Source organism: Vibrio proteolyticus NBRC 13287 (assembly GCF_000467125.1).
Classification (GTDB): Bacteria; Pseudomonadota; Gammaproteobacteria; order Enterobacterales; family Vibrionaceae; genus Vibrio; species Vibrio proteolyticus.
In genome coordinates this window covers 109,788-303,684 of record NZ_BATJ01000004.1, presented here as the reverse complement: position 1 = coordinate 303,684, position 193,897 = coordinate 109,788, and the positions used below count along the sequence as shown (strand labels likewise).

179 protein-coding genes, 1 tRNA gene and 2 pseudogenes (1 of these 182 running past the window's edge) are annotated in these 193,897 nt (G+C 49.6%); 108 read left to right on the top strand and 74 right to left on the bottom strand.

Annotated elements, in window-relative coordinates:
- Positions 1-99 precede the first annotated feature (99 nt).
- Positions 100-190, top strand: a tRNA-Ser gene (locus VPR01S_RS07405).
- Between the two features lie 376 nt (positions 191-566).
- Here the strand turns inward: VPR01S_RS07405 and add are convergent.
- The 6 genes from add to glnA all read right to left on the bottom strand — a co-directional run bounded on the left by add (position 567) and on the right by glnA (position 8,938).
- Positions 567-1,571, bottom strand: coding sequence for an adenosine deaminase (gene add / locus VPR01S_RS07400; RefSeq protein WP_021704684.1), 1,005 nt, complete (start codon positions 1,569-1,571; stop codon positions 567-569).
- A gap of 97 nt (positions 1,572-1,668) precedes the next feature.
- Positions 1,669-4,209, bottom strand: a complete 2,541-nt coding sequence (gepA, locus tag VPR01S_RS07395; protein ID WP_021704683.1) for a phosphodiesterase GepA — start codon at positions 4,207-4,209, stop codon at positions 1,669-1,671.
- A gap of 98 nt (positions 4,210-4,307) precedes the next feature.
- Positions 4,308-5,711: a nitrogen regulation protein NR(I) gene (gene glnG / locus VPR01S_RS07390; protein ID WP_021704682.1), complete on the bottom strand. Its 1,404-nt coding sequence runs from the start codon at positions 5,709-5,711 to the stop codon at positions 4,308-4,310.
- A gap of 29 nt (positions 5,712-5,740) precedes the next feature.
- The gene (glnL, locus tag VPR01S_RS07385) at positions 5,741-6,787 is read right to left on the bottom strand and encodes a nitrogen regulation protein NR(II) (RefSeq protein WP_021704681.1); all 1,047 of its coding nucleotides are present in this window, start codon (positions 6,785-6,787) and stop codon (positions 5,741-5,743) included.
- 113 nt (positions 6,788-6,900) lie between these two features.
- A complete protein-coding gene (locus VPR01S_RS07380; protein ID WP_021704680.1) occupies positions 6,901-7,413 on the bottom strand; it encodes a DUF4124 domain-containing protein in 513 nt (170 codons plus the stop codon).
- Between the two features lie 115 nt (positions 7,414-7,528).
- The gene (gene glnA, locus VPR01S_RS07375) at positions 7,529-8,938 is read right to left on the bottom strand and encodes a glutamate--ammonia ligase (RefSeq protein ID WP_021704679.1); all 1,410 of its coding nucleotides are present in this window, start codon (positions 8,936-8,938) and stop codon (positions 7,529-7,531) included.
- 489 nt (positions 8,939-9,427) lie between these two features.
- Here glnA and typA point away from each other — a divergent pair, with 489 nt between their 5' ends.
- Together typA and VPR01S_RS07365 are read left to right on the top strand one after the other, a co-directional pair.
- Entirely contained in the window at positions 9,428-11,257 is a 1,830-nt protein-coding gene (gene typA, locus VPR01S_RS07370; protein ID WP_021704678.1) for a translational GTPase TypA, read from the top strand.
- Between the two features lie 83 nt (positions 11,258-11,340).
- Positions 11,341-11,889 (top strand): AAA family ATPase, encoded by a 549-nt coding sequence (locus VPR01S_RS07365; protein ID WP_040902379.1) that lies wholly within the window; start codon positions 11,341-11,343, stop codon positions 11,887-11,889.
- Between the two features lie 14 nt (positions 11,890-11,903).
- On the opposite strand, the gene VPR01S_RS07360 is transcribed toward VPR01S_RS07365, so the two are convergent.
- On the bottom strand, positions 11,904-12,545 hold the full coding sequence (locus VPR01S_RS07360; RefSeq protein ID WP_021704676.1) for a DUF2959 domain-containing protein: 642 nt from the start codon (positions 12,543-12,545) through the stop codon (positions 11,904-11,906).
- Positions 12,546-12,584: 39 nt separating this feature from the next.
- On the opposite strand from VPR01S_RS07360, the gene VPR01S_RS07355 reads away from it, so the two are divergent.
- The 3 genes from VPR01S_RS07355 to VPR01S_RS07345 all read left to right on the top strand — a co-directional run bounded on the left by VPR01S_RS07355 (position 12,585) and on the right by VPR01S_RS07345 (position 14,970).
- Positions 12,585-13,526, top strand: coding sequence for a virulence factor BrkB family protein (locus tag VPR01S_RS07355; RefSeq protein ID WP_040902349.1), 942 nt, complete (start codon positions 12,585-12,587; stop codon positions 13,524-13,526).
- The gene (gene dtd / locus VPR01S_RS07350) at positions 13,498-13,932 is read left to right on the top strand and encodes a D-aminoacyl-tRNA deacylase (protein WP_021704674.1); all 435 of its coding nucleotides are present in this window, start codon (positions 13,498-13,500) and stop codon (positions 13,930-13,932) included. The genes VPR01S_RS07355 and dtd overlap by 29 nt, the downstream gene beginning before the upstream one ends.
- 117 nt (positions 13,933-14,049) lie before the next feature.
- Positions 14,050-14,970 carry a bifunctional GNAT family N-acetyltransferase/hotdog fold thioesterase gene (locus tag VPR01S_RS07345; protein ID WP_021704673.1) on the top strand — a complete coding sequence of 307 codons (921 nt, stop codon included), beginning with the start codon at positions 14,050-14,052 and terminating at the stop codon, positions 14,968-14,970.
- Here VPR01S_RS07345 and VPR01S_RS07340 read toward each other — a convergent pair.
- The 4 genes from VPR01S_RS07340 to hslR form a co-directional block, all read right to left on the bottom strand.
- The gene (locus VPR01S_RS07340; protein ID WP_021704672.1) at positions 14,953-16,881 is read right to left on the bottom strand and encodes an AsmA family protein; all 1,929 of its coding nucleotides are present in this window, start codon (positions 16,879-16,881) and stop codon (positions 14,953-14,955) included. The two genes, VPR01S_RS07345 and VPR01S_RS07340, sit on opposite strands and share 18 nt — an antisense overlap.
- 110 nt (positions 16,882-16,991) lie before the next feature.
- Complete coding sequence (pckA, locus tag VPR01S_RS07335; RefSeq protein ID WP_021704671.1) at positions 16,992-18,620, bottom strand: phosphoenolpyruvate carboxykinase (ATP); 1,629 nt, start codon at positions 18,618-18,620, stop codon at positions 16,992-16,994.
- Positions 18,621-18,957: 337 nt separating this feature from the next.
- Positions 18,958-19,833 carry an Hsp33 family molecular chaperone HslO gene (gene hslO / locus VPR01S_RS07330; RefSeq protein WP_021704670.1) on the bottom strand — a complete coding sequence of 292 codons (876 nt, stop codon included), beginning with the start codon at positions 19,831-19,833 and terminating at the stop codon, positions 18,958-18,960.
- 32 nt (positions 19,834-19,865) lie between these two features.
- Positions 19,866-20,252 (bottom strand): ribosome-associated heat shock protein Hsp15, encoded by a 387-nt coding sequence (gene hslR / locus VPR01S_RS07325; RefSeq protein WP_021704669.1) that lies wholly within the window; start codon positions 20,250-20,252, stop codon positions 19,866-19,868.
- Positions 20,253-20,493: 241 nt separating this feature from the next.
- Between hslR and gspC the strand changes: the two genes are divergently transcribed.
- The 12 genes from gspC to VPR01S_RS07265 all read left to right on the top strand — a co-directional run bounded on the left by gspC (position 20,494) and on the right by VPR01S_RS07265 (position 31,765).
- Positions 20,494-21,381: a type II secretion system protein GspC gene (gene gspC / locus VPR01S_RS07320; RefSeq protein WP_081693130.1), complete on the top strand. Its 888-nt coding sequence runs from the start codon at positions 20,494-20,496 to the stop codon at positions 21,379-21,381.
- Between the two features lie 37 nt (positions 21,382-21,418).
- Positions 21,419-23,449 (top strand): type II secretion system secretin GspD, encoded by a 2,031-nt coding sequence (gene gspD / locus VPR01S_RS07315; RefSeq protein ID WP_021704667.1) that lies wholly within the window; start codon positions 21,419-21,421, stop codon positions 23,447-23,449.
- Positions 23,446-24,942: a type II secretion system ATPase GspE gene (gene gspE / locus VPR01S_RS07310; RefSeq protein ID WP_021704666.1), complete on the top strand. Its 1,497-nt coding sequence runs from the start codon at positions 23,446-23,448 to the stop codon at positions 24,940-24,942. The genes gspD and gspE overlap by 4 nt, the downstream gene beginning before the upstream one ends.
- A complete protein-coding gene (gene gspF, locus VPR01S_RS07305) occupies positions 24,942-26,165 on the top strand; it encodes a type II secretion system inner membrane protein GspF (protein WP_021704665.1) in 1,224 nt (407 codons plus the stop codon). Before gspE ends, gspF begins: the two co-directional genes overlap by 1 nt.
- 64 nt (positions 26,166-26,229) lie before the next feature.
- Complete coding sequence (gene gspG, locus VPR01S_RS07300; protein ID WP_040902347.1) at positions 26,230-26,673, top strand: type II secretion system major pseudopilin GspG; 444 nt, start codon at positions 26,230-26,232, stop codon at positions 26,671-26,673.
- Positions 26,674-26,712: 39 nt separating this feature from the next.
- A complete protein-coding gene (gspH, locus tag VPR01S_RS07295) occupies positions 26,713-27,294 on the top strand; it encodes a type II secretion system minor pseudopilin GspH (RefSeq protein WP_021704663.1) in 582 nt (193 codons plus the stop codon).
- Positions 27,284-27,637, top strand: a complete 354-nt coding sequence (gene gspI / locus VPR01S_RS07290; RefSeq protein WP_021704662.1) for a type II secretion system minor pseudopilin GspI — start codon at positions 27,284-27,286, stop codon at positions 27,635-27,637. The genes gspH and gspI overlap by 11 nt, the downstream gene beginning before the upstream one ends.
- Positions 27,624-28,301 (top strand): type II secretion system minor pseudopilin GspJ, encoded by a 678-nt coding sequence (gene gspJ / locus VPR01S_RS07285; protein WP_021704661.1) that lies wholly within the window; start codon positions 27,624-27,626, stop codon positions 28,299-28,301. Before gspI ends, gspJ begins: the two co-directional genes overlap by 14 nt.
- Positions 28,288-29,313 carry a type II secretion system minor pseudopilin GspK gene (gspK, locus tag VPR01S_RS07280; RefSeq protein ID WP_021704660.1) on the top strand — a complete coding sequence of 342 codons (1,026 nt, stop codon included), beginning with the start codon at positions 28,288-28,290 and terminating at the stop codon, positions 29,311-29,313. The genes gspJ and gspK overlap by 14 nt, the downstream gene beginning before the upstream one ends.
- A complete protein-coding gene (gspL, locus tag VPR01S_RS07275; protein WP_021704659.1) occupies positions 29,282-30,502 on the top strand; it encodes a type II secretion system protein GspL in 1,221 nt (406 codons plus the stop codon). Before gspK ends, gspL begins: the two co-directional genes overlap by 32 nt.
- 8 nt (positions 30,503-30,510) lie before the next feature.
- Entirely contained in the window at positions 30,511-31,002 is a 492-nt protein-coding gene (locus VPR01S_RS07270) for a type II secretion system protein M (RefSeq protein ID WP_021704658.1), read from the top strand.
- A 1-nt stretch (position 31,003) separates the two neighbouring features.
- Complete coding sequence (locus tag VPR01S_RS07265) at positions 31,004-31,765, top strand: type II secretion system protein N (RefSeq protein WP_021704657.1); 762 nt, start codon at positions 31,004-31,006, stop codon at positions 31,763-31,765.
- 61 nt (positions 31,766-31,826) lie between these two features.
- On the opposite strand, the gene cysQ is transcribed toward VPR01S_RS07265, so the two are convergent.
- From cysQ to VPR01S_RS07245, 4 genes are all read right to left on the bottom strand, one after another.
- Positions 31,827-32,654, bottom strand: a complete 828-nt coding sequence (gene cysQ / locus VPR01S_RS07260) for a 3'(2'),5'-bisphosphate nucleotidase CysQ (RefSeq protein ID WP_021704656.1) — start codon at positions 32,652-32,654, stop codon at positions 31,827-31,829.
- 25 nt (positions 32,655-32,679) lie between these two features.
- The gene (gene nudE / locus VPR01S_RS07255) at positions 32,680-33,225 is read right to left on the bottom strand and encodes an ADP compounds hydrolase NudE (RefSeq protein WP_021704655.1); all 546 of its coding nucleotides are present in this window, start codon (positions 33,223-33,225) and stop codon (positions 32,680-32,682) included.
- Positions 33,226-33,376: 151 nt separating this feature from the next.
- Positions 33,377-33,964 carry a Fe-S biogenesis protein NfuA gene (gene nfuA / locus VPR01S_RS07250; protein WP_021704654.1) on the bottom strand — a complete coding sequence of 196 codons (588 nt, stop codon included), beginning with the start codon at positions 33,962-33,964 and terminating at the stop codon, positions 33,377-33,379.
- A 98-nt stretch (positions 33,965-34,062) separates the two neighbouring features.
- Positions 34,063-34,755, bottom strand: a complete 693-nt coding sequence (locus VPR01S_RS07245; protein ID WP_021704653.1) for a phosphoribosyltransferase family protein — start codon at positions 34,753-34,755, stop codon at positions 34,063-34,065.
- Between the two features lie 87 nt (positions 34,756-34,842).
- Between VPR01S_RS07245 and bioH the strand changes: the two genes are divergently transcribed.
- Positions 34,843-35,610, top strand: a complete 768-nt coding sequence (gene bioH / locus VPR01S_RS07240; protein ID WP_021704652.1) for a pimeloyl-ACP methyl ester esterase BioH — start codon at positions 34,843-34,845, stop codon at positions 35,608-35,610.
- A gap of 98 nt (positions 35,611-35,708) precedes the next feature.
- The gene (locus tag VPR01S_RS07235) at positions 35,709-36,179 is read left to right on the top strand and encodes a hypothetical protein (protein WP_021704651.1); all 471 of its coding nucleotides are present in this window, start codon (positions 35,709-35,711) and stop codon (positions 36,177-36,179) included.
- Positions 36,180-36,251: 72 nt separating this feature from the next.
- Here VPR01S_RS07235 and VPR01S_RS07230 read toward each other — a convergent pair whose 3' ends face one another.
- Positions 36,252-38,570, bottom strand: coding sequence for a Tex family protein (locus tag VPR01S_RS07230; protein WP_021704650.1), 2,319 nt, complete (start codon positions 38,568-38,570; stop codon positions 36,252-36,254).
- Between the two features lie 248 nt (positions 38,571-38,818).
- Between VPR01S_RS07230 and VPR01S_RS07225 the strand changes: the two genes are divergently transcribed.
- Positions 38,819-40,693, top strand: a complete 1,875-nt coding sequence (locus VPR01S_RS07225; RefSeq protein WP_021704649.1) for a putative ATP-dependent zinc protease — start codon at positions 38,819-38,821, stop codon at positions 40,691-40,693.
- A gap of 27 nt (positions 40,694-40,720) precedes the next feature.
- Here VPR01S_RS07225 and VPR01S_RS07220 read toward each other — a convergent pair.
- Positions 40,721-41,056: pseudogene (locus tag VPR01S_RS07220) on the bottom strand (GreA/GreB family elongation factor); the annotation flags it as partial.
- A 145-nt stretch (positions 41,057-41,201) separates the two neighbouring features.
- Between VPR01S_RS07220 and gmtY the strand changes: the two are divergent.
- From gmtY to greB, 4 genes are read left to right on the top strand one after another with little or no spacing between them, the layout of a single operon-like run.
- Positions 41,202-42,500: a gamma-mobile-trio recombinase GmtY gene (gmtY, locus tag VPR01S_RS07215; RefSeq protein ID WP_021704647.1), complete on the top strand. Its 1,299-nt coding sequence runs from the start codon at positions 41,202-41,204 to the stop codon at positions 42,498-42,500.
- Complete coding sequence (gene gmtZ / locus VPR01S_RS07210) at positions 42,490-46,464, top strand: gamma-mobile-trio integrase GmtZ (protein WP_021704646.1); 3,975 nt, start codon at positions 42,490-42,492, stop codon at positions 46,462-46,464. The genes gmtY and gmtZ overlap by 11 nt, the downstream gene beginning before the upstream one ends.
- 1 nt (position 46,465) lies before the next feature.
- On the top strand, positions 46,466-47,089 hold the full coding sequence (gene gmtX / locus VPR01S_RS07205) for a gamma-mobile-trio protein GmtX (RefSeq protein ID WP_021704645.1): 624 nt from the start codon (positions 46,466-46,468) through the stop codon (positions 47,087-47,089).
- 18 nt (positions 47,090-47,107) lie between these two features.
- A complete protein-coding gene (greB, locus tag VPR01S_RS07200; protein WP_021704644.1) occupies positions 47,108-47,587 on the top strand; it encodes a transcription elongation factor GreB in 480 nt (159 codons plus the stop codon).
- Here greB and VPR01S_RS07195 read toward each other — a convergent pair.
- Entirely contained in the window at positions 47,584-47,898 is a 315-nt protein-coding gene (locus VPR01S_RS07195) for a helix-turn-helix domain-containing protein (protein ID WP_021704643.1), read from the bottom strand. The two genes, greB and VPR01S_RS07195, sit on opposite strands and share 4 nt — an antisense overlap.
- Positions 47,899-47,996: 98 nt before the next feature.
- On the opposite strand from VPR01S_RS07195, the gene VPR01S_RS07190 reads away from it, so the two are divergent.
- From VPR01S_RS07190 to VPR01S_RS07175, 4 genes are all read left to right on the top strand, one after another.
- Positions 47,997-48,542 carry a VspR family transcription factor gene (locus VPR01S_RS07190; protein WP_021704642.1) on the top strand — a complete coding sequence of 182 codons (546 nt, stop codon included), beginning with the start codon at positions 47,997-47,999 and terminating at the stop codon, positions 48,540-48,542.
- Positions 48,543-48,655: 113 nt separating this feature from the next.
- Entirely contained in the window at positions 48,656-49,894 is a 1,239-nt protein-coding gene (locus VPR01S_RS07185; RefSeq protein ID WP_021704641.1) for a metallophosphoesterase family protein, read from the top strand.
- Positions 49,895-49,896: 2 nt separating this feature from the next.
- Positions 49,897-51,693 carry an ORC-CDC6 family AAA ATPase gene (locus VPR01S_RS07180; protein WP_021704640.1) on the top strand — a complete coding sequence of 599 codons (1,797 nt, stop codon included), beginning with the start codon at positions 49,897-49,899 and terminating at the stop codon, positions 51,691-51,693.
- Positions 51,686-52,633 (top strand): hypothetical protein, encoded by a 948-nt coding sequence (locus VPR01S_RS07175; RefSeq protein ID WP_021704639.1) that lies wholly within the window; start codon positions 51,686-51,688, stop codon positions 52,631-52,633. The genes VPR01S_RS07180 and VPR01S_RS07175 overlap by 8 nt, the downstream gene beginning before the upstream one ends.
- 37 nt (positions 52,634-52,670) lie before the next feature.
- Here VPR01S_RS07175 and VPR01S_RS07170 read toward each other — a convergent pair whose 3' ends face one another.
- Positions 52,671-53,162: a hypothetical protein gene (locus VPR01S_RS07170; RefSeq protein WP_021704638.1), complete on the bottom strand. Its 492-nt coding sequence runs from the start codon at positions 53,160-53,162 to the stop codon at positions 52,671-52,673.
- A gap of 92 nt (positions 53,163-53,254) precedes the next feature.
- Positions 53,255-53,395, bottom strand: a pseudogene (locus VPR01S_RS22095) (transcription elongation factor GreB); the annotation flags it as partial.
- 151 nt (positions 53,396-53,546) lie between these two features.
- Between VPR01S_RS22095 and ompR the strand changes: the two are divergent.
- On the top strand, positions 53,547-54,266 hold the full coding sequence (gene ompR / locus VPR01S_RS07165; RefSeq protein ID WP_021704636.1) for an osmolarity response regulator transcription factor OmpR: 720 nt from the start codon (positions 53,547-53,549) through the stop codon (positions 54,264-54,266).
- 83 nt (positions 54,267-54,349) lie between these two features.
- Positions 54,350-55,648: a two-component system sensor histidine kinase EnvZ gene (gene envZ / locus VPR01S_RS07160; protein WP_021704635.1), complete on the top strand. Its 1,299-nt coding sequence runs from the start codon at positions 54,350-54,352 to the stop codon at positions 55,646-55,648.
- A 44-nt stretch (positions 55,649-55,692) separates the two neighbouring features.
- Here envZ and VPR01S_RS07155 read toward each other — a convergent pair whose 3' ends face one another.
- From VPR01S_RS07155 to gmk, 6 genes are all read right to left on the bottom strand, one after another.
- Positions 55,693-57,081: a uracil-xanthine permease family protein gene (locus tag VPR01S_RS07155; RefSeq protein WP_021704634.1), complete on the bottom strand. Its 1,389-nt coding sequence runs from the start codon at positions 57,079-57,081 to the stop codon at positions 55,693-55,695.
- Between the two features lie 225 nt (positions 57,082-57,306).
- A complete protein-coding gene (gene recG / locus VPR01S_RS07150) occupies positions 57,307-59,418 on the bottom strand; it encodes an ATP-dependent DNA helicase RecG (protein WP_281169125.1) in 2,112 nt (703 codons plus the stop codon).
- A gap of 65 nt (positions 59,419-59,483) precedes the next feature.
- Positions 59,484-60,170 carry a tRNA (guanosine(18)-2'-O)-methyltransferase TrmH gene (gene trmH / locus VPR01S_RS07145; protein WP_021704632.1) on the bottom strand — a complete coding sequence of 229 codons (687 nt, stop codon included), beginning with the start codon at positions 60,168-60,170 and terminating at the stop codon, positions 59,484-59,486.
- A 68-nt stretch (positions 60,171-60,238) separates the two neighbouring features.
- Positions 60,239-62,359, bottom strand: coding sequence for a bifunctional GTP diphosphokinase/guanosine-3',5'-bis pyrophosphate 3'-pyrophosphohydrolase (spoT, locus tag VPR01S_RS07140; protein WP_021704631.1), 2,121 nt, complete (start codon positions 62,357-62,359; stop codon positions 60,239-60,241).
- A gap of 51 nt (positions 62,360-62,410) precedes the next feature.
- Positions 62,411-62,683 carry a DNA-directed RNA polymerase subunit omega gene (rpoZ, locus tag VPR01S_RS07135; protein WP_021704630.1) on the bottom strand — a complete coding sequence of 91 codons (273 nt, stop codon included), beginning with the start codon at positions 62,681-62,683 and terminating at the stop codon, positions 62,411-62,413.
- Positions 62,684-62,786: 103 nt separating this feature from the next.
- A complete protein-coding gene (gene gmk, locus VPR01S_RS07130; RefSeq protein WP_021704629.1) occupies positions 62,787-63,410 on the bottom strand; it encodes a guanylate kinase in 624 nt (207 codons plus the stop codon).
- 353 nt (positions 63,411-63,763) lie between these two features.
- Here gmk and VPR01S_RS07125 point away from each other — a divergent pair, with 353 nt between their 5' ends.
- Positions 63,764-65,422 carry a BCCT family transporter gene (locus VPR01S_RS07125; RefSeq protein ID WP_021704628.1) on the top strand — a complete coding sequence of 553 codons (1,659 nt, stop codon included), beginning with the start codon at positions 63,764-63,766 and terminating at the stop codon, positions 65,420-65,422.
- A 562-nt stretch (positions 65,423-65,984) separates the two neighbouring features.
- Here the strand turns inward: VPR01S_RS07125 and VPR01S_RS07115 are convergent.
- Positions 65,985-66,629, bottom strand: coding sequence for a hypothetical protein (locus VPR01S_RS07115; RefSeq protein ID WP_425585300.1), 645 nt, complete (start codon positions 66,627-66,629; stop codon positions 65,985-65,987).
- A gap of 608 nt (positions 66,630-67,237) precedes the next feature.
- On the opposite strand from VPR01S_RS07115, the gene VPR01S_RS07110 reads away from it, so the two are divergent.
- The 9 genes from VPR01S_RS07110 to VPR01S_RS07070 all read left to right on the top strand — a co-directional run bounded on the left by VPR01S_RS07110 (position 67,238) and on the right by VPR01S_RS07070 (position 75,121).
- The gene (locus VPR01S_RS07110) at positions 67,238-67,882 is read left to right on the top strand and encodes an inovirus Gp2 family protein (protein WP_021704625.1); all 645 of its coding nucleotides are present in this window, start codon (positions 67,238-67,240) and stop codon (positions 67,880-67,882) included.
- 60 nt (positions 67,883-67,942) lie between these two features.
- Positions 67,943-68,617 carry an inovirus Gp2 family protein gene (locus VPR01S_RS07105; RefSeq protein ID WP_021704624.1) on the top strand — a complete coding sequence of 225 codons (675 nt, stop codon included), beginning with the start codon at positions 67,943-67,945 and terminating at the stop codon, positions 68,615-68,617.
- Between the two features lie 53 nt (positions 68,618-68,670).
- Positions 68,671-69,270, top strand: a complete 600-nt coding sequence (locus VPR01S_RS07100) for an inovirus Gp2 family protein (RefSeq protein ID WP_040902343.1) — start codon at positions 68,671-68,673, stop codon at positions 69,268-69,270.
- A 73-nt stretch (positions 69,271-69,343) separates the two neighbouring features.
- Positions 69,344-69,544: an AlpA family transcriptional regulator gene (locus VPR01S_RS07095; RefSeq protein ID WP_005496783.1), complete on the top strand. Its 201-nt coding sequence runs from the start codon at positions 69,344-69,346 to the stop codon at positions 69,542-69,544.
- Between the two features lie 82 nt (positions 69,545-69,626).
- Complete coding sequence (locus VPR01S_RS07090) at positions 69,627-70,064, top strand: ribonuclease HI (protein WP_021704621.1); 438 nt, start codon at positions 69,627-69,629, stop codon at positions 70,062-70,064.
- A 240-nt stretch (positions 70,065-70,304) separates the two neighbouring features.
- On the top strand, positions 70,305-70,886 hold the full coding sequence (locus tag VPR01S_RS07085; RefSeq protein ID WP_021704620.1) for a hypothetical protein: 582 nt from the start codon (positions 70,305-70,307) through the stop codon (positions 70,884-70,886).
- 22 nt (positions 70,887-70,908) lie between these two features.
- Entirely contained in the window at positions 70,909-73,737 is a 2,829-nt protein-coding gene (locus VPR01S_RS07080; RefSeq protein ID WP_021704619.1) for a DUF4150 domain-containing protein, read from the top strand.
- Positions 73,738-73,739: 2 nt separating this feature from the next.
- On the top strand, positions 73,740-74,510 hold the full coding sequence (locus VPR01S_RS21945; RefSeq protein ID WP_021704618.1) for an AHH domain-containing protein: 771 nt from the start codon (positions 73,740-73,742) through the stop codon (positions 74,508-74,510).
- On the top strand, positions 74,507-75,121 hold the full coding sequence (locus tag VPR01S_RS07070) for an imm11 family protein (RefSeq protein ID WP_021704617.1): 615 nt from the start codon (positions 74,507-74,509) through the stop codon (positions 75,119-75,121). The genes VPR01S_RS21945 and VPR01S_RS07070 overlap by 4 nt, the downstream gene beginning before the upstream one ends.
- Positions 75,122-75,244: 123 nt before the next feature.
- Here VPR01S_RS07070 and VPR01S_RS07065 read toward each other — a convergent pair whose 3' ends face one another.
- The 6 genes from VPR01S_RS07065 to radC (VPR01S_RS07035) form a co-directional block, all read right to left on the bottom strand.
- Positions 75,245-75,481: a hypothetical protein gene (locus VPR01S_RS07065; protein WP_021704616.1), complete on the bottom strand. Its 237-nt coding sequence runs from the start codon at positions 75,479-75,481 to the stop codon at positions 75,245-75,247.
- A gap of 38 nt (positions 75,482-75,519) precedes the next feature.
- Complete coding sequence (locus VPR01S_RS07060; protein ID WP_021704615.1) at positions 75,520-75,879, bottom strand: hypothetical protein; 360 nt, start codon at positions 75,877-75,879, stop codon at positions 75,520-75,522.
- A gap of 23 nt (positions 75,880-75,902) precedes the next feature.
- Positions 75,903-76,643: a WYL domain-containing protein gene (locus tag VPR01S_RS07055; RefSeq protein ID WP_021704614.1), complete on the bottom strand. Its 741-nt coding sequence runs from the start codon at positions 76,641-76,643 to the stop codon at positions 75,903-75,905.
- A 319-nt stretch (positions 76,644-76,962) separates the two neighbouring features.
- Positions 76,963-77,406, bottom strand: coding sequence for a DUF2787 domain-containing protein (locus VPR01S_RS07045; RefSeq protein WP_021704612.1), 444 nt, complete (start codon positions 77,404-77,406; stop codon positions 76,963-76,965).
- A gap of 50 nt (positions 77,407-77,456) precedes the next feature.
- A complete protein-coding gene (locus VPR01S_RS07040) occupies positions 77,457-77,894 on the bottom strand; it encodes a DUF2787 domain-containing protein (RefSeq protein ID WP_021704611.1) in 438 nt (145 codons plus the stop codon).
- On the bottom strand, positions 77,891-78,364 hold the full coding sequence (radC, locus tag VPR01S_RS07035; protein WP_002030999.1) for a RadC family protein: 474 nt from the start codon (positions 78,362-78,364) through the stop codon (positions 77,891-77,893). Before radC (VPR01S_RS07035) ends, VPR01S_RS07040 begins: the two co-directional genes overlap by 4 nt.
- A gap of 170 nt (positions 78,365-78,534) precedes the next feature.
- Here radC (VPR01S_RS07035) and VPR01S_RS07030 point away from each other — a divergent pair, with 170 nt between their 5' ends.
- Positions 78,535-79,275, top strand: a complete 741-nt coding sequence (locus tag VPR01S_RS07030) for a sce7726 family protein (RefSeq protein ID WP_021704610.1) — start codon at positions 78,535-78,537, stop codon at positions 79,273-79,275.
- 19 nt (positions 79,276-79,294) lie between these two features.
- On the opposite strand, the gene VPR01S_RS07025 is transcribed toward VPR01S_RS07030, so the two are convergent.
- From VPR01S_RS07025 to VPR01S_RS07005, 5 genes are all read right to left on the bottom strand, one after another.
- Positions 79,295-80,407: a beta family protein gene (locus tag VPR01S_RS07025; protein WP_021704609.1), complete on the bottom strand. Its 1,113-nt coding sequence runs from the start codon at positions 80,405-80,407 to the stop codon at positions 79,295-79,297.
- 11 nt (positions 80,408-80,418) lie between these two features.
- Entirely contained in the window at positions 80,419-80,919 is a 501-nt protein-coding gene (locus tag VPR01S_RS07020) for an ImmA/IrrE family metallo-endopeptidase (RefSeq protein WP_021704608.1), read from the bottom strand.
- Entirely contained in the window at positions 80,916-81,536 is a 621-nt protein-coding gene (locus VPR01S_RS07015) for a hypothetical protein (RefSeq protein ID WP_021704607.1), read from the bottom strand. Before VPR01S_RS07015 ends, VPR01S_RS07020 begins: the two co-directional genes overlap by 4 nt.
- A gap of 334 nt (positions 81,537-81,870) precedes the next feature.
- A complete protein-coding gene (locus tag VPR01S_RS07010; protein WP_021704606.1) occupies positions 81,871-83,088 on the bottom strand; it encodes a tyrosine-type recombinase/integrase in 1,218 nt (405 codons plus the stop codon).
- Between the two features lie 235 nt (positions 83,089-83,323).
- On the bottom strand, positions 83,324-84,190 hold the full coding sequence (locus VPR01S_RS07005; RefSeq protein WP_021704605.1) for a YicC/YloC family endoribonuclease: 867 nt from the start codon (positions 84,188-84,190) through the stop codon (positions 83,324-83,326).
- A gap of 165 nt (positions 84,191-84,355) precedes the next feature.
- On the opposite strand from VPR01S_RS07005, the gene rph reads away from it, so the two are divergent.
- Positions 84,356-85,072 (top strand): ribonuclease PH, encoded by a 717-nt coding sequence (gene rph / locus VPR01S_RS07000; protein WP_021704604.1) that lies wholly within the window; start codon positions 84,356-84,358, stop codon positions 85,070-85,072.
- 131 nt (positions 85,073-85,203) lie between these two features.
- Positions 85,204-85,845, top strand: a complete 642-nt coding sequence (gene pyrE, locus VPR01S_RS06995; RefSeq protein WP_021704603.1) for an orotate phosphoribosyltransferase — start codon at positions 85,204-85,206, stop codon at positions 85,843-85,845.
- 58 nt (positions 85,846-85,903) lie between these two features.
- Here the strand turns inward: pyrE and VPR01S_RS06990 are convergent, their stop codons facing one another.
- The 3 genes from VPR01S_RS06990 to coaBC all read right to left on the bottom strand — a co-directional run bounded on the left by VPR01S_RS06990 (position 85,904) and on the right by coaBC (position 88,778).
- The gene (locus VPR01S_RS06990; protein WP_021704602.1) at positions 85,904-86,854 is read right to left on the bottom strand and encodes a Kdo(2)-lipid IV(A) acyltransferase; all 951 of its coding nucleotides are present in this window, start codon (positions 86,852-86,854) and stop codon (positions 85,904-85,906) included.
- Between the two features lie 5 nt (positions 86,855-86,859).
- On the bottom strand, positions 86,860-87,450 hold the full coding sequence (gene slmA / locus VPR01S_RS06985) for a nucleoid occlusion factor SlmA (protein ID WP_021704601.1): 591 nt from the start codon (positions 87,448-87,450) through the stop codon (positions 86,860-86,862).
- Positions 87,451-87,563: 113 nt separating this feature from the next.
- Entirely contained in the window at positions 87,564-88,778 is a 1,215-nt protein-coding gene (gene coaBC / locus VPR01S_RS06980) for a bifunctional phosphopantothenoylcysteine decarboxylase/phosphopantothenate--cysteine ligase CoaBC (RefSeq protein WP_040902336.1), read from the bottom strand.
- Positions 88,779-88,999: 221 nt separating this feature from the next.
- Here coaBC and VPR01S_RS06975 point away from each other — a divergent pair, with 221 nt between their 5' ends.
- The 7 genes from VPR01S_RS06975 to VPR01S_RS06945 all read left to right on the top strand — a co-directional run bounded on the left by VPR01S_RS06975 (position 89,000) and on the right by VPR01S_RS06945 (position 94,976).
- On the top strand, positions 89,000-90,667 hold the full coding sequence (locus VPR01S_RS06975; protein ID WP_021704599.1) for a methyl-accepting chemotaxis protein: 1,668 nt from the start codon (positions 89,000-89,002) through the stop codon (positions 90,665-90,667).
- Positions 90,668-90,783: 116 nt separating this feature from the next.
- On the top strand, positions 90,784-91,458 hold the full coding sequence (gene radC / locus VPR01S_RS06970; RefSeq protein ID WP_021704598.1) for a RadC family protein: 675 nt from the start codon (positions 90,784-90,786) through the stop codon (positions 91,456-91,458).
- Between the two features lie 517 nt (positions 91,459-91,975).
- The gene (rpmB, locus tag VPR01S_RS06965; protein ID WP_021704597.1) at positions 91,976-92,212 is read left to right on the top strand and encodes a 50S ribosomal protein L28; all 237 of its coding nucleotides are present in this window, start codon (positions 91,976-91,978) and stop codon (positions 92,210-92,212) included.
- Positions 92,213-92,225: 13 nt separating this feature from the next.
- The gene (gene rpmG / locus VPR01S_RS06960) at positions 92,226-92,393 is read left to right on the top strand and encodes a 50S ribosomal protein L33 (RefSeq protein ID WP_002535344.1); all 168 of its coding nucleotides are present in this window, start codon (positions 92,226-92,228) and stop codon (positions 92,391-92,393) included.
- A 182-nt stretch (positions 92,394-92,575) separates the two neighbouring features.
- Positions 92,576-93,049: a hypothetical protein gene (locus VPR01S_RS06955; RefSeq protein WP_021704596.1), complete on the top strand. Its 474-nt coding sequence runs from the start codon at positions 92,576-92,578 to the stop codon at positions 93,047-93,049.
- 47 nt (positions 93,050-93,096) lie between these two features.
- Positions 93,097-93,933, top strand: coding sequence for a bifunctional DNA-formamidopyrimidine glycosylase/DNA-(apurinic or apyrimidinic site) lyase (gene mutM / locus VPR01S_RS06950; protein WP_021704595.1), 837 nt, complete (start codon positions 93,097-93,099; stop codon positions 93,931-93,933).
- Positions 93,934-93,968: 35 nt separating this feature from the next.
- Positions 93,969-94,976 (top strand): NAD-dependent epimerase, encoded by a 1,008-nt coding sequence (locus VPR01S_RS06945; RefSeq protein WP_021704594.1) that lies wholly within the window; start codon positions 93,969-93,971, stop codon positions 94,974-94,976.
- 19 nt (positions 94,977-94,995) lie between these two features.
- On the opposite strand, the gene coaD is transcribed toward VPR01S_RS06945, so the two are convergent.
- Genes coaD through VPR01S_RS06925 form a run of 4 tightly spaced genes read right to left on the bottom strand, consistent with a single transcriptional unit; the run spans position 94,996 to position 98,405 of the window.
- Entirely contained in the window at positions 94,996-95,487 is a 492-nt protein-coding gene (coaD, locus tag VPR01S_RS06940) for a pantetheine-phosphate adenylyltransferase (protein WP_040902335.1), read from the bottom strand.
- Positions 95,468-96,511 carry a glycosyltransferase family 4 protein gene (locus tag VPR01S_RS06935; protein ID WP_021704592.1) on the bottom strand — a complete coding sequence of 348 codons (1,044 nt, stop codon included), beginning with the start codon at positions 96,509-96,511 and terminating at the stop codon, positions 95,468-95,470. The genes coaD and VPR01S_RS06935 overlap by 20 nt, the downstream gene beginning before the upstream one ends.
- Positions 96,508-97,290 carry a glycosyltransferase family 2 protein gene (locus VPR01S_RS06930; protein ID WP_021704591.1) on the bottom strand — a complete coding sequence of 261 codons (783 nt, stop codon included), beginning with the start codon at positions 97,288-97,290 and terminating at the stop codon, positions 96,508-96,510. The genes VPR01S_RS06935 and VPR01S_RS06930 overlap by 4 nt, the downstream gene beginning before the upstream one ends.
- A complete protein-coding gene (locus VPR01S_RS06925) occupies positions 97,287-98,405 on the bottom strand; it encodes a glycosyltransferase family 9 protein (RefSeq protein ID WP_021704590.1) in 1,119 nt (372 codons plus the stop codon). The genes VPR01S_RS06930 and VPR01S_RS06925 overlap by 4 nt, the downstream gene beginning before the upstream one ends.
- A gap of 123 nt (positions 98,406-98,528) precedes the next feature.
- On the opposite strand from VPR01S_RS06925, the gene VPR01S_RS06920 reads away from it, so the two are divergent.
- The 6 genes from VPR01S_RS06920 (at position 98,529) to VPR01S_RS21940 (ending at position 104,947) form a co-directional block, all read left to right on the top strand.
- Complete coding sequence (locus VPR01S_RS06920) at positions 98,529-99,233, top strand: 3-deoxy-D-manno-octulosonic acid kinase (protein ID WP_081693127.1); 705 nt, start codon at positions 98,529-98,531, stop codon at positions 99,231-99,233.
- 187 nt (positions 99,234-99,420) lie between these two features.
- On the top strand, positions 99,421-100,527 hold the full coding sequence (locus tag VPR01S_RS06915; protein ID WP_021704588.1) for a glycosyltransferase family 4 protein: 1,107 nt from the start codon (positions 99,421-99,423) through the stop codon (positions 100,525-100,527).
- 7 nt (positions 100,528-100,534) lie between these two features.
- Positions 100,535-101,113, top strand: a complete 579-nt coding sequence (locus VPR01S_RS06910; RefSeq protein WP_021704587.1) for a YrbL family protein — start codon at positions 100,535-100,537, stop codon at positions 101,111-101,113.
- 24 nt (positions 101,114-101,137) lie between these two features.
- Positions 101,138-102,967, top strand: a complete 1,830-nt coding sequence (locus VPR01S_RS06905) for a DUF3413 domain-containing protein (RefSeq protein WP_021704586.1) — start codon at positions 101,138-101,140, stop codon at positions 102,965-102,967.
- 66 nt (positions 102,968-103,033) lie between these two features.
- Positions 103,034-103,897 carry a glycosyl transferase gene (locus tag VPR01S_RS06900; protein ID WP_156008679.1) on the top strand — a complete coding sequence of 288 codons (864 nt, stop codon included), beginning with the start codon at positions 103,034-103,036 and terminating at the stop codon, positions 103,895-103,897.
- A gap of 3 nt (positions 103,898-103,900) precedes the next feature.
- The gene (locus VPR01S_RS21940) at positions 103,901-104,947 is read left to right on the top strand and encodes a capsular polysaccharide synthesis protein (RefSeq protein WP_021704584.1); all 1,047 of its coding nucleotides are present in this window, start codon (positions 103,901-103,903) and stop codon (positions 104,945-104,947) included.
- Between the two features lie 7 nt (positions 104,948-104,954).
- Here VPR01S_RS21940 and VPR01S_RS06890 read toward each other — a convergent pair whose 3' ends face one another.
- From VPR01S_RS06890 to rfaD, 6 genes are all read right to left on the bottom strand, one after another.
- Positions 104,955-106,247 (bottom strand): O-antigen ligase family protein, encoded by a 1,293-nt coding sequence (locus VPR01S_RS06890; RefSeq protein WP_162147558.1) that lies wholly within the window; start codon positions 106,245-106,247, stop codon positions 104,955-104,957.
- Between the two features lie 5 nt (positions 106,248-106,252).
- Positions 106,253-107,527: a lipid IV(A) 3-deoxy-D-manno-octulosonic acid transferase gene (waaA, locus tag VPR01S_RS06885; RefSeq protein WP_021704582.1), complete on the bottom strand. Its 1,275-nt coding sequence runs from the start codon at positions 107,525-107,527 to the stop codon at positions 106,253-106,255.
- Positions 107,524-108,570, bottom strand: coding sequence for a lipopolysaccharide heptosyltransferase II (gene waaF / locus VPR01S_RS06880; RefSeq protein ID WP_040902332.1), 1,047 nt, complete (start codon positions 108,568-108,570; stop codon positions 107,524-107,526). The genes waaA and waaF overlap by 4 nt, the downstream gene beginning before the upstream one ends.
- Positions 108,571-108,601: 31 nt before the next feature.
- Positions 108,602-109,588 carry a lauroyl-Kdo(2)-lipid IV(A) myristoyltransferase gene (lpxM, locus tag VPR01S_RS06875; RefSeq protein WP_021704580.1) on the bottom strand — a complete coding sequence of 329 codons (987 nt, stop codon included), beginning with the start codon at positions 109,586-109,588 and terminating at the stop codon, positions 108,602-108,604.
- A gap of 151 nt (positions 109,589-109,739) precedes the next feature.
- Entirely contained in the window at positions 109,740-110,906 is a 1,167-nt protein-coding gene (locus VPR01S_RS06870) for a nucleotide sugar dehydrogenase (protein ID WP_021704579.1), read from the bottom strand.
- A gap of 73 nt (positions 110,907-110,979) precedes the next feature.
- Entirely contained in the window at positions 110,980-111,924 is a 945-nt protein-coding gene (gene rfaD / locus VPR01S_RS06865) for an ADP-glyceromanno-heptose 6-epimerase (RefSeq protein WP_021704578.1), read from the bottom strand.
- A 395-nt stretch (positions 111,925-112,319) separates the two neighbouring features.
- Here rfaD and VPR01S_RS06860 point away from each other — a divergent pair, with 395 nt between their 5' ends.
- The 15 genes from VPR01S_RS06860 to VPR01S_RS06790 all read left to right on the top strand — a co-directional run bounded on the left by VPR01S_RS06860 (position 112,320) and on the right by VPR01S_RS06790 (position 127,430).
- A complete protein-coding gene (locus VPR01S_RS06860; RefSeq protein WP_021704577.1) occupies positions 112,320-113,360 on the top strand; it encodes a Gfo/Idh/MocA family protein in 1,041 nt (346 codons plus the stop codon).
- Positions 113,361-113,376: 16 nt separating this feature from the next.
- Positions 113,377-114,651: a Vi polysaccharide biosynthesis UDP-N-acetylglucosamine C-6 dehydrogenase TviB gene (gene tviB, locus VPR01S_RS06855; protein ID WP_021704576.1), complete on the top strand. Its 1,275-nt coding sequence runs from the start codon at positions 113,377-113,379 to the stop codon at positions 114,649-114,651.
- A 79-nt stretch (positions 114,652-114,730) separates the two neighbouring features.
- Positions 114,731-115,321, top strand: coding sequence for an acyltransferase (locus VPR01S_RS06850; RefSeq protein ID WP_021704575.1), 591 nt, complete (start codon positions 114,731-114,733; stop codon positions 115,319-115,321).
- 2 nt (positions 115,322-115,323) lie between these two features.
- Positions 115,324-116,388 carry a DegT/DnrJ/EryC1/StrS family aminotransferase gene (locus VPR01S_RS06845; RefSeq protein ID WP_040902331.1) on the top strand — a complete coding sequence of 355 codons (1,065 nt, stop codon included), beginning with the start codon at positions 115,324-115,326 and terminating at the stop codon, positions 116,386-116,388.
- A 46-nt stretch (positions 116,389-116,434) separates the two neighbouring features.
- Entirely contained in the window at positions 116,435-117,433 is a 999-nt protein-coding gene (locus tag VPR01S_RS06840; protein ID WP_040902330.1) for a hypothetical protein, read from the top strand.
- Positions 117,423-118,205, top strand: a complete 783-nt coding sequence (locus tag VPR01S_RS06835; protein ID WP_021704571.1) for a hypothetical protein — start codon at positions 117,423-117,425, stop codon at positions 118,203-118,205. Before VPR01S_RS06840 ends, VPR01S_RS06835 begins: the two co-directional genes overlap by 11 nt.
- Positions 118,124-118,840 carry a glycosyltransferase gene (locus VPR01S_RS06830; RefSeq protein WP_021704570.1) on the top strand — a complete coding sequence of 239 codons (717 nt, stop codon included), beginning with the start codon at positions 118,124-118,126 and terminating at the stop codon, positions 118,838-118,840. The genes VPR01S_RS06835 and VPR01S_RS06830 overlap by 82 nt, the downstream gene beginning before the upstream one ends.
- 11 nt (positions 118,841-118,851) lie before the next feature.
- Entirely contained in the window at positions 118,852-119,937 is a 1,086-nt protein-coding gene (locus VPR01S_RS06825; RefSeq protein ID WP_081693126.1) for a glycosyltransferase family protein, read from the top strand.
- Entirely contained in the window at positions 119,924-121,006 is a 1,083-nt protein-coding gene (gene wecB, locus VPR01S_RS06820; protein ID WP_021704568.1) for a non-hydrolyzing UDP-N-acetylglucosamine 2-epimerase, read from the top strand. Before VPR01S_RS06825 ends, wecB begins: the two co-directional genes overlap by 14 nt.
- 33 nt (positions 121,007-121,039) lie before the next feature.
- The gene (locus VPR01S_RS06815) at positions 121,040-121,801 is read left to right on the top strand and encodes a hypothetical protein (RefSeq protein WP_021704567.1); all 762 of its coding nucleotides are present in this window, start codon (positions 121,040-121,042) and stop codon (positions 121,799-121,801) included.
- The gene (locus VPR01S_RS06810) at positions 121,767-123,026 is read left to right on the top strand and encodes an oligosaccharide flippase family protein (protein WP_040902324.1); all 1,260 of its coding nucleotides are present in this window, start codon (positions 121,767-121,769) and stop codon (positions 123,024-123,026) included. The genes VPR01S_RS06815 and VPR01S_RS06810 overlap by 35 nt, the downstream gene beginning before the upstream one ends.
- A gap of 146 nt (positions 123,027-123,172) precedes the next feature.
- Entirely contained in the window at positions 123,173-124,357 is a 1,185-nt protein-coding gene (locus VPR01S_RS06805; RefSeq protein WP_156008676.1) for an O-antigen polymerase, read from the top strand.
- Positions 124,329-125,177 (top strand): hypothetical protein, encoded by an 849-nt coding sequence (locus tag VPR01S_RS06800; RefSeq protein WP_021704563.1) that lies wholly within the window; start codon positions 124,329-124,331, stop codon positions 125,175-125,177. The genes VPR01S_RS06805 and VPR01S_RS06800 overlap by 29 nt, the downstream gene beginning before the upstream one ends.
- Before the next feature lie 2 nt (positions 125,178-125,179).
- Positions 125,180-126,646 (top strand): hypothetical protein, encoded by a 1,467-nt coding sequence (locus VPR01S_RS06795; protein ID WP_021704562.1) that lies wholly within the window; start codon positions 125,180-125,182, stop codon positions 126,644-126,646.
- 34 nt (positions 126,647-126,680) lie between these two features.
- Entirely contained in the window at positions 126,681-127,430 is a 750-nt protein-coding gene (locus VPR01S_RS06790) for a glycosyltransferase family 2 protein (protein ID WP_021704561.1), read from the top strand.
- 17 nt (positions 127,431-127,447) lie between these two features.
- Here the strand turns inward: VPR01S_RS06790 and VPR01S_RS06785 are convergent, their stop codons facing one another.
- Together VPR01S_RS06785 and rfbB are read right to left on the bottom strand one after the other, a co-directional pair.
- Complete coding sequence (locus VPR01S_RS06785; RefSeq protein WP_040902318.1) at positions 127,448-128,680, bottom strand: exopolysaccharide biosynthesis polyprenyl glycosylphosphotransferase; 1,233 nt, start codon at positions 128,678-128,680, stop codon at positions 127,448-127,450.
- 101 nt (positions 128,681-128,781) lie between these two features.
- Positions 128,782-129,768, bottom strand: a complete 987-nt coding sequence (gene rfbB, locus VPR01S_RS06780) for a dTDP-glucose 4,6-dehydratase (protein WP_021704559.1) — start codon at positions 129,766-129,768, stop codon at positions 128,782-128,784.
- A 165-nt stretch (positions 129,769-129,933) separates the two neighbouring features.
- Here rfbB and VPR01S_RS06775 point away from each other — a divergent pair, with 165 nt between their 5' ends.
- Positions 129,934-131,289, top strand: a complete 1,356-nt coding sequence (locus VPR01S_RS06775) for an MBL fold metallo-hydrolase RNA specificity domain-containing protein (protein ID WP_021704558.1) — start codon at positions 129,934-129,936, stop codon at positions 131,287-131,289.
- 67 nt (positions 131,290-131,356) lie between these two features.
- Here VPR01S_RS06775 and pssA read toward each other — a convergent pair whose 3' ends face one another.
- Entirely contained in the window at positions 131,357-132,697 is a 1,341-nt protein-coding gene (pssA, locus tag VPR01S_RS06770) for a CDP-diacylglycerol--serine O-phosphatidyltransferase (RefSeq protein ID WP_021704557.1), read from the bottom strand.
- Positions 132,698-132,840: 143 nt separating this feature from the next.
- Positions 132,841-133,293: a GNAT family N-acetyltransferase gene (locus VPR01S_RS06765; protein ID WP_021704556.1), complete on the bottom strand. Its 453-nt coding sequence runs from the start codon at positions 133,291-133,293 to the stop codon at positions 132,841-132,843.
- Positions 133,294-133,367: 74 nt separating this feature from the next.
- On the opposite strand from VPR01S_RS06765, the gene murB reads away from it, so the two are divergent.
- Both murB and birA read left to right on the top strand, forming a co-directional pair.
- Positions 133,368-134,411 carry a UDP-N-acetylmuramate dehydrogenase gene (gene murB / locus VPR01S_RS06760; protein WP_021704555.1) on the top strand — a complete coding sequence of 348 codons (1,044 nt, stop codon included), beginning with the start codon at positions 133,368-133,370 and terminating at the stop codon, positions 134,409-134,411.
- Positions 134,408-135,376 (top strand): bifunctional biotin--[acetyl-CoA-carboxylase] ligase/biotin operon repressor BirA, encoded by a 969-nt coding sequence (gene birA / locus VPR01S_RS06755; RefSeq protein ID WP_021704554.1) that lies wholly within the window; start codon positions 134,408-134,410, stop codon positions 135,374-135,376. The genes murB and birA overlap by 4 nt, the downstream gene beginning before the upstream one ends.
- An 18-nt stretch (positions 135,377-135,394) precedes the next feature.
- Here birA and VPR01S_RS06750 read toward each other — a convergent pair whose 3' ends face one another.
- The gene (locus tag VPR01S_RS06750; RefSeq protein WP_021704553.1) at positions 135,395-135,736 is read right to left on the bottom strand and encodes a DUF3135 domain-containing protein; all 342 of its coding nucleotides are present in this window, start codon (positions 135,734-135,736) and stop codon (positions 135,395-135,397) included.
- Between the two features lie 114 nt (positions 135,737-135,850).
- On the bottom strand, positions 135,851-136,462 hold the full coding sequence (locus VPR01S_RS06745; protein WP_021704552.1) for a helix-turn-helix transcriptional regulator: 612 nt from the start codon (positions 136,460-136,462) through the stop codon (positions 135,851-135,853).
- A gap of 280 nt (positions 136,463-136,742) precedes the next feature.
- Here VPR01S_RS06745 and VPR01S_RS06740 point away from each other — a divergent pair, with 280 nt between their 5' ends.
- From VPR01S_RS06740 to modF, 3 genes are all read left to right on the top strand, one after another.
- A complete protein-coding gene (locus tag VPR01S_RS06740; RefSeq protein WP_021704551.1) occupies positions 136,743-137,033 on the top strand; it encodes a co-chaperone GroES in 291 nt (96 codons plus the stop codon).
- A gap of 54 nt (positions 137,034-137,087) precedes the next feature.
- Positions 137,088-138,734, top strand: a complete 1,647-nt coding sequence (gene groL / locus VPR01S_RS06735) for a chaperonin GroEL (protein WP_021704550.1) — start codon at positions 137,088-137,090, stop codon at positions 138,732-138,734.
- A 128-nt stretch (positions 138,735-138,862) separates the two neighbouring features.
- Positions 138,863-140,305, top strand: a complete 1,443-nt coding sequence (gene modF, locus VPR01S_RS06730) for a molybdate ABC transporter ATP-binding protein ModF (protein WP_021704549.1) — start codon at positions 138,863-138,865, stop codon at positions 140,303-140,305.
- Between the two features lie 37 nt (positions 140,306-140,342).
- Here the strand turns inward: modF and glpX are convergent, their stop codons facing one another.
- The gene (gene glpX, locus VPR01S_RS06725; protein ID WP_021704548.1) at positions 140,343-141,350 is read right to left on the bottom strand and encodes a class II fructose-bisphosphatase; all 1,008 of its coding nucleotides are present in this window, start codon (positions 141,348-141,350) and stop codon (positions 140,343-140,345) included.
- Between the two features lie 315 nt (positions 141,351-141,665).
- On the opposite strand from glpX, the gene zapB reads away from it, so the two are divergent.
- Positions 141,666-141,908 carry a cell division protein ZapB gene (gene zapB, locus VPR01S_RS06720; protein WP_021704547.1) on the top strand — a complete coding sequence of 81 codons (243 nt, stop codon included), beginning with the start codon at positions 141,666-141,668 and terminating at the stop codon, positions 141,906-141,908.
- Positions 141,909-141,979: 71 nt separating this feature from the next.
- Here the strand turns inward: zapB and metF are convergent, their stop codons facing one another.
- The 3 genes from metF to VPR01S_RS06705 form a co-directional block, all read right to left on the bottom strand.
- Complete coding sequence (gene metF / locus VPR01S_RS06715; protein WP_021704546.1) at positions 141,980-142,867, bottom strand: methylenetetrahydrofolate reductase; 888 nt, start codon at positions 142,865-142,867, stop codon at positions 141,980-141,982.
- Positions 142,868-143,197: 330 nt separating this feature from the next.
- Positions 143,198-145,609: a bifunctional aspartate kinase/homoserine dehydrogenase II gene (locus tag VPR01S_RS06710; RefSeq protein WP_021704545.1), complete on the bottom strand. Its 2,412-nt coding sequence runs from the start codon at positions 145,607-145,609 to the stop codon at positions 143,198-143,200.
- Complete coding sequence (locus VPR01S_RS06705; RefSeq protein WP_021704544.1) at positions 145,610-146,776, bottom strand: O-succinylhomoserine (thiol)-lyase; 1,167 nt, start codon at positions 146,774-146,776, stop codon at positions 145,610-145,612.
- Between the two features lie 225 nt (positions 146,777-147,001).
- On the opposite strand from VPR01S_RS06705, the gene metJ reads away from it, so the two are divergent.
- On the top strand, positions 147,002-147,322 hold the full coding sequence (metJ, locus tag VPR01S_RS06700; protein WP_021704543.1) for a met regulon transcriptional regulator MetJ: 321 nt from the start codon (positions 147,002-147,004) through the stop codon (positions 147,320-147,322).
- 75 nt (positions 147,323-147,397) lie between these two features.
- Here metJ and VPR01S_RS06695 read toward each other — a convergent pair whose 3' ends face one another.
- Together VPR01S_RS06695 and rpmE are read right to left on the bottom strand one after the other, a co-directional pair.
- On the bottom strand, positions 147,398-148,675 hold the full coding sequence (locus VPR01S_RS06695; RefSeq protein ID WP_021704542.1) for a malic enzyme-like NAD(P)-binding protein: 1,278 nt from the start codon (positions 148,673-148,675) through the stop codon (positions 147,398-147,400).
- Positions 148,676-149,055: 380 nt separating this feature from the next.
- Positions 149,056-149,274: a 50S ribosomal protein L31 gene (gene rpmE, locus VPR01S_RS06690; RefSeq protein ID WP_021704541.1), complete on the bottom strand. Its 219-nt coding sequence runs from the start codon at positions 149,272-149,274 to the stop codon at positions 149,056-149,058.
- A 291-nt stretch (positions 149,275-149,565) separates the two neighbouring features.
- Between rpmE and priA the strand changes: the two genes are divergently transcribed.
- From priA to hslU, 5 genes are all read left to right on the top strand, one after another.
- Complete coding sequence (priA, locus tag VPR01S_RS06685) at positions 149,566-151,767, top strand: primosomal protein N' (protein WP_021704540.1); 2,202 nt, start codon at positions 149,566-149,568, stop codon at positions 151,765-151,767.
- Between the two features lie 342 nt (positions 151,768-152,109).
- Complete coding sequence (gene cytR, locus VPR01S_RS06680; protein ID WP_021704539.1) at positions 152,110-153,117, top strand: DNA-binding transcriptional regulator CytR; 1,008 nt, start codon at positions 152,110-152,112, stop codon at positions 153,115-153,117.
- 121 nt (positions 153,118-153,238) lie between these two features.
- Positions 153,239-153,799 carry an SPOR domain-containing protein gene (locus VPR01S_RS06675; RefSeq protein ID WP_021704538.1) on the top strand — a complete coding sequence of 187 codons (561 nt, stop codon included), beginning with the start codon at positions 153,239-153,241 and terminating at the stop codon, positions 153,797-153,799.
- A gap of 135 nt (positions 153,800-153,934) precedes the next feature.
- On the top strand, positions 153,935-154,480 hold the full coding sequence (gene hslV / locus VPR01S_RS06670; RefSeq protein ID WP_021704537.1) for an ATP-dependent protease subunit HslV: 546 nt from the start codon (positions 153,935-153,937) through the stop codon (positions 154,478-154,480).
- 39 nt (positions 154,481-154,519) lie between these two features.
- Positions 154,520-155,851 carry an ATP-dependent protease ATPase subunit HslU gene (hslU, locus tag VPR01S_RS06665; protein ID WP_021704536.1) on the top strand — a complete coding sequence of 444 codons (1,332 nt, stop codon included), beginning with the start codon at positions 154,520-154,522 and terminating at the stop codon, positions 155,849-155,851.
- A 61-nt stretch (positions 155,852-155,912) separates the two neighbouring features.
- Here the strand turns inward: hslU and frdD are convergent, their stop codons facing one another.
- From frdD to frdA, 4 genes are read right to left on the bottom strand one after another with little or no spacing between them, the layout of a single operon-like run.
- A complete protein-coding gene (gene frdD / locus VPR01S_RS06660; RefSeq protein WP_021704535.1) occupies positions 155,913-156,290 on the bottom strand; it encodes a fumarate reductase subunit FrdD in 378 nt (125 codons plus the stop codon).
- Between the two features lie 12 nt (positions 156,291-156,302).
- Positions 156,303-156,686 (bottom strand): fumarate reductase subunit FrdC, encoded by a 384-nt coding sequence (frdC, locus tag VPR01S_RS06655; RefSeq protein WP_021704534.1) that lies wholly within the window; start codon positions 156,684-156,686, stop codon positions 156,303-156,305.
- 2 nt (positions 156,687-156,688) lie between these two features.
- On the bottom strand, positions 156,689-157,447 hold the full coding sequence (locus tag VPR01S_RS06650; protein WP_021704533.1) for a succinate dehydrogenase/fumarate reductase iron-sulfur subunit: 759 nt from the start codon (positions 157,445-157,447) through the stop codon (positions 156,689-156,691).
- Entirely contained in the window at positions 157,447-159,267 is a 1,821-nt protein-coding gene (gene frdA, locus VPR01S_RS06645) for a fumarate reductase (quinol) flavoprotein subunit (RefSeq protein WP_021704532.1), read from the bottom strand. Before frdA ends, VPR01S_RS06650 begins: the two co-directional genes overlap by 1 nt.
- A gap of 392 nt (positions 159,268-159,659) precedes the next feature.
- Here frdA and epmA point away from each other — a divergent pair, with 392 nt between their 5' ends.
- The 5 genes from epmA to cysE all read left to right on the top strand — a co-directional run bounded on the left by epmA (position 159,660) and on the right by cysE (position 164,011).
- Entirely contained in the window at positions 159,660-160,631 is a 972-nt protein-coding gene (gene epmA, locus VPR01S_RS06640; protein WP_021704531.1) for an elongation factor P--(R)-beta-lysine ligase, read from the top strand.
- 231 nt (positions 160,632-160,862) lie between these two features.
- Positions 160,863-161,297, top strand: coding sequence for a rhodanese-like domain-containing protein (locus tag VPR01S_RS06635; RefSeq protein ID WP_021704530.1), 435 nt, complete (start codon positions 160,863-160,865; stop codon positions 161,295-161,297).
- A 179-nt stretch (positions 161,298-161,476) separates the two neighbouring features.
- On the top strand, positions 161,477-161,944 hold the full coding sequence (gene secB / locus VPR01S_RS06630) for a protein-export chaperone SecB (protein ID WP_021704529.1): 468 nt from the start codon (positions 161,477-161,479) through the stop codon (positions 161,942-161,944).
- 135 nt (positions 161,945-162,079) lie between these two features.
- Positions 162,080-163,117 carry an NAD(P)H-dependent glycerol-3-phosphate dehydrogenase gene (gene gpsA, locus VPR01S_RS06625; protein ID WP_021704528.1) on the top strand — a complete coding sequence of 346 codons (1,038 nt, stop codon included), beginning with the start codon at positions 162,080-162,082 and terminating at the stop codon, positions 163,115-163,117.
- Between the two features lie 72 nt (positions 163,118-163,189).
- Positions 163,190-164,011, top strand: coding sequence for a serine O-acetyltransferase (gene cysE, locus VPR01S_RS06620; protein WP_021704527.1), 822 nt, complete (start codon positions 163,190-163,192; stop codon positions 164,009-164,011).
- Between the two features lie 106 nt (positions 164,012-164,117).
- On the opposite strand, the gene VPR01S_RS06615 is transcribed toward cysE, so the two are convergent.
- The 3 genes from VPR01S_RS06615 to argE form a co-directional block, all read right to left on the bottom strand.
- Positions 164,118-164,657 carry a PadR family transcriptional regulator gene (locus VPR01S_RS06615; RefSeq protein ID WP_021704526.1) on the bottom strand — a complete coding sequence of 180 codons (540 nt, stop codon included), beginning with the start codon at positions 164,655-164,657 and terminating at the stop codon, positions 164,118-164,120.
- A 439-nt stretch (positions 164,658-165,096) separates the two neighbouring features.
- Positions 165,097-167,730 (bottom strand): phosphoenolpyruvate carboxylase, encoded by a 2,634-nt coding sequence (ppc, locus tag VPR01S_RS06610; protein WP_021704525.1) that lies wholly within the window; start codon positions 167,728-167,730, stop codon positions 165,097-165,099.
- A 232-nt stretch (positions 167,731-167,962) separates the two neighbouring features.
- Positions 167,963-169,099: an acetylornithine deacetylase gene (gene argE, locus VPR01S_RS06605; protein WP_021704524.1), complete on the bottom strand. Its 1,137-nt coding sequence runs from the start codon at positions 169,097-169,099 to the stop codon at positions 167,963-167,965.
- Between the two features lie 154 nt (positions 169,100-169,253).
- On the opposite strand from argE, the gene argC reads away from it, so the two are divergent.
- The 4 genes from argC to argH all read left to right on the top strand — a co-directional run bounded on the left by argC (position 169,254) and on the right by argH (position 174,529).
- Positions 169,254-170,255 carry an N-acetyl-gamma-glutamyl-phosphate reductase gene (gene argC, locus VPR01S_RS06600; protein ID WP_021704523.1) on the top strand — a complete coding sequence of 334 codons (1,002 nt, stop codon included), beginning with the start codon at positions 169,254-169,256 and terminating at the stop codon, positions 170,253-170,255.
- A 19-nt stretch (positions 170,256-170,274) separates the two neighbouring features.
- Positions 170,275-171,066: an acetylglutamate kinase gene (gene argB, locus VPR01S_RS06595; RefSeq protein ID WP_021704522.1), complete on the top strand. Its 792-nt coding sequence runs from the start codon at positions 170,275-170,277 to the stop codon at positions 171,064-171,066.
- A gap of 97 nt (positions 171,067-171,163) precedes the next feature.
- Complete coding sequence (locus tag VPR01S_RS06590; RefSeq protein ID WP_021704521.1) at positions 171,164-172,384, top strand: argininosuccinate synthase; 1,221 nt, start codon at positions 171,164-171,166, stop codon at positions 172,382-172,384.
- Between the two features lie 270 nt (positions 172,385-172,654).
- The gene (gene argH, locus VPR01S_RS06585) at positions 172,655-174,529 is read left to right on the top strand and encodes an argininosuccinate lyase (protein WP_021704520.1); all 1,875 of its coding nucleotides are present in this window, start codon (positions 172,655-172,657) and stop codon (positions 174,527-174,529) included.
- Between the two features lie 215 nt (positions 174,530-174,744).
- Here the strand turns inward: argH and VPR01S_RS06580 are convergent, their stop codons facing one another.
- Positions 174,745-174,993 carry a DUF3624 domain-containing protein gene (locus VPR01S_RS06580; RefSeq protein WP_021704519.1) on the bottom strand — a complete coding sequence of 83 codons (249 nt, stop codon included), beginning with the start codon at positions 174,991-174,993 and terminating at the stop codon, positions 174,745-174,747.
- A 171-nt stretch (positions 174,994-175,164) separates the two neighbouring features.
- Positions 175,165-175,893 carry a glutathione peroxidase gene (locus VPR01S_RS06575; protein ID WP_021704518.1) on the bottom strand — a complete coding sequence of 243 codons (729 nt, stop codon included), beginning with the start codon at positions 175,891-175,893 and terminating at the stop codon, positions 175,165-175,167.
- Between the two features lie 160 nt (positions 175,894-176,053).
- Here VPR01S_RS06575 and oxyR point away from each other — a divergent pair, with 160 nt between their 5' ends.
- Positions 176,054-176,962 (top strand): DNA-binding transcriptional regulator OxyR, encoded by a 909-nt coding sequence (gene oxyR, locus VPR01S_RS06570; RefSeq protein WP_021704517.1) that lies wholly within the window; start codon positions 176,054-176,056, stop codon positions 176,960-176,962.
- A 67-nt stretch (positions 176,963-177,029) separates the two neighbouring features.
- On the opposite strand, the gene VPR01S_RS06565 is transcribed toward oxyR, so the two are convergent.
- The gene (locus VPR01S_RS06565) at positions 177,030-179,567 is read right to left on the bottom strand and encodes a penicillin-binding protein 1A (protein WP_021704516.1); all 2,538 of its coding nucleotides are present in this window, start codon (positions 179,565-179,567) and stop codon (positions 177,030-177,032) included.
- A 142-nt stretch (positions 179,568-179,709) separates the two neighbouring features.
- On the opposite strand from VPR01S_RS06565, the gene pilM reads away from it, so the two are divergent.
- From pilM to VPR01S_RS06500, 13 genes are all read left to right on the top strand, one after another.
- Positions 179,710-180,627: a type IV pilus biogenesis protein PilM gene (pilM, locus tag VPR01S_RS06560; RefSeq protein ID WP_021704515.1), complete on the top strand. Its 918-nt coding sequence runs from the start codon at positions 179,710-179,712 to the stop codon at positions 180,625-180,627.
- Positions 180,617-181,189 (top strand): PilN domain-containing protein, encoded by a 573-nt coding sequence (locus tag VPR01S_RS06555; protein WP_021704514.1) that lies wholly within the window; start codon positions 180,617-180,619, stop codon positions 181,187-181,189. The genes pilM and VPR01S_RS06555 overlap by 11 nt, the downstream gene beginning before the upstream one ends.
- Positions 181,182-181,772, top strand: a complete 591-nt coding sequence (locus tag VPR01S_RS06550) for a type IV pilus inner membrane component PilO (RefSeq protein ID WP_040902316.1) — start codon at positions 181,182-181,184, stop codon at positions 181,770-181,772. Before VPR01S_RS06555 ends, VPR01S_RS06550 begins: the two co-directional genes overlap by 8 nt.
- Complete coding sequence (locus VPR01S_RS21935; RefSeq protein WP_021704512.1) at positions 181,765-182,274, top strand: pilus assembly protein PilP; 510 nt, start codon at positions 181,765-181,767, stop codon at positions 182,272-182,274. The genes VPR01S_RS06550 and VPR01S_RS21935 overlap by 8 nt, the downstream gene beginning before the upstream one ends.
- A gap of 106 nt (positions 182,275-182,380) precedes the next feature.
- Positions 182,381-184,018, top strand: coding sequence for a type IV pilus secretin PilQ (locus VPR01S_RS06540; RefSeq protein ID WP_245580778.1), 1,638 nt, complete (start codon positions 182,381-182,383; stop codon positions 184,016-184,018).
- Between the two features lie 141 nt (positions 184,019-184,159).
- Entirely contained in the window at positions 184,160-184,678 is a 519-nt protein-coding gene (gene aroK, locus VPR01S_RS06535) for a shikimate kinase AroK (RefSeq protein WP_021704510.1), read from the top strand.
- 30 nt (positions 184,679-184,708) lie between these two features.
- Positions 184,709-185,800, top strand: coding sequence for a 3-dehydroquinate synthase (gene aroB, locus VPR01S_RS06530; protein ID WP_021704509.1), 1,092 nt, complete (start codon positions 184,709-184,711; stop codon positions 185,798-185,800).
- Between the two features lie 64 nt (positions 185,801-185,864).
- A complete protein-coding gene (locus VPR01S_RS06525) occupies positions 185,865-187,361 on the top strand; it encodes an SPOR domain-containing protein (RefSeq protein ID WP_021704508.1) in 1,497 nt (498 codons plus the stop codon).
- A 69-nt stretch (positions 187,362-187,430) separates the two neighbouring features.
- The gene (locus VPR01S_RS06520) at positions 187,431-188,264 is read left to right on the top strand and encodes a Dam family site-specific DNA-(adenine-N6)-methyltransferase (protein ID WP_021704507.1); all 834 of its coding nucleotides are present in this window, start codon (positions 187,431-187,433) and stop codon (positions 188,262-188,264) included.
- A gap of 86 nt (positions 188,265-188,350) precedes the next feature.
- Positions 188,351-189,022, top strand: a complete 672-nt coding sequence (rpe, locus tag VPR01S_RS06515; protein WP_021704506.1) for a ribulose-phosphate 3-epimerase — start codon at positions 188,351-188,353, stop codon at positions 189,020-189,022.
- A 39-nt stretch (positions 189,023-189,061) separates the two neighbouring features.
- The gene (locus tag VPR01S_RS06510; RefSeq protein WP_021704505.1) at positions 189,062-189,766 is read left to right on the top strand and encodes a phosphoglycolate phosphatase; all 705 of its coding nucleotides are present in this window, start codon (positions 189,062-189,064) and stop codon (positions 189,764-189,766) included.
- A gap of 103 nt (positions 189,767-189,869) precedes the next feature.
- Complete coding sequence (gene trpS, locus VPR01S_RS06505; RefSeq protein WP_021704504.1) at positions 189,870-190,886, top strand: tryptophan--tRNA ligase; 1,017 nt, start codon at positions 189,870-189,872, stop codon at positions 190,884-190,886.
- Positions 190,887-191,213: 327 nt separating this feature from the next.
- A complete protein-coding gene (locus VPR01S_RS06500) occupies positions 191,214-193,817 on the top strand; it encodes an ExeM/NucH family extracellular endonuclease (RefSeq protein ID WP_021704503.1) in 2,604 nt (867 codons plus the stop codon).
- A gap of 48 nt (positions 193,818-193,865) precedes the next feature.
- Here the strand turns inward: VPR01S_RS06500 and VPR01S_RS06495 are convergent, their stop codons facing one another.
- A protein-coding gene (locus tag VPR01S_RS06495; RefSeq protein ID WP_021704502.1) for a LysR family transcriptional regulator crosses the window boundary here: on the bottom strand, positions 193,866-193,897 show its final stretch. The gene runs 859 nt beyond the window's last position; only the last 32 of its 891 coding nucleotides appear in the window; its start codon lies off the right edge, out of view — the gene reads right to left on this strand; its stop codon occupies positions 193,866-193,868.

Sequence of the window (193,897 nt, the reverse complement as noted above, 5' to 3'; positions counted from 1 at the left end):
ATCGTTTTCAGATACTCATTTTTTAGTGAATATACTCTGAAAACACAGCTAAATATCCAGCAGCATAAGTGTAAGACTCGGTGTTTAGTGACAATTTGTGGAGAGATGGCTGAGTGGTTGAAAGCACCGGTCTTGAAAACCGGCATACGTTAATAGCGTATCTAGGGTTCAAATCCCTATCTCTCCGCCACTATTGAAAAGCCTCGCTAGAAATAGCGAGGCTTTTTTCATTTCAGTTGCCTGATAGATCATCTCACGCCCTCTATTGAATACTCTCTAGGTTTGTGTGCCCGATGTGCACTTCTGCGGTTAAACGAAAACCTGCGACTACGTGTGTGATCGCCGTGAACTGCCAGCCGATAGTCGTTTGTCTGTTCAGGCTCAGAACAGGCTATGCTGGGTGAGAATTTGATTGCCAGCACCCAGCGTATCCATCCTGAGTCTCATTGCTATTCTCCAACTTACTTGTTACTTGCCTGAGCGGGGCCACAAGAAAAGGTGAGTATATTGACAGGAACAAAAAAGCCGACACACAGGTGTCGGCGCCAGAAGTTATCAATCGCTATTTATCCACGCTGAGCCGCAATCACTCGTAATGCTTGCTTTTCGTTGTCGGACAAGAAGGCGATTTCAAGACCATTGATTTGAGCCTGGCGAATCTGCTCTTGAGACAAGCCAGCTTTAGGGGCAGCCACTTCGTACTCATAAGGAAGTTCGATACCTTCCACGGCCGGGTCATCGGTATTGAGACAGGCGAGAACACCATGCTCGAGGAAGGTTTTTAACGGATGGTTGGCCAGAGATTCTACCGTACTGGTCTGGAAGTTTGATGTAAGGCATGACTCAATACCAATGCGATTTTCTGCCAGGTAGTCCATCAGTTTCGGATCGTGAACCGCTTTGACACCGTGGCCAATCCGTGTCGCCCCCAGCTCCTCAATCGCCTGCCACATACTCTCGGCCCCGGCCGCTTCCCCGGCGTGAACGGTGACGTTCAGTCCAGCATCTTTAACTTGTGTGAAGTGTTTCACAAAGCGCTCTCCCGGCTGTCCCAGCTCATCACCGGCAAGGTCGACGGCAACGATGTGGTCTTTGTGAGTCAGGATCGCATCAAGTTCTTGCTGACACGCATCGGTACCGAATGTGCGGCTCATAATACCGATAAGATTGGCCTGAATACCAAAATCACGCACACCAGCCTGCACGCCATCCACCACGGCTTCGACCACACCGGCAACGGGCAAGTTGTGTTTCATCGCCATGTAGTAGGGAGAAAAACGCAATTCAGCGTAGTCGATCTGTGCATTGAGGGCGTCTTCGACGTTTTCATACGCCACGCGTCGACAGGCATCCAAGTCCCCGAGTACGGCGACTCCCCAGTCGAGTTTGGACAAGAAGGCGACCAGAGATGGCTCGGCCTCCACAATTTGCACATGAGGGGTCAAGCTAGCCACGTCAGAAGCGGGCAGGGCAACACCGAACTTTTGTCCCAAGTCGAGAATCGTTTGGGTGCGGATGTTGCCATCCAGGTGACGGTGCAAATCCGTCAGCGGTAAATTCTTGGTTATCATGATGGGGATCCTGCTCATAGGTTTTTGCTAAGTATAAAAATCGATCGGATGGGTGTCAGTATGGAAAGTGGTGAAATGTACGGAAATGGGGTGATTATTAATGCATGTTTACTAAATCTGTTGGCCATTCATCGAATGGAACCGGCCGACTGTAGAGGTAGCCCTGCGCATGGGGGCAGTGAAGTTGCTGTAGCATTTGCGCCTGTTCCTCGGTTTCCACCCCTTCGGCAATCAGGTCGACCTGCATACTCTTGGTCATCGTAATGATGGCGGCGACAATCGAGTCGTGCAGAGTATCCGGGCGCATTTTCTCAACGAAGGCCCGGTCGATTTTCAGACAGTCGAATGGCAGCTGATGAAGGTACGCCAGTGAACTGTAACCCGTGCCAAAATCATCGATGCCGATATTAATCCCCAGTTGTTTAATGGACCGCATGTTGTCCGCGATCACTGGATCTTTATCAACAATCCGTGATTCGGTGATTTCCAGCGTTAGATTGCTGGCGTTCATGCCGGTGTTACGCAAAATCTCACTCAGACTGGTCAGCAGATTGGGCTGGGAGAGCTGATTGACGGACAAGTTTACATGCAGCTTGAAATCCGCACTCCACTTGCCTTGCTCAATGCCGAGCATGGTGTCCCGACATGCCTGATACAGGATCTGTTCGCCTATTTGACCGATCAGACCGCTGTCTTCGGCCAGCGCAATAAACTCAATCGGTGGGATCATGCCGGTAGTGGGCGACAGCCAACGCGCCAGCGCCTCGGCACCGACGATTTCACCGCTGTTCAGATCGACGATCGGCTGATAAAACGGCACGAATTCCTGCCGTTCAATGCCACTGCGGATCTTGGTCAGCATCCGGGTGCGTTTGAGTGACAAGTCGGCCATTTCCGGAGAGTAGTCGCTGATGCCACTCAATTCGCGTTTGGCGTTACTCAGGGCAATGCTGCCGTTACGCAGCCAGGTCGCCATATCCGTTTCCCGACACTCGGCCACAACCCCGACAGACACACTGACCACAATATGCTCGCCCTGCATGCGAAATGGCGCTGCGAAGCGTTGCTGGATGTGATTGGCCATATCATGGACCTGAGCTGCGGACATTGGATCTGGCAGATAAATCGCAAATTCATCGCCGCCAATGCGGGCAAGCAGGCTGTCCGGGCTGGTGAAGCTACGCAGACGTTCGGCGATGTTCAGCAGCAACTGGTCACCATGGTTGTGGCCTAAACTGTCGTTGATCTCACGGAATTTATTGACCCCAATCAGCAGTAAACTGCCGTTGAGATGGAACAGGTTGTTTCCGGTGTCGATCAGCCCCTGACGGCTGTAGAGTTTGGTCAGTGAGTCATATAACAGCTGGTAGCGCAGGGCGTCGAATGACGCTTTCAGACTATTGGTCATTTCGTTAAATGCGTTGACCAGCATGCTGGTCTCATAAATCTGTCCAGGTTTTGGCAACTGGCTGTCCCAGTCTCCCTGGGCGATCCGTCTGGCGGTATTGGCTGTCGTGGTGATGGGGGCCATGATGCGGTTAAATGCGACCAGGCCCAACAAAATACCGATCACACTGACCCCAATCCCCAGCAGCCAGCTTTTCTCCTGCTTTTGTGGCAGAGTGCCGAGCAGATCGGTTTCCGCAATGCTCACACCGATGTACCACTGCAGCCCGTGCGGGTCATGGTATGGCGTCAACAGACTGAAGTAACGGTCACCGTCCTGAGCAAACGAAAAATGCTGGGTGCTCTTGTTTTGCGTCAGTTGATGCTGGCGCGCGTATTCGGAACCGGCGGCGATCACCGGGTTTATGCTTTCAGTGGCCAGCAACCGTTCGCCTGCTTGCGTCTGTTCAGTGCCCCAGGAAACGATACTGCTTTTACTTGACGAGGCGATCAGACGTTGCTGGTTGTCGGTGAGGTAAACCAGTGCGGTGGTGTTACGGTGCAAGCGACGCAGGAAGGCGTTGAACGTATTGATTTTGACATCGGTCACCATTACCCCCAACAGCTGTGATCCGTCCATCACCGGTGCCAGCGCAGACAGGGTGACTTCCTGCTTTTCATCCACATTGGCGTAAATTGGTGACCAGGCGGGCTCAGGGTTGGCCACGATCGGTGTATACCAGGGGCGGAGTTTGGGGTTGTAATCCGCGATGGACGAGCGGACATCGTCACTGATGCGATCGCTCTGATAAATGGTCAGAACCTGCGCGGTACGGGCATCTTTGACCATCAGTGCATACTTTTGGTTTGGCTCTTTGCGGATCCCGACGTACTCGGCGCCTTCACTACCAAAACTGATCACGTCGATTTGTTGCAACGGTTGATAGATACGGGTGAAACTGCTACGCAGGTAATTCTCTACCGCCGAAAGATCGGCTGAGGGATACAGTTGGTGATAACTGATCCCATGGCTGAGGATCTGGTTGATTTGAAAAGGCGCCTCAAGAAAATTGCGCAGCTCCAGGGTCACATTGTTGGTCAGTGAGCCGAGTTGTTTGAGGCTGACGTCTTGCACCATCTCTTCATAGTTACGTTTCTGCGCGGCCACAATCACGCCAATCGTGAACAGGACGATCATCACGAACGGCACCACGACAGCGGTACGTAGGGTGATTTTACTGGCTAGACGCATAGACCACGCACTATGAAAGGCTCATAGGTAAAATACTATCTGTTTTATAAATATCGGGCGAGTATTTTCTCCCCAATAATTAACAAAATTCACCCAATTCAGTACAGCTCTTTTAACTTTCGGGTCAGAGTGTTGCGCCCCCAGCCGAGGACTTTGGCGGCATCCTGCTTATGTCCATTGGTGTGTGACAGAGCGGCTTCGAGTAAGATGCGCTCAAACTCGGGCAAAGCGTAGGCGAGAATTTCGGTTTCGCCGGCAGCCAATGCCTGTCTGGCCCAATTTTCCAGTTGCTGTTGCCAACTGCTGCCTTCACTGGGGGAATAGGCCGTTTTTTCTTCCAACAACTCACCGGGCAGGTCGCCAGGCAGGATTTCGCTGCCGCTGGCCATGACGGTCAGCCAGCGACAGATGTTTTCCAACTGACGCACGTTGCCCGGCCAGTCGAGACGATTGAGGATCTCAACCGTGGAAGCGTGCAGGGTTTTCATGTCAACGCCCAGTTCTTTGGCTGCCAGAGCCAGAAAATGTTGCGTCAGCTTCTCGATATCCTGTTTGCGCTCACGTAGCGCCGGGATCTGAATCCGGATGACATTGAGACGGTGGAACAGATCTTCACGGAAATCGCCCTGATGGACCAGTTTTTCCAGATTCTGATGAGTGGCGGCCACGATACGCACATCGACTTTGATCGGCGAGTGACCGCCGACCCGGTAAAACTGACCGTCGGCCAGCACGCGCAGTAACCGGGTTTGGATGTCAAGCGGCATATCGCCGATCTCATCGAGGAACAGCGTGCCACCATTAGCTTGCTCAAAGCGCCCCTGACGGACATTATTGGCGCCGGTAAACGCACCTTTCTCATGACCGAACAACTCAGACTCGATCAGATCTTTCGGAATCGCAGCCATGTTGAGTGCGATAAATGGTTTGCTGGCTCGCGGGCTGTGTCGGTGCAGTGCCTGGGCGACCAACTCTTTACCGGTGCCCGATTCGCCGTTGATCAGGACAGAGATGGAAGAGCGGGACAAACGCCCTATAGCGCGAAAGACTTCCTGCATGGCGGGCGCTTCACCGATGATTTCTGGCGTATTGCCCATCACATCCTCTTCGGCTGCCTGCTCGCGTTTCTGTTCCTGGCTGTGGGAGATGGCCCGCTCGACCAGCGTCAGGGTTTCATCGACGTCAAACGGCTTCGGCAGGTACTCGAACGCGCCTTTCTGATAAGCATTGACCGCTGCATCCAGATCGGAGTGCGCTGTCATGATGATGACCGGCAGGTCAGGAGAGCGGCTGTGTACCTGATTGAGCAGCTGAATGCCATCCATGCCCGGCATGCGGATATCGGACACCAGCACATCCGGCGTCTCCCTCTCCAGCGCAAGCAGAACGCTCTCGGCGTCGGAAAAGGTGTCGCATTTTATATTGGCTGAGCTGAGGGTCTTCTCCATAACCCACCGAATGGAGCTGTCATCGTCGACAACCCAGACGTATCCTTTACTCATAAATCGTTTCCTTCCAGCAACAAGTTGGCCTAAATCGGCAAATAAATCGTAAATGTGGTTTGTCCTGGCCAGCTCTCGACATCAATTTTGCCCCGGTGCTGATCGATCAGGTTCTGAGCGATGGACAAGCCCAGTCCGGTGCCGCCTTCGCGCCCGCTGACCATAGGGTAGAACAGCGTGTCCTGCAGCTCGCTCGGAATGCCTGGACCGTTATCGATCACTTCAATGCGTGCGGCCAGTTTGTAGCGCTGACCGTGGATATTGGCCTGGTGCACCGTTCTGGTGCGTAAGGTGATGGTTCCGTGCTGCTGTGCCAGCAAAATCTGGCCGGCATTACTGACGATGTTCAGCAATGCCTGCTCGATCTGGTCGGTGTCCATCAGTAAATCTGGCAGGCTGGGATCGTAGTCTCGTTCGATGACCACCTGACTGCCGACATCCAGCTCAATCAGTTGGCGGACTTTTTCCAGGATCACGTGCAGGTTTTCCGAGCGTTTCTTACCGGGCTTTTGTGGTCCGAGCAGCCGGTCAACCAGCGCCCGCAACCGGTCTGCTTGTTCGATGATGATCTGGGTGTACTCGGTCAGACTCTGATCGGGCAGCATACGCTCGAGCAACTGCGCCGCGCCACGCAGACCGCCGAGCGGGTTTTTGATTTCGTGGGCCAGACCACGCACCAGCAGTTTCGCCGCCTGTTGTTGGGCGTGTTGGTTGAGTTCCTGACTAAGACGGCGCTGCTGATCGATTTTGCGCATTTCCACCAACAGCATCAGACCTTTGTGCCAGGTCAGCGGGCTTACTGTTACTTCCAGCATCAGCGGCCGTCCGTCGACGACAAACGTCACGTCGCTGTCGGTGATACTTTGTCCGCTCTGCAATGGTTGAGACAGCAGCGCCAGGTCGAGAGAAGCGTGCTGGATCAGATGAGACAGTGGTTGGTCCAGCATGCGCTTGGCACTTTGCGAAAACAGTTGCTCGGCGGCTGGGTTGGCGTAGCGCACCACCAGTGCTTCGTCCAGCATCAGGGTGGCGGTCACCAGGTTGTTTAAAATGGTCTGGCTCAGTTCGCTGCTCACAACGTCATCCTTGTTATTGCTCCAAAATAATGCAATGCACCAAATTGGTGCGTTGTGTTTTTCAGTATGGCGCATTCATCCTGTAAGAGAAAGCGAAAAACCGGATATATCGGTTAAGAACGCGGCGATTTGACGGACGCACGATGTAAATGCACCGTTATCGATCCTGATGTTGCAATAAGCTTGCCAGACCTCTGCAGACGCACGCTCAGTTCATGTGAGCCGCGATCCATATTGTGCAGTTGCCACTCCCATCGGCGTTGAGGGGCGCCCCAGGGCTGGCCATCGACCAGGAGCTGCAGGGTTTCGTCTTCGGCCAGTGTCCGACTGACCTGGACCTGGATGCGGAGGTTGCCTGCGTTGCTGCGAATGGTGGCGTCCATGGCAGGAAAGACGATGGTGACGGTCTCCGTAATGGTAGTAGAGGCTGCGCTCGTCGGCGTGAGCGCGGCTGGTGCTGGGCGTAACGCTGTGTTGCTGGACGGGAGAGTGACCGACTGGGCTTGTGGGTGGGCCGGAACATCGCTGAAATGGATCGCACCCTCTTCGTCCTGCCAGCGATAAATGTCGCCAGCAAATAGGGAAGTGCTGAGCAGAGTGGCCAGCCCGCTGAGCCAATAATGCATTGTCGACCTGTGTGTTGCCGCGGTGAGTTTTTCAGGATACGCCAGGGTTGAGTATCGTAAATAACAAAAAGGCCCGCCTGCGAGGCGAGCCTTGATTTTATGCAACCGGACTGTCTTATACTGAGTAGTACAGTTCGAACTCAAGTGGGTGCGTGGTCATGTTTACTTTCTCAACATCCTGAGCTTTCAACGAGATGTAAGAGTCGATGAAATCGTCAGAGAACACGCCGCCGGCGGTCAGGAATTCACGGTCTGCGTCCAGCTCTTCCAGTGCGTCTTTCAGCGAGTAAGCCACGGTTGGGATTTCAGCCGCTTCTTCTGCTGGCAGATCGTACAGGTCTTTGTCCATCGCTTCGCCTGGGTGGATCTTGTTCTTAATACCGTCTAGACCTGCCATCAGCATGGCTGCAAAACACAGGTATGGGTTGGCTGCTGGGTCACCGAAACGAACCTCGATACGGCGTGCTTTCGGGCTTGGTACCACTGGGATACGGATAGACGCTGAGCGGTTACGTGCTGAGTAAGCCAGCATAACCGGCGCTTCAAAGCCAGGGACAAGACGCTTGTACGAGTTGGTGGATGGGTTCGCAAAAGCGTTGATGGCGCGAGCGTGCTTGATGATACCACCGATGTAGTACAGTGCGGTTTCAGACAGGCCGCCGTACTTATCGCCAGCAAACAGGTTAACGCCGTCTTTGGCCAGTGATTGGTGCACGTGCATACCAGAGCCATTATCGCCAACCAGAGGTTTTGGCATGAATGTGGCTGTCTTACCAAACGCGTGTGCCACGTTGTGCACAACGTATTTGTAGATTTGGATCTCATCCGCTTTCGTGGTCAGCGTGTTGAAACGGGTCGCGATTTCGTTCTGACCTGCCGTTGCCACTTCGTGGTGGTGCGCTTCAACCACCAGACCCATTTCTTCCATCACCAGACACATGGCACTACGGATATCCTGAGAAGAATCGACTGGAGCGACAGGGAAGTAACCCCCTTTCACGCCTGGGCGGTGACCTTTGTTGCCTTCTTCGTAGTCTGAACCTGTGTTCCAAGAGGCTTCGACGTCGTCGATTTTGTAGAATGAGCCTGACATGTCGGTCGAGAATTTCACGTCGTCAAACAGGAAGAATTCTGGTTCTGGGCCGATCAGCACTGTGTCTGCAATGCCGGTTGAACGCATGAAGTCTTCAGCACGTTTCGCGATCGAGCGAGGGTCACGGTCGTAACCTTGCATCGTAGCAGGTTCCAGAATGTCACAGCGGATGTTCAGTGTCGCTTCTTCAGTGAACGGGTCAAGCACTGCAGACGATGCGTCTGGCATCATCACCATGTCTGACTCGTTGATACCTTTCCAGCCAGCAACAGAAGAACCATCGAACATCTTACCTTCTTCGAAGAAGTCAGCATCGATTTGGTGCGCAGGGATAGAAATATGCTGCTCTTTACCTTTTGTATCAGTGAAGCGCAGGTCAACAAACTTAACTTCGTTTTCTTGGATCAGCGATAGAACGTTTTCTACTGACATCTTGGATAACCTCCAGTGTTATTAAAGCGGTATTTAGCTCGATTCGGATAAATCCAGCATTGATTAATGTCATTTCAATTTGATTAATCGATGCTGATTTTTCTATTGCTAAAACTATGCCAAAAAAAATATTCCATTACTTTCAGTATTTTAGTGCTTTTGTGTTTATTTTGGTGCAAACGGCTGCACCAAAATGATCGCTTGTTGCCCTGTTTTGGTGCGTTGAGCGGATGTGTGTCCGTATGTGCCCCGGTAACCGTATCATTCAGCCTCTGATCCGCACCAATGTCAATCTCGATTTACTCCGCTGGCCGTTAGGCCCGTTGACGACTAGTCTGATAAAGGGCGGAAATGCTCTGGTGAAGATCACATATTTCTAGGTTTTTCCGCAAAATCTGGTACATTATTGGCCGTTTTTTTAATCAAACCTGTATGACTTACGGCGGCTGCGTCGCAAGGTGTACTTCGACTACCGAGTGAATCTAATTCATGACTACTCCACAGATTGATAAATTAAGAAATATCGCGATCATCGCACACGTTGACCACGGTAAAACCACACTGGTTGATAAACTGCTGCAACAATCAGGCACGCTTGAGTCTCGCGGTGAAGCTGAAGAGCGAGTCATGGACTCGAACGACATCGAGAAAGAACGTGGTATCACCATCCTGGCGAAGAACACGGCCATCAACTGGAACGACTACCGTATCAACATCGTTGATACCCCGGGACACGCCGATTTCGGTGGTGAGGTAGAACGTATCATGTCGATGGTTGATTGCGTTTGTCTGATTGTTGACGCGGTTGACGGCCCGATGCCGCAAACTCGTTTCGTTACACAGAAAGCGTTCGCACATGGCCTGAAGCCTATCGTGGTTATCAACAAGATTGACCGTCCTGGCGCGCGTCCTGACTGGGTGATGGATCAGGTCTTTGACCTGTTTGACAACCTGGGTGCATCTGATGAACAACTGGACTTTAAAGTGGTTTACGCATCCGCACTCAACGGCTGGGCATCACTGGAAGAGGGTGAGACCGGCGAAAACATGGAACCGCTGTTCGAAACCATCGTTGAAGAAGTGGCGGCTCCAGAAGTCGATCTTGATGGTCCTCTGCAGATGCAAATTTCTCAGCTGGATTACAGCTCATACGTGGGTGTGATCGGTGTTGGTCGTGTGACGCGTGGTACAGTGAAGCCGAACCAGCAAGTGACAGTAGTGGGTGCTGACGGCAAAACCCGCAACGGTAAAGTTGGTACGGTTCTGGGTTATCTTGGTCTTGAGCGTCATGATGTTGAGCAAGCGACCGCGGGTGACATCATCGCCATTACCGGTTTAGGTGAGCTGAAAATTTCTGACACCATCTGTGACCAAGGCAAGGTTGAGGCGCTGCCTGCTCTGTCTGTGGATGAGCCGACCGTGACCATGACCTTCCAGGTCAACACGTCGCCATTCGCGGGTAAAGAAGGTAAGTTCGTGACCTCACGTAACATCCTTGAGCGTCTGGAAAAAGAACTGGTTCACAACGTGGCGCTGCGTGTAGAGCAGACTGACAACCCAGATCAATTTAAAGTATCAGGTCGTGGTGAGCTTCACCTGTCTATTTTGATTGAAAACATGCGTCGTGAAGGTTTTGAGCTGGCCGTATCACGTCCAGAAGTGATCATCAAAGAAGAGAACGGCCAGTTAATGGAACCGTTTGAAACGGTAACCATCGACGTGTTGGAAGAGCACCAAGGTGGCATCATGGAAAATATCGGTCTGCGTAAAGGTGAACTGACCGATATGGCACCAGACGGTAAAGGCCGTGTGCGCATGGACTTCGTTATGCCATCACGTGGTTTGATTGGTTTCCAAACAGAGTTCATGACGCTGACCTCTGGTTCTGGCTTGCTGTACCACACATTCGATCACTATGGCCCGCACAAAGGCGGGACTATCGGTCAACGTAACAATGGTGTGTTGATTTCTAACGCAACCGGTAAAGCGCTGACTTACGCCTTGTTTAACCTACAAGATCGTGGCCGCCTGTTTGCAGAGCACGCTGACGAAGTGTACGAAGGCCAGATCATCGGTATTCACAACCGCTCGAACGACCTGACAGTGAACTGTCTGAAAGGCAAACAGCTGACCAACGTTCGTGCATCGGGTACTGATGAAGCGCAAGTACTGTCTCCAGCAATCAAGTACACGCTAGAGCAGGCGCTTGAGTTTATCGATGACGATGAGCTGGTGGAAGTGACGCCAGAAAGCATTCGTATCCGTAAGAAACACCTGACGGAAAACGATCGTAAGCGCGCGGCGCGCGACGCGAAGTAATTCTGGCTCACTGAGTCCGAACGTCCAGCCCCAAGTTGTGCACCAACTTGGGGCTTTTTTATGCCATCTGAGGAGGTGACATGATGAAACCGGTGATCATTTCCGGTGGGCCGGGGGCGGGCAAAACCAGCCTGATACGCGCACTTGGTGCACGCGGCATCGCCACATTTGAAGAAGCCTCACGCAGGTTAATTGAGCAGCAGAGCGGTCTCCCCGATGGCATTTTGCCGTGGGACGATCTGCCCGGTTTTGCCCGTTTGTGCTTTGACGTGATGTGCGTCCAAAAACAGCAGGCGGCGACGTGTCCGGTGGCCCTGCTCGATCGAGGTATTCCCGATATTTGTGCCTATCTGATGGAAGCCGGGCTGGCCGTGGATCAAGCCTACCGTACAGAGTGTGAGGGGTATCATCCTCAGGTGCTGATGTGTCGTCCGGAGGCGTCGATCTATGTTCAGGATGAGGTGCGTCCGTACCCATTTGAGCAGGCGCTGGTGATTCACGAGCAATTGATCGCGACTTATCGAACTCTGGGGTTTGACGTGATCGAAGTGCCGTTTGCTTCGCTGGCGTTGCGGGCGAGGTTTGTGATTGACGTATTGGGTCTGGAGCAAGCGCAGGCCAGAGGAAACTGACCTGCTGGTGAGACTTATTTCTGGTTCAGCTGTTTGAGGAACTTGTCGGATTCAGCGATCGCCGCGTTCATCTGTTTGATGGCGAACTGGATATCCTGCTCGAGATCAGCGAATTCCCCCTGCAACGAGCCAATCGCGCTGGCGTTGAGGTTATGTTTGAGATACAGCGTGTTGTCGCGCAGCGTATTGAGTACTGGCGTCATTTTTTGCTCCGCGCGTTTCATGGCGGCAATCATGCTGTTGTATGAACTTTTGGTGTCACGCAGTTTTTGCTCGCTGGAGCGGCGCAGTTTGGCGCTGGTGTAGAGATCCAGCTCATCCTGCCATTCGTCAAACAGGGCTTGTGAGACATCTTCAATCGCGGCGATACGGTTACGTACATCCTGAGCGGCTTGTTCGCTGTCCTGATATTTATCGTTGATCTGGTTGTACACCGCTTCCAGATCTCCGCCATCGAAGTTCGTCAACGCAGACAGAGATTCCAACGCACTGCTAAACTCTTGTTGCGCTTCTTGTTGTGATGTTTTGGCGTCTTCCACCCGGTCGACCATAATGTCGCGTTTGTGATACCCGACCTGTTCCATGGCGGAATAATAAGCGGTTTGACAGCCAGTGAGTGTCACAATTGAGAGAACGATAGCGATCAAGTAACGCATGATGATTTTCTTTCCATTACAATCAGTTGGATATTAAGCATGAACCAGTTACCAGGGAGATACAAGTTGAAAGTTGAATCAGTTGTGACACAGACACTACCGTTTGCGCGCTACTTGCTGACACGGGTCGGCCATGACCGAATCAGTGTCAGCGCCGGCTATATGGCTTACATTACGCTGTTGTCACTGGTGCCGATGCTGACGGTGCTGCTGTCGGTGTTGTCATCGTTTTCGGTGTTTGCGAATGCCGGGGATGTGATTCAGGACTACGTGATCACTCACTTCGTGCCGGCGGCCGGTGATGCGGTACGTACGGCACTGAATGAGTTTGTGCAGAATACGGGTAAGATGAGTGCGGTGGGTGGTGGTTTTCTGTTTGTGGCCGCAATCATGCTGATTTCCAACATCGACAAGAGCCTAAACTACATCTGGCGGGTACGTAAAAAGCGTCGTCTGGTGTTTTCATTTTCAATGTACTGGATGGTGCTGACGCTGGGCCCGATCCTGGTTGGCGCCAGTATTGCGGCTACCTCATACGTAACGTCACTCAGACTGCTGGAGAGTGAGACCCTGAGTGGAGCCTTTAACCTGCTGTTGCGCTGGCTGCCACTAATTCTGTCGTTCTTTGCCTTTATGGGTCTGTACATGTTGGTGCCGAACAAAAAAGTGCATTTCAGTCACGGCGCGGTCGGCGCTTTGGTGGCAGCGCTGCTGTTTGAGCTGAGCAAAAAAGGGTTCGCGTTTTACATCACACAGTTCCCGTCGTATCAGTTGATCTACGGCGCCTTGGCCGCGATTCCTATCCTGTTTGTCTGGGTTTATCTGAGCTGGATGATCGTGCTACTCGGCGCGGAAGTGACCGCAGCACTGGGTGAGCGAGAGCACTGGAGCGACGACAAAGACATGGTACACTCCATCGCAGAATCGAAATTAGCGGATGAAGGATACGAGAGTGATAGCTCTGATTCAAAGAGTGAGTGAAGCTGCGGTACGTGTCGACGGTGAGGTCGTCGGTGAGATAGACAAAGGCCTGTTGGTGCTGCTTGGGGTCGAAAAAGATGACGACGAAGCCAAAGCCAAGCGGTTGGTGGAGCGCGTGACGACTTACCGGGTCTTTGAAGATTCAGAAGGGAAGATGAACCTCAACGTGCAGCAGGTCGAGGGGAAAGTGCTGGTGGTATCGCAGTTTACGTTGCCCGCTGACACCAAAAAAGGCACCCGCGCCGGTTTTTCTCGTGGCGCGCATCCGGCGGACGCCGAGCGTCTGTACGATTATTTTGCCGATCACTGTTCGCAGCAATTGCCGACGGAGCGTGGCCGTTTTGCCGCAGATATGAAAGTCTCACTGGTGAATGACGGCCCGGTCACGTTCTGGCTTCAAGTTTGACATCGCGACGTCGTCGCAGGGAAACCGTTTGTGGTGCACAGGGTCTAACCCCCACCACAGACTGCTCTAATGTGTTGGGTTCAGGGAACCGAATCACACCAACCAGGGATAACAGGTATGTTTAAACTCATCACACCCAAAACCGATAATCAGCTCAATAAGTACTATTACTTTCGCTGGCAGATGCTGCGTGAGCCGTGGCGGATGCCGATCGGGTCGGAGCGGGATGAGTATGATGCGATGAGCCATCATCGTATGATCGTAGACAGTCGCGGACGGCCAATGGCGATCGGACGCCTGTACATTACCACGGAAAACGAAGGCCAGATCCGCTATATGGCGGTGAAGAATAACCGTCGCAGCAAAGGGTTAGGTTCGCTGGTGCTGGTGGCTCTGGAGTCATTGGCGATTCAGCTCGGAGCCAAGCGTTTGGTGTGTAACGCCCGGGAAGACGCGATTCTGTTTTATCAGAAAAATGGTTTTGAAACGCGCGGAGAGCTGAGCGATCAGCTCGGCCCGGTGCGTCACCAGCAAATGGTGAAGCCGCTCGATCCGATGGCCAATGTGCTACGCAACCCGGAATGGTGCGCGGATCTGAAAAAACGCTGGGAAGAGCAGATCCCCATCAGTGACAAAATGGGCATCAAAATCAACCAGTATAATGGCTATTCGTTTGAGTGTGGCGCACAGCTCAACCCCAACCTCAATCCTCACAACACCATGTTTGCCGGTTCGGCGTTCACCCTGGCGACCCTCACGGGCTGGGGAATGACCTGGCTGTTGATGAAAGAGCGTAATCTGAGTGGCGACATTGTGCTGGCCGACAGCCGCATCCGATATCGTCACCCGGTCGAAGAATGTCCGATCGCCAGCACGTCGCTGGACGGCATCAGTGGTGATTTGGATCGTCTGGCCTCGGGCCGCAAAGCCCGCATTGTGATCAATGTAACCATCTTCAGCGGCGATATCGCGGCGGTCGAGTTTGTCGGCACCTACATGCTGATCCCCAATTATCAGCGCCTAATCGGTACCGAGTGAGGTCTCTGGCGGGGTATTGATCGCTGGCTGCATAGGTTGGCAGGGATTGCCAGCCTGATAATCGCCAGCGACGAGGTCGGCATCAAGCCGCTGACAAGGCGAATGCATGCGCAGCCACAGATGCCCCTGACTTGGATTGACCAGGTCAATCTCACCACGGATGGAACCGGTCATTTTGGGACCGCTTAGGGCTTCACTGCGCAGCGTCAGTCGGCCGCGATCGGCGCTCACGGTTAACTGTTCTAACGTAAAGTCTTGCGCATACGGAGGGCGCACCGGTTGTCCGGTCAGTGCGAGATGACCCTCGCGCACCGACGCGCTGAGCTGACCGCTGAGCGAGTGTGTCAGCAGCGCACGGCTGGCGGATAAGCCTTGAGCATCCAGATTGAACTCGCTCAACCCTGAACCTGTTAACGGCACGTCAAACCAAGGCAACCAGGAAGCCAGAGGCAGGCCATCGCCGCTGAGGGTTAGTTGCCATGGTGCGCCATCTTCGTTCAGTTGCCAGCGACCGCTGCCTTCGATGTAGCCTTGCTCTAACGGAATAAACAAGCGTTCGAGTTGCCAATCCCCCTTCTGGCTGCGGGTGTTAACGACACCTTGCGATGCAATCAACGGCCCGTAACTGAGGCTGTTAGCGCTGATCTCCAGTTCCCCGTTCCACAGTCCGGGCTGGCCGTTGCGGATCAGTTCCAGCTGTTGTCCGTCGACGTTGAGGCCGGAGAGTTGCCAGTAAGGTTTCTGATCCAGCTGAATAATCTGGCTGCGATTGATATCCAACTGCGCAATGCTGAGCTGCTGTAAAGCACGGATTTTTTCGGCCAGTGCCGCCAAGGCCGGGGTGTCTTCCAGCCACTTGATGCCACTGATCTGCAGCGATTGCAGCGTGGCGCTGTGCGGGCGTATCGTGCCGGACAATTGAACCCGGCCCTGTTTAAAATCAGCATCAAAGTCATCGACTGTGAGGCGATCGTCGTCGAAATGCAGCTTCGCTGTCGCGCTTATCAGTTGCTGACCCAGGTAGTCGATACTCTCCGCGTCAAAGGACAGGTACCCTTTGCTTTGCTGCCACCATGAACGGGTCAGATCGAGGTTCTCCAGTGAGGCATCGAGATTGTTGAACTGCGCCCCCGCCAGTGTGAAGCTGCTGCTCAGCAGGTCAAGACTGTTGATGTGGCTGATGTGCTGATGGAGCGGAGCCAGAACCGCCAGGGCATGGTCGAGCGTGTCGGCATCGTTGATATCCAGACCGGATACGGTGACATTAACCAGCGACCAGCCGTGTGAGTACTGCTCTGCCTGACCGGAAACGTTGGCGTTACGCCAGCGAAAGGATGCGCCATAGACCGTGCTGTTTTGCGCTCGGTAATCGGCGTCGATCAGCAGTTGGTTGAGGGCTTCTCCTTGGTAATACAGCTGTGCGGCGCTGAGCTGGATGTTGCCGTAGGGCAGCCAGCCAGTGTGCCACTCGGGATGCGCAATTTGTACGTCCACGTCACGGGCCGACAAGGCACCGCTGGCCAAATCCAGGTGTTGCAACGCTAACTGGCCGATGTCGAGTGTTTGCAATATCGCGGACAACGATTGTGGTTGCCGGATATTCAGACCGTCGATCAACAGCGTGTCGAGTGCCAACTTACCGGCTTTAACCAGCCGGGGACTGACACTGAAAGCCAGTTGAGGCAGATACCAGGTTTGCTCGCCCTGGCGGTAGGTGGCGTTGTTCAGCGTCAGATGCAATGGGTATTGGTATTCGACCGACTCGGCACTCAATCCGGAAAATCGGGAGTGAGCGAGGGCCTGATTGGTCAGCGGGGTAAGGTATGTGGTATGCAGCAGAGCGAAAAGCACAAGAATGACGACCAGGCCTAACCCAATCACGGCCACCAGCAGCGCGAGTACTTTTCTCATCTCATCCCACCCGTATCGATATGTCCTGTTGGCATAGATTGGCGTATATTGCCGACGGCATCAATAAAAAAAGCCCCTCAAAAGAGGGGCTTGTTACTGAGTTATCAGTTTTAGTCCAGTTGAGGACCAGCCGCCACCAGCGCTTTGCCTTCGGCGTTGTCGGTGTACTTGTCAAAGTTGTTGATAAAGCGAGAAGCCAAATCTTTTGCTTTGCTTTCCCATTGCAGTGGGTCGGTGTAGGTATCACGTGGGTCGAGGATGGCAGGATCCACGCCTGGCAGAGCCGTTGGGACTTCCAGATTGAAGATAGGAATGTGCTTGGTTTCCGCTTGTTCAATGGAGCCATCGAGGATCGCATCGATGATGCCACGGGTATCTTTAATCGAGATACGTTTGCCCGTGCCGTTCCAGCCAGTGTTAACCAGGTAAGCTTCCGCGCCCGCGGCTTCCATACGTTTCACCAGCACTTCTGCGTACTTGGTTGGGTGTAGCGTCAGGAACGCCGCACCGAAACAGGCTGAGAAGGTTGGCGTTGGCTCAGTAATGCCACGCTCAGTCCCGGCCAGTTTAGCCGTAAAGCCAGACAGGAAGTGGTACTTGGTTTGCTCCGGAGTCAGTTTAGACACCGGAGGCAACACGCCGAACGCATCCGCGGACAGGAAGATCACTTTGTTGGCGTGACCGCCTTTGGAGACCGGTTTAACGATGTTGTCGATGTGGTAAATCGGGTAAGAAACACGGGTGTTCTCGGTTTTTGAACCATCATCGAAATCGATTGAGCCATCAGCGCGGACAGTGACGTTTTCCAGCAACGCATCGCGGCGAATCGCGTTGTAGATGTCTGGTTCTGCTTCTTTCGACAGCTTGATGGTTTTCGCGTAGCAGCCACCTTCGAAGTTGAACACGCCGTCGTCGTCCCAGCCGTGCTCATCGTCGCCGATCAGCGCGCGTTTTGGATCGGTCGACAGTGTGGTTTTACCGGTACCGGACAGGCCGAAGAAGACCGCGACGTCACCCTCTTTACCCATGTTGGCACTGCAGTGCATAGACGCGATGCCCTGCAATGGCAGGAAGTAGTTCATCATCGCGAACATGCCTTTTTTCATCTCGCCGCCGTACCAGGTACCGCCGATCAGCTGCATTTTTTCGGTCAGGTTAAATACGGTGAAATTTTCCGAGTTGAGGCCCTGTTCCTGCCACTTATCGTTGGTGCATTTCGCACCGTTCATCACCACGAAGTCCGGGGTGAATGTCGCCAGCTCTTCGTCAGAAGGACGGATAAACATGTTCTTGACGAAATGAGCCTGCCAGGCCACTTCGGTGATGAAGCGGACACACAAACGGGTATCGGCATTGGCACCGCAGTAGCCATCAACCACAAACAGACGCTTACCGGACAATTGCTTGCCAACCAGTGCTTTCAGATCGTTCCACACGGCCTGATTGATCGGTTTGTTGTCGTTTTTCGCCTGTTCAGACGTCCACCACATATTTTCTTCGGTGGTGGCGTCTTTAACGATGAATTTGTCTTTTGGTGAGCGGCCAGTGAAGATGCCGGTATCAACGGCCACTGCGCCCAGTTCCGTCACCACGCCTTTCTCGTAGCCTTCCAGATCTGAGCGAGTTTCTTCTTCGAATAACAATTCGTAACTCGGGTTGCGCACCACCTCAGTTACGTCGGTTATTCCGTATTGGGTAAGATCTAATTGTGCAGCCTTAGTATGTTCCATAACGGTCATAGGTGCTCCTTGTAGGGATATTTTGTAGGGATTTTGTCAGTATTTTTTAATTTTTATCTGCTCACCATGCTAGCAACGGGTCTGGGAGAAAACAGGGAGGTAGCTCAAACATTATCCATGAATCCAATGTGGTTTTAAGTAACCCGTCACATATTGGTTCTACTATTTTATCGCGCGCGCAAAGGTTTGCGCTAGATCAAAAGGATTATTAATCCCAAAAAATTAAGTACGTCGTACTGTGATCTTAACCCATTAAAACATAAGGGTTTGATCACAAAAAAAGGCCAGCTGAACGCTGGCCTGACACGGAGTTTATGTGCTTGTTAATTCAGGCGAATTAATGCAGGGTGTTGCTGCCGCCCTGCGCCTGAGCAAACAGCTCGTCGACCTGGTCTTTGTCGAACGAATAGGTGGTGCCACAATAATCACAATGTAAGGCGATGGCGCCTTCTTCGGTGAGAATGTCATACACTTCGGCTTGATCGACCGTTATGATTGCAGCGCCGCTGCGCTCACGTGAACAGCCACAATGGAACACAACGGGCTGTGGATCGAACAGGCGTACTTTTTCCTGGTTGTAGAGGCGGTACAGCAGTTCGCTGGCTTCGAGGCTGAACAGCTCCTCGTCTTTGACGGTATCGGTCAGTTGCTCCAGATGCTCAAAATCGTCCGCAGAACCTGTACCGTCAGGCATGATTTGGATCAGCATACCGGCCGCATGGCGTTGACCGTTGTGTTCACCCGTGCGGATCCACAGGCGGGTTTTCAGCTGTTCCGAATTGGCGAAGTAACCTTCGATCACGTCGGCCAGTGTCTCGCCTTCCAGACCCACCACGCCCTGATAGCGTTCGCCTTGTTTCGGCTCGATGGTGATCACCAGGTGACCTTTGCCCATCAGATCGTGCAGGCTGGCATCATCGGCAATGTCGCCTTCCCAGCGTGCCACACCACGGATCTTCTGATTGTGATCGCCATTGATCACCGCCAGAGAGACCGGACCGTTTCCTTGCAACTGCATCGTGATAGACCCCTCGAACTTCAGTGTGGCGGTCAGCAGTGTGGTCGACACCAACAGCTCACCCAGCAGTTTTTGAAGGGCCGCCGGATACTCCTTGCTGGAAATAATGTGTTGATACGCTTCATCCAGTTGCACCAACTCGCCACGCACAGAAAGGTCTTCAAATAGGTAGCGGTTTAATACATTGTTTGCCATGTAGCTATTTCCTCGTAAGAACTGTCCAGCTCTTATTGATGTTTGAATTTAATGATGTCGCGACGCTGCTTCTTATCCGGACGTTTTTCCGGGCTGGGGTTGTGCGCATGCAGCTTGCGTCGCAGAGCGTTGTCTTCACGCTTGGCGATACTTGCGGCGGTCTCGGAGTATAAAGTTTGTGCTTCCGGAGCACCACGCCTTTGGCCGGATATTTTCTCGATCAGGATGGTTTTCTCTTCATGCCCCTGGCGCAGCGTGATTTCGGCGCCGACTTCGACCAGTTTGCTGGGTTTGCTGCGTTGTCCGTTGTAGTGCACTTTGCCGCCGTCAATCATGTTGCGTGCCAGTGAACGTGTTTTATAAAATCGGGCCGCCCACAACCATTTATCGAGCCTGATGCCCTCAGAATTGGAACTCATACAGACAAAACCTCTCTAAGCTAATCGGTACATAGTCAATTAATTTTGGTAACAATGGTGTCGACATCTAAGTTTTTCAAGTTTCCTGACTTGAAATCAGGATTATTCTTAGATTGTATTTTTAACGCTGTGTTATAGTGTTAGGTTCATATAAATGCGTAGAAACATAAAGATACGCTAAAATTATAACGTCGTTGACTCTGCGCGAGGGAGTTTGGTGAAGCAGATTGAATTGAGCAAGATGCATGTCTGGCTGCACAATATAGGGAAGAATAACAAAGAGCTTCAGCGCTATGCCAGTGCTGGTTTGGCCGTGATCATGCTGATCTGGTCGGCCTGGCTGGTGGGTAAGATCGTCTGGATGTTGCCTGCCGATTCCTCCTCTGTGGTGACCTGGAAACCATCGGCTTCCGGCAACACCCCGTCTTATTCCAAGGAACTGGATCTTTCCAATGTCCATCAAAGTCATCTGTTTGGCCAGTATCAGGCCAACACGGACACCAAACCCAAACCGGTTGTGCAGGATGCGCCGAAAACGCAGCTCAATCTGATCCTGGTCGGCGTGGTGGCCAGCAGCGAACGTAACCTCGGTCTGGCGGTGATCGCCAACCGGGGCCAGCAGGCGACGTACGGAATCAGCGAACGGATTGAAGGAACACGAGCTAAGCTGAAAGCAGTGCTTAATGATCGTGTCATTATTGATAATGCCGGCCGGGATGAAACCCTGATGCTGGAAGGGATCGATTATAAAAAGCTGGAAGTGAGTGAACCGAGACGGGCCATCGTGTCAAATGTGCAAGGCAACAACCCGGCCAGTGCCGAAGACAAAATTGAGATGATCCGCAACGAAATCACCGAGAATCCACAAAAAATATTTGATTACGTTCGCTTGTCTCAGGTGAAAAAAGACGATCAGGTGATCGGTTATCGGGTGAGCCCCGGCCAAGATCCGGAACTGTTCAATTCCGTGGGCTTGCAAAATGGTGACATTGCGATCCGGCTCAATGGTGAAGACCTGACCGATAAAGATTCAATGGGCAAAATATTTCAAAACATCTCTGAGTTGACCGAACTGAGCCTTACTGTCGAGCGCGATGGTCAACAACACGATATCTATATTGAGTTTTAATACTGATGCCGGAGTGGCGTGAGTCGAGGAGTAAAAAGTGAAGCATTGGCTGAAAAAGAGCGCATGGCTGCTGGCCGGAAGCCTGCTGGCGGCGGTGCCGCCGGCAATGGCAAATGAGTACAGTGCCAGTTTTAAAGGCACCGACGTTCAGGAGTTCATTAACATTGTCGGGCGTAACCTCAACAAAACCATCATCGTCGACCCGTCGGTGCGGGGGAAAGTGGATGTCCGCAGTTACGATACGCTCAACGAAGATCAGTATTACGCTTTCTTTCTCAACGTCCTCGAAGTGTACGGCTACGCCGTGGTTGAAATGGACAATGGCATCCTGAAAGTCATCAAATCCAAAGACGCCAAAACGTCGGCCATTCCGGTGGTCAGCAACGGCAGCGAACACGGTGATACCGTGGTGACCCGAGTGGTGGCCGTGCGTAACGTTTCCGTGCGTGAATTGTCGCCACTGCTACGTCAGCTGAACGACAATGCCGGTGCGGGTAACGTAGTGCACTACGATCCAGCCAACATCATTCTGATCACAGGTCGCGCGGCGGTGGTGAACCGTCTGGCCGAAATCATCAAGCGTGTCGACCAGGCAGGTGACAAAGACATCGAAGTGGTGGAACTGAGTAACGCGTCGGCGCCGGAAATGGTGCGAGTTGTGGAAGCTCTGAATAAAACCACTGATGCTAAGAACACTCCCGAATTTCTGCAACCTAAACTGGTGGCCGACGATCGTACCAACGCCGTGCTGATCTCCGGTGACCCGAAAGTCCGCTCACGACTGAAAAAACTGATTCGCCAGTTGGACGTCGAGATGGCAACCAAAGGCAACAACAAGGTCGTGTACCTCAAATACGCCAAAGCGGAAGAATTGGTGGATGTGCTGAAAGGGGTCTCAGACAACCTGCAGGCAGAAAAACAGGGTAACCAGAAAGCGCCAGCGGCGTCGAAAAACGACGTCATGATTGCGGCGCATCCGGGCACCAATGCGCTGGTGCTGACCGCGCCGCCGGATATCATGCAAGCGCTGCAAAATGTCATCGCTCAGCTGGATATCCGCCGAGCTCAGGTGCTGATTGAAGCGCTGATCGTTGAGATGTCGGAAGGCGACGGTGTCAATCTCGGGGTGCAATGGGGCTCACTGGAAAGTGGCGCCGCCATTCAGTATGGTAACTCGGGTGCACAGATCGGCCAGGTAATGGTGGGTCTGGAAGAAGCCAAAGACACGGTCGAGAAAAAACCGATCCGAGACAGCGACACCGGTGCCATCAAATACTATGAAGAGACCACCACCAAAGGCGACTACTCAACGCTGGCTAGTGCGCTGGCTGGGGTCAATGGGGCGGCGGTAAGCATCATGATGGGTGACTGGACGGCACTGATCACCGCAGTCTCGACCGACACCAATTCCAATATTCTCTCTTCACCAAGCATCATGGTGCAGGACAACGGTGAAGCCTCGTTCATCGTGGGTGAAGAAGTACCGGTCATTACCGGTTCCACCGCGGGGTCAAACAACGACAACCCGTTCCAGACCGTGGACCGTAAAGAAGTCGGTATCAAACTGAAAGTGGTCCCACAGATTAACGAAGGCAACTCGGTACAGCTGAACATTGAACAGGAAGTGTCTAACGTACTGGGCGCCAATGGGGCGGTCGACGTGCGATTTGCCAAACGTCAGATCAATACCTCAGTCATGGTGAACGATGGTCAGATGATCGTGCTGGGTGGCCTGATGGACGAACGTACGGTGGAGAGCGAGTCTAAAGTCCCGCTGCTGGGGGACATTCCTCTGCTGGGGTATCTGTTCAAATCAACCAGTACCGACGTACAAAAACGCAATTTGATGGTGTTTATTAAGCCGACCATCATCCGCGATGGCATGACCGCCGACGGCATCAGCCAGCGCAAATACAACTTCATTCGGGCAGAGCAATTGTATCAGTCCACCAAAGGCCTGAAACTGATGCCAGACAAGCAGATCCCGGTGATGCCGAAGTTTGGTGAAGACGCTCAGCATCCACCTGAAATTCAAGCATTCCTGGATCAGATGGAAGACGGACAATGAGTGAAGTTCTGGTCACCACGGCAGTGTATAAGCGCCTGCCGTTCAGTTTCGCCAACCGCTTCAAAATGGTGTTGGCGCAAGTGAACGAGCAAACCACGCTGTATTATGTCGCGCCGCTGTCGATGAAGGCACTGGTGGAAGTGAAACGGGTGGCGCAATGCGATTTTCAGCTTGAAGAGCTGGAGCGCGAGGCGTTTGAATCCACGTTGACTCAGGTGTATCAGCGCGATTCATCGGAAGCCCGCCAGTTGATGGAAGACATTGGTGCAGACAGTGAAGATTTCTTCTCTCTGGCTGAGGAGCTGCCACAGGACGAGGATTTGCTGGAGTCGGAAGACGATGCACCGATCATCAAGCTGATCAACGCCATGCTCGGCGAAGCGATCAAAGAGGGCGCGTCGGACATTCACATTGAAACGTTTGAGAAAAGCCTGTCGATCCGTTTCCGGGTCGATGGTGTACTGCGTGACGTGTTGGCGCCGAGCCGCAAACTGGCCCCGCTGCTGGTGTCGCGGGTGAAAGTCATGGCGAAGCTCGACATCGCCGAGAAGCGTGTCCCGCAAGATGGCCGGATTTCACTGCGTATCGGTGGCCGGGCGGTGGATGTGCGGGTGTCGACCATGCCGTCCTCGCACGGTGAGCGGGTGGTGATGCGTCTGCTGGACAAAAATGCCACGCGCCTCGATTTGCACAGTCTGGGTATGACCGCCAGTAACCACGATACCTTCCGTCATCTGATCCAGCGTCCGCACGGCATCATTCTGGTCACCGGTCCGACTGGTTCGGGTAAGTCGACCACTCTGTATGCCGGCTTGCAGGAGCTGAACAGTAACGAACGCAATATCCTCACCGTAGAAGACCCGATTGAATTTGATATTGACGGCATCGGGCAGACTCAGGTTAACCCTAAAGTCGACATGACCTTTGCCCGCGGACTGCGTGCGATTTTGCGTCAGGATCCGGATGTGGTGATGGTCGGTGAGATTCGTGACCTGGAAACGGCGCAAATTGCTGTGCAGGCGTCACTGACTGGTCACTTAGTGATGTCGACCCTGCACACCAATACTGCGATCGGTGCCATCACACGTCTGCGCGACATGGGCATTGAGCCGTTTCTGGTCTCTTCGTCGCTGCTCGGCGTACTGGCACAGCGTCTGGTGCGGACGTTATGTCCGGACTGCAAAGAGGCGTATGAAGCCGACGCCCAGACCAAAGCGCTGTTTGAACTGTCTGAGTCTCAGCCGTTGACGTTGTACAAACCGTGTGGCTGTGAAGCGTGTAACTTCAAAGGCTATCGCGGCCGGACGGGCATTCACGAGCTGTTGGTGATCAATGAGCACGTACAAGAGCTGATCCACAGCGAAGCCGGTGAGCAAACCGTCGAAAAAGCCATCCGTCAGCATACGCCAAGCATCCGCGATGACGGGCTGAGTAAAGCGCGTGCGGGCATCACCTCGGTTGAAGAAGTGATGCGGGTGACGAGGGAAGGCTGATGGCGGCGTTTGAATATAAAGCGCTGGACGCAAAAGGCAAAAGCAAGAAAGGGGTGATTGAAGGCGACAACGCTCGTCAGGTTCGTGTTCGACTGAAAGAGCAGGGGCTGATCCCGGTGGAAGTGAACGAAACGCGCAGCAAAAGCAACGCCAGCAAAGGCGGCGGAGCGATGACGTTCAAACGCGGCATCAGTACGCCGGATCTGGCGCTGATCACCCGTCAGCTTTCAACCTTGGTCCAATCCGGCATGCCGCTGGAGCAGTGCCTCAAAGCCGTCTCTGAACAGTCAGAGAAACCACGCATTCGCAACATGCTGCTGTCGGTTCGCTCTAAAGTTACGGAAGGTTACACGCTGGCGGACAGTCTGGCGGAGTACCCGCATATTTTTGACGAACTGTTCCGCTCAATGGTGGCGGCGGGTGAAAAATCCGGCCATCTGGACGCGGTCCTCGAGCGCTTGGCTGATTACGCTGAGAACCGGCAAAAAATGCGTTCTAAACTGCAGCAGGCGATGATCTACCCTGTGGTCCTGGTGGTGTTTGCCATTGGTATCGTGGCCTTCCTGCTGGCGGCCGTGGTGCCGAAAATTGTCGGCCAGTTTGTCCAGATGGGACAGGATCTGCCCAAGTCGACGCAGTTTCTGCTCGATGCCAGTGCGTTTATACAGAACTGGGGAATTGAAATCCTGGTGGCGATCATTGTTCTGACTTATCTGTGCCGTTGGCTGCTGAGTAAGCCGGATATCCGCCTCAGTTGGGACCGGAAAGTGATTCATATGCCGCTGATCGGCAAAATTGCCCGCGGGCTGAACACCTCACGTTTCGCCCGCACGCTGTCTATCTGTACCTCCAGTGCGATTCCGATCCTGGAAGGGATGCGGGTTGCGGTGGACGTCATGTCGAATCAGTATGTCAAACAACAGGTCTTGTTGGCCACCGACAATGTCCGCGAAGGGGCCAGTTTGCGCCGTGCACTGGAGCAGACCAAACTGTTCCCGCCGATGATGCTGCATATGATTGCCAGCGGTGAGCAAAGTGGTGAACTGGAAGGCATGCTGACCCGCGCGGCGGACAACCAGGATGCCAACTTTGAGTCGACGGTGAACATTGCGCTGGGTCTGTTTACTCCTGCGCTGATTGCCGCGATGGCAGGCATGGTGCTGTTTATCGTTCTGGCAACGCTGATGCCGATTCTGGAAATGAACAACCTGTTAAGTAAATAGGATGCAGCCTGGCCCGTTGATGACTTACACCGGGCCGGGGTGTCGTTTTTGTTGTGGAGTAATTATGAAAAGAAAACTGAAAAGACAGTCTGGTTTTACCCTGTTAGAAGTCATGGTTGTGGTTGTGATTTTGGGCTTGCTGGCGAGCTTTGTTGTTCCGAACTTGCTGGGCAACAAAGAGAAAGCGGATCAGCAAAAAGCGATCACCGATATCGTGGCGCTGGAAAATGCGCTGGATATGTACAAACTGGACAACAGTGTGTACCCAAGCACCGATCAGGGCCTGCAAGCATTGGTGAGCAAGCCGAGTAACCCAGAGCCGCGCAACTACCGCGATGGCGGCTACATCAAGCGTCTGCCGACCGACCCTTGGGGGAACGACTACCAGTACCTCAGCCCGGGTGAAAAAGGCACCATTGATGTGTTTACGCTGGGGGCAGATGGTCAGGAAGGCGGTGAAGGTATTAATGCCGACATCGGTAACTGGAATCTGCAGGACTATCAGTAAATAACTGAGCGGGCGGCCTGTGCCGCCCGATTGATCTCTATGTCTCGTTCACGTGGTTTTACCTTATTGGAAGTGTTGCTGGTGCTGGTGCTGATGGCCGTCAGTGCCGTGGCAGTGATCGCCACATTACCACCCAGCCGTGATGAAGCGGCCAAGGACGACGCACAGAGTCTTTTCCAGCGGGTACAGCTTCTTAATGAAGAAGCGATGCTGTCCGGAAAGGATTTTGGTCTGAGAATTGATGAAAAGCGCTCGCGCTATCAGTTAATGAGCCTCAACGACGAAGGCTGGCAAGCGCTCAAAATGGATGGCATCAAAGCCGATACCCAGCTGCCGGAAGGCGTGGCATTGCAAATGACTCTCGGCGCCGACAGCTGGCGTGATGATGACCGGTTATTCAAACCGGGATCGCTGTTCGATGAGGACATGTTTGCGGACGTCGAAGAGAAAGACAAGCCGCGTCCGCCGCAGATTTTCATTCTGTCCAGCGGAGAGCTGACGCCAGTGCGGGTCACCTTCTATCCGGGTGATCGCGACGCGGCCAGCGATGGCTGGAGTGTGGATATTCAGGAAAACGGAGAAATCCGCCTGTTGGCTCCGGGAGAGCAAGATGAGAAGTAACCGGGGCATGACTTTGCTGGAAGTGTTGGTCGCACTGGCCATTTTCGCCACCGCCGCAATAGCGGTGATTCGCGCCGTGACACAACACATCAACACCATCAGCTATCTGGAAGAAAAAACCTTCGCCGCGATGGTGGTCGACAATCAGGTGGCGCTGGTGATGCTGGATCCAAAATCGCTGCGTGAGCGCAGCGGCGAAGAAGAATTAGCTGGTCGTAAGTGGTTTTATAAGGTAGCACCGGTGAAAACCGCCGATACTTTGCTGAAAGCTTTTGATATCAGTGTGGCGACCGAAAAGCAGGGGGCGCCTTTGGTGACGGTACGCAGCTATGTCGAAAACTAATCCGTTGCGTGGCCGCCGCCAGCGCGGTTTTACTCTGATTGAAGTGCTGGTTGCGATTGCCATCTTTGCCAGCCTGAGTGTGGCGGCTTATCAGGTGGTCAGCCAGGTACAGCGCAGCAACGAGATTTCCCTGCAGCGCAGTGGCCGTCTGAGCGACATTCAGCGCGCCCTGGTGGTGATGGATGCCGATTTTCGTCAAATGGCGACCCGGTTGTTTCGCACTGACGGCAGTGAAGCGGGTGAGCGCCTGATTGACTGGCGCGATTACCTGCTGGACTCGGACAGCAAAGGGGTGATGTTTACCCGTCTGGGCTGGATTAACCCTCAGCAACAGTTTCCGCGTGGTGAGGTGACCAAAGTTGGCTACCGTATCAAAGAGCAGACGCTTGAGCGGGTGTGGTGGCGTTACCCTGATACGCCGGCCGGTCAGGAAGGACTGTCGCGCCCGATACTGACGGACGTCGAATCGTTCACCCTGAGCTTTTATGATGGCAACAAATGGGGCGAATCCTGGGAGCAGACCGATTCGCTGCCTGCCGGGATCAAAGTGGTTCTTGAGCTGAAGGATTACGGCAAAATTGAACGGGTGTACCTGATTGCGAGTGGCAAAATCCAGCGCAGTGGTGGCACTAAACCGGAAGGGGGCAGCGATGGCACGAGCTAGACCTGCTCAGCGCCAACGCGGCGTCGCTCTGATTGTGATTCTGATGCTGCTGGCGATCATGGTGTCGATCGCGGCGACGATGTCCGGACGCCTGTTTACTCAGTTTAAGCGCGCGGGCAATCAGCTGAATTATCAACAGGCTTACTGGTATGCCATCGGTGCTGAGTCGCTGGCCAAAGCGGGGATTGAACAGAGTTACCAAGACAGTGACACCATCAACCTGTCGCAGCCATGGGCACTCGAAGAGCAAACCTACCCGCTCGATTATGGCCGGCTGAAAGGACGCATCCTTGATCGGCAGGCGTGTTTTAATGTCAACGCTCTGGCATCGGTGGAGTTCAATCCAGCCGATACAGGGCGTCCGTATCTGGTGTCGGTACTGAAAAATCTGCTCACCGAACTGGAGGTGGATGACTATCAGGCGGAAGTTATGGCGGACTCGACGTGGGAGTTTGTCGATAAGAATGATGGCATCAACAGCCAAAGTGGTGTGGAAGACGCTTTCTATGAAGGACTGGCGCCGCCGTACATGGCCGCCAATACTTTACTGGCGGATGAGAGCGAATTGCGCGCCGTCAACCAGATGAGTGGCGAGGCCATGACCAAACTGGCTCCATATGTTTGTGCGTTGCCGGCCGACGACTGGCGCTTAAACATCAACACCTTAGAACCGGAACAGAGTAAGCTGTTGATGGCGATGTTCAGCCCGTATCTGAGTGATTCAGATGCGAAAGCCATTCTGGAGAGACGCCCTTACGATGGCTGGGCCAGTGTTGAGGATTTTCTCGCTGAACCCGCGATTGCATCCGTGGATGAGAATGTACGTAAGCAGGCCAGGCAGTATCTGGCGGTGGACAGTGCCTACTTTGAGCTTGACGCCGAAGTGTTGGTCGAGGAGTCCCGGGTCAGAATACGCAGCCTGCTGTATAGTGAAAACAGAGAAACTGCAACGGTAATACGCCGTCGCTTTGGAGGGATCAGTGAGCGAGTTTCTGACCGTTCGACTGAGTAGTCAAAAAGACACACCAATCCCTTGGTTGGTGTGGTCAACCAATCAAAATGAAGTCATCGCCAGCGGTGAGCTGGCCGACTGGACGCAGTTATCTGACCTGACCGGTTACGCCGCGCAGCGCACAGTGATCGTGTTGGTGTCGGCGCGCGATGTTGTGCTGACAGACGTCGAGATCCCAGCCGGTGCATCGCGCCAACTGGACACCATGCTGCCTTATTTACTCGAAGACGATCTGGCTCAGGATGCGGATGAACTGCACTTTACCCAGCTGGCCCGTCAAGGCTCACACGCGTATGTGTGTGGCCTGGATCGTAACTGGCTGCGTACCCTGCTTGATGAGCTGCGTGAGCATCAGATTGACGTGAAAAAAGTGTTGCCGGATGTGCTGGCATTGCCAGAGTACCCTGAAGGCATCAGCGCCGCGCAGCTGGGTGAGCTGTGGCTGTTACGCAAAGGCCCTTACCGCGCGTTGAGTATTGAATCCGAGTGGCTGCCTATTCTGGCCGCGTCGGAATGGGTGAGTGATGATGACGGCGAAGCGCCGTTAGCACTGCGATCCTACAGCGCGTTACCGGAGCTGAATCTGAGTGAGGGTGCGGATTGGCGTTGTGAACAGCCCGCGCTGATCATGCAACTGCTGACGGAACATGCGATCAGCAGCAAAGTGAATCTGCTCAGTGGGGAATTTAAACCCAAGTCATCACTGCTCAAACACTGGCGTCTGTGGCGTCCGGCGGCTGTCGCAGCAGGATTACTGCTGGTGACGTCGTCGGTGTACGCGGTCTTGCAGATCCAGCAGTATGAAGCGCAGGCGCAGCAGTACCGCGCTGAAAGCGAACGTATCTTCCGAGCAGCGTTACCGGGCAGGAGCAAGATTCCGACCGTGGGTTACCTCAAACGCCTGATGGAGCAAGAGGCCAACCGTTTGTCGGGCGGTAATGCAGAAGACTCGATTCTGGTGGTGATGACCAAGATGACGGACACCTTCCGCAACAGCAGTGACATGCAGTTGCAGAGCATTCGCTACGATGGCAACCGCGGCGAAGTGCGCCTGCAGGCTCAGAGCAAAGATTTCCAGAGTTTTGAAAAAGCGCGTGTCGAACTGGCCAAGCACTTCAGCGTTGAGCAGGGGCAACTGACCCGATCTGGTGAAGTGGTCAATGGCTCGTTCGTACTCAAACGTAAGTGAGGTGACAGATGAAACAATTATTGGCCACCGCACAAGCCTGGTGGCAAAGCATTACGCCGCGCGAGCAGCGTCTGGTCATGATCGGCGGAGCTTTGCTGGTGCTGGCTGTGCTGTACTGGGGGATCTTGTCGCCGTTGCATCAGCGTGCGGCGGAAGCAGAAGCCCGCATTTCGACTGAAAAACAGTTGCTGAGCTGGACTAGGGAAAAAGCCAACCAGATCACCACGCTGCGTGCTAGTGGCGGGGTTACCAGTTCCACTCAGCCGCTCAACCAGATTGTCTCTTCCACAGCCGGACGCTATAACATTGAGCTGATCCGGGTGCAGCCGCGCAGTGAGATGCTCCAGGTGTGGATTCAGCCTGTGGCGTTTGACCAGTTCCTGAACTGGGTGTCTCACCTCAAAAGCGACTTTGGGGTCGAAGTTGAGTTTCTCGATATTGAACGCGCCGACAAGGCTGGTGTGGTAGAGATTAAACGCTTGCAGTTTAAGCGAGGATAGGATGACGAAAAAAATCTGGTTACTGACCGGTGGGTTTGTTCTGGTCAGCGTGATCAGTCTTGTGGCCCATGTGCCGGCCGCATTTGTACTCAGACAAGTGACGCTGCCCGCGCCACTGCAGATCGAAGGCATATCTGGCACGGTGTGGCAGGGTAAAGCGCAGTCCGTCAGTTGGCAGCGTCAATCACTCGGTGAAGTCCGCTGGTCGCTGAGCGGCTGGAAACTGCTGATGGCTCGCTTGGAAGCGACGGTGCGTTTTGGCCGTGGCAGTGATTTGGGGATCAACGGTAAAGGCGTGCTGGGGTATGGCTTTGGTGGTGCGTACGCACGTGACCTGGTGACCTCGATGGCGGCTGAGAATGCATTGCGCTATGCACAAGTGCCGTTGCCAATTGGTGTGTCTGGTCAGCTGGTCTTGACGATTGATGACTGGCGATACCAAGCGCCGTATTGTGCCCGCGGTGAGGGTGAACTGGCCTGGGGACAGGCGGGGGCTCAGACACCGCTTGGTGATCTCGATCTGGGGCCGGTGGTGGCAACGATCCGCTGTGAAAACAGTTCGCTTAGCGTGGCCGGTCAGCAGAGCAGCGCTCAGGTCAGCAGCGAGTTTTCTGCCGAGCTGCAAGCCAATCAAAGTTACACCAGTCAGGCGTGGTTTAAACCCGGCGCAGAGTTTCCGGGTTCACTGCAAAGTCAGTTACGCAACCTGCCGAAGCCGGATGCTCAGGGACGCTATCAGTTCAGTCAGGGTGGCCGACTATAACCTGCCGAGCGAGCAGCAAAAAGACAATAAAAAAGGGCGACTCAGGTCGCCCTTTTTACGTTCAGTCTTTCACTTTGAGGATGTCATCCCACGGCAACTGCTCATCGCCCAACACAATAAAGTTGGGGTTTTCCAGTGTTTCGCGTTCGTTGTAAGACAATGGTTCGAGAACCGTGCTGAGAATGCGCCCTCCGGCTTCTTCGACGATGCACTGGGTGGCAGCGGTGTCCCATTCGCCCGTCGGGCCAAGGCGCAAATAGCAGTCCACGGCTCCTTCCGCGACCAGACACGCTTTGAGGGCAGCCGAGCCGAGCGGGACCAGATCGTAGTTCCAGCGGCTGCTCATGCGGCTGGTGATGCGATTGATGTCCTGGCGGCGGCTGATGGCAATGGCGATCGACTGGTTCAGGCTTTCGTGTTTGTGGGTCGTGATGCGCACGCTTTCGCTCATGTCCGGGATCTTCCAGGCGCCTTTGCCGTGATAGGCGTAGTACGTAACACCAGAGACCGGGCCGTACACCACACCCATCACCGGACGGTGGTTTTCGACCAGTGCAATGATGGTGGCAAAGTCGCCACTGCGGGCGATGAATTCTTGAGTGCCGTCGAGCGGGTCGACCAGCCAGTAGCGATCCCAGTCTGCCCTCTGGGCCAGACTGATGTTGGCCGCTTCTTCAGACAGCACCGGAATGTCCGGCGTCAGTTCGCTGAGACGTTCAGTGATCAGCTTATGCGCCGCAATGTCAGCACTGGTGACCGGCGTTTCATCGCTTTTGGTGTACGCTTCATACTGTTTTTTCTGATAAATATCCAAGATCAGCTGACCCGCAGAACGGGCGATTTCGATCACGCTGGGCAGCAGATGGGACAAGTCTTTCGTTATCGGCATATCGGTTCCTATAACCCTGCTGTTATTATTTTAGATGACGCAGGGCAAGTAGTAGCGCAGTGATGCTGCGTGCTTCACAAAAATCGAGGTGGGTAAGCAACTCTTCGGCCTGCGCCAGAGGCCAGCGCACAATTTCCAGCGGTTCGGGCTCGTCCCCTTCCAGACGCTCAGGATAGAGCTCGCGTGCAACAAACAGCGTCATGCGACTGGAAAAGTACGACGGCGCCAGGACCACCTCTTTGAGGGGCATCAGGCTGCGGCAACCGAATCCGATCTCCTCTTTGAGCTCACGGTCAGCCGCTTGCTGTGGGGTTTCGCCCGGATCAATCAGACCTTTGGGAAACCCCAGTTCGTACCGCTCAGTGCCGGCGGCGTATTCGCGCACCAGCAGCAAATCGCCCTGTTCGGTCAGTGGAACCATCATGACGGCATTTCGGCCGCTGGGCTTCATGCGTTCATAGGTGCGTTCCACTCCATTACTAAAGCGCAGGTCAAGGGATTCTATGGTAAATAAGCGGGACTGAGCGACGGCTTGTTTCGCCAGAATGTCCGGCGTTTTCTTTCCTGTCATTACGCTCGCTCCTTTGCAGGGAAAAGTGTTCTTAATATATGAGAAAAGCCGTGTGCTTGAAAAGAGCAGATTGTGACCAAAGACGAGTTTCTCTCAGATAAAGAAAAGGTTGGCGTATGACGGCCAACCTTTTGCTCACAATCGCGTGCGATCAGTAGTAAGAATGCTCACCGCGATCATGTTCGGTCGCATCGCGCACTGCGGTCAGTTCGCCTTCGAACTGTTGCAGCAGCTCTTTCTCGATGCCTTCTTTGAGTGTGACGTCCACCATAGAGCAGCCGTTACAACCGCCGCCGAACGAAACGATCGCGACACCGTCTTCGGTGATTTCAATCAGATTCACGTGACCGCCGTGGCTGGCCAGTTGTGGGTTCACCTGTGTCTGGATGGCGTACTCAACACGTTCTGTCAGCGGCGCGTCATCAGACACTTTACGCATCTTGGCGTTCGGCGCCTTAAGGGTCAGCTGAGAACCCATTTTGTCGGTGACAAAATCGATTTCGGCATCTTCCAGAAATGGCAGGCTGAGCTCGTCGACGTAAGCCGAGAAGCCGCTGAACGCCAGCTCTGTATCGGTCGCTTCCACCGCTTCTGGCGGGCAGTAAGACACACCACATTCTGCATTCTGAGTGCCCGGGTTGACCACAAACACGCGAATGTTAGTGCCGTCCGGTTGCTGGCTCAGCAGGTTGGCAAAATGGGACTGGGCAGATTTTGTAATAGTAATAGTATTTGACACGACGAATACCTGAGTAAATTTGTAGGCTATTTAACCACCATTCTACTCCTGTGAATTCTGAGATCTAGCCCTTTGCGCATAAATTAGCGTTGTCTGAACTAGTCACCGGGCTCAGGAGTGCGGCACAGGCAGTAAATATCAACAGTTTCTGCGCCGGCATCAAGCAGTAATTTGCACAATTGCTGCACGGTACTGCCGGTGGTTACCACATCGTCCACCAGAGCTATGTGACGTACGCTCGGCGCACGCGACAAAACAAACGCCCGGCGGAGGTTGCGGCTGCGTTCGGCTTTGCTCAGTCCCTGTTGCTGTACGGTGGCCCGACAGCGCTGAAACAGCGGCTGATAACGACTGTGTGGCCATTGCCGGATCAGTTGAACGGCGAGCAATTCACTCTGATTAAATCCGCGCCATGCGTGGCGGCGCCAGTGCAGTGGCACCGAGGTCAGGAGCGGTGCCGGGGTCTCGATCTGAGGCGTGAGCAACTGCGCCAGTGGCGGGCTTAGCCAGAACTGACGGCGGTATTTAAAGCGGTGCACGTATTCCGACAAGGGGGGCTGATAATCGCCGATGCAGTAGAGTCGGTTCCACAAAGGCGGGCTGGCAAGACACTGACCGCATTGCTCGACGGGTATCGGGGTCGGCAGGCCGCAGCGCTGGCAGCGCGGACGGGGAGCAAAATACCGCTGACAGTGACGACACCACAGCCGATTATCGGCGGACAGACGGCACAAGTCGCATTGCGCGCCGCCCAAACAGAGCATGGCGTTTTGCCACCAGTGGGATAACATAAGCGTTTGCCAGAAAGCGGTCAGTGCAGACCATGATGCACTGACCACCGAACACAATGCATGGTTTTAGTCGGAGAGGGTGCGAGCATGGCTGCAGAATTGTTTTGGCAGAGTCAGGGACAGGGCGACGATTTGGTGCTGGTGCACGGCTGGGGAATGAACGGGGCCGTGTGGCATCAGACCGTGGAGGTGCTCAGTCATCACTTTCGGGTGCATGTGGTTGATTTGCCGGGTTACGGTCACAGTGCCCATTTGCATGCGGCCACGTTAGATGAGATGACCACCTTGCTGCTTGAGCGGGCACCAGAACGCGCCATTTGGGTCGGCTGGTCGCTGGGCGGGCTGGTGGCGACGCACATGGCGCTGCATCATCCTCAGCGGGTGCGCAAGCTGGTGACGGTCGCCAGTTCGCCAAAATTTGCCGCAGAGCGACCATGGCGCGGTATTCAGCCCTCGGTACTGACTGCGTTTACCGATCAGTTGATGGAGGATTTTCAAACCACCATCGAACGTTTCATGGCGTTGCAGGCGATGGGCAGTCCGTCGGCCCGGCAGGACGTTCGCCAGTTGAAAGAGGCGGTGTTGTCCCGCCCGGCCCCGAATCCGGACTCCTTGCTGGCCGGCCTGACGATGCTGGCGGACGTCGATTTACGCCAGCATCTGCCGCACATCAGTGCCCCGATGCTGAGGTTGTATGGCCGTCTGGATGGGTTGGTCCCGGTTAAGGTCGCCAGTGATCTGGACAATCTGGTGCCCGACAGCGACTGTTTTGTCTTTACTCAGTCGTCGCATGCGCCGTTTATGACCGAACTGGACAGCTTCTGTCAGCAAATTGTCCAATTCAGTCACAAATAATTGTTAAATATTTGAGCAATCCGGCCGATACCAAGTCTAACCCGGGAGATATGCCTTAGCATGCATTTCGGGTGGGCGATACTGAGGAGGTTTCGGCTATGATCGTGTCACCGACGAACGTGAGTGTGCCACTTATCGCCCCATCGGTGAATGTCCAGACAGAGCAGGCAGCTCGTGACAATAAAGTTCGCGAACCTGTGGTGCCGACCATGGCGCCGGCGAAGTCAAATGCGGAACGTAAGATCAACGCGGACGAGAAACGTCGCAGAAGCACTTCCTGGGATCCGTCGGAGCATCCTGGCTACGAACTGGAACCGGAGCAAGAGGTGGACGCGGACGAACGTGACCCGCCGCGCAGCGCGCTAGAACGGCTGTTTAGCCTGTTGGCGCTGGAAACTTACAGTCAGTATCAGGGCAAAGGGTATGCGATGCGTTTTCGCCTGCCCAAAACCATCATCGATGCGGCGATAACCGAAGGACAGATGGCACGCAGGCGTGTGGTTATTAAATACCACTATGGCCATGCTGTGGCCCCTAACACGCCATCTGAGATTATAGCGGTGCTGTAGACATCAGTGTTTCGATGTTTATCGCGAACAAGAAAATACCCACGCATGCGTGGGTATTTTTTTCGGCCGGGATTATTTTTTCGCTTTAGCGAAAGCGGCGGCAAATGCACCGCCCATGGCGTTGTTTTGCGGCTCATCCCGGCGGCGTTGTTCGCGGTTGTTTTCCTGCCTGCGCGGGCGCGCAGCACTGGAGCGCTGATTGCGGTTATCCTGTCCTGGTTCATCACTGAGGCGCATGGACAAACCGATGCGTTTGCGCTGCACGTCCACCTCCATCACTTTGACTTTGACAATATCCCCGGCCTTGACCACGTCTCGTGGGTCGGATACGAATCGATCCGACAGCGCGGAGACGTGCACCAGTCCGTCCTGATGAACGCCAATGTCGACAAACGCGCCGAAATTGGCCACGTTGGAGACCACGCCTTCGAGAATCATGCCAGGCTCCAGATCGGCGACGGTATTGACGCCGTCGGCAAACGTTGCTGTCTTAAACTCCGGACGCGGGTCACGCCCCGGTTTGTCTAGCTCACGGATAATGTCGGTCACGGTCGGCACACCGAAGTGGTCGTCGGTGTAATCGACCGCATGCAGGCCGCGCAGGAAGTCGGAGTCGCCGATCAGGCTCTGTACCTGCTTGTGGTTTTGCTCAGCGATGGCTTTGACCACCGGGTAGGCTTCCGGGTGCACTGACGAGGCATCAAGCGGGTTCTTTCCGTCCATGATGCGCAGGAAACCGGCACACTGTTCAAACGCTTTTGGCCCCAGACGTGTAACTTTTTTCAGCGTGGTGCGGGACTCAAAGCGGCCGTTTTCGTCGCGGTAGGCAACGATGTTGTCAGCCAACGTGGTCGACAGGCCGGCGACGCGGGTCAACAGTGCCGCTGATGCCGTATTGACGTCCACTCCGACGGCGTTGACACAGTCTTCCACCACCGCATCAAGGCGCTTGGCAAGCAATGTCTGACTGACGTCGTGCTGGTACTGACCGACACCGATGGATTTCGGATCGATTTTCACCAGTTCCGCCAGGGGATCCTGCAGGCGGCGGGCGATTGACACTGCGCCCCGCAGTGACACGTCCATGGCCGGGAACTCTTTTGCCGCCAGTTCGGAGGCCGAGTACACCGATGCTCCAGCCTCACTGACCATGATTTTCTGTACTTTGAGGTTGCCACGTTGGATCACGTCAGCCACAAAGGCATCGGTTTCGCGCGACGCCGTGCCGTTGCCGATCGCAATCAGATCCACATTAAATTTGCGTACCAACTGGTCCACGACCTGCGCGGCGCGGTCGTACTGATTCTGTGGAGGATGTGGGTAAATGGTTTCGGTGGTCAGCACTTTCCCGGTGGCATCCACCACGGCGATTTTCGAGCCGGTACGCAGGCCCGGATCGAGGCCGAGCGTCGCGCGTGGACCCGCGGGTGCTGCCATCAGCAGATCTTTCAGGTTGGTGGCGAACACGTCGATGGCCTCAATTTCCGCGCGCTCTTTCATGGCGCCCATCAACTCTGTTTCCATGTGCATCGACACTTTGATGCGCCATGCCCAGCTGATGACCTGCTTACGCCATGCGTCAGCCGCCGCATTGCTCAGCGTGATGCCGTAGTGATCGGCAATCAAAGTTTCACAATAGGACTGACGCACACCTTCTTCCTGAGCCGGATCGGCATTCAGTGCCAGGGTCAGAAAGCCTTCGTTGCGGCCACGTAACATCGCCAGCGCGCGGTGAGACGGCACTTTGCTGATCGGTTCATTGTGTTCGAAATAGTCTTTGAATTTTTCGCCTTCGCGCTCTTTGCCTGCGACAACCCGGGCCACCAGTTCGGCGTGTCGGGTCAGATGGGCGCGGATCTTCTCCAACAGGTTGGCGTCTTCAGCGATGCGCTCCATGATGATCGCACGTGCACCATCCAGCGCGGCTTTGATGTCTGTGATGCCTTTGTCATCCGCCAGATACTTGGCCGCTTCACTGTCAGGGTCAGTCTGCGGTGTGTGCCACAGCGTGTCCGCCAGCGGCTCCAGGCCGGCTTCGATGGCGATTTGCCCTTTGGTACGGCGCTTCGGTTTGTACGGCAGGTACAGGTCTTCCAGTCGCGTTTTGCTGTCGGCCTGACGGATGTCTTGTTCCAGCTCCGCTGTCAGTTTTCCCTGTTCCTCAATCGATTTGAGGATGGTTTGACGACGTTCGTCCAGCTCACGCAGATAGGACAGGCGGCTGTCCAGCGTCCGCAGTTGGGTATCGTCCAGTCCGCCGGTGACTTCTTTGCGGTAGCGGGCAATAAAGGGGACGGTGTTACCGTCATCAATCAGAGTGACAGCGGCGTTGACCTGCTCAGGGCGTACATTCAGCTCCTGGGCAATCAAGTGACAGATAGCTTGGCTCATCCGTGGGTTCTCTTTTATTCGGGTGTATTGGCAGCCGATGCACGGCGTGGGTATTTCCCACATTGGGGTGCATCGGCGTTTTTCCAACGATTTTACATTTGGTCGCAGGTTTTTGCGCTTAAATTACTTATCTCAGGTGGACATTGGTTATATTTGTGTCAAAACTGTAATCAAATTCAGAACTTATCGGCTATGGGGGAACTCATAGTTACTGTGTTTCACTTATCCGACAGTCATGGATTCTCCTCATGAAGAAAGTTTCTCTAGCCCTTGCCCTGTTCAGCACCGCGTTATTCACCCCGATGTCCTGGTCTGGCGATCTGCAAGCCACCACCCGCGATCCGGTGTACAAAATCGACAACGAGTTGGTGCTGGGGCGAACTGAGAATGTCTATTATAACGACATTCCGCAACTCAAGGGCGTTCCGTTCACGGGCAAAATTGACACCGGCGCCGATACCACCTCAATGCATGCCGAGAATATTCACGTCATCAGTCAGAACCCCAAGTATCAGCATCTGAAAGACGATGCCCTGATGGAAGCTGTGGTTGAGGACATGGACAAACGTCACGGCAAGTGGGAAGACGCCATGTTCAAGCCGTACCGGGTTCAGGTCTCGTTTGAAGTACGCCATCCGTACACTGGCAAAGTCATCAAAATAACCGATGACATTGAGCGGATTGCGATGATCCGCAGCCGTACCAATGACAAACCTATCCTGCGGCCGACCATCAATCTGCCACTGACCATCGCCGGGCACACGGTTAACACTGACGTGAACCTTGCGGATCGTTCCGGTTTCTCTGCTCCGGTGTTGATCGGAAAAACCTTCCTTGAGAACAATGCCTGGGTGTTCGCCGGTTACGATTACCTGCAGGGCCTGCCACAAGCTCAGGTGATTGGCAAACACGAGACCGTTAACGTGGGCGGTTTACCGTACAAAACCAGTTTCTCATTGAAAAACAATTATTCGATTGCCAATGCCAAAGACATTCAGGTGGATAAAAAAGCCCGCCAGGTGTCGTTTACGCTGATCGGCAGCAACGGGCAGCGCAAAGCGATGACGCTGCCGCTGGTGAAAATGCTGCGTGTGAGTGGCACGGCGCGCCCGCTGGTCTACCTGCCGGTTAAGCTCAATGACACCCAAACCGAACACTGGCTGGTGTATCTGCGAGATCGCAGTCACCTCGATACCCAATTGCGTATTGGTCTGAACACCACCAGCCGATATTTTGTTATCGATTCCGGACGGGAGAATCTACTGCGTGGCGGCGAAAAGAGCTACAACAATGCGCTTAAGAGTCATCCGCTGGTGGTGTCACCTGAGGAAGAGATCGAACTGGACGGCGTGACGTTGCGCGCGGAACCGTCGTTTGCGGTCAACACTCCCTTGCTGCGGGTCAGCAGTTTTGAGCTGGTGGAAGGCAAGAAGCCGCAGGTCGAATTCTATCTGCCCGATGGCAAAGGCGGTGAGCAGAAAGTGGTGAAAGAGGTGATCAAAAACATCGTGGTGGGTGAGTCGACCCGGCCGATTGTCGAAGGTGAGTTCACGTTTGGCGGCGAGACACGCACACTGGCATTTGCCGTTGATGTCGTGGAGAAAAAGGGCCAGAAGCCGTATTTCACGTTGGGACAAAAAATGGCCAAAGGCGGAGTGCTGGTCAATACCCGCGCTGAGAACCTGCTGGATGTGCACCCGCTGTTTCGCGCCGGTCACATTGAAGTGGCGCAGGTGGAAGGGCTCAGTTTTCCAGTCAAACTGGATACCGGGGCGGACATCAGTTCAATCAACGCACAGGACATCAAGCAGTTCGACAAAGACGGTAAGAAAATGGTCACTTTCACCTACGAAAACGATCTGGGGATGAAAAAGCAGTTTACGCGCGAAGTGGTCGATGTGATGCGCATTCGTGCCCGGGACGGTGAAAAAGCCAACGTGCGCCCGGTGGTCAAGATGCGGGTCAGCCTGGGGGGAATTGAGAAAGCGATCCGGGTCAATTTGCAAGATCGCAGCCGGTTCCATTACAGCATGATTCTGGGGCGCAATTTTCTTAAGTACGGGGCGGTGGTCAGCAGCGATAAAGATTACATCGTGACGGACAAGCCCGCCTCGGAACAATAACGTCAAGCCCCGCGGTGCGGGGCTTTTTTACTCCTGATAGCGGATGCTATTGACGAACCACTCTTTCTCGCCATCCGGGGTGCGCACAGTGAATTCGTCGTCGACCGCTTTTTTGAGGATCGCCCGTGCCATCGGTGAGTCGATCGAGATGTAGCCTTTGGCGTCGCCATAGATCTCGTCTGGACCGACGATGCGAAACTGCATCCGCTCGCCAGCGTCATTCTCAATTTCGACCCAGGCGCCAAAAAACACCTGGCCTTCCTGCTGCGGAGAGTAGTCGACCACTTTGACCTGTTCGAGGCGCTTTCTCAGATAACGGACACGGCGATCAATTTCTCGCAAGCGCTTCTTGTTATACTGGTATTAGTTCTATCAGAACAAGCGTACTATTTTGATATTACTTCGCACTATTACTAAGGCGATAGCTTGCTTGAGTATCAATTTGAAAATATAGGAACCACTAACTATATACTAAGTATTACTTAGAAATCCTAAGCTGGTTGTTGCTATGAGTTATGTATTAAAACGTCGAGTTTTCTATCGGGCAAGCCCAATATCAAAGCCCATTGAGTTGAATGGTGTCTTCACTGAAAGTGGTTTGCTTATTAGCCATCTTAGATATCTTTACCAACATAGATTTAAGTCCCAGTCGTGGCACGAAAGAAGTACCTTTTCCATAAATTTATTACTCAAGTATATTGCGTGTCAGCAAACAAAATTCTCATCATCAACAGAGCTGTTAAGAGAATTTGTATCGGCTCTGCTAAATGGAACAATCGATTACGATAAAGATGACACTGGTCTATGGTGGAAACCAAGGAGGATAGAAGATACGAACGTAATACTTGGACACATTAATTCATATTGTGACTACCTAGACCAACTTAATGGAACAGAACTACCCAAAATTAACCCTATGCGATTGGCCACAAAAGCTGAAGAACGAATGCTTTGGTGCGCCTACTATCGTAGGAGTAGTAAATGCTTCTTAAATCATCTAATGAATGTGCCAATGAAAAGAGCTTTACATGTTAGAAGTATTCAAACTATGCAGCGACATGTTATATCAACGGAACCCGCACATCGTTTCCCTGAATCACAAATCAATTGTTTATTTTATCAAGGATTCAAAAATGCCGCGGGAAAACTGGACTATGGCTCAATACTTTTGACCTGGTTGATGCATTACGGGGGACTAAGACTATCGGAATGTTTTCACATCTTTATAAATGACATTTCAATTGATAAAAAAACTGGTGCTTCGATAATTTCGGTATTCCACCCTTCTGATGGGAGCTCTCCAAAGCAAGGGTTTAGAAATAGAAAAGACTATCTTCAAAGTGTCTTCCGACTCCTTCCAAGAAATGAATATTTGAGAAGCCAAAAACTACACTCTGGATGGAAAAATCCGCTGCTAACTAGCAAAAACCTTTCTTTTGACATTTTATTCTTTCCGCCATCCAAAGCTATTGAATTCACAAAGCTTTTACAAATTTATTTAGCAACACAACCTCGGGGTTTTCACCCCTTCTTATTTTCAAATACTCAAGGACTACCTGAAACAAAGAAGAACTTTATCCAGAAGTATACAAGAGCTATTTCTAGGATAGGAATGAGCGTTGGAAAATCAGAGGGAACCACACCACATGCACACAGACACGCATATGGATATAGATTAAGGGAGGCAGGGTTTGATCAACTAACTATTCAAAAAGCAATGCACCATAAGAGCCCTGAGAGTTGTCTTGTTTATATAGCCCCATCTGATAATGATGTAAGGCAATGGATGCAACAGTATGAAGACTAAGAGTAAATATCTACATTATATCGAAGCAAGTATAGCTACCCAAAAATTACAAATCACTTCATATAATGACTATCAAAAAAGGTTTCATCGGGACCCCTATTTACCACGCCATCCAGAAAGAGTTTATTCAAAAAACTGGATTGATTGGTCAGGTTTTTTAGGATTCGCCCCCAAGAGGTTCTATCGAACAATCAAAAAAGCCAAGCTCAAGGTCTTAGCTATGGGAATAAATAGTGTGCACCAGTACAGAAAAAGGTATCACGAAAGCCCTTTTTTACCTTCAAACCCCCACAAGTACTACGAGAGTGATTGGATTAGCTGGTCAGATTTTCTTGGTAAAGAAAAAAAACTTCATTACTCAACGCTACAAGAAGCAAAGAAAGCAGTTTTAAAGCTTGGTATTACTACACAAAAAGAATACCAAAAAAGGTACAAAGAAGATCCCTACCTACCCTCCTTACCAAATAACAAATATCAATCTGAGTGGATAAATTGGAATGACCTATTCTCTAAATCTAAAAAGGAATTTTACTCTTCATTGGAGGAGGCAAAAAGAGCATCATTGGCCTTAGGTATAAAGACTGCAACCCAGTACTCAGGCGCCTATAAACAAGACCCAAAACTACCATCAGTTCCAGAAATCAAGTATCAGGCGGAATGGAAAGGATGGGATGCATTTTTTGGACGAGAGCAACGTAAACTATACACAACATATAGCGAAGCGAATGAGGCAGTAAAAGCGCTTGGAATTACTACTTCAGCTGAATATAAAAAGCGTCGAAGAGAAGATCCCAAATTACCCGCCAGTCCAGATACAAAATATCAATCAGAATGGAAAGGATGGCCTGTATTTCTAAATAGGAGACTCTCTAAACCCTACCCTCTTTTGAGCCAAGCCAAAAAGGCAGCAAAGCAACTCAACATTTACTCCCAAAAGCACTACGCCAAAGTATATAAAAAAGATGCTAGGCTACCATCTAATCCTGAAAGGTTTTACTCTCTAGAGTGGATAGATTGGAAAGACTTCCTTAGTTTAGAAACTTGTTATTCAACATTTGAGGAAGCCAAAAAGCAAGCTTCTACACTAAATGCTATATCTATTAAAGATTACAAAAAGAAGTGTTGTAAGAAGCCTTTACTGCCTCAATGCCCAAATAAAGTATACTGCGACGATTGGACATCCTGGATGGACTTCTTACTCCCAAGAAAAATCACAAATCTTCAGACATTTAAGCTAAGTTGCAGCATTCTAAGAATACGCAACTCTCGAATGTATAGAAAAGCCCGAAAACGATGGGCTGTATTACCAGCGAAACCAGAACAGTTAACAGGTTGGATCAGTTGGTACGACTCTTTAGATATTCCACGACCATACGAGTATAAAGATCTCACACTTTTAACTCGTACTCACGACTGTAAAACGATGAGAGATTATCAAAAGATGCGCAGATCTCTCAAAGACCCCCGAATCCCAAGAGCTCCAGAAAAAGTTTATAAAGGCAAAGGATGGACAAACACTTTCGACTTTTTTGGATTAGATCGACCATACCAAGTTAAATATCTCAAAAAAGAATGGGAATTATGGGGAACAAAAATTCAGGAGTTCCTTAGAACCGCAAGAGGTGGAGATACCAAAGCGAAAGATCTATGTGAGTTTGTTCGCGAATACATTGAACCGAATGACTTCGAAGCATGCCCCTTAGAGTTCCTCACGCGTGGCTCGACAAACATTCAACCAATGCTCCATCTATTTGAACAAGTACCGGTGACACGTAGAAAAAAGTGGGTCTTCTCTATCAATGAATTCTTAGATTGGATTATCTCGAACTATCTGATTTTGGAAGACACCGAGACCGGAGAAGTTACTCATATTAAGGGAACCAAAAACCCTTTTAGCCACGTTAGCTTTAGTGGAGAAGTTGCACCGCAAGTCATTAATGAAACAGACAAGATGGCGCTGCCTTATCAATACGTAAAACAAGGGCGTGAGTGGATATTTCCCTCAGATTCAATAGAAAAAAAACTACGCTATCGGGACTTGACCCATTTACATCGTTTTTCATCAGATTGGGTGCAGATAAAAGACGGTTCTCTCCTAGATAAAAATGATCCTGACTGCGTATTCAAAGTTGAAAATGGAAAAACCTTTCTATGGTTTCCAACATACTGGACCTATACGTATTCATTGATGCAACTCCCCGCAAGAGGAATGCAAATCGTCTACTGTGACTCTGGAGAGGCCGACAATGAGCTTGCCGATTTTAAGAACGGTAAAGTCATTTGGAAGAAAAATAGGACTATGTTGGCAGGCTTAACCAACCAACAGGGCATGGTTAATAAGTCCGGCCAAGGAGAGTTCGGTGTCCACTACACTTCGAACAAAACCAAGTTTGATGGTTCGGGCTACACGATTCCCTTCATGCCTATAGAGTTGGCATATTGGTTGGTAAAGCTGAGAAAGTGGCAACAGAAATATAATCCACTTAAGGAACCAACGAAATGGCTTGATTGTGAGCGCACTAATCTAAACGAAGTACAGCGTAAGCACAAAGGGTCGAATTGCTTTTTATTCCGAGACTATCTAGAAAAAGAGCCAGGCACATTTGGTGGCAGACTAACGACACGGCTTGCATCTGCACTATATTTCTCTGGCAAGAATGATATTACAACGGCTACCTACCAAGGACTGAAATACAATCAATCGATCAAAGAGTTGGAAAAGAGTCAAACGATACCGCTTTCACACTTCAAATCCCCCTACACTCCGCACTCAATGCGCGTCAGTTTGATCAACGCGTACGCGTATGAATTCGGTATTCCTTTAGAAGTCATAATGAAGCTAGTTGGTCACTCAAACATCATTATGTCTATCTACTATCTCAAGAGCGATAAAACTGGTGCCAACTTACGAGAGAAAATGGAGTTGGGAGAAAAGGAAGCTTTGAGCAAAGCAACACAAACGCTCAAATCGTTTGTTGAGCAACAGAGAATCGAGGAGGTTAAATCACAGTTGGTAGGCTCATCTGTGGATCTACTAAATTCAGTAGACAATGCTCGGCCGGCTTCCAGTTATCTTTGGAAAGACTTTGGCATATGCCCTGTAGGCGGTGCTTTCTGTTCTGAAGGGGGAAGTCCAGTAGCCACAAAAGCTAATATATATCACCCAGTACCAGCAGGTTATTTGGGTGAGCAGAATTGCTTTCAGTGTCGATTCTTTATTACCGGCCCTGCTTTTATGGTTGGCCTTGCAGCCATGTTCAATGAGATAAGCCTAGCCTTAAATACTCAGTCTATACGTTACACTTCGCTTGGGCAGAAGCTGGATGATATTGCAGAAAAGATAGATATCATTGATCACCAACTTTACAAATTAAAAGTGGATAGCTCAGAGAAGTCAGCTTTGGAGTCAGATAGACGTAAGTTGGTTGGAGAGCGTATGCATTTGAACTCGGAAATTGAAACACGAGCGAAGAAGTTAGATCTATACCTATCGGATATGAACGCGATTCACCGACATATACATAATTGTCAGACTCTTATGCATAACCCTCAAGAAAACACTGAGAGTCACTATCAGCTTATTGTTCCACATGAGTTTACATTAGGTGTTGAGCTTGATGAAGTAAGCAGCTTTCATCAGCTATCAGAGGTATGTTCGAACGCTGAGCTGTACCATAGTTGTAGTGATGATTTGGCAGTTACCAGACGCTCCCAAATGATCGACAAAATGATGGTCGAAAACGGTATTCAGCCACAATTCTTCTTACTGTCAGAAGAAGAACAGCTTGCAGTCGGGAATCAGTTAACAGAGCTAATGCTGACACGGTTGAAAGGCTGGGAGAACGTTAACCGTCTTATGGATGGGAGTTTGACTTTAAAGGACTTTTCGATAGATAGCCAGTTCGATGAAAAGACGATCCGTGAACTGTTTGAGCGGTCGAAATCATTAATGAGGATCGGTTAGCATGTCAGAAATTACTCCAGAGCAAGTACTAAGTCAGCTAAAAATGAAAGCTTCATCTCGGGTACAAAAATCATTAGAGGCCGTGTTCACCATATGCAAGGAACAGCAAGAGCGTGGATTGAACGACTTCAGTTATTCAACGATAGCTCGTCTTGGAAAAGGGCGAGGTGTTCCAGCTGCACAAAGCATCCGAAACAAGACGGGTGAATCATACCGAGCCTTAATTGCTAGCTTCAACTCTGCACAAAAAGACCAACCAGGGCCGGCACGAAACACCTCAAAAGGTAAGATGCACGCTTGGATAGATGAACTAGACGATCCAGTAGTTAAGCTTCAAGCCAACATTCTCTACTCTCAGAAAAAGGAAGCGGAGCGATTACTTAATGAAGTTGTCCCTATCAATCAGGTAATTGAAGTGTTCGATAGCGTTGATGTATCTGTAGCTCCTATCAAGCTCACTGAACTAGAGCGAAGCGCATTGGAGTATCTTATTTCTAGTGAGTTTTTGCGCAGACATCAATTGGAGCTTGGAAAAAATGGCAGTATAGTCTCGAGTGATACTCAAAAGTCTTTTTTCCCTGTAGCGACTTTGGATGCAATTAAAAAGGCACTACAGAACTTATAGATAACTTGGATTGTAGAAGTGAAAACAAAGCTAATCACCAGAGAAGGTTATAACAAACTCAAAGCAGAACACGATCATTTATGGAATGAAAAGCGCCCAGAAATTACCAAAATCGTTACATGGGCAGCCAGCCTTGGCGATCGCTCGGAAAACGCTGACTACACCTTCAACAAACGCTTACTTCGTCAAATAGACCGTCGTGTTCGCTTTCTTCGTAAGTTTCTGCCTGAAGTGACCATTGTTGACTACTCTCCTCAACAAGAAGGAAAGGTTTTCTTCGGAGCTTGGGTTGAGATTGAGAATGAAGCCGGGGATGTTAAGACATTCAGAATTGTTGGCCCTGAAGAAATCTATGGAGATGCAAAAGACTACATCTCTATTGATTCACCAATGGCGAGAGCATTGTTGAAAAAGGAAGTGGATGACGAAGTAACGGTTCGTACACCGGAAGGTGACAAGGAATGGTTTATTAACTCAATTAGCTACAACAAACCCTAGTTTTCCTCATAACTACTCAACTTACGGATAAGCTCCTGCCTCTCCTCTTCACTTAGTTTAGCAATCAAACAAGCTAACTTAGCGGAGCTTTCTTCCTCACAAAAGAAATAGTTCAAAGGGACACCTAGTTCATCTGCAATGAGCTTAAGAGTTTGTACATCTGGGGTGTGCTTTCCCTTCTCATACTGGTTCATCCTAGGACTCGCTGAGCTTTCTTCCATACCGATACTCACCCCCAAGGCTTTTTGGGAGAGTTTTGCTTCTTGACGCGCTTCTTTGAGGCGCAATGGTATTGGGCTTTGGAATGACACTTACGGCTCATATCTTGATTCTCGAATTAACTAAGATTTTCTTAGTTTTACTGATTTCTGTATACTAAGCAATCCTTAGTTTTATATGTAGCATTCAAATGAAAAGTCACAAAAAAATTAACTATCTTATGTATAAACTTTTGATTCAGGAGAATCGTGATGGTTTTGAAGTACTAGAAGCCAGAGATGTATTGATGGATGCATTTGCAGTGTCAACAGATGCAAACGAGGCCCGCAAACAAATTTACCGTCAGTTGAGGTTCTTCGAAAGAAAAGGATGGCTTAAAACTAATGGTAATGGCCGAAGTAAAAAGTACTTCCAAACAAGCAAGTTCAAAGAGATGTCAGTAACCCCTAGATTAAAGGCTCCGCTGTTGTACTTAGATAATGCTCCTACTATCGAAAACAATTATTGCACACTTGAAACAGAGCTAAAGCAGAATCAAAAAGAGCTTGAAATTCTAATCGCAGAAGAAAGTGAATATCTAACGCTTCAAAGCCGTTTCCCTGAACTAAAAATTCGCTTATCAGTATTGGTTCAAGGGTCAAAGAAACGCCACGTGTCGCTTTTAGGGAGAATAAATGCTTTAAAAGGAGTCCTTGAGTCAATATCAAAAGGCTCATACGGAAAGTCCTTGAGCTAGAATTATATGAATATCATCAATAATTTCTAGTTTAAAGCACATATTTTGTTGTTTAACTACAATGATTTAAATGCGAGAATATGCTCATTGGTTAACATGAACATTAAAGTTATATGGACTCTAAAATAGCAATAATCAGTGACTTACACTGCGGTAGAGGTAGTATTGCCAAGGACTTTAGTATTGGCGAAACTGCAAATGCGGTCATTCCTGATTTTTTTGAGGATTTTGAAACTTTTGTCACTCGAGAATCAATAGGCGCAGATTATTTGCTGGTGAGTGGAGATATAACACATGAAGCTGACGAGGAGGAGTTTGAACTTGCAGAAAAAAGGATACTCGAATGTGCTAGAGTACTAGGAGTTCCTCCTGAAAAAGTTCTTGTCATTCCAGGCAATCATGATGGCAACTGGGAGCATGAAAGCAAGGCCATTCAGCAACAGCAAGACGAACTAACGACTCTCAGACGAAAATATAAGAATTTTCGTTCCCTTTCATTAAGCATCAAGCAGCAGGGCAATGCTACATTTGGAAATTTAACTGAGCCACCGTGGTTCTCGATTCACGAATTAGACCCATTTACTGTAGTCGCAATTAATTCTGCTGCACATGACTCTTCGGAATCAGACGTACATCACGGCTCTGTATGCTCCAAAACCATAGAAGCACTTGGTTCTTGGCTGGAGAGTAACAAAGACAGCCTGAAACACAAATGTATCGTATTTCTGTTACACCATCATCCAGTACAATACCCTGACTATCCATACGAAACAGCCGACTTAAGTATCCTTAACAATTCAGCACAATTGATGAACTTAGCGACAAACTACGATATAGGGTTCATAGTGCATGGTCATAAACACATCCCCCAAATAAAACTTCACATTGATGAAGTTATGCATCCTGTCAACATCATCTGTGCTGGTAGTTTCTCTTCCAGATTAGATGACCGATGGTTGCAAGGTCAGGGCAATTTTTTTCATATCATTGATGTATCTTTAGAAGATGTAAAACTTCCTAAAGGCAGGCTCATTAGTTGGGCTAGGTACGCTGGACATGGCTGGATTAACTGGCAGCAAAAAAAGCTATCTGGTGTAAATCATATAGAAAACTTCGGAAACAGCTTAGGCTTTAAAGAGCTAAAGGAAAGCCTGAGCAATATTCTAAAGAACCTCTTTTCTAGAAAAGATCATGTGAAGTGGGACGAAGTAATCCAAGTAGAGCGTAGCTTTGGGTTTTGTCATTCAAGGCTGATTGAAAAAGTGGTTCAGAGTTTAGAAAAAGAACTAGGGTTCGAAACATACCCAATTAACGATTCAACGTCGTTTGTGTTTATCAAGGTAGGAGTCTGAGCATGTCTGAAAGAAGCAGCATCTTTGAACATTCAAATGCACGATACCTGAACTCCACTCAACTAGCTGATGAATTCATTTGGACCTATTCATTTGATCGTTTGTTATCAAACAAAAATAACATCGTTCTCGGTTCCAGAGGTTCTGGTAAGACAGCTCTAGTGAAGATGTTATCTCATGAATACTTATCTAAATACAATGGTGACAAAGCCAGAGATATCATTAAAAATAACTTGTTGATAGGGACATATGTACCATTAAAAATTGAATGGGTCAAAACACTAGATAAAGACAACGATTATTTCATCTGGAGTCTAAACTTATCTTCATGCAGTAGATTAATTTCAACAATAAAGAGCCTTACAAAAGCTAATATTCCAGATGAAATTGAACGAGTGCTTTGTGAGAGAAGTCTATCAAAGAAAATATCTGAAAAGTGGTTCTCAAAGCCTTTAACTCAGCTTACACATATAGAGCAAGAACTAGAAGATATTGAGTTCAAAAAACACTTGGCAATTAATAAGTCCAAACTCGGAATTACTCTTAGCGATGAGGAGTTATCGAATGGAATTGCATTCTCACTACCTTTGTTTGAACCCTTCATTCAAGCAGTTAAGATCATAAATCGAGAATTAAGCATCTCCGATAATTCAAGTTGGGTTTTGTGTATCGATGAGGCTGAATTTTTAACTGAAGCTCAACATATTATTTTGAACTCTCAAATGCGCTCATACAAAGAGCTAGTCTTTAAGATTACAACAATGCCATATAAGCACCACTCTCTAAATACTGATAGCAGTGCTCCATTAGCTATTGGGCACGATTTTGAGTATCTGTATGTTGATAATCTTGGGCTAGAAAGCTTCTCTAGTGAACAAAAAAAACGAGAACTTTTCAGCTTCGCTGAGTCTTTGCTTCAAAGCCGACTTCGAAGCGCTGGTTACTCTAAAGAGATATCATTAAAAGATATATTTGGGGAATCCGACTTACTTGACAACCCCAAAGAAACTATTGGCTACGACAATTTCATAGCTCTTGCAAGAGAGAACTTTGATGACGTTACTAAAAAAAGATTGAACAATTATTTAGAAAAAGGAAATCGGTCTCTTTTGAACTCCTCAATAATAAATAAGACAAGCGGATTATTATTATTAAGAGAAGCACATAAAGTATTTACTGGAAATTCCTCTCCTAGAATATATTCTGGCTCATCTCTTGTAGCAAAATGCTCTGATGGAAACCCAAGAAGGCTACTGAGGCTATATAACTTTCTTTTAGCGGATAAGCTAAAGAGCAAAGCAAGCCAGGAGCAACTTAAAGTATCACCGAATGAACAAGGAAGAAGGCTTAGAGACTACTCATCAATAGAGCTCGAAAATCTAAACATAGAAAAAAATGGGACTCAAGCTTTTGATATCATAAGTTCAATAGGACGGTATATCAAAGAACAAACGCATAATCATAAAATTGCAACGGAAAATATAAGTTCAGTTACATTTGATTATATGGATGATGATGTTTGGGAGCATATAAAAAGTGCTGTTGATTTGGGACTGCTTTATCCAGATCTAACAAAACGAGAGGATGGAAATAAAATGCCTGTAAAATCTGGTGTTTTCTGCTTGGCTTTCTGCCTATCCCCTCACTTTTTCATAATGCCGAGAAAAGGAAAAACTGTTAGTTTATCTAAAATTCTCAAACAGCCAAAATACAAAGGCTTAGTTAACAAGATTGCTCATGCTAAGCAGCTCAATCAGCAAATGAGCTTATTTAGTTCTAATGGTGATGAAAATGAATAACCTCTATGTAGAAGATATTTCAAATGGCGAACTGGCAAGCACAATATATGACATTGCTTTTTTTTCTGCGGGTTATGAAGAGCGATGCTTAGAAGTACCATCAACTGTCCATAACCAACAAGCGAAGCATGTTGTAATACTCGAGTACAACGAACATAAAGAGGACAACACTAGAAAAGATGTGGATCTTTTTTACAGAACATATTGGAGAGAAGCCAAGCGAGTAGAAAAATCTCACTCTGATGCATCTGAAATCTACCACGAGATTCTTCGTGCAATAGCTATCAGACCCAAAGGTGAAGTATTCAGGGTATTAGTAGACTATACATCCATGTCAAGAGTCTGGTACTCATCGATCATTAGCATACTTTTACAGCATTTAGATATAGCTATATGTATAGATTTTACTTACACCAATGGGTACTACCAAGATGTAAACCTCAACGTTGAACTGGGAAGCCTAAAAGTAATTCCTGGATGTGAAGGGTCAGCACTAACAAAAAAAAATACAGCTGCAATTTTTATGCTAGGGTTTGATCGCAATGGTCCGCATAGGCTGTATAACATAATTAATCCAAGCAAGTCTTACGGAGTCTTAGCATCACCAGCAGCATCTCATGAATATGTGGGAAAATGTATCGACGAGAACAGGCTATTTATTGAACATCAACTAGGTGGTGAAAAGAATATACTCCACTTGCCTATCAACAGTTTATCTATCTGCTATGAGCAACTACTTCAGGTAGTGAATCCTCTATTAAATGACTACAATGTAACCATTGTACCTTTTGGTCCAAAACCACATATTTTAGCTTCAGTTCTCTGTGGAATGACCAACAGAAATGTAACATGTATGTACTCCGAATACATTCGTAGAAATACTTCAAGAGTTGAATCTCGCGGAGAAGTCACTATTTCTAGGGTACATAAACTAGCTTGAAATAAGTAACACCACATAGAGCACTGGTTCTATGTGGTTACTTTTTCACCCATTGCCAATCACCACTTTTGACTTCATTCGTTGTTTTAGAGTTTCCAATCCACTTACCTTCCATTTGTTTTCCCGATTTAACAATTAGATGAAAAGAACCTGAATATCCTAGAGAATCGTTAAGGTCATGCCACTCACCGACAAACTGGTCACGATCTAGCTTCCCAAATAACACATATGTATCATCTCCAGAGTGGAACTCACTGTAACAATAGCTCCCTAGTTGTCTCATTCTCGCCGCGCTCTGACGCGAACTATCTGTATCGAATGTTGTACTACTTTTAACGAACCAGCTTTGTTGCCATTCCCCTTTTATTTCTGGAGGATTGGAACGAAACAAAGTTCGAACTGGGAGAAAGTGCAGGAACTTAACTGCATAAATAGCCAACTTGAGGTCCAAAAGAAACTTAAGTAAGAGAGCAAATAAAAAGCCGATAGAAGTATTAAGTATCAAGTTTGGGTCGAATTGAAGGCTCATCAGTACACCAAATAGTATGTATAATTAAATTTAACCACACCATATCAGATATTTAGCCATTAATAGTATTAATTTAATTCAACTAAATACTAGTCCGCGTTCTCACTGCGGTCGCCCAGACTGGCGGCCCAGGTGACTTTTTTGGTGACTTCAGGGCGCTCTTCTCTCCATAGAAAGTCGAGCTCTTTTTTAAGGCGATCAAAGCCTTCTCGGGTAATCAGATTGGTTTTCATATTGTTGATGCTATCAGATTGCAACCTGCGGATACATTAGCTAAAAAAGACATAAACGTTAACAATTCTTTAAGCGACTTTTCGCGAACGGGTGGTACATTGCATACTGCCATCCTGTCTGGGCAATGGGTTTATTTGGTGGAGTCTTTACATGCAAGAAAACTTTAAGATCCTCGTGGTCGATGACGATGCACGTTTGCGTGCGTTGCTGGAACGTTACCTGTCGGAACAAGGTTTCCAGGTACGTAGTGTGGCAAACAGTGAGCAAATGGACCGTCTGTTGACGCGTGAAAACTTCCACCTGATGGTGCTGGATCTGATGTTGCCGGGCGAAGACGGTTTGTCGATCTGCCGCCGGCTGCGCAACGCCAACAACATGTTACCGATCCTGATGCTGACTGCCAAAGGTGATGAAATCGACCGGATTGTCGGTCTGGAAGTCGGCGCGGACGATTATCTGCCTAAGCCGTTTAACCCCCGTGAGTTGCTGGCACGGATCAAAGCGGTATTGCGTCGTCAGGTGATTGAAGCGCCGGGCGCTCCGAGTTCTGAGGAATCGGTGGTGGAATTCGGTGAGTTTCGCCTTAATCTCGGAACCCGAGAAATGTTCCGTGGTGATGAGCCTATGCCACTGACGTCTGGTGAGTTTGCGGTGCTTAAAGCCCTGGTGACCAACGCGCGTGAGCCGATGTCACGCGACAAGCTGATGAATATGGCGCGTGGACGGGAGTACTCCGCCATGGAACGCTCGATCGACGTGCAAATCTCGCGTTTGCGCCGCATGCTGGAAGTCGACCCGAGCAAACCTCGTTACATTCAGACGGTGTGGGGGCTGGGCTACGTCTTTGTCCCCGACGGTAAAGAAGCGTAAGCTTGACCTTCCGGCTCCGGTTGCCCGCGCAACCGGAGCTTTTTGTTTGTCTTCCTGCTCCAATTGGCTCTCAAGGTAATGTTATGCGTATCCGCAGCTCGTTGACTCAATCCATTTTGTTGCTGATCACTTTGCTGATCGCCAGCCAGGTCTATTCCTACTACGCGGTATTTAATTACGCACTGTTGCCGAGTTTGCAGCAATTCAACAAGATTCTCGGCCATGAAATTAACCTGATGCTGGATGATTCTGAGGAGCTCAATGCCGGGCTGGATGCGCCGCAGCGTCGCCGGGTGCTTGAGCAGTTGGGCGTGACGATACATCCGGAAGACAGTCCGATTGCCGAAGAGTACCGCCATGCGGTCAGTATTGATCTGATGAGTGAAGAGATGAGCCAGGAGCTCGGGGTTCCGACCGATGTGCGCATGATGCTCGGACAGGAAAGCTACATTCTGTGGATGAAAACCGATGCTCTGCCGGGCGCGTTAATCCGCATTCCGCTCTCGGAGTTACAGGAAGAAGACTTTGCGCCGCTGTTTCGTAACAGCCTGATCATGGCGCTGCTGATCGTCGCCGGTGGCTGGCTGTTTATCCGGTTGCAGAATCGGCCTTTGGTGGCGCTTGAGCGTGCCGCTAAGGACGTGGGCCGGGGCGAAATCCCACCACCGCTGCCAGAAAAAGGCGCCACGGAGATCCGCTCGGTCACCCGGGCGTTTAACCAGATGTCAAAAGGCATTCAGGCGCTCGAAGAAGACCGCGCGCTGCTGATGGCCGGCATCAGTCACGACTTACGCACGCCGCTGACCCGCATTCGGCTGGCGACGGAAATGATGTCGCCACAGGACAGTTATCTGGCGGAAGGCATCATCGGTGACACCGAAGAGTGCAATGAGATCATCAGTCAGTTTATGGATTACCTCAAACCAGTCAATCAGCAGAGCTTTGAAGCGGTCAGCCTCAATGATTTGGCCCGCGACGTGGCGACGTCGGAAGGGGGGTATGAAATTCAGGTTGAAACGGAGCTGAATCCGCAGATGAAAGATGCCATCGGCAGCCCCATCGCGATCAAGCGCGCGATCAGTAATCTGGTGGTGAACGCCATTCGCTATGGCAACGGTTGGGTAAAAGTCAGCACCGGCATGACGGCCGACAACAAACTGGCGTGGGTGTGTGTGGAAGATAATGGCCCGGGGATTGAAAACAGCCAGATCGGTAAGTTGTTCGAACCTTTTACCCGGGGCGACACCGCGCGGGGCAGTGAAGGGACCGGATTGGGGCTGGCAATCGTGAAGCGGATTGTCAGCCAGCATCGCGGCGCTGTGGTGGTGAATAACCGCTCACAAGGCGGACTCAAAGCTCAGATCAGCTTTCCAACCCGTTAAACTCCCTCAAGCGCGCGGCCGCGGGCCTGAGGGAGTCGGAATGGTTAGGACTCCGTTGCGCGCTCGCGCTCTGCATCGGTCAGTTTTTCCGGCAGCAGCAGATTGAGCACGATTGCGGTGATGCCACCGGCGGCGACGCCGGAGGAGAAGATGCTCTTAATGAACTCGGGCATGAACTGGAGGATTTCCGGTTTCTGCGCAATGCCCAGCCCCATAGAAAACGACAGTGCCATGATCAGAATTGCGCGGCGGTCGAGCTCCACGCGGGAGATAATGCGCACCCCGGCAGCGGCGATGGTGCCGAACATCACTATGGTTGCGCCGCCCAGCACAGGTTCCGGGATAAGCTGGACAAAGCTGGCCACGCCAGGAAACAGACCCAGCAAGACCAGCATGGCGGCGATGAAGTAGCCTACATATCGGCTGGCCACACCGGTCAGCATGATCACCCCATTGTTCTGGCTAAAAGTGGAATTCGGGAAGCTGTTTAGCAGCGCCGCCAGGGCGGAGTTTAACCCGTCAGCCAGTACGCCGCCTTTGATGCGTCGCATGTAGACCGGGCCTTTGACCGGCTCGCCAGACACTTCTGAAGTCGCGGTAATGTCACCAATCGCCTCCAGCGCCGTGATAAGGAAAATCAGTACCAGCGGAATAAACAGCGACCAGTCAAAGCTCAGTCCATACTGCATGGGAACCGGCAAGGCGATCAGCGCGGTGTCACCCAGTTGTGAGCTATCAACCATGCCCATGAAATAAGCCAGCAGGTAACCGACCAGCATGGCAATCACAATCGATGCGACCCGAATGTACGGGTTGCGGGCGCGGTTGAGCAGGACGATCAGCCCCAGTACCGTACCCGCCAGCGCCAGTTTGTCCAGGCTGCCGAACGTGCCATCACCGAGCGCCGCATATCCGCCACCCATTGAAACCAGACCGACCTGGATCAGCGTCAGGCCGATCAGGGTCACCACAATTCCAGACACCAGGGGAGTGATCACCCGGCGTGCGTAATCCAGCACGCGTGACAGCAGAATTTCAGCAAATGAGGCCACCAGAATGGTGCCGAAAATCGCCGCCATCATGGTCGACAGATCCGCGCCGCCCGCTTTCAGTGCCAGCCCGGCGCCGATGATCGGGCCGAGGAAGTTAAAGCTGGTGCCCTGAACGGACAACAGCCCGGAACCGATCGGCCCAAAGGTCCGGATCTGGATAAAAGACGACAGGCCGGACGCGAATAATGACATGCTGATGATGGTGTTGGTTTGCTCGGCCGGCACACCAAGCGACTGGCAGATGATCAGCGACGGGGTAATGATGGCGACAAACATGGCCAGCAGGTGCTGCAGGGCAGCGAAAAGGGTTTGCGGTAGCGGTGGTTTATCGTTGAGCTGATAAACCAGGTCGGTATGTCGCGAAGCGTTGTGGTTAGCCATGGAAGTTTCCTGTCAGAGCACCACTGATATTCGCTGAATGGGGACATCAGTGGGAGCCGGCACGTTATCTGTGATTGCTGTTAATCAGGGCCGGATCAGCGTGGAGCACATGCGGAGTCGGATCCGCGCGAAAAATTGGCCGGAATTATAAAAGGTTTTTTATTAAAAGCAAACGTTTGCCTTGTGAGGGGGAAAGGGGAGCTGTGGCGATATTGGTTGGAAAAATCACGCCTTGGCGTACACGTCGCGCTCACCGAGCCAGCGGTCGATAATGGCGGTGGCGTTGTCTGGATATTGCTGGTGAATGTAGCGGGCGATGCGCTGAACTTCCGGGATCAGGCGCTGATCGCGGACCAGATCGGCAATTTTGAAATCCGCCAGTCCGGTCTGTTTAGTGCCGAGCAGTTCGCCCGGTCCGCGAATTTCCAGATCGCGCTGGGCGATCACGAAACCGTCATTGCTTTCGCGCAGCACCCCCAGACGCTTTTGCGCCGTTTTGGACAGTGGCGCGTGATAGAGCAGCACACAGTGGCTCGCCACCGAGCCCCGGCCGACGCGCCCGCGTAACTGGTGCAACTGAGCCAGGCCAAGTCGCTCCGGGTTTTCAATGATCATCAGGCTGGCATTGGGTACGTCCACCCCAACTTCAATCACGGTGGTGGCGACCAGCAGGTGGAGTTGATTGTCTTTGAACGCTTGCATCACCGCTTGTTTTTCGGCCGGTTTCATTCGGCCGTGGACCAGGCCGATCTTGACGTCCGGCAGTCGGCGTTGCAGCTCTTCGGCGGTGTCAGCGGCGGCCTGCGCCTCCAGAACTTCGGACTCGTCAATCAGGGTACAGACCCAATAAGCTTGTTTGCCTTCGTCAAGACAGGCATGGCGGACACGCTCAATGATGTCGTCACGCTTGGTGGCCGGGATGGCGACCGTCTGGATCGGTGTCCGGCCCGGTGGTAATTCATCGATCACGGAGGTTTCCAGATCCGCGTAGGCGGTCATGGCGAGGGTGCGCGGGATAGGGGTTGCGGTCATGATCAACTGGTGAGGATACGCGCCTTGTCGGGCACCTTTCTCACGTAATTCCAGGCGCTGATGTACCCCGAAACGGTGTTGTTCATCAATGATCACCAGGGCCAGGTGATGGAACGCCACGTGTTCCTGAAACAGAGCATGGGTGCCGACCACCATCTGCGCTTCGCCGCTGGCAATCCGCGCCAGCTCGGCCTCTTTGGCTTTGCCTTTCAGTTTGCCCGCCAACCAGCCGACCTGAATCCCCATGCTTTCAAACCAGTTGGCGAAATTGAGTGCATGTTGCTCTGCCAGCAGTTCGGTGGGCGCCATCAGGGCGACCTGATAACCGTGCTCAATCGCCCGCACGGCCGCCAGCGCGGCCACCAGTGTTTTGCCTGAGCCAACATCGCCCTGCACCAGACGCATCATCGGGTGTGGCTGCGTGAGATCCGCTTCAATTTCTTTCACCACCCGTGACTGGGCTCCGGTCGGCGTAAAGGGCAACTGTGCCAGTAACCGCTGCTTGAGTTGTGAGGCGTCGGGCAGCGGCAATGCCGCATCACGCTGGCCTTGGCTGCGTACCGCCAGCATCGACAGATTCTGTGCCAGCAGCTCTTCCATGATCAGCCGGATTTGTGCCGGATGACGCCCCTGATCGAACTGGTCGAGATCGATGTCAGGCGGTGGCCGGTGAATGGTATGCAGAGCCTGAGCCAGCGTCAGTTGGTGGTCGTAAAGTCCGGTGGGCAGCAGTTCCTGCACCGCCGCTTTGTCCAGCAGTGCCAATGCCTGATCGGTCAGATTGCGTAAGGTGACTTGTCTCAGACCATCGGTGGTGGGGTAGACGGGTGTCAGGCTTTGCTCGACGTCCGGCTGACGTTCTGGCGCGTAAAACTTGTAGTCAGGGTGGATGATTTCCAGCCCCATATTGCCGCGTTTGATTTCACCGTATGCGTGCACCAGTTTGCCTTCGGCAAAGTTGTTTTTCATCGCGGCGGTAAAATTGAAAAAACGCAGCGTGATGGTGCCGTTGCCGTCACTGAGTTTGACCGTCAGCATCTTGCGCCGGCCAAACAGGGTATCAACCGCCATGACTTTTCCCTGCACGGCGGCCCACAAGCCCGCATGCAGCTTGGCTACCGGGTAGACACGGGTACGATCTTCGTAACGCAGCGGCAGATGAAATAACAGGTCCTGAACGGTGTTGAGCCCGACTTTCGCCAGTTTTTCAGCCACTTTGGCGCCGACCCCGGACAGGGATGTTAGCGGAATAGCGGACAGTAACTGGGACATACGGGCTCTCTCGTTTTCGCGGTCAGTGGCGATAGTTAACCATTGGGCTGTGTTTTTGTACAGGAAAATTCACCCCAGTGTAGCCTTAGAGCTGAGGGTTATTTGCGCTGCATCTCCTGCCACCACTGTGGTTCGGCCACGATCTGACCGTCATCATCCAGAGGCGGATAGGCTAAGCCTTTGCGTTTGGCGACTTTGGCCAACACCGGGTGGCCGCGTTCAAACAAGGTACGGTGAATCTCATCGGCCGGCACCTGACTGGCGTCATTGTCGTACATCCCGGCGGCACTGCGTTGTCGCTGGGCTTCATAGAGGATAACCGCACTGGCAACGGACACATTGAGGGATTGCACCATGCCGAGCATCGGAATGATGATGTCCTGATCCGCGAGACGTTTGGCGGTCTCTGAGGCCCCGGCTTTCTCACTGCCGAGTATGATGGCGGTCGGCTTGGTGTAGTCGATGTCACGAAAATCCACCGCGCTGTCGGACAAATGGGTGACCAGCACCTGCATGCCCTGACGTTTCAGCTCGCCGATGGCGCTTTCGATGTCATCGTGGGTGTCGACTTCCACCCAGTTACGCGCCCCGGCAGAGGTGTGGCTCAGCGTACGCATCTTGTCATTCGGCCAGACCGCATGAATGCGGTGCAGTCCGGTGGCGTCAGCGGTGCGGATCACCGCGGAAACGTTGTTGGGTTTGTGGACTTCTTCCAGACACAGGGTCAGATCGGTCTGGCGGGCTTTCAGCACCTGCTGAATGCGTTGGTAACGTTCAGGATTCATAATTGGAGAAGGTTGCTCGCTAGGACAATACCATGCCCCTGACGGGTCAGGGGCATGAGTAACAGCGGTTAGTGTTTGCGGCGACGAACTTTCAGCGTCTGCGGCATGGCCTTAATCTTGCGCATGATGCTCGCCAGATGGACGCGATCTTTGGTCGTCAGCGCCACCGTCACGGTGTACAGGCGACCATCGCGTTCTTCGGTCGACAGGCCATGGATGTTAGAGCCAGTCTGCGAGATGACATTGGTCAGCTCGGCCAGAGCGCCTTGACGGTTTTGCATGTCCACCAGCAGCTCAGTAATGAACTCCTGATCGTAGTCACGTGACCATTCCACCGCCATGTACTTATCCGGCTCGCGCTGGTAGCCGCGTACGTTCGGACAGGTTTCACGGTGGACCACCAGGCCTCGGCCCGGTGAGACGTGGGCGATGATGTGATCGTCCGGAATCGGATGACAACAGTTGGCGAACGTCAGCAGAATGCCTTCCGCACCGCGGATCGGCAGTTTTTTCTTCGGCTGGCCGTCTTTGCCCATCACTTCCGTCAGTTCATCGGCATTTCCCAGTAGACGACGGGCAATCACGATGCTCATCAGTTCACCCAGACCGATGGCTGCCAACAGATCGTCGGTCGAGCCAATTTTAAGGTCGGTCAGAACGTGTTGAATGTTATCGTCACTGATGTCGCTGAGCGATTTTTCGCCCAGTGCATGGTTGAGCAGGCGGCGGCCCAGGGTGATCGACTCTTCCCGGCGCATGGTCTTGAGAACCTGACGGATTTTAGTGCGGGCACGGGAAGTCACCACATAGTTGAGCCAGGCGGCGTTCGGACGAGCGCCCGGGGCGCTGATGATTTCGATTGTCTGGCCGTTTTTCAGCGCTTTGCTGAGTGGGTACGGGTTGCGATCCACACGCGCGCCAACACAGGTGTTACCGACATCGGTGTGCACCGCGTAGGCAAAATCGACCGCGGTCGCGCCGACCGGCAGTTCAACAATGCGGCCTTTAGGCGTGAAGACGTAGATTTCGTCCGGGAACAGATCCGACTTCACGTTTTCGATGAACTCAAACGAGTTACCGGCACTTTGCTGCAGTTCCAGCAGGCTCTGCATCCAGCGCTGCGCTTTGATCTGCGCCGTGGTGCCGGATTTGTCGCCTTTGTCTTTGTACGACCAGTGCGCGGCGACCCCTTTGTCCGCCATTTGATCCATGTCTTCGGTTCGGATCTGAACCTCGACCGGTACCCCGTGCGGGCCGACCATCGAGGTATGCAATGACTGATAGCCGTTGGCTTTCGGGACCGCGATGTAGTCTTTCATGCGTCCCGGACGTGGTTTGTACAGGCTGTGTACCTGACCAAGTACCCGGTAGCAGGTATCGGCATCGTCCACCACCACACGGAATGCGTAGATATCCATAATGGTGTGGAAGCGCTGCTCTTTGCTCTTCATCTTGTTGTAGATGGAGAACAGATTCTTCTCCCGGCCGAAGACCCGCGCTTTAAGGCCGACTTCCTGCAGTCGCCCTTCAATTTCAAGATGGATCCGCTGGATCATCTCTTTACGGTTCCCCCGTGCCGCTTTGACCACTTCTTTCAGAACGCGGTAGCGGTTCGGGTACAAGGCTTCAAAGCCCAGCTCTTCCAGCTCGGTTTTGATATTGTGAATACCCAAACGGTGGGCCAGAGGAGAATAGATTTCCAGGGTTTCGCGCGCGATACGGCGTTTTTTGTCCGGACGAAGAGCACCCAAGGTGCGCATATTGTGGGTCCGGTCGGCCAGCTTGATCAGAATGACGCGGATATCCTGGACCATGGCGAGCACCATCTTACGAAAGTTCTCGGCCTGGGCCTCTTTGCGATCGCGAAATTTAAGCTTATCCAGCTTAGAGACACCGTCTACCAGCTCCGCCACCGTCGCGCCGAACTGGGATTCCAGCTCTTCTTTGGTGACATCACAGTCTTCGATGACATCGTGGAGCAGTGCCGCTTGCAGCGTTTCGATGTCCAGGCGCATTTCCGCCAGGATCCGGGCTACGGCGACAGGGTGGATGATGTATGGTTCACCGCTTGAGCGGGTTTGCCCTTCATGGGCATCTCTCGCTACCACATAAGATTGACGCAGAGCCTCAATCTGAGGCTCTGTTAGGTATTCTTGGGCAACGTCTTTGAGGCTATCGAATAGATACAAATTTCAGGCCCGGAAGGTTAGGTAAATCGAAGCGCGTCTTGCGACAACCGCTTAGCGGCTGTGTGCGATGCTGCTAACCGCAGCCAGTTCAGCGGCTTCTTGTTCTTGCTGTTCCTGACGCTCACGTGCATCAAGAACATCCTTAGTGATCAGACCTTCTTCGATTTCGCGCAGAGCGATAACCGTTGGCTTATCGTTCTCTTCCGGCACTAGTGAATCTTTACCGCCAGTTTGCATTTGACGAGCGCGGCGAGCCGCAATCAGAACAAGGTCGAAACGGTTGCCAATTTTTTCAACAGCGTCTTGTACAGTTACGCGTGCCATGAGGACTCCAATAAGTTACTTAAATTTAGAATGACGAGAAATTATACAACCTAACTTGTTTATATTCTAGCAATTAGGTTGTTTGTATCGTAGGTGGCTTATGTTACTCAGCCAGTAGCGCGTCAAGCATGCCTTTATATTTAGCAGCTTGCTTGTCTTGCTTCAATCTTTCTGCACGGATGATCGCTTTGAAATCCATTAACGCACCATCAAAGTCGTCGTTAACGATCACGTAATCATACTCGTTATAATGTGAAATTTCGGACTTAGCTTCGGCCATGCGCTTGGCGATCACGGCGTCGCTGTCCTGTCCACGGGCGTTGAGGCGGCGTTCCAATTCACCGTTGGACGGTGGCAGAATGAACACACTGCGTGCCTGTGGCATTTGTTGGCGGATCTGACGCGCCCCCTGCCAGTCGATATCGAGGAACACGTCGATGCCTTTTTCCAGATTCTCTTCGATCCAGATGCGTGATGTGCCGTAGTAATTGCCGAACACTTCCGCGTATTCCAGAAACGCGTTCTGCGCAATCAGATCTTCGAAGTGCTCTTTTTGCACGAAATGGTAATGTACGCCATCTTGCTCACCTGGGCGCATACCACGGGTAGTGTGGGAAACAGATACTTTCATCGCGTATGTCGGATTGGTTTCCAGCATCGCGGAAATTAAGCTCGATTTACCAGCACCACTCGGTGCTGAAACGATATATAGAGTACCTTTGCCCATCTGTACGGTTCCACATTGGTTTGGGGTGAGGCCGATATTGTTGCATCGACACGTTAAAGATAGCACTGACCTGCATGCGTTCGCATGGCTGGTGAAATTTAGGTCAGAAAAATGGAGGCGAAGAGTAGCACGATCCTCAGGATCTTCTCAAGACCATTCCCGCGTTCGTCAGCGTGTCGCAAATTGAATAATGGCAGCAAATTCTGATTTTTCTTACCTGGTGAGGAGAATTTTATTGATTACAATGGGGCTGTTATACACTGATAAGGTTCTGTGTTTTAAATTTTTTAATCTTAGTCCCTGTCACAGAACGTAATTAATTTAGGGCTTTGACGATTTTAAGGGGAAGTAAAGTGAGTAGTGACAATGGAGGTCTGCCGCGTCCGGATGGCAAGGTAGACCCGATCGATACCGACTACACGGTCGGTCAGGATAATGTGGTGGTGAATCTCGGGCCGTTTGGTCTTGATATCCATAACCGGGTGTTTGCCATTTCAGGTTTGGCGGTGGTGTTTTTCGTCTTTGCCACGCTGATCTTTCGTGAGCAAGTTGAGCCGCTGTTTGTGCATTTGCGTGACTGGCTGACCTCGAGCATGGACTGGTTTTTCCTGTCGGCCGGTAACTTTTTTGTGGTGGTGTGTCTGGCACTGGTGATTTCGCCATTGGGCCGGGTTCGCATTGGTGGGACCGAAGCGGTGCCGGATTATTCCTATTCAGGCTGGCTGGCGATGCTGTTTGCCGCCGGGATGGGGATTGGTCTGGTGTTCTTTGGTGTGTCCGAACCGATGTCGCATTTCAGCACTGCGCTGAGCGGTCCGGTGATGGAAAACGGTGTGCGTACCGACTGGGCACCGCTCAATGGCGCGGCCGGCGATGTTGACGCAGCGCGTTCACTGGGTATGGCGGCGACCATTTATCACTGGGCACTGCACCCGTGGGCGATCTACGCTTTATTGGCGCTGGGTCTGGCGATTTTCTCATTCAACAAAGGCCTGCCGCTGACCATGCGTTCAGTCTTTTATCCGCTGTTTGGGGAACGCGTCTGGGGCTGGACTGGTCATGTGATTGACATTCTGGCGGTGGTCGCGACTGTGTTTGGTCTGGCAACGTCGCTGGGTTATGGCGCGTCTCAGGCCGCGACTGGTCTGAACTTCCTGTTTGATGTGCCGATGGGCGACACCACCCAGATCGTGTTGATTATCGTGATCACGGCGTTGGCGCTGATTTCGGTACTGGCGGGTCTGGATGGGGGTGTGAAGCGCCTGTCGGAGATCAACATGGGGCTGGCGGCGTTGCTGCTGCTGTTTATCGTGATTGCGGGGCCGACGCTGGCGATCGTAACCGGCTTCTTCGATAACATCGGTTCGTACCTGACCAATCTGCCAGCGCTGTCGATGCCGTTTGAGCGTGAAGATGCCAACTATTCTCAAGGCTGGACGGCGTTTTACTGGTCGTGGTGGATCTCCTGGTCGCCATTCGTCGGCATGTTCATCGCACGTGTTTCCCGTGGCCGCACCGTGCGCGAGTTCATCATTTGTGTTCTGCTGATCCCATCAACCGTGTGTGTGTTCTGGATGACGGCGTTCGGCGGTACGGCGATCAGTCAGTACATCAACAGCGGTTATGAAGCGGTGATGAACGCCGACCTGCCACTCAAATTGTTTGCGATGCTGGATGTGATGCCATTTGCTGAAATCACCTCTTTTGTCGGCATTGTGCTGGTAGTGGTGTTCTTTATTACCTCGTCGGACTCGGGCTCGCTGGTGATCGATACCATCGCCGCTGGCGGTAAAGTCGACGCGCCGACGCCTCAACGCGTGTTCTGGTGTACGTTTGAAGGCTTGGTAGCCATCGCTCTGATGCTGGGGGGCGGTCTAGCTGCTGCTCAGGCAATGGCGGTGACCACGGGTCTGCCGTTTACCATTGTGCTGTTGATTGCGACGGTGTCGCTGATCAAAGGTTTGATGAGCGAACCAAGGCCGAAGGCCAAACTGGCGGCAGACAACAAGTAACGCCGAGCATTAAAAAGCCCTGAACTCAGTTCAGGGCTTTTTTGGATCGGAGTGCGTGGATTACTCGATGTTCTGGATCTGTTCGTAGAGTAATAAATTTTATTATTTAAAAATCAATAGATTGGTGGATTTTTGTTGTCTTATTTAGGGTTTTACTACCCAATATACTACCCAGTTGGGTTACATCACAGCGTTTCTTACATTGACAATAGTTCTGCTATTTGTGTAATGATAACTATTATCATTATCAGTCGCGGTGTTTTTACCAACCGAAACACTAAGCTGTGAGAGGTATATGTGCATACTAAGGTAAATATAGTGTCATGTAATTCTGCCGTGAACAACTGTAGCTTTATTTTAAACGCTGCTTCATCAGGGTACTTAAGCTGTATTCGATAAACGTGAATTTTGATCACCATCCCCACTTCTTGTTTATATATCTAGTTCTAGATCTAGATCGGTACGTCATCAAGACTGTCATATCACGTGTATGGTAAATGCCTTTATACAGCTAAGCGAAGATGTTCAGCCCCATTAAAGTCGGCGTTCCTCCCGCAAATGTTTATTCCAAAACCTTAAAAATTTGCTGCAAAACGGCTGGTGGTATCGGGTCCTTGCTTTTCACGATGAAATTCTTTAGATCAAGCCGTAGATCACTCAAAATTTCCAAAAATTGAAAATAACGCTTTTCAGGGGTGTCTTGCGATTGAGGTTCAGAACTTTTTTGTTGCTTTTTCTCTGACTCTCCCACGGGCTTTTGGGGGACAAAAAATTGTGACGAAAAAGCCTCTGTTACCTGTACAAAAGTGCCAAGACTGAGATTCCCCCGTTTAGTTTCCTCTGTGTACAGCCTAACATAACCGAGTTCTTTGAGGCGTTTTAAAGTATCGGATACACGACGAACACTCATCCCTAAAATGACCGCCATCTTGGTTTTGCTTATCCCTAATCCAAGGGTATTTCGGTCAACATTCTTGGCTAAAAATGAGCAAACCAGAATCAATGCTTCCGCAGCTTCATAGCGAAGGCTTAGCTCGCTTTTCCAAAATGTGTTGATAATTTTGGTTTGATTAATCTCTCTTTCAGAATAGGTTTCTGTCGGTATATGGCTTCTTGAAATGGGAGCGTACGGTAGCAGAATAATCCATTTTTGACATGCTAGAGATGGGTGTTTCTTGAATAGATAGGTCTCACGAAATTGCCCCATGGTTTTAACTCGATGCAACTCATTATAAAAAGTGGTTCTCTTTTGGGCACCAAATGGTAGAGGCATTGCTATGAGTTTTTTCTCCTTTTCGTTGTAGAGATAGTATTTGCTTCTGGCATCGAAATCGTTAATCAAATTGATGATATTCATCTCAGCGTCAGGATTGATAGCTGGCGTTTCCAAAATGGTCGGTACTTCTGAACGATTGGCTTCGTCTTTGTCAGTTAGTGTCATTCATTTACCTTAGTTGCATGTAATAAAAACCGTAATCCGACGTTTTAAGGCTGGTGTGGGAAAGTGGCATCATCACTTTTTATGTGAGTAAACTCCAGAGAAAAAAATGCATGAACCATGATTTTTGATAAAAAATGAAGGTTATCTGGATAGATTTAGCTGATGTGAAGACTCAGTAATCATCGAAAAACAGAGGGTGAGTGAATCGAGGGGGATCGGTAATTAATAATATATACCTCTCCATCTACTCACCTAATCCCACACCTCAACCAACGACCTCATCACTCGATATCTTGGTAGGGGAACCCATCCCCTACCCGAAAAATCACGTCACTCACAGTACCTATGTCAGAAGCAAAACATAGGTCACCATCATGTCTAAAAACCTAACCATCACACACGAATCCACTTTCAACGGAAACAAGATATACATCGACAAGGAGGGGTTGGTCCTCGAATACCTAGAAGGGATAGAGTCAGTCCTTGAGAAAGCTCTAGAGCAATATGCGAGACTTTTTATCGTTCGAGTGGACCTTAACTTACCAACAGACTTTAGAGGGGATGATTCAGCAGTGATGACTCGTTTCTTCCGCTCTCTGAAATCTCAGGTAGCGGCATATCGAAAACGTAGTGCTCGGTTAAATGGCAAACCCTATCGTGAAACCACCATTCGTTATGTGTGGGCTAAAGAATGTGATACCTCATCAAGCAGCCATTACCACGTTGTGCTTATCTTTGACCGGAATATCTTTCGCTCTCTGGGGGATTTTGGAGAGTATCAGCAAAGTTTGGCTAACCGTATTCGTAATGCATGGAAGCGTTCAGTGGAAGCCTCGTACTCAGGCAAAGAGAAACCAGCTATCCATTTCTCCAAACAAGGCCAGTATCACTTGCTACGTAACTCTGAGGAGTTTGAGGAGGTGTTTCAGTCCGTCTTTTACCGACTAAGTTACCTAGCGAAGAGAAGAACCAAGCACTTTGGAAAGCGTATGAATAATTTCGGCCATAGCCATAAGTAGCTTAAAAATTACGGTAGTTACAGTTCCTGTGGGAATCACAACAAACCACAGGAACTAATCATGATTCATCAACTCAACGTAGCTCATCAAAGAGTCCACACCATAACTCATGACAGAACCTTCAATGGGAAACCACTCTACTACTTTGAGGATGGTCTCGTCCTCGAATACCTAGAGGAGATAGACCGAGTGCTGACTGAAGCACTAAACCAATACCCAAGAATCTTTGCTGTTCACATCAACCTAAACCTACCGAGTGACTTCGGTGGAGATTACCTAGCGATGTTTGCTCATTTCTTTCGTATTTTAGAATCAGAGACTAACGAGCTCTGTAAGGACAAATACACCGATAGAACTTATCGATACCAACAAACGGTCATTCGCTATATCTGGGCTAAGGAAAGTAAATCCACCAGCAAGCACCATCATCTTATCTTGCTCTTTGATAGGGATCTCTTTCAAAACTTAGGCACTGGACGAGAGGGATGGGGGCGTTTTCTTTACAAAAAAGTGAGGAAGACATGGGATAGGGTGGTTGAAGCTAGTTACAGCCAACCATGCTCAGGGTTAGCCTATTCTCCTAGTAATGAAGGTTTTGAGCTGTTCTCCGATACAGAAACGTTCCCGTTACAGTTAAATGAGTTCTTCTACCGAATCAGTCGTCTCGCGAGGCCCATTGCCAACCGGAACGATCACTTCAACAAGAGCTTTGGTTGCAGTCACGACTCACCTTAAAAAAATACAACGCGAGTAATGCCTATGTCATTCACACACAAAAGGCATTACTCATGGCGAATAGAACCTACCTCCCAAGCATTACCCTTGATAGAACTTTTGAAGATTACCCGCTGTATTACAGCGACAAGGGGTTATACGAGTCAGCACTGACCTCAATGGTCGATGTCTTTGAGCAGGCACTCAGTCAGTTTGACATCGCTCTCGCCACACGTTTGGACTTGTTTTTGCCAGAAGACCATCAAGATACCGACCTCAGTATCCTCAACGATTACTTTAATCTGCTTAAAGAAAAGCTTGATACGGATTCTCTGTTCTATGTATGGCGTAAGCGGGAAGACAAGGTGCCATCCCACAACTATCGCGTGATGCTGTTTACTGACTATAGCCAGAACTTTGGTCCCGCTATTTGTTGGGACAAGCGCAATGAATTGGTCGGGCACCTTAAAACGGCTTGGCAAGAAGCGATAGAAAAGCACTACAGCGGCGAAGCGCGTTCATTGGTGTTTCTCAATGACCGAGGCAATTATGGGGTGGGGATGCGTTGTCGTAGCAAAGACACCAACATAAAGAACACGCTCTTCCACCGCATGAGCAGTCTTGCTGAAGCGTGGGAAGAAAAGCGTTACTGCTTTGGCTCTAGCTTGGAGTAGACCGACTGCATTTCTTTACAGTGGCGGCTTATCACATGGGTATATACAAAGCAGGAGACGATTCCCAGTGAAAATGAGATTTCTACGACTAAAAGAAGTGATGTCACTAACAGGGCTAGGCCGTTCAACTATCTACAAGTTCATGGCAGATGAAACCGACTTCCCTAAGAGTGTTCCACTTGGTGGACGAGCGGTGGCTTGGGTAGAAAGCGAAATCGAGGAATGGATGGAGCAACGTCTAGCACTGCGAGATAACCAAGAATCTTTTCAGTAACACAAACATCAAATCACATCATCAACGGGGCGCTGGCTAAGCAAAGTCATACGCCCTTTTTACAATTAGAGAGAGATAAACAATGAGCTATTCAATTTACGTAGACGGCGCTGCACCAAACAACCAACACGGATGTACACGAGGTGGCATTGGGCTGGTGGTTATGGATGAAGACAATGAGATTGTTCATGAAGAGAGCTTTACTATCAATCGAAAAACTGACAATGCTGAGCTTGAGCTACTGGCCTTAATTGAAACGTTGGAATACGCAGAGGATGAGGATGTCATCTATTCGGACAGTGATTACTGCGTGAAAGGTTTCAACATCTGGATGGATGATTGGAAAGACCGAGGTTGGCGACGCACGGATAAGAAACCCGTTAAGAACCGTCAACTGTGGCAACAAGTGGATGAGTTGAGTTCTAGGAAGTATGTCGAGGTCTTTAAGGTCAAAGCACACTCTGGTATCGAAGGGAATGAGAGAGCGGATTTGTTAGCGGTTGAAGCCGCTACTGAATAGAAAGTACTGGGTAAAAAGCGGAGTGTTGTCATCAACACTCCGCGCACTCTTATTCTGTTTTTTATCGATAACATATAACTCAATATCGATGAGTTGCGACGAAAGACCGGAGAAGAGAATGAGTAGGCTTGGAGCACTGCAAATTTAATGTGAGTCTTATCACGATAGAAACACACAGTCCAAGAGAGTGGGCTGATGAAAGCACAAATGTTTAATGCGTAATAACTAAGGCTTTAGTAAATGGTTAAGCTTGTTGGTGAGTCTTTACCGTTGATTCCCCTGATCTTGCAGCAATTTAGTCAGTGGGGCGCATGCCAATGCGATGTTATATTTCCTCTCCAAATGTACTGGGAGCGCTCTATATTGAACACCTTGTCTAACTCTGCTGAACAGACTTCAAAAAAACAAGCCCGTATCGGATGGGTAAAAGAAATTCACCCTGAAAACCATCGTGTGAAAGTGGATTTTTATGGGAATGCCTACGGGCAACCCGTCTGGGCTGTTTTAGGTCGAGGTTTCACTCGTTCTGAGATTCATTTGGCCATCGACAATCAGCTTGATTGCCGCATTGAGTTCGTTGGTGAGGATTTGGATGTGCCTATTCTCACGGACATTTACCTTTCGTTAGCGGAACAACAAGAGCTCGTCATCAAAGCCAAGCGTGTGGTTCTGGAAGGCAAAGAAGAAGTCACGATTAGATCTGGCGAGGTCGCAACTAAGTTCAGTGGCAATGATGGTCGCATTACGACGAAGGCGACACACATCTCAAGTCGTGCTGAAAAAGTCCACAAAATCCAAGGTTCAAAAATCACACTGAACTGACCGAGCTTAATAAGGAGTAAATATGTCAGTCACCATCAATGCGAACGGGCTGAGCATCGTTCACAAAGGCTCTGGCGGAGAGGCCAATGCCACGTTACCTGATGTGTGTCTTACAACCGTCGGCAACGCAGTAGTCCCTATCCCTTATGGAAACAATTCCAAGTCAGCGGATTTAGTGGAAGGCACCACGACCGTCACCGCAGATGGCGGCAACAGCATTGCTTTAAAGGGTAGTAAGTTTGCCAAGAGTACTGGCGATGCGGGCGGGGACAAAAAAGGTGTGGCATCGGGCACGATTGAATCCGAAGCCGAATTCATATCAGCGTCACCGAATGTCATCATCGAAGGGAAAGGTGTGGCAAGGCTTTCTGACCAAATGACGATGAACAAGGCCAACACCATGTGCCTCGGAGGGGTTCAAAATCCAGCTGTCACGGTCAATGAAGATGAAGAAGGGACTTACACCGTCTACGTTAAGGCCAGATACCCGGATGGCGTGCTTCTCATGAATGCCGACTTTGACATTACTGATGTCTCCGGGGGCGTTCTATCCCCCGGTCATTTTGATGACTCAGGCAAAAGCAAAGTGTCAGGCCTAAAGCCCGGTCAAGTTAAAATTCTTGCCAAAGAGAGTACCGATGAATTTGTGCCTAAAGTTGTTCGAATGAAAAACCTTCATCACCTTTCCACAGTGAGCGATGAAGATTTTTTTGACCGAGCTGCGCAAGGGCAACAAACTTTTTGGCACCCGACTCGTATCGCTCCGCCCGTTGAGGGCTGGGGTTTTATGGGACCAAGCCTCACTGCTGACCGATACTTTGCCGACATCGTGAAGTTAGAAGTCAAAACCCACTTCAAAAAGCATCATCCAGAATTTCCGCTTGATGACTTTGCAGAATCAATCATTGCAGGCATAGAAAGCATGTCTGACGAGAGTATGGATAGCGTCATTTCATCTGGTTTGCCTATGGTGATTGAATCAGGCGAAATTCTTTCTGTTTTACTCAGATTGCCCAAACATGAAACCGTGGACCGTATGTTGGCTTACATGCGAGCGCGTGGTAAAGGTAACCCGCAAACCTACTTAAAACAATTCGACTGGAACAGTGCACAAAAGGCGCTTGGTAATGAACTGGAAGCGTTGCTCAAGAAAATCAAAGGTCGAGTTGAGTCGCTCAGCGCGGAGGCAAATCGACTGAATTACATCTATCTGTCTTCGGATGTGTATGACACCCACGTCAGTACCATTAACACCTATGCTAAAAAGCTCTCCGATAATCTTTCCAAGGCCTTTAACCGCTTAAAATCAAAATCTGACCGACTATTGAGTGATGTGTCGGGAGTGTCAGTAATTCAGGCACCTGACAACGTTTACTCTGCGGAAGCGGGTAACATAGAAGTAGTGATCAACGCCATCTTAAAAATCGACTTGGAAGAACAAAAATGGGTCAAAGTGCAGCTCTTTTACGATGACCCATGGCAAACCCCTTTCCTTGCCGACAATCTGTGTATCAAAACCAATTCAATCGTCCATGCCGAGGAGGTCAGCCTTAATAAGTCTGCTAATAAAAGTACAGAGTCGGAGACCGCCATTCATGCCATAGAAACCAGTGAGAAGCAGGGCGGAGTCACAGCGTTTGATGACCTGAAGTCAAATACTGACGTGGTGACTGTAGAGATGGTCGGTGAGCCCGGCATAGAACAACAGATTAAAGACTCTCAAGCGCTCATTGAGCGTCGCTTAGACAGCGTCTATGTTCAAGTCAGCAAAGCCATGCAGCCTTTTGCACTCCAGTGGCAAACGCGTGGTGTCGCCAGTTTGGCCGACGGTATTGATGATGGCATTGTCGATTGGGGTAAAGACTTCACGGATATGTTCAGCCAAGACTTCTGGAGTAGCTTTGGCAATACCGTTTGGGATGCGGGCGCGTCCGTGCTAGACACCGGCGCTGTCTACGCTTCTGAAACTATCGACAATATACAGCAATCTCTTGAAGAGCAAGTCAAAGCGGGGGCAGGATGGTACTTGTCGAATACGACGAAGCCTGTTGACGAGCTGTCATTAGGTGATGTAGCTGACTTGTTTAGCAAAGCGATTGAAGACGGCGCGGAATCACTACGAGAGATGATGTTAGACAATGGCGCTCGACTTAAAGAGAAGCTATTGGAGTTTTATGACGATGCTGAAGACGCGGTTGAACGTGCCCGACTGATTGCCAAGTATCATGAAGAGATTATTGCGCTGCCGAGATACATTGCGGAAAATGATGCCAAAGCGCTGCAAACGTTTATTGATACTGCTCTCAAAGAAATTGCCCCAGATTGGGCGAAAGAAATCAACGACACTGGTGCTTTACCTAAAGCAATGGCAGTCATGCGCGACCCGTCTTCAGCGATAACTTACAGCGCTTATGTTGTCCTCCTATTGGATGCTATCCCACCCAATTTCTATACCTACTATGGCGGTAAGTTAGGTATCTATGTCTTACTCGAAGTTATTCTGAATCTCATTTTAGGGTTCTTTACACTTGGCGCTGGTGTTGCCGTTCGCACAACGGCAACGGCCGCTAGGCTCGTAGTTAAAGGTAAGCAAGCGAAGAAGCTGGTTGGAGCTCAAAAAGCACTGGATACCTTTGGTGAGGCTTTGGATGAAATGGGTAAAATCATGGGGGACCTTGAAGGTTTAGCGGATAAATTGGCGAAACGGAAGGGAGGCAAAATTCAAGGACGCCCTAACATGACCCTATCAAAGCAAGTGGAAAGCAAAAAAAGAAAAGGGAAATGTACGGTGTGTAAAAGCAGTGAGCACCGAACACCAAAAGTTTATCGTGGTGAGCTGAAGAGGAAATAACAATGTCAGACACAATGGAATTAGAAGAGCCCATTAAAGGTAACATTACCAAAAAACCTGAGCCCGGCGCGCCTGATTACCGCAAAGCTTGGATTGCGAATGTTAATAAGTACAACGATAAAGTGAAGCCGCACCCTTTTTGTCATGGTATCCAAATGGATACACACCACCTTATATCTGAGAAAGCACTAGAAAAGTGTGATAAGGCATTGCAAGAGAGCTTGGTTGATAAAGGTTACAATATGAATAGTCTAGAGAACTTAGTTGGAATTCCTGCGACATTTAGAGGGGCTTGTCATTTAGGTACTCAAGTTCATAGGAGTGATCATAAGTTTAAGAAAAATCAATTTGATGAGATTTTGAATTATGATTACCATGAAACAATCAAGGACTTAGTTACTGAAAAAAAACAAGACATCAATGAATGTTACGGTACTACAGCTACCGAAGAGAGCGAGCGATACATTCACAAAGAAATTATGGATAAAGTTAGTCAAAAGGCTTTGAGAAGGATTAGTAGCTTTGCTCTGCCACTAACTTCTATACATACAAACTTTCAACGCCCCCAAGACCCCCAAGACCCCCAAGACCCCCAAGACCCATATATTGGGTGCGGTGAAGGTGAAAAAGTTGGTGAGGTCAAAGGTGGTAAAAATTGTTGTGCTAATAAAGGAAATCACAATGGTGAGATTGATACCAGACCAGGCAGCGATTTTACCTTAGATAGTGCTATAAACTTTCCACAAGAATGGGATTTGACGAGAAGAATATGAAAAATTACGAGCAAGAGTACTTTCTTTTAAAAAGAGTCCCTTTCCGTGAAAAATTTCTATCACTACGGGCAACGTTAGATACGGGTAGAAGGAATCACACGTACGAACGATTAGACTATGGCGATGGCCCTATTTTTTTTGAAAATGGTTACAAAGGCGAAATACCTTTTTATCTTACTAATGTTCAAATGGATAGTATATACCCGGTAGTATCGGGTGATATCGCTTCAGTAGTGAACCAATATGAAATACATGGTCTTGAGTTATTTCCAAGCGTCATTATAGGTGATGATGGAAAGTGGCATGAGGAGTTTTATTTTTTTAATTTATACGCCCCTTTAGATTGCGTGGATTTTGAAAATAGTGATGTAGATGAGTATGAGCCTAATGCCAAGTACAATGAAGTTATTACTTATAAGTTGCTTGGCGAAGTGTTGGATGACATACCAGAGGAAAACCGTCTGATTATCAAGCTTGCTCGTGTAGAAGGCGGTGCGATTATCTGCCATCAAAAAATAGTCAAGGCGTTAGCTAAGTTCGATATTGAAGCATTTCAGTTTTTCAAACTCAGTGAATATAGCCTTGGGATGGAATTTAAGAGGGCGACTTAGATGTTAGAGGGTATCTACCTAAAGTAGCTTTAGAGACTATTGGTATAATAGAGTATGGTTACTATGGATAAAAATGGGGAGCGTAACTGCTCCCCATTGTCGTTTTTGCCGTTATTATTGGTATTACTTTTTAGTGATAGCTTCACAGCCTTCAGGAACAGTGATGGTCGATGTATCTTTACCTGCTTGCTGTGCCGCTATGACCTCCATCTTGTACTGAGTGCATTTCCCAACACTGACGTTGACTGCACCTGTGTCTACAGATGGGTTACCTCCTAATGCTCCCCCTCCCTGAGCGAAAACAAAAGGCGTGATTAGGGTTGCGAGTAGAACGAGAATATTCGTTGTAGTGTGACTCATGGTGTTTCCTTGTTGGGTAAAGTTGGATTTGTCGAGAGTTAGAAGGTGTAGACAAAAGTGCCTGCACTGGAGGTGACTTCGATTTCTTTCACGCTGTCTACGGTGCAGTTGTTGCTGTATCCGGTGTAGGTTTCACCGAATTTCAATGAAACGTTTCTCGATAGTTCAGAGCTTGTACCAGCGGGTAGGCGGCAGTTGCCTCGATTGACAATGACATTGCTTATTACTGTGCTGTCAGCGATAGATTGAATATCAAAGGTCAGTGTTCCCCAATGTGGGTTGGTGGATATCGACACTTCAATATCAGCGGTGACGGTTTGCGCTTCTTCCTGTTCGCTGCAAGCGGTGACTCCGAGAATCAGCATGCTCATCATGATGGTTCGAATGAGGGTATTCATAGGTATCTCTCCGTAGTGGTGAGTTAAATTTGGGACGCACGGATTTCAGCGTGTTCACGCATGAACTGCTCTAGATTGAAATCAGCGGGATAGGTAAAAGAAAACGTCGATACACTGGCCTCATCAATCAGAGGTACGGCTAGGGTGCGTATCGTGGGTTGACCGGATAAACGAAAAAGCAGCAAGAGTGCGTCACATTGAACCGAGAGTCCCAATGGCTCGATGAGCGCTTTCTCTTGCTGCAAAACTTGACTCGATATCTTGAGCATTCGGTTGTTGAGTAATGCAGCGTGTACCGCATTCAATATTTGCCGCTGCTCATGACTCCATTCACGAATAGTGGGCAGTGCTACATGGACTTTGGCTAACCATGCTTGCTCTTTTGAATACGCCGAGCCCTTGTAGGGTAAAGGTTTGTCTCTCTCCGAGGAGCGACCTTGCCCATAATTCAGTGCATCAGGAACCAGCGGCAGTAAGTACTTATTAGTCAACTGCCAATAGAGCATCTCCTGCTTGTTGAGCTTCAGTAATTGCTCTGAGGTTTTCCGATAAACATGAGGCATGCTCATCGAATCACACTCCACGTTAAACACGTCCACAATGACTTCATCGAGGTAGCGTTTAATGCTGCGCGTGGTGCGGTGGATATCGAGTAGGGCTAACTGCTGCTGCAACTCCCTAACGGTAATCCAACGATGTTGAGGAATAAGCATCAGCGTGTGCAGCAAAGCGGATAACCCTTCAATGCTGGTTTTATTGCTCATGACTACGCTCTCAATACATCAAAGCTCCAAGACCGGAGGTGGACATTTAATGTCGGGAGAGTAGAGGTGAGTCAGACACATAATGTCCAACGGTGAAAACAGCATCAATCGGCAACACGAAAGCGTGAGCCGATTAACATTAACGAGGCTTATGCTTATCACTAAGCTCGGCAATCGCTGCCAATAATCCAATCAACAGCACTACCAGAAAGCCTAACGTCGTCAGAGTTCCGATAGCGCCAAAGAAAGGAGAGAGGGTAAACAAAGTAATAAGAGCGGTGACAAGCTTAATGGTGTTAAGGAGAAGGGAAGTCATGAGCTATTGTGGGGTGACGGTTATCTCGTTGTAGGAGTTCATATCAACATAGGCAAGAAAGTTACTCTCCCACAATCGATAGAGCTCTTTGGCATCACGGCTACCCTGCATTGGCAGCCAACCACGATAGGCCACAAAGAACTGTCCAACCCGAAAATCAAAATCCAAGTTGCGCTCTAGCTCTGGATAGTAATTCCCCATATAAGCAAAGTCGGTGATGTACTCAATGCTCCATTCTCCTGTTGAGGTTTGGCAAATCGCCATCTCAACCGGATGGAAGCCGCCTTCTTCCGCGCTGTAACTCTTATCGCGAAAGTTAAACACCAGATAGCGGCTGGTGGTCAGTGCTTCATTACTCAGCAAGTGAGCGGTGAGTTGCTCACTTAACAGCTTATGCAGTTTCTTTGATACAGGTAGTAATGATGCTGTGAAGGTTAATTTGGACATAGTGAGTCCTCCTTGTTTCAGGATTCAAATAAGAAATGAGAGATTAGGATTTAGTTGAAAGTGCCGACCATTGTCAGTTGTACGTCATCAAAGACGTTTCTGGAAAGGTGGCGAGCGAAGGCTTTCATCCAGACCGAGAGCAGCTCTTGTACCTCTGGGTGGGATAAATCAGTGCTCCCTACATCGGGTTGATAGCACCAGCGATTAGCAAGGTGAAAGTACAACTCAGGCTCAACGGTTGTGCTGTTGTCATCGGGATAAGAGAAGCTGGCAAAGAACACCACCAGCCAAGGGCTTGAGCCTGACTCGCGTTTAAGCTGTACTTCAATGGGATGCAAACCTTGTCTATGTCGGTAGTAACTCATTTGGCGGCAGTTCAACACGAGTCGTTCAGCGTTCTCTGGGAGAGTGTATCTATTCAGAAGTGCTGCCAGTGACGAATGTAAAGCATCATCAATAGAAAGCTCACCATAATGTTGCTCAATCATAACCAACCTCTTTCAGCAAATGAGGTGCAGGTATCGCCTGTCACGATATGGTCAAGAACGCGAACATCCACTAGAGCTAAAGCGTCTTTGAGTCTTTCGGTTATGCGTCTATCGGCTTGAGACGGTGTTGAGTCTCCAGATGGATGGTTATGGGCAAATATCACCGCTGCGGCATTGACTTCCAGCACCGCTTTCACCACTTCTCGCGGGTAGACGCTGGCCGCATCCACTGTGCCTTGAAACAGCTCTTTAAATTCAATTAGTCGGTTTTGGTTATCCAGCAGCAATAAGGCAAACACTTCACGCTCATAGCAGCCTAGCTTGCAGCGCACATACTCTTTGGTGGCATCTGGGTTGGTTAGGGCATCACCACGCACGTAGCGTGTTGCCAGTATCTCAGCCGCATGCTCTAGGATTTCATTTTCCTGATAGCGTTGCTGCTTTTGGTAATCGGAAGTTTTGGGATTCATTTCAGGCTCCTGTCGGAATCAATGATGGGATTTCACATTGATGACATATGCCTGAAAATTTTTGGATTTAGTTTTGGTATCAAAATCGGCTTAGAACAAGAATGAAAATACTCCTTTTATTTTGTATACTTCAACAGAGTTTTAGTGGAAGTGAAACAAGGTAGTGGGTCATGTCGGCAGTAGAGACATTCTTGGAGCCGGAAATAAAATCCAATGTTATTAATTACTTAATTGAAAACTGGAAGTTGAGCTCCCAAGATTTAATTATCAATGAATTCACTGTTGGAGACTTTTCCCGCAGAGTTGACTTGGCTGTCATCAAGTCAAGTCGTCTATTTGCATTTGAGGTCAAAAGTGATTCTGATTCATTGATTAGGCTCGAAGGTCAGGTGTCTAAATACCAAGAATATTTTGATAAGGTGATTGTTGTTACAGCTCCTCGGCATACTGTAAAAGCTTTAGAGCTCACTCCTTCTAACGTTGGAGTTTGGGAGATATCCCAAGGTGTTATTACGATTAAACGTAAAGGCCGTATTAAAGAAGTAAACTCTCGGAAAGCGTTTATCGAGATGATGACCGCTGTGGAGTTGAAAAAATTGTCTAGAAACCTTCAGATCCCTAGCCCAAATGTTAAAAGAAAAACCTTGGAAAGAGTGTTGGACAATGTTGCAGTGTCGAAGCTTCGAAACGCTGCTATAGACTTCATCAAAGGGCGCTATCAATCAAGAAATGACAGTTTTTTTGAAAATTTGGAAACCGGCATGAGCACCCCTGATGCTCTTGAGCATTTAAAATTACCGAAAAAAGATTTTACATCTACTGATATAGATAGCTTCATTTCAGCTTTAGAAGAGTTAAATCAGACCTTTGGCTCTAAGAACTGCTCAAATAAAATTGTGGCGAACGCTTAAATGGACGCCACACCTTTTTTCAATCTTCCCAATCTTCTTCGGTATCTAACTCACTTATCTCTTCAAAATAATGAATTTGCTGGTAAAGATGAAGGTTAATTCTTACCGCAGTTGCTTTTTGGGCTGAGTTAATACCGTATTTATTACCTTCGGCGGTCTTCTCAATCATTTGTTGCCCCCATGCTTTTAGGTCCTTTATCCAATAATCTGAATTTATCATTTCTTGGGCAGCTTCTTGATAGAGCTCTTCTTTTTCTTCATTTTCATCATCAAATTCTTTTCTGATGAATCTCCAGTCGTTTTTTAGTGCATAGTCAATTCTTGGAGGAGGTAAGCCACCACCCCCACCCATAGCTTCAGCACGAGCACTTGCTCTGTCTGAGTAGACTAACTTAATTCCTTCACAATCTTTAACTATCTTGTTGAAAATAAGGCGCTCAAAAATAGAAACTTCCCCTCGATAAGAACGACCAAAAGAATAAGGGAATGACGTTCCAGAAAAAGCGATTGTTGCTTTAGGAAGCATCTTATGTACGCCCTGAATGAATTGGGTGTATTTGTGGTGTTCAATTAGGTTGATTCGAGTTAGATCACCGTAATCTAGTATTAAGAACAACTGATCTAGTTTATACGAACTTAATGTTTGTATTATCTTATGGAAGTCCGGAATTGTTACAGGTTGAGTGCCTGCCATTTTTAATCTGACGACGATAGTTCTTTCTAATTCCAGTAGTCGGTCTAATTGTTTGTCTAGCTGTTCTAAGTCCTGAAGTCTAACTGTAGGGATGATATGTTCATGCTTTTTGATAAATTCTACCCAGTTCTTATAGCCATCATCCGGCTTGAGTAGTTTCTGAAATTCAAGGAAAACTTCGGCAGCCCCTTCCTCTTGCGCTCTACTCTCAAGTGAGTTGAGGAAATCATCATCAACATCAGCTATCCATGGTCTTTCCCCAAATGCTTTCTCTATGCGATCCATTGATTTGTCAAAGCTTTTACAGGTAGCCCAACGTTTTAGTGAGAAAGCAGGGAGTATCTGATTTTTTTCACAATCATATAGTTCTTCGAGAGCTGCCATTTCTGCTGGCTTGAGAGATATAAAAGGAATGTAAGAAGCTATTTTTATATTCATTGATGCCTCCCTTACTTGACGCCTAATCGATTTTTTAACGCAATTGCTGAGACTGCCATATCTTCCGCTATAGCTTCATACAACAATTCTCCCTTTTTATCTGTTGCATGAAGTTGTTTAAGTCTTAGAACATGTTCCATCGGCATAATGATGTCTGCCGCTAATCTATCTGCTTCTCTCTCTATGGCGGTAGATTGAGACGAACGATATAAAACGTCATCAGTGATGCCATCTTTCAGTAGGTGCCTATGCAAGAGGAAATGTGAAATCTCGTGAGCAAGAGTATAGCGCTGCCTTGTTTTTACATCGTGCCTATTTATTTTTATGTTAACTGTACCATCTTGTTCTTCTTTTATTTGACCTGATATGTTGGCAGTTAAAGTTGTTTTCTTTACCACTAAACCTAGATCTTTAGCTATCTGACCAAGCTTTACGGGTACTTCAGAGTGTTGTTTTTCAATAACTGATTTTTGAAACTGACTTAGCTTTGTCCATTCAGCGGATTTACTCATGCTTGTTCTTCCTCAAGGTCTAACTCAGGGTACTTACTAAAACCATTCGATCCGTTATCTTTTATTTGTCGTCTTACAATTAAGTCGACTGCACTTTCTAAGTGTTCCTTAAGTTCACCGTTATCTAGCAAAAATGCTATTTCCTTTTTTGCCACTTCGTTAATCTTTTGATTAGCTTCATTTCGGGCGACTTCTGAGGCTACAGATGTTGATAGTTCTTGTGCTGATTTAATTGCACTTTCCTTTACGTTTTTAAACCCAAAGAAAGTAACTATAGCTACGATCACACCAAACACAGTTACAATAATGGTAACACATGCCAATAACACGCTAACCCAGACAGAAAAACTCATTCTTCCTTCGGATTTCTCTATCTGCTCTTGTAATTGTTGTTGCTTTTCTTGAAGGTTAGATATAGCTGACTTTTGATTTTCGATAACCTTGAGTAAGGTTAAGTCAAGATTATCAGCTTCTATATTATTTTGAGTAGATGTTGGTAGTTGAGAAGTTTTAGTCTGTGTTTCTTGAGAAGAAGATGCATTTGTTGCAGCTACTAGGGGGGAGTAACTAAGAAAGCACAGCAGAAATGATAGTAACAAAGGCGAGACTTTTTTCATGTATGTTCTAAGAAATGAAAATGGAGCTATCAGTATGCCACCATATATCATTACTATCATTGTGACTTTTGTTACTTACTTAAAAACATTGATAAAATTCTTGTTATTCAATATCTTTGCTGACAAATGGGTCAGTAACGAGGTGCTGGATTAACATTTGGGTAAGTATTAAGGATGTAACTGTGCGCACTGGCCCAAGCAAATCAGATTGTATGGGACGCTACATCTTCATTTTTCTACAGGAACCCCCCTCCTTTATTTTCAACATTAATTTCCTACCAACGTGGCTATAGCACTTTACAATTGATCTTGTTATCGAATGTAGTTTCCAGCTTTAAATGGCAATGCTTTCTTCTACTAGCTTGGTGACTTTTTCTAGGGCTTCTTTGCGCTCTTCCAAGTAGTCATATCGATCATAGATACCTTCAACACCTTTCAGCTTGTGATTTAAACAGCGCTCTGCGATATGGCTAGGAACTTTTACCGAAGCGAGTAGGCTACGGCAGGTGCGGCGTAGATCGTGAACCGCAAAATGTTTGATATCGCCCATTTTATTTGGTGGTTGTACCTTACGACCGGGCTCTCGACCAAATAGCTTTGAAATAGCTCTGTTCAGTGTGTCTTTGCCCATGTGAGGTACTTTGCTTTCCCTTCTGTTTGGGAAGACGTACTCCGAACGACAAGCTCGCATATGCAGTTCTTTAAACCACTCTACGCACAGCTCCGGAAGCGGAATAGTGAAACCTGTCCCTGATTTGCTTCGCTCCGCTGGTAGGTGCCATAAAGCATTATCTAGATCGAACTCAGTCCACTTTGCTTCTGTTAGCTCTGATTTACGAACGCCAAGACAAAGAAGCAGAGCACAAGCTAGGTAGTTGTCTCGATTGAAGCTATAAATGTTTTGGTTGAAGACGGAAAAAACATGTTTAATCTCTTCCAGTTCTAAGACCCGATCTCGGCTCTCTTCAATGCCACCAGCATCATAGTTGGAAAATGCTAGTGCAGGGTTAGACTCAATAACACCAATCTTCATACCGTGTTTAAAAAGCTGCTTACAATACATTAGCGTGTCGTTAGCTGTGGTTGGACGGCCACTGTCAGCGACTATTTGGATGATGTTGCGGATATCTAAAGGTGTAACACGTTTCAACGTGTATTGACCAATTTGTGGAGAGATCTCTTTCTGATAGATACGCTTAGGTATATTGGGGTGCTTGAGCCTTTTGGACAAATCCTTGTACCAGTCTTCGAAGAGGTCATCGATTATTTGTATATCGGCTTGCTTACTCCGTTTTCTTTCTGCAATTGGGTTAATCCCTTCGCTGATTTGCTTTCGAAGCTCAGATGCTTTCAACCTTGCATCTGCAAGAGAAAGTTCATCGACCTTGCCAATAGTCACCTCCTTTCTTTTCTTAAAAAGGGTGTACCTTAGCATCCAGTATGGTCGACCTATTCTAGGAATCATTAGATAGAAACCATCACCATCGGCATGACGACCCGTTTTTTGATCTTTTACTATCGCCTTAACTTGGTTGACAGTGAGATTGCCCATCTCTATCTCCTTGAATTTATAGCTCTAATCGAAGTTATCATTATATCACTCTCCAGAAGTGGGGAGTATGTTGTGATATTTATACTACGATGGGGAGTAAATAGCAAAATGCTACCCACGATACTCCCCGTTTGTTCATGGCTGTTGATGAATTTTATGGATGTGTATGGATGGGGAAAATAACAAAGCCCTTATAAACAAGGGCTTTGTGGAAGTGTATGGAGTGGAGGGGAATCTATTCTATATTTTGGATCTGCTCACGCATCTGCTCGATCAGCACTTTCAGTTCTACGCCGGAGGCGGTGATGTCGGTGCTGATTGATTTCGAGGCCAGTGTGTTCGACTCGCGGTTGAATTCCTGCATCATGAAGTCGAGACGACGACCACAGGCGCCTCCTTTTTTCAAAATGTTGTTGGCTTCTTTCACGTGTGAATCGAGGCGATCCAGCTCTTCCGCTACGTCGGATTTCTGAGCCAGCAGGATCAGCTCTTGTTCGACTCGGGAGGGTTCCAGCTCGACTTTGGCTTCTTCGAATTTATTCACCAGACGCTCACGTTGCCATTCGAGAATCTCCGGCATACGTGCACGTACTTTCACCACCTCTTCACTGATGGTGCTCAGACGCTGCTCGATCAGAGCCTTCATGTTGTCGCCTTCACGGCCACGGGCTTCGATGAAATCACTCAGCGCATCGTCGAAAGCCGACAGCAGGTCTTTATTGATGGCATCCATGTCTTGCTCCGGAGTCTCCATCACACCAGGCCACTGCATGACTTGGAAGGGATTGATGCGGCTCAGCTCGCCGGTCATGTGCATCACCTGATTGGCGGCTTTGATGACCTGATTGGCCAGCGCTTCGTTGATCGACAGTTCGGCACTGGCCGCCGGATTGGCTTCAAAACGCAGACTGCACTCGACTTTACCGCGTGCCAGGCGTTTGCGGAAACGATCACGCAGCAGCGGCTCCAGACCACGGAACTGCTCAGGCAGGCGGAAGTAGGTTTCCAGATAACGTTGGTTGACGCTGCGGATTTCCCACACCGCGCTGCCCCATTCTGCCTTGACTTCTTTGCGCGCGTACGCGGTCATGCTGTAAATCATCGATTTGTCCTTCGCTTAGCAATTCGGAATATCAAACTGTCGGTATAGTAGCATAGAAATGCAGTGCGTGGATGGGGTCAAACTCACCCTAGGCACCTGGCACGGATTCCTATATAATCTTCGCCCAACCCAATTTGTCTCCCCATTAATTACAGGTAACAGCCCATGCGTCCAGACGATCGCAAGGCGGATCAAGTTCGCCCAATCAAAATTACCCGCCATTACACCGCGTATGCGGAAGGCTCTGTACTGGTCGAATTTGGCAACACCAAAGTGCTGTGTAATGCCTCAGTGGAAGAGAATGTACCGCGCTGGCTGAAAGGTCAGGGCAAAGGTTGGGTGACCGCGGAATACGGTATGCTGCCACGTGCAACTCACTCGCGTACTCGTCGCGAAGCGGCGAACGGTAAGCAAGGCGGCCGTACCATGGAAATTCAGCGTCTGATCGCCCGCAGCCTGCGTGCTGTGGTGGATCTGGAAGCGATGGGCGAAATTATGATCACGGTTGACTGTGATGTGATTCAGGCCGACGGCGGGACGCGCACGGCGTCGATCTCCGGAGCAAGTGTGGCGATGGCCGATGCGTTTCAGACACTGATCGACAGTGGCAAATTGAAAAAGAACCCGATGAAAGGTCACGTGGCGGCGGTTTCCGTCGGCATTCTGGGTGAAGACGTGCTGTGCGATCTGGAATACGTGGAAGATTCAGCGGCCGATACCGATATGAATGTGGTGATGACCGAAGAAGGCAAGATGATCGAGATCCAGGGCACCGCCGAAGGCGAACCGTTCAGCCATGAACAGTTGCTGGCGTTGCTGGAGAGTGCCAAGACCGGCATCAGCGAGATCGTCGCCGCGCAGAAGGCGGCCTTAGCCAATTAGTTTTTTAAGTAGCTCCCGAATGGGGGCTATTTTTTTGCCTTGGATCTGGTACTTATGCTGTGCCAGTCGACATCGCGAGTTTTGTTAACCCGTCCGGTCAGACACCGGACACAGGAAAATGAGAGAGTGTAATGAAAGCATATCAGCGTGAGTTTATTGAGTTTGCCTTAGAGAAAGAAGTGCTTAAGTTTGACGAGTTTACTCTGAAATCCGGTCGTAAGAGCCCTTACTTCTTTAACGCTGGTCTGTTTAACACTGGCCGCGATCTGGCGCGTCTGGGCCGTTTCTACGCGGCGGCGCTGGCCGATTCTGGTATCGCTTTTGATGTGCTGTTTGGTCCGGCGTACAAAGGGATCCCGATTGCCACGACCACGGCTGTGGCACTGGCCGATCACCATGATGTGGATACGCCCTATTGCTTTAACCGCAAAGAAGCCAAAGATCATGGTGAAGGGGGCAATCTGGTCGGCAGCGCACTGGAAGGCCGAATTATGCTGGTGGACGATGTGATCACCGCGGGCACCGCCATTCGTGAATCGATGGAAATCATTCAAGCTAACGGCGCGGATTTGGCCGGTGTTCTGGTTGCCATCGACCGTCAGGAAAAAGGCAAAGGCGAGTTGTCGGCGATTCAGGAAGTGGAGCGCGATTTTGGTTGCGCTGTGATTTCGATTGTCAGCCTGAGCGATCTGATCCGCTACCTGGAAGAGCGCGGCGACAGCGACGACCACTTGGCGGCGGTAAAAGCGTATCGCGCTGAATACGGCATTTAAGCTACGCAGTGGTCTGTGACACAAAAAAGCTGAGGTTTCTGCCTCGGCTTTTTGTTCTTTAGCGGTAACGAATGCCTTTCGGCTGGCTTTCGTCCTGCATGGTTTTGTAGCGTTTGTGCAGCCACATCCATTGTTCTGGTGCGCGTAGGATCAGGGCTTCCACGTACTTGTTCATATACGCGGCGGCGGCGACTTCATCTTTTTGTGGATAGTCTTTTTCAATTGAGGTATCGGCGTAGATCTCATAAAAACCCTGCGCGTTGCGAAAACCCGATCCGGTCACAATCGCACTTTTGCTGGTGTAGGCCAGAATACTGGTGCCGGTGGTGGTGCAAGCGTCTTGTACGGCGAAAAACGGCACAAATACCGACTTGTTGCGGCCATAATCGTGGTCTGGCAAATAGAACAGCAACTCACCCTGGCGCAACACGCGAATCATTTGTTTGACGTCTTTACGGTCAATCAGTTTGTTGCCGTTATGAGTGCGGCCCCAGTACTGGATAAAGTTGTACGCTGGGTTGTCGTGCGGACGGAATGCGCCGTAACCCGGTATGCCGAGTACACCGAAGGCCCGGGCGGTGATTTCCAGATTGAGTGCGTGCACGCAGCACAACAGCACCCCTTGGCCATTTTGCTGATGCCCGCGCAGCGCACTGGTGTCTTTGTCGATAATACGGCGTTTAAAGCGCCAGGTTGGCCAGAACCAGGTAATGCCTGTTTCGATCAGCGCCATTCCGGTGTTTTTAAAGTTCTCTTCCACCATGGCGGTAATCTCATCGGCGGGTTTATCCGGAAAAGCCAGTTCCAGATTACGGGTCGCCACATGTACCCGTTTTTTGCCATAGCGCATGCCAATAGCGCCGATTTTTCGGCCAATAAACAGCAGGATACGGTAGGGCAGCAGGTTTACGACCAGTGCCAGAAAGCCAAAACCCAGCCACACGCCCCAGTTGCGAGGGTGAAGCAAGGCGAGAGAAAACTCAGGTTTGCCGTATTTTTCTTTACTCATAGTCTCTACTGAATTTGTGCACTTAGCAGCGCCCAGTACTCTTCAAAATTCGCGGTCGGTTGATATTTGAAGTCTGAACGGACAAAACGGTTCAGACTGCCCTCGACCTGACCAAGCAACTGGGCGGCCAGAATGGATTCGTCTACCGGGAAGGATTTGCCTTCACGAAGTTTACGTTCACGCAAGATCTGACGCAGCGAGGTTTCGATGCGCTCAAACAGTTGGTTGATGCGATCGCGCAGACGCTCATTTTCAAACATTAGAGCATGCCCCGACAAAATGCGTGTCAGGCCCGGGTTACGTTCGGAAAATGCGAGGATCAACTGCAGTACCAGACGGATTCGGGTCAGGGTATCCTTTTCTTCATCCAGAATGCGGTTGATACGTGACATTAAAGACTCTTCGATGAACTCGATCAAGCCTTCAAACATGCGCGCTTTACTGGGAAAGTGACGATACAGCGCCGCTTCCGACACACCAACTTGTTTGGCCAATTTTGCCGTCGTGATGCGCGATCCGCCATCATTTGACTCCAGCATTTGCGCAAGCGCCTGGAGAATTTCTTCACGACGATTTGATTTTCTTGTGCCGGCCATGTTTTGTCCTTTATATACTACTGATAAACAACTACTAATTATTTTTATAAAGCGGTCAGCCGGGCCGGCCGCTTAACCGTTCGAAGCGTTTTTATCTGAAAACAAATCCCTGATTACGCAGGATTGCCTGTCAGTTGGTGAGCGATGCGCAGCAAAATTGCGTGGGCGAGTGCTTGCTTAGACGCCAGTGGCAGTGCTTCTGAGCCCTCTTTCCACAACATGGTGACGGCGTTGTCATTGCTGTTGAAGCCTTGCCCTTCTAACGAGACGTCATTGGCGCAAATCATATCAAGATTCTTTTTCTCTAATTTGCTACGTGCGTACTTTTCCACGTCCTGTGTTTCTGCCGCAAAACCGACGGTGAACGGGCGGAGCTCCGTCATTGCCGCCACTGACGCAACAATGTCCGGATTTTTGACCAGGGTTAGTGTCATCTGGTCGCTGTCGTCGGTCTTTTTGATTTTCTGTTCGGCAACCGTTTGTGCTCGGTAGTCTGCAACCGCTGCGCAGGCGATGAACACCTGGTGTGTCTTGGCATGTGTCATGACCGCCTGATGCATCTGCTCGGCGCTGTTGACGTCAACTCGAGTGACGCCAGCGGGCGTTGGCAGTGAGACCGGGCCACTGATAAGGGTCACTTCAGCACCCATCTGCGCGGCGGCCTGCGCCAGGGCATAGCCCATTTTGCCTGAGCTGTGATTGGTGATATAGCGAACCGGATCCAGCGCTTCACGGGTCGGGCCTGCGGTCAGCAGTACGGATTTGCCTGCCAGTGGCTTTGGACCAAAAAAGTCGTTGCAGTGTTCAACCAACTGCATTGGCTCCAGCATGCGACCCGGGCCAACATCACCACAGGCTTGTTCGCCCGCTGCCGGTCCCCAGATCAGCATTCTCCGCTCGGACAGGGTCGCGAGATTCGCCTGCGTCGCCTGATTGCGGTACATCTGTTGGTTCATCGCCGGAGAGAGCGCAATAGGGGCGTCTGTCGCTAGCACCAGCGTGGTGAGCAAATCGTTGCCCATCCCGGCGGCAATGCGGGCGATCAAATCGGCAGTGGCGGGCGCGAGCAGCACCAAATCAGCCCATTTGGCCAGTTCGATATGGCCCATCGACGCTTCAGCCGCCGGATCGAGCAAGCTGTCGGATACTGGTCGGCCGGAGACCGCTTGCATGGTCAACGGAGTAATAAATTCTTTTGCCGCTTTGGTCATTACGACCTGCACTTGTGCGCCGCGCTCTATCAGTCGTCGGGTTAACTCTGCGCACTTATACGCCGCAATACCGCCACTGATGCCAAGGAGGATTTTCTTTCCTGCGAGTGTTTGCATGTCGCCATCCATACCAATTCGTCAAAACTGGGCCAATCTTATCACAACTCTGACGGAGAGTTAGGTTTCCGCTGACACAGTTGAACTCACAGAATTGGCATCCGGTTCTCCTACGTGGTCAGTGCAACTGAAAAACTTCCGTGTGCTTCACAGACATTCCGAGTTTGCACTGCATGATAGGCGCATAACTCGCTGAAAATAATTGATAATAAGGCAAAATAATGAGAAGTCGGAATAAATTACTGTTACTGACCCTGATCCCTTTGATCGCCATTACGGCCATGGTGACCGCAGTGAATTACTGGAGCGGCATGCGTTCACTGGATGAGGAATTGAGCCGTTACCGAGCTGAGTTGCTGGAGACGCGTAAAGCGGAACTCAAGGCCTATCTGATGATGGGGGTGACGGCGATTAAACCGCTTTATGATGCCGATCAACAGGGGGAAAACCAGGCCCGCGCCAAGACCATTCTGAAAGCGATGCGTTTTGGTGACGATGGCTATTTTTTTGCTTATGACTCGCAGGGCATGAACACTTTACACGCCATTAAACCGCAACTGGAAGGCAAAAACCTGTATGGCCTGAAAGATGAAAATGGTGTGGCCGTGATTGCCGGACTGATTTCGGCGTCCAAGCAGGGCGATGGCTTCCTCAATTTCTCCTGGCACAAACCGACGATCGATGCTCAGGCTCCCAAACTCGGCTACGCCGAATACTTGCCTAAATGGGACTGGGTGCTCGGTACCGGTATTTACATCGACGACATCGATACTCAGGTGGCGGCATTTCGTCACAGTAGTTTGGCGGCATTAAAAGCACAAACGCTGTTTGCGATTGGCCTGTCGGTGGTCGGGTTGCTGCTCACCGGCGTGGTGGTCAGCTTGCTGGTGTCGCGCGGTATTCTCCCTTTGCAGCACATCGCCGCGTCACTGGAAGATGTCGCAGCGGGCGGTGGCGATCTGACTGCGCGCCTGCAGGTTGAGACTCAGGATGAGGTCGGCGATGTCGCCCGGGCGTTTAACCAGTTTATGGATAAGCTGCAACCGCTCATCGCTGATATTCGCACTTCGGCGCAAAGCGTACAAAGCGCGTCACATGATCTCGACGATCAAACCAGCTACGCCAGCCAGCAGATGCAGAATCACTGCCTGGAAACTGACAAAGTGGTCACGGCCGTCACGGAAATGAGCGCGACTGCGCGCGAAGTGGCGGGCAATACTCACGCGACCGCTCAGGCGATTGATTCTGCCAATCAGCAGATAGATGAAGCGCAACGCGAAGTCAGTGATGCGATTGAGGGCATCGGCAAGCTGGTGGATGAGGTCAACCTGACTTCGGATGCGATTCAGGATCTCAGTGCTCAAACCGCCCAGATCACTCAGGTGCTGGACGTGATTGGCGGCATTGCCGAGCAGACCAACCTGCTGGCGTTAAATGCGGCGATTGAAGCCGCGCGAGCGGGGGAGCAGGGACGAGGGTTTGCTGTCGTGGCGGATGAGGTCCGTTCACTGGCGAGTCGCACTCAGAGCAGCACCCATGAGATTGGTGACATGCTCAAACAACTGCAAAGTGGGGTGGCGCGCGCGGTGACCACCATGAATGCCAGTCAGCAACGGGGTGAGCAGACCGCTCAGGAATCGGTTCAGATCAAAGAGTCGTTGGCCGGCATTCAGCAGGCGGTACGCACCATTCATGATATGGGCATTCAGACAGCGTCGGCGGCGGAAGAGCAGAGTGTGGTGGCCGAAGACATCAACCAGAATCTGGTGGCCATTCAGCATATCGTCACCCAGTTAAGTGATAACCTGCAACGTTCAGAAGCGATCAGCGCCAGTCTCTCGGCCTCCGGACAAGAGATGGGACAACTGGTCGGGCATTTTAAACTCTGAGTGACTGCTCAGTTACACTCCCCGTCCGCCCGGCGTTGATAAACCCCAAGGGTCGCTTGCGCCCCTTGGGGTTTGCTGCTCTATATACGGGGTTATTGTGCTTGCTGAGTGAACCCATGAGCTTCAAATCCCTTCCCAATGAATCCATGCCACGTGAAAAATTGCTGCGTCGTGGCCCACAGTCACTGTCTGACGCCGAATTGTTAGCGATTTTTCTGCGGACGGGGACGCCGGGCATGAATGTGTTGGCGTTGGCCGATAAGCTGCTGCAGGATTTTGGCTCTCTGCGTCAGCTGTTCTCGGCTACTCAGAACGAATTTTGTCAGCACAAAGGACTGGGCCAGGCCAAGTATGTCCAGTTGCAGGCTGTACTGGAGATGACCCAGCGTTATCTAGCTGAAACGCTTAAGCGTGGCGGGGCGCTGAGCAGCCCGCAGCAGACCCGGATGTATCTTTCCAGTGTCTTGCGCGACCGCCAGCGTGAGGCCTTCTACGTCTTGTTTCTCGACAACCAACATCGAGTGATCAGCGACGAAGTGATGTTTGAAGGTACGTTGGATGCCGCCAGCGTTTACCCGCGCGAAGTGGTCAAGCGGGTATTGCATCATAACGCTGCTGCGCTGATTGTGGCGCACAACCATCCGTCAGGAGTGGCGGAGCCGAGTCAGGCCGACCGGCGCATTACGCAACGTTTGAGCGATGCGCTGGCTTTGGTCGATGTCAGAATTCTCGATCATTTTGTGATTGGCGATGGTGAAGTGGTGTCGTTTGCCGAGCGTGGTTGGTTGTGAAGCGGTGCGAGCCTCAGACTTGAGGGAGTTAAACCCTCAAATCGGCGCTGTTGCTGTGATATTTTCTGTGTCCGACTGGCGGACAATAGCAAAGCTGTTTTACATACAGAATCGGATTGATTTGGCTTTATAATCAGATTGATATGAGATAATGGCATGCAGTTTAGTCGCCAAAAAAGCGTCAGGTTAATCGTGGTTTTTATTCGGCTGGTGCCGAAAGCTGCCTGTGGTGTGTGGAAAGGCCGAAGTTTTTAGTTGTTCACCTGCGAGTTTCTGCTACAATCCCCCGACATTTTTTGAACTATTATCAGCTCTGCTTAAAAAAAGATCACGAAAACCCGTAAAAAGGATCTGTTCGGGTCTTGAGCAATACTAGTCAAGTTAGTATAATGCGCGACCTTTGATAGCCTTGTATGGATTTTCCATAACGGTTTTTAACCTCTAACTTCTGATTGGAAATAGAGAGGTTCGGCCACCAAGGTTGATATCGAGCTGAAACGATTTGGAGAAGACATTCATGTCCCGAGTATGCCAAGTAACTGGTAAGCGTCCAGTAACGGGTAACAACCGTTCACACGCACGAAATGCTACTAAGCGTCGTTTTCTGCCGAACCTACAAACTCATCGTTTCTGGGTAGAGAGCGAAAAACGTTTTGTTAAACTACGTCTGACTGCTAAAGGCATGCGTATCATCGACAAGAAAGGCATCGATGCTGTTCTTGCTGATATCCGTGCACGTGGCGAAAACGTTTAAGAGGAATTAGGCAATGGCTAAAGGCATTCGTGAGAAAATCCGTCTGGTATCTTCTGCAGGTACTGGTCACTTCTACACAACTGATAAGAACAAACGTAACATGCCAGGCAAATTTGAGATCAAAAAGTTTGATCCAGTAGTTCGCCAGCACGTTATGTACAAAGAAGCGAAAATCAAGTAATTGATTTCGCCTTTGTAACTTCTCTCGTAGAAGTCGCAGTTGAGAAAACCCAGCTTTCGAGCTGGGTTTTTTATTGCCTGCTATTCTGCTTCTTTGGTTCGGAGCACCACAGCGCTGCGCCTTAGCGGCGAAATCATGTATACTTTTTGAGTCTCAAACAACGATAGCGGTGTGCCTGCCTGATGAAACTGACCCGTCGCCAGTGGAACAATGTGCTGATTCTGGCCATTATTGCGTTCATTGCGGTGTTGAATGTGCCGAGCTTGATCCGTACTTATCTGCTGGACCCCCAGTTGGCCCAGCCATCGGCCGCCCCGTTCCTGCTCGACCCTAATCAGGAAGTTGTTGCTATTTATGCCACGCGCTGGTCGCTGGAGAAGAATCAGGGCCGCTGGCGGCTTGATCCGCCTGCGCAAACGGCGCCTGAAGAGTTGGGTCAGCGCTGGCTGGCGCTGCAGGGTACGATTGTGGATGAGGCAACTTATCGCTCATTGAGCGCTGGCTTAAGTTCACCGGTCAGCATCGAGGTGTGGTATCGCAATATCGAAGAGCCACAACGTATTACCTGGTATCAGACGGAGCAATTTTCTTTGTTTCAAAACTGGCAACAGCAGTGGATTGCGATTTCGGTTCAGCCAGCCTATCTGTTACCCTGATGGCGTAAACGCCGTTACCCAGTTGAATATCATAGAAAGAAGTACCCATGCCTGAATTACCAGAAGTTGAAGTCAGCCGGATGGGGATCAGCCCGCATCTTATCGGCCAGACGATCCGTTGTTTTACTTTCCGTACTCCTAAGCTGCGTTGGCCGATCCCGCACGAGCTGAAAGCGCTTGAAGGTCAGGTGGTGCGTCAGATCAGCCGCCGGGCGAAGTATCTGCTGATCGAAACGGATGCCGGTTGCGCCATTGTTCACCTTGGTATGTCCGGATCGTTGCGGGTACTGGATGGTGAGTTTGCACCGAGTAAACACGATCACGTGGATCTGACGCTGACCAATGGCAAAGTACTGCGTTACAACGATCCACGCCGTTTCGGTGCCTGGTTATACAGTGAACCGGGTACTGAGCATCCGGTACTCGGCCACATGGGGCCGGAGCCGCTTAGTGAGGTCTTTACGCCAGAGTATATGCTGGAAAAGGCCGCTAACAAAAAGGTGGCGGTGAAGCAATTCGTTATGGACAACAAAGTGGTGGTCGGCGTCGGCAACATTTACGCCAATGAGTCGTTGTTCAAGGCCGGTATTCATCCGCTGACACCAGCAGGTACACTGACGCTTTCCGACTGGCAGCGCCTGGTACCTTTGATCAGGCAGACGCTGGAGACGGCGATCACGCAGGGCGGAACTACTCTGAAAGACTTTGCTCAGGCGGATGGTAAACCGGGCTATTTTGCTCAGGAGTTGCAGGTCTACGGTAAAAAAGGACAGCCGTGCTTACGATGTACCACCCCGATTGAAGAGCTGAAAATTGGCCAGCGCAATTCGTTTTTTTGTCCCCGATGCCAGCTAAGAGCGGAAACTCCGAACAAAAAAGGTTAGTATACAAACAGTTGCCCATTAAAAGGATTTGACGGATGAAGTTTTTAGTAACAGGCGCTGCTGGATTTATCGGGTCGGCTGTGGTTGAACGTTTGTGCGCTGAAGGCCATGAAGTGATCGGGATCGATAACCTCAATGCTTACTATGATGTGCGTTTGAAAGACGCGCGTTTAGCCCGTGTGGCACACCAGCATTTCACCTTTCTGGAACTGGACGTTGCTGATCGCGAAGCCGTGGCCCGTCTGTTTGTGGACGAAAAATTTGATAAAGTGATTCATCTGGCGGCGCAAGCCGGTGTCCGTTATTCAATTGAGAACCCGATGGCTTACGCGGACAGTAATTTAGTGGGTCACCTGACCATTTTGGAAGGCTGTCGACACCATCAAATTCAGCATCTGGTGTACGCTTCCTCCAGTTCGGTATACGGTCTCAATTGTAAAACACCGTTTAATACTTCAGACAGTGTCGACCACCCCATCTCTTTGTACGCCGCCACCAAAAAGTCCAATGAGTTGATGGCGCACACCTACTCGCATCTGTATGGTATCCCGACCACAGGTCTGCGCTTTTTTACGGTCTATGGTCCCTGGGGGCGTCCGGATATGGCTCCGATCAAATTTACTCGAGCTATTCTCAGCGGTGCAGCGATCGATGTGTACAACAACGGTGATATGCTGCGTGACTTTACCTATATCGACGATATTGTGGAAGGTATCATGCGCATCAAAGATGTGGTGCCGCAGCCTGACTCTGGCTGGAGCGTCGAGACGGGGACACCAGCGACCAGTTCCGCGCCTTACCGGGTTTACAATATTGGGCACGGTAGTCCGGTCAAACTGATGGATTACATCCAGGCGTTAGAGTCTGCGCTCGGGGTGCGAGCGCAGAAAAATATGCTCCCGATGCAGCCGGGCGATGTGTACGTCACCTATGCCGACACCGAGGATTTGTTCAAGGCGACTGGTTATCGTCCCCAGGTTGGGGTAGAGCAAGGAGTAAAAGCATTTGTCGACTGGTACAAACGCTATTATTCCATCGATTAAACAATAGAGGGGAGACCCTCTATTTTTGTATCTTGGTTTTGAGGGCCTCTGCCACGGCGGCCGGAACGAATCCGGCCACTTCTCCGCCGTGAATTGCCACTTCCCGTACGATGGTGGAAGAGATAAAAGCGTATTCTTCTGCTGGGGTAAGAAAGATACTTTCCAGTCCTGGCAGCAGGCGTCGGTACATGTTGGTCAGGCCAAATTCATACTCAAAGTCGACCGTGGTTCTCAGACCGCGCACCAACAAGTTGGCTTTTTCATCACGGGCAAAATCAACCAGTAGTCCACTGAAACCTTTTGCACTGACATTGCCAAATTGCTGCGTGGCCTGTCTGGCCAGCTCAACGCGCTCTTCCAGCGTGAACATGGTGTTTTTGGATGGGCTGGCTGCCACCGCGATCACCACTTCATCAAACATGGCTGCCGCGCGTTGGATGATATCCAGATGTCCGTTGGTGAGCGGGTCAAAGGTGCCCGGGTAAATGACTTTATTGGCCATAAGATGCATCAACCTTCTGATAAATGTCCTGATACAGCAGAGCGGTGTGCTCGATGTAAAAATCTTTGAGTTTGTGTTGAGCGCCAGCGAGCAAACGCTGGCGTAGCGCTTCGTTCTGACTGAGTTGCACGATTGCCTCTGCCAGTGCTGCGGCGTCACCCGGCTCGATCAAGCGGCCCGAAACACCGTCTTCAATGATATCCGGAATGCCGCCGGCATTGGTTGCGATCACGGGCAGGCCGCTGTGCAGACCTTCGAGAATCACTGAGCCGAGGCCTTCAGTATACGAAGGGTGAACCTGCAGATCAGCCGCGCGAAACCAACTGCCCATATTGGATTGTTTGCCCACAAAGCTCAGATTACTCAGCCCGGTTGCCAGGGTTTCCAATGTGGCGCGTTCTTTGCCGTCACCCAACAGCGCGAAATGAATCTCAGGATGGCTTTGTTCCAAGCGGCGAGCTGCTTCAATCGTCACATCAAACCCTTTGTGTGTCAGCATGTTAGCTGCATGAATCACCAAGTGTTTATTTTCAAAGCGTTGACGAATACTGGCCGCCTCAGTCTCATCGACCGGATAGCTGACTGGCGAACTCGGGATCTGATAGGTGGTCAGCACGGGGTATGCTTCACTGATTCGTCGGACTATCTCACGGCTGAGACCGACCACGGCCGTGGCACGACGGTATGCCATATTCGCCAGCCACTTCTTCTTCATTTTGTTGTCGATGCGACGGGTCACGATGTAAGGGACGCCATGGAGTACATTTTGGAGCAGCGCCCAATAAATGGCTCGCCCTTCATGTACATGGATCAGGCTACAGCCGTCGGTGACGGACCTCGCGTGTGCCTGGAAATAGTTTTTGGCCAGCACCAGTTGACAGTCGAGTTGCCGAATGGCATCGGCAAACGGGCTTTTCGGATTGGCAACGACCGTCAGTTGATAACCCATCTCTATCTGTTGTTTGATCAGCTGTAGGGTTTGATTTTCGCCACCGTGGTAACCGGAGGCCAGATTCACATGGCAGATGTTCATTGCTTGTTGCCTTGTTGTTTGACGTACTCACGCAACCACAAATCGGCGTAGCGGGTAAAGGTGGTATTGGCGCTCAGTACCGCCAACAGAAAACCGTGCTTGCCATCAAGAAAACCACGTTTGATTACGTACATTTTCAGGAAGCGGAACAGTCCGTGCATCACCGCCCCCGCGAGAGAAGAACGTTTGCGACCTTCGCGTTGATCGGCCCACGCCTGCATGTATTGCTGAGTTTTGCGCGTGTATTCGTTCAAACGCTCGTAGGTAAAATGCTTGAGGCGGCCGTTAAGCGACGTCACGCTAAAACCATCAGGGATCATCACACTTTCATGCACCAGAGCATCGTTGTAGTGCGTGTCCTGAGTCCGGTACAAACGTACTACCCAGTCCGGAGACCAACCGGAATGGCGAATTTCTTTTCCAAACGCGGTGGTGAGACGGTTGATTCGATAGAGCGTATCGCCGGAGTGTTGGCTTATTGCGGTTTGAATATCCGTTTTGAGTTCGGGAGTGACGCGTTCGTCGGCGTCCAGCCACAGGATAAAATCCGATTCCACATAGGCTTGCGCGCGTTGTCGCTGAGGGCCAAACCCGGGCCAGTCTGCACTGGTGAAAAACTTATCGGTAAACTGACGCGCGATGGTTTCGGTGTTGTCGGTGCTGCCCGAATCGAGGATCACGATTTCATCGACCCATTCACAAACACTCTCCAGGCAGGCCTGAAGATGACGGGCTTCATTTTTGACGATCAACGTGACCGCTAAGGTTGGTTTACTCACTCGTGTGCCTTTTGATTGTGTTCACTGGCGCGATCCGCGCTCAGCTTGGAATGGTCGATGGTAAGTATAGAGAAATCTTGCACGGCTTTGTCCAGCATGGCGATCACTTGGTCGGACGTGATGCGCTGCATTGCGTGTTTGTCTTTGACTCGGGTACGCCAGTCCAACTCGCTGATCGGCTTGTGGTGTTCGGCTTGAATCGCTTCGTCATAGGCGGAGACAACGTATTCGCGATACTGGTATGGACAGGTACGGTCCGGATTATGATGGGCGTAAAGACCAATCACGGGTGTATTCATGGCATTGGCCATATGGGCCGGGCCGGTATCTGGGGCAATCACCAGATCCGCTCTATCCAGCAGGGCCAACATCTGCTTAATGCTACTTTGACCGACCAAGTTCGTTACGGGCTGGCTGAGTCGCCTTTCCACAGCTGTGGCCAGATCCACTTCCACCTTTGCCGGGCTGCCCGCTAAGGTGATGTGAAAGCCCAGAGTCTGGGCGTGATGGATCACATCGGCATAGCCTTCGGCTGTCCAGTTCTTATACGCTTTGCTGGCCGCCGGTACGATGACCAGATTCTTTTGGTCGGGGCTGAGTGCCTGCTGCGCCCACTGTCTGTCACTCCCCGAATAGGGGATATGCCACCTTGGAGTCATGTCTGTGACCCCCAGGTGCGTACCGAAAGCGCGTAAACCATCCAGGACATGCGGTGCCTGAGGAGAGGGCACCTTCACATTGGTAAACAGCATCTGGAAGTCCTGAGCGCGGTTGGCGTCAAAACCAAGCTTATAGCGAGCTTTAATGCCCAATGTGGCGACACTGGCGCGCAAAGCATACTGCATGTGCAGCAGTGCATCGAACTGCTGTCCTTTCAGTTGATTCCACAGATCACGGTAGGCTCGCCAGCCGCGATTTTTGTCAAACACCACCACGTCGATACCGGGCAGATCGTCAATCAACTGGGCTTCCAGTTTCCCGGTTATCCAGATAATGGCCGTGGTCGGCCAGGCGCGCTGAATCGCCTGAACGGCTGCAACGGTATTGCACACGTCGCCAATGGCAGACAGGCGCAAGACACAGATAGACTTTGGAGCGGATGAGAACAGGGTCATTCGATATTTCATAGTAGAAAAAGCTAACAGGAATTATGCAGATAGGGTGAGAAAATGTAAAATCCTCTGTCAATATGACCTCGTCGGCGCTCATTTACCGGCTGCAACTGCATAGGCAACGATGTGAAAACACAGCAAAGAAAGAATCAGATGATTTGGTATGACGAACAGTTGTTGTCTGAAGACCCGCATCACTGTTTTGACCCGCAATTTTGGCAAGCTCAAAACAAAATCCTAGGCAGCGCGCAAGGGCGTGGCACTACATGGTTCGTGCAAACCGAAAAGCTGGCTGCGGCGCTGCGGCACTATCGGCGTGGCGGGTTGTTTGGCAAGTTGGTCAACGACCACTACTGGTTCAGTGGCTGGACGTCCACTCGCAGCTATCTTGAGTTTGATTTATTGCAGCGGCTGCGCCAGGCCGGCGTGAACGTGCCGCGTCCGATTGCCGCGCGAGCAGTGCGAACCGGTTTACTTTACCAGGCCGATTTGCTGAGTGAAAAAATTCCCCATGCTCGTGACTTGGTGTCGGTATTGCAAAGACAGCCGCTGGACGAAGCGTTGTATCTGAGCATCGGGCAGATGATTCGGCGTATGCACGACGCGCGGGTTAATCACACTGATCTTAATATCCACAACATTCTGCTTGATGACCAGCAGCAGGTGTGGCTGATCGACTTTGATAAATGTGCCGCTCAGCGCGGTGAACGCTGGAAAGCCGCTAACCTTGAGCGTCTCAAGCGTTCTTTTATTAAAGAGCAGCAGCGCGCAGGTATCCACTGGCAACCAGCGCAGTGGCAGGCCATCCTTACGGGCTACTCCAGAGACTGAGTCAGTCTCCTCAGCCGTAGCTCTACCATGATGGCTGAGAGGCGAACTTACGCACTCGGCTGGCTGATTCGCGGCTGTGGGTGGTCAAACCGGGTTGGTGGCTGTTTTGTAAAGGTGGGGTAACTCATGTATATTTTTACTCACCTTTTACCGGCCGCAGGCTGCCTTCACCGGGGCAAAATCCTAAATGAAAATTGCATTAATTCATATGCGTCACGCCAAGTCAGGTGGCACAGAGTTATTCCTTAACCACCTTTCCCGTTATCTGGCTGAGCAGGGTGAAGACGTGACTATTATTTGCCGCTCTCATGTTGAACCTTCTCATCCTGCTATTAAATTTGTCGAGCTGCGCCCGTTTGGACTCGGCAAAGCGCACCGGATGTGGCAGTTTGCCAAGGCGGTAGACAAGCATGTCAAGGCATCGGACTATGATTTTGTGTATGGGCTGGGCAAAACCTGGACACACGATATGCTGCGGATCGGTGGCGGCACGCATTTTCATTTCCTCAAAGCTTCCGGACGTCAGAAACTTCGCTGGAAGGACAAGGTATCGCTGAAAATTGAGCAAAAAGCGATGGCACCGGACGCATACAGACATATCGTGGCAAACTCATACAAAAGTGCCGCCGAGATCAGTGAGGCTTATCAGGTGCCTCGTGATAAGATTTCGGTGATCCACAATTTTGTCGATACCAAACGTTTTGATGCTGAGCGCTATCACGGGCAGGTCAGTCAGTTAAAACAACAGTTAGGGTTGGATTTTTCTCTGCCGACGTTTCTGTTTCTGGGGACCGGGTATGAGCGAAAAGGGCTGAAGAGCGCACTGGAAGCTTTGGCTCGCCTGAACTTTCCAGCCAACTTATTGATTGCTGGACGGGAAAACAGTGAAGGGGAGTACAAGCAGTATGCGAAGTCGCTAGGAGTGGAAGCGCAGTGTGCATTTCTCGGAGCGCAGAGCCAGCCTGAACTCTACTTCTCCCTGGCCGATTGCTATCTGTTGCCGGCTCACTATGAACCGTTTGGCTTCACGGTCATTGAGGCGCTGGCCTGTGGGACTCCTGTGATCACAACCGAACAGTGTGGTGCCAAAGAAGTATTGCAGCCGCATGTGTCGACCGTCATATCCGCAGCGACTCAGTTTGATGAACTGGCGGCAGCGATGCAACACTGGGCGAACTATAAAGACGATGAGCATATTCAGCGTCAGTGTCGCGAATTGGCGCTGACACTGGATGTGGATGCCGTGATGGAGAAGAACTACCAGCAGATCCTGTCGGTGTACAACAATAAATGAGTGCTTAATGCAAGATTTTACCCAATGGAAAGTGATTGGCCGGGGGGATGAGCGAGTTTGCTTCCAGAATCCGGACGATCCGACCCGATGTATCAAAGTCAGTCGTAAACACAAAGCAAAGCAGAGCCGGCGTGAGATCCGCTATTTGCAGTACCTGTTGAAACGCGGCGTGGCATTCACTCACATTCCAGCGTTTTATCAGGTCATTGAAACTGATGACTATATCGGTATGGAACAAGAGTTGGTGACCAACCCATCGGGCACACCGCCTCTTGATTTGCGTTACTATCTGGAACAACCGCTCAATACGGACCAGCAAGCCGCCTTTTGGCAGGCAATGCAGTTATTAAAAGACTATCTGTTGGAATACAACGTGATTCCATGTGATCTGGTCATGAGCAACATGTTAGTGGTTGAAGATGACAATCAAATTAAAGTCATGATGATTGACGGTTTTGGTGGAGCGGAGCTGATCCCGCTGGCTAACTATATTCGCTACTTCGGTAAACGGAAAATCGAACGCAAGTGGCGCGAGTTTATGGAACGGACTCTCAAACCTCACTTTAAACGGCAACAAACGTCATAACGCTGTTTTATAAAGAGATGATCTATGAACAAATCGAAATGGAGCGTATTGGGCTGGTTTGTCCTGCTTAACGCTATGTTGGCGTCGTTGATCGCGGCCCGCTTTTTTGCTTTTTTCCCGACCGAATCATTTACCCCGCTATCCGCGCTGTTTGCGGTACTATCAACACTGGGTCAGATGTCCTTGTTGGTGGCGCTATTCGCGTTGGTGTTGTGGCCGTTATTATTTCTGCCTGAACGAGCCCGCCGTGTAAGCATGGCCATTATCGCGGCGCTGGGGATCAGCGTGTTGTTCATCGACACCATTGTGTTTGCCCAATACCGCTTCCACATTAATTCAGTTGTTGTCGGACTCATTCTGGCGGGTGACATTGTGTCATTCCCGTTGGTTACCTGGCTGATGGCCCTCGGGGGCTTTGTTGCCACATTGTTGATTGAATACACCGCGCTAGCCTACCTGGAAAAACGTCAGCAACGCATCCCTGCCAAACTCGGCCGAAAATTGGGCTGGACGTTAGTCAGTGTCTTTGTTCTGGCAAACCTGATTCACGCCTGGGCGGTGGCGAATGCGTATCAGCCGGTCTCGATGGTTAAGCGTTATCTGCCTCTGTATTACCCACTGACTGCCAATTCATTGATGAAAAAGCTTGGCTGGGTCGATTTAGACGCGATTGAGCAGGAGAAGAGTCTCAAATTGTCGAATAAAGGGGATCTGAATTATCCTCTTAATCCTCTGCAAACCATGCCGTTGACGCGCCCGAAAGACATTATGCTCCTGGTGATCGACTCCTGGCGTTACGATACCTTCAGCCAGGCGGTGTCGCCGACTATCTGGCAACTTGCTCAGCAAGGCGTGACATATCAAAACCACATTTCGACGGGTAACGCGACGCGCACCGGTATCTTTGGTTTGTTTTATGGGATGCCGGGGACATACTGGCACGCGTTTCTGGCCAACCAGCGTTCTCCGGTATTGATTGACCGCTTACAACAGCTCAATTATCAGATGGGGATATTTACGTCGGCTCAGTTAATTAAGCCGGAGTTCAATCGCACGGTTTTTCGCAATGTTCCCGATCTGCGTATTCGCTCAGAAGGGGACAGTCCGTCGGTAAAAGATCGTAATCTCACCGATGACTGGAAAAACTGGTATCAGAACGTAGACCATGCTAAACCGGCTTTTTCTTTCCTGTTTTATGATGCGCCACACGGGTATGATTTCCCGGCGACCTATCCGCATAAGTTTGAACCAATGCTGGATGAGTTGAATTATCTGGCGTTGAATAATGAGACCGATCCGACGCCGTTATTTAATCGTTATAAAACCTCGGTACATTATGTTGATAGTCTGGTCAAAGAAGTCGTGGATACCCTTAAAGCTCAGGACAAACTGGACGATACAGTGATTATCATCACGGGAGATCACGGTCAGGAGCTCAACGACAACAAGCTGAACTTCTGGGGGCACAACAGTAACTTTACCGATCCTCAGGTGAAAGTGCCGTTTATCATTGTGGCGCCGGATGTGAAAAAGCTGGCCAATGCTCAGTATTTAAATGCATTGAGTTCCCACGAGGATGTGGTTCCGACGCTGATGGTGAATTATCTTGGTGTGGCGAACCCTTTGACGGACTATTCGACCGGGGAAGACTTATTTGGTCCGTTTAAACAACGTGGTTGGATCATGTCTTCAAAGTACAGCGGATATGGCATTATTACGCCGGACTCTATTCTGGAAGTGAATACCGCTGGGGGGTACGAATCGCTGGATAAACGCAATCGACCGACTGACAGACCTCTTAATTCAGAACAACTGACGGGTGCGCTTGAGCACATCAGTCGCTATTTGAAGTAACAACTTTTGGCCAACCGAACATATGTGGCCTTGTAAGTAATCAAACGGCTCGCGGAGATGTACAGAGTGTTTTTTAAGAAAAAGAGAAGAAAAGAGCTGGCAAAACAGGCGCTTCTAATCAAAGAGTCACTGCTTGTGCACGAGTATCACCATGCGTCATACCAGCTTAAACCGCTCATACAAAGTGATAAAATCGCTGAACAGCCCGTGGTCGTCAGCCTGACTTCATATTCTAAGCGCATTTACGATGTGTACCTGGTGCTGGAATCAATTGCGCAACAAACCGTGAAGCCGAATCGCGTCATTCTCTGGCTGGCAGAGGATGAATTAACGGCTGATGAGCTGCCAGTCACCTTAAAGCAGCGTCTAGACTTTGGCCTGGAAGTGCGCTTTTGTCCGGATACGCGCAGCTATAAAAAGATCGTGCCGACGCTGGAGCTATGTCCGGAAAGCATCGTCATCACACTGGATGACGATATCATTTATCCTCATGACACCATTGAAAACTTATTACGTGAACATCAAAAATACCCTCAGGCGATTTTGGGTAATCGAGCTCACGAGATAACGTTTGAGAAAGGTAAAGTGCAACCTTATAAGCACTGGAATAAAGAAGTCAGCCAACAAAGTGATCATCTTTTCCTTACAGGGTGTGGCGCGATTTTGTATCCACCAGGTTCATTGTCTCAGGCCGTCACGGATCAATCCTTGTTCATGCAGTTATGCCCTCATGCCGATGATATTTGGTTGTATGTTATGGCCAAATTACAAGGGACGGAGATCCGGAAAGCTCAAGGACGTTGTTTTAAGCATTTTATTCAGATTGCTAATAATCAGGATAATGGTTTGAACAAGCTTAATGTTGACCGTGGGCGAAACGATTCTCAGCTCAAAGCGGTACTTAACCATTTTAATTACAGTCTTCGATAAACAATGAATCACCTTTTTTCCCAGTTCATTCAGAGTGCTTTCTTTGAAAACAAGTGTATTGGCTTGAGAAAGCGGTTTGGTTTTTTAAGCCAAGCTTACAATCGAGCCTTTGATATCAACTTACTGCAACAGGGCAATCGCACAGAAAGCCAGGCGATGGCAATTGAAGAGTCGCACGCGGCGTTACGCCAGTTAAAACTGCCAACCAGCGATTCTGACGTATTTCCATCCTCACAAATGCCGAAGGTGATTTGGCTGTATTGGAATACCCCCATTGAGACTGCTCCCGAAGTTGTACAACTGAGTATTCGTTCCTGGCGAGAACTGAATCCAGGCTATGACGTGAACGTGTTGACAGATAGCAATTTATCAGAGGTGTTGGGCTTTGATTTTAATGCTACTTTTCGCTTATCGACTATCAGGTTGAGTATGGCGGCAAAGGCCGACATTCTACGCCTGTATTTGTTGTCTCGTTTTGGCGGAGTCTGGGCGGATTCGACGACATTTTGTCTTGAGCCTCTCGATAACTGGTTGCCAGATGCGATGGCGCGTCATGCGTTTTTCAGTTTTCGACATAATACCAATCCAACTCGTCCGATCGAGGCTTGGTTTCTTGCCGCGCCTAAGCAATCTCCGGTGACTCGTCATACCCTAAAGTTGTTCCTGGACTATGTGTTCAAACCACGAGAGCGAAGTTTATTTACATCGAATAAACGAAAGATGATGGAGAAAATCGGCGTGACGCGCAATTGTCGGAATACGTTGTACGCGGACACTGTGTATAAAGCGGAACAGGTTGGGTTCATGCCATATTTTACAGTGGGGTATTTTTTTAATGAGGCACTGCGTAAGTTCTACTCCCCTGACATGGTACAGGCATTTTATGACTTACCGAATGCGCATGCGATTCATGAGACCGAACACCAGGCATTTCTGAGTTCGGTGGTGTCCAAACAAACTTATAAAGGGACGTATCAGAGTGAGACCCTGTTTTTAGCTAGGCGAGAGCATCTGATGTCTTTGCTGGATAAGGCAAAGACATCAGGTTGACGGGCATTTATTCCCGAGGCTTTACATTATTTTTGAGCTTTGGCAATGAGTACGTAAAAAGACCGGCTAAAACAATATTTTGCGCGTAAAGGCCCAGCATTTTGGTGTTGTAGGACTCAAATGAGTTGATGATGGCCCAAAATATCAGGAATAAAAACAGAAACACTTGCTGTGGGTACGATTGATGCTGAACGACGTTTGAAATGATGGTTCGGTAGAATAACACCACAAAAAGCAAGCCAAATAAACCGTATGCCACCAGCATTTCCAAATAGAAATTGTGTAGATGACCGTAATTTGCTGTACGAGGTTGGGCTTGGAACTTCTCTGATGTCTTGATTACCTGTCTTACCGAACCTTTATCCGTGCCGAACAATGGGCTGTTAATGATCCACTTGCTGGCTTCAAGCCATGAGTTTATACGAATCCCGACACTGGTCATAGGAATGTTGTCCCAGTCTCCCTCAACCACTTTCTCGATGACACCAGATTCAGTTATGACACGCTTATGGATAAAGCTGATGTTAAATAGAGAGCTACCCAAAACAGCGAGTAAAACGTAGATCGCTAGCGTACGTTTATAGTTGAACGAGCGGTAGCAAATCAAAGGTGAAAGCAGTGCAACCACGACGACGGCCAGCCAGACCTGGCGGCTTTGACTGATGATCAATGCAAACAACGCAAATAGGATGACACTACCACTGATTAAATATGCCACTGGTTTGTATCGGTTTTTAGGCAGTTGGGTAACGATATAAGCGGTCAGTGCTGCCACCACCACCGACAGCATAGAGGTAAACTGTGCGTTGTCCATTGCAAAGTCCACTCGCTGACCAGAGAGCCCCTGCGCGAAGCTATTGTGCAGGAAATTGTGATAACACGCGGTGAATATAAAACTGAGTACCAAAGAGGCGTAAAGTAGTAGCACTCTGCTTTTATTGCCATTGACCCAAAATGCAATAAAAACAAATAGAAACAAGGCGGCAAGAAACTTGATTTGCGGGTAAGAGGTAGCTAAGTCAGGGATAACTCGCAGTGAATTCATCCAGCTGGCAATCTGCACTGCAAAAGACAGAAGAAAAACCCAGAAGATCGCGTTGTTATCTTCCCTTCTCAAAACTTTTGTAAACAGTGCTGGCAGACTACCGATGATAATAAGGTTCTTGAACAGTTCGTTCAGTTCGAAGCGAGGGATCGCCGTTAACGTATACAAAATACAGATAGAGAACATGACGATTTCATATCCTCTGGAATTCACAAAATACGTGAGCGACAGCCGAGACAGTTTGGAATCTGACATGGACATTACCGGTTTTCGTTTTGGTGCGAGGAATGTGGCATTCCAGTGAATACGTACTTCAATGTAGTTTCAATCGGGCTAGTGCCTGACTGCCATTCAGTATTTGATGTGTTGTTGCTTAACTTATTAAGTACTGCTTGGCTAAGTTTGTCTTGGTTATTGATAACTGTGACAGTATTGTCCATTTTAAGTTCATCAACGATTGCCTGAAAGTTAAAGTAGCTAGGGCCGGTGATGGTTGGTACGCCCATCGCCAGAGGCTCCAGAATATTGTGGCCACCCACTTTTTCCCCGAGCAAGCTGCCGCCCATAAAACATACATCGGCCGCCCCTAACATGATGAGCAGTTCTCCCATAGTATCTCCAAGGTACACTTGTGTTTGCGAACTGACCGGAGAGTTCTCTGAACGACGGACAACATTGTATGATCTGCTTTTAGCCAGTTCATACACTTTGTCGAACCTTTCCGGGTGTCGGGGAACCAAAATAAGAAGTATATCCGAGTTGTGCTTTATGAGCTGTTGATGGGAGCCCAATACGTACTCGTCTTCTCCTTCATGAGTACTGGCCGCGATCCATATGGGACGCTCACTGCCCAGGGCTTCCCTCAGTTGTTTTGCGCTCTGGCGAACGGCTGGCGAGATTTGGATATCGAATTTGATAGATCCGGTCACTTTGAGCTTGTCTGCGTCAATGCCGAGCTTTTGGAAGCGTACTTTGTCACTGTCATGTTGGCACAGCAGTAACGTCAGATGCTTGCTGATATCGTTAAATAAGGGCTGCACTTTTTGATAGTTACGGAAAGATTTTTCAGAAAGCCGCGCATTCACCACGATCGTGGGAATGTTGTGTTTGGCTACGGTCGCCAGCGTATTGGGCCACAGCTCAGTCTCGATGATCAAAAGCTTTTGCGGCTTGATTCGGTTTATAAAGCTTTTTACCGCAAAACTAAAGTCCAAAGGCATGTAACGGTGTTCAACCAACGTCCCAAGTTTCGCAATTTGTTCCGCCCCGGTAGAGGTTGTCGTGGTCACAACAATGGCTTGTTCTGGATATTGTGCCTTGAGGGCGTTTATGAGCGGAATCGCGGCAATGCTTTCCCCGACAGAGACGGAATGAATCCAGATAGGGCGACCATTGTGCTGGAGTTTAGGCGTTAAGCCAAAGTGCTCTTTCCATCGAGAGCCGAACTTAGGTTTGTTGGGTTTATGCCGATACAGGCCAAACAGCAATATCGGTGAAATGGCAATCAGTGCCAACGTATATAAAAACCGGATCATGAACTTGTTTTATTCGCGGGTAAGTGCTCAATCACACGCTGTGGTGATAAATCTTTCAAACATTTCAAATGGCCGAGCGGACATTCGCGTTTAAAGCAGGGGCGACATTCAATATTGGTACTGACAATATCGACTTTATCCGACAGCGGCGGGGTGTAATCGGGCGACGTTGAGCCATAAACGCCGATCACATGGCACCCGACCGCAGCCGCGACGTGCATCAGACCAGAATCATTACTGATGACCGTATCACAAGCTGCGAGCAGGTCGACCGCTTCAATGAGATTGGTGCTCCCCGCCAAATTATGTACTTGGGAATGGTATTTAACCGGCATGCTCTGCTGGATGGCATCACAGGTCGGTTGATCTTTGGCTGAGCCAAAGAGCCAAATTTGCTGACCGTGTTTCGCTGCGTATGCTGCAACCTGAGCGTAATGTTCCACCGGCCATTGTTTTGCTGGTCCGAATTCGGCACCTGGGCACAAGCCAATAACCGAGGTTAGTTTGTTTAAACCAAATTTATCTAATGTAGCTTGCTGAACCTCAGCATCGATCGCCAGTTGGGGTTTTGGTAGTGTATTTAACCCACCCAGCGAAGTGGAATCTGTCATCTCTTTTTTGGGGTGCGCCAGTGCGACATAGCGCTCGACCATAAATTGAAAGTCTTTTTTATTTGGACGCAGATCGTTGAGCAAACCGTACCTTAGTTCACCTTTCCAGCCGGTGCGTTTTGGGATGCCTGCAAACCAGGGGATCAAGGCAGATTTCGCCGAATTAGGCAGAATGTAGGCGTGATCATAGTGTTGCTTGGCCAGCTGTTTACCCAGCGCACGGCGCGCTTTCCAATTGAACTCACCGTGACCAACTGGCATCTCTATCGCGTGAGTGACTTCGGGCATGCGCTCCAAAATAGGCTTACACCAACCTGGCGCCAGCACGTCAATTTGCATCTCTGGATAGAGCTCTTTAAGGCGCTTGTACAGTGCCTGTGACATCACCATGTCGCCAACCCAGGAGGGGCCGATAATCAGTGTTTTTTCCATTGCTTCCATCGTTCTCGATACGGTTTCTGGTTTAGCCTGCTTGTTTTTGCTTTTGTTTGGCTAATCGATAGTAATTAACGCCATCGGGTTGGGTTTTGAGTAACTTCAAAATCCACATGTATTGTTCTGGATATTGCCCTGCCCGCTGTTCAATAAACGCATTCATCATGCGGGCATCTTCAGCTTCGCTGCTGGTCGGGAACTGCTCAAACGCAGGGTGGATATCAACGATGTATTTGCCACTTTTTGCATCAATCATGGCATACACCGGAATAATCACCGCGCGGCTGACCTTCGCCAGTTTGCCCAACCCTGGTAGTGTTGCCTTAGTTGCAGCAAAGAAATCGACAAAGATACTGTGTTCTGGTCCGTGATCCTGATCGGGAAGATAATAGCCTAAGTAACCATCCCGGACGGACTTGATAAACGGTTTAACACCGCCACTGCGCTCATACACGCGTCCGCCATACTGCACGCGTTGACGGTGCATTAACCAGTCGAGCACGTCATTGCTCTGCTTTTTGGCCATCGCAGACACGGGCATACCTTTTGAGGCGAGCAAAATCGCTGGAATATCAATTGCCCAAGTGTGCGGCACCAGTAGAATGGCGTTCTGACCGTTGTCTATTTGATTCTTGATGTTCTCTAAGCCGCGGATCTCACATTGTTTATTGAGCCACGTTTTTCCTCGTAATGTGAGGCGGCCGAACCCGGTAAGAAAAACGCCAGCGGTGGTGAGAGTTTCCAGTAGAATAGCTTCGCGTTCTTGCTCTGATTTTTCCGGAAAGCACAGCTCCAGATTGACCCAGGCGTTGAGCGTGGTGCCTTTGCGTTTGGATACCAAGAGCTGGGCAACTCGTGCTGACAGCCAGTAACGCAGTTTGTGAGGCAAAAGCGCCAGTGGAATACACGAGATGACGAGTAACCAGGTTCCCCAATATTTCGGTGACAGAAAGTGCCATTCGAAACGCGGGTGGTACGCTAGAGGATCAAAGTCGTTACGTGGAGAAGAAGACATAAAGATCTCGACAGATGGATTAAGGGCGTGAAGAGTAATCTCTGGTTAATTGAGGCTGAGTATAACAGCTTTTTATTTGTGCTTCCTAGCGGACATAAAAACATGCCGACGAGGGCGCCGGCATGTGTAGAGTCTCTGTAGAATGTTAGGCTTAGTCACTACCGAATAAGTCGCGGGTATAGACCTTCTCGGAGACATTACTCAGTTCTTCCGCCATTCGGTTAGAAACGATCACGTCGGCCTCGTGTTTAAACGCTTCCAAGTCGGTGATGACTCGTGAGTTAAAGAAATGGTCTTCTTTCAACACCGGTTCATACACAATCACTTCAACGCCTTTGGCCTTCAGACGCTTCATGATGCCCTGAATGGAAGAGGCGCGGAAGTTGTCGGAACCGGACTTCATAATCAGGCGATAAATACCCACCACTTTTGGGCTGCGTTTTAAGATCGAGTCAGCGACAAAGTCTTTACGGGTACGGTTGGCGTCCACAATTGCGCCAATAATGTTATTCGGCACGTCTTCGTAGTTGGCCAGAAGCTGCTTGGTGTCTTTTGGCAAACAGTAACCGCCGTATCCAAAGGAGGGGTTGTTGTAGTGATCACCAATACGCGGGTCCAGACTGACCCCTTCGATAATCTGGCGAGAGCTTAATCCGTGTGCCTCGGCATAGGAGTCCAGCTCATTAAAGTAAGCAACTCGCATTGCCAGATAAGTGTTGGAGAACAGCTTAACTGCCTCAGCTTCAGTTGAATTGGTAAATAGTACCGGGATATCTAGCTTTTCAGCGCCTTCAACCAACAGCTGAGCAAACGTAGTCGCGCGTTCGCTTTGCTCACCGACAATAATGCGTGAAGGATAAAGGTTGTCGTACAATGCTTTACCTTCACGCAAGAACTCGGGAGAAAATATGATATTGTCGCAACCCATTTCGGCTTTGACTCGCTCGGTGTACCCTACAGGAATAGTCGATTTTATGACCATTACCGCCGTTGGGTTGATACTTATCACTTCCTTAATCACCGCTTCTACTGAAGAGGTATTAAAATAGTTCGTTTGAGGATCATAGTCGGTTGGAGTGGCGATGATGACGTAGTCTGCACCTTGGTAGGCTTCTGCTTTATCTAATGTCGCCGTAAAGTTGAGTGACTTATTCGCCAAAAAATCTTCAATTTCACTATCGACGATAGGTGATTGCTTGTGGTTCAACATGTTCACTTTTTCTTCGATAATGTCGACCGCTACGACTTCGTTATGTTGAGCCAATAGCATGGCGTTAGATAAGCCGACGTATCCCGTTCCCGCAACTGCAATTTTCAAAGTACACTCCAACCAGTAAAATCTTTGTTAGTAAATCATATCGAAAGGTTATGGAATTTATATTTCCATAACCTTATTTTTTGTTAATCAGTAACATATACTCAGCTACACCTTGAGCAACAGTCTTAAACTGGTGATCGCAGCCTGTTGTCCGCAGTTTACTTAGATCTGCCTGAGTATACGCTTGATACGCGCCCTTAAGGTGTTCAGGGAAAGGGATGGTTTCTACCTGACCTTTGCCATGGAAGGCGATTACCGCTTTCGCAACCTCTTCAAAAGACTCTGCGTTTCCCGTGCCTAAATTAAAAATGCCCGACACACCATTTTGCATGAACCAAAGATTGACCGCGGCGACATCTCCGACATAGACAAAATCCCGTTTAAACTGTTGGCTGCCTTCAAACAATTTCGGGTTTTCACCAGCATTCATTTGGTTGTTGAAGTGAAAAGCGACAGAGGCCATCGAGCCTTTGTGCTGTTCGCGCGGGCCGTACACGTTAAAATAACGGAAACCAGTAATTTGAGACAAGGTTTCACCGTGTTCTTGCGCATCTTGCCAGATACGACGGACATAGTTGTCAAATTGCTGTTTAGAGTAGCCATAGACATTCAAGGCGCCTTCATATTCAGGCTCTTCAATAAAGGTATCTGTTTCACCGTAGGTTGCTGCAGACGAAGCATACAAAAATGGAATTTCTCGATCTAGGCAGTAATGCAGCAGCTCTTTGGAATATTCATAGTTGTTGAGCATCATGTACTTACCATCCCACTCAGTCGTCGCTGAGCAGGCACCTTCGTGGAAAACGGCTTCGATCGGGCCGAAATCGTCTCCTGCCATAACTTGAGTCAGAAAGTCATCGCGGTCCATGTAGTCAGCAATGTCGAGATCCACCAGATTTTGGAACTTGCGGCCATTTTTCAGGTTGTCGACAACCAAAATGTCGTTTATGCCTTGCTCATTGAGCGCTTTTACAATGTTGCTGCCGATCATGCCAGCGCCGCCAGTTACGATGATCATCTTTAGTCCTCTAAATGTTCATTATCAAGTTCAGATTTTTATATCAAGAGTATATCACTCTATGATTGCACGCTCTATTGACTTGGTAAAATGGAGGGATCTCCCCTTGATTCCTGTTAGCGTTTTTGCCCTGTTTGATGTAGAATTCAGCGATTTTTTATACAGACGTTGTAGCAACGTGTACCCGATAAACTATGCAATTGAGAGCTTCACTCAAGGGCGGTAGCGTGCCAAAAAAGTATGCTGTGTTTGGTCGGAAGTAGTATATGCAATACCGACGAGTTAGTCGGTACTTTGATCAGAGTCCGACTTTTATGCAAGGCGCATCGTTATGATAACGCCTTTAAACTATATTTGGCTCGCTAGAAGACTTAATCTCACAAGAAGTAAATCATATGACCATTGACAAAAAAATTAGAATTGCTGTTGTCGGCTGCGGCAGAATATCCAAAAACCATTTCGGATCTATCGAACAACTCAGTGACGAATACGAATTAGTGGCTGTTTGCGACAATAATGACGAAGTATTGGATGCTCATAAGGCCCAGTATGGTGTACCAGGATATAGCTCCATTGATGACTTACTGTCTAATGAAGAGTTGGATTTGGTTACATTGTGTACGCCCAGCGGTTTGCACTCTTCGCAAGCAATAAAAGCGGCCAAAGCAAATATCCATGTTATTACCGAAAAGCCAATGGCAACCAAATGGGAAGATGGTTTAGCAATGGTGAAGGCTTGTGATGAAGCCAACGTTCGACTTTTTGTGGTCAAGCAAAATCGTCGAAACTCTACGTTACAGTTGCTAAAGCGTGCTGTTGACGAAAAGCGTTTCGGTCAAATATATATGGCGCATTTAAATGTATTTTGGACCCGCCCACAAGAATACTATGACAGGGCTAAGTGGTCTGGTACTTGGGACATGGATGGCGGAGCTTTCATGAATCAAGCGACTCATTATGTGGATTTAATGCATTGGTTGATAGGGCCTGTAGAAACGATACACGCTATGACATCAACTCATCGTGACATTGAAGTTGAAGATACAGGTGTTGTGAACATCAAGTGGCGAAATGGAGCGCTTGGCTCTATGGCTGTCACTATGTGCACATATCCGAAGAATCTCGAAGGCTCTATTACAATTCTTGGCGAAAAAGGTACTGTTCGTATTGGCGGTGTGGCCGTGAATGAGATTCAAGAATGGACTTTTGAAGATTCAAGAGATTATGACTCAGAAATCGACAGCGCCAACTATCAAACAACTTCTGTATATGGTTTTGGCCATCCACCTTATTTCCAAAATGTGGCAGATGTTCTTCGAGGTAAAGCAGATCCTGAAACTGATGGTCGGGAAGGACTTAAATCTCTCGAATTGCTAATAAGTACGTACCGTTCGGCTCGAGATAATAAAGAAATTGGTTTGCCGTTAAATTTATAACTGTTCGGAAAATAAAATGAAATTGGAAAATCTAAATATTGGTATTATTGGTTTAGGTTATGTTGGATTACCACTTGCTGTTGAATTTGGAAAAAAATATAAGACTATAGGCTTCGATATCAATAATGAACGAGTCGTTGAATTACAACAAGGAGTGGATAGTACTTTAGAGTGCTCTCAGCAAGAATTAGAAAGCGCACCTTTGTTAAGTTATACATGTGAACTTGCAGACATAAAAGATTGTAACTTTTATGTGGTGACTGTACCAACACCAATAACAGAAGACAATACACCAGATCTAACACCATTAAAAAAAGCTTCTGAAGCTATTTCAAAAGTTATCTCTAAGGGAGATGTGGTTGTTTTTGAATCTACGGTTTATCCTGGAGCAACTGAAGAAGTCTGTATCCCTATTATCGAGAAGTTATCAGGCCTTTCATTTAATACGGATTTCTTTGCTGGTTATAGCCCTGAGCGTATTAACCCTGGAGATAAAGTTAATCGTTTAACTACAATAATGAAAATCACTTCGGGGTCAACAGAAGAAACCGCAGACTTTGTTAATTCGGTTTATGACTCAATAGTTGATGCGGGTACACATAAAGCCTCGTCAATTAAAGTAGCAGAAGCTGCAAAGGTAATTGAAAATACTCAACGTGATTTAAATATTGCCATTATCAATGAATTTGCAAAGATATTTAATAAATTAAACATTGATACAGAAGAAGTATTGAAGGCTGCTGGTACTAAATGGAATTTCTTGCCATTTAAACCAGGACTTGTAGGTGGGCACTGTATTAGTGTGGATCCATACTATTTAACACACAAGGCGCAAGAAGTCGGGTATCGACCTGAAGTGATTTTGGCGGGCCGAAGAATTAATGATGGTATGGGAGAATATGTGGCTACACAGCTTGTTAAAAAGTTAGCCAGTAAAAAAATCCATATTGACGAAGCCAAAATATTGATTATGGGATTCACCTTTAAAGGTGATTGTCCTGATGTACGAAATACAAAAATAATCGACATCTACAAAGAGCTAAAAGACTTTAATATGTCGGTTGACGTTTATGATAATTGGGCATCTAAAGAAGAAGTTCTTTCAGAGTACGGTATAGAGTTAACGGAAAATCTTGTTAAAAATACTTATGATGCAATTATACTAGCTGTTGATCATACAGAGACAAAAGAGATGGGAAGTGATTTCTTGAGAAGTCTCGGAAAAAATGAGCATGTCATCTATGATGTTAAGCACGTTTTGCCTAAAGATCAGGCTGATATCCGATTATAATGAATAATATAGAGGAGAATAATACGTTCTCCTCTCTTTCTAGTTATACCTTTTAGCAAAAAACCAGGAATCTTTAAGTATGTCATACTTTAAACATGAAACTGCAATTATTGATGATGGAGCATCCATTGGAGAAAATAGTAGAGTTTGGCATTGGGCTCATATTTGCTCTGGTGCCATTATCGGCGAAGGCGTCTCACTAGGACAGAATGTTTTTGTAGGTAATAAAGCAGTAATTGGCAAGAACTGTAAAATTCAAAATAATGTGTCAGTATATGATAATGTGATTTTGAAAGAAGGCGTCTTCTGTGGCCCTAGTATGGTGTTTACTAATGTATATAATCCTCGTTCTTTAATTGAAAGAAAGAATGAATATAAAGATACTGTCGTTGAAAAAGGTGTCACGCTAGGTGCTAACTGTACTATTGTATGTGGTGTAAATATTGGTGAGTTTGCCTTTGTTGGTGCTGGTTCTGTTGTTAACAAAAGTGTTAACGCATATGCTTTAGTGGTTGGAGTTCCTGCTCGTCAAATTGGGTGGATGAGTGCCTATGGAGAGCAAATCGATCTACCTTTAGAAGGAAATGGTGAATATATTTGCCCCCACACAAAAGATGTCTATAAATTGAACGATGGTAAAATCACCAGAAATAGCAATAGAAGTGAATGAATATGCATTTTATTGATTTAGAGTCACAGTATAAACACTTGAAGAATAAGATAGACCAACGAATTCATAATGTTCTCAATCATGGGAAATATATTATGGGGCCGGAAGTCTTTGAGCTTGAAGATAAGCTGCAAGAGTACGTCGGAGTTAAACATGCAATAACATGTGCTAACGGTACAGATGCGCTCAGTTTAGCTTTAATGGCATTGGATATAGGTGAAGGTGATGCAGTATTTTGTCCAACGTTTACGTTTTTTGCAACTGCTGAAACGATCGCTTATGCCAAGGCAACTCCTGTATTTGTAGACTCTGATTCAGATACATTTAATATTTGCTCTAAAAGTTTGGTTCAGCAAATAGAGAAAGTAAAGTCTGAAGGTGTATTAAATCTCAAGGCTATTATTACAGTGGATCTTTTCGGCCTTCCTGCCGATTATGTGGAAATTAAAAGAATCGCAGAAGAGTATGGCTTAAAAATCATTGAAGATGCCGCGCAAGGTTTCGGTGGAACAATAGAAGGAAAGAAAGCCGGGAGTTTTGGTGATATTGCTACTACAAGCTTTTTTCCAGCGAAGCCTCTAGGTTGTTATGGTGATGGTGGGGCCATTTTTACAGATAGTGATCACCTTGCTGAAAAAGTTCGCTCCTTGAGAATTCACGGAAAAGGCAAAGATAAATATGACAATGTTCAGATTGGGATGAATAGTCGATTGGACACTATACAGGCTGCTATTCTTTTAGAAAAGCTATCTGAGTTTCCCCAGGAACTAGTCAATCGTAATCTCGCAGCAACTGCTTATGATGAAAAACTTTCGTCTAGATTCAAAACGCCTAAGCCACCCCATGGTTTTACGAGTTCATGGGCACAGTATACAATCATTGTCGAAGACCGTGAGAAAGCCAGAAGTGAGTTTGAATCTCAAGGTATTCCGACGATGGTTTATTATGAGAAGTGTCTGCACTTGCAAACCGCTTTTGGTTATCTAGGATATCAAGAAGGTGATTTTCCTGTCGCGGAAAAGCTATCCTCTTCAGTATTGAGCCTACCGATGCACGGTTACATGTAGTAAATTCCAGAGTAGCAATGCTACTCTGGAATTAAGTGGAGTCTTAATGGATAGAGTTCATCATATCAAAGTCTTTTTTCGGTGGTTTATCCAAGAGGTTCTGTTTAAGTTTAAGGGAATATTCTTTCTATTTATAGTTCTTGTATCACTATCGGCGGCTCTGGAAGGACTGACGTTAATTCTTATCAGTGATAGCCACCCTGAACTGATAAATAAGATAAAAACAGTTGTAGGGCTTAATGATTTTAATTTGAGTCTCAACTTTAGTTATTATCTGACAGTGTGTATTACCATATGGTGTATTAGTTCAATACTACATTATCTATCATGTTTTATGACTTTTAGTTTATGGAAGTCTGTACAGGTAAATTGCGCGAATAATATTCTTAACTTAATTCCCAAATCAGACAAAACATCACTTTATTTAGTTCCTTTACTTAACAAACTACAACATTTAGGGGCCTTAGTAAGAATTACCTGTAATTCTTTTGCACCAATATTAAGGTTCGTTGTATTTAGTTTAGTTCTTTTAGGCATATCTACCTCGGTAACACTTACAATATATTTAATTCTATCAGTTGTAGGTGGAATGCTTTTGTTTTTTATGTCTAGAAGTAGCTCTATGGCTTCCAAATATTACTTTAAAACAGCTAAAGACAACAACGATGAGTTGAGGAATGTAATATTAGATGGCAATAAAAGAGTTGGAACTGTATACCAGTATAGAATAGATCTTCTACTAAAAAGATTTAATCGCTCTGAGCAAATTAAGCTAAGTATTCTTATCATAGCTTCATTGATTTTAATTGTTCTAATTAATAACCCTGTCTGGATTGGTCAAGACAACAAGACTTTTATAATATATTTAATTACATTACTTTTTGCCGTAAAGCAGCTGGCCAATATTTCTTCGATATTTACAGCAGTGTCAAGATATTATCCTTCATTTCTAGAATATAATAATACTAGACGTGAGCTAGAGCATGGCAAATTAAGTAATTGTTCAACAGAAAACGAAAAATTTGAGTTTATTGATGATGAGTAAGTCAAAGCGTGTAGGTGTTATTTCCTACAACAGTGTGATCCGAGATGCTAGAATTTTGAAGGAAGCAGACTCTATAGCATCAAATGGTTTTGATGTGCATATATTTGGTCTTGCTGACAATAATACTCCCAGTGATTATGAAAAAGTAAGAAAGTCTGGAGCAAAAATAACATTACTCGAAAAGCCTGAAGGCATACAACGGTATGATAAGCTTGTCAGTAATAGTTTGAAAATAGTAAAAAGAATAATACAAGCTATTACATATTTAGTATACGTATTTTTATCATACTTGATTATTTCAAACGTTGACGCAAAAATTATCATTTTTGGTACAATGATTTCTTTTCCCATTTTATTTAAAAAAAGACGGGCTATCAGAAATATAGTAACAAAATCAGTTAATACTTTAAGCAATAAGATCCACTCATATATCAAAAGTTTAACATTTGGCTATAGAGAGAAAGTGTTAAAAAAATATAGACAGCAAAGTCTGGTAGAAGCTGCATCTAATTTCGAATTTGATATCATACATTGCCATGACATGATGACTTTAGATGTCGGTGTGGAAATTAAAAAAGTAAAGGTTCTCATCTTGTCTGGGATGCTCATGAAATATATGAGGATGTTGCTCAAGCAAGCGATGCTAAGAAACAACAGTATAAAGAGATTCTTCAACAAAACGAAGAGTATGTGGATAGTTTCATCACAATTAATGATAGTATTGCTAATTTTTATAAAGAAAATTATCCAAAATTGCCAAAAGCTAACATAATAAAAAATGCTACTGTTTATACTGGTGACGTGACATATGATGGACGGCTACATGACATGGCTGGGCTTACACGTGACCAAAACATTCTTCTTTATCAAGGTGGTTTTGCTAAGAAACGAGGTTTAGATATCCTAATTGAGTCTGCTCAGTATCTTCCTGATAACTGGACTTTAGTAATGATGGGATGGGGCAACTATGAAGATCATCTTAGAAAACTTGCAGGTGAACATACTCTAAAATCAGATAATCGAGAGAATCCAAGAATAGTCTTCATACCACCTGCTCCTCATGCAGAGTTAAGTTTATGGACAGCTGGAGCTGCTATAGGTGTAATACCCTACGAGTTATTCGGCCTTAATCATTTATATTGTACTCCTAACAAACTATGGGAATACCCTGCATCGGGTGTGCCTATTTTATGTAGTGGAATGTTGGAAATGAAATATTCCGTTGAAAAAGATGATATCGGATGGGTTATTCCACAAGTATTTACAAGTACAGATATTTCTGATGTGGTCAATAACTTGAAGTTGGATACTCTCCATCAAAAAAGATCTAATTGTCTAGAGTATATCAAAAAAGATAATTGGTCCCTTTATGAAAAGAGACTGGTCAATGTTTATAAAGAGATTTGATAAAATATTATATGATTAATGTTATTTGCTATTTTCCTTTTCCATTGTCTAAAGACAAAAGCCGAGGAAGTGCCATTAGACCACTGCGTATGGTAGAGGCATTCAAAAGCATTGGTTGTCACGTGACTGTTATTGATGGATACTCTAAAGATCGGAGTAAAAAAATAGCGCAGCTTGACGTGAAAGATATTCATTTTGTTTATGCAGAATCAAGTACAATGCCTCTTGCTTTGACGGATCCTGATCACTTTCCAAGAAAACCGTGTTTAGAGTATAATTTCTTTAATAAACTGAGTTCTAAAGGAGTACCAGTTTATTACTTTTACAGAGATATATATTGGCGTTTTCCGGAATACAAGCAAAACCTTTCTTTTTTCAAGTGGTTTCCAGCTAAGGTATTCTACTGGCTGGAACTTATCCAAATGAGCAAGGTGGTCAGTAAATTATATCTCCCAAGTCAAGAAATGTCTCGATACCTACCAGTTGAGTTTGAACATATCTCGTCACTTCCACCAGGTTCAATTGAAAAAGATCTAGATTTAAAAAAACATAAAGGTAACGGTATTCTAAAACTTCTGTATGTTGGGGGGGTGAGTAAACCACACTATGATATTTCTCCATTGATAAAATTAGCTCTGAAATTTGAATCTAAACTGGATATTACAATCTGTTGTAGATCTGAGGAGTGGAAAAGTTTCAATATATCGTCCATCCCCAAAAATATAACTATTGTCCACAGTTCTGGAGATGAGCTTGATGAACTTTATTTGTCTACGGATCTATTTGCAAATATCCGAATAACTTCAGAATATCTGAGTTTTGCTATGCCGATAAAGGTCTTTGAATCATTGGGATATGGTGTACCACAAATAACCCAATCAGGGACAGCCCAGGCTAATTTTGTAGAAAGTGAAAATATAGGTATTACCTACTCTAACGAGGAAGAGCTATTTTCTTTAGTAAATGGAATTTTAGAAGATAAAAGTAAGCTTAGTAAGTTAAAAGAAAACTGCCTAGTTGCTAGAAAAAAACATTACTGGAATAGTAGAGCAAATACGATTATCAATGAATACGAGAGTCAAAATGGAAAATATTAAAATTTTAACTGTTTTAGGAGCTAGACCACAATTCATAAAAGCTGGTGCGGTATCTAGAGCATTCGCTACACAGCCTGTGATTACGGAAGTCATCGTTCATACGGGCCAACACTATGATTCTAAAATGAGTGACGTTTTTTTTGAACAAATGTCTATACCTAAACCTAATTATAATCTAGGGATTAATGGTCTTGGTCATGGGGCAATGACTGGGCAGATGTTAGAAAAGATTGAAGAAGTTATAGAAATCGAGAAGCCTGACTATTTATTGGTTTACGGAGACACTAACTCTACCTTGGCCGGGGCATTGGCAGCATCCAAGCTTCACGTACCGGTTATCCATATAGAGGCTGGTTTACGCAGTTTCAACATGCTTATGCCTGAAGAAATTAACCGTACGCTGACTGACCGTGTTAGCACATTGCTATTATGCCCAACGCAAAGTGCAATGGATAATTTGAGTAAGGAAGGGTATGAAACTCTAGAGCACTGTGAGTTTCATTTAGTTGGTGACGTCATGCAAGATGCCGCTCTTTATTACAAAGAATATGCTGTTAAGCCAGAAGAGCTAAAGGGAACTTCTGTAGAAGAGTATATTTTAGCTACATTACATAGAGCGGAAAATACAGATAGTAAAGACAACCTTACTTCAATAGTTAAAGCTTTAAATGACCTAAACAAAGAAAAGCAGGTTATATTACCAATTCATCCTAGGACTAAAGCTTTGATTGAAAAGTATGGGTTAGAGGTTGAATTTACGATGATTGAACCTGTAGGCTACTTAGAAATGATTTGGTTATTAGAGAATTCATCTTTAGTAATGACAGACAGTGGCGGATTGCAGAAAGAGGCATTTTTCTTTTCCAAGCCATGTATAACTATGCGTGATCAAACCGAATGGGTTGAACTAATTAACTGTGGAGCTAACATTTTAACTGGTGCTTGCTATGAAAAAATATTGTCAGCTTACAATATTATGAAAGATAAAAAAGTCGATGATATGAAAAATCTTTATGGTGGTGGAACAGCTTCACGAAAAATAACAAGTATCATCTTATCTATGGATTAATAATATAGGTGTGGTTTTCACACCTTTTTTAATATGAAAAAAATACTTCTCGCAATATCAACAATATTTATCTTTGCCTTTTTAATTTACATCATTAAATATAACGATGGAAATAGTTATAAAACAGCGATAACACTAGAATTTGAAGATTCATTTTTTTCTCAATACTATAATTATAAACTTACTCAACCTTTATTAGTTAAAAGATCAAGAAGTAATCTTGGCATTATGGAAGTATCTTCAAAGAAGTATAATAACAAAGTTACTTTAAACATTAAATGTTCGGTTTATGATTGTAGCGATATTTATTTGTCATATATTAATAATATTGTCTACAAGAATATGAAAAGAAAATGGGAAAAAGAAAAAGATCAGAAGCAGTTAGAGCTAGAAAATAAAGTTGCGAATATAAAGCAAGCTGCTAAAGATAGGTTCATATCCTTAATTCTCGCGGAGAAAATAAATAGTAATAATGATTTCAATATAGAAGAAATCGAAGATGAGTATAAAAAATTAGATATGACTATTTCTAGAATGAGCAGAGATAAAGAAAACTATTTCTTCGATCTATTTAGTGAAAAAGAATTCAGTGAAATAAAAAGTGCTATTATAGAATTAGACAATGAAACGTTTGGCTGGGATATTCCTTATGAGATTAGTCAAAAAAATTTGATAGAACTCAATAATGGATATTATATAAAGATATTTATAATAATTCTTATTTCTTTAAATATCTTCGTTTTTCTTATGGCAAAGTTAAATGGCAGATTTAATAAAATATATAAAAACAAGTAACTTTTTCGACGGTTTTTTAAAGAAGGTAGCCGTTGTAAGTAGTGGTGCTATTATTGCGCAGGCGATAAATTTTATTTTTTTGCCTCTTATTTCAAGATTATATACGCCTGATGACTTTGGTTTTTTTGCTAATGTAAGTTCTATCTCCGGTGTCGTTATATCATTTTTCATGTTGAAGTATGAAAGTGCAATTATAATAAAAAAGAAATACTCATTACTACCTTATTTTATCCTATTTTCTCTTATTTCTATATTTTCGTTTTCTCTGATAATTTTTTCTTTATTCTTTTTTATTCCTAGCGACTATGATTTGAAATTCATATTATCTTTACTTGTGTTTTGTATATTCAATTCTATTTATACGTTGTTAGTGAATATTGTCTTACTTAAAGGGGACTATTTTTTAGTTTCTAGAGCCAATATTGCTAAGGCGATAGTTTTAGTATCTCTTCAAGTCGGACTATTTTATACTCTAGGAAATGGGTTTGGGCTTGTATGGGCAACTTCTTTCTCTTTACTATTATCGAGTGTGTTCATGTATTTAAAGTTGAAAGGCTTTATATCTTTCAATATGTTAAGAAGTGGAATATCGTCGTTAGAATCCTGTAGAAAAACGTTTATACAAACTATAGAGTTTCCAAAGAACTTGGCAATAGCATCGTTAATTAATTCTTTATCTTTGAATGCAATACCAATACTACTCGTTTACTTTTTTGGTAGTGCGTTAGTCGGAAGCTACTTTTTGTTATATAAAGTTATTGGTCTTCCGATGGGAATATTAGGCCGATCTTTATCTCAAGTGTATATTGCTGAAACAAATAGTGATTTTTCTTCGGTAAAGAAAAACTTCCTTTCTACTTTTAAAAAATTGTTGATTATTTCTTTAATCGTTATAGTTCCGATTATATTGATAATATATAACTTTTCTTTACTAATATTTGGTGAACAATGGACTATTATACCTTTGTTATCTATCATATTAACGCCATTTTTCTTACTCCAGTTGGCTGTTTCTCCGTTAACTCAAACTCTCAACTTATTGAACCTTCACTCGTTGCAGCTTAAGTGGGACTTTATTCGTTCATTATTCATTATCACTTCAACGTTGTTTGTGGCTTATACATTTAATGATTATGTGCTGAGTATGATCGTTTACTCATTTGTAATGAGTCTATTTTATATCATATATATTCTTTTAGTTTATGCAGTGTTAAATAAAAAATGATCTATCTAGTAATTACTTTTTTATCATACTTAATATCCGCGTTATCTATTAAGAATATTATAGGTGCTTCTCAAAATAACATTAACATTCACTCGATTAATTTTTATACTCATTTCTTACTACAAGGAGCGCTGGGTGCTATACTTGTGGTAAATAATTTAGATCATCATTATCTAATTTCAAGCGTTACAAATCAGCAAACTCGGTTCATAGGATGGCTGCTGATCACAGCTTTGCCTTTGTCTTATACAATAGGGATTGTTATTTCTAATGTTTTAATTACTAATAAAATATCTATAAAATCTGAATATTCTTGCTACCTGAATAATAAGGTAGTGATAGGGAAAGATCATATTTTATTATTGTCTCTTCTACCTATTTTTTGTTTAGTGTGTTTTTATGTATTCTCAATGTCAGACGTGTTTTCTTACAAATATTTAGTTGGGAATCATGATTTGGCCAAGATAAGGATAATGGCCGATGACACATATCATGGGAATATATACGTAAAAAATATACTTTTCAAAACCTTAATACCAATATTTGCAATTTTTTCTTTTGTAGTTTATCTGAATAATAGGAAGCATATTACACTTTTATTATGTTTAGTGTATATGTTGATGGCTATATATTCTTTAACGTATAGCTTGGCAAAGTCACCATTAGCTTTTTTCCTAATTAGCCTTTTCTTTTCTTATTTCTATTCTAGAGGTAGCATGGAAATAAGAAAATTATTTTATTTTTCTCTATTAGTCATAACTGTCATCCTTCTGTCTTATTATTTTTTTATGGGCGGTGAATTACTCAGTAATAGTTATAATAAAGGCCCGATAGGAAGAGTCATACTCAGTCAGCAAGCTGGTATATATCTTTCTATTGATATGTTTCCTAACCATATTGACTTTATCGGATTTGAAAGCTTCTCAAAAAATGTATCTTCGTTCTTTGGTATAGCACATATAGATAGAAGTGCAGAATACTTGATGCAGTTTTTCAATAAGAATGCTGTAGACAAAGGGACCGCTGGAGTATTGAACAGTTTGTTCATTGCAGAATCTTGGGCTAACTGGGGAATTTATGGGGCAGTTATTTTTCCGATTTGGGTTGGATTTATAACCAATATATTGATTTTATTTATTATTTCTACGCCAAAAAGTGCTTTTTTAGTCTCAATTTTGTCCTACTACTCCTTTGGTGGTGCTGTTATAGGTGGAGCAAATGACTATCTATATAATCCAAAATCAATAATCGTTGCAATTTTGCTGACTTTGTATCTTGTTCTTATGTATTGTATGAGTAAATATGTTAAAAAAAATATCAATGTTTCTTGAGTCCATTTTATTTACGAGCTTTTTCTTTTTTAAAAATTTTTTTTCTAACACGAAGCTTGGTAATGGTTCCATTCCTGTTGTTGTATCGTTAACTACCTATTCCGCCAGAATTGGTACCGTTTATTTAACTATCGAATCTATATTGGCTCAGAAAGAGAGCCCACAGAGAATCGTGCTTTGGCTTTCTAGTGAAGAGAATATAGTTATTCCCACTTCTTTGAAGAGATTACAACGCAGAGGCTTGGAGATTAAGTTCGTCAAAGGAAATCTCCGGTCTTATAAAAAGCTTTCTCATGCAGGGGATCTGTTTGCCAATACTTTACTCGTATCGGCGGATGATGACATTATCTACCCTAGCCATTGGCTCGGATCTCTATATCGTGAACATCTTAAGTTTCCCAAGAGTGTAATTTGTTTTAGAGGGCACGAGATTTCTGTAAAAGATGGCAAAGTGCAACCATATTCTAGTTTTATGTCTCGATCAGATTATCCTAACACTCCTTCTAAACATCTTATTCCTACTGGATGTTCCGGGGTTTTGTATCCCATAGGTTCATTGACAATTGAAGCTTCAGATAGATATGCGGATGATTTTATGTCAATTGCTCCAGATGCGGATGATTTTTGGTATAAATGCGTCACATTGAAAAATGGTTATAATGCAAAACGTGTTCTTGCTGCTAATGTGCATTTTCCACCTATATTAATATCATTAGGGGAAGGTCTCTTCCACAAAAATGTAAGAAATAATGAGAACGATAGTAAATTGGCTAAGTGTCTGTCACACTTTAACTTACATCATCTTCTAAAGAAAAATTAATTATGAAAGTTTCTATTATTCTGTCTACTACACTATTTACCACTTTCGCGTTAGCTAATGATGATTATTTTTGCCCTAACGTTATTAGTGCTCCTTGCCAAAAGATTAAACCATTTGTACCTACACCTGAACAGCTGAAAAACACAGCAAATGTTTATGACACAGGTCAGCAGAATTTCGATTTTTCTATGTATGGGAACGATCAAAAAACTATTCTTAAAGATAATGTCCCTTATGCTAATTATTGGCAGTTGAAGGATCCTAATAAGTACGTATTTCATCCTATGGTTTTTGGTCGGTATGTATTTAATAATGTTGGAAATCCTGAATTTAGGAATAAGTTATACAATATAACTAATTATGCTGGTGTTGATTTACCTAATGGTGGAACTGGGTTTTACTACCCTAACCATTATCCGCTTAATAGAATGAAAGGCCCTGATATCATCTATAGTTCTATTAGTCAAAGTGAAATTCTAGCTGGATATTTGAAGAATTACTTGATCGAACAATCACCAAAGTCTAAAGATTTGTTATTAAAAGTTAAAAAGGCTTTGTTTCTTCATCATAGCGAAGGTGGTGTAGATTTAGGTATTGCTCAATTAGAGTTACCATTGTTCCACTCTAATCCTGAAATAATTTTGAATGGATGGTTGCATGCTATACTTCATTTAAATGATTATGCTCTAGTTATGAATGACAAGGAAATCTCGGATTATATACATAAAAATTTAAATTTTTTTGTTAAATATCATGATGTTTGGTATGACAGTAAAAGAAATATTACTCGCTATTCAGATACCAGTCCCCATAGAGTTCAATTATATAAGACATATAAAGATCAAGAATTCGATGTAATATTCGAATCTAAAATAAAAGAGCTTAGTAATTATCATGTCAAACCAATATATGATATCGCTAGAAAATATGGTGCATACGATACGACCATGACTTCTGTTAAAGATAATGTAAACACCATGATGTTAAACTGCTCTGGCTTCTACAATACATATGTGACTTCTTCCCAACCTTTTTCTATGAAAGTTAAGGAGGGTGGATACTCTCCAGTTAGGGCAACTCCTGATGGAACTGGTTTTTGGAAGACAATAGAGTCCTATAAAAAAAATGAAATTTTTATCGCAAAGCTAGATATTGATGATGGCGAGCTTATTTGCGGGTATCCTACTAATTTTAGTAAAGCCAATAAGAAAAACTTTTATCATATGCAACATATCGTGGCTTTACTGTACATAGCTTCTTATTCATCTTATCATGATGCTAAACTAGATAAAGAATTGATTAGAATAGCACTTGAATGGTTAGATAATAACAAAAAGTTTGACGAGAAAAATATGGAGTTTGAAGATCCTCAAAAAGTTTTAGATAGCATAAATAGAGGAAAGGTTCTATTACCATTTACAAACTTTGAACAACTAAAAAAAATTGGTGAGAAAAAGTTAAACGATTAATTTTACGTAAATTAAAGTTTATTAAGAACTATATATGAAAGAATTAGTATCTATCATTACCCCATGTTTTAAGCCTGATGATCGTATTCTAGAAACAATACGAAGTGTGCAAGCTCAGACGTATCAAAATTACGAGCATATTATTATCGACGATGCTACACCAGGATCTCTTCCTCAAGAAATGGTGGACGTCATTGCTCTTGATCCTCGTATAAAGCTCATTCGTCGAAGCTGGAATGCAGGTCCTGCTGTTAGCAGAAATAGAGGTATAGACGCGGCTTCTGGTCGGTTTATTGCTTTCTTAGATGCGGATGATTTATGGCATCCAGATAAGCTATCAACACAAATAGAGTTTATGTTAAAACATCAGGTCGCTTTGTCATATACAGCTTACGAAGTGATTGATCAAAAAGGCCGTGTATTAGGTACGCGTTTTCCATCTTCCAGTCTAACTTATGAGGATGTTCTTAAAAGTAATCAAATAGGGTGTTTGACCGCAATATATGATACTCATCTAATTAGTAAAAGGTATATGCCTAATATTGCTAAAAGACAAGATATGGGATTGTGGTTGAGCATACTTAAGGAAGGACACATCGCTCGGAGAGTTGGCGAGAGATCTTTGGCACGTTATCGAGTCGGAAGCACTTCAGTATCATCAAATAAATTTAATGTATTGAAATATCAATGGCGGATATATCGTGAAGTAGAAAAATTGTCTTTGCTAAAATCGATAAACTACTTTCGTCATTACGCTTATCGAGGTTTGTCTAGAAAAATATAGTAGATATGAAATGGGGCTTATTTAGCCCCAAATCCAGTTATCATTGTTCTGATCGTTTTTAACACAATATTCATATCAAGCCAAAAAGAGAGATGTTTTATATAATACAAATCATGGGCAAGTTTTTCTCTGGTAGACTCCGTGTCATCAGCATAGCCTTGCACCGTCTGAGCCCAACCAGTAATACCGGGTTTCACCATGTGTCTGTAACCATAAAATGGAATCTCTTGTTCAAACTGTTCCACGAAACTTTCTTGTTCTGGTCTTGGTCCTATAAGAGACATATCACCTTTCAATACATTGAAAAATTGCGGTAATTCATCAATTCTAACTTTTCTTATAACTCTTCCAACTTTGGTGACTCGAGCCTGCTCATCTGTCGCAAATTTCGACTCTGAGTCCTTTGGTCTAACGGTCATGCTTCTAAATTTATAGATTTTAAATACCTTTCCACCTTGTCCTACACGTTCTTGAATGAACATAGCTGGTCCTGGATTTTCTATTTTAATCAGTAATGCTGTGAGTAACATTACCGGTAACGTTACAGGTAAGGAAACTAATATTAAAGCTGATTCCCAACATCTTTTAAATGCTGAATAAATTGGATTAGGTTTCAAAGTACCAATTGCATTTTCGGATAAATGACATGTTTGTACTTTCCCTTCTAACATTTCCCGAATACTTTCTGAGTGAAATACAGAGATGTTATTTATGCTACAGTCGGCAACAAATTTAGCTTCAGCCGGTTTCAGTTCTTTATGTAAATTAACAACTAGTCCGGAATGAATGTCACTGATTTGTTGAGAGATATTAATGGGCTCTATTTGTATGTTTCTATGTTTGTTTAGAGCTACGTAATCGAAATTTGGTATTGCAGATAGTTTAAGTATTTTATGGCGTTTTCTTGCCAGGCTAACGAAGTACAACCAAGCAAAGCTCGATAAAAAACCATTTATGAGTACAGCTCTGGAATAGTCCACACGCATCATCACTATTATCCCGATAACCAGTGCATATAATGAAACTAGTACGGGTAAAATATAATATTTTCTTTCAACTAATAAGTACTTGCTTAAGTGGGGGAGGGTTACTGCGGCACCTAAGTAACAACCAATCACCATTAGGATGCTGTTGGTAACGGTGTTGGGTAGTTGCAGGTAGTGTTGAGGCGCATTCAGAACTAAGAAGCTTGTTAGAGTTAAGATGCCCAGCCCATGGCATACATATGAATTTGATAATAGTTTTTTCACAGTATTCACATACTAGAGTGTGGAAGGAAGATTGTTCGGGGAATGATATCACATGCCATGTAACAATTCAGTAGGTCTCCCCGGTACCAGATTGAAATGACTCATTGATCCAAGATGACGATTAACTGTTTTAGTTCATCTAAAAAATTTCGTATCGGTTTCCATCCGAGCTCTCGGACTTTAGATGAGTCAATCGCGTAGCGCTGGTCGTGGCCTTCGCGGTCTGCGACGAAACGGATAAGCGCAGCATGTGGCGCATTGTGGGGCACGATTCTATCCAGGTTCTCGCAGATTAAGGTAACCACTTCCAGATTGGTTTTCTCGCAATTACCACCGATACAGTAAGTTTCGCCAACTTTTCCTTTTTGCATCACCAAGTGAAGCGCTCGGACATGATCATCTACGTGTAGCCAGTCCCTGACTTGTTTACCTGTACCGTAAATAGGCAGCGCATTGCCCGCTAACGCATTGGTGATCATCTTAGGAATGAGTTTTTCCCTGTGCTGAAACGGACCATAGTTGTTAGAGCAATTTGTGATCAAAATGGGTAAACCATAGGTTCGGTGCCAGGCTCTGACTAAGTGGTCGCTTGATGCTTTCGACGCAGAGTACGGGCTACTGGGTTTATAGGGCGAGTCTTCATTAAAGCTCTGGTGAGTTCCGAGTTCTAGATCGCCGTAGACTTCATCGGTTGAGATATGCAAAAAGCGAAAAGTGTACTTCTTTTTTGGAGTCAGCGTGTGCCAATACCCAAGGGCGGTTTCCAGTAACCGATAGGTGCCAATCACGTTGGTTTCTATAAAATCCGCTGATGCATAGATGGATTTGTCGACGTGACTTTCAGCGGCCAGGTGAAAGACCCAGCTTGGTTGATGCGCTTCAAATATTTGCTCTAGCAAACAACCGTCACCAATATCCCCTTGAATAAAGGTATAGTTTGGGTGCTGCTGATACGCCTCCAGTGCTTTTGGATCTGCCGCGTAAGTCAGTTTGTCTAAGTTAACGATTTGGTGAGGTGTGTTATCCAGGAAGTGTCTTACCAGTGCCGAACCAATGAAGCCACTTCCTCCTGTAATTAGAATTTTCAAATGTCATGCCCTTTGCTGTGCATTTGAGTTTAACGGACACTCAGACGCTTATCTACTTATGTGTTGGCTTTGAGAACGCGAGTTAGGCCGCATTGCGTGGTTTTTAGAGTAGTAAGAACACTGAATTACTATTTAGTCTTACCAAAAACGACTCAGAGATTTCTTATGCGCACACTCCATCATGGCGGTAAACACACAGTAACGGGCTCTTGTCATGAGGTACAGTTTGAACATGGCAGCCTGTTGATCGACTGTGGTCAGTTTCAGGGGAAAGATGTCCGACCTATGGACGTCGAGTTCTCGATTGAACAGGTTCGTGCTTTGGTGCTGACGCATGCTCACATTGATCATGTCGGCCGCTTACCCTGGTTGCTCGCCGCGGGTTTTAGCGGGCCGATCTATTGTACGCCCGCGACCGCAGAGCTAGTCCCTCTGATGCTGGACGATGGTCTGAAACTGCAATTAGGTATGGATAAGCCGCAGCGACAGCGTGTACTCGAGGCGTTGAACAAACGTTTTGTGCCGATAGAATATGGAGTGTGGCAGGGCGTTGTGCTGTCTCCTCCTGACTCACAAGGAGGCGATGCCCTCTCATGTTGCTGCGAAACGGTCGAGATACGTTTTAATCCGGCTGGTCATATTCTGGGCTCTGCGTACGTTGAAATTCGGCAAGAAAACGGTGAGGTGATTGTGTTTTCCGGCGATCTTGGGCCTTCTGATACGCCATTGCTACCGGATCCTGTGGCACCTCCTCGAGCCGATGTGCTGTACATCGAATCGACCTATGGCAACAAACAGCATGACAGTGTGGCACACAGGGCAGAGCGGTTAGAAGCCATCATCAATCGTTCGCTGCAAGATGGTGGCGTGATTATCATTCCTGCCTTCAGCGTGGGCAGAACACAGGAACTGCTATTTGATATTGAACAGTTGATTCACCAGCGGGGAATTACCGATCGTATCCCGATCATACTCGATTCACCGATGGCCAGTGAAGTGACGCGTTCGTATCGTCGTTACCGGGAGTTATGGAGCAAAGAAGCCAAACAACGTTTGGAATATCATCGGCATCCTCTGGCGTTTGACCAGTGTGTGGTGCTCGAGCATTACCGGGAGCATTTGGCACTGGTTAATCGTCTGGCGAAAACGGGTGAGCCTGCTATTGTCGTCGCGGCGTCCGGAATGTGTGAAGGTGGGCGAGTGATGGGGTATCTCAAAGCGCTGCTCACTGATGTTCGCACGGATGTGTTGTTTGCGGGCTATCAGGCTCAGGGGACGCTGGGGTGTGCATTGCAGTCCGGTGCCAAACGCGTTGAAATTGCGGATGAGTGGATTAATGTGCGGGCACAGATCCATACCATGTCGGGATACAGCGCGCATGCAGACCAAACAGACTTGTTGCGTTTTATTCAAGGAATCGACGTGCCACCGAAAGAAATTCACCTGATTCATGGCGAAGCGGAGGCAAAAACAGCGTTTAAGGACTGCTTACAAAAATTGGGATATCATGTGATTGAGTGAGTACATGAGTATCATCAGCGGACGTCCGTTGTCCACTAAGTCACATTCTTCACTGAGTCATCAGAGGCTAGAGAATTTGTTTTAGTACCCGATCGGCACGTACGCGGGTGATTTTTCGGATCAGCTTCTGTACTTCTTCCGGATAATTCTCGACTTTATCCAGCTGCTTGTAGGTACAAATTAACTGGGTGTGTTCAAGGATATTCTCGACTTCTTTGTCAAACTGTGCCGTCAACAAATGGTAGTGATCCTGAATGAACAGTGCGTTTTCCAGATCCAGTTTCCAGGCGCGTGGGTTGAGATTGTTTCCGGTGATCAGCATATAGCGTTTATCGACCCAGATGCCCTTAAGGTGGAAACTGTTGTTGTCGTGTTTCCATAAACGCAGTGACAGTTTGCGACTGGCAATGTTGGCTTCGTTGGCTTTGGCAAACAGGCGCAGATTACGCTCGTACAGATACGGCAGGCCACCAATGGTTTTGAATTCCTGCTCTGGTGAAATGTAGAAGTCATTGGCGGTCTTGTCGCCTACCACAATCGTGACTTTCACGCCACGTCTGAGGGCTTTTTTGACTTCTTTAGCCACGCTGCGCGGGAAGTTAAAGTAGGGTGTGCAGATAAACAACTCATCTTTGGCCAGACGAATTAACTGGTTGATGCCTTGATTGAGGCGATTGCGTTTTTTCCCGACACCCACGATGGGGGTCACTGCCACCTGATCGGTGGATACGGTCTCACTGTCAAACTGATAGGCAGATTTGGCCAGTGACGCGCGTAGTTGACGGATGTCGTTTTTGATCTCTTTGGTATTGGGTTTCGCCGGGCAGGCAAGATTGTTCACCGCCGGGTGCTCAATCATTTGTTCGCGGATAAACTGGACCATCGTATTGGCCAGTGTATGACTACTCAGTACATGATAGCGGTCAAAGCGGTAGCGGTCGTTGTATCCCAGATAGACATTGTTCAGGCTGGCGCCACTGTAAATAACCTGATCATCGATAACAAACCCTTTCAGATGCAAGACACCAAATACTTCTCGCCCACGGACCGGCACACCATACACTGGAATGTCATGCTCGTATTGGTCTGCAAACGCTTTGTACATCGCCGCATTGGTTTCGCCTGGCGCCGCGCCAATCAAACCACGCTGAGCGCGGTGCCAGTCTACGCAGACGTTGATATCCAGTCCGGGATTACGCTGCTTGGCCTGATAAAGTTCAGTCAGGATCTCTCTGCCTGCCTCATCATCTTCCAAATAAAGAGCAACAAGATAAATTCGCTTGCTCGCTTCCCGTATCGCCTGGATCAGACGATCTCTGAACGCCTGTGCTGAGTACAGTGTTTCAAACTGCTCAGGATTCAGCGCCAGCGTCGGAAGGGTGTCGAATGGGTTCTTATTGGTCATCATCTAGATGCGTTACCTTATCCGTGTGCAAAATTGCAAGCCATGGATAGTATCAAACATCTCAGTCATTTGACTAGGAATGACATCAATTATTGGGCATTGCCGCTCAGTCGTCGAAGCTGAACAATCAGGTTGGCTGCGCGGTCTTAACTGCCGCCTGGTTTAAGCCTTGTCGGATGTTTAAAGTGCATGGCCACCAGTTGCTTCCCACTGCGGCAGTAGCGCTCAAACAACCCTTTTAGTGGCGGAGGTAACTGCTCTGTGGACACGGAAACAAAACCGTGCTGAGCGTAAAAAGGCGCCAGGTGCGTGTAGGCAAAGCAGTAGTCCTGATGACCCAGGATGTGTTGTTGGCAATAGTGCATGAGTTGATGGGCGACGCCCTGGCCGCGATATTCCGGGAGCACCAGCATGCCAGTCAGTAGGCGAAAGGTGTCCAACGGGCGAAAGCGTACTACCCCGCACAACGCGTCATATTGGTAACAGACGATGGTGGTTTCATTTTTTTTGGCTTTGGCCGAAGGGTAGTGGGCCTTGTACAGTCGGGTGACCAGCGGCAGCTTAATCGGGTCCAGCAGTTCGATACGGAGTGGAGGCATTCTCACTTTGCTTGAAAAGAGGGTAGAATGAGGGCAGTGTAATTGACCTGATATTATTTGTGCAAACCAAGCTTATGCAATCTCAAACTCACGCAGATCTGCGCCCCTACCATACTTTTGGCATCTCCCAGACTTGTGCTCACCTGGTTCACGTTCATTCTGTGACCGACATTATTGATGTCTACCACCATTCTGAGTGGCAGTCGTTGCCAAAACTGATGCTGGGGAAAGGCAGTAATATGCTGTTCACTGAACCGTTTAACGGTGTGGTGATGATCAATGGTCTGTTGGGGAAGCGGGTCTCTCAGACCGAGGAACACTGGTTGCTGCATATTGAAGCCGGTGAAGACTGGCCAGAGTTGGTTGCCTGGGCTGTCGAACAGGGTTATGCCGGGATTGAAAACCTTGCCATGATTCCCGGTTGTGCCGGTTCTGCGCCAATTCAGAACATTGGCGCTTATGGGGTGGAATTCAAAGATGTCTGTGAATACGTCGATATCCTGTGCCTTGACAGTTTTACTGTTCGCCGCCTGAGCAACGCAGAGTGCCAGTTTGGCTACCGGGACTCAGTGTTCAAGCACGCGCTGTATCAAAAGGCCATTGTGGTGGCAGTCGGCCTGAAACTGTCGAAGGCCTGGCAGGCCAATATCGCCTATGGGGCGCTGAAAGTGTTGGGGGCAGAGGCCAGCGCGGCAGAGGTTTTTGCGCAGGTGTGTCAGATCCGCACTGATAAGTTGCCCGATCCGGCCCAAATCGGTAACGCGGGGAGCTTTTTCAAAAATCCGATGATCAGCGCAGCGCAGTATCAGTCGCTGCTGGCGCAATACCCTGATGTGGTGGCGTATCCGGTCGACGATGGTGTAAAAATCGCGGCAGGTTGGCTGATCGATCAGTGTGGGCTGAAAGGCTATCGTATTGGCGGGGCACAAGTGCACCCCAAACAGGCGTTAGTGATCGTCAATCAGGGCAATGCAAGCGCACAAGATGTGATTCGTCTAGCGGCGCATGTGTGCCGCAGTGTGCAGGAAAAATATGCGATTGCACTGGAGCATGAGGTGCGTTTTATGGGCGCCCGCGCCGAAACTCGTCTCAATGAGATTTTGGAGGCTCAGCAATGAAAAAAGATCACAGTGTAAAACTGACATTGCTGAAGCAACTTTCTCAAGGCGGCTTTCATTCCGGGGAAGAACTGGGCGACACCCTGGGGATTTCCCGTGCAGCGATCAGTAAGCACATCAAAGGGATTCAGGAGTGGGGCGTGGACATTTTCCGTGTCCAGGGTAAAGGTTATCAACTGGCAAAGCCAATGCAACTGCTGGATGAACAGGTTTTGCAGGCCGCGACTGAGAAGCCACTAGAGCTGGTTCCGATCATTGGTTCAACCAATCAACATTTACTCGATAAAGCTGCTCAGTTGGAATCGGGCTCGGTGTGTATCGCGGAATATCAGTCACAAGGGCGTGGCCGCCGTGGACGGGAATGGATTTCACCCTTCGGTGCCAATCTGTATTTGTCGATGTACTGGCGACTTGATGCCGGCATGGCGGCAGCGATGGGACTGAGCCTGGTTGTCGGCGTGGCGGTGGTAGAAGCGCTGGAGTCTTTGGGGATTGATGGCGTTAAACTCAAGTGGCCCAACGATCTCTACTTTCGCGATCGCAAGTTAGCCGGGATTCTGGTTGAGATGTCGGGACAGGCAGGGGCAGCTGCAAATCTCGTGATCGGCATGGGGATGAACCTGAGTATGGATGACGATACTCCGGGAATTACTCAGCCCTGGGCCAGTTTGTCTCAGGCGTTGCAAGGGCGTGAGATAGACCGTAATCAACTGGCGATCACCTTGGTGAAGACTCTGCACAAAGCGCTGGAAGACTATGAGTTTCAGGGAATGGCTGGGTTCGTCGAACGTTGGAATCGACTGGACAATTTCATCCACCGCCCAGTCAGGCTGCTCATGGGACCAAGAGAAATCACTGGTATTGAACGTGGTATCAATGAGCAGGGTGGTGTGTTACTTGAAACTGAGGCAGGCCTTGAAGCCTACATCGGAGGCGAAATTTCCCTGCGCGGTAATGGTTTGTGATACGAAGATGACCGCACCTCAGCGCCAGTCTTGCTCTTTGGGCCTGAAAGGGACTACGTCGGCGCTGGTCGGGGCGATATCCAGTTCACCATTCAGAGCGTCGCGGAACTTGGCAAACTGTTTAAATAACTCACTTTGCAATGTCACATTGACGTGCGTCGGGTTGCTGCAGTGACTGATCAACAAGTCGATGTGTGATTGCTGAGCGCGCAGGCGATCTTGCATAAAATCGGAGGCTGACGCGATCATCTCATCACACAATTGATGTTTGAAGCGGTCAAACGCTTCAGGATCACGTTCTGCCAGTTTGACCAGTTCATCAAATGGCGGCAACCGTTGTTGGGTAGGCATACTGCTCATGATTGTTCCCTCAACTGCAGTGCTGATTAAACTATCAACACCTTTACAGTTTACGCAACAATTCAGCGAACGGTTTATCGGCCTGTGGCTGGTCTTAAATATGAGACGATTGGTCTAGCGAATGTGGTAGGTACAGCGGCGCTCACCGTTGATGATGTGTTCCGTCCGCTTGACCTGATATTGTTCGCCAAGCAACTTCTGAAAAATGTTGAGTTCGGATTTGCACAAGCTGGGGCAGCGCTTAGCGGCTTTGCAGATTGGGCAGTGGTTTTCAATCAGCAGGTAGCCATCGTCGCATGACTCCAGCTCGGCCATGTACCCTTCCTGCTCACGCAGCTCAACCAACATCGACAGTTTCTCTTCAAGGGAATGACAAGGTTGCAGCGCAGTCTGATAATGCTCAAGCGTTTGTTGCTCTCGCTGCAGGGTGACTTTTTCCAGCCCTGCGCTACCAAAGACACTTTCCACCGCATCGATCACCTGAATAGTCAGTTCGCCGTGACGATCGGCAAACTGGGCATGGCCTTTTTTGGTCAATGACCAATGGCGGGTCGGGCGGCCGACTTTGACTCGCACATCGTGAAACGCCAGGATGCCATCGTCTTCCAGGCCTTGCAGGTGCTGGCGGGCGCCCATGGTGGTCATGCCCAGCTCTTCAGCCAGTTGTTTGGCGGTGACCGCACCATCGCGCTTAATGGTTTGTAAGATCCTGTCGATTGTTTTCATGTACACTCCTTTCTTCCGGCTATTATGTCGGATCGAGTTAATAAAGCAAAGGATTGACAATCTTGCTGTAAAGGTTTCTAGAATGGCCCAGTGAGTTCAATTTTTACTTTTAGTATTGGCTCCATTGTTATCGTGTTCATTTCGTTAGCCGCCTCACAAAAAAATCCGTCCCCCCCCTTGGGATTGCCGCAATTGCCCCACATATAGTTACGACAAGGCTTTGCCGCTTGTTTAAGGCAATTATCAAATCAAACATGGAAACTTTCAGGAGAGACGACCAATGAATATTCGTCCATTACATGACCGAGTTATCGTAGAGCGCCAAGAAGTTGAGTCTAAATCTGCTGGTGGCATCGTTCTGACGGGTTCAGCTGCAGAAAAATCAACTCGTGGTGTGGTTCTGGCTGTTGGCAAAGGCCGCATCCTGGAGAACGGCTCTGTTCAGCCACTGGACGTTAAAGTTGGCGATACTGTGATTTTCGCAGAAGGCTACGGCACGAAGACAGAGAAAATCGATGGTAAAGAAGTACTGATCATGTCTGAAAACGACATCATGGCAATCGTTGAGTAATAAACTCTGAATCACAACGAAAACGTAAAACGTATTTGGAAAAGGATATAAAAGATGGCTGCTAAAGACGTAAAATTTGGTAATGACGCACGCGTAAAAATGCTGGAAGGTGTCAACATTCTGGCCGATGCAGTGAAAGTGACGCTGGGCCCGAAAGGCCGTAACGTGGTACTGGACAAATCGTTCGGTGCGCCCACTATCACTAAAGATGGTGTGTCTGTTGCACGTGAAATCGAACTGGAAGACAAATTCCAGAATATGGGCGCACAGATGGTTAAACAAGTTGCGTCGCAAGCGAATGACGTAGCAGGTGACGGTACGACTACTGCGACTGTACTGGCTCAGTCGATTGTTAATGAAGGCCTGAAAGCCGTTGCTGCGGGTATGAACCCGATGGATCTGAAACGCGGTATCGACAAAGCGGTTGCGGCCGCGGTTGAAGAGCTGAAAGTGCTGTCGAAAGACTGTTCAACATCAACCGAAATCGAACAGGTGGGTACCATCTCTGCGAACTCAGATTCCAGCGTGGGTAAAATCATTGCCGAAGCGATGGAAAAAGTGGGCCGTGATGGTGTGATCACGGTGGAAGAAGGTCAGGCCCTGCACGACGAACTGGACGTGGTTGAAGGTATGCAGTTTGACCGCGGTTACCTGTCGCCTTACTTCATCAACAACCAGGAAGCGGGCAGTGTGGATCTGGAAAGCCCATTCATTCTGCTGGTCGACAAGAAGATTTCTAACATTCGTGAACTGCTGCCGACACTGGAAGCGGTGGCGAAAGCCTCTCGTCCGCTGCTGATCATTGCAGAAGACGTAGAAGGTGAGGCACTGGCTACGCTGGTAGTCAACAACATGCGCGGTATCGTGAAAGTGGCGGCAGTCAAAGCCCCTGGTTTTGGTGACCGTCGTAAAGCGATGCTGCAAGACATCGCCGTGCTGACTGGCGGTACAGTGATTTCTGAAGAAGTGGGTCTGGAGCTGGAAAAAGCCGCTCTGGAAGACCTGGGTCAAGCGAAACGTGTGACGATCACCAAAGAAAACACCACCATCATTGATGGCGTTGGCGAAGAAGCTGCTATCCATGGTCGTGTGGCTCAGATCCGTCAGCAAATCGAAGACGCAACGTCAGATTACGACAAAGAGAAACTGCAAGAGCGCGTAGCCAAACTTGCTGGCGGTGTTGCTGTGATCAAAGTCGGTGCGGCGACTGAAGTGGAAATGAAAGAGAAGAAAGACCGTGTGGAAGACGCTCTGCATGCGACTCGCGCAGCGGTTGAAGAAGGCGTAGTTGCCGGTGGTGGTGTGGCGCTGATCCGTGTCGCGTCTAAGATTGTTGACCTGCAAGGTGACAACGAAGAGCAAAATGTGGGTATTCGCGTTGCGCTACGCGCAATGGAAGCGCCAATCCGTCAAATCACCACCAACGCGGGTGATGAAGAGTCTGTGGTTGCCAACAACGTGAGAGCGGGTGAAGGCAGCTACGGCTACAACGCTGCGACAGGTGAGTATGGCGACATGCTGGAAATGGGTATTCTGGATCCAACCAAAGTGACCCGTAGTGCGCTGCAGTTTGCCGCTTCAGTTGCTGGTCTGATGATCACGACAGAAGCCATGGTGACAGATATGCCACAAAAAGATGCACCTGCAATGCCTGATATGGGCGGCATGGGCGGTATGGGTGGCATGGGCGGTATGATGTAATCATCGCGCTCACCTAACTGCGAAAAACGGAGGCTTCGGCCTCCGTTTTTGTTTTTTAGGCGGCTGGTATTCCGTGGGTACTTCCTGCACTATGGTGAAAAAAACAACAAGCACAACAAGGACAGTACATGCAATTTGACCACCTTCGTTACCGCAATCCGGCAACGTCTCTTTCCATTTCGAACTGGCACTTGGCCAAAGGTCAGCATTGGGCCGTATTTGCGGCACACAGCCACTGTGTGTCAGCGCTGGTGCAGCTATTAAGCGGTGACGCCGAGCCAGATAGCGGCACGATTGAGGCGCGACCGGCGCGCATTGCCTGCGTGTCACTGGCGTTGCAACAGCAACTGCTCGAACAGGAAATCGCGCAGGACGAAACAGACTTTCAGGATCATATAGACTACGGTTCGACCGTAGAGCAGCTGTTGGCTGGTTTCGATCTCTGTGAGACAGAACGCGACGCGTTGCTGCAACAAACCGATTTGCTCCACTTACGTCAACGCCATTTTCGCCAGTTGTCGACCGGCGAAACTCGCCGGGTCATGTTAGCGCGGGCACTGGCTGCGCGGCCGGAGATGTTGGTGCTCGATGAGCCGTATTCGGGCCTCGACAGCGCGCACCGTCAAGCGTTAACCGGATTACTCAATTCGTGTGCTGAGGAGATGCAACTGGTGATCATTACCTCACGTGAGGACGAGTTGCCCGAGTGCATCAGCCACGTGGCTCTGTTTGACCAAGAGACATTGACTGAGACGATGACCCGTGAGCAATGGCATGACCATCCTTTGATGCGTCAGTTGCAGGCGCTGTCTGAGCAGAAAAGTTCGGCGATGTTTGCCTTGATGGAGCTGCAATCCGCGCCGCACGACTACCCGGATCCTCTGGTTGCGATGAAAGACGTCAAAGTGGAGTACGTGGACGGGCTGATCTTTTCGCAGTTAAACTGGCAAATCCGCCGAGGGGAGCACTGGCAGATTCGAGGGCCCAATGGTTGTGGTAAGAGTACGTTGCTCGGGCTCATTATGGGCGATCACCCGCAGTGTTACAGCAATGATGTCATCGTGCTGGGTATGAAGCGGGGCAGTGGCGAGAGTATCTGGGATGTGAAACGTCACATCGGGATCGTCTCATCCGCGCTGCATCTGCAATACCGGGTCGGATGCAGCGCGCTGGAGGTGCTACTGTCCGGCTTTTTTGACTCGATTGGCCTGTACGAACAGCCGTCTAAAAATCAGATTCTGCTGGCGCAGCAGTGGCTGGAGGTACTGGCGATGAGCGAGCTGGCCAAAGTCAGCTTTAAAGCGCTGGATTATGGTCAGCAACGATTACTCCTGATAGGCCGCGCGCTGATTAAGCAACCGGCGCTGCTGATCTTGGACGAACCGTATCAGGGGCTGGACTATCTCAACCGCAAACTGGTGTGGTTTGCGCTGAATCGGATCGCCTCTGCCGGGCTGAGCCAGCTGCTGTACGTCACGCACCATGAAGATGATGCGTTAGAAGCGGTTGACCATTACGTCGATTTTCTGCCAGCAGACACGGGCTACCGGGTACACATTCATCGCCGCTGACGCAAAACCGCCCGTTGCAGAGAACGGGCGGTTTTGTTTAGAGAATTATGGCTCTGACTTCTGGATCTTTACGTTCCAGGTAGTGGGTGGATTTGATGCGGCGGATGGTGCGACAGCGGCCACGTATCAGTAAGGTTTCGGTGGTCGCGATGTTACCCTGACGGGTAATGCCTTCGAGCAGGTCGCCTTTGGTGATGCCGGTTGCGGAGAAAATCACGTTGTCGCTGCGCGCCATGTCATCCATGCGCAGCACTTTTCGCGCTTCCACCCCCATTTCCTGACAGCGCTTCAGCTCGGCCGCACCGTGGATGCGGTTGTCTTCGTTTTCGCCTTTAACTTCATGGCGCGGCAGCAAACGCCCGTTCATGTCGCCATCGAGCGCGCGGATCACCGCCGCAGACACCACGCCTTCTGGAGCGCCGCCGATGCAATACATCATGTCCACTTCACTGTCAGGCATACAGGTCAGAATTGATGCCGCCACGTCGCCATCTGGTACAGCGAATACCCGTACGCCCAGTGCCTGCATTTGAGCAATGATAGGGTCGTGGCGTGGCTTGGCAAGCGTGATCACCACTAAGGTGTCGAGCGATTTGTTGAGCGCTTTCGCCACGTTGTGCAGGTTGTCTTCGAGTGACTTGTTGAGATCGATACAGCCTTTAGCGCCAGGCCCGACAACCAGCTTTTCCATATACATATCCGGCGCTTTGAGAAAGCTGCCTTTTTCGCCGGCCGCCAGTACCGCCAGTGCGTTGGACTGCCCCATGGCAGTCATGCGTGTGCCTTCAATCGGATCGACAGCAATGTCGACGGCATCGCCACCCAATCCGACGCTTTCACCGATGTAGAGCATCGGTGCGTCGTCGATTTCGCCCTCACCAATGACGATTTCGCCACTGATGTCCGTTTGATTGAGCAGGGTGCGCATCACTTCCACTGCGGCACCGTCGGCTGCATTTTTGTCACCACGGCCAAGCCATTTGTAACCTGCCAGTGCGGCACCTTCCGTAACCCGGGAAAAGGCCATTGCTAAATCGCGTTTCATGAGGACTCCAATGTCAAACAGGATGAGGAAAGTTACGGCGGCGATTTTAGCATATCAAAAAGTAAACGTTTGCTTTTTTGCGTCCGTATCACTTGTACTGGATCAAGAATGAATGCAAAAATGACCAAAGAGCGAGTCAGCATCAGGGCTGGCGTGGGCTTAAGTTAACTGTTTGTCAATATGCGCCGTTTTTTTAACCGAATAGCGCAAAATATCGAATATAGAGAGTGTTTCTCGCCGCTGTGCTGAGTAGAATGAAGGCATTAGGTGGAGAGTCACTTCACGTCAACCGAATAAACAAAAGGGTAGGCTAAGATGTCTTTTGAAGTATTAGAGCAACTAGAAGCAAAAATTCAAACCGCAGTAGACACGATCGCACTTCTGCAAATGGAAGTGGAAGAATTGAAAGAAGAGAAGCAGAAACTGGTGAGTGAAGCCAATGAACTGCGTGACAGCCGTGTTGAGCTGGAGCAGAAAGCACAGCAGATGCAACAAGATCACGCCCAGTGGCAAGAGCGCATTCGCAGCCTGCTGGGTAAAATGGACGAAGTTGAATAAGTTCGCCATGACCCGATGCTAAAACCCCTGCCATTGAGCAGGGGTTTTTCTTTTGGGAGTGGCTGTGCAGATTAACGCGGTCGTACGCCCAGTGTGTGGCACAAGGCGTAGGTCATCTCTGCCCGGTTCAGGGTATAGAAGTGGAAGTCTTTTACTCCTTCACGGCTTAACACGCGTACCATGTCGATCGCCTGGCTGGCGCCGACCAACTGGCGTGTGGTTGGGTCGTCGTCGAGGCCGTCAAACTGACGCGCCATCCAGCCCGGGACTTTGACATGGTTCTGCGCTGCAAAGCGCGATGCCTGTTTAAAGTTCGATACCGGCAAAATCCCCGGCACGATCTCGACGTCAATGCCTGCTGCCACGCAGCGGTCGCGAAAACGCAGGTAGCATTCCACATCGAAAAAGAACTGCGTGATGGCGCGGTTTGCACCGGCATCGACTTTACGTTTCAGGTTGAGCAGATCCGCCTGTGCGCTTTTGGCTTCTGGGTGTACTTCCGGAAACGCCGCCACGGAAATGTCAAAGTCGTGGCGTGATTTCAGCAATTGCACCAAATCAGAGGCATACATCTCCGGGCGGCCGCCTCCCGCTGGGATATCGCCACGCAGTGCCACAATGTTTTCAATACCATTGGCCCAGTAGTCGTCCGCGATTTGGATCAGCTCTTCGCGGCTGGCATCAATACACGTCAGGTGGGGTGCGGCCACCAGCCCCGTTTCTGCTTTGATCTCTTTGATAATCGAGTGGGTGCGATCACGTTCACCAGAGTTCGCGCCGTAGGTAACGGAAACGAACTTAGGTTGCAGGGTCTTGAGACGGTGAACAGAGTTCCACAGGGTTTCTTCCATTTTCTCGCTGCTGGGTGGAAAAAATTCGAATGACACATTGATGTTGTCAGAAAGCTCAGCGATATTCTGATTCAGTGCGTCGATATGACCTGCGTGCGTGTATCCCATCTTACTCTCCCTGTGGTGGCGTTAACCACAAATCTCAACTGTTCAAATCGACGTTTAGACGTCTATATGTCCACAGAATGAAATGAATTCGTTTTTATGTCAACAGTGTCAGTATGAATTTTTCTCATGATAATAATGAGCACTTTTCAACATCAATGTAGACGATAAATGACCAGTTGGTGGGATGTTCTGAGCGAAAGATAACGCATGTTGGATACGTGTGGAACAGAGTGTGATAAACAGTATTTTCTACTATCAGAAGCGGAGTTCACCCTATGGTGTGCAGAGGAGCAAACGGAGCCCGCCTTGTGTTCAAGACGGGCAAAAAGATCACAGTAAGCCAGCCAGTCGGTTGAGATCAGACTGAATCGCTCCGGCGGTGACTTCACGTCCGGCACCGGGCCCGCGGATGACCAACGGGTTGTCTTTGTACCAGCGACTTTCGATGGCAAAAATGTTGTCACACGGCAGCAGGTTGGCCAGCGCATGCTCGCGGCTCAGTGCCTCAACGCCAACAGTGGCTTTGCCGTTTTTCTCCAGTCGTGCGACGTAGCGCAGCACCTTGTCTTCGCGCTGAGCTTTCGCCAGTCGCTCGGCCAGTTGCTCACTGAGAAGCTGACCTCGGTCGAGGAAATCATCCAGTGATATTGCGCTCAGTTCATCCGGCACCAACGACTCGATTTTTACCTGCTCTGGCTCAATATGCAGGCCGGACTCGCGCGCCAGGATCACCAGTTTGCGCATCACGTCAGAACCATCCAAATCGTTGCGCGGATCGGGTTCAGTCAGCCCTTGCTGCCAGGCGAGATCGACCAGTTCAGCAAAGGGGACACTGCCGTCGTATTGTTGAAACAACCAGGAAAGCGTGCCGGAAAAAATGCCCGACAGCGCGACGATATCATCGCCACTTTCGCGCAAATCACGCACGGTATGATTGATCGGCAGGCCAGCCCCGACCGTGGCGTTATACAGCCAGTGACGGTTAATTTTGGCAAACGCATCCTGCACCTGATGATACTGTTCACTGGATGCTGAGCCGGCCACCTTGTTGGCCGAAATCAGGTGCATGCCTTGTTCGGCTATCTCCAGATAACGTTCGGCCAGCTCCGCACTGGCAGTGACATCCAGCACGATGGCATCATCGTAACTGCGTAGCGCGCCGATTTGTTTGATCCAAGCGCAGTCCTGATAAGGAATCGCCTCATCGTCAAAACGGGCGTCTATCTGAGTCGGATCCAGTCCATGTTCATCGAACCAATAGGTCTGACTGTCAATCACCGCGACCAGCTCAAAGCTCATGCCGTGGCGTTTTTCCAGCTCTGCTTTTTGTTCGGTGAACAGGGCAACCCAGCTGGCGCCGATGTTGCCTTTCCCACACAGAGCGATCGCCACCCTTTTTTGCGCCTGAAACAGCTGAGTGTGAATGCCTTTGACTAACGGTTCGGTGTCGACTTTACGCACGACGGCGACCAGGCTTAAGCCGGACAAAGATTCGGAAATAAATTCAACCGGTGCGTGTTTCAGTTGCTGGTAGAAACCAAAGCAGTGGTTGGGATTGGTGATCACGCCTGCGCCGACGGCAGCCACCAATGAGTAGCCCTCACGCAGTTTGATTTCTGCATCGATGGCGGCGTCTTGCAGGTAGTGCAGTGCCCCGCCGACGATCTCTGCGGTATAGGCCAGCCGCAGACACAATTGATCCGGTTGAGATTCAAATGCCAGAGGCTCAAGCTGGACTCGCTTTAAGTGGGCCAGCACCTGATTCTGTAAACGCTGGAAGTCGTGGCCATGACCGAAACTCAGTTCGATCAGCAGCACTTCGTTGAGCGACGTGATGATTTTGGCGCCGCGACCGGAAGCCAGCACCCGCTCGATACGGGTGGAGCCGGATTCCGGTGCGTGGCTACAACGTAGATGCAGATCCATTGCGCTTTGCGCTACGGGCTGTAGGGTACGGCTGTGCAGGACGGGCGCGGCCAGACGTGCCAGTTCACTGGCTTCATCCAGGCGCAGCAGTGGCAACAGGCAGGCATCACCGACCAGACGGGGGTCGGCGCTGTAAACGCCGGCCACATCACTCCAGATGGTCACCTGTTCAACCTCGGCCAGCGCCCCGATGATGGTCGCCGAGTAATCGGAGCCATTGCGACCAAGCAAAACCGTATGGCCTTGAGTGTCTTGCGCCATAAAGCCGGTGATCACCACACGGTGATGGGCATGCTGAGCCAGCACATCTTTGACCAGAGGATAGGAGCTGCCGCGATCGATTTCCGGCTGAGTACCGGCCTCCGCACGCAGAAACGCGCGCGCGTCCTGAGCCACAGCCTGCATATCACTGGCGTTCAACAGGGCCGCCAGAAGGCGGGATGACCATACTTCTCCGTGACCCAGCACAGCGGCGCGGCTGGACTCTGTTAGCGGCGCAGTCAGTTCACCGAGTGAGCTGAATTCATCATGCAGTTGGGTCAGACACTGCTTGCGGCTGTCGCCGTCCAGCAAGTCCTCAATCAGTTCCGACTGATATTGACGCAGGGACTGCAGGACCTCGTGTGCCAGACGACCGTCTTTGTTGAGCGCATCGGTGAACTCAATTAAACGGTTGGTGGTTTTGCCGGCGGCAGACACGATCACCAGATCGTCGTTGCCTGAATATTCTCTGAGAATGGTCACTACGCGGCGATAGCACTCCGGATCGGCCAGGCTGCTGCCGCCGAATTTGTGCAGTTGACGGAAGGGCGTCATTTACAGTGCCTCCTTTGCTTGCGTAAAGGCGTGATCCAGATCGGCAATCAGGTCGCTGACGTCTTCCAGCCCGACCGATAGTCGCAGCAGTTGCTGTGATACGCCGGCTTCCGCCAGTGCCGCTTCTCCCATGGCTCGGTGTGTCATCGAGGCTGGGTGGCAGATCAGGCTTTCGACACCGCCGAGCGACTCCGCCAGCGAAAACAGACTTAACTGGCCGACGAAATATTTCAGTTGTTCAAACGAGCCTGCAAATTCGAAGCTGAGCATTGAGCCGAATCCGCTTTGCTGCTTTTTGGCGATCTCATGGCCGGGATGTTCTGGCAGACTCGGGTGGTAGATTTTGCGGACCAGAGGCTGAGCTTGCAGATAACGCAGAATTTCGCGTGAGCTTTCCTCATGCACGCGCATCCGGGCGCCAAGTGTGCGGATCCCGCGTAAGGTCATGTAGCTGTCAAACGGAGTGCCCGTCGCGCCGATGCAGTTGCCCCACCAGGCCAGATCTTCGGCGTGTTGCACTGATTTGGTGATCACCACGCCGCCAATCACATCAGAGTGACCGTTGATGAACTTAGTGGTGGAGTGGATCACAAAGTCAGCGCCGAGCTCAAGTGGCTTTTGGAACACCGGAGTCAAAAAGGTGTTGTCGACCCCGACCAGGGTGCCGGATTGTTTGGCTTTCTCGCATACTTTGGCGATGTCCACTACGCGCACTAGCGGGTTGGATGGGGTTTCCAGCAGAATGAGTTTGGGACGTTTGGCCAGTGCGGCCTCCAGTGCCGCGTCGTCGGATTGATCGACAAACGCAACCTGGAAATCACCTTTTTGTGCCCGGGTATTGAATAAACGGTATGTGCCGCCGTAGCAATCGTGCGGTGCCACGATCAGATCGTCCGGACCAAGGAAAGCGGATACCCACAAATTGAGGGCTGAGGTCCCGCAGTTGGTCACGACTGCACCCTGACCCGACTCAAGCTCATACAGCGCTTTTTCCAGCAGGCCACGATTGGGGTTGCCTGAACGGGTATAGTCGTATTGGGGGACTTCACCAAAGGCCGGGAAGCCATAATTGGTCGACAAATAGATCGGGGGAACGACTGCGTGATGCTGGGTGTCGGATTCGATACCAGTACGTACCGCGATTGTGGCTGGCTTGCGGGTGCTCATGAGGCTTTCCTTTCGAAACAGGTGATGACTTGTCTGTTGGATTACGCTATACCTAAATCGTGACATCAGGGCGTTTTCCATCTCCATTGCCACCACTTTACTTTTCAAAAATTAAGACGTCAATACTTCTAGACGTCTATATGTCTTTGCTTATAGCCTTAAATCCCGCTAAAATTCAGCTTTCCTAATTTTTCTTTATACAGATGACAATAACGAAGGTGCGCAATGGCAGACTGGAATGGTGAATACATTAGCCCATACGCGGAACATGGCAAGAAAAGTGAGCAAGTCAAGAAGATCACCGTATCTATTCCGCTGAAAGTATTGAAGGTGTTAACAGACGAACGTACTCGCCGCCAGATCAATAACCTGCGCCATGCGACGAACAGTGAATTGCTGTGTGAAGCGTTTCTGCACGCGTACACCGGTCAGCCGTTACCGACTGATGAAGATTTGCGCAAAGACCGTCCGGACGAAATCCCGACTGAAGCCAAAGCGATCATGACCGCGATGGGCATCGAATTTGAGGCATTTGACGACGAGTAAGCGTCACCTCATCATCACCGGAAAGAAAAAAGGTTGGCCATCGCCAACCTCTTTTGTGTGTCGCTATGGGGCGACTTACCCTGCCATGTAATTGTCTGGCATCGCGATGCGCGCCACACCTGAATCCACCGCGGCCTGAGCAACCGCTTTGGCTACGCGTGGTAGCAGGCGAGAGTCCATCGGTTTTGGAATGATGTAATCTGGACCAAACTCGAGTTTCTCCACTCCGGCCGCGGTCAGAACTTCTGCTGGCACCGACTCTTTGGCCAGTTCACGGATAGCGTCAACCGCAGCCAGTTTCATCTCGTCATTGATTTCGCTGGCACGAACATCCAGCGCACCACGGAAAATGAATGGGAAACACAGCACGTTGTTGACCTGGTTCGGGTAGTCACTGCGACCGGTACCCATGATCAGATCCTGACGCACCGCGCGCGCCAGCTCTGGTTTGATTTCCGGATCCGGGTTGGAACAGGCGAAGACCACTGGCTTGTCAGCCATCAGTTCGAGCGCTTCCGGTGACAGCAGGTTCGGACCTGACACGCCGAGGAACAGATCGGCACCTTCGATCACGTCTTCCAGGGTGCGTTTGTCGGTGTTGTTGGCGAACAGTTGTTTGTATTCGTTGAGATCATCACGACGGGTATGAATCACACCTTTACGGTCCAGCATGTAGATCTTCTCACGCATGGCGCCACATTTGATCAGCAGCTCCATACACGCCACGGCCGCCGCGCCAGCACCGAGACACACAATCACCGCGTCTTCCAGTTTTTTGCCCTGCAGTTCGATCGCGTTGAGCATACCCGCCGCGGTGACGATGGCGGTGCCGTGTTGGTCGTCGTGAAAAACCGGAACATCACAGCGTTCGATCAGACGTTTTTCAATCTCAAAACAGTCCGGCGCTTTGATGTCTTCCAGGTTGATGCCGCCAAACGTGTCGGCAATATTAGCTACGGTGTCGACAAATTCGTCGATCGTGCGGTGTTTTACTTCAATATCAATCGAATCAAGGCCAGCAAAGCGTTTAAACAGCAGGGCTTTACCTTCCATAACAGGTTTCGATGCAAGTGGTCCCAGATTACCCAGGCCAAGAATTGCTGTTCCGTTGGAGATCACAGCGACCATGTTGCCTTTGGCGGTGTACTTGTACACGTTATCGGCATTCTGGGCGATTTCACGCACCGGTTCCGCAACGCCCGGGCTGTATGCCAGCGCCAGATCTTTTGCCGTTTCGGCTGGAGTGGTGAGAGCAACGGAAATTTTTCCCGGCGCAGGAAACGCATGATAATCAAGCGCTTGTTGACGCAGCTGTTCTTCGGGGGTCAATTCTTGGCGATTGTCGTCGGACATAGGTGTAGGTACTCACTTTAATAATTGTTAGAAATTCAATCGGGGAAATAGTCCATTCCACCTCGAAAGCGTTTCGTCGGCGACAAAAAACAGCATATTGCGCTGGGAAGCAACAGGTGGTTTGGGTCTTCATTCTAATGGATGTGATTAGAACTTCCTAGGCAGGATTGCGAGTCATGTCATTAAAACCCTGCAAATTGCCGCTGATAAGACCAGCTCAAAGAGTAATCACTCGCGCTGTTGCGGTGGCGATGGATTAATCTCCGGTAATGGACGGGTATTTCGGAATATCGTTGCTGGAGGAGAAAAACAAAAGAAGAAGCGGCTGATCAAAAAAGGACGCCGTAGCGTCCTTTTTCATATTCGGCATGAAGAAGTGATTACTTCTTGCTTGATAGAGCACCGAAACGCTTGTTAAAGCGATCAACACGGCCGCCAGTATCAACGATACGTTGCTTACCAGTGTAGAATGGGTGACATTTGTCACATACGTCCAAGTGGATTGACTCTTTAGCCAGAGTTGAGTTGAACTCAAAAGAGTTACCGCAAGAACAAGTCGCTTTAATTGCTTTGTATTCTGGGTGGATACCAGCTTTCATGGGAGAACCTCAATATTGGGCCGTGTCGCTATCCGAATCGGAGCCGGACACCACACGTAGTTAAAAAAACACAGTTCGGATACCGCTGTCGTATGACAAGCCATATCCTAAGGCGCGATATAGTAATGAATCACTCGGGACGGATCAACTGATTTTGTGCGAAATCTGCCACTTTTTTATACGATTCTGTGGTCCTGGCGGGCAGGGAGCCGGAGGGATCACGGCTAGCCTTCCCCGGTTGATTCTTTTAGACTGTCCCTCTTCCCTCATTTGTCGTTAAAGCTGAAATTTATGCGTCCATCCATTGCTCGAGTTGCGCTTCCTGTTCCGTTGGATAAGCAGTTCGACTATTTGATCCCCAGCCATCTGTTTCCTGTGGTCGGCGGGCGTGTCTCGGTGCCGTTTGGCCGTCAGACGCTGGTGGGGATTGTGACGGCGATGGTCAATGAATCCAGTTTCCCACGCGAACAACTCAAACCGCTCAAAGCCGTGCTGGATTTGCAGCCAGTGTGGCCGTCTAACCTTTATGCGCTGCTTAACTGGTGTAGCCAGTTCTATCAGTACCCACTTGGCGAAACGCTGAGTAATGCCCTGCCGGGGGCATTGCGAAAAGGCAAAGCGGCGGATTTTGCATCACTGGTGGAGTGGCGCATGACGGAAGCCGGCAAAAATCAGTTACTCACCGGTTTTGGCCGGGCGGTGAAACAGGCCCGGGCGATGCAGATGCTGGAACAAGGGGCGGTCTCTCATCAGCATTTTATAGATGAGGAGATCGCTACCAGTGTATTACGTACACTGGAAGAGAAGGGCTGGATTGAGTCGCATGAACACAAGCCCCAGGCTCAGCCCTGGCCGGCAGAAGTGGAAGCCGATGTCGATAAGCCGAAGCTGAACGCCGAGCAGGCGGTGGCGATTGCAACCGTCAACAGCACCCCCGGCTTTGGGTGTTATCTGCTGGAGGGGGTAACCGGGTCCGGCAAGACTGAGGTTTATCTCAATCTGATCAAGCCTGTACTGGCGCAGGGGCGTCAGGCGTTGGTACTGGTACCGGAAATTGGTTTGACACCGCAAACCATTAACCGTTTTCGCAAGCGCTTTAATGTGCCGGTTGCGGTGATGCACTCTGGCCTGAATGACACTGAGCGCCTCAATGCCTGGCTGGCCGCGCGTGACAAGATGGCCGGGATTGTGATTGGTACCCGCTCGGCGCTGCTGACGCCGTTCGCCAACCTCGGGATTATCATTGTTGATGAAGAGCACGACGTCTCCTACAAACAACAGGACAGCTTGCGCTACCACGCCCGCGATGTGGCGGTGATGCGAGCGGCCAAAGAGCAGATCCCGATCATTTTAGGCTCTGCGACTCCGGCACTGGAAACGCTGCACAATGCGCTGAGCGGCAAATACCACCACCTGACACTGACCCAGCGTGCCGGCGTGGCAACCGCGACCACGAACAAGGTATTGGACGTCAAGGGGTTGTATCTGGACAGTGGCCTCTCGGCACCGCTGATGGCAGAGATGCGCCGTCATTTAAGCGCAGGGAATCAGGTGATGCTGTTTCTTAACCGGCGCGGCTTCTCGCCTGCGCTAATGTGTCATGAATGTGGCTGGATTGCGGAATGCCAACGCTGTGACGCCTATTACACCTTCCACCAGTACAGCAGTGAAATCCGTTGCCACCATTGTGGTTCACAACGACCAGTGATCCATCAGTGCCAGGGCTGCGGTTCCACACATCTGGTGACCGTCGGAGTTGGCACCGAGCAATTGGAGGCCAAACTGGCGGAACTGTTTCCGGAGTACCGGGCGATCCGGATTGACCGTGACAGTACTCGGCGAAAAGGCAGCCTGGAGAGTGCGCTGGAGGCTATCCGCAAAGGGGAGTATCAGATCTTGATCGGGACGCAGATGCTGGCCAAGGGACATCACTTTCCGGACGTGACCTTAGTAGGTTTGCTGGATGTGGACGGTTCGCTGTACAGCAGTGACTTCCGTGCTTCCGAACGTCTGGCGCAGCTGTTTATTCAGGTCGCCGGGCGGGCGGGGCGGGCGAGTAAACCCGGTGAGGTGGTGCTGCAGACTCACCATCCGGAGCACAGCCTGTTGCAGGCGCTGGTGCATAAAAGCTACGCGGATTTTGCTCAGACAGCGTTACAAGAGCGCAAAACCGCGCAACTGCCGCCTTATACTTTCCTGACGCTGCTGCGTGCTGAAGCCAACCAGGCTGAACTGGTTGAGGACTTTTTACGCCAGGTACGTCATACCCTGGAGGCCCATCCTCTGTTTGATGACTTGTGTCTGGTGCTGGGGCCGACGCCAGCGCCGCTGGCCCGCCGTGCGGGTAAGTCACGTTGGCAACTGTTATTGCAAACTCAAACCCGCTCCCAGATGCAGAAATTGCTCGCCAGCGCCCGGCCGGCGATTGAGCTGCTCCCGGCCGCGAAGAAAGTGCGCTGGTCACTGGATATTGATCCACAAGATTTAAGCTGATGTCACTGCGGCGCTGGAAATCGTCAAAGCGACCGAAATGAGGTAAACGTTTGCTTTATAGCGGCACGGCGTGCGTTTCTTGTTATCGGTTTGTGATTGAGGTCACGAACGTGATGAAATAATTGTTAATCTGCCCGTAACTTTATGAGCAGAAATGAATAAACTAGGGTGTGTTCATGTGGAAACGTTACGCAGGTCAAAAATTATAACGCGTGACTTCCGTATGCGAAAAACCGATTGCAGCACACAGTCACCGAGCAGGTACAAACCTGCCGCTCAGTTACATTAACAACGTAGGTGTGGTCAGTCCGCACGCAAAGGAATTGAAGAGGGTTAATTTTTATGGCGACAATGAAGGATGTTGCCCAGCTCGCAGGAGTGTCGACAGCAACCGTTTCAAGGGCGCTGATGAATCCGGAAAAAGTGTCTTCATCCACAAGGAAGCGGGTTGAAGAAGCGGTACTGGAAGCTGGCTATTCACCTAACTCTTTGGCGCGAAATCTTCGTCGAAACGAATCCAAAACCATCGTCGCGATTGTGCCTGATATTTGCGATCCGTATTACACCGAAATTATCCGCGGTATCGAAGATGCTGCAATGGAGCACGGATACCTGGTCCTGCTCGGAGACAGCGGGCAACAGAAAAAACGTGAGTCCTCGTTTGTGAATCTGGTGTTCACCAAACAAGCGGACGGCATGCTGCTGCTGGGGACCGATCTGCCGTTTGACGTCAGTAAGCCCGAGCAGAAGAACCTGCCGCCGATGGTGATGGCGTGTGAGTTTGCGCCTGAGCTGGAACTGCCCACAGTGCACATCGATAACCTGACTTCGGCGTTTGAAGCCGTGAACTATCTGACTCAGATGGGACACAAGCGCATTGCACAAATCTCCGGGCCGGAACATGCGTTTTTGTGCCAGTTCCGTCATCAGGGCTACCAACAAGCACTGCGTCGTGCTGGCATTGCGATGAATCCGAGTTACACCATCAGTGGGGATTTCTCGTTTGAAGCCGGCGCCAAAGCGGTGCGCACTTTGCTGGCTTTGCCGGAGCCACCGACCGCGATTTTCTGTCACAACGACACCATGGCGATCGGTGCTATTCAGGAAGCCAAGAAACTGGGGACCCGAGTACCTCAGGATCTGTCGGTGGTGGGTTTTGATGACATCACCTTTGCCCAGTATTGCGATCCGCCGCTGACGACCATTTCTCAGCCAAGGTATGAGATCGGCCGCCAGGCGATGCTGATGATGCTGGAGCTGTTACGTGGCCATGATGTGCACGCCGGCTCTCGCTTACTGGAGACCAGCCTTGTGATCCGCGACAGCGTCGCACCGCCCATGTTGCGCTGAATGATTCTCCGGTAAAATCCTGTGATATTCGCTGTGGTTTTACCGGATGTCATTCCACTCTGTTATCTGCCGACAATCTGAATTACCATGTGGGCAGATTTGTTAACCTTGATGTATAACAGTGGCAAATAGAGATTATGTAAAACGTGGCCGTGGCACCAACAACAAAAAAGCTCCGGCCCGCAAAAAACAACCTTCCCGTGGTAAACCATGGCGCAGCGGCTTACTGGCTATCGTGCTGGTGAGCGGTTTTGGCTATGGGTTGTACACTTTGAGCAACGATCCGGAGCCGCCGGAACCAACGGTTACGCAAACCGCCACAACGGTGAGCAAACCGAAGTCGTCGGAAAAAGTCCTGCCTCCACCACCGGAAGAGCGCTGGGACTATGTCGATTCTCTGCCGAAACGTGAAATTGAAGTTGAAGCCAAAGAGCTGCAGGTGTCCAAAATTCCTTATGTGATGCAATGCGGCGCGTACAAGCAGCAAGGTCAAGCGGAAGAGCGTAAGGTCAACATTGCTTTTCAGGGGCTCAACAGTAAAGTGGTCAAACGACCGAACAGTAGCTGGTACCGTGTGGTGCTCGGACCTTACACCACCAAACGCGAAGCGGTGCGCGATCAGCACAAGTTGCAGCGTGCGAAAATTGAGCCGTGCATGATATTCCGCGAAAGCGAATACTGAATCTCTTCTCTCTGTCCCCGGCCTTGTCCGGGGACAGACGTTTTCGGCACCAGGCCAACCTCGCCCCTTGATTTCCTCTATGCTTAACCTCATATAAAACGTAACTCCCAGTGAAATAAATATGAGGCCCTACACGTGACTACTATCGTTTCTGTACGTCGTAATAATAAAGTGGTTATCGCGGGTGACGGACAAGTCTCTCTTGGTAATACCGTAATGAAGGGTAATGCACGCAAGGTGCGTCGTCTGTACAACAACAAAGTGTTGGCGGGCTTTGCCGGCGGTACCGCCGACGCGTTTACGCTGTTCGAGCGCTTTGAAAGTAAGCTGCAGATGCACCAGGGCCATCTGACCAAAGCGGCGGTGGAACTGGCCAAAGACTGGCGCAGTGACCGGGCGCTGCGTCGTCTGGAAGCGATCCTGGCGGTGGCGGATGAAACTGCGTCGCTGATCATCACCGGTAACGGGGATGTGGTCGAGCCGGAGCACGATTTGATCGCCATTGGCTCTGGTGGCAATTTTGCCCAGGCTGCGGCTGTCGCCTTGCTGGAAAACACCGATCTGGGTGCGCGCGAGATCGCCGAAAAAGCCCTTAAGATTGCTGGCGATATCTGTGTGTTCACTAACCATAATCAGACTATCGAAGAGCTCGATATCCCGGCGGATCACGCGGCGGAATAACCTAGATAGTGTTGCGATAAAGAATTGAAGGAATTCCCTATGTCTGAAATGACTCCACGCGAAATTGTCCATGAACTGAACCGTCACATTATCGGTCAGGAAAATGCCAAGCGCTCAGTAGCGATTGCGCTACGAAACCGCTGGCGCCGGATGCAACTGGAAGAAAGCCTGCGTGTTGAAGTGACGCCGAAAAATATCCTGATGATTGGCCCGACCGGGGTGGGTAAAACGGAGATTGCCCGTCGTCTGGCGAAGCTGGCGAATGCGCCGTTCATCAAGGTCGAAGCGACCAAATTCACCGAAGTCGGTTACGTGGGTAAAGAGGTGGAAACCATTATCCGGGATCTGACGGATGTGGCGGTGAAAATGACCCACCAACAAGCGATGGAAAAAGTGAAATTCCGCGCGGAAGAGCATGCGGAAGAGCGAATTCTGGATGCTTTGTTGCCTCCGGCGCGGGATGCCTGGGGACAAAATGAGCAAAGTGAAGATCAGTCTCACACGCGTCAGGTGTTCCGCAAGAAATTGCGTGAGAACAAGCTCGACGATAAAGAGATCGAAATTGATGTCGCGGCGCCGCAGATGGGGGTGGAGATCATGGCTCCTCCGGGTATGGAAGAGATGACCAACCAGCTGCAAGGCATGTTTGCCAACCTCGCCGGTGACACCACCAAAAAGCGTAAGATGAAAATCAAAGACGCGCTGAAAGCCCTGACTGAAGAAGAAGCGGCCAAGATGGTCAATCAGGAAGAGCTGAAAGAGCAGGCGATCTACAACGTAGAAAACCACGGTATCGTGTTTATCGATGAGATCGATAAGATTTGTAAGCGTGGGGAAAGCTCTGGGCCGGATGTGTCTCGTGAAGGGGTACAGCGTGACCTGCTGCCGCTGATCGAAGGCAGTACTGTGTCAACCAAGCATGGTATGGTTAAAACCGACCACATTCTGTTTATTGCATCAGGGGCATTCCAGGTCGCTCGTCCGTCGGATCTGATCCCGGAACTGCAGGGGCGTCTGCCTATCCGAGTTGAATTGGAAGCGCTGTCGAGCGATGACTTTAAGCGTATCCTGACAGAGCCGAAAGCCTCGTTGACGGAACAGTACATCGCGCTGATGAAAACTGAAGATGTGAACGTTGAGTTTACCGATGATGGCATCAAGCAAATTGCTGAGGCGGCCTGGCAAGTGAACGAAACCACCGAAAACATCGGTGCTCGTCGTCTGCACACGGTGATGGAGCGTCTGATGGATGAAATCTCGTTTGATGCGACTGATAAACCGGGCAGTAAGGTGACCATTGATGCCAGCTATGTTCAGGCGCGTCTGGGTGAGTTTGTGGAAGACGAAGATTTGAGCCGTTTCATTTTGTAAGCGAGTGCGAACGATGCAAAAAAGCCGACCAGAAGGTCGGCTTTTTTATGTCGGTCAGGCGTTAAATCATAAAGATAAACACCACCGCCAGCGCCGAAATAATGCCGGCAAAGGCGTAGCAAGCGATCTTACCGACTACGCCGGTGTGAAATTGCAGGTCATGCATACCGTGGTGAACTCGGTGCATGGCATGCCACATCGGCAGCGCTAAGGTGGCGATGATAAACAGCGCACCGATAATGCTGGTGGCAAAACTGCTGACCCGCTCGTAGCTCAGCGCATCGGCCTCAATGACCCCAAGTGGGGCCAGAATCCCCAATACCAGAATGGTCACCGGCGTGATCATGGCAAACCAGGTGCCGCCCGCACCAAACAGGCTCCACCAGACCGGTTCGTCAGAACGTTTGGGTGAACGGTTGACGTGATAACTTGTGTTCATATGCAACGCTCCTTACACGATGATGAGTACGATCAGGGAAATGAAGGCCACTGCCGCCCACTGAGCCAGAACGATGAGTTTCTTATCCACCGGTTTGCCACCAAGACGGATGGGCATCACCTGTGGCATCATGCTGAAAAACGTCTGGGCATGGAACAGGCTACCGGCCAGCGCGACGATGTTGATCGCGACCACCACTGGATTGGCCATAAATGCCAGCCAGCTTTGCCAGGCTTCCGGTCCTTTCACCAAGGTTCCAAGACCGACGGTCAGGAACAGCGTAAACAGGATCAGCGGCAGTACGGTGGCTTCACGCAGCATATAGAAGCGGTAAAACGGATGGTCTTTCCACCAAGTGCGTTTCATTTCACGTACGTACGGTTTACGGTTACTCATCCTTATGCCTCCTCTTTGGCGGGTGTGCCGTCTGGTTTGAGCATCGCGATCACAAAGTCCATGGACGAGGCCACTTTGCCTTGGTTAACCGCCGCGGCCGGGTCGACATGTTTAGGGCACACCTCAGAGCAGTAACCGACAAACGTACAGCCCCAGGCCCCGTTTTCTCCATTGATCAGCTTCATTCGTTCCGCCTGGCCATTATCACGGCTGTCGAGGTTGTAACGATGAGCCAGAGTCAAGGCCGCCGGGCCGATAAATTCCGGATTGAGACCGAACTGAGGACATGCTGCATAGCACAGACCACAGTTGATACAACCCGCGAACTGTTTGTATTTAGCCATCTGCTCTGGAGTTTGCAGGTTGGTCCCGTCTTCCGGTTTGCGATCGTTACCGATGATGTAAGGTTTGATCGCTTCCAGGCGTTCGATGAACGGGGTCATGTCGACGATCAGATCTTTTTCAATCGGGAAGTTGGCCAGCGGCTCAATTTTGACCCCGTTCGGGTAGTCACGCAGAAAGCTCTTACACGCCAGTTTAGGCACGCCGTTGACCATGATGCCGCAAGAGCCGCAGATGGCCATCCGGCAAGACCAGCGATAGGAGAGATCTTTGTCGAGATGATCTTTGATATAGCCAATTGCGTCGAGGACCGACATGGTTTCATCAAACGGTACTTCAAAGCTTTGCAGATGCGGCTCTGCGTCTTTTTCCGGGTCGTAGCGCAGAATGTCGACTTTCTGAATTCTGTTTGCGGACATTAGGCCTGCTCCTCTGAGTTCGTTGCTTGAGCCTGCTTAGCGGCTTCCTCGGCCGCAGCTTTCTCTGCCGCTTCGCCGTACAAACGGGCTTTAGGCTGAGATTTCGTGATGGTTACCTTGCTGTAATCAATGCTTGGCGCTGTGCCATCATTGAAAAATGCCAGCGAGTGTTTGAGGAATTGGTCATCGTCACGTTCAGTGCAGCCTTCATCGAGGCGCTGGTGAGCGCCGCGTGACTCGGTACGCAAAATCGCTGAGTGGACCATGGCTTCGGCGACTTCGAGGCCATAACCGACTTCTATCGCGTACAGCAGGTCGGTGTTAAACACTTTTCCTTTGTCTTTGATGCTGATGTGCTTGTAACGCTCTTTCAGCTCGGCCAGTTTCTCAATCGTTGCCTGCATCAGATCTTCCTGACGATAGATGCCGCAACCCGCTTCCATGGTGTGACCCATTTCAGTGCGGATATCCGCCCAGTTTTCGTCACCTTCCTGATTCATCAGTGCCTGAATGCGTTCTTCCACCGCTTTGACCTGAGCGTGGATAGCGTCGTCATTCCAGCCGTTAAACTGCGCGGCGCGTTTGACGGCATTTTCACCCGCCACGCGACCAAAGACGACAAACTCGGCCAGAGAGTTCGAACCCAGACGGTTGGCACCATGCAGGCCGACAGAGGCACATTCACCCACGGCAAACAGACCTTTGATACGTGTTTCACACTCTTTGTCGGTTTCAATGCCCCCCATGGTGTAGTGCACGGTCGGGCGAATCGGGATTGGTTCTTTGGCGGGGTCGACGTTGACGTACGCTTTGGCCAGCTCACAGATGAACGGCAGACGCTCTTGTAAGTACTCTTCACCGAGGTGGCGTAAGTCGAGGTGGACGACATCCCCCAGCGGGTGTTTGATGGTGTTGCCTTTTTGCTGTTCATGCCAGAACGCCTGAGAGACTTTGTCGCGTGGCCCCAGCTCCATGTATTTGTTTTTCGGCTGACCAACCGGGGTCTCCGGGCCCATGCCGTAATCTTGGAGATAGCGGTAGCCGTTCTTATTGACGATGATACCACCTTCACCCCGGCAACCTTCGGTCATCAGGATCCCGGTACCTGGCAGACCGGTGGGGTGGTACTGGACAAATTCCATGTCACGCAGTGGTACGCCATGACGGTACGCCATCGCCATGCCGTCCCCAGTCACGATGCCACCGTTGGTGTTACAGTGGTAAACGCGGCCCGCGCCGCCGGTCGCCAGGACCACGGATTTGGCTTTGATGGTCACCAGTTCGCCTTCCGCCATATGGATGGCGATCAGACCCTGAACTTCGCCCTCATCAACAAGCAGATCCACCACAAAGTATTCGTCAAAACGTTTGATGTTGCTGTACTTCATGGATGTCTGGAATAGGGTGTGCAGCATGTGGAAACCGGTTTTGTCGGCCGCGAACCAGGTGCGTTCAACTTTCATGCCGCCAAAACGGCGCACGTTGACTTCACCGTTTTCTTTGCGGCTCCACGGGCAACCCCACTGTTCCATTTGGATCATTTCGCGGGTCGCGTTTTCGACAAAGTATTCAACAACATCCTGTTCACACAGCCAGTCGCCACCGCCAACGGTATCGTTGAAGTGGTTGTCCAGGCTGTCTTCATCCTTGATAACTGCTGCGGAGCCACCCTCGGCAGCGACCGTATGGGAACGCATAGGGTAAACTTTAGAAATCAATGCGATCTCTAAGTCCGGGTTTGCTTCAGCCGCTGCAATAGCAGTACGAAGACCGGCGCCGCCTGCGCCGATGACTGCGATATCTGTGGTGATAGTTTGCACAGTTATCCTCCAGTGTATGAATGCGGAAAATCCGCTTGTTATTGTGAGTGGGGATTTCCCCAAAAGTGGTAGGGTTAGTGTAGGAGAGGATGGTGTCAGAAAAATTGATGTATTTAGGTTTTTCCTCCGGAAATGCATACAAGGGCATAAAATTTACAGGTTATGTGATAGCTATCACGGCAGGGAGGTATCTGTTCGTAAGTTACCGTTATTCCTAGTGTTAATCATTTGTTGCCAGTGAAAATCGATGTCAATAAGTGGCAGGGAAATCGTATTGATATTTGTTTGTAGTACGTAAAATGGTTGCCTCATGGTAGAGAAAAAGCCACTTGCATTGGCGGACAAAACTGCTAATTTGCCCGCCAGCGATGCATTATTGAGGACACAGTAAAATGCAACCCAATTGGCAACCGACCGCCACTGTTGAGCAGTTAAAACAACGTGCGCATTTGCTTAGAGACATCCGCCAATTTTTTCAGCAGCGCGACGTGCTGGAAGTGGACACCCCGGCCATGAGTCACGCCACGGTGACAGACATTCATCTGCATACATTTCAGACTGAGTTTGTTGGCCCGGGGTATGCGAATGGCCGCAAGCTGTATTTTATGACCAGCCCTGAATTTCACATGAAGCGTCTGCTGGCGGCTGGCAGTGGTTGTATTTACCAGATTGCGAAAGCGTTTCGTAACGAGGAAAGTGGTCGTTACCACAATCCGGAATTTACCATGCTGGAGTGGTACCGGGTGGGCTTAGATCATCATCAGTTGATGGACGAAATGGATCAACTGCTGCAATTGACGATAAAGTGCCACGCTGCCCAGCGCATGACCTATCAGCAGGCGTTTTTGCAGGTGCTCAAGGTGTGTCCGCTGGAAGGCAGCATGGCGGATCTCAAAGCCGTAGCGACCACGCTGGGGTTAAATGATATCGCTGAGCCAGAGCAGGATCGGGATACTCTGTTGCAACTGCTGTTCAGTATCGGGATTGAGCCAAAAATAGGCCAGCAGGCACCGGTGTTTGTGTACGACTTTCCTGCCTCGCAGGCCGCGCTGGCCAGAGTCAGCCCGGCAGATCGCCGCGTCGCGGAGCGGTTTGAAGTCTATTTCAAAGGGATTGAGCTGGCGAATGGCTTCCATGAGCTGGATAACCCTCAGGAGCAATTGCGCCGCTTTGAACAGGATAACGCCAAGCGTATCGAGTTGGGACTGTTGCCTCAGCCGATTGACCACCATCTGATCGCGGCACTGGAAGCCGGCTTACCGCCATGTGCGGGTGTGGCATTGGGGATCGATCGCTTGATTATGCTGGCTCTTAACTGTGACCATATTGATCAGGTCACCGCGTTTCCTTTCCCGCGCGCGTAAACGCGTAAAAGAGATTGGTACCTCAATGCTGTGATTCTAAGCTATAAACAGTGGATGATGAGTGTCGTATGTTTAGTACTCAGAGTCCGTAGTTACACAGATGAGTATAATTAACCTATCTCGGATTCCGGTACCTTAGCTCTCGCCTCGGCGGGCTATCCTCGTTATACTTCGTGACTGAATTCAACGTGGGCTGAACATGTCAGCCCTTTACATGCAAGAGCACAGAATATGCAAGAGTACTTCGAGTTTTTTCAACAAAATATGATTCTTTCGCTGGCATGGGCGGGCTTAGTGATTGCCCTTATCATGAATATTATGAAGTCAGTGAGTGCCGCTTATAAAGAGGTCTCGGCCTCACAGGTTACGGAACTAATGAATCGCCACAATGGTGTGGTGGTGGATATCCGTACTAAGGACGAGTTCAAAAAAGGTCATATTACCGATGCGCTTCACATTTTGCCGTCGGACATCAAAGCGGGTAACTTAGGTAGCCTTGAAAATCATAAATCTGACCCAATCATTGTGGTATGCAAAACCGGCCAAACTGCGCAAGAAAGTGCAAACTTGCTGGCCAAAGCGGGCTTTGAACACGTCAATCTGCTTAAGAACGGTCTGATTGCATGGAATGAAGCGAACCTGCCGTTGGTTCGTGGCAAAAAGTAATTCCGGCTCGGCTCCCGCCTTGCATGCATTGATATGAGAGACGCTGTCTAAAAAGGCAGCGTTTGCCTGCCAGAGATGTGATGCTTTCCACGTAATGGTTGCTTCATCTGGTCATGGTAACGTCTCTCCGTTAGTCTGATTCCAGACTCGATATTACAGAATTTTTAAGGATTAAAACCATGGCTGAAGCAGCACCACAACAAGACGCACAGAACTTCGCAATTCAACGTATTTTCCTGAAAGATGTGTCGTTTGAAGCGCCGAATTCACCAATCATGTTCCAGAAAGAGTGGAACCCGGATGTGAAACTGGATCTCGACACACAAAGCCGTGAGTTGGGCGAAGGTGTGTACGAAGTTGTGCTTCGCTTGACGGTAACAGTGAAAAACGAAGAAGAAACGGCGTTTCTGTGTGAAGTTCAGCAAGGTGGTATCTTCACAGCGGAAAAAATGGAAGCCGGTCAACTGGCGCACTGCTTAGGCGCGTTTTGTCCAAACATCCTGTTCCCATACGCACGTGAGACTATCTCCAGTCTGGTCGTAAAAGGCACATTCCCGCAACTGAACCTGGCGCCAGTCAACTTCGATGCGCTGTTCATGAACTACCTGCAGCAGCAAGCGCAGCAAGAAGGTCAGGCGGAAGCCTAATCACGCGATACAGACGCTGAGTTAAGCTAGCTTGGCGCCGCAGTAAGCAGATTAAAATGCACAAAGTATCGGTTTAAAGCGATGCGTTGTGCATTTTTTGTTTATTATTCAATAAAGACTTGAGTGGATAAATCGATGACAGAGTCACAAGCGAATAATGTGTACGGAAAAGAGATCGCCATGACCGTGCTGGGAGCGGGCTCCTATGGTACCTCCCTGGCCATTTCTCTGGCCAGAAATGGTGCCAATGTGGTGTTGTGGGGGCATGATCCCGAGCATATGGCGCGTCTGGAAGCTGAGCGCGCTAACCATGCCTTTCTGCCTGATGTGGCCTTCCCACCGTCACTGATAATCGAAGCGGATCTGCGTAACGCGGTGCAGGCCAGTCGTGATCTGCTGATCGTGGTGCCCAGTCATGTGTTTGGGATTGTACTGGGTAACATCAAGCCGCATTTGCGCTCAGACACACGCTTGTGCTGGGCAACCAAAGGGCTGGAGCCGGAAACGGGGCGTCTGCTGAAAGAAGTGGTGCACGATGTACTGGGTGAAGGTTATTCGCTAGCAGTATTGTCCGGTCCGACGTTTGCTAAAGAGCTGGCGATGGGATTACCCACGGCCATTTCGGTAGCATCACCGGATACCGAGTTTGTGCGTGACCTGCAAGAAAAAATCCACTGCAGTAAGACCTTCCGTGTGTATGCCAACGATGATTTTATCGGCATGCAGCTGGGCGGAGCAGTGAAAAACGTCATTGCGATTGGCGCAGGCATGTCCGATGGGATTGGTTTTGGGGCGAATGCCCGTACGGCACTGATCACCCGAGGTTTGGCGGAAATGTCACGCCTGGGCGCGGCACTGGGGGCCAAACCTGAAACCTTCATGGGCATGGCAGGATTGGGTGATCTGGTGCTGACTTGTACAGACAACCAATCGCGGAACCGCCGCTTTGGCCTCGCGCTAGGGCAGGGAAAAGACGTCGATACGGCGCAACAAGAGATTGGCCAGGTAGTCGAAGGTTACCGCAATACCAAAGAAGTCTGGTTGTTGGCCAGCCGGATGGGTGTTGAGATGCCGATAGTTGACCAGATTTATCAAGTATTGTATCAAGGTAAAGATGCCCGCTTAGCCGCACAGGATTTGCTGGCGCGCGATAAAAAAGCGGAAGGGAAATAGACACACGTAAAACGCCCGCTGTGGGGACGATGACGGCATATCGTCACGCAGGCTGGGTGGTCGGGAACGAGTATGAAACATTGCGAAAAACAGAGGGTGTGGAAAGCGATCGTGCAGGAAGCGCGCGAGCAGTCTGAGCAGGAGCCCATGCTGGCCAGCTTTTACCATGCCACCATCATTAAGCACGAGAGTTTGGCCGCCGCATTGAGTTACATCCTGGCGAACAAACTGAATACCGCCTCCATGCCTGCCATGGCGGTACGCGAGGTTGTTGAAGAAGCGTTTAACAGCGACTCGTGTATCACCGAAGCGGCCGCTTGTGATATCTGCGCAACGGTGAACCGTGACCCGGCAGTGTCGATGTATTCCATGCCATTGCTGTATCTCAAGGGATACCATGCTCTGCAGGGCTATCGGGTGGCCAACTGGTTATGGAAGCAAGGCCGGATTGCACTGGCGACGTATTTTCAGAATCAGATCTCGGTGGCGTGTCAGGTGGACATCCATCCGGCAGCTCGCATCGGCCGTGGGATCATGCTCGATCACGCGACAGGAATCGTCATCGGTGAAACGGCCGTGGTGGAAGATGATGTGTCCATTTTGCAGGACGTAACGCTCGGTGGTACGGGGAAAGAGTGTGGCGATCGACATCCTAAGATCCGTGAAGGGGTGATGATTGGGGCTGGGGCGAAAATTCTTGGCAATATTGAGGTCGGAGAAGGGGCGAAAATTGGTTCTTGTTCGGTGGTGCTCCAGCCAGTGCCGCCACATACGACAGTCGCCGGTGTACCCGCTAAGATTGTTGGAAGGCCCAAAACGGATAAACCGTCATTGGATATGGACCAGCAGTTCAATGGTCGCTCGCAAAGTTTTATTGGCGGCGACGGGATTTAAGCCGTAGACAAGATAACCAGGCGCACCACTGAGTGCGCCTTTTTGTTGTGGCTGAGCCACAACAAAAAGGGAAGGCCGAGCCTTCCCTTAAACCGTTAGCCGGATGTCAGCTTAACGCGTCCAGCTCCGCCAGCACTTCATCAGCCCAGCTGATCCACGCTTTGCGCACCAGCAGGTTGCGACGCAGTGTTAAGCGTTCCAGACGCTGATGCTTGTCCAGGGTAGACGGTGTGGAGTAGTAAGCCGCTTCGATTTCCTGATAATGGGCAACCAGTTTACGTGATTCTTCGACCAATTCCGCCAGTTGAGCTCGGAATGGGTCAGCCGCTTGCACAGAACAGGCCATCAGTTTGGCAGAAAATTCATCGCGTACGGTCGGATGAGCGGTCGGTTGATCGAACCATTCACCCAGCGCACTTCGGCCGGCATCTGTAATAGAATAAACCTTACGATCTGGCTTGCCTTCCTGGGGCTCTAATATACAGGTCACCAGACCATTTTGAGCCATTTTGTTCAGCTCGCGGTATACTTGTTGGTGGCTGGCTTTCCAGAAATAGCCGATGCTGGCGGAAAACTCTTTAGTGATATCGTATCCGGTGGCATCTCGTGTGCTCAGAACAGTAAGGATAACGTGTGGTAATGACATGTCTTCAATCCAAATGGTCAATAAACTCAAAAAACAACTGTTCGAGTTACCGTTGTGCTTCTAAAGGCACTTCATCATCAGTTCACTCAAACAACGCCAACATCAATGTTGGTCATGTCACCTTATAAGCCGTTTATCACCTAGATCGATATGTAAATCGAAGACTGCGGATATATGGGTATGATTGTGTTCCCGCAGAGGGAAACTAGTATATCTAAATAATAAGCATAAAGTAGAATAGATGGACAAAATTGCCCAAAAAACTGACAAAACACTCAATATTAATTTGTAAGTAGTTTTAAATTCTTAAATGTTGGTCTTAATTGACCTTTTTGTGAATTTTTATGCTCTCATAAATGAGTGTGTAAGCAGAATAAACAAAAGGCCAACGTGATACGTTGGCCTCGAATTTATACTTGTGGCGGATGAATTCGCCAGTTTAACCGGTGTTACGCATACCAGCGGCAATCCCGGCAATGGTGACCATCAGCGCATCTTCCAGCTCTGGTGACGCGGTTTCTGTCTGTCTTGTCCGGTACAGCAGCTCTGCCTGGAGCATGTTGAGTGGCTCAACGTAGATATTTCTCAGACGAATGGATTCCAGACCCCAAGGATCGCTTTGCATCAGGTTTTCGTTGTTCTCAACATTGAGCACGGCTTTGATGTCTTTTTGCAATTGCGCGCGCAATCGGTCTCCGAGTGGCAGCAGCGCCGGATCGGCCAGTCGTTGGTCGTAGTAACGGGAGATCTCGGCGTTACACTTCGAGTAGACCATTTCCAGCATACCTAAACGGGTTGAGAAGAACGGCCACTCACGACACATTTCTTCCAGCAGTGCCTGGTGGCCCTGGTCGATTGAATACTGAATCGCTTCGCCGGCACCGAGCCACGCAGGCAGAACCAGACGGTTCTGGCTCCAGGAGAAAATCCAGGGAATCGCACGCAGGCTTTCCACTCCACCCTTCGGGTTGCGCTTCGCAGGGCGTGAACCCAGCGGCAGTTTGCCCAACTCCAGTTCTGGAGTCGCCTGGCGGAAGTAGGGGACAAAGTCCGCTTCGCCACGTACCACACCGCGATAGGCTTCACAGCTGACTTGCGACAACACTTCCATCAGATCGCGCCACTCTTGCTTTGGCTCTGGCGGTGGCAGCAGGTTGGCTTCCAGTATGGCGCTCGCGTACAGATTAAAACTGTTGACCGCGACATCCGGCAGACCCAGTTTAAAGCGAATCATCTCGCCCTGCTCGGTAACGCGCAGGCCGCCTTTGAGGCTTTTCGGAGGCTGAGACAGCAGGGCCGCATGCGCTGGTGCGCCGCCACGGCCGACTGTTCCTCCCCGGCCGTGGAACAGCGTCAGTTCCACGCCTTCGGCCTCGGCCACTTTGACCAGGGATTCCATCGCGTGGTACTGAGCCCAGCCTGCCGCCATCACACCGGCGTCTTTGGCTGAATCGGAGTAACCGATCATCACCATTTGGTGGTTTTGAATAAAGCCGCGATACAGATCGATGCCCATCAACTGTTGAATCACCGCTTCAGCGTTGTTCAGATCGTCCAGCGTCTCAAACAGTGGGCAGACATCCATGCGGTATGGGCAGCCAGCTTCTTGCAGCAGCAGGTGTACGGCCAGAACATCAGACGCCGTGCGCGCCATGGAAATTACATAGGCGCCAAAGGCTTCTCGGGGCTGAACGGCGATGATTTTACAGGTATCGAGCACTTCCTTTACCGGTTCAGATGGCTGCCAGTCGAGTGGAAGCAACGGGCGCTTCGAGGCCAATTCATTGGTCAGGAAGGCAATTTTATCTTGCTCGCTCCATTGATCGTAGTCGCCGATACCAAGGTAACGGGTCAGCTCTGACAGTACCTCAGAATGACGGGTGCTTTCCTGGCGGATATCAAGGCGAACCAGATGGACGCCAAACGCTTTCACCCGGCGCAGCGTGTCCAGTAGTGAGCCATCGGCAATCACGCCCATCCCGCATTCGTGCAGAGACTGGTAACAGGCGTAAAGTGGTTCCCACAGCTGATCCACTTTTTGCAGCGGGGCTTTCACCGCCAGTTTTTGGCCATGGATTTTGGCGTCGAGGATCTCTTTGGTTTCGTTCAGCAGGCTACGCAGCTGTTTCAAAATGGCACGGTAAGGCTCGTGCTCGTCGTCACCCGCCAGCGCGCGTACGGCGTCGTTGCTCTTGGTCATCGACAGTTCGCTGATCAGCTCATTGATGTCAGCCAGGTAGAGATCGGCGGCTTTCCAGCGCGACAGCAGCAGCACTTCGCGGGTAATGGTGTGGGTGACAAACGGGTTACCGTCACGGTCGCCGCCCATCCAGGATGAGAAATGCACCGGACGTGCATCAATCGGCAGTCCTTCACCGATGTAGTGGCTCAGGCGTTCATCCAGCTCGCGCAAAAAGTCCGGCACGGCGTCCCACAGCGAGTTTTCGACCACCGCAAAGCCCCATTTGGCTTCGTCCAGTGGGGTTGGGCGCTGTTTACGGATCTCATCCGAGTGCCAGCTTTGGGCAATCAATTGATCAAGGCGACGCTCTGTTTTATGCCGCTCTTTCGGAGCAAGGTCGCTCAGCTCAAGCTTGGAGAGGCATTCGTTAATCTTGACCAGCTTATTGATCATGGTCCGACGGGTAATTTCGGTTGGGTGCGCGGTCAGGACCAGCTCGATGTTCAAATCCCGAATGGCCTGCGCAGTGTCCAGCTTACTGATGTCATTTTGGGTCAGTTTGTTGAACAGGGCATTGATGGCGTCCGGTTCACACACGTGTTCTTCACAATGACGTGAAATGGTGTGGTATTGCTCGGCGATGTTGGTCAGATTCAGAAATTGGTTAAAGGCGCGTGCAACCGGTGTTAGCTGCTCATTCGGCAGACTTTTTATCTCTTCGATCAGGCGCTCTCGGTCTTCCTGACTGCCTGAGCGGGCAGACTTGGAAAGTTTACGAATCGTTTCTACTTTCTCTAAAATAACGTCGCCTTCAGCGTCGCGAATGGTGTTACCAAGCAGATGGCCCAGCATACTTACGTTACTTTTGAGCGCAGCGTATTTTTCGTTCATTGTCTTCCTGCCTTGAAAAAAAATTACATCCAATGTTCCTTATTAGACACCCAATCTAGCTAAAAATATTGCTCGGAGTCAAATAAAGCCGCTTAAGTTTGCAATTATTACGCGTATCCGTCGCGATGTATTCAATTCGTCATTTTGTCGGAATATGTTGAAAGTTAATTACAAAAAAGTCTGCCAGACGACAACCGCACATACTGATCTGAGGTGCGTGTTGTCTGGCCGATCAGAAGCAGTATTGGTACATCGCCTTCGACAGAATATTGATCGTCGGATCGATAAATTCGAACGCGAGAAACTCATCTGGCTGATGGGCCTGATCAATTGAGCCCGGACCGAGGACCAGTGTCGGACACAACTGCTGCAGGAAGGGGGCTTCGGTACAGTAGTTGACCGTTTGTGAAGCGGTATTGCAAATGCCTTCCATGCTGCTGATAAACGGATGGTCGTGCTCGCATTCGTAGCCGGGAATAGGCTCGTGCAGTGGTGTAATAGCAATCCGGCCCGGCCATTTAGTTTCAATCTCTTTCAGCGCGTCACGCAACATATTGTTCAGGCCGTCCAGGCTGATGCCCGGCAAGGGGCGCACGTCGTAGTGCAGTTCACAGCAACCACAGATACGGTTAGCGCTGTCACCGCCGTGAATATGACCGAGATTGAGGGTCGGGCTTGGAATCGCAAATCCCGGATGGTGGTACTCTTTGATCAGACGATCGCGCAGTTGCATCATGGCAAACAGCACTTCATGCATGATCTCAATCGCGTTGACGCCCAGCGCCGGATCGGAGGAGTGGCCGGATTTCCCGGTGACTCGGATCGCATTGGCAACGTGACCTTTGTGACCCCGGATCGGCACCAGACTGGTGGGTTCACCGATGATGCAATAGTCCGGCTTGACTGGCGCATCGGCGGTAAAGTGGCGTGCGCCCAGCATCGTGGTCTCTTCATCGCAGGTGGCGAGGATATAGAGGGGCTTGCTTTGCTTACTCCAGTCGACCTTTTTGACGGCCTCTACAATAAATGCAAAAAAGCCTTTCATGTCGGCTGTCCCGAGCCCGTAAAACCGGTTGTTGTCTTCGGTCAGTGCGTGTGGATCGTAGTTCCAGCGCCCCTGATCGAAGGGGACGGTGTCAGAGTGACCAGCCAGCAGCAATCCGCCTTCCCCCTGACCCTTTTTCGCCAACAGGTTCATTTTACCCGGTTCCACTTCGGTCACCTGCACCTCAAAGCCGAGATCTTTTAACCAGGTGGCAAGCTTTTCAATCACTTTGCTGTTGCCTTCGTCCCAACTCGGGTCGGTAGAACTGATGGAAGAGGTCGAAATCAGGCCACGGTAGACCTCAATAAAACTCGGTAATTGCATATTATCTTCGCTTCTACGGTTGACAGAAATACATTAAATCGGTAAAACACATATTAAATCATATCGAGTGAATAAAAAATCACTATAAGCTCTTTTTTTTAGATTAATAATCACTTTTAAAGTGTGCTTTTTACCTTAAATCGGGATGTCTGAGATGCTTAAAACCACAATCATTGGCGCCAGCGGTTACACCGGGGCCGAGTTGGCCCTCATGGTGGAAAAACACCCTCAACTCACGCTAGCAGGTTTATACGTGTCTGCAAATAGCCTGGATGCCGGAAAGTGTATTTCTCAGTTGCACGGCAAACTCTCCGGTGTGGTGCAGCAGGTGGTGCAGCCTCTGGTGGACGTGGCACAGGTCGCCAAAGAGGCGGATGTGGTGTTTTTGGCAACGGCGCATGAGGTCAGCCATGACATCGCCCCAATACTGCTGGATCACGGTTGCCAAGTGTTTGATTTATCCGGTGCCTTCCGGGTGAAAAATGATGCGTTTTACACCGATTTTTATGGCTTTACACATCAGCACGCCGAGTGGCTGGATAACGCGGCATATGGTCTGGCGGAATGGAATGGCGAGGCTATTAAACAGGCACAGTTGATTGCCGTGGCAGGATGCTACCCGACCGCTTCTCAACTAGCGATCAAGCCTTTGATTTGCGCCGGTTTGCTGGATGTCGGCCAATGGCCTGTGATCAACGCCACCAGTGGTGTCTCTGGTGCCGGGCGTAAAGCCTCGATGACCAACAGCTTCTGTGAAGTGAGCTTGCAGCCATACGGCGTGTTTACGCACCGTCATCAGCCGGAAATTGCCCATCATCTGGGGTGCGACGTAATATTCACGCCTCATCTGGGCAACTTTAAGCGCGGTATTCTGGCGACGATTACCATGAAGTTGCAACCGGGTGTGACCGCAGACGCAATCGAACAGGCTTTTCATCAGGCCTATCAGGATAAGCCGGCGGTTCGAATCAAAACCACCATCCCCCGGATTCAGGACGTTGAATTTACCCCTTTCTGCGATATCAGCTGGAAGGTTCAGGGCGAGCACATCATTGTCATCGCGGCGATCGATAACTTGCTCAAAGGCGCATCGAGTCAAGCGATGCAGTGTTTAAACATTCACTACGGTTTTTCTGAGTTAACTGCGCTGCTGTAAGCAGGCTGAAGGAAACGTTATGACGGATAACAACATGACACCATTGGTGATCAAATTAGGCGGTGCGGCATTGTCTTGCACTGAAACGCTCAGCCAGGTTTTTGGCGCGATTGCTGACTACCAGAATCAGGCTCAGCGACGAATTGTGATCGTCCACGGTGGGGGTTATCTGGTGGACGATCTGATGAGCAAACTTCAGCTCAAAACCGAGAAAAAACACGGTTTGCGGGTGACCCCGTACGATCAGATTCCATTGATTGCCGGCGCTTTGGCGGGCACGGCGAACAAGATGCTACAAGGTCAGGCGATCAAAGATGGCTTGAATGCGGTGGGTCTGAGTCTGGCGGATGGCGGTTTGTGCGTGGTGGAAGAGCTGGACGCGGAGCTTGGCGCGGTTGGCAAAGCGTTGCCCGGCAACTCAGCGGTGTTGCAAGCGATCCTTGCGACCGGTGCACTGCCGATCATCAGTTCCATTGGCCTGACGACGGACGGTCAGATGATGAACGTCAATGCTGACCAGGCGGCCGTCGCTGTTGCGGGGGCGATGGATGCGGAGCTGGTGTTGCTGTCGGACGTCAGCGGTGTGCTGGATGGCAAAGGCCATTTGATTAAGCGACTGGATGAAGTTCAGGCCAATAAGCTGATCGAGGGGCAGGTCATCACCGACGGCATGATCGTCAAAGTCCAAGCGGCGTTACAGGCGGCAGCGGACCTGGGTCGGCCGATAGAAGTGGCCACCTGGCGTTACCCTGAAAAACTGACGCAGCTGTTTGGCGGCACAAGTATTGGGACTCAGTTTTTGCCGCAGTAACCGCGCAAAAACACCCAGACAATTGAAAGAGCAAAGAATGGAAGTATTCCTGAGCACTGACCGCCAGGCGCAGGCTGGGGAAATTAGGAGAGAGAAAATGAGCAAAGTTGAAGTGAATAAAGTTGTTGTCGCATATTCTGGCGGTCTGGATACCTCAGTGATCATCCCGTGGCTGAAAGAGAATTACGATTGTGAAGTGGTCGCGTTTGTGGCTGATGTTGGTCAGGGTGAAGACGAGCTGGTCGGGATTGAAGAGAAAGCCAAGGCATCGGGTGCGTCCGAATGCTACGTGGTTGACCTGAAAGAAGAAATGGTGGCTGAGTACATCTATCCGACGCTGAAAACCGGTGCTTATTATGAAGGGAAATATCTGCTTGGCACGTCAATGGCACGGCCGATCATCGCCAAAGCACAGGTAGAGATTGCACGTCAGGTAGGGGCCGATGCACTGTGTCACGGCTGTACCGGTAAAGGTAATGACCAGGTACGTTTTGAAGGTGCATTTGCGGCACTGGCGCCGGATCTGCATGTGATCGCTCCATGGCGTGAATGGGATCTGGTCAGCCGTGAAGAGTGTCTGGATTACCTGGCTGAGCGTAACATTCCGTGCAGCGCATCACTAACCAAGATTTACTCACGTGACGCAAACGCTTGGCACATCTCAACCGAAGGCGGTGTACTGGAAGATACCTGGAATGCACCGAACGAAGACTGTTGGGTCTGGACCGTGGATCCGGAGCAGGCGCCAAACGAAGCAGAGTATGTCACGCTGAAAGTCGCTAAGGGCGAAGTGGTCTGTGTCGATGGTGAACAGATGACGCCGTACAACGCACTGGTATACCTGAATGAAAAAGGTGCCAAACATGGCGTCGGCCGTATCGACATCGTTGAGAACCGTTTGGTCGGTATGAAATCCCGTGGCTGCTACGAAACTCCGGGAGGCGCCATCATGATGGAAGCGCTGCGCGCTGTAGAGCAACTGGTGCTGGATAAAAGTGCGTTTGAGTTTCGTGAAGAGCTGGGTCTGAAAGCGTCGCATCTGGTGTATGATGGTCGCTGGTTCACACCACTGTGCAAATCTATTCTGGCCGCGTCTGAAGAACTGGCACAGGACGTCAACGGTGAAGTTGTCGTGAAACTGTACAAAGGTCAGGCAACGGTCACGCAGAAGCGCTCCGACAACAGTTTGTATTCCGAAGAGTTCGCCACCTTTGGTGATGACGACGTGTACGATCACAGCCATGCTGGCGGCTTCATCCGCCTGTACTCGCTGTCGAGCCGCATCCGGGCGCTCAATGAAGCCAAAAAGCGTCAGTAACGGTTGTCGTATCGTCAGGCGATAAAATAAATACTCATCTGATGGTGGAACAACAAAGCCCGCTTGTTTATGCAAGCGGGCTTTATTTTTACAGAGATAGGCTCGTTGTAGTGATAAGTTTACCTTGTGAATAAGTATGTTTTAAAAATGAATTTTTACTTTATTTTTTGTTCAACATACCGTAACGTTGACGAACACAAAAAATAACCTGATTGCGAGTCAGGTACCATCGTAGCACAGCAGTGAATAGTGAGCATTAGGAGAGACGCAATGGCATTATGGGGCGGAAGATTTACCCAAGCGGCAGACACACGGTTCAAAGAATTCAACGATTCACTTCGCTTTGACTACCGATTGGCTGAGCAGGACATTGTCGGCTCGATTGCCTGGTCAAAAGCACTGCTGTCAGTCGAGGTACTGACGGATGAAGAGCAGCAGAAGCTAGAGTTGGCGCTGAATGAGCTTAAGCTCGAGGTGATGGAAGACCCACACCAGATCCTGCGTTCCGATGCCGAAGACATTCACTCATGGGTGGAGCAACAGTTGATTGGCAAAGTCGGTGATCTGGGCAAAAAGCTGCATACCGGCCGGTCACGGAACGATCAGGTGGCGACCGATCTGAAACTCTGGTGTCGTCAACAAGGGCACCAACTGCTGATGGCGCTCGATCGGCTTCAGGTCAAAATGGTTGAGGTTGCCAGTCAGCATCAGAACACCGTGTTGCCGGGTTATACTCATTTACAACGGGCACAGCCGGTGACCTTTGCTCACTGGTGTCTGGCCTACGTGGAGATGTTTGAGCGGGACTATTCACGCCTTGCTGACGCGCTCAAGCGGCTCGACACGTGCCCGCTCGGTTCGGGTGCGCTGGCCGGAACCGCTTATGCGATTGATCGGGAAAAACTGGCGCACAATCTGGGTTTTCAGCGTGCTACCCGTAACTCACTCGATTCGGTATCGGATCGCGATCACGTCATGGAACTGATGTCGGTGGCGTCGGTGTCGATGCTCCACCTGTCGCGTCTGGCGGAAGATATGATCTTCTATAATTCGGGGGAGTCCGGTTTTATTGAACTGGCGGATACCGTGACATCAGGCTCGTCGTTGATGCCGCAGAAAAAGAACCCGGATGCTCTGGAGTTGATTCGGGGGAAAACCGGTCGGGTTTACGGCGCTCTGGCGGCCATGATGATGACCGTTAAAGCCTTGCCGTTGGCGTACAACAAAGACATGCAGGAAGACAAAGAAGGCCTGTTTGATGCGCTTGACACCTGGAACGATTGCATGGAAATGGCGGCGTTGTGCTTTGATGGCATTAAAGTGAATGCTGAGCGGACGCTGGAGGCGGCGAAACAGGGGTACGCCAATGCCACTGAACTGGCCGACTATTTAGTGGCCAAGGGGATTCCGTTCCGGGAAGCGCACCACATCGTTGGTGTGGCGGTGGTCGGAGCGATAGAGAAAGGCTGCGCACTGGAAGAGTTGTCACTGCCAGAGCTGAAAGCGTTCTCGGAGGTGATTGAAGCGGATGTGTATGCGATTCTGACCATCGAATCCTGCCTGGAGAAGCGTTGCGCGCTCGGTGGTGTGTCACCCAAGCAGGTCGCTTATGCGGTGAATGAGGCGGAGAAGCGTCTGGATAAACGCGATGCCTCTGCGGTCAAAGTGCGCTCGGCGAGGCTGACGGATATTGAAGCGCTCGAAGGTATGGTGGCTTACTGGGCGAACCTTGGCGAGAACCTGCCGCGCTCGCGCAGTGAGTTGGTGCGCGACATCGGCTCATTTGCTGTCGCCGAACATCACGGGGAAGTCACCGGGTGTGCTTCGCTGTACGTTTATGATTCAGGACTGGCCGAAATCCGTTCACTCGGGATTGAAGCTGGTTGGCAAGGCCAGGGACAGGGCACGGCGATTGTGCAGCACTTGGTGGAGAAAGCGCGTCAGATGGCGATCAAAAAAGTGTTTGTCCTGACCCGTACGCCGGAGTTTTTTATGAAGCAGGCCTTTTTACCGACCTCGAAATCCTTGCTGCCGGAAAAAGTCCTCAAAGACTGTGACCAGTGCCCGCGTCAGCATGCCTGTGATGAAGTGGCGTTGGAGATCAATCTCGTTGAACAAGTTATTACTCGCGTGAATGTTGCTTAACTGATTGATTGTTATCGATGTTTAAGTTTTCTCAGAAAAAAGATCAAAAAAGATCGAATTTTTGGGAACCAATAAGAAAAGGCAGAGTCTATTAAAGTACCACTGCTTTTTCTTAGAAGAATCTAAGAGGGCCCCGAGACTACAGTTTGGTTTTGGGGCTTTTTTGTATCTGGCAGATGGCTCTGACTATTCGGCTGACTGGCGAGTAATGTGCGCTATTTTCTTTGCCGTTTGCGCCAGGGCAGGATCACAAAGCGCATCCACAGATGCAAAAATAGCAACCCGTTAAACGCAAAGCCGGCAATGATCAAACTGATCGACTCAATACTGGCCGGATCGTGACGAAATCCCAGCCACCAGATAATCCAGCACAACACAGATAAGACCGTCAGCTGATCCATGCAGCGCTGACAACGGCCTATTTTCTTCCAGAACCAGTTTTCCTGGCAGTCATGACATCCCATGCCTTCCTCCGCACTCTACCTTGACAGTATATCGCGAAGTCATGAGGTGATCGTCTGGCTTTTTTTAGGGTTGTATTGTCGGGCAAAACAGAGAAACGCCTCTTCGTGCCACAGCAGTGAAGAGGCGTTGGGGGGTGTCCAGGAGTGCGCGATGCGTCAGCCGAATAAGGTTCAGCCCAGGTAGCTTTCCAGCTCTTCGCTGCCACCGATGTGTTTTCCGCCGATAAAGACTTGGGGTACAGTTGAGCGGCCGGAGATGGCACGCAGGCTGACGGTTGTGGCATCTTTGCCCAAGATCACTTCTTCGTATTGCAAACCGTGGTCAATCAGGTTTTGTTTGGCCTTGACGCAGAATGGACAGCCTGGTTTGCTGAATACGGTGATCGACTCCTGCACTTTGTACTCGGGCGCCACATAAGCCAGCATAGTATCTGCGTCAGACACTTTGAACGGGTCGCCCGGTTCATTCGGTTCGATAAACATTTTGGCCACAATGCCGTTTTTGACCAGCATGCTGTAGCGCCAAGAGCGCGGACCAAATCCGAGCTCATTTTTGTTCACCAGCATGCCCATCCCCTGAGTAAACTCACCGTTACCGTCAGGAATGAACGTAATGTTGTCCGCTTCCTGATCGTTTTTCCATGCGTTCATCACAAAAGCATCGTTCACCGATACACATAAGATGGCGTCGACCCCATGTTCTTTAAACACCGGAAACAGCTCGTTGTATCGTGGCAAATGGCTGGATGAGCAGGTCGGCGTGAAGGCACCCGGCAGACTGAAAACGATCACGGTTCGGTTGTTAAACAGCTCGTCGCTGGTGACATTGACCCAGCTATCGCCCTGACGGGTAGGGAAAGTCACTTGTGGTACAGCCTGGCCTTCTTTCGATGCAAACATACGGTTTCCTTCTGATTCTTAGAGTTCGGTCAATGCGACGCGGTAAGTGGTGCGCTGCATGCAATAACGTTATTATCGAAAAAACCTTTTGATAGCTCTAATCGTTTGATGCTATGGTTTTGATAGTTCCTTTCTATTAAATGGGGAGATCAAAACAGCGATGAACATTCGTGATTTTGAATATTTGGTTGCCTTGGCAGAACATAAGCATTTCCGCAAAGCGGCCGAGGCCTGTTTCGTCAGTCAGCCGACACTGAGCGGGCAAATTCGCAAGCTGGAAGATGAGCTAGGTACGGTGCTGCTCGAGCGCAGTAGCCGCCGGGTACTGTTCACCGAGTCGGGCTTGCAACTGGTGGAGCAGGCCAAGCGGGTACTGAACGAAGTCAAAAACTTTCGTGACATGGCCAGCGGTCAAAGTGGCGCCATGAGCGGACCGATGCACATTGGCTTCATTCCCACCGTGGGGCCGTACATATTGCCGCGTATTGTCCCGTTCCTTAAAGACCAGTTCCCTGAGCTGGAGCTTTACCTGCATGAAGCCCAGACCCAGCAACTGGTGCGCGAACTGGAAGATGGCAAGCTCGATTGCCTGGTGCTGGCGTCAGTTGCGGAGACGTCAGCGTTTAAAGAGATTGAAGTGTATAACGAACCTCTGAGTGTTGCGGTGCCGTGCGATCATGAATGGGCCAAGCTGGATGAGGTGGACATGCATGAGCTGAGTGGTAAAACCGTACTGGCGCTGGGGGACGGCCACTGTCTGCGCGATCAGGCACTCGGTTTCTGTTTTGCGGCCGGCGCCAAAGACGATGAGCGTTTTAAGGCCACCAGCCTGGAAACGCTGCGCAATATGGTCGCGGCTGGCGCGGGTATTACTCTCTTGCCAGAGCTGTCACTGCCAGGCGAAAAGCAAAAAGATGGGGTGTGTTACCTCAAAGCGGTCAACCCGGAACCGTCTCGCAGTATTGTACTGGTTTATCGCCCGGGCTCGCCGTTAAGACAGCGTTTTGAACAGCTGGCTGCAGCCATCAAAGCACGTCTGGCCGAGCACCATGCTTCGCAAGCGGCCTGAACTGAATCGGTCATCGGTATAAAAAAGGCTGAAGGTTTCCCTTCAGCCTTTTGCGTTTTAGCCCGGATCAGAACAGGCCTTCGTCGTCTTCACTGTTGCTGTAGATGCTATCGCTGAAGCTGTCGCTGATGTACTCTTTCGGCTCGGTGCCGTTTTCGAAATACTCAAACATTGAACTGCCATCAGTCTTATTGGTCAGCATACCGCTGTCGCGATCAATGCGTACCCGAACGATATTGGCCGGGATCGCTTTGTCTTGCTGTGGCACGCCGTTAAGCGCGGTGCGCATGAACTCAATCCAGGCTGGCTGGGCGGTTTTCGCCCCGGCTTCGGCGCCGGAAATTTGTCCTTTGCCTAAGTTGCGGTTCGGTGTGGTGCGTCCCAGGTTGCGGTTGTGATCGTCAAAGCCGACCCAGGCAATGGCAACGATCCCCGGCGCGTAACCGTTGTACCAGGCGTCTTTGGAATCGTTGGTGGTACCGGTTTTACCGCCGATATCGCGACGTTCCAGTTTCTGAGCCCGCCAGCCGGTGCCATTCCAACCCGTGCCGTCGCGCCAGCTGCCACCACCCCAAATGTTGCTGTACATCATTTCTCGTACCAGGAAGGCCGTCTGAGAGGAGATCACCTGAGGTGCATATGATGGAGTCTCGCTGCTTTCGGTGGTCTCAGTGATGTCGTGCTCAGCAAACTCATTGGCTGCGGTCGGTTGTGGCTCTTGAGGACAGTCCTGACGACAGATGGTTTTCGGCGTAGCCTTGAACAGCTCATCACCAAACGGCCCTTCGGCACGCTTGATGACAAAAGGTTCGATATAGTAACCGCCATTGGCGAAGACTGAGTAACCCTGCGCCAGTTTCATTGGTGTTAGGCTGCCAGCCCCCAGAGCGATGGTCTCAGAGTGCGGCACCTGGTTGATGTCAAAGCCAAAGCGGGGCAGGTAATTCCGGGTTTCATCCAGTCCGACGGCGCGCAGTACACGCACAGCCATGACGTTTTTCGACTGAGCCAGACCAACGCGAAGGCGGGTAGGGCCGACGTAGGTTGGTGGTGAGTTCTTCGGACGCCACGCGGTGCCCTGACTCTTGTCCCATTTGTTGATTGGCGCATCATTGATCAGCGTCGCGAGGGTCATGCCATGGTCGAGCGCGGCGGAGTAAATGAACGGCTTGATACCGGATCCCACCTGACGCACTGACATGGTCACACGGTTAAACTTATTGTGTACGTAGTTAAATCCGCCCACCATTGCCAGCACAGCGCCGTTGTCCGGATTAACGGCGACAAATGCAGTTTGAGCACTTGGTACCTGGCTTAAACGCCATACCTGACGAGCGGGATCCCCCTCTTTTTCTGCCGCCTGACTGACCTGGCGTACCCAGATCTGTTCGCCGACGTTCAGTATATCGCTGGCATTATTCGGGGCTGAGCCCTGACGATTGTCATTGATGAACTTTCTTGCCCAGTCGATCTCATCCCATTGCAGAGTCTGCGCTCCGCGGTTTTTGACTTCGACGGTGGCACTCTTACCGTCAACGTTAGTCACCACTGCCGGGATCAGTTGGCCATACGTCGGTACGTTGTCCAGCTCGGCGTCGATCTGTTTGACCGTCCAGGCTGCTTCGCCATCTTTCCAAAGCACTTTTTCAGCGCCGCGGTAACCATGACGTTCATCGTACCCCAGCAGGTTGTCGATCGCGGCACGGTTGGCCGCTTCCTGCAGCTTAGAATCGATGGTCGTAAAGATCTTCATGCCCGAGGTGTAGGCGTCTTCGCCGTACTGTGCAATCGCCCAGGCCCGGGCCATCTCTGCGGCATACGGTGCATGCAATTGAATCTGTGCGCCATGGTAGCTGGCCACAACGGGCTCAGAATGCGCCTGATCGTATTCCTGTTGCGTGATGTATTTTTCATCCAGCATACGCATCAGTACGACATTGCGGCGCGAGGTCGCCCGCTCAATCGAATACAGCGGGTTCATGGTCGACGGCGCTTTCGGCATACCGGCCAGAACGGCAATTTCGTTCAGGCTCAGATCTTTGAGGTCTTTCCCAAAGTAGACCCGCGCTGCGGCACCGAATCCGTAAGAGCGGTAACCGAGGAAAATCTTATTGACGTACAGCTCCATGATTTCCTGCTTGCTCAGCAACTGTTCAATGTGCACGGCGATAAAGATCTCTTTGACTTTACGCATGATGCTTTTTTCGTTGGTGAGGAAGAAGTTACGAGCCAATTGTTGGGTGATGGTACTCGCCCCTTGTTTAGCATGGCCGGACAGGGCGACCACGAACGCGGCACGGGCAATACCAATCGGATCCACACCCGGGTGCTCATAGAAACGGCTGTCTTCGGTCGCAATCAGCGCTTCGATCAGATGCTGCGGAATTTCGTCGTAGGTGACCGGAATTCGACGTTTTTCACCAAACTGTGAAATCAGCTTCCCGTCTTCGCTGAAGACTTGCATCGGAGTCTCGAGTTTGACGTCTTTGAGCGTCGCGATGTCTGGCAATTCTGGTTTTACGTACAGGTAAAAACCAAAAATTGTACCGACTCCAAGAATCGTGCAAATCAATATAAAAATGAACAATCGCTTTATGAACTTCACCGGATAATCCCTGATTAGTTTAGGCTGCGTATATGCAAACCCTTGTACTCTAAGCTAAAAACTTAGCTCAAAAATTTCGTCGTGTTGTTAAACCACCAACTAAAGCGTTCTGAGCTAAGCATAGTCACTGGAGCTAAGCTGTATGGGTAAATCACTAGTTACTGGCATTGATATCGGTCATCACAGTCTTAAAGCTGTGGTGATCAAACCTGTGTGCGAAGCACACGTATTGGTTGGTTATCATGAGGTGGCAGTAACGAACGCCATATTCTCTGATAACCACAAGTTAAATTATCAGGAAATTGTAAAGAAACTCAAAGAACTAAGGAAGGGATTGCCTTGGTTTAATGGCAAAGTCGCGATATCTGTCCCCGACAATGTGGTAATAACCAAAACTTTACAACTAGATAGCGCCCCTGCTGCGGACGAGGAAGCCTTGGCGGTCAGTGAGGCATTTGTCCGCCAATCGGCGTTTCCGGCGCAAGCGCTGAGTCTGGATTTTGTGCCCGTTTCGTCTGTTGAGCTGCGTTATCAGGTGTATGCCACCAAACGTGAGCTGGTCGAACAGTGGACACGGGTGCTCAAACGGGCCGGTTTGCGTCCGTTGTACATGACGACGGATACACAGGCTCTGTTGCAACTCTGGCAGCAGACTCCTGCGCTGAGCGAGCGCAACGCGTTGCTGGTGGATGTTGGTTTAACGCGTACGTTGATAGGGCGTAATTTTGTCACCCAGCCGGCATTTTACAAGACGCTGGAGCATCGCCCGGCCGGAGACACTCCGCGGTTGGACCCGGAGCAACTGATCAGTCAGCTTCGGCGTGATATTCAGATGTGCCGCTCGGTTTACGGTGAGGAGAGTGTGCAGTGCCTTGTGCTGACTGGCGGGGGCGCGCAGAGTATGGCGCCGCGTTTGTCTGCCGCGTTGGCACTGCCTTGTCAGCTTGAGGTGCCCTGGCCGTTACTGGAACAAATTCCACAAGGTGGCGCTTCTTTTGCGGGCGCGCTTGGTATTGCGCTGCGCGCATTACACTGGCAGGAGTCGCGCTATGGTGCATGACATCAATCTGTTCCCCTGGCGAGAGTTCGAGCAGGCCCGCTACCGGCGCCGCTTTTATCTCATGGCGCTAGTGATGGCGCTGTTAAGCGGCATTGCCTTACGTTTGGGGGGCGCTTACCTCGAGACTCAACAGCAGCATCAGCAACGTCGGATGACCCTGTTGCATCAGCAGCAGGAAGTGCTGGCCCGTCACCACCATCAATGGCTTGAAAGCCGTGAGAGATTCAACGCGCTGGCGCAGCGTCAGGCGATCCTGACAGCCATACAGACGAAGCGTAACCGGACCACAAATCTGCTCAATGCGTTACCCGGGTGGATCCCGGACGGCGTGTATCTGGATACGTTGACGCTCAATGGCCAGCGGGTGCGCCTGAGCGGGGTCGGTGATAACACCGCGACGTTGACTCGTCTGCTGGCCAATCTTGAGCAAGCCAGGCAAGTGAGTGGCATCAATATGCACTCAGTGATCCAGGGAGTCGCACGTTTTGAACGGCCTTTCGCGCAATTTGAGTTGTCTTTTTCTTTGCTCGAAGAGGCGCCTTTGGTGAATGAGAATGACTGAGTGGCGAGCACTGGAACTGACGGATATGGCGGAGTGGCCGCGTATCGCGCAGGGCGGGGCGTTGGTCGCCGGGCTCTTGTTGATGCAACTGCTTGGTTATCAATTTTACTTATCTCCCAAGCTAACGACGCTGCATCAACTGCGTCAGCAGGAGAGCGAGCTCAGTGAGTACCTTGAACGGACGGCGTTGCAGGTGGCGCAGCTTCCGGCTCAGCAACGGCAATTGCGTCAAGCCCAGCAAGCGTTTGACGCGCAGTTGCGCGCGTTACCTGCCGAGCAGGAGCTGGCCAGTTTGCTGGCGGCGGTGAATCAGGCGGGTGTGCAGCACCAACTGACGATCAGCCGCATCGATTGGGGCGCGCGTCAGCGACAGGGCGATCTGTATCGCCTGCCGCTGAATCTGGAATGGAAGGGTGAGTATCACGATATCGGCCGCTTTGTGGCCGCCATTGCGGCGTTGCCAAGATTGATCCATTTCGATGAATTGCGCTGGCAAAGGGTCACGCAAGACAGTGAGCAACTGCAGGTGCGGGCGCGCGCCGTTACTTATCAGTATCAACCTGAGGGAAAGCCGAATGATTAACGTCATGCGTGTGCTGCTGTGGGTCACATTGCTGTGTGGGTGCCGTGCGAATCAGCAGGCGTTGCCGAACTGGACAGTGCCCGCAGACCCTGCTGCCTCCACCGCACCCGACGTGGTGGATAGTGGCGTTCCAACGGCGGTCTATCGCCAATCAGCAGCGCGCTCGCCGTTCGCTCTGCCGCAGGATGTGGTGGTGCCAACAACCGACAAGCCTGCAGCCCGTTGTGGTGTGGCGCCGCCTGCGAGCAGTGTGCCTGTGCGACTGGCTGGTGTGGCCCTCGCATCGCTGCGCTTAACCGGCACCATGGGCAAAGGGAGAGCCATCCGGGCGTTGGTTGCAACGCCACAAGGCCGGGTTGAATCTGTATCGCCGGGAGAGTGGCTGGGCACTGCGGCCGGTCAGGTACTGGAGGTGTCTGATCACCAACTGGTGGTAGAAGAGATTCTCCCCGACGGAGACGGATGCTGGACCCGCCACCCAGTCACGCTGACGATGCAATAAACGACGACGGAAAGGAATTATGAAACACGGATTGTTACGTCCCCACGGCTCACCGACCTTCTATTCATGGTGTGCTCTGCTGCACGCGCTGCTCAGTTTGTCAGTGATGGCCGCCCCTATGAATCAACTGCTGAGCGTCGATTTTGGCCTTGGAGAGTCGCAGCAAGCCAACATTGTGGCGGTGCTGTCGTCTGAAACGGTGGTGCTGGATGTCCGGCGGGTTGAAAGCGGGCTGCTGGTGGAGCTCTTGCACACTCAGGTTGATGATGCGCAACTGGCGATTCTGGATGTGACCGATTTCGCGACACCTGTCTCACGCATAAAGATAAGCCGAACTGCCGATGGGGCGATGTTGCAACTGGCGATTGATGGGGCGTTTGAATACGACTATCGACTCGATGGCGCGCGTTTGGTGATGACGGTTGCTGCGCGTCACACGTCGCCTCAGGAAGCGCGTTTTGCTGCACGTGGCCAGCCTATGTCGATCAACTTCCAGGACATCCCGGTACGCAGTGTGTTGCAGCTGATTGCCGACTACAACCAATTCAATCTGGTGGTCGCTGATTCGGTCAGCGGGAATTTGACTCTGCGTCTGGACGGGGTTCCCTGGCAGCAGATTTTAGACACCATCTTACAGGTCAAAGGCTTGGGGAAGCAGGTTGAGGGCAATGTGGTGTTGGTAGCGCCACTGGCGGAACTGGAGTCGCGGGCTCAGCATCAGCGTCAGGCGCAAAGGGGTGGGGAGCTGCAGTCGGCCATCATACCGGTTCGTTTTGCCAACGCCGCCGATGTGGCAAAGATGTTAGGGGGTGATGGTGCCTTCAGTATGTTGTCGGAGCAAGGCGCGATCTCGGTGGACCAACGGACTAATGCGTTGCTGATCCGTGAATCACCCCTGTTGTTGAGGGAGATCCGGCAGATGGTGGCGGCACTGGATGTGCCGGTCAAACAGGTGCAGATTGAAGCGCGTATTGTCAGTATCAGTGAAGGTAATCTCGATGAACTGGGGGTTCGCTGGGGCTTCAGTACCACACATGGTGACACCAGTGTCGGTGCCAGTATCGAGAGCAATTGGTTCCAGGCGGGTCTGGCAGATGTCGAGCAGTTACCGGTGGATGATTTTCTTAACGTCAATCTCGCCGCCAGTTCTCCGGGAGCGTCGTCGATCGCATTTCAGGTTGCCAAGCTCGGTTCGGATCTGCTGCTCGATCTGGAACTGTCGGCGCTGCAGCGCGAGTCCAAAGCGGAAATTATTTCCAGTCCGAGGCTGATCACCACCAACAAACAGGCGGCGTACATCGAACAGGGCACTGAGATCCCCTATCTGGAATCCACCTCCAGCGGGGCGACGTCGGTGGCGTTTAAAAAAGCGGTACTGAGTCTTAAAGTGACGCCGCAAATCACACCGGATAACCGTTTAATACTGGATTTGAATGTCACGCAGGACCGCCCCGGGGAAGTGGTCAAAACCGGGACAGGGGAAGCCGTGGCGATCAACACTCAGAGGATTGGCACTCAGGTATTGGTCAACAACGGCGAAACCGTGGTGCTGGGCGGTATTTTCCAGCACAACATCATCAACACTACTGACAAGGTGCCACTGCTGGGTGATCTGCCACTGCTCGGGGTGCTGTTCCGCCGCAGTTATGAGCAGTTAGGTAAAAGTGAGCTGCTGATTTTTGTCACTCCGCGTGTGGTGCCGGATCGGCCCAACAGCGATGAGAGAAAAATAAATTTGCATTAGGGGCACCTTATCTAGATAATTTCGGGTCTTATCACGAATTATCGGTGAGGAATAGGTGCCACAAGCATTCCTATCGCAGGCGACTGCCTGATGTCTCTTGTGGCGATGTCATTGAATTAACGTTGTAAATTACTGCTAAACATGGCTGAGAAACGCAATATTTTCCTTGTTGGCCCAATGGGCGCCGGCAAAAGCACAATAGGTAGACACCTAGCTCAACAACTGCATATGGAGTTTGTTGATTCAGATACTGTGATTGAAGAACGTACAGGTGCCGATATCGCATGGGTATTTGACGTTGAAGGTGAAGAAGGCTTCCGTAAACGTGAGGAAGCGGTGATCAATGATCTGACCGAAGAACAAGGTATTGTTCTGGCTACCGGTGGTGGCTCAATCAAGAGCAAAGAGAACCGTAACCGTCTGTCTGCCCGTGGCATCGTTGTTTATTTGGAAACAACAATCGAGAAGCAGCTTGCACGCACCAACCGCGACAAGAAGCGACCTCTGCTGCAAACTGACAACCCGCGTGAAGTACTGGAGTCTCTGGCTGAAGAGCGTAACCCTCTGTACGAAGAAATCGCAGATTACACGGTCCGTACGGACGATCAAAGTGCAAAAGTGGTAGCCAACCAGATCGTAAAAATGCTAGAAGAACGTTAAGTCGTTTTATTTAGCCTTGGAGTGATTACCATGGAACGGATTACGGTCAGTTTAGATGAGCGTAGCTACCCAATCTCAATTGGTGCCGGATTATTCAATGATCCGGCCCACCTTTCTCTCTTATCAGCGCAGCAAAAAGTCGTCGTCATCAGCAATGAAACGGTCGCCCCTTTGTACGCTGACACTATTCTGAATTTGCTCGAACAACGCGGTTGTGACGCCACGCTGCTGACGCTGCCCGATGGTGAGCAATACAAAACTCTGGATACTTTTAACCAGGTGATGAGCTTTTTGCTCGAAGGCAATGTCAGTCGTGATGTCGTCATCGTGGCCCTGGGGGGCGGCGTGATCGGCGATCTGGTCGGATTCGCTGCTGCCTGCTATCAACGCGGTGTGGATTTTATTCAGATCCCGACCACCTTACTGTCCCAGGTGGATTCGTCCGTGGGCGGCAAAACGGCCGTGAATCATCCGCTCGGTAAGAACATGATCGGCGCGTTTTATCAGCCGAAAGCCGTCATCATTGACACCGACTGCCTCAAAACCTTGCCAGCGAGAGAGTTTGCTGCCGGTATGGCCGAAGTGATCAAATACGGCATCATCTACGATGCGGATTTCTTTACCTGGCTGGAAACTAACCTGGATAAGCTGTATGCACTGGACGAGCAAGCCCTGACCTACTCTATTGCCCGTTGCTGCCAAATTAAAGCCGAAGTGGTGGCACAAGATGAAAAAGAATCGGGCATTCGCGCGCTGCTGAATCTCGGTCACACGTTTGGCCACGCCATCGAAGCGGAGCTGGGTTACGGCAACTGGCTGCACGGTGAAGCGGTGTCCTCAGGCATGGCCATGGCTGCCAAAACTGCGCAACTGCAGGGAATGATTGATGACGTCGATTTGGAGCGAATCGTGGCGTTGCTGCGTCGTGCCAACCTGCCGGTGCACACACCACCAAGCATGACATTCACGGATTTCCTCCAACACATGATGCGCGACAAGAAAGTACTCTCTGGTGAGTTGCGCCTGATTTTGCCGACCAGTATCGGCACCGCCGACGTGGTCAAAGGGGTACCGGAAGCTGTGATCGAACAAGCGATCGACTCCTGTCGCGATTTGGTATAGCCTGAATACTTATCTTTCTAAAATCAACGGTATAGCAGATAGCTGAACGGGTAGGACGGCCGCAATGAGTTTGTCTCATGAATTACGTGTACTGGAATTGGACTCACAAACGCAAGTGCTTGAGCGGCTGCGGTTGCTGACCGAGTTTGGTTCCAATCTGGTGAATGTCTCCGGCGTCGCCGGGACAGGTAAATCCTGGCTGGCGCAACGTTATCTGGAAGCTTGGGTCAGCGACAAAGATCAGTCATTGTTGCTGTGTCACCCGAATCAGGATGACCATCAGCGTCGTTCTACCTTGCTGTCTCAAGTCGTGTCCGGTGGTACGTTCAATCCTCAGGACAGCCTGAGTGACAGCCTCACGCGCATACTGGATGGCGAAAGTTGCGATCTGGTCATCGTGGTCGATGACGCCCATCTATTGAGTGAAAGTCTGATTTCTGAGCTGTGGCGATTGGTGCAACGCGCTCAGCAACAACCGGCCTGGAACATCAGCGTGGTGCTGTTCAGTCAGAGCGGCAGTCTCGATAGGTTGCTGGAACGACTCAGTGACGGGCAGGATATTCGGCCGATCGACATTGAAATTGAGTCATTCTCGCAAAATGAGGCTGATCGGTTTTTTGAACAGCTGGTGATGCGCTATGTTGAAGATGACATGGAACGCCAGGTGCGCCATGCGTATCGTAAAGTGACGCTCACGCCGGGGGAGATTATGGCACTCAGTGAACAGAAGGCTGAAAAACGCATCATTATTCGTTCCATCGTCGGGTCTCCAGTACGAATTGCGCTGCTGGTGCTGATCTTGTTGCTTCTGCTTGGCGGCGGCTACTGGTGGATGATGACTCAGCCGGGGCCGGGTGAGCGCATTGAGCAGTTGACCGCCGGCGGCGAACAGACTGTGATACCGACACTGCCGCAGGATGGTACAGCCACTTCTGGCGATGTGAGTGAACTGCCCGCCTCCGGTGCGGACGACGATTCAGCGGCGCTGCCGCCGGATGTGATTGATACCACAGCTTCGGTCGGTGAAGCCGACAGCAAGCAGCAACGGGTGGTGATCACATCGGATGTGGTGGACGCGCTGCTAGAAGGCAAAACCAGCTCAAAGGCCACGAATAAGACGCCAGCGGTGGCCCAAGACACGGCCGAAGACGACAAAGTGCAAGATAAACCCTCAGCTGACACGCCAGTCCGCCAGACTCCGGATCCAGGCACCACAGCACAACCGCCTGCGCCGGCTGCATCTCCAGCCGCAGTGCAGTTCTCATTTGCCCGTGAAGAACTGATGGCGTTTTCACCGCGCAGTTACACTTTGCAACTGGCGGCGGTCACCAGTCTGCAAGAGGTACAGCAGTTTATCGATCAGTATCAGCTGGCCGGAAAAGTGCGAGTCTACCCGACGGTACGTAGCGGTCAGGACTGGTATATTGTTACCTACCAGAACTATCCGACTATCCAACTGGCCCGTGATGCGGTGGCGACATTGCCGGACACATTGCAACAGCTTGAGCCCTGGGCAAAATCCATTCGTCAGGTACAGCGCGAGATCGAACGTGCAAAATAGCCTGAGATTCACCTGAAAATATGTTACATTCCGCAGCCTTATTTTTGCGGTTGATAGATAGAGCAGTAGATGAAGAAGCAGCGAGCCTTCCTGAAATGGGCAGGTGGAAAATATGGTCTAGTCGAAGATATTCAGCGCCACCTCCCGGATGCTCGTAAACTGGTTGAACCGTTTGTGGGAGCGGGCTCGGTGTTTCTTAATACTAACTACGATCACTATTTGCTGGCGGACATCAATCCGGATCTGATCAATCTCTATAATTTGCTCAAAGAGCGTCCTCAGGAATACATTTCGGAAGCGCAGCGCTGGTTTACGCCTGACAACAACCGCAAAGAGGCGTACTTGTCGATCCGGGCTGAGTTCAATCAATCCGATGACGTGATGTTCCGTTCACTGGCGTTCTTGTATATGAACCGCTTTGGTTTTAACGGCTTGTGCCGTTACAACAAAAAAGGCGGCTTCAATGTCCCGTTCGGCTCGTATAAAAAACCTTACTTCCCTCAACAAGAGCTGGAGTTTTTTGCCGACAAAGCCCGCAAGGCGACGTTTGTCTGCGAAAGCTATACCGATACCTTTAAGCGCGCACGCAAAGGCAGTGTCGTGTACTGCGATCCGCCGTATGCGCCGCTGTCGACGACCGCCAATTTCACCTCTTACGCTGGCAACGGCTTTACGCTGGATGATCAGGCCGCTTTGGCGGATGTGGCAGAAAAGGCCGCCACAGAGCGTGGCATTCCAGTATTGATCTCCAATCACGATACTACGCTGACGCGCCGTTTATACCATGGCGCGCAACTGAACGTGGTCAAAGTCAAACGCACCATCAGCCGCAATGGCGCCGGGCGCAATAAGGTCGATGAGTTACTCGCCTTGTTCAAACCCGCCGACGATAACCAGGAATAATTCACTCCGCTTCTAGGATCTCTGTGCCCGGTTGGGTAGAATTGCAGCCATCGATTGCATTCTTCCCAATTGCCCAGAGGTCAGGTATGAAAGATTTTCTTATTGCTCCATCGATTCTGTCAGCGGATTTTGCCCGTCTTGGTGAAGACGTAGAGAAGGTGTTGGCGGCTGGCGCCGACGTGGTGCACTTTGATGTTATGGATAACCATTACGTACCGAACCTGACTTTTGGTGCACCAGTGTGTAAAGCGCTGCGCGACTATGGCATTACGGCACCGATCGATGTGCATCTGATGGTGAAACCGGTTGATCGCATCATCCCGGATTTTGCCAAAGCCGGCGCGTCGATGATTACCTTTCACGTTGAAGCTTCGGAACACGTCGACCGCACGCTGCAGTTGATCAAAGAGCACGGTTGTCAGGCTGGCGTGGTACTCAACCCAGCGACACCCTTGTCGCAACTGGAGTTCATCATGGACAAAGTCGACATGATCCTGTTGATGTCGGTCAACCCTGGCTTTGGTGGTCAGTCGTTCATTCCCCATACGCTGGATAAACTGCGCGCGGTACGACAACTGATCGATCAGTCCGGACGCGATATCCGCCTGGAAATCGACGGGGGAGTGAAAGTCGACAACATTCGCGAAATTGCTCAGGCTGGTGCAGACATGTTTGTTGCCGGCTCGGCGATTTTTGGCCAGCCGGATTATCAGCAAGTGATTGATCAAATGCGCGCTGAACTGGCCGAAGTACAATAACCCTGAAAAAGTACAATAACCCTGAAACAGGATACGGTTTTGAATTTGAATGACATTAAGCTGATTGCGTTTGATTTGGATGGCACCTTGCTCGATAGCGTGCCGGATCTGGCCGTGGCCGCTGATCAGGCGGTACGTCAACTTGGTTATCCCGCCGTCAGCGAAACGCAGGTGCGTGACTACGTTGGCAACGGTGCGGACGTATTGATTGGCCGTGCGCTGAGTCAGAGTATGACGGTGGATCCGGCGTTGTCGCCGTCTTTGCTGGCAGAGGCTCGGACACTGTTTGATGCGTTTTATGCCCAGACGCATCACAAGCTGAGTCACCTGTACCCGAATGTCAAAGCAACACTGCAAGAGTTGCGTGATGCCGGGTTTGTGCTGGCGCTGGTGACCAACAAACCGTCCCAGTTTGTACCGGAGATCCTGACGCAACACGGTATCGATTCCTTCTTTGTGGACGTGCTCGGCGGAGATGCGTTTGCTGAGAAAAAACCCAACCCGATTGCCCTGCAATGGCTGATCGACAAACATCAGATCCGCGCCGAGCAGATGCTGATGGTGGGGGATTCGAAAAACGACATTCTGGCGGCAAAAAACGCCGGCTGTCATTCGTTTGGACTGACCTATGGGTATAACCATGGTGAGCCTATCGCCAATGCCGGTCCAGACTACGTCGCCGACAACATTGCCCAGTTACTCGATGTTGTTCTCGTTTCGGCCGAATTGGCGGAAAAGATCTAGCAAAATACTCATCAATGAGTACACTGCTTAAATCGTGCAGCGACAGCGGGCACGGTTTTTCATTTTTTGAACCCTGGTATTAAGAAGTCAAAGGAACTATTCCATGAGCAAACCCATTGTATTGAGTGGTGTTCAACCGTCAGGTGAACTAAGTATCGGTAACTACCTGGGTGCTCTACGTCAATGGCAACAGATGCAGGACGATTACGACTGTCAGTACTGCGTGGTGGATCTGCATGCGATTACGGTCCGTCAGGATCCGAAAGCGCTGCACGAAGCGACGCTGGACGCACTGGCGATCTGTCTGGCGGTTGGTGTTGACCCTAAGAAGAGCACGCTTTTTGTTCAGTCACACGTACCTGAGCATGCTCAACTGGGTTGGCTTCTTAACTGTTACACCCAGATGGGTGAACTGAACCGCATGACGCAGTTCAAAGACAAGTCTCAACGTTACGCCAACGATGTCAACGTTGGCCTGTACGATTACCCGGTACTGATGGCGGCAGACATTCTGTTGTACGGTGCCAACCAGGTGCCGGTCGGCAGTGACCAGAAGCAACATCTGGAACTGGCGCGTGATATCGCGACCCGATTCAACAATATCTACAGCCCTGAGCAGCCTATCTTCACCATTCCGGAGCCGTACATCCCGCAAGTGAATGCGCGCGTCATGAGCCTGCAGGATGCGACGAAGAAGATGTCCAAGTCGGATGATAACCGCAAGAACGTCATCACCTTGCTGGAAGAGCCGAAGTCGATCATCAAGAAGATCAACAAGGCTCAGACAGACACGGAAACCCCACCGCGTATTGCGCATGACGTGGACAACAAGGCGGGCATTTCTAACCTGATGGGTCTGTACTCTGCGGCGACTGGCAAAACGTTTGCTGAAATTGAAGCTCAGTACCAGGGTGTGGAAATGTATGGGCCGTTTAAGAAAGACGTCGGTGAAGCGTTGGTGGCCATGCTGGAACCCGTGCAGTCCGAGTATCACCGTATTCGTGAAGACCGTGACTTCCTCAACAGCGTGATGCGTGACGGGGCAGAAAAAGCCTCAGCGCGCGCAGCGCAAACCCTGAAACAGGCGTACGAAGTGGTGGGTTTTGTTCCTCGCCCTTAACCGTCTGTGATTCCGGTTTGGACAAGCCTCGCCATTCGGCGGGGCTTTTTTATGGCCGCGATATTTTCTCCATGAAATGTTGATTGTTTTGTTAGTAAATCCAATCTGTTAGAAAAACAGCAACGTCTGATGTTGAAAATATGACTGTGATCCAAATATTCACACTATTTATGAGATAAACCTCTCGCTGTAACTGAATGTTACTTTTAGTTTCATAAAAATCATCAACACTGCTCATGGTTTTTACGTAATTACTCAATTTCATAGTGACTTAACACACAGTTTCTCATTCTTCAGGAACATGGAAACCATTTGAGGTGCAGATTAATGAAACGAAACATCGCGTTATCGCTGGTCGCCACGGCGGTAAGCAGCACGCTGGCCATGCCGGCAGCAGCGGATATCCTTCTCTCACAATACGTTGAAGGTGGCAGTTACAACAAGGCGATTGAAATTGCCAACACCGGCGATGAGGCCGTCAGTCTGGATGGGTACCGTCTGGCAAAATCGCGTAACGGCGGTGGGAGCTGGGATGACATCATGTCGCTGCAAGGCAAAGTGCTACAGGCCCACAGTGTACTGGTGATCGCCAATTCTCAGGCCAGCAGTGACATTCTGGCACTGAGCGATGACACCAATGATGCGGTTGTCAGTTTCAACGGTGACGATCCGGTGGCCCTGCTGAATCAAGATGGCAGTGTGCATGATGTGCTGGGTGACATGGGCGACGTTGACTGGGGCAAAGATGTGACGCTGGTGCGTAACACTGACAGCATGACCCCGTCTGCGACTTTCCAGCCAGCTCAATGGACCAGTCTGGCCAAAGACAGCCTGGAAGGGCTTGGCAGTCTGGATGGCAGCGAGCCACCAGCGGCATTTGCCTGTGTGATGGACGATGGCTCTGAGCCTCAGTTTACCGCGATTCAAACCATTCAGGGTGAAGGCGATACCTCTCCGTTCATCAGTGGCTACCCGTACATCACCGACGAAGATTTCTATGTCAAAGGTGTGGTCAGTGCCGTGACCACCGGGCTGACGAAAGGCTTCTATCTGCAGTCTCTGGAAGACGATTACAATCCGCAGACCTCCGAAGGCCTGTTTGTCCACACGAATCAAACCAGCTCCAGCCTGAAGGCGGGCGATGTGGTGTGCGTGAAAGGGAAAGTCCAAGAATACTACAACCTGACGCAGCTCAAAGCGGAAAATAACCAGTGGGTGAAGCAGGATGAACAGCCGGCGCCAACGGCGCATGAGATTGTGATTCTGCCGTCGGATGCCAATTTTGACCAGACCCTGGAACGTTACGAAGGCATGTTGGTGAAGACATCGGCGGATCTCGACATGCGCGTGACCCGTACGTTTGGTTATGACTATGACGCACGTCGCAACAATATGGTGCTGGCACAGGGTCGCATCAATATGCAGCCAAACCAAATGTTTGCCGCCGGCTCCGAGCAGGCGCAGCAACAGAGTCTGGAAAACGCACAGCGCCGTCTGTTTGTGGAATCTGATCAGAAAGCCAAAGACGGCGAAGTGCCTTACTACCCGGACTTTGGTCGTACCGATGTGGATCAGAATGGGTCAACCGAGGATTACATCCGCATCGACGATACCTTAGTTGGTCTGGAAGGCGTACTGAGCTACAGCTATGGTGAGTACCGCCTGATCGCGACTCAGCCATTAAGTCAGGACAATTTTGTACGCAACGATCCACGCACAGAGAAGCCAGACATGTACGAAGGCGATCTGCGCATCGCGACGTTCAATGTACTCAACTACTTCAATTCGCCGTTTGGTGGTGACGCCAACCCGCACGGTGGTAACCGTGGTGCGAACAACTACGAAGAGTTTGAACTGCAACAGGCGAAAATCGTCAACGCCATTTTGCGTCTGGATGCTGACATTATTGGCCTGATGGAAATCGAAAACAACGGTTTTGGTGAAGGCGGAGCCATTCGTCAGTTGGTGGATCAGCTCAATCAGCGCATCGACGACAAGCACCGCCGCTATGCCGTCGCAGCGCTGGATACTAACGGTGACGGCAAAGCCGATCAGAACGATACCATCGGAACTGACGTCATCACCACGGGTGTGATCTACCGACCAAAAGTGGTCAAGCTGAAACAAACCCGCGTGATCCCAATGCCAAGCCAGCAGGCACCGGAAGTGCTGGATGAAGACGGTAAGGTGATCGAAGACGGTAAGAACTATCAGCGTGATACTCTGGCGCCGACGTTTAAAGTCAAAGGCACCAACGAGACCATCACGGTAGCGATCAACCACCTGAAATCCAAAGGCTCGAAATGTTGGGAAGACGCCGCACCGATTGAGCAGGGGGGCCAGGGCGGACTGGATGCCGACAAACAGGGATCTTGTGAGAATTTCCGTGTTGCCGCGGCAGTGGCGCTGGGAGAAGCACTCGAGCAGATCGACGGTCACAAAGTCATTCTGGGTGACATGAACTCATACGGCATGGAAGATCCGATGCTGGTACTGACGGATTACAGCCCGGAGAAATACGGCAAATCGATCAAAGCTGCGCGCAACACCTTCATCAATGGTCAACCTCAGTTTGGTGACCAGGGGGCGTTGATCACCAAGAGCTACGGCTACATCAATGCCGTGGCAATGCAGCATCCTGACAGTTGGAGCTACTCGTTTAACGACGAAGTCGGGGCGTTGGATCACCTGTTAATCAGCCCGAGTCTGCAGGGCAAGTTTGTCGATGCCACAGACTGGCACATCAACGGCGGGGAATCGACGCTGTTTGATTACAACAACGAGTACAAAGGCGATCTGCCGAAGTATCAGGATCACTTCCGTGCCTCGGATCATGATCCGGCAGTCCTGGAGCTGAACATGGGGGGCTCATTTGGCCTTGGCATGCTGATGTCGTTGTTCGGATTGGCCGCGTGGCGCCGTCGCCGTTAAGACTCTCGCTCTGATTCACGCCCCGTCAAACGACGGGGCGTTTTTGATTCAGGCGCGAATGGCATCAATCAAATAGTCGA

Bases quoted from the DNA above. Each gene is read 5' to 3' on its own strand.
- VPR01S_RS07175 (WP_021704639.1), top strand. From the start codon at position 51,686: ATGAATAACCTCTATGTAGAAGATATTTCAAATGGCGAACTGGCAAGC.
- VPR01S_RS07105 (WP_021704624.1), top strand. From the start codon at position 67,943: ATGATTCATCAACTCAACGTAGCTCATCAAAGAGTCCACACCATAACT.
- radC (WP_002030999.1), bottom strand. From the start codon at position 78,364: ATGAATCCCAAAACTTCCGATTACCAAAAGCAGCAACGCTATCAGGAA.
- VPR01S_RS07020 (WP_021704608.1), bottom strand. From the start codon at position 80,919: ATGAGTAAATCCGCTGAATGGACAAAGCTAAGTCAGTTTCAAAAATCA.
- VPR01S_RS07155 (WP_021704634.1), bottom strand. From the start codon at position 57,081: ATGGCTAACCACAACGCTTCGCGACATACCGACCTGGTTTATCAGCTC.
- VPR01S_RS06740 (WP_021704551.1), top strand. From the start codon at position 136,743: ATGAATATTCGTCCATTACATGACCGAGTTATCGTAGAGCGCCAAGAA.
- VPR01S_RS06925 (WP_021704590.1), bottom strand. From the start codon at position 98,405: ATGACCCTGTTCTCATCCGCTCCAAAGTCTATCTGTGTCTTGCGCCTG.
- VPR01S_RS06520 (WP_021704507.1), top strand. From the start codon at position 187,431: ATGAAGAAGCAGCGAGCCTTCCTGAAATGGGCAGGTGGAAAATATGGT.
- VPR01S_RS07380 (WP_021704680.1), bottom strand. From the start codon at position 7,413: ATGCATTATTGGCTCAGCGGGCTGGCCACTCTGCTCAGCACTTCCCTA.
- typA (WP_021704678.1), top strand. From the start codon at position 9,428: ATGACTACTCCACAGATTGATAAATTAAGAAATATCGCGATCATCGCA.
- cytR (WP_021704539.1), top strand. From the start codon at position 152,110: ATGGCGACAATGAAGGATGTTGCCCAGCTCGCAGGAGTGTCGACAGCA.
- VPR01S_RS07180 (WP_021704640.1), top strand. From the start codon at position 49,897: ATGTCTGAAAGAAGCAGCATCTTTGAACATTCAAATGCACGATACCTG.
- frdC (WP_021704534.1), bottom strand. From the start codon at position 156,686: ATGAGTAACCGTAAACCGTACGTACGTGAAATGAAACGCACTTGGTGG.
- gmtY (WP_021704647.1), top strand. From the start codon at position 41,202: ATGAGTTATGTATTAAAACGTCGAGTTTTCTATCGGGCAAGCCCAATA.
- epmA (WP_021704531.1), top strand. From the start codon at position 159,660: ATGCAACCCAATTGGCAACCGACCGCCACTGTTGAGCAGTTAAAACAA.
- VPR01S_RS06710 (WP_021704545.1), bottom strand. From the start codon at position 145,609: ATGACGCCCTTCCGTCAACTGCACAAATTCGGCGGCAGCAGCCTGGCC.
- wecB (WP_021704568.1), top strand. From the start codon at position 119,924: ATGGAAAATATTAAAATTTTAACTGTTTTAGGAGCTAGACCACAATTC.
- secB (WP_021704529.1), top strand. From the start codon at position 161,477: ATGGCTGAAGCAGCACCACAACAAGACGCACAGAACTTCGCAATTCAA.
- VPR01S_RS06790 (WP_021704561.1), top strand. From the start codon at position 126,681: ATGAAAGAATTAGTATCTATCATTACCCCATGTTTTAAGCCTGATGAT.
- VPR01S_RS07235 (WP_021704651.1), top strand. From the start codon at position 35,709: ATGATCGTGTCACCGACGAACGTGAGTGTGCCACTTATCGCCCCATCG.
- VPR01S_RS07090 (WP_021704621.1), top strand. From the start codon at position 69,627: ATGAGCTATTCAATTTACGTAGACGGCGCTGCACCAAACAACCAACAC.
- waaA (WP_021704582.1), bottom strand. From the start codon at position 107,527: ATGATCCGGTTTTTATATACGTTGGCACTGATTGCCATTTCACCGATA.
- VPR01S_RS06890 (WP_162147558.1), bottom strand. From the start codon at position 106,247: ATGTCAGATTCCAAACTGTCTCGGCTGTCGCTCACGTATTTTGTGAAT.
- oxyR (WP_021704517.1), top strand. From the start codon at position 176,054: ATGAACATTCGTGATTTTGAATATTTGGTTGCCTTGGCAGAACATAAG.
- radC (WP_021704598.1), top strand. From the start codon at position 90,784: ATGAGCTTCAAATCCCTTCCCAATGAATCCATGCCACGTGAAAAATTG.
- VPR01S_RS06810 (WP_040902324.1), top strand. From the start codon at position 121,767: ATGGCAGATTTAATAAAATATATAAAAACAAGTAACTTTTTCGACGGT.
- rfaD (WP_021704578.1), bottom strand. From the start codon at position 111,924: ATGATCATCGTAACTGGCGGCGCTGGCATGATCGGCAGCAACATTGTA.
- VPR01S_RS06635 (WP_021704530.1), top strand. From the start codon at position 160,863: ATGCAAGAGTACTTCGAGTTTTTTCAACAAAATATGATTCTTTCGCTG.
- glnA (WP_021704679.1), bottom strand. From the start codon at position 8,938: ATGTCAGTAGAAAACGTTCTATCGCTGATCCAAGAAAACGAAGTTAAG.
- VPR01S_RS06615 (WP_021704526.1), bottom strand. From the start codon at position 164,657: ATGTCATTACCACACGTTATCCTTACTGTTCTGAGCACACGAGATGCC.
- VPR01S_RS06815 (WP_021704567.1), top strand. From the start codon at position 121,040: ATGAAAAAAATACTTCTCGCAATATCAACAATATTTATCTTTGCCTTT.
- VPR01S_RS07025 (WP_021704609.1), bottom strand. From the start codon at position 80,407: ATGAATATAAAAATAGCTTCTTACATTCCTTTTATATCTCTCAAGCCA.
- murB (WP_021704555.1), top strand. From the start codon at position 133,368: ATGCAATCTCAAACTCACGCAGATCTGCGCCCCTACCATACTTTTGGC.
- VPR01S_RS07015 (WP_021704607.1), bottom strand. From the start codon at position 81,536: ATGAAAAAAGTCTCGCCTTTGTTACTATCATTTCTGCTGTGCTTTCTT.
- lpxM (WP_021704580.1), bottom strand. From the start codon at position 109,588: ATGTCTTCTTCTCCACGTAACGACTTTGATCCTCTAGCGTACCACCCG.
- VPR01S_RS06750 (WP_021704553.1), bottom strand. From the start codon at position 135,736: ATGAGCAGTATGCCTACCCAACAACGGTTGCCGCCATTTGATGAACTG.
- rpe (WP_021704506.1), top strand. From the start codon at position 188,351: ATGAAAGATTTTCTTATTGCTCCATCGATTCTGTCAGCGGATTTTGCC.
- VPR01S_RS07115 (WP_425585300.1), bottom strand. From the start codon at position 66,629: ATGGGGCAATTTCGTGAGACCTATCTATTCAAGAAACACCCATCTCTA.
- VPR01S_RS06835 (WP_021704571.1), top strand. From the start codon at position 117,423: ATGATGAGTAAGTCAAAGCGTGTAGGTGTTATTTCCTACAACAGTGTG.
- VPR01S_RS07055 (WP_021704614.1), bottom strand. From the start codon at position 76,643: ATGAGCAATAAAACCAGCATTGAAGGGTTATCCGCTTTGCTGCACACG.
- VPR01S_RS07355 (WP_040902349.1), top strand. From the start codon at position 12,585: ATGAACCAGTTACCAGGGAGATACAAGTTGAAAGTTGAATCAGTTGTG.
- rpmE (WP_021704541.1), bottom strand. From the start codon at position 149,274: ATGAAAGCTGGTATCCACCCAGAATACAAAGCAATTAAAGCGACTTGT.
- birA (WP_021704554.1), top strand. From the start codon at position 134,408: ATGAAAAAAGATCACAGTGTAAAACTGACATTGCTGAAGCAACTTTCT.
- bioH (WP_021704652.1), top strand. From the start codon at position 34,843: ATGGCTGCAGAATTGTTTTGGCAGAGTCAGGGACAGGGCGACGATTTG.
- waaF (WP_040902332.1), bottom strand. From the start codon at position 108,570: ATGGAAAAAACACTGATTATCGGCCCCTCCTGGGTTGGCGACATGGTG.
- VPR01S_RS07270 (WP_021704658.1), top strand. From the start codon at position 30,511: ATGAAACAATTATTGGCCACCGCACAAGCCTGGTGGCAAAGCATTACG.
- VPR01S_RS07010 (WP_021704606.1), bottom strand. From the start codon at position 83,088: ATGGGCAATCTCACTGTCAACCAAGTTAAGGCGATAGTAAAAGATCAA.
- VPR01S_RS07065 (WP_021704616.1), bottom strand. From the start codon at position 75,481: ATGAGTCACACTACAACGAATATTCTCGTTCTACTCGCAACCCTAATC.
- cysQ (WP_021704656.1), bottom strand. From the start codon at position 32,654: ATGCCGATAACGAAAGACTTGTCCCATCTGCTGCCCAGCGTGATCGAA.
- hslR (WP_021704669.1), bottom strand. From the start codon at position 20,252: ATGAGTTCCAATTCTGAGGGCATCAGGCTCGATAAATGGTTGTGGGCG.
- VPR01S_RS06910 (WP_021704587.1), top strand. From the start codon at position 100,535: ATGCAAGATTTTACCCAATGGAAAGTGATTGGCCGGGGGGATGAGCGA.
- VPR01S_RS06550 (WP_040902316.1), top strand. From the start codon at position 181,182: ATGACTGAGTGGCGAGCACTGGAACTGACGGATATGGCGGAGTGGCCG.
- VPR01S_RS07245 (WP_021704653.1), bottom strand. From the start codon at position 34,755: ATGTTATCCCACTGGTGGCAAAACGCCATGCTCTGTTTGGGCGGCGCG.
- VPR01S_RS06845 (WP_040902331.1), top strand. From the start codon at position 115,324: ATGCATTTTATTGATTTAGAGTCACAGTATAAACACTTGAAGAATAAG.
- VPR01S_RS07085 (WP_021704620.1), top strand. From the start codon at position 70,305: ATGGTTAAGCTTGTTGGTGAGTCTTTACCGTTGATTCCCCTGATCTTG.
- VPR01S_RS06975 (WP_021704599.1), top strand. From the start codon at position 89,000: ATGAGAAGTCGGAATAAATTACTGTTACTGACCCTGATCCCTTTGATC.
- gmtX (WP_021704645.1), top strand. From the start codon at position 46,466: ATGTCAGAAATTACTCCAGAGCAAGTACTAAGTCAGCTAAAAATGAAA.
- VPR01S_RS07340 (WP_021704672.1), bottom strand. From the start codon at position 16,881: ATGAGAAAAGTACTCGCGCTGCTGGTGGCCGTGATTGGGTTAGGCCTG.
- VPR01S_RS06850 (WP_021704575.1), top strand. From the start codon at position 114,731: ATGTCATACTTTAAACATGAAACTGCAATTATTGATGATGGAGCATCC.
- rpmB (WP_021704597.1), top strand. From the start codon at position 91,976: ATGTCCCGAGTATGCCAAGTAACTGGTAAGCGTCCAGTAACGGGTAAC.
- argB (WP_021704522.1), top strand. From the start codon at position 170,275: ATGACGGATAACAACATGACACCATTGGTGATCAAATTAGGCGGTGCG.
- argH (WP_021704520.1), top strand. From the start codon at position 172,655: ATGGCATTATGGGGCGGAAGATTTACCCAAGCGGCAGACACACGGTTC.
- rpmG (WP_002535344.1), top strand. From the start codon at position 92,226: ATGGCTAAAGGCATTCGTGAGAAAATCCGTCTGGTATCTTCTGCAGGT.
- VPR01S_RS07170 (WP_021704638.1), bottom strand. From the start codon at position 53,162: ATGAGCCTTCAATTCGACCCAAACTTGATACTTAATACTTCTATCGGC.
- VPR01S_RS07080 (WP_021704619.1), top strand. From the start codon at position 70,909: ATGTCAGTCACCATCAATGCGAACGGGCTGAGCATCGTTCACAAAGGC.
- ppc (WP_021704525.1), bottom strand. From the start codon at position 167,730: ATGAACGAAAAATACGCTGCGCTCAAAAGTAACGTAAGTATGCTGGGC.
- VPR01S_RS06800 (WP_021704563.1), top strand. From the start codon at position 124,329: ATGTTAAAAAAAATATCAATGTTTCTTGAGTCCATTTTATTTACGAGC.
- trmH (WP_021704632.1), bottom strand. From the start codon at position 60,170: ATGAATCCTGAACGTTACCAACGCATTCAGCAGGTGCTGAAAGCCCGC.
- groL (WP_021704550.1), top strand. From the start codon at position 137,088: ATGGCTGCTAAAGACGTAAAATTTGGTAATGACGCACGCGTAAAAATG.
- argC (WP_021704523.1), top strand. From the start codon at position 169,254: ATGCTTAAAACCACAATCATTGGCGCCAGCGGTTACACCGGGGCCGAG.
- gpsA (WP_021704528.1), top strand. From the start codon at position 162,080: ATGACAGAGTCACAAGCGAATAATGTGTACGGAAAAGAGATCGCCATG.
- VPR01S_RS06540 (WP_245580778.1), top strand. From the start codon at position 182,381: ATGGCCGCCCCTATGAATCAACTGCTGAGCGTCGATTTTGGCCTTGGA.
- glnG (WP_021704682.1), bottom strand. From the start codon at position 5,711: ATGAGTAAAGGATACGTCTGGGTTGTCGACGATGACAGCTCCATTCGG.
- VPR01S_RS06935 (WP_021704592.1), bottom strand. From the start codon at position 96,511: ATGAACATCTGCCATGTGAATCTGGCCTCCGGTTACCACGGTGGCGAA.
- VPR01S_RS07005 (WP_021704605.1), bottom strand. From the start codon at position 84,190: ATGATTTACAGCATGACCGCGTACGCGCGCAAAGAAGTCAAGGCAGAA.
- VPR01S_RS06955 (WP_021704596.1), top strand. From the start codon at position 92,576: ATGAAACTGACCCGTCGCCAGTGGAACAATGTGCTGATTCTGGCCATT.
- VPR01S_RS07030 (WP_021704610.1), top strand. From the start codon at position 78,535: ATGTCGGCAGTAGAGACATTCTTGGAGCCGGAAATAAAATCCAATGTT.
- VPR01S_RS06525 (WP_021704508.1), top strand. From the start codon at position 185,865: ATGAGTTTGTCTCATGAATTACGTGTACTGGAATTGGACTCACAAACG.
- gspG (WP_040902347.1), top strand. From the start codon at position 26,230: ATGAAAAGAAAACTGAAAAGACAGTCTGGTTTTACCCTGTTAGAAGTC.
- VPR01S_RS06590 (WP_021704521.1), top strand. From the start codon at position 171,164: ATGAGCAAAGTTGAAGTGAATAAAGTTGTTGTCGCATATTCTGGCGGT.
- rpoZ (WP_021704630.1), bottom strand. From the start codon at position 62,683: ATGGCACGCGTAACTGTACAAGACGCTGTTGAAAAAATTGGCAACCGT.
- VPR01S_RS06825 (WP_081693126.1), top strand. From the start codon at position 118,852: ATGATTAATGTTATTTGCTATTTTCCTTTTCCATTGTCTAAAGACAAA.
- metJ (WP_021704543.1), top strand. From the start codon at position 147,002: ATGGCAGACTGGAATGGTGAATACATTAGCCCATACGCGGAACATGGC.
- VPR01S_RS06580 (WP_021704519.1), bottom strand. From the start codon at position 174,993: ATGGGATGTCATGACTGCCAGGAAAACTGGTTCTGGAAGAAAATAGGC.
- VPR01S_RS07360 (WP_021704676.1), bottom strand. From the start codon at position 12,545: ATGCGTTACTTGATCGCTATCGTTCTCTCAATTGTGACACTCACTGGC.
- coaBC (WP_040902336.1), bottom strand. From the start codon at position 88,778: ATGCAAACACTCGCAGGAAAGAAAATCCTCCTTGGCATCAGTGGCGGT.
- VPR01S_RS06745 (WP_021704552.1), bottom strand. From the start codon at position 136,462: ATGAAAACAATCGACAGGATCTTACAAACCATTAAGCGCGATGGTGCG.
- VPR01S_RS06990 (WP_021704602.1), bottom strand. From the start codon at position 86,854: ATGAGTAAAGAAAAATACGGCAAACCTGAGTTTTCTCTCGCCTTGCTT.
- mutM (WP_021704595.1), top strand. From the start codon at position 93,097: ATGCCTGAATTACCAGAAGTTGAAGTCAGCCGGATGGGGATCAGCCCG.
- VPR01S_RS06905 (WP_021704586.1), top strand. From the start codon at position 101,138: ATGAACAAATCGAAATGGAGCGTATTGGGCTGGTTTGTCCTGCTTAAC.
- VPR01S_RS07365 (WP_040902379.1), top strand. From the start codon at position 11,341: ATGAAACCGGTGATCATTTCCGGTGGGCCGGGGGCGGGCAAAACCAGC.
- VPR01S_RS21935 (WP_021704512.1), top strand. From the start codon at position 181,765: ATGATTAACGTCATGCGTGTGCTGCTGTGGGTCACATTGCTGTGTGGG.
- gspK (WP_021704660.1), top strand. From the start codon at position 28,288: ATGGCACGAGCTAGACCTGCTCAGCGCCAACGCGGCGTCGCTCTGATT.
- VPR01S_RS06775 (WP_021704558.1), top strand. From the start codon at position 129,934: ATGCGCACACTCCATCATGGCGGTAAACACACAGTAACGGGCTCTTGT.
- hslU (WP_021704536.1), top strand. From the start codon at position 154,520: ATGTCTGAAATGACTCCACGCGAAATTGTCCATGAACTGAACCGTCAC.
- slmA (WP_021704601.1), bottom strand. From the start codon at position 87,450: ATGGCCGGCACAAGAAAATCAAATCGTCGTGAAGAAATTCTCCAGGCG.
- nudE (WP_021704655.1), bottom strand. From the start codon at position 33,225: ATGACAGGAAAGAAAACGCCGGACATTCTGGCGAAACAAGCCGTCGCT.
- VPR01S_RS07040 (WP_021704611.1), bottom strand. From the start codon at position 77,894: ATGATTGAGCAACATTATGGTGAGCTTTCTATTGATGATGCTTTACAT.
- VPR01S_RS06795 (WP_021704562.1), top strand. From the start codon at position 125,180: ATGAAAGTTTCTATTATTCTGTCTACTACACTATTTACCACTTTCGCG.
- pssA (WP_021704557.1), bottom strand. From the start codon at position 132,697: ATGATGACCAATAAGAACCCATTCGACACCCTTCCGACGCTGGCGCTG.
- VPR01S_RS07045 (WP_021704612.1), bottom strand. From the start codon at position 77,406: ATGTCCAAATTAACCTTCACAGCATCATTACTACCTGTATCAAAGAAA.
- VPR01S_RS06695 (WP_021704542.1), bottom strand. From the start codon at position 148,675: ATGTCCGACGACAATCGCCAAGAATTGACCCCCGAAGAACAGCTGCGT.
- VPR01S_RS21940 (WP_021704584.1), top strand. From the start codon at position 103,901: ATGAATCACCTTTTTTCCCAGTTCATTCAGAGTGCTTTCTTTGAAAAC.
- VPR01S_RS06915 (WP_021704588.1), top strand. From the start codon at position 99,421: ATGAAAATTGCATTAATTCATATGCGTCACGCCAAGTCAGGTGGCACA.
- gspJ (WP_021704661.1), top strand. From the start codon at position 27,624: ATGTCGAAAACTAATCCGTTGCGTGGCCGCCGCCAGCGCGGTTTTACT.
- gspI (WP_021704662.1), top strand. From the start codon at position 27,284: ATGAGAAGTAACCGGGGCATGACTTTGCTGGAAGTGTTGGTCGCACTG.
- VPR01S_RS06575 (WP_021704518.1), bottom strand. From the start codon at position 175,893: ATGTTTGCATCGAAAGAAGGCCAGGCTGTACCACAAGTGACTTTCCCT.
- frdD (WP_021704535.1), bottom strand. From the start codon at position 156,290: ATGAACACAAGTTATCACGTCAACCGTTCACCCAAACGTTCTGACGAA.
- metF (WP_021704546.1), bottom strand. From the start codon at position 142,867: ATGGGATACACGCACGCAGGTCATATCGACGCACTGAATCAGAATATC.
- VPR01S_RS07100 (WP_040902343.1), top strand. From the start codon at position 68,671: ATGGCGAATAGAACCTACCTCCCAAGCATTACCCTTGATAGAACTTTT.
- envZ (WP_021704635.1), top strand. From the start codon at position 54,350: ATGCGTATCCGCAGCTCGTTGACTCAATCCATTTTGTTGCTGATCACT.
- gepA (WP_021704683.1), bottom strand. From the start codon at position 4,209: ATGCGTCTAGCCAGTAAAATCACCCTACGTACCGCTGTCGTGGTGCCG.
- zapB (WP_021704547.1), top strand. From the start codon at position 141,666: ATGTCTTTTGAAGTATTAGAGCAACTAGAAGCAAAAATTCAAACCGCA.
- gmk (WP_021704629.1), bottom strand. From the start codon at position 63,410: ATGGGCAAAGGTACTCTATATATCGTTTCAGCACCGAGTGGTGCTGGT.
- VPR01S_RS21945 (WP_021704618.1), top strand. From the start codon at position 73,740: ATGTCAGACACAATGGAATTAGAAGAGCCCATTAAAGGTAACATTACC.
- VPR01S_RS06860 (WP_021704577.1), top strand. From the start codon at position 112,320: ATGACCATTGACAAAAAAATTAGAATTGCTGTTGTCGGCTGCGGCAGA.
- add (WP_021704684.1), bottom strand. From the start codon at position 1,571: ATGATAACCAAGAATTTACCGCTGACGGATTTGCACCGTCACCTGGAT.
- gspF (WP_021704665.1), top strand. From the start codon at position 24,942: ATGGCGGCGTTTGAATATAAAGCGCTGGACGCAAAAGGCAAAAGCAAG.
- VPR01S_RS07110 (WP_021704625.1), top strand. From the start codon at position 67,238: ATGTCTAAAAACCTAACCATCACACACGAATCCACTTTCAACGGAAAC.
- gspC (WP_081693130.1), top strand. From the start codon at position 20,494: ATGCATGTCTGGCTGCACAATATAGGGAAGAATAACAAAGAGCTTCAG.
- VPR01S_RS06650 (WP_021704533.1), bottom strand. From the start codon at position 157,447: ATGTCCGCAAACAGAATTCAGAAAGTCGACATTCTGCGCTACGACCCG.
- glpX (WP_021704548.1), bottom strand. From the start codon at position 141,350: ATGAAACGCGATTTAGCAATGGCCTTTTCCCGGGTTACGGAAGGTGCC.
- VPR01S_RS07265 (WP_021704657.1), top strand. From the start codon at position 31,004: ATGACGAAAAAAATCTGGTTACTGACCGGTGGGTTTGTTCTGGTCAGC.
- VPR01S_RS07095 (WP_005496783.1), top strand. From the start codon at position 69,344: ATGAGATTTCTACGACTAAAAGAAGTGATGTCACTAACAGGGCTAGGC.
- tviB (WP_021704576.1), top strand. From the start codon at position 113,377: ATGAAATTGGAAAATCTAAATATTGGTATTATTGGTTTAGGTTATGTT.
- VPR01S_RS07225 (WP_021704649.1), top strand. From the start codon at position 38,819: ATGAAGAAAGTTTCTCTAGCCCTTGCCCTGTTCAGCACCGCGTTATTC.
- gspE (WP_021704666.1), top strand. From the start codon at position 23,446: ATGAGTGAAGTTCTGGTCACCACGGCAGTGTATAAGCGCCTGCCGTTC.
- aroK (WP_021704510.1), top strand. From the start codon at position 184,160: ATGGCTGAGAAACGCAATATTTTCCTTGTTGGCCCAATGGGCGCCGGC.
- cysE (WP_021704527.1), top strand. From the start codon at position 163,190: ATGAAACATTGCGAAAAACAGAGGGTGTGGAAAGCGATCGTGCAGGAA.
- modF (WP_021704549.1), top strand. From the start codon at position 138,863: ATGCAATTTGACCACCTTCGTTACCGCAATCCGGCAACGTCTCTTTCC.
- trpS (WP_021704504.1), top strand. From the start codon at position 189,870: ATGAGCAAACCCATTGTATTGAGTGGTGTTCAACCGTCAGGTGAACTA.
- priA (WP_021704540.1), top strand. From the start codon at position 149,566: ATGCGTCCATCCATTGCTCGAGTTGCGCTTCCTGTTCCGTTGGATAAG.
- VPR01S_RS06840 (WP_040902330.1), top strand. From the start codon at position 116,435: ATGGATAGAGTTCATCATATCAAAGTCTTTTTTCGGTGGTTTATCCAA.
- gspH (WP_021704663.1), top strand. From the start codon at position 26,713: ATGTCTCGTTCACGTGGTTTTACCTTATTGGAAGTGTTGCTGGTGCTG.
- VPR01S_RS07345 (WP_021704673.1), top strand. From the start codon at position 14,050: ATGTTTAAACTCATCACACCCAAAACCGATAATCAGCTCAATAAGTAC.
- VPR01S_RS07185 (WP_021704641.1), top strand. From the start codon at position 48,656: ATGGACTCTAAAATAGCAATAATCAGTGACTTACACTGCGGTAGAGGT.
- VPR01S_RS06765 (WP_021704556.1), bottom strand. From the start codon at position 133,293: ATGCCTCCACTCCGTATCGAACTGCTGGACCCGATTAAGCTGCCGCTG.
- hslO (WP_021704670.1), bottom strand. From the start codon at position 19,833: ATGGCAAACAATGTATTAAACCGCTACCTATTTGAAGACCTTTCTGTG.
- VPR01S_RS07070 (WP_021704617.1), top strand. From the start codon at position 74,507: ATGAAAAATTACGAGCAAGAGTACTTTCTTTTAAAAAGAGTCCCTTTC.
- VPR01S_RS06555 (WP_021704514.1), top strand. From the start codon at position 180,617: ATGGTGCATGACATCAATCTGTTCCCCTGGCGAGAGTTCGAGCAGGCC.
- argE (WP_021704524.1), bottom strand. From the start codon at position 169,099: ATGCAATTACCGAGTTTTATTGAGGTCTACCGTGGCCTGATTTCGACC.
- pilM (WP_021704515.1), top strand. From the start codon at position 179,710: ATGGGTAAATCACTAGTTACTGGCATTGATATCGGTCATCACAGTCTT.
- VPR01S_RS07190 (WP_021704642.1), top strand. From the start codon at position 47,997: ATGAAAAGTCACAAAAAAATTAACTATCTTATGTATAAACTTTTGATT.
- aroB (WP_021704509.1), top strand. From the start codon at position 184,709: ATGGAACGGATTACGGTCAGTTTAGATGAGCGTAGCTACCCAATCTCA.
- pyrE (WP_021704603.1), top strand. From the start codon at position 85,204: ATGAAAGCATATCAGCGTGAGTTTATTGAGTTTGCCTTAGAGAAAGAA.
- rph (WP_021704604.1), top strand. From the start codon at position 84,356: ATGCGTCCAGACGATCGCAAGGCGGATCAAGTTCGCCCAATCAAAATT.
- VPR01S_RS07060 (WP_021704615.1), bottom strand. From the start codon at position 75,879: ATGAATACCCTCATTCGAACCATCATGATGAGCATGCTGATTCTCGGA.
- ompR (WP_021704636.1), top strand. From the start codon at position 53,547: ATGCAAGAAAACTTTAAGATCCTCGTGGTCGATGACGATGCACGTTTG.
- gmtZ (WP_021704646.1), top strand. From the start codon at position 42,490: ATGAAGACTAAGAGTAAATATCTACATTATATCGAAGCAAGTATAGCT.
- VPR01S_RS06945 (WP_021704594.1), top strand. From the start codon at position 93,969: ATGAAGTTTTTAGTAACAGGCGCTGCTGGATTTATCGGGTCGGCTGTG.
- pckA (WP_021704671.1), bottom strand. From the start codon at position 18,620: ATGACCGTTATGGAACATACTAAGGCTGCACAATTAGATCTTACCCAA.
- VPR01S_RS06500 (WP_021704503.1), top strand. From the start codon at position 191,214: ATGAAACGAAACATCGCGTTATCGCTGGTCGCCACGGCGGTAAGCAGC.
- VPR01S_RS07230 (WP_021704650.1), bottom strand. From the start codon at position 38,570: ATGAGCCAAGCTATCTGTCACTTGATTGCCCAGGAGCTGAATGTACGC.
- VPR01S_RS06705 (WP_021704544.1), bottom strand. From the start codon at position 146,776: ATGAGCACCCGCAAGCCAGCCACAATCGCGGTACGTACTGGTATCGAA.
- coaD (WP_040902335.1), bottom strand. From the start codon at position 95,487: ATGCATCTTATGGCCAATAAAGTCATTTACCCGGGCACCTTTGACCCG.